This is a genomic window from Flaviramulus aquimarinus, assembly GCF_039543205.1.
GTDB lineage: Bacteria > Bacteroidota > Bacteroidia > Flavobacteriales > Flavobacteriaceae > Flaviramulus_B > Flaviramulus_B aquimarinus.
In genome coordinates this window covers 1268774-1499459 of sequence record NZ_BAABJH010000001.1, presented here as the reverse complement: position 1 = coordinate 1499459, position 230686 = coordinate 1268774, and the positions used below count along the sequence as shown (strand labels likewise).

At 32.7% G+C, this 230686-nt stretch carries 207 protein-coding genes, 1 tRNA gene and 2 pseudogenes (2 of these 210 cut by a window edge); 110 read left to right on the top strand and 100 right to left on the bottom strand.

The window, feature by feature from the left end:
- Positions 1–473, bottom strand: the start of a protein-coding gene (gene hemA, locus ABD941_RS06980) for a glutamyl-tRNA reductase (RefSeq protein WP_345273364.1). 790 nt of this gene lie to the left of the window's left edge; 473 of the gene's 1263 nt are visible here — the first part of the coding sequence; the start codon lies at positions 471–473; its stop codon lies beyond the left edge, outside the window.
- Between the two features lie 190 nt (positions 474–663).
- Here hemA and ABD941_RS06975 point away from each other — a divergent pair, with 190 nt between their 5' ends.
- From ABD941_RS06975 to ABD941_RS06945, 7 genes are all read left to right on the top strand, one after another.
- Positions 664–1563, top strand: coding sequence for an AraC family transcriptional regulator (locus tag ABD941_RS06975; RefSeq protein WP_345273363.1), 900 nt, complete (start codon positions 664–666; stop codon positions 1561–1563).
- Between the two features lie 64 nt (positions 1564–1627).
- Entirely contained in the window at positions 1628–1789 is a 162-nt protein-coding gene (locus tag ABD941_RS06970; protein ID WP_345273361.1) for a hypothetical protein, read from the top strand.
- A 51-nt stretch (positions 1790–1840) separates the two neighbouring features.
- Complete coding sequence (gene hemH / locus ABD941_RS06965; protein ID WP_345273360.1) at positions 1841–2875, top strand: ferrochelatase; 1035 nt, start codon at positions 1841–1843, stop codon at positions 2873–2875.
- Positions 2876–2878: 3 nt separating this feature from the next.
- Positions 2879–3427, top strand: a complete 549-nt coding sequence (locus ABD941_RS06960; protein ID WP_345273359.1) for a CopD family protein — start codon at positions 2879–2881, stop codon at positions 3425–3427.
- Between the two features lie 164 nt (positions 3428–3591).
- On the top strand, positions 3592–5049 hold the full coding sequence (locus ABD941_RS06955; protein ID WP_345273358.1) for a sensor histidine kinase: 1458 nt from the start codon (positions 3592–3594) through the stop codon (positions 5047–5049).
- Between the two features lie 45 nt (positions 5050–5094).
- Complete coding sequence (locus ABD941_RS06950; protein ID WP_345273357.1) at positions 5095–5877, top strand: enoyl-CoA hydratase/isomerase family protein; 783 nt, start codon at positions 5095–5097, stop codon at positions 5875–5877.
- 260 nt (positions 5878–6137) lie between these two features.
- A complete protein-coding gene (locus tag ABD941_RS06945) occupies positions 6138–7211 on the top strand; it encodes a PA0069 family radical SAM protein (RefSeq protein ID WP_345273356.1) in 1074 nt (357 codons plus the stop codon).
- Positions 7212–7264: 53 nt separating this feature from the next.
- Here ABD941_RS06945 and ABD941_RS06940 read toward each other — a convergent pair whose 3' ends face one another.
- Positions 7265–7852: a hypothetical protein gene (locus ABD941_RS06940; RefSeq protein ID WP_345273354.1), complete on the bottom strand. Its 588-nt coding sequence runs from the start codon at positions 7850–7852 to the stop codon at positions 7265–7267.
- A 285-nt stretch (positions 7853–8137) separates the two neighbouring features.
- Positions 8138–8374: a hypothetical protein gene (locus ABD941_RS06935; protein WP_345273353.1), complete on the bottom strand. Its 237-nt coding sequence runs from the start codon at positions 8372–8374 to the stop codon at positions 8138–8140.
- Positions 8375–8578: 204 nt separating this feature from the next.
- Here ABD941_RS06935 and ABD941_RS06930 point away from each other — a divergent pair, with 204 nt between their 5' ends.
- Together ABD941_RS06930 and ABD941_RS06925 are read left to right on the top strand one after the other, a co-directional pair.
- On the top strand, positions 8579–9451 hold the full coding sequence (locus tag ABD941_RS06930) for an AraC family transcriptional regulator (protein WP_345273352.1): 873 nt from the start codon (positions 8579–8581) through the stop codon (positions 9449–9451).
- Between the two features lie 10 nt (positions 9452–9461).
- Entirely contained in the window at positions 9462–9635 is a 174-nt protein-coding gene (locus ABD941_RS06925; RefSeq protein WP_345273351.1) for a hypothetical protein, read from the top strand.
- A gap of 29 nt (positions 9636–9664) precedes the next feature.
- On the opposite strand, the gene ABD941_RS06920 is transcribed toward ABD941_RS06925, so the two are convergent.
- The 6 genes from ABD941_RS06920 to ABD941_RS06895 all read right to left on the bottom strand — a co-directional run bounded on the left by ABD941_RS06920 (position 9665) and on the right by ABD941_RS06895 (position 13560).
- Complete coding sequence (locus ABD941_RS06920) at positions 9665–10321, bottom strand: HD domain-containing protein (RefSeq protein WP_425557094.1); 657 nt, start codon at positions 10319–10321, stop codon at positions 9665–9667.
- 63 nt (positions 10322–10384) lie between these two features.
- Positions 10385–10723, bottom strand: a complete 339-nt coding sequence (locus ABD941_RS06915) for an avidin-fold protein (protein ID WP_345273350.1) — start codon at positions 10721–10723, stop codon at positions 10385–10387.
- 15 nt (positions 10724–10738) lie between these two features.
- Positions 10739–11737 (bottom strand): acyl-ACP desaturase, encoded by a 999-nt coding sequence (locus ABD941_RS06910; RefSeq protein ID WP_345273349.1) that lies wholly within the window; start codon positions 11735–11737, stop codon positions 10739–10741.
- A gap of 6 nt (positions 11738–11743) precedes the next feature.
- Positions 11744–12481, bottom strand: coding sequence for a lysophospholipid acyltransferase family protein (locus ABD941_RS06905; RefSeq protein ID WP_345273347.1), 738 nt, complete (start codon positions 12479–12481; stop codon positions 11744–11746).
- Between the two features lie 129 nt (positions 12482–12610).
- Positions 12611–13006: a hypothetical protein gene (locus ABD941_RS06900; protein ID WP_345273346.1), complete on the bottom strand. Its 396-nt coding sequence runs from the start codon at positions 13004–13006 to the stop codon at positions 12611–12613.
- A gap of 143 nt (positions 13007–13149) precedes the next feature.
- Complete coding sequence (locus ABD941_RS06895) at positions 13150–13560, bottom strand: BrxA/BrxB family bacilliredoxin (RefSeq protein WP_345273345.1); 411 nt, start codon at positions 13558–13560, stop codon at positions 13150–13152.
- A gap of 136 nt (positions 13561–13696) precedes the next feature.
- On the opposite strand from ABD941_RS06895, the gene ABD941_RS06890 reads away from it, so the two are divergent.
- On the top strand, positions 13697–14473 hold the full coding sequence (locus ABD941_RS06890; RefSeq protein ID WP_345273344.1) for a TerB family tellurite resistance protein: 777 nt from the start codon (positions 13697–13699) through the stop codon (positions 14471–14473).
- 106 nt (positions 14474–14579) lie between these two features.
- Positions 14580–15032, top strand: a complete 453-nt coding sequence (locus ABD941_RS06885) for a DUF1569 domain-containing protein (protein WP_425557101.1) — start codon at positions 14580–14582, stop codon at positions 15030–15032.
- A 72-nt stretch (positions 15033–15104) separates the two neighbouring features.
- Here ABD941_RS06885 and ABD941_RS06880 read toward each other — a convergent pair whose 3' ends face one another.
- Both ABD941_RS06880 and ABD941_RS06875 read right to left on the bottom strand, forming a co-directional pair.
- Complete coding sequence (locus tag ABD941_RS06880; protein ID WP_345273342.1) at positions 15105–15341, bottom strand: hypothetical protein; 237 nt, start codon at positions 15339–15341, stop codon at positions 15105–15107.
- 190 nt (positions 15342–15531) lie between these two features.
- Positions 15532–16548 (bottom strand): S66 peptidase family protein, encoded by a 1017-nt coding sequence (locus ABD941_RS06875; RefSeq protein WP_345273341.1) that lies wholly within the window; start codon positions 16546–16548, stop codon positions 15532–15534.
- Positions 16549–16619: 71 nt separating this feature from the next.
- On the opposite strand from ABD941_RS06875, the gene metG reads away from it, so the two are divergent.
- The 12 genes from metG to ABD941_RS06815 all read left to right on the top strand — a co-directional run bounded on the left by metG (position 16620) and on the right by ABD941_RS06815 (position 26762).
- Positions 16620–18680, top strand: coding sequence for a methionine--tRNA ligase (gene metG, locus ABD941_RS06870; protein WP_345273340.1), 2061 nt, complete (start codon positions 16620–16622; stop codon positions 18678–18680).
- Between the two features lie 204 nt (positions 18681–18884).
- Positions 18885–19352, top strand: a complete 468-nt coding sequence (locus tag ABD941_RS06865) for a lipocalin family protein (protein WP_345273338.1) — start codon at positions 18885–18887, stop codon at positions 19350–19352.
- 7 nt (positions 19353–19359) lie between these two features.
- On the top strand, positions 19360–20064 hold the full coding sequence (locus tag ABD941_RS06860) for a YiaD family glycine zipper/OmpA-like lipoprotein (protein WP_345273337.1): 705 nt from the start codon (positions 19360–19362) through the stop codon (positions 20062–20064).
- 97 nt (positions 20065–20161) lie between these two features.
- Positions 20162–21004, top strand: coding sequence for an AraC family transcriptional regulator (locus ABD941_RS06855; RefSeq protein WP_345273336.1), 843 nt, complete (start codon positions 20162–20164; stop codon positions 21002–21004).
- A 91-nt stretch (positions 21005–21095) separates the two neighbouring features.
- Positions 21096–21287, top strand: coding sequence for a hypothetical protein (locus ABD941_RS06850; protein WP_345273335.1), 192 nt, complete (start codon positions 21096–21098; stop codon positions 21285–21287).
- A gap of 105 nt (positions 21288–21392) precedes the next feature.
- Positions 21393–21941 carry a carboxymuconolactone decarboxylase family protein gene (locus ABD941_RS06845; protein ID WP_345273334.1) on the top strand — a complete coding sequence of 183 codons (549 nt, stop codon included), beginning with the start codon at positions 21393–21395 and terminating at the stop codon, positions 21939–21941.
- A 31-nt stretch (positions 21942–21972) separates the two neighbouring features.
- A complete protein-coding gene (locus ABD941_RS06840) occupies positions 21973–22341 on the top strand; it encodes a SnoaL-like domain-containing protein (RefSeq protein ID WP_345273332.1) in 369 nt (122 codons plus the stop codon).
- Positions 22342–22397: 56 nt separating this feature from the next.
- Positions 22398–22784 (top strand): cupredoxin domain-containing protein, encoded by a 387-nt coding sequence (locus tag ABD941_RS06835; RefSeq protein WP_345273331.1) that lies wholly within the window; start codon positions 22398–22400, stop codon positions 22782–22784.
- A gap of 123 nt (positions 22785–22907) precedes the next feature.
- Complete coding sequence (locus ABD941_RS06830) at positions 22908–23426, top strand: ferritin (protein ID WP_345273330.1); 519 nt, start codon at positions 22908–22910, stop codon at positions 23424–23426.
- 45 nt (positions 23427–23471) lie between these two features.
- A complete protein-coding gene (locus ABD941_RS06825; RefSeq protein WP_345273328.1) occupies positions 23472–23663 on the top strand; it encodes a hypothetical protein in 192 nt (63 codons plus the stop codon).
- A gap of 115 nt (positions 23664–23778) precedes the next feature.
- Positions 23779–25896, top strand: a complete 2118-nt coding sequence (locus ABD941_RS06820; RefSeq protein ID WP_345273327.1) for a Tex family protein — start codon at positions 23779–23781, stop codon at positions 25894–25896.
- 44 nt (positions 25897–25940) lie between these two features.
- The gene (locus ABD941_RS06815; RefSeq protein WP_345273326.1) at positions 25941–26762 is read left to right on the top strand and encodes a cyclase family protein; all 822 of its coding nucleotides are present in this window, start codon (positions 25941–25943) and stop codon (positions 26760–26762) included.
- 20 nt (positions 26763–26782) lie between these two features.
- Here the strand turns inward: ABD941_RS06815 and ABD941_RS06810 are convergent, their stop codons facing one another.
- The 4 genes from ABD941_RS06810 to ABD941_RS06795 all read right to left on the bottom strand — a co-directional run bounded on the left by ABD941_RS06810 (position 26783) and on the right by ABD941_RS06795 (position 30810).
- Entirely contained in the window at positions 26783–27607 is an 825-nt protein-coding gene (locus tag ABD941_RS06810) for a 3'(2'),5'-bisphosphate nucleotidase CysQ family protein (protein WP_345273324.1), read from the bottom strand.
- 2 nt (positions 27608–27609) lie between these two features.
- Positions 27610–28557 (bottom strand): oxidoreductase family protein, encoded by a 948-nt coding sequence (locus ABD941_RS06805; protein ID WP_345273323.1) that lies wholly within the window; start codon positions 28555–28557, stop codon positions 27610–27612.
- Between the two features lie 140 nt (positions 28558–28697).
- Positions 28698–29129 carry a TerB family tellurite resistance protein gene (locus tag ABD941_RS06800; protein WP_345273322.1) on the bottom strand — a complete coding sequence of 144 codons (432 nt, stop codon included), beginning with the start codon at positions 29127–29129 and terminating at the stop codon, positions 28698–28700.
- A 133-nt stretch (positions 29130–29262) separates the two neighbouring features.
- Complete coding sequence (locus ABD941_RS06795) at positions 29263–30810, bottom strand: hypothetical protein (RefSeq protein WP_345273321.1); 1548 nt, start codon at positions 30808–30810, stop codon at positions 29263–29265.
- A 161-nt stretch (positions 30811–30971) separates the two neighbouring features.
- On the opposite strand from ABD941_RS06795, the gene mfd reads away from it, so the two are divergent.
- Both mfd and ABD941_RS06785 read left to right on the top strand, forming a co-directional pair.
- On the top strand, positions 30972–34340 hold the full coding sequence (gene mfd, locus ABD941_RS06790; RefSeq protein WP_345273320.1) for a transcription-repair coupling factor: 3369 nt from the start codon (positions 30972–30974) through the stop codon (positions 34338–34340).
- Between the two features lie 31 nt (positions 34341–34371).
- On the top strand, positions 34372–35697 hold the full coding sequence (locus ABD941_RS06785; protein ID WP_345273319.1) for a TlpA family protein disulfide reductase: 1326 nt from the start codon (positions 34372–34374) through the stop codon (positions 35695–35697).
- 97 nt (positions 35698–35794) lie between these two features.
- Here ABD941_RS06785 and ABD941_RS06780 read toward each other — a convergent pair whose 3' ends face one another.
- The 13 genes and pseudogenes from ABD941_RS06780 to ABD941_RS06720 all read right to left on the bottom strand — a co-directional run bounded on the left by ABD941_RS06780 (position 35795) and on the right by ABD941_RS06720 (position 45966).
- Complete coding sequence (locus tag ABD941_RS06780; protein ID WP_345273317.1) at positions 35795–36154, bottom strand: YraN family protein; 360 nt, start codon at positions 36152–36154, stop codon at positions 35795–35797.
- 54 nt (positions 36155–36208) lie between these two features.
- Positions 36209–36352, bottom strand: a pseudogene (locus ABD941_RS06775) (GIY-YIG nuclease family protein); the annotation flags it as partial.
- Positions 36346–36513 (bottom strand): GIY-YIG nuclease family protein, encoded by a 168-nt coding sequence (locus ABD941_RS06770; RefSeq protein ID WP_345273316.1) that lies wholly within the window; start codon positions 36511–36513, stop codon positions 36346–36348. The gene ABD941_RS06770 and the pseudogene ABD941_RS06775, both read right to left, overlap by 7 nt.
- A gap of 185 nt (positions 36514–36698) precedes the next feature.
- Complete coding sequence (locus ABD941_RS06765; protein WP_345273315.1) at positions 36699–37859, bottom strand: metal ABC transporter permease; 1161 nt, start codon at positions 37857–37859, stop codon at positions 36699–36701.
- On the bottom strand, positions 37852–38979 hold the full coding sequence (locus ABD941_RS06760; RefSeq protein ID WP_345273314.1) for a metal ABC transporter permease: 1128 nt from the start codon (positions 38977–38979) through the stop codon (positions 37852–37854). Before ABD941_RS06760 ends, ABD941_RS06765 begins: the two co-directional genes overlap by 8 nt.
- Before the next feature lie 435 nt (positions 38980–39414).
- Complete coding sequence (locus tag ABD941_RS06755; protein ID WP_345273313.1) at positions 39415–40152, bottom strand: metal ABC transporter ATP-binding protein; 738 nt, start codon at positions 40150–40152, stop codon at positions 39415–39417.
- Positions 40153–40157: 5 nt separating this feature from the next.
- Positions 40158–41063, bottom strand: a complete 906-nt coding sequence (locus tag ABD941_RS06750) for a metal ABC transporter solute-binding protein, Zn/Mn family (protein ID WP_345273311.1) — start codon at positions 41061–41063, stop codon at positions 40158–40160.
- A 112-nt stretch (positions 41064–41175) separates the two neighbouring features.
- On the bottom strand, positions 41176–41967 hold the full coding sequence (locus ABD941_RS06745; RefSeq protein WP_345273310.1) for a transporter: 792 nt from the start codon (positions 41965–41967) through the stop codon (positions 41176–41178).
- Positions 41954–42613 carry a metal-dependent transcriptional regulator gene (locus ABD941_RS06740; RefSeq protein ID WP_345273309.1) on the bottom strand — a complete coding sequence of 220 codons (660 nt, stop codon included), beginning with the start codon at positions 42611–42613 and terminating at the stop codon, positions 41954–41956. Before ABD941_RS06740 ends, ABD941_RS06745 begins: the two co-directional genes overlap by 14 nt.
- 124 nt (positions 42614–42737) lie before the next feature.
- Positions 42738–42875: a FeoB-associated Cys-rich membrane protein gene (locus tag ABD941_RS06735; RefSeq protein WP_345273308.1), complete on the bottom strand. Its 138-nt coding sequence runs from the start codon at positions 42873–42875 to the stop codon at positions 42738–42740.
- A 28-nt stretch (positions 42876–42903) separates the two neighbouring features.
- On the bottom strand, positions 42904–45003 hold the full coding sequence (gene feoB, locus ABD941_RS06730; RefSeq protein WP_345273306.1) for a ferrous iron transport protein B: 2100 nt from the start codon (positions 45001–45003) through the stop codon (positions 42904–42906).
- A complete protein-coding gene (locus ABD941_RS06725) occupies positions 44996–45232 on the bottom strand; it encodes a FeoA family protein (protein ID WP_345273305.1) in 237 nt (78 codons plus the stop codon). Before ABD941_RS06725 ends, feoB begins: the two co-directional genes overlap by 8 nt.
- Before the next feature lie 65 nt (positions 45233–45297).
- Complete coding sequence (locus ABD941_RS06720; protein WP_345273304.1) at positions 45298–45966, bottom strand: SCO family protein; 669 nt, start codon at positions 45964–45966, stop codon at positions 45298–45300.
- 156 nt (positions 45967–46122) lie between these two features.
- Between ABD941_RS06720 and rseP the strand changes: the two genes are divergently transcribed.
- The 9 genes from rseP to ABD941_RS06675 all read left to right on the top strand — a co-directional run bounded on the left by rseP (position 46123) and on the right by ABD941_RS06675 (position 53925).
- On the top strand, positions 46123–47454 hold the full coding sequence (gene rseP, locus ABD941_RS06715; protein WP_345273302.1) for an RIP metalloprotease RseP: 1332 nt from the start codon (positions 46123–46125) through the stop codon (positions 47452–47454).
- Between the two features lie 144 nt (positions 47455–47598).
- Positions 47599–47883, top strand: a complete 285-nt coding sequence (locus ABD941_RS06710) for a GIY-YIG nuclease family protein (protein ID WP_345273301.1) — start codon at positions 47599–47601, stop codon at positions 47881–47883.
- Positions 47884–47886: 3 nt separating this feature from the next.
- Positions 47887–47960, top strand: a tRNA-Asn gene (locus tag ABD941_RS06705).
- 91 nt (positions 47961–48051) lie between these two features.
- A complete protein-coding gene (locus ABD941_RS06700) occupies positions 48052–48855 on the top strand; it encodes a hypothetical protein (protein WP_345273299.1) in 804 nt (267 codons plus the stop codon).
- A gap of 256 nt (positions 48856–49111) precedes the next feature.
- Entirely contained in the window at positions 49112–49399 is a 288-nt protein-coding gene (locus tag ABD941_RS06695; RefSeq protein WP_345273298.1) for a helix-turn-helix domain-containing protein, read from the top strand.
- 46 nt (positions 49400–49445) lie between these two features.
- Positions 49446–50648: a DUF3987 domain-containing protein gene (locus ABD941_RS06690; RefSeq protein WP_345273296.1), complete on the top strand. Its 1203-nt coding sequence runs from the start codon at positions 49446–49448 to the stop codon at positions 50646–50648.
- Between the two features lie 76 nt (positions 50649–50724).
- Positions 50725–51933, top strand: coding sequence for a phage integrase SAM-like domain-containing protein (locus tag ABD941_RS06685; protein ID WP_345273295.1), 1209 nt, complete (start codon positions 50725–50727; stop codon positions 51931–51933).
- Positions 51934–52043: 110 nt separating this feature from the next.
- The gene (locus ABD941_RS06680; protein ID WP_345273293.1) at positions 52044–52919 is read left to right on the top strand and encodes an AAA family ATPase; all 876 of its coding nucleotides are present in this window, start codon (positions 52044–52046) and stop codon (positions 52917–52919) included.
- Entirely contained in the window at positions 52891–53925 is a 1035-nt protein-coding gene (locus ABD941_RS06675; protein WP_345273292.1) for a DUF3871 family protein, read from the top strand. Before ABD941_RS06680 ends, ABD941_RS06675 begins: the two co-directional genes overlap by 29 nt.
- A 42-nt stretch (positions 53926–53967) precedes the next feature.
- Here ABD941_RS06675 and ABD941_RS06670 read toward each other — a convergent pair whose 3' ends face one another.
- The 9 genes from ABD941_RS06670 to ABD941_RS06630 form a co-directional block, all read right to left on the bottom strand.
- Positions 53968–55281: a hypothetical protein gene (locus ABD941_RS06670; RefSeq protein ID WP_345273291.1), complete on the bottom strand. Its 1314-nt coding sequence runs from the start codon at positions 55279–55281 to the stop codon at positions 53968–53970.
- 4 nt (positions 55282–55285) lie between these two features.
- Positions 55286–58288 (bottom strand): type I restriction endonuclease subunit R, encoded by a 3003-nt coding sequence (locus ABD941_RS06665; RefSeq protein WP_345273289.1) that lies wholly within the window; start codon positions 58286–58288, stop codon positions 55286–55288.
- Between the two features lie 4 nt (positions 58289–58292).
- Complete coding sequence (locus ABD941_RS06660) at positions 58293–59576, bottom strand: restriction endonuclease subunit S (RefSeq protein WP_345273288.1); 1284 nt, start codon at positions 59574–59576, stop codon at positions 58293–58295.
- A complete protein-coding gene (locus ABD941_RS06655) occupies positions 59576–61357 on the bottom strand; it encodes a type I restriction-modification system subunit M (protein ID WP_345273287.1) in 1782 nt (593 codons plus the stop codon). The genes ABD941_RS06660 and ABD941_RS06655 overlap by 1 nt, the downstream gene beginning before the upstream one ends.
- A 73-nt stretch (positions 61358–61430) precedes the next feature.
- On the bottom strand, positions 61431–62459 hold the full coding sequence (locus ABD941_RS06650) for a hypothetical protein (protein WP_345273285.1): 1029 nt from the start codon (positions 62457–62459) through the stop codon (positions 61431–61433).
- Positions 62456–64081, bottom strand: a complete 1626-nt coding sequence (locus ABD941_RS06645; protein ID WP_345273284.1) for an AAA family ATPase — start codon at positions 64079–64081, stop codon at positions 62456–62458. The genes ABD941_RS06650 and ABD941_RS06645 overlap by 4 nt, the downstream gene beginning before the upstream one ends.
- Positions 64082–64259: 178 nt before the next feature.
- Complete coding sequence (locus tag ABD941_RS06640; protein ID WP_345273282.1) at positions 64260–70157, bottom strand: DEAD/DEAH box helicase; 5898 nt, start codon at positions 70155–70157, stop codon at positions 64260–64262.
- A gap of 1 nt (position 70158) precedes the next feature.
- A complete protein-coding gene (locus ABD941_RS06635; protein WP_345273281.1) occupies positions 70159–73185 on the bottom strand; it encodes a hypothetical protein in 3027 nt (1008 codons plus the stop codon).
- A gap of 70 nt (positions 73186–73255) precedes the next feature.
- Entirely contained in the window at positions 73256–74257 is a 1002-nt protein-coding gene (locus ABD941_RS06630; RefSeq protein WP_345273279.1) for a helix-turn-helix transcriptional regulator, read from the bottom strand.
- A gap of 361 nt (positions 74258–74618) precedes the next feature.
- Here ABD941_RS06630 and ABD941_RS06625 point away from each other — a divergent pair, with 361 nt between their 5' ends.
- Together ABD941_RS06625 and ABD941_RS06620 are read left to right on the top strand one after the other, a co-directional pair.
- The gene (locus ABD941_RS06625; RefSeq protein WP_345273278.1) at positions 74619–75014 is read left to right on the top strand and encodes a hypothetical protein; all 396 of its coding nucleotides are present in this window, start codon (positions 74619–74621) and stop codon (positions 75012–75014) included.
- A gap of 70 nt (positions 75015–75084) precedes the next feature.
- On the top strand, positions 75085–75522 hold the full coding sequence (locus ABD941_RS06620; protein WP_345273276.1) for a JAB domain-containing protein: 438 nt from the start codon (positions 75085–75087) through the stop codon (positions 75520–75522).
- A gap of 100 nt (positions 75523–75622) precedes the next feature.
- Here ABD941_RS06620 and ABD941_RS06615 read toward each other — a convergent pair whose 3' ends face one another.
- Entirely contained in the window at positions 75623–75853 is a 231-nt protein-coding gene (locus tag ABD941_RS06615; RefSeq protein ID WP_345273275.1) for a helix-turn-helix domain-containing protein, read from the bottom strand.
- Positions 75854–75940: 87 nt separating this feature from the next.
- On the opposite strand from ABD941_RS06615, the gene ABD941_RS06610 reads away from it, so the two are divergent.
- From ABD941_RS06610 to ABD941_RS06580, 8 genes and pseudogenes are all read left to right on the top strand, one after another.
- Entirely contained in the window at positions 75941–76288 is a 348-nt protein-coding gene (locus ABD941_RS06610) for a hypothetical protein (protein WP_345273273.1), read from the top strand.
- Between the two features lie 11 nt (positions 76289–76299).
- A complete protein-coding gene (locus tag ABD941_RS06605; RefSeq protein WP_345273272.1) occupies positions 76300–76605 on the top strand; it encodes a hypothetical protein in 306 nt (101 codons plus the stop codon).
- A 3-nt stretch (positions 76606–76608) separates the two neighbouring features.
- Positions 76609–76968 (top strand): DUF3127 domain-containing protein, encoded by a 360-nt coding sequence (locus ABD941_RS06600; protein ID WP_345273271.1) that lies wholly within the window; start codon positions 76609–76611, stop codon positions 76966–76968.
- 617 nt (positions 76969–77585) lie between these two features.
- Entirely contained in the window at positions 77586–78869 is a 1284-nt protein-coding gene (locus ABD941_RS06595; protein ID WP_345273269.1) for a hypothetical protein, read from the top strand.
- A 276-nt stretch (positions 78870–79145) separates the two neighbouring features.
- Positions 79146–80348 (top strand): tyrosine-type recombinase/integrase, encoded by a 1203-nt coding sequence (locus ABD941_RS06590; RefSeq protein ID WP_345273268.1) that lies wholly within the window; start codon positions 79146–79148, stop codon positions 80346–80348.
- Between the two features lie 232 nt (positions 80349–80580).
- Complete coding sequence (locus tag ABD941_RS06585) at positions 80581–82941, top strand: leucine-rich repeat domain-containing protein (protein ID WP_345273267.1); 2361 nt, start codon at positions 80581–80583, stop codon at positions 82939–82941.
- Between the two features lie 21 nt (positions 82942–82962).
- Positions 82963–83136: pseudogene (locus tag ABD941_RS14655) on the top strand (site-specific integrase); the annotation flags it as partial.
- Between the two features lie 135 nt (positions 83137–83271).
- Complete coding sequence (locus tag ABD941_RS06580; RefSeq protein WP_345273266.1) at positions 83272–84744, top strand: hypothetical protein; 1473 nt, start codon at positions 83272–83274, stop codon at positions 84742–84744.
- Positions 84745–84778: 34 nt separating this feature from the next.
- Here the strand turns inward: ABD941_RS06580 and ABD941_RS14650 are convergent, their stop codons facing one another.
- The 3 genes from ABD941_RS14650 to ABD941_RS14645 form a co-directional block, all read right to left on the bottom strand.
- Positions 84779–84982: a helix-turn-helix domain-containing protein gene (locus ABD941_RS14650; RefSeq protein ID WP_425557100.1), complete on the bottom strand. Its 204-nt coding sequence runs from the start codon at positions 84980–84982 to the stop codon at positions 84779–84781.
- A 154-nt stretch (positions 84983–85136) separates the two neighbouring features.
- Entirely contained in the window at positions 85137–85286 is a 150-nt protein-coding gene (locus ABD941_RS06575) for a PspC domain-containing protein (RefSeq protein ID WP_345273265.1), read from the bottom strand.
- A gap of 386 nt (positions 85287–85672) precedes the next feature.
- Positions 85673–85768 (bottom strand): helix-turn-helix domain-containing protein, encoded by a 96-nt coding sequence (locus tag ABD941_RS14645; protein WP_425557099.1) that lies wholly within the window; start codon positions 85766–85768, stop codon positions 85673–85675.
- A 230-nt stretch (positions 85769–85998) separates the two neighbouring features.
- Between ABD941_RS14645 and ABD941_RS06570 the strand changes: the two genes are divergently transcribed.
- Positions 85999–87150: a carbohydrate binding domain-containing protein gene (locus ABD941_RS06570; RefSeq protein ID WP_345273264.1), complete on the top strand. Its 1152-nt coding sequence runs from the start codon at positions 85999–86001 to the stop codon at positions 87148–87150.
- Positions 87151–87419: 269 nt separating this feature from the next.
- Here ABD941_RS06570 and ABD941_RS06565 read toward each other — a convergent pair whose 3' ends face one another.
- Positions 87420–88880: a YiiX/YebB-like N1pC/P60 family cysteine hydrolase gene (locus ABD941_RS06565; protein ID WP_345273262.1), complete on the bottom strand. Its 1461-nt coding sequence runs from the start codon at positions 88878–88880 to the stop codon at positions 87420–87422.
- 51 nt (positions 88881–88931) lie between these two features.
- On the bottom strand, positions 88932–89282 hold the full coding sequence (locus tag ABD941_RS06560) for an arsenate reductase family protein (RefSeq protein ID WP_345273261.1): 351 nt from the start codon (positions 89280–89282) through the stop codon (positions 88932–88934).
- Positions 89283–89390: 108 nt separating this feature from the next.
- Between ABD941_RS06560 and ABD941_RS06555 the strand changes: the two genes are divergently transcribed.
- Positions 89391–89855, top strand: a complete 465-nt coding sequence (locus tag ABD941_RS06555; protein WP_345273260.1) for a DinB family protein — start codon at positions 89391–89393, stop codon at positions 89853–89855.
- Here ABD941_RS06555 and ABD941_RS06550 read toward each other — a convergent pair.
- Positions 89835–90554: a DUF3298 and DUF4163 domain-containing protein gene (locus ABD941_RS06550; RefSeq protein ID WP_345273258.1), complete on the bottom strand. Its 720-nt coding sequence runs from the start codon at positions 90552–90554 to the stop codon at positions 89835–89837. The genes ABD941_RS06555 and ABD941_RS06550 overlap by 21 nt on opposite strands.
- A gap of 87 nt (positions 90555–90641) precedes the next feature.
- Here ABD941_RS06550 and ABD941_RS06545 point away from each other — a divergent pair, with 87 nt between their 5' ends.
- Positions 90642–91781: a cystathionine gamma-synthase gene (locus tag ABD941_RS06545; RefSeq protein ID WP_345273256.1), complete on the top strand. Its 1140-nt coding sequence runs from the start codon at positions 90642–90644 to the stop codon at positions 91779–91781.
- A gap of 37 nt (positions 91782–91818) precedes the next feature.
- On the opposite strand, the gene ABD941_RS06540 is transcribed toward ABD941_RS06545, so the two are convergent.
- Positions 91819–92622 (bottom strand): THC0290_0291 family protein, encoded by an 804-nt coding sequence (locus ABD941_RS06540; RefSeq protein WP_345273255.1) that lies wholly within the window; start codon positions 92620–92622, stop codon positions 91819–91821.
- Between the two features lie 201 nt (positions 92623–92823).
- Between ABD941_RS06540 and gdhA the strand changes: the two genes are divergently transcribed.
- The 4 genes from gdhA to ABD941_RS06520 all read left to right on the top strand — a co-directional run bounded on the left by gdhA (position 92824) and on the right by ABD941_RS06520 (position 99769).
- On the top strand, positions 92824–94167 hold the full coding sequence (gdhA, locus tag ABD941_RS06535) for an NADP-specific glutamate dehydrogenase (RefSeq protein ID WP_345273254.1): 1344 nt from the start codon (positions 92824–92826) through the stop codon (positions 94165–94167).
- Between the two features lie 119 nt (positions 94168–94286).
- Positions 94287–96635 (top strand): type IX secretion system anionic LPS delivery protein PorZ, encoded by a 2349-nt coding sequence (porZ, locus tag ABD941_RS06530; RefSeq protein WP_345273252.1) that lies wholly within the window; start codon positions 94287–94289, stop codon positions 96633–96635.
- Positions 96635–97354, top strand: a complete 720-nt coding sequence (gene recO, locus ABD941_RS06525) for a DNA repair protein RecO (protein ID WP_345273251.1) — start codon at positions 96635–96637, stop codon at positions 97352–97354. Before porZ ends, recO begins: the two co-directional genes overlap by 1 nt.
- Positions 97355–97357: 3 nt before the next feature.
- Positions 97358–99769 (top strand): TonB-dependent receptor plug domain-containing protein, encoded by a 2412-nt coding sequence (locus ABD941_RS06520; RefSeq protein ID WP_345273249.1) that lies wholly within the window; start codon positions 97358–97360, stop codon positions 99767–99769.
- Between the two features lie 66 nt (positions 99770–99835).
- On the opposite strand, the gene ABD941_RS06515 is transcribed toward ABD941_RS06520, so the two are convergent.
- Complete coding sequence (locus tag ABD941_RS06515; protein ID WP_345273248.1) at positions 99836–102106, bottom strand: hypothetical protein; 2271 nt, start codon at positions 102104–102106, stop codon at positions 99836–99838.
- Positions 102107–102503: 397 nt separating this feature from the next.
- Complete coding sequence (locus ABD941_RS06510) at positions 102504–104876, bottom strand: T9SS type A sorting domain-containing protein (RefSeq protein ID WP_345273247.1); 2373 nt, start codon at positions 104874–104876, stop codon at positions 102504–102506.
- 88 nt (positions 104877–104964) lie between these two features.
- Here ABD941_RS06510 and ABD941_RS06505 point away from each other — a divergent pair, with 88 nt between their 5' ends.
- On the top strand, positions 104965–105438 hold the full coding sequence (locus tag ABD941_RS06505) for a regulatory protein RecX (protein WP_345273245.1): 474 nt from the start codon (positions 104965–104967) through the stop codon (positions 105436–105438).
- A gap of 62 nt (positions 105439–105500) precedes the next feature.
- On the opposite strand, the gene ABD941_RS06500 is transcribed toward ABD941_RS06505, so the two are convergent.
- From ABD941_RS06500 to bioB, 3 genes are all read right to left on the bottom strand, one after another.
- Positions 105501–106016 carry a DUF6646 family protein gene (locus ABD941_RS06500; protein ID WP_345273244.1) on the bottom strand — a complete coding sequence of 172 codons (516 nt, stop codon included), beginning with the start codon at positions 106014–106016 and terminating at the stop codon, positions 105501–105503.
- 62 nt (positions 106017–106078) lie between these two features.
- Positions 106079–106939 (bottom strand): cupin-like domain-containing protein, encoded by an 861-nt coding sequence (locus ABD941_RS06495; protein ID WP_345273242.1) that lies wholly within the window; start codon positions 106937–106939, stop codon positions 106079–106081.
- Positions 106940–107125: 186 nt separating this feature from the next.
- Positions 107126–108220 carry a biotin synthase BioB gene (bioB, locus tag ABD941_RS06490; protein WP_345273241.1) on the bottom strand — a complete coding sequence of 365 codons (1095 nt, stop codon included), beginning with the start codon at positions 108218–108220 and terminating at the stop codon, positions 107126–107128.
- Positions 108221–108384: 164 nt separating this feature from the next.
- Here bioB and ABD941_RS06485 point away from each other — a divergent pair, with 164 nt between their 5' ends.
- A complete protein-coding gene (locus ABD941_RS06485; protein ID WP_345273240.1) occupies positions 108385–109437 on the top strand; it encodes a sugar-transfer associated ATP-grasp domain-containing protein in 1053 nt (350 codons plus the stop codon).
- Between the two features lie 7 nt (positions 109438–109444).
- Complete coding sequence (locus ABD941_RS06480; RefSeq protein ID WP_345273239.1) at positions 109445–110479, top strand: sugar-transfer associated ATP-grasp domain-containing protein; 1035 nt, start codon at positions 109445–109447, stop codon at positions 110477–110479.
- A 20-nt stretch (positions 110480–110499) separates the two neighbouring features.
- Here the strand turns inward: ABD941_RS06480 and ABD941_RS06475 are convergent, their stop codons facing one another.
- The 5 genes from ABD941_RS06475 to ABD941_RS06455 are packed head-to-tail and all read right to left on the bottom strand — an operon-like array spanning position 110500 to position 115153.
- Entirely contained in the window at positions 110500–111663 is a 1164-nt protein-coding gene (locus ABD941_RS06475; protein WP_345273237.1) for a beta-ketoacyl synthase N-terminal-like domain-containing protein, read from the bottom strand.
- A gap of 22 nt (positions 111664–111685) precedes the next feature.
- Entirely contained in the window at positions 111686–112951 is a 1266-nt protein-coding gene (gene bioA, locus ABD941_RS06470) for an adenosylmethionine--8-amino-7-oxononanoate transaminase (RefSeq protein WP_345273236.1), read from the bottom strand.
- Positions 112948–113559: a dethiobiotin synthase gene (gene bioD / locus ABD941_RS06465; protein ID WP_345273234.1), complete on the bottom strand. Its 612-nt coding sequence runs from the start codon at positions 113557–113559 to the stop codon at positions 112948–112950. Before bioD ends, bioA begins: the two co-directional genes overlap by 4 nt.
- Complete coding sequence (locus ABD941_RS06460; protein ID WP_345273233.1) at positions 113556–113969, bottom strand: putative signal transducing protein; 414 nt, start codon at positions 113967–113969, stop codon at positions 113556–113558. The genes bioD and ABD941_RS06460 overlap by 4 nt, the downstream gene beginning before the upstream one ends.
- Before the next feature lie 47 nt (positions 113970–114016).
- The gene (locus ABD941_RS06455) at positions 114017–115153 is read right to left on the bottom strand and encodes an aminotransferase class I/II-fold pyridoxal phosphate-dependent enzyme (protein WP_345273232.1); all 1137 of its coding nucleotides are present in this window, start codon (positions 115151–115153) and stop codon (positions 114017–114019) included.
- A gap of 113 nt (positions 115154–115266) precedes the next feature.
- Here ABD941_RS06455 and ABD941_RS06450 point away from each other — a divergent pair, with 113 nt between their 5' ends.
- The 8 genes from ABD941_RS06450 to ABD941_RS06415 all read left to right on the top strand — a co-directional run bounded on the left by ABD941_RS06450 (position 115267) and on the right by ABD941_RS06415 (position 122897).
- Positions 115267–115788, top strand: coding sequence for a DUF2975 domain-containing protein (locus ABD941_RS06450; protein WP_345273230.1), 522 nt, complete (start codon positions 115267–115269; stop codon positions 115786–115788).
- 2 nt (positions 115789–115790) lie between these two features.
- Positions 115791–116315, top strand: coding sequence for a DUF2975 domain-containing protein (locus tag ABD941_RS06445; protein WP_345273229.1), 525 nt, complete (start codon positions 115791–115793; stop codon positions 116313–116315).
- Between the two features lie 2 nt (positions 116316–116317).
- On the top strand, positions 116318–116548 hold the full coding sequence (locus ABD941_RS06440; protein WP_345273228.1) for a helix-turn-helix domain-containing protein: 231 nt from the start codon (positions 116318–116320) through the stop codon (positions 116546–116548).
- A 42-nt stretch (positions 116549–116590) separates the two neighbouring features.
- Positions 116591–117040, top strand: a complete 450-nt coding sequence (locus ABD941_RS06435; RefSeq protein WP_345273226.1) for a DUF3157 family protein — start codon at positions 116591–116593, stop codon at positions 117038–117040.
- A gap of 52 nt (positions 117041–117092) precedes the next feature.
- Positions 117093–118349, top strand: coding sequence for a Y-family DNA polymerase (locus ABD941_RS06430; RefSeq protein WP_345273225.1), 1257 nt, complete (start codon positions 117093–117095; stop codon positions 118347–118349).
- A gap of 164 nt (positions 118350–118513) precedes the next feature.
- A complete protein-coding gene (locus ABD941_RS06425; RefSeq protein WP_345273223.1) occupies positions 118514–118954 on the top strand; it encodes a LexA family protein in 441 nt (146 codons plus the stop codon).
- Between the two features lie 8 nt (positions 118955–118962).
- Positions 118963–119505: a GNAT family N-acetyltransferase gene (locus tag ABD941_RS06420; RefSeq protein WP_345273222.1), complete on the top strand. Its 543-nt coding sequence runs from the start codon at positions 118963–118965 to the stop codon at positions 119503–119505.
- A 116-nt stretch (positions 119506–119621) separates the two neighbouring features.
- Entirely contained in the window at positions 119622–122897 is a 3276-nt protein-coding gene (locus ABD941_RS06415) for a VCBS repeat-containing protein (RefSeq protein ID WP_345273220.1), read from the top strand.
- 60 nt (positions 122898–122957) lie between these two features.
- Here the strand turns inward: ABD941_RS06415 and ABD941_RS06410 are convergent, their stop codons facing one another.
- From ABD941_RS06410 to ABD941_RS06380, 7 genes are all read right to left on the bottom strand, one after another.
- Positions 122958–123236 (bottom strand): F0F1 ATP synthase subunit delta/epsilon, encoded by a 279-nt coding sequence (locus tag ABD941_RS06410; protein ID WP_345273218.1) that lies wholly within the window; start codon positions 123234–123236, stop codon positions 122958–122960.
- Positions 123237–123333: 97 nt separating this feature from the next.
- Complete coding sequence (atpD, locus tag ABD941_RS06405) at positions 123334–124842, bottom strand: F0F1 ATP synthase subunit beta (protein WP_345273217.1); 1509 nt, start codon at positions 124840–124842, stop codon at positions 123334–123336.
- A gap of 166 nt (positions 124843–125008) precedes the next feature.
- Positions 125009–126562: a G-D-S-L family lipolytic protein gene (locus ABD941_RS06400; protein ID WP_345273216.1), complete on the bottom strand. Its 1554-nt coding sequence runs from the start codon at positions 126560–126562 to the stop codon at positions 125009–125011.
- 11 nt (positions 126563–126573) lie between these two features.
- Positions 126574–129432, bottom strand: a complete 2859-nt coding sequence (locus tag ABD941_RS06395; protein WP_345273214.1) for a TonB-dependent receptor — start codon at positions 129430–129432, stop codon at positions 126574–126576.
- 221 nt (positions 129433–129653) lie between these two features.
- On the bottom strand, positions 129654–131507 hold the full coding sequence (glmS, locus tag ABD941_RS06390; protein WP_345273213.1) for a glutamine--fructose-6-phosphate transaminase (isomerizing): 1854 nt from the start codon (positions 131505–131507) through the stop codon (positions 129654–129656).
- Between the two features lie 163 nt (positions 131508–131670).
- Positions 131671–133332, bottom strand: coding sequence for a BamH family beta-barrel-assembly machinery protein (gene bamH, locus ABD941_RS06385; RefSeq protein ID WP_345273212.1), 1662 nt, complete (start codon positions 133330–133332; stop codon positions 131671–131673).
- Positions 133333–133355: 23 nt separating this feature from the next.
- Positions 133356–134165 carry a glycogen/starch synthase gene (locus tag ABD941_RS06380; RefSeq protein ID WP_345273210.1) on the bottom strand — a complete coding sequence of 270 codons (810 nt, stop codon included), beginning with the start codon at positions 134163–134165 and terminating at the stop codon, positions 133356–133358.
- Between the two features lie 189 nt (positions 134166–134354).
- Here ABD941_RS06380 and panC point away from each other — a divergent pair, with 189 nt between their 5' ends.
- The 8 genes from panC (at position 134355) to ABD941_RS06340 (ending at position 143815) form a co-directional block, all read left to right on the top strand.
- Positions 134355–135206, top strand: a complete 852-nt coding sequence (panC, locus tag ABD941_RS06375) for a pantoate--beta-alanine ligase (protein ID WP_345273209.1) — start codon at positions 134355–134357, stop codon at positions 135204–135206.
- 13 nt (positions 135207–135219) lie between these two features.
- Positions 135220–135570 carry an aspartate 1-decarboxylase gene (gene panD / locus ABD941_RS06370; RefSeq protein WP_345273208.1) on the top strand — a complete coding sequence of 117 codons (351 nt, stop codon included), beginning with the start codon at positions 135220–135222 and terminating at the stop codon, positions 135568–135570.
- A gap of 4 nt (positions 135571–135574) precedes the next feature.
- Positions 135575–136537, top strand: coding sequence for a lysylphosphatidylglycerol synthase transmembrane domain-containing protein (locus tag ABD941_RS06365; protein WP_345273207.1), 963 nt, complete (start codon positions 135575–135577; stop codon positions 136535–136537).
- Positions 136538–136627: 90 nt separating this feature from the next.
- Complete coding sequence (locus ABD941_RS06360; RefSeq protein WP_345273206.1) at positions 136628–137776, top strand: alpha/beta hydrolase; 1149 nt, start codon at positions 136628–136630, stop codon at positions 137774–137776.
- Between the two features lie 2 nt (positions 137777–137778).
- Positions 137779–139137: a DNA repair protein RadA gene (gene radA / locus ABD941_RS06355; RefSeq protein WP_345273204.1), complete on the top strand. Its 1359-nt coding sequence runs from the start codon at positions 137779–137781 to the stop codon at positions 139135–139137.
- Between the two features lie 161 nt (positions 139138–139298).
- Positions 139299–142703 carry an isoleucine--tRNA ligase gene (ileS, locus tag ABD941_RS06350; protein WP_345273203.1) on the top strand — a complete coding sequence of 1135 codons (3405 nt, stop codon included), beginning with the start codon at positions 139299–139301 and terminating at the stop codon, positions 142701–142703.
- A 4-nt stretch (positions 142704–142707) separates the two neighbouring features.
- Complete coding sequence (locus ABD941_RS06345; RefSeq protein WP_345273202.1) at positions 142708–143085, top strand: TraR/DksA family transcriptional regulator; 378 nt, start codon at positions 142708–142710, stop codon at positions 143083–143085.
- Between the two features lie 103 nt (positions 143086–143188).
- On the top strand, positions 143189–143815 hold the full coding sequence (locus tag ABD941_RS06340) for a lipoprotein signal peptidase (protein ID WP_345273201.1): 627 nt from the start codon (positions 143189–143191) through the stop codon (positions 143813–143815).
- Positions 143816–144045: 230 nt separating this feature from the next.
- On the opposite strand, the gene ABD941_RS06335 is transcribed toward ABD941_RS06340, so the two are convergent.
- Genes ABD941_RS06335 through rimK form a run of 3 tightly spaced genes read right to left on the bottom strand, consistent with a single transcriptional unit; the run spans position 144046 to position 146463 of the window.
- Positions 144046–144609 carry a 5-formyltetrahydrofolate cyclo-ligase gene (locus tag ABD941_RS06335; RefSeq protein WP_345273200.1) on the bottom strand — a complete coding sequence of 188 codons (564 nt, stop codon included), beginning with the start codon at positions 144607–144609 and terminating at the stop codon, positions 144046–144048.
- A 3-nt stretch (positions 144610–144612) separates the two neighbouring features.
- The gene (locus ABD941_RS06330; RefSeq protein ID WP_345273199.1) at positions 144613–145587 is read right to left on the bottom strand and encodes a succinylglutamate desuccinylase/aspartoacylase family protein; all 975 of its coding nucleotides are present in this window, start codon (positions 145585–145587) and stop codon (positions 144613–144615) included.
- Entirely contained in the window at positions 145588–146463 is an 876-nt protein-coding gene (rimK, locus tag ABD941_RS06325; protein WP_345273198.1) for a 30S ribosomal protein S6--L-glutamate ligase, read from the bottom strand. It abuts the gene before it with no gap.
- Positions 146464–146675: 212 nt separating this feature from the next.
- On the opposite strand from rimK, the gene uvrC reads away from it, so the two are divergent.
- The 12 genes from uvrC to ABD941_RS06265 all read left to right on the top strand — a co-directional run bounded on the left by uvrC (position 146676) and on the right by ABD941_RS06265 (position 165166).
- Entirely contained in the window at positions 146676–148469 is a 1794-nt protein-coding gene (uvrC, locus tag ABD941_RS06320) for an excinuclease ABC subunit UvrC (protein WP_345273669.1), read from the top strand.
- A gap of 32 nt (positions 148470–148501) precedes the next feature.
- The gene (locus ABD941_RS06315; RefSeq protein WP_345273197.1) at positions 148502–150739 is read left to right on the top strand and encodes a patatin-like phospholipase family protein; all 2238 of its coding nucleotides are present in this window, start codon (positions 148502–148504) and stop codon (positions 150737–150739) included.
- A gap of 250 nt (positions 150740–150989) precedes the next feature.
- Positions 150990–152147 (top strand): homogentisate 1,2-dioxygenase, encoded by a 1158-nt coding sequence (locus ABD941_RS06310; RefSeq protein ID WP_345273196.1) that lies wholly within the window; start codon positions 150990–150992, stop codon positions 152145–152147.
- A 177-nt stretch (positions 152148–152324) separates the two neighbouring features.
- Positions 152325–153485: a 4-hydroxyphenylpyruvate dioxygenase gene (gene hppD / locus ABD941_RS06305; protein WP_345273195.1), complete on the top strand. Its 1161-nt coding sequence runs from the start codon at positions 152325–152327 to the stop codon at positions 153483–153485.
- A 362-nt stretch (positions 153486–153847) separates the two neighbouring features.
- Positions 153848–154630, top strand: coding sequence for a DUF3108 domain-containing protein (locus ABD941_RS06300; RefSeq protein ID WP_345273193.1), 783 nt, complete (start codon positions 153848–153850; stop codon positions 154628–154630).
- Positions 154631–154636: 6 nt separating this feature from the next.
- A complete protein-coding gene (locus ABD941_RS06295; protein ID WP_345273192.1) occupies positions 154637–155554 on the top strand; it encodes a tryptophan 2,3-dioxygenase family protein in 918 nt (305 codons plus the stop codon).
- Positions 155512–156846, top strand: a complete 1335-nt coding sequence (locus ABD941_RS06290) for a M23 family metallopeptidase (protein WP_345273191.1) — start codon at positions 155512–155514, stop codon at positions 156844–156846. The genes ABD941_RS06295 and ABD941_RS06290 overlap by 43 nt, the downstream gene beginning before the upstream one ends.
- Positions 156847–156870: 24 nt before the next feature.
- A complete protein-coding gene (gene pgi, locus ABD941_RS06285; protein ID WP_345273190.1) occupies positions 156871–158490 on the top strand; it encodes a glucose-6-phosphate isomerase in 1620 nt (539 codons plus the stop codon).
- 159 nt (positions 158491–158649) lie between these two features.
- Complete coding sequence (locus ABD941_RS06280) at positions 158650–161268, top strand: TonB-dependent receptor (RefSeq protein WP_345273189.1); 2619 nt, start codon at positions 158650–158652, stop codon at positions 161266–161268.
- Between the two features lie 12 nt (positions 161269–161280).
- Positions 161281–162936, top strand: coding sequence for a hypothetical protein (locus ABD941_RS06275; RefSeq protein ID WP_345273188.1), 1656 nt, complete (start codon positions 161281–161283; stop codon positions 162934–162936).
- 68 nt (positions 162937–163004) lie between these two features.
- Positions 163005–164606: an Ig-like domain-containing protein gene (locus tag ABD941_RS06270; protein ID WP_345273187.1), complete on the top strand. Its 1602-nt coding sequence runs from the start codon at positions 163005–163007 to the stop codon at positions 164604–164606.
- A gap of 122 nt (positions 164607–164728) precedes the next feature.
- Positions 164729–165166: a hypothetical protein gene (locus ABD941_RS06265; protein WP_345273186.1), complete on the top strand. Its 438-nt coding sequence runs from the start codon at positions 164729–164731 to the stop codon at positions 165164–165166.
- A gap of 7 nt (positions 165167–165173) precedes the next feature.
- Here the strand turns inward: ABD941_RS06265 and ABD941_RS06260 are convergent, their stop codons facing one another.
- Complete coding sequence (locus ABD941_RS06260; protein WP_425557092.1) at positions 165174–166229, bottom strand: endonuclease/exonuclease/phosphatase family protein; 1056 nt, start codon at positions 166227–166229, stop codon at positions 165174–165176.
- Positions 166230–166348: 119 nt separating this feature from the next.
- On the opposite strand from ABD941_RS06260, the gene ABD941_RS06255 reads away from it, so the two are divergent.
- From ABD941_RS06255 to ABD941_RS06245, 3 genes are all read left to right on the top strand, one after another.
- On the top strand, positions 166349–169150 hold the full coding sequence (locus ABD941_RS06255; RefSeq protein WP_345273184.1) for a TonB-dependent receptor: 2802 nt from the start codon (positions 166349–166351) through the stop codon (positions 169148–169150).
- 95 nt (positions 169151–169245) lie between these two features.
- Positions 169246–170688, top strand: a complete 1443-nt coding sequence (locus ABD941_RS06250) for a DUF5689 domain-containing protein (protein WP_345273183.1) — start codon at positions 169246–169248, stop codon at positions 170686–170688.
- 76 nt (positions 170689–170764) lie between these two features.
- Positions 170765–171094 (top strand): hypothetical protein, encoded by a 330-nt coding sequence (locus ABD941_RS06245; protein ID WP_345273182.1) that lies wholly within the window; start codon positions 170765–170767, stop codon positions 171092–171094.
- On the opposite strand, the gene ABD941_RS06240 is transcribed toward ABD941_RS06245, so the two are convergent.
- Positions 171095–172063: an endonuclease/exonuclease/phosphatase family protein gene (locus ABD941_RS06240; protein WP_345273181.1), complete on the bottom strand. Its 969-nt coding sequence runs from the start codon at positions 172061–172063 to the stop codon at positions 171095–171097. It abuts the gene before it with no gap.
- 63 nt (positions 172064–172126) lie between these two features.
- Here ABD941_RS06240 and hflX point away from each other — a divergent pair, with 63 nt between their 5' ends.
- Positions 172127–173353 carry a GTPase HflX gene (gene hflX, locus ABD941_RS06235; protein ID WP_345273179.1) on the top strand — a complete coding sequence of 409 codons (1227 nt, stop codon included), beginning with the start codon at positions 172127–172129 and terminating at the stop codon, positions 173351–173353.
- A gap of 1 nt (position 173354) precedes the next feature.
- Here hflX and ABD941_RS06230 read toward each other — a convergent pair whose 3' ends face one another.
- The 22 genes from ABD941_RS06230 to ABD941_RS06125 form a co-directional block, all read right to left on the bottom strand.
- A complete protein-coding gene (locus ABD941_RS06230; protein WP_345273178.1) occupies positions 173355–173906 on the bottom strand; it encodes a class I SAM-dependent methyltransferase in 552 nt (183 codons plus the stop codon).
- 31 nt (positions 173907–173937) lie between these two features.
- Positions 173938–175188, bottom strand: a complete 1251-nt coding sequence (locus ABD941_RS06225; protein ID WP_345273177.1) for a YaiO family outer membrane beta-barrel protein — start codon at positions 175186–175188, stop codon at positions 173938–173940.
- A gap of 12 nt (positions 175189–175200) precedes the next feature.
- On the bottom strand, positions 175201–177618 hold the full coding sequence (locus tag ABD941_RS06220) for a sulfatase-like hydrolase/transferase (RefSeq protein WP_345273176.1): 2418 nt from the start codon (positions 177616–177618) through the stop codon (positions 175201–175203).
- Between the two features lie 22 nt (positions 177619–177640).
- Positions 177641–179071: a glycosyltransferase family 2 protein gene (locus ABD941_RS06215; RefSeq protein WP_345273175.1), complete on the bottom strand. Its 1431-nt coding sequence runs from the start codon at positions 179069–179071 to the stop codon at positions 177641–177643.
- 1 nt (position 179072) lies between these two features.
- Positions 179073–180176 (bottom strand): hypothetical protein, encoded by a 1104-nt coding sequence (locus tag ABD941_RS06210; RefSeq protein WP_345273174.1) that lies wholly within the window; start codon positions 180174–180176, stop codon positions 179073–179075.
- 39 nt (positions 180177–180215) lie between these two features.
- Positions 180216–180584, bottom strand: coding sequence for a response regulator transcription factor (locus ABD941_RS06205; protein ID WP_345273173.1), 369 nt, complete (start codon positions 180582–180584; stop codon positions 180216–180218).
- 292 nt (positions 180585–180876) lie between these two features.
- Positions 180877–181818, bottom strand: coding sequence for a DUF3078 domain-containing protein (locus ABD941_RS06200; protein ID WP_345273172.1), 942 nt, complete (start codon positions 181816–181818; stop codon positions 180877–180879).
- Between the two features lie 73 nt (positions 181819–181891).
- Complete coding sequence (locus ABD941_RS06195) at positions 181892–182398, bottom strand: DUF2480 family protein (RefSeq protein ID WP_345273171.1); 507 nt, start codon at positions 182396–182398, stop codon at positions 181892–181894.
- 65 nt (positions 182399–182463) lie between these two features.
- Positions 182464–182787, bottom strand: a complete 324-nt coding sequence (locus tag ABD941_RS06190) for an SUF system Fe-S cluster assembly protein (protein ID WP_345273170.1) — start codon at positions 182785–182787, stop codon at positions 182464–182466.
- Between the two features lie 58 nt (positions 182788–182845).
- Positions 182846–183268, bottom strand: a complete 423-nt coding sequence (locus ABD941_RS06185; protein ID WP_345273169.1) for a SufE family protein — start codon at positions 183266–183268, stop codon at positions 182846–182848.
- Between the two features lie 40 nt (positions 183269–183308).
- Positions 183309–183737, bottom strand: a complete 429-nt coding sequence (locus tag ABD941_RS06180) for a hypothetical protein (RefSeq protein WP_345273167.1) — start codon at positions 183735–183737, stop codon at positions 183309–183311.
- Positions 183738–183780: 43 nt separating this feature from the next.
- Entirely contained in the window at positions 183781–184995 is a 1215-nt protein-coding gene (locus ABD941_RS06175) for an aminotransferase class V-fold PLP-dependent enzyme (protein ID WP_345273166.1), read from the bottom strand.
- Between the two features lie 7 nt (positions 184996–185002).
- Positions 185003–186316 carry a Fe-S cluster assembly protein SufD gene (gene sufD, locus ABD941_RS06170; RefSeq protein ID WP_345273165.1) on the bottom strand — a complete coding sequence of 438 codons (1314 nt, stop codon included), beginning with the start codon at positions 186314–186316 and terminating at the stop codon, positions 185003–185005.
- A 136-nt stretch (positions 186317–186452) separates the two neighbouring features.
- Positions 186453–187205 carry a Fe-S cluster assembly ATPase SufC gene (gene sufC / locus ABD941_RS06165; RefSeq protein ID WP_345273164.1) on the bottom strand — a complete coding sequence of 251 codons (753 nt, stop codon included), beginning with the start codon at positions 187203–187205 and terminating at the stop codon, positions 186453–186455.
- Positions 187206–187303: 98 nt separating this feature from the next.
- A complete protein-coding gene (locus ABD941_RS06160; protein ID WP_345273163.1) occupies positions 187304–187723 on the bottom strand; it encodes a hypothetical protein in 420 nt (139 codons plus the stop codon).
- A gap of 66 nt (positions 187724–187789) precedes the next feature.
- Positions 187790–189238, bottom strand: coding sequence for a Fe-S cluster assembly protein SufB (gene sufB / locus ABD941_RS06155; protein ID WP_345273162.1), 1449 nt, complete (start codon positions 189236–189238; stop codon positions 187790–187792).
- A 14-nt stretch (positions 189239–189252) separates the two neighbouring features.
- Positions 189253–189582: a HesB/IscA family protein gene (locus tag ABD941_RS06150; protein WP_345273161.1), complete on the bottom strand. Its 330-nt coding sequence runs from the start codon at positions 189580–189582 to the stop codon at positions 189253–189255.
- A gap of 218 nt (positions 189583–189800) precedes the next feature.
- Complete coding sequence (locus tag ABD941_RS06145) at positions 189801–190004, bottom strand: hypothetical protein (RefSeq protein ID WP_345273160.1); 204 nt, start codon at positions 190002–190004, stop codon at positions 189801–189803.
- 95 nt (positions 190005–190099) lie between these two features.
- Positions 190100–191164 carry a cytochrome-c peroxidase gene (locus ABD941_RS06140; RefSeq protein ID WP_345273159.1) on the bottom strand — a complete coding sequence of 355 codons (1065 nt, stop codon included), beginning with the start codon at positions 191162–191164 and terminating at the stop codon, positions 190100–190102.
- 4 nt (positions 191165–191168) lie between these two features.
- Positions 191169–191933 (bottom strand): MbnP family protein, encoded by a 765-nt coding sequence (locus ABD941_RS06135; protein WP_345273158.1) that lies wholly within the window; start codon positions 191931–191933, stop codon positions 191169–191171.
- Positions 191930–193285 carry a hypothetical protein gene (locus ABD941_RS06130; RefSeq protein WP_345273157.1) on the bottom strand — a complete coding sequence of 452 codons (1356 nt, stop codon included), beginning with the start codon at positions 193283–193285 and terminating at the stop codon, positions 191930–191932. The genes ABD941_RS06135 and ABD941_RS06130 overlap by 4 nt, the downstream gene beginning before the upstream one ends.
- A 6-nt stretch (positions 193286–193291) precedes the next feature.
- Positions 193292–194551, bottom strand: a complete 1260-nt coding sequence (locus ABD941_RS06125; protein ID WP_345273156.1) for a choice-of-anchor B family protein — start codon at positions 194549–194551, stop codon at positions 193292–193294.
- 84 nt (positions 194552–194635) lie between these two features.
- Between ABD941_RS06125 and thiL the strand changes: the two genes are divergently transcribed.
- Positions 194636–195682, top strand: a complete 1047-nt coding sequence (thiL, locus tag ABD941_RS06120) for a thiamine-phosphate kinase (protein ID WP_345273155.1) — start codon at positions 194636–194638, stop codon at positions 195680–195682.
- Here the strand turns inward: thiL and ABD941_RS06115 are convergent.
- The 3 genes from ABD941_RS06115 to ABD941_RS06105 all read right to left on the bottom strand — a co-directional run bounded on the left by ABD941_RS06115 (position 195679) and on the right by ABD941_RS06105 (position 197117).
- Entirely contained in the window at positions 195679–195936 is a 258-nt protein-coding gene (locus ABD941_RS06115) for a hypothetical protein (protein WP_345273154.1), read from the bottom strand. The genes thiL and ABD941_RS06115 overlap by 4 nt on opposite strands.
- A 75-nt stretch (positions 195937–196011) precedes the next feature.
- Positions 196012–196278 (bottom strand): hypothetical protein, encoded by a 267-nt coding sequence (locus tag ABD941_RS06110; protein ID WP_345273153.1) that lies wholly within the window; start codon positions 196276–196278, stop codon positions 196012–196014.
- Between the two features lie 59 nt (positions 196279–196337).
- Positions 196338–197117, bottom strand: a complete 780-nt coding sequence (locus ABD941_RS06105) for an alpha/beta fold hydrolase (protein ID WP_345273152.1) — start codon at positions 197115–197117, stop codon at positions 196338–196340.
- Between the two features lie 35 nt (positions 197118–197152).
- On the opposite strand from ABD941_RS06105, the gene brnQ reads away from it, so the two are divergent.
- Positions 197153–198433 (top strand): branched-chain amino acid transport system II carrier protein, encoded by a 1281-nt coding sequence (brnQ, locus tag ABD941_RS06100; RefSeq protein WP_345273151.1) that lies wholly within the window; start codon positions 197153–197155, stop codon positions 198431–198433.
- On the opposite strand, the gene ABD941_RS06095 is transcribed toward brnQ, so the two are convergent.
- Positions 198430–199086 (bottom strand): hypothetical protein, encoded by a 657-nt coding sequence (locus tag ABD941_RS06095; protein WP_345273150.1) that lies wholly within the window; start codon positions 199084–199086, stop codon positions 198430–198432. The two genes, brnQ and ABD941_RS06095, sit on opposite strands and share 4 nt — an antisense overlap.
- 97 nt (positions 199087–199183) lie before the next feature.
- Between ABD941_RS06095 and ABD941_RS06090 the strand changes: the two genes are divergently transcribed.
- Entirely contained in the window at positions 199184–200506 is a 1323-nt protein-coding gene (locus tag ABD941_RS06090) for an aspartate kinase (protein WP_345273149.1), read from the top strand.
- Positions 200507–200563: 57 nt separating this feature from the next.
- On the opposite strand, the gene ABD941_RS06085 is transcribed toward ABD941_RS06090, so the two are convergent.
- Complete coding sequence (locus tag ABD941_RS06085) at positions 200564–201856, bottom strand: aminopeptidase P N-terminal domain-containing protein (RefSeq protein WP_345273148.1); 1293 nt, start codon at positions 201854–201856, stop codon at positions 200564–200566.
- Between the two features lie 105 nt (positions 201857–201961).
- Between ABD941_RS06085 and ABD941_RS06080 the strand changes: the two genes are divergently transcribed.
- Positions 201962–203806 carry a T9SS type A sorting domain-containing protein gene (locus ABD941_RS06080; RefSeq protein WP_345273147.1) on the top strand — a complete coding sequence of 615 codons (1845 nt, stop codon included), beginning with the start codon at positions 201962–201964 and terminating at the stop codon, positions 203804–203806.
- 85 nt (positions 203807–203891) lie between these two features.
- On the opposite strand, the gene ABD941_RS06075 is transcribed toward ABD941_RS06080, so the two are convergent.
- The gene (locus ABD941_RS06075; RefSeq protein WP_345273146.1) at positions 203892–204173 is read right to left on the bottom strand and encodes a hypothetical protein; all 282 of its coding nucleotides are present in this window, start codon (positions 204171–204173) and stop codon (positions 203892–203894) included.
- Between the two features lie 223 nt (positions 204174–204396).
- Here ABD941_RS06075 and ABD941_RS06070 point away from each other — a divergent pair, with 223 nt between their 5' ends.
- From ABD941_RS06070 to ABD941_RS06030, 9 genes are all read left to right on the top strand, one after another.
- On the top strand, positions 204397–205083 hold the full coding sequence (locus tag ABD941_RS06070; protein WP_345273145.1) for a succinate dehydrogenase cytochrome b subunit: 687 nt from the start codon (positions 204397–204399) through the stop codon (positions 205081–205083).
- 2 nt (positions 205084–205085) lie between these two features.
- A complete protein-coding gene (locus ABD941_RS06065) occupies positions 205086–207101 on the top strand; it encodes a fumarate reductase/succinate dehydrogenase flavoprotein subunit (protein ID WP_345273144.1) in 2016 nt (671 codons plus the stop codon).
- A gap of 38 nt (positions 207102–207139) precedes the next feature.
- On the top strand, positions 207140–207502 hold the full coding sequence (locus tag ABD941_RS06060; RefSeq protein WP_345273143.1) for a four helix bundle protein: 363 nt from the start codon (positions 207140–207142) through the stop codon (positions 207500–207502).
- 102 nt (positions 207503–207604) lie between these two features.
- Positions 207605–208345: a succinate dehydrogenase/fumarate reductase iron-sulfur subunit gene (locus ABD941_RS06055; RefSeq protein WP_345273142.1), complete on the top strand. Its 741-nt coding sequence runs from the start codon at positions 207605–207607 to the stop codon at positions 208343–208345.
- A 93-nt stretch (positions 208346–208438) separates the two neighbouring features.
- Positions 208439–209356 carry a M28 family peptidase gene (locus tag ABD941_RS06050; RefSeq protein ID WP_345273141.1) on the top strand — a complete coding sequence of 306 codons (918 nt, stop codon included), beginning with the start codon at positions 208439–208441 and terminating at the stop codon, positions 209354–209356.
- Positions 209357–209440: 84 nt separating this feature from the next.
- Complete coding sequence (locus ABD941_RS06045) at positions 209441–209929, top strand: hypothetical protein (RefSeq protein ID WP_345273140.1); 489 nt, start codon at positions 209441–209443, stop codon at positions 209927–209929.
- 178 nt (positions 209930–210107) lie between these two features.
- Positions 210108–210614, top strand: coding sequence for a VOC family protein (locus ABD941_RS06040; protein ID WP_345273139.1), 507 nt, complete (start codon positions 210108–210110; stop codon positions 210612–210614).
- A 179-nt stretch (positions 210615–210793) separates the two neighbouring features.
- Positions 210794–211267: a hypothetical protein gene (locus tag ABD941_RS06035; RefSeq protein ID WP_345273138.1), complete on the top strand. Its 474-nt coding sequence runs from the start codon at positions 210794–210796 to the stop codon at positions 211265–211267.
- A gap of 231 nt (positions 211268–211498) precedes the next feature.
- A complete protein-coding gene (locus ABD941_RS06030) occupies positions 211499–212737 on the top strand; it encodes a T9SS type A sorting domain-containing protein (protein ID WP_345273137.1) in 1239 nt (412 codons plus the stop codon).
- 283 nt (positions 212738–213020) lie between these two features.
- On the opposite strand, the gene ABD941_RS06025 is transcribed toward ABD941_RS06030, so the two are convergent.
- Positions 213021–216443, bottom strand: a complete 3423-nt coding sequence (locus tag ABD941_RS06025) for a hypothetical protein (protein ID WP_345273136.1) — start codon at positions 216441–216443, stop codon at positions 213021–213023.
- A gap of 174 nt (positions 216444–216617) precedes the next feature.
- On the opposite strand from ABD941_RS06025, the gene ABD941_RS06020 reads away from it, so the two are divergent.
- The 3 genes from ABD941_RS06020 to ABD941_RS06010 all read left to right on the top strand — a co-directional run bounded on the left by ABD941_RS06020 (position 216618) and on the right by ABD941_RS06010 (position 219809).
- Positions 216618–217400, top strand: a complete 783-nt coding sequence (locus ABD941_RS06020; protein WP_345273135.1) for an exodeoxyribonuclease III — start codon at positions 216618–216620, stop codon at positions 217398–217400.
- Between the two features lie 29 nt (positions 217401–217429).
- Positions 217430–218389 carry an OmpA family protein gene (locus tag ABD941_RS06015; protein ID WP_345273133.1) on the top strand — a complete coding sequence of 320 codons (960 nt, stop codon included), beginning with the start codon at positions 217430–217432 and terminating at the stop codon, positions 218387–218389.
- Between the two features lie 388 nt (positions 218390–218777).
- The gene (locus tag ABD941_RS06010; RefSeq protein WP_345273132.1) at positions 218778–219809 is read left to right on the top strand and encodes an aldo/keto reductase; all 1032 of its coding nucleotides are present in this window, start codon (positions 218778–218780) and stop codon (positions 219807–219809) included.
- A gap of 65 nt (positions 219810–219874) precedes the next feature.
- Here the strand turns inward: ABD941_RS06010 and ABD941_RS06005 are convergent, their stop codons facing one another.
- Complete coding sequence (locus ABD941_RS06005) at positions 219875–221050, bottom strand: MFS transporter (protein ID WP_345273131.1); 1176 nt, start codon at positions 221048–221050, stop codon at positions 219875–219877.
- A gap of 194 nt (positions 221051–221244) precedes the next feature.
- Here ABD941_RS06005 and ABD941_RS06000 point away from each other — a divergent pair, with 194 nt between their 5' ends.
- The 3 genes from ABD941_RS06000 to ABD941_RS05990 all read left to right on the top strand — a co-directional run bounded on the left by ABD941_RS06000 (position 221245) and on the right by ABD941_RS05990 (position 223514).
- Positions 221245–221931: a hypothetical protein gene (locus ABD941_RS06000; protein ID WP_345273130.1), complete on the top strand. Its 687-nt coding sequence runs from the start codon at positions 221245–221247 to the stop codon at positions 221929–221931.
- A 284-nt stretch (positions 221932–222215) separates the two neighbouring features.
- The gene (locus tag ABD941_RS05995; protein ID WP_345273129.1) at positions 222216–222647 is read left to right on the top strand and encodes a hypothetical protein; all 432 of its coding nucleotides are present in this window, start codon (positions 222216–222218) and stop codon (positions 222645–222647) included.
- A gap of 294 nt (positions 222648–222941) precedes the next feature.
- Positions 222942–223514 (top strand): hypothetical protein, encoded by a 573-nt coding sequence (locus ABD941_RS05990; protein WP_345273128.1) that lies wholly within the window; start codon positions 222942–222944, stop codon positions 223512–223514.
- A gap of 68 nt (positions 223515–223582) precedes the next feature.
- Here ABD941_RS05990 and ABD941_RS05985 read toward each other — a convergent pair whose 3' ends face one another.
- Complete coding sequence (locus ABD941_RS05985) at positions 223583–225127, bottom strand: Rne/Rng family ribonuclease (RefSeq protein ID WP_345273127.1); 1545 nt, start codon at positions 225125–225127, stop codon at positions 223583–223585.
- A 428-nt stretch (positions 225128–225555) separates the two neighbouring features.
- Positions 225556–225846 carry an HU family DNA-binding protein gene (locus tag ABD941_RS05980; protein ID WP_019386001.1) on the bottom strand — a complete coding sequence of 97 codons (291 nt, stop codon included), beginning with the start codon at positions 225844–225846 and terminating at the stop codon, positions 225556–225558.
- A 142-nt stretch (positions 225847–225988) separates the two neighbouring features.
- Here ABD941_RS05980 and mutY point away from each other — a divergent pair, with 142 nt between their 5' ends.
- From mutY to gldD, 4 genes are all read left to right on the top strand, one after another.
- Positions 225989–227029: an A/G-specific adenine glycosylase gene (gene mutY / locus ABD941_RS05975; protein ID WP_345273126.1), complete on the top strand. Its 1041-nt coding sequence runs from the start codon at positions 225989–225991 to the stop codon at positions 227027–227029.
- 89 nt (positions 227030–227118) lie between these two features.
- On the top strand, positions 227119–227571 hold the full coding sequence (locus tag ABD941_RS05970) for a single-stranded DNA-binding protein (protein ID WP_345273125.1): 453 nt from the start codon (positions 227119–227121) through the stop codon (positions 227569–227571).
- A 53-nt stretch (positions 227572–227624) separates the two neighbouring features.
- A complete protein-coding gene (locus ABD941_RS05965) occupies positions 227625–228929 on the top strand; it encodes a gliding motility-associated protein GldE (RefSeq protein ID WP_345273124.1) in 1305 nt (434 codons plus the stop codon).
- A gap of 1 nt (position 228930) precedes the next feature.
- Positions 228931–229512 (top strand): gliding motility lipoprotein GldD, encoded by a 582-nt coding sequence (gene gldD, locus ABD941_RS05960; protein ID WP_345273123.1) that lies wholly within the window; start codon positions 228931–228933, stop codon positions 229510–229512.
- 70 nt (positions 229513–229582) lie between these two features.
- On the opposite strand, the gene ABD941_RS05955 is transcribed toward gldD, so the two are convergent.
- Positions 229583–230119 (bottom strand): heavy-metal-associated domain-containing protein, encoded by a 537-nt coding sequence (locus ABD941_RS05955; protein WP_345273122.1) that lies wholly within the window; start codon positions 230117–230119, stop codon positions 229583–229585.
- Between the two features lie 183 nt (positions 230120–230302).
- Here ABD941_RS05955 and ABD941_RS05950 point away from each other — a divergent pair, with 183 nt between their 5' ends.
- Positions 230303–230686: the 5' portion of a DUF4199 domain-containing protein gene (locus ABD941_RS05950; RefSeq protein ID WP_345273121.1), read on the top strand. The gene runs 66 nt beyond the window's last position; 384 of the gene's 450 nt are visible here — the first part of the coding sequence; the start codon lies at positions 230303–230305; its stop codon lies off the right edge, out of view.

The window sequence follows — 230686 nt, the reverse complement described above, 5'->3', positions numbered from 1 at the left end:
GTTTTAATACGTTTACTAGCCTGAATAACGGCATTTACTAAACGCTCTGTAAAATGGTTTAGTAATCCGTGTTTTCGAGATAGTTTTGCGCTTTTCTTTAGCTGACTTATAATTTCAAAGTCACCAAGAATTTGACTATCTAAGCCAGAGCCAACACGAAACATATGTGCAATCGCATCTTTGTTTTTGTAGATGTAAGCAACGTCTTGAAATTCTTCTACAGTACCACGAGTATTATCACAAAGTAATTGAATGAGTTGAAATGGGTGTTGTGCAAAACCATATATTTCGGTTCTGTTACAGGTAGAGGTTACAACCAAACTTTCAATATCGTTTTCTTTGGCTTGATTAAGCAATGCTAGTTTAGATTCTTCGTCCAAACTAAAGCGCCCTCTTATATCTGCATCGGCTTTCTTATAACTTAAACCAATGGCATAAAAGTAGTGACTTCTAGAAATGTTGTACTTCTGCATGCTAATACCTGAATAATGTGAGGCAAAAATATAGGGATGGTTTGTTAAAAAGTAACGCTAAAAGAACTTTTAGTATCGTTTGTGGTTTTTTAACGTTATTTTTCATATTTATATGATAAATGTCATATTTTAGTAGCGTATTAGGCAGGTTTTAGGTATTTTATTTAGAACCAATCTAAATAAATTAGATATGAATCAAGAATTTAAACCCAATAAAAGTATCGCTAAAAGGTCTTTTGATGAAACAAAGGTTGACGAAGGTGTTTTGGTATTGACTTATAAAAATGAAGAAAATGAAGTGCAATCTCTTGCAAAAGAAATAGATAGCGATTATATTCAATTTCATTTTTGTGTAAAAGGATCTAGTCAATTTGTTTTTAATGAAGGACGATATCGATTAGATATTCTTGAAGAAAATTCATTACTGCTTTATAATCCACAACGTGACCTTCCTATAAATCTCGAAATCAATCCGCATTCTTGGATAGTTTCAGTATTAATATCCATTAAAAAGTTTCATGGATTATTTTCGCAAGAGGCCGATTATATTACGTTTTTGAGTGAAGATAATAAGGATAAAAAATATTATAAAGATGGTGTTATTTCACCTTCCATGGCTATAGTGCTTAATCAATTAATCAATTATAACCTGAATCAATCCATAAAACCTTTGTATTTTAAAGGTAAGGCTTATGAACTCTTGAGTTTATATTTTAACAGAAGCGAAGATGCCGATATTGAACAATGTCCGTTTTTGATTGATGAAACCAATGTGATTAAAATTAGAAAAGCTAAAGATATTATCATTTCAAGAATGGCTGAGCCGCCTAGTTTACAAGAACTCGCTGATGAAATAGGCTTGAGTCTTAAAAAGTTAAAAGAAGGCTTTAAACAGATTTACGGCGATTCGGTATTCAGTTTTTTATTTGATTATAAAATGGAAGTAGCCAGAAAATTGCTGGAAGCTGGCAATGATAATGTTAATGAAGTTGGGCATAAAGTAGGTTATAGTACATCAAGTCATTTTATAGCCGCTTTTAAAAAGAAGTATGGAACAACGCCTAAAAAGTATGTGATGTCTTTAAGTTAGGTTTAAGCTTGTAAGTCTTTAGACGCATCTTAGACTAAAGCTAAATTAAAAAGCCTTTTAAATTATGAAATATTTAACCCCAGAAATAGAAGCCTTATCTAAAAACGTTCAAAGTAAATCATTAGCACGAACTAATATCTCTTGTGGTATTTTTCAAGATTGCGATTATAATGAGGAACGTCCTAAATTATATAATCAAGGAAAAATAGATAAAACAAAGCTGTAATTTTTTGTTGCTAAACACTAGCATTACAAGTTTCTATCGTATTTTTACAACATGAAAAAAGGAATCTTACTAGTTAATCTCGGTTCTCCAGACAGCCCAGAACCAAAAGATGTAAAAAAATATTTAGGGGAGTTTTTAATGGATGAGCGCGTTATTGATATTCCGCTTGTTGCCAGAACAGCTCTAGTAAAAGGTATCATTCTAAATACACGCCCAAAACAATCGGCAGCAGCCTATAAAAAAATATGGTGGGATGAAGGGTCTCCACTAATTGTATTGTCAGAAAGACTTCAAAAGAAAATACAAGAACAGGTTGAATATCCTGTAGCTCTAGCCATGCGTTACGGAAGTATGACCATAAAAAAAGGGTTACAAGAATTGGTTGATAAAGGTGTGGATGAGGTGTTGTTATTTCCATTATATCCACAGTTTGCTATGGCAACTACCGAAACCATTACGGTGTTGGCCGAAGAACTTCGCCAACAACATTTTCCTAATTTAAAAATAGAATCTGTTCCTGCATTTTATAACAAGCCAGACTATATTGAAGTGCTTTCAAAGTCCATAAAAAAACATTTAGAAGGTAAAAATTACGAACACCTATTGTTTTCATATCATGGTGTTCCAGAACGTCATATTAGAAAAAGCGATGTCACCAAATCGCATTGTAAAATAGATAAAAGCTGCTGTGTAACGCCTAGTAAAGCCCATGAGTTTTGCTATAAACATCAGTGCTTAGAAGTCACGCGTTTAGTTGCCGAAAAATTACAATTTGAAGAAGGTGCTTACTCAACATCCTTCCAATCCCGCTTAGGCTTCGACCCTTGGTTGCAACCTTATACAGATAGAACGATTGAGCGCTTAGGAAAACAAGGGGTCAAAAATATGGCTATTGTAACCCCTGCTTTTGTTAGTGATTGTTTAGAGACTCTAGAAGAAATAGCTATGGAAGGCAGTGAAATCTTTCATGAAGTGGGCGGAAAAGATTTTACAACCATCCCGTGTTTGAATGACGATGCCGAGTTTGTGGCCTTACTTTCAAAATGGATAAATACATGGGCAAAAACACCTGCAGAAATTAGTTAAAACATGGAGTATTACGGCTATATAAAATCATTCCATCTTATTTTTGTCATCACCTGGTTTGCTGGTTTGTTTTATATACCAAGGCTGTTTGTTTATCAAATAGAAGCCTTTCATAAACTATCACCAGAGAAAGAAATTTTAGGTAAACAGCTCAAACTTATGTCAAAACGTTTGTGGTTTATAATTACATGGCCATCCGCTATTTTGGCAACACTTTTTGCTATTTGGTTACTCATTTTACAGCCTTATTGGTTACAGCAACCTTGGATGCAAGTCAAATTAGGCTTTGTCGTTTTACTTATAATCTATCACCTAAAAACACATCAGTATTATAAACAATTGCAAAACGATGTTGTAAAAAAGTCCTCCAGTTTTATGCGTATATGGAACGAGGGCGCCACATTTATACTTTTCGCAGTTATATTTTTGGTGGTTCTAAAAAGTGCTATTAATTGGGTTTGGGGTGTTATTGGCATTTTTATTTTAGGTATTTTAATCATGCTAGGTTTTAAAATCTATAAAAACATAAGGGATAAAAATCCAGAAGCCTAAATAATTTGGGCGTTACCTAAAGGTCGGGCTATCCAATACAATCTTTTTGTTCGTGCCTCTCAAAAAGGATTTCCTTTTCTATCCCTAACGCACCTATCCGCCAAGTTCTGTTTTTTTAAATCAGCCTTAGGCTGTTTGGATTGATTATTGCTATATTTAAGCCAATGAAATTAAAAAAGCTCGCTTTACGTACCCGGATATTTTTAGCCATGATATTACTTGTGTTATTGGCATCGGTACTTATTTCTGCTGTAGCTATATATCAATATAAAGAGCAAAGTTCCGATTACCATAAAGGCCGATTAGAGCGTAAAGAAGCAAACATTCAAAACCATTTAAAGCGCGTTTTAAACGGTAGACAAAATACTTGGGAAGTCAAAACCGAAAATATTCCGCTTATTTTTAAAGAAGAAATTTATAATATTGCCGATATACACAAGCTTCAAACCAATTTATATAACTTGGAAGGAGGTTTATTAATCAGCTCAAAAGCAGAATTAAAAGAAGTCACCACCGAAAAATGCCTGGATGCTGAGGTATTAAATGCGCTTTCAAATACAGCTTCACATAGGTATGTAGATAAACATAAAGAAAACGGCGAAACCTTTCAATCCTCATACACCTATATTTTAGATATAAAATCTAAACCCATAGCCATTTTAAACTTGCCTTATTTAGAAAAAGATGATTTTCTATCCAAAGAACTTCAAGAGTTTTTATTGCGGATAGCATATGCCTTTGCTCTTGTATTGCTCATGGCCATTGGCATTGCCTTTTTGTTATCCAAATACATTACCAAGTCTTTAAAAACAATTAGCGATAAAATAAATACCACAAGATTAGAAAAACGCAATCAAAAAATTGATGTGGACGATACCAGCGAGGAGATTTCCACTTTAGTAAACTCATACAATAGTATGATTGATGAACTTGAAGAAAGTGCCGTGCAATTAGCTAGAAGCGAGCGCGAACAAGCATGGCGGGAAATGGCAAAACAAGTCGCTCACGAAATTAAAAACCCGTTAACGCCTATGCGTTTAACCGTTCAGAATTTTCAACGTAAGTTTAATCCAGAAGATAAAAATATTCATTCAAAGGTTGATGAGTACAGTAAAACTTTGATTCAGCAAATAGATACCATGAGTTCCATAGCCTCGGCATTTTCAAATTTTGCAAAAATGCCAGCACAGCAAAATGAGACATTGAATGTGGTAAAAATTGTAAAACTAGCCTTAGATATTTTTAATGAAGACTACATTGTTTTTACAGCAGAAAAAGAAGAAATCATTGCTAAGTTCGATAGAACCCAACTTATACGAGTCGTAACCAATTTGGTTAAAAATGGTATTCAAGCTATTCCAGATGTAGAAACCCCAAAAATAGTCATTCATGTTGGCGATACTAACGGTCATGTTACTATTACTGTATCAGATAATGGATCTGGCGTATCAGAAGAAAACAAAGACAAGGTATTTGAACCTAAGTTTACCACCAAAACAAGTGGTATGGGGCTTGGACTTGCTATGGTTAAAAATATTGTGGAAACCTATAAAGGAAGCATTACTTTTGTTTCAGAAAAAGATAAAGGCACTACATTTAAAGTGTCATTTCCTAAAGAATAACTGTCACCTTGAGCGCAATCGAAAGGTCTATAACATAACAAATAGATGAATTACAATAACATACTTTCCAAAGAAAATAATGGTATAACTACCATAACCATAAACCGCCCAAATAAATTAAACGCTTTAAATAAAGACACTATTCAAGAGTTACACGAAGCGTTTGATGCCGCAAATAAAGATAAAAACACTAAAGTTATTATCGTAACCGGAAGCGGCGAAAAAGCATTTGTAGCCGGAGCTGATATTAGCGAATTTGCAGATTACAATGTTAAACAAGGTGGAAAACTAGCCAAAAAAGGACAAAAATTGTTATTCGATTTTGTAGAAAACCTATCCACACCAGTTATAGCAGCAGTTAATGGTTTTGCGCTTGGCGGCGGACTAGAATTGGCCATGGCATGCCATTTTAGAGTCGCAAGCGATAATGCTAAATTAGGCTTACCTGAAGTGTCGTTGGGCGTTATACCTGGTTACGGAGGTACACAGCGTTTACCACAACTAATTGGCAAAGGTCGCGCTATGGAACTGATTATGACGGCTGGGATGATTGATGCCAATCAAGCTTTAAATTATGGTTTAGTAAACCATGTAACCACTCTTGATGAGTTATTGCCGCTTTGCGAAAAAATAGCAAACAAAATAGCACGGAATTCTTCAGTGGCTATTGGCGCGGCTATAAAAGCGATAAATGCTAATTTTAAAGATGGTGTAAACGGTTTTGATGTTGAAATACAAGAATTCGGAAACTGTTTTGGAACCGATGATTTTGAAGAAGGGACTTCAGCCTTTTTAGAAAAGCGTAAAGCTAATTTTCCTGGGGAATAGAACTTTGTATTTAAACTGTTTTTAATGTTTCGTTTAACTTTTTCGGATATGCGTTGTTTAAATAACTTATATACGACGTTAAATGAAGGTAGTTGAATTTTTTTTACAAAGTCAAGTTGATTATACTTAGAGTTTAATCTTGTTTACCAAGTTTGTTAATAACCCATTTTCTTTTAACAGTTTTCAATACAAATTATAAGTAATTTTAAATCCCGATAGCTATCGGGACTTTAAAGCATTCAACCTATAATTATACTATAATGAACCCAAAATCTGCCATAAAAGGACGTGGCGCACAGCGTAATGTACACAATCGTTTTTTTGAACTCAGTCATGAAATGCGTGACGATTTTCTAGAATTCTGCCATAAAGAAGGTGAGCAAGCTGATAAAAACAAAACATTGTACTTGCCAGTTTTCCCAAAAACCATAGTAAACAAAGTGACAAGCCCAGATGTAGGGATGTTATATTCCATGAACATGTATCAAGGCTGCGAGCATGGTTGTATATACTGTTATGCCAGAAATTCTCACGAATTCTGGGGCTATAGTGCAGGCTTGGATTTTGAACGCCGCATATTAGTAAAAAAGGATGCTCCAAAACTTCTTGAGGCCCAATTAAAAAAGAAAAGTTGGAAAGCGCAACCCATTGTTATGTCTGGAAACACCGATTGTTACCAGCCAGCCGAAAAGCAATTTAAAATTACGCAACAATGTTTAGAAGTGTTTTTAAAATATAAACACCCAGTAGCTATAATAACCAAAAACGCCTTAATTCTGCGTGATTTGGAACTTGTAAAAGCATTAGCAAAAGACAATCTAATAGTTGTTAATATTTCCATTACCTCATTATCCGAAACTACTAGGCGTATTTTGGAACCCAGAACAGCAAGCATAAAAAAACGTTTAGAAACAGTAAAAACATTAAGCGAAAACGGAATTCCAGTTAATGTGATGCTAGCACCCATTATTCCATCAATAAATAGCCATGAAATTCTGCCTTTGGCAAAATCAGCTTCAGAACATGGCGCTTTATCAATTGGGCATACACTGGTTAGGCTTAATGGTGCGATTGGGGAAATATTTTCAGATTGGATTAAAAAAACCTTGCCCGATAGAGCAGACAAAGTCTTGCGTCAAATAGAAAGTTGCCATGGGGGTACTTTAAACGATTCGCGTCACGGCACAAGAATGCGTGGTGAAGGTAAAATTGCAGAGCAAATCCATAATCTTGTAAAATTGGCAAGACAAAAGTATTTTAAAGACAAAAGGATGCCTAGATTAAATGGCGGTTTGCATGAACAATTCAAAGACGGGCAATTAAAATTGTTTTAAAAAAAAGTGGGTCATAACGACCCACTTTCAATTAAAGTAAATAAAATATTAAATTAGTTTTTAATGAATTCTTCAAACGTTCGTCCGTTAGAATTAAATACTATTAAATATGATCCTTTGTTTAATTTATAAACACGTTCTATAGTGCGCTCTCCTTTAATAGTCTCATTGTATACTGGTTTTAATCCTGTATTTGTTTGAGCATAAATATTAATGGATAAAGACTCTAAATTTGGAGCTAGTTTAGAAACAAGAACCAGACCCTTTTTTTGGTTTACATAAGGTTTAAAGGTTACAACTTCTTCTTCCTTTTTAAAAATAACGTTGTTAGACTCAACAGTAAAAGGAATGGTTTTAATTTCTAAATCCTTGTCTAATTCGAAAAAATAATTACCATTTGGTAAAGCGGTTAAGTCAAAGTTTTTCTCATAATTCCCAGAAGCTTTAATGAGTTCTTTGTATAAAATAATACCGTTTTGATCTTTAATGGATATTAAGTTTCCTTCCTTAACATTATTAATTGTCAATGCTGTTTTTTCAACATCGCCATTAATAGAAATTTCATTTGCGTTACCTAACATTGCGATTAGCATAGCTACCGTTAATAGGATTTTTTTGGATGTTTTAATTGCGTTTTTCATGATTTGGTTTTTATAACGTTCAACACAGCAAATATAGAATCGAATTTTAGTATGTAAAACATTGATATTAATGCATTTATATGTTATTTTGCTTGTCAATTTTGCATCAATTTTAGGTAAGATGATATACATTATTTAGAACGAATACATTAAAAAATAGGCCACAAAAAAAGTGGGCCACCACAGCCCACTTACAACTAAACTAAACTAAATAAGACATTAAATTACTAATGAATACGGTAACTCTTTTTAAGAGTAATAATTATTTTTCTGTTTTTTTAAATGTTATTCTTTTTTTAATCTTGTTTTTTCTGTCCAATCTAAGTTGGTGTAAACCATTTGGTTCGGATATACTATAAAAACATTATATAAATTATAGTATTTCCTGTACGTTTTAATAAGGTCTGATACCGAATTGATTAATTTTGTTTTAACCACTTTTGTAGTATCGGCCGCTAATACTAAAATCCCACTGGGACCATAATATTTGTTCCATTTACTGCTTTTTTGAGTTAAATACATAATAAAAATAAATTTTAAAATTATTCAATAACAAAATTACAGGAAAACACGTCTTTGAAAAACAGCAATTTTAATCAATTTATATGCTAAATTATCTGTTAAATGAATGTTAACTACACGTTAAGTTAAAATAGCATACATTTGTGGTAATTGAATATATAATGTATGCATAATAAACAGTAAATTTGTATTAAAATAGCTTTAATGATTATTAAAAAACCTACTCTAGAAAAGCTTACCCCGAGTTTTGGTAGTTCTATACTAATCAAACAACACGGAAAAGAAGCAGATAAGAATAATGCCTTTTGGCATTTTCATCCAGAACTAGAACTTGTTTATATCAATAAAGGACAAGGTAAAACACATATTGGCAACCATTTATCATATTTTAACAATAGTCAACTCATATTAATAGGTGCAAATTTGCCTCATAATGGATTTACAGATAGGCTAACGGCCAACGGTACAGAAACGATAGTGCAATTTAAACCTGATTTTTTAGGCAATGATTTTCTTAATGTTCCTGAAATGGCCAATATTGTATCATTATTTGAAAGGGCTAAAAAAGGAATCCGTTTTAAAGTTGATACCAAAAAGAAGATAGGACGAAAAATTGAAAAGCTTTTAGAACAAGATGGTTTAAAACGTGTGTTGAAATTTTTAGAAATTTTAAACCATTTGGCTACAACTGAGGATTACACCTTGCTAAATGCTGATGGTATTGCCTTAGAGACAAGTCCGCAAGACAGTAATAAAATTGATGCGATATATAAATACGTAAATGCTAATTTTAAAGAACATATTCCTTTAGATGATATTGCTGATGAGGTAAGTATGACTGTTCCTGCATTTTGTCGTTATTTTAAAAAAACAACAGGAAAAACCTTTACGCAAATGGTAAATGAATATAGAGTGGTGCATGCTACCAAGCTTTTAAATGAAAGCCAAATGAGTATTGCGGATATTTGTTTTGAATGTGGATTTAATAACTTTTCGCATTTTAATAAGCAGTTTAATGATATTACAGGTAAAAGTGCCTCACAATACAGAAAAGAAATTAAGCTAATAATACAATAAACTATAACTTATGGATGCTAAAATTACTGAAACATTAGAGTATTACTTTAAAAAAAGAAATGAAATTAAGGATTTTGTTAACAACAGCAATGATCTTAAAACGGACCAGATTATTGAAAATGGCGAAGAACTGGCTATTTTAGAATATAAAATCACAGCATTACAAGTTGCACTGGAGAATTAATTACTTTAGAAATAAAATAATTATAAACCTTATTTTTCGCCGTTCCATTCTGTATAAAATTGGTCTAAAAACCCTTGCATGTAATGATGCCTTTCTAAAGCAATCTGTTTTCCTGTTTTAGTATTCATTCTATCCTTTAATAGTAGCAATTTTTCGTAAAAATGATTAATGGTTGGTGCTGTTGATGCTTTATATTCCGCTTTAGTCATATTAAGCTTGGGTTTAATATCAGGATTATAAAGCGGTCTATTTTTAAAACCACCATAATTAAAACAACGCGCAATGCCAATGGCGCCAATAGCATCTAATCGGTCGGCATCTTGTACGACATCTAGTTCTACCGATTTGAATTTTTGAGCCTCGTTACCGCCTTTAAAAGAAATGTTTTCAATAATATTTACAACATGTTCGATAATAGTAGAATCAACATTCAAATGGAATAAAAACTCGCGCGCTATTCTTGGCCCTACAGTTTCATTGCCATTATGAAATTTGCTATCTGCAATATCGTGTAATAATGCACCAAGCGAAACGATGAGTATATCAACCTGTTCTGTTTTAGCGATTAAAAGTGAATTTTTATAAACCCGTTCAATATGAAACCAATCGTGACCACCTTCAGCATGAGCAAGGGTTTTTTTTACGAATGTTTTGGTTTGGGTTATTATTTCATCGGAAGGTATCATAATATAAAAATAAAAATTCCTTTCGATTTAGAAAGGAATTCGAGGCGCTTTTGTTTTAAAAAATTAGATTTCTTCTAGAACAGATGTTCCTTTAGATTTATCGCCTGAAGTCCATTGCCAACTTTCATGAAGGCGTATTTTTCCATTTGGCATTATTTCTGGTTTAGAATGGCAAATACCAGTCATCAGTTCGCCTTTTTTATTAATTTGATGGTATTGCATATTAATGTTACCGTTATCTTCTACTAAGCCTATAAGATGACCGGAAATAATATGATGATCACTATAACTACAGGTTAAAATATTATTATTTTGTTTATATTCAAAAATAGTAGAAATGGATACTTCACTATTCCTTGAAGTTAATACAGGTTTGAATATTTTGTTGTTATAGTTTATCAACTAAAAGCAAACGATTTATTTTATAATTGCAGGTTCTACCCATTTAAATTGAAATGAGTTTTCTGGAATTTTCATACGTTCAGCAATACGCGTCATTCTTGAGGGAAGTTTCATTAAATAATCTCTAGCTTTTTCAGCTTCTTCATTAAGGTTCCCAATTTTATCAATTTCCCAACGTGTAATTAGTTTTTCTAAAATTTCAATATAATCCATAGAAGTATATACACCAATACGTTGTGCAGTGTTTGAGAATTCTTCGAAAGCTGAACCGATTTTACCACCAGTTTCTCTTAAAAAATGGGCTGGCATTGTTATTTTTTGTTTCATCATATAATGAAAAGCCATCATCATTTGACTAGGGTCTACCTCAAAAATACGTTCTACAAATTCTGAATATGCATGATGATGCCTCATTTCATCACCAGAAATGATTTTACACATTTTAGATAAACGCTTATTGCCTTTATCTTTGGCCAATTTAGCTACGCGATTATGAGATACATAAGTGGCTAGTTCTTGAAAACTGGTGTAAACAAAATTTTTATAAGGATCTCTATCGGTTCCAATATCAAAACCATCCGCAATTAAATGTTGTGTAGTAATTTCAATTTCACGCATATTTACACGTCCTGAAAGATATAGGTATTTATTAAGCACATCACCATGACGGTTTTCTTCGGCAGTCCATTGACGTACCCATTTTGCCCAACCATTATTGCCATTTACTTGATCAACACCTTCAACATCCATTAACCACGATTCATAAGTTGGTAAAGCCTCTTCTGTAATCATATCGCCAACTAAAACTACCCAAAAATCATATGGTAATTCTTTGGCTAATGCTCTAATTTCTTTTACATCCTCAAAAAAGTTAGCCTCATTCGTTTCAGAATCTGGTAAAAAATCTGAGGGTTGCCATATTTTCTCAACAGGAATTAAATATTTTTCAACTAAAGTGTCAATGTCTTTTTCCAAAAACTGCATGACTTCAAATCTCTTATTCTTTAACGACATTTTTTTTTAGGCTTTTATATGTTGTGTAATAGTGGTTTCAATACTATTAATTAGGTCTTGTTTATTAACAAAGGTACTAACTTTTATAGGCTTATGCACAGTAAATTTAATATGAGTTCCTAAACCCATTGGGAATTTTCCATAGCGCAACGTTTTCCATGAGTTATTTATGGTAATAGGAACCACCAATGCTGATGGTATTTTTTTGAGTAAAATTTCTAATCCTTTTGTTTGAAAAGGCTTTGGCGTGCCATCTTTACTTCTTGTACCTTCTGGAAAAATTACAGCTGCACGTTTGGTATTCTCTATATATTCACCAAATTTCATGATAGCAGGTAAGGATTGTCTCGGGTTTTTTCTGTCGATTAAAACCGAACCGCCGTGGCGTAAGTTATAAGACACACTAGGAATGCCTTTTCCTAACTCCATTTTACTAATAAATTTAGGATGATGCTTGCGCATATACCACATAATGGGTGAGATGTCATACATGCTTTGATGATTTGCTACAATAATAAGGGGTTGATCGGTACTAATGTTATGCGGATTATCAAAAGTAAATCGCGTACCTAGAATATTCAAACAACGCATTAAGAAAAACTGTAATAAATCCACACTTTTTTTAAGTGCTGGATAGCCAAAAACACGATAACAAAAGGCTTGTATGGGGTGGAATATAAGTATAGTTAAAAAAAATGTAAAGCTATAAATAGCTGTTAGTGGATATGATAAGAGTTTAATCATGCCCCAAAAATAAATAAACTATACTTAAATCAAGTACGTTTTCGGGAATTTAGAAGCAGTTATTTTTTTCTTTGACAAGGCAAAGAGCAATTATAAAAACTAAAAATATACTTGATTTAAGCACATGTATTAATACACAGCAACGCAAACGTTATTTTTGCAATTTATGCTAGTTGGTGGGTTAGTTACAGCACAATCGGATGCGATTCCCCATTTTGTATTGAATTCCTTTTCTTTTTGATTGTAAATTTCAACTAAACTTTTAAGAGCTTCGGTATCAATAGAAGTAGAATATACCAAATAATTCCATAGACCTCCACAAGATTTCCTTCCTAGCCCAATAAATTTACATTCTGAAGCTTCATTGCAAGTAGAAGTGCTTGCTAAATCTTCAATTTGAGATTTTAGAACATTTAATTTGGCTTGTTCTTCGTCAAAAGTTAGATTCAAATGGTCTTCATCGCATTGAAAAGCAACAAAGCTTAAACATATTAAAAATAAAACAGCTATATAGCTGATTTTCATCAGGCTTTAATTTATTTATTGGATGGTGTAATTAAAAAAAGTTGCGTAAAGCACATAAAAAAACCACGATTAAATCGTGGCTTAATTTTTTAAATCAATATTCCCTGCTTTCTTTTGTCAAGAGAGATCAGGTCTGAGGTTTTTTAACAATGCTGGTTATAAGCATCAACAAGGTTTTCTGCAATTAATTCAGCAGGACGACCTTCAATGTGATGACGCTCTAGCATGTGTACCAATTCGCCATCCTTAAACAAGGCCATACATGGTGAGCTTGGAGGAAATGGAACCATATAACCACGAGCCGCATCGACCGCTTCTTTATCAACACCTGCAAAAACTGTTGTTATATAATCTGGACGTTTTGCATTTTGTAAACTCGTTCTAGCACCTGGGCGGGCATTAGCTGCTGCACATCCACAAACTGAATTTACAACCACAAGGGTAGTGCCTGTTTTAGCTAAAGCCGCATCAACAGCCTCGGCAGTTTGTAACTCTTCAAAACCAACGTTTGTTAAATCTTCTCGCATGGGTTTTACTAATTCTGCTGGATACATATTTTTAAATTTTAATAATTAACAATTTTTAGTTCCGATAGATATCGGTATGCAAAGATATTAATTGTGTAACAAAATTGTAATGGAATCAACTAACAAATATTATATTTGGTCATAATTAAAATCTATAACTTACATGAGTTTTTCAAAATGGATAGGAGCCTCGTTAGGCTGGTCGTTTGGAGGTCCTATAGGGGCCATAATTGGATTAGCATTAGGAAGTGTTGTTGATGCTATGTCTAATGGGAAGGATAATCCATTTTTGGGACAAGGACAATCTAACAGAGGAAGTAGGCCTACTTATAGAACACAACCCAGGCAACGCCCTGAAACCCAATCTGGCGATTTTGAAGTGAGTTTATTGATTCTAGCTTCTGTAGTTATAAAAGCCGATGGAAAACAAGATCAAAGTGAATTGGACTTTGTGCGTCAACAGTTTTTGAACATGTATGGTAAGGAACGTGCCAATCATGCTTTTAAATTGTTTAAAAACATAAGTAAGCAAAATGTTTCAGTAAGACCAGTATGTTTGCAAATACGCCAAATGATGGATCATCCATCACGTTTGCAACTCATGCACTTTTTATTTGGTATAGCCAAAGCCGATGGTGTTGTAACCAAAGACGAAGTCAAACAAATTTATACAATAGCTGGCTATTTAGGGATTAGTTCTAGAGATTATGAGAGTATAAAAGCTATGTTTTATAATAGTAGCGACAATGCCTATAAAGTTTTAGAAATAGAGAAAAGTGCTGCGGTTGATGAGATTAAAAAAGCCTATCGAAAAATGGCTAAAAAATACCATCCGGACAAAGTCATTCATTTAGGTAAAGAACACCAAAAAGGAGCTGAAGAAAAGTTTAGACAAGTACAAGCGGCTTATGAACAGATTCAGAAGGAACGTGAGTTTTAATTCCTGAGAAGAAAAAAAATCACTTTTTTATTTAATGGCTTTATAATTCTTATCAAGAAAATAAATAAATTGCACATCATTTTTTAAACGCATCAATCTTATGATTATAAAAAATATATTTGACGTTAAAGAAACAGAAACAGTTATTGATAGGATTAATGAATTAACGCCCACAACTAGGCCAATATGGGGGAAAATGAGTGCCGACCAAATGTTAGCACACTGCAATGTAACTTACGAAATGGTTTATGATAATAAGCATCCAAAACCAAATGGGTTAATTAAGTTTATGTTAAAACTATTTGTTAAAAGCAAGGTTGTAGGAGGCAAACCCTATAAAAAGAATAGTAAAACAGCACCACAGTTTTTAATTACAAACGCTAGAAACTTTGTAGAAGAAAAAGCGAGATTAACAGATTACTTAAAAAAATCTCAAAGTTTAGGCGAAGATTATTTTGATGGTATGGAATCCCACTCTTTTGGAATATTGACTAAAAAGGAATGGAATACAATGTTTTATAAACATTTAGATCATCACTTAAGTCAGTTTGGAGTCTAAATAAATTTAAATAAAAAACCAGCTAAACTTAAATGCATAGCTGGTTTTAAAATAGAGTATAGGATATACGAATTATTTACTCTTATATACTCTAGTTTCGTTTTCTTTTCCAAAGATCATAACAACTTTTTTTTCAGAATCTAAATATAATGATTCCAATGTCCAGCCTTCACTTTGTGTAGCCTCTAATAGACATTTACGAACATCTGGATTGTTTAAATCTAAACTTGAGTTAATAGTGTCATCTGCTTTTGCATTAACAGAAAACAAAAGCGTTATAGCTACGAATAGTAATTGTAATTTTTTCATTTTGGGGTGTTTTTAAGGTTATGTAATAATTACACACAAGATTATAGCATATTTTAATTACTCTTAAAAAAAATGGTTAATAGTGCATTATTTATTGTTAAAGTGACTAGGTGAACTACGAAAAGTAAATTTATTCGACGAAATGACATCTATATTTATACGTGTAGTTAAACTATAACGTAGTACTCGTTTACTTAAAAATGACTAAAGACTCCTTGTTGCTTACAGTTAGCTCAATGGTTCTACCCAAAATTAAAGCTCGATTGTCCTTTTCGTGTCCGGCAGGCATGTTAAATGCTATGGGAAAATCATATTCTGCCAAAGCATCTAGAATCAGTTGCTCGATGGACGCTCCCCAAAGCGTGGTGTTTTTACGTATTTTGCTCATATCGCCAACAATAACACCTTTGCAAGTATCAAAATATCCAGCACGTTTTAGACTTTGTAGCATACGGTCAATATGGTATTTATACTCACCAATTTCTTCAATAAACACTATTTTTCCAGAGGTATCAATACTAGTTTTTGAGCCTAACATGGTATGTAGCACCGTTAAATTACCGCCGACCAATTGTCCTGAAGCTGTACCTGCTTTATTGTACATGGAACCTTTTAAAGTATAACTTAAAGGGTTTCCGAAAAGGGCATTTTTAAATGTAGAAATACTAGCTTTTATTTCAGTTTCATCTTTAGGTAAACTCACACAAATTATGGCGTGTAAGCTTTCAACCCCTTCATTATGAATTTGATTGTGAAGTGCAGTAATATCAGAAAACCCAATAAGCCATTTAGGATGTTGTTTAAACTTTGAATAATCTAATTTATCTAAAATTCTAACCGTACCATAACCGCCACGAGCGCACCAAATGGCACTAATTTTAGGGTTGTCCAAAGCATTTTGTAAATCCTCACAACGTTCATTGTCCGTGCCAGCAAAATGATCAGCCTGATTAAATACATGTTTCCCTACTATCGTGTGCAATCCCCAACGTTTTAGCAAAGCTTGGGCTTGTTGTACTTCGCCTATTTTACTTTTTAAGATTCCTGAAGGCGCAACAATAGCAACGGTATCGCCTGCTTTTAAGTATGGTGGTTGTTTCAAAGTGATGTTTTGTTTTTCGTTTACAATGTTTTGTGCTGAAACAGTCTTTTTTCCGAAGAAAAAAACAGCACATAGTAAGCTTATTGTTAGTAGGTTTTTTGACATAATGTAAATGTACATTTTTTTTCTAAATCGGTCTCTAATTGATTACTTTTGTGGCTTCAAAAGATATAACAATGCCGAAAAGATACACTATTACCACAGCACTTCCATATACTAACGGACCTATCCATATTGGGCATTTAGCAGGGGTTTATGTGCCAGCCGATATTTATGCACGTTATTTACGCTTAACAGGAAACGATGTAGTTTTTATTGGCGGAAGTGATGAGCATGGTGTACCTATTACTATTAAAGCAAAAAATGAAGGCGTTTCACCGCAAGATATAGTTGATAAGTACCATGCAATCATAAAAAAATCGTTTGAAGATTTTGGGATTACTTATGATAACTATTCCCGAACATCAGCACCAATCCATCATGAAACCGCATCTGAATTCTTTAAAACCTTAAATGAAAAAGGTGAGTTTATTGAAGAAACCTCAGAACAGTTATACGATGCAGAAGCCAATCAGTTTTTAGCAGATCGTTTTGTTATTGGGACTTGTCCTAAATGTGGAAACGAAGAAAGCTATGGCGACCAATGTGAAAACTGCGGAACCAGCCATAATGGTACCGATTTAATAAATCCAAAATCGGCCATAACAGGAAATATACCAACATTAAAACAAACGAAACACTGGTTTTTACCTTTAGATAAGCACGAAGCCTTTTTAAAAAAATGGATATTAGAAGACCATAAAAAAGATTGGAAACCGAATGTTTATGGACAATGTAAATCTTGGATTGATGATGGTTTGCGTCCACGAGCAGTTACTAGAGATTTAGACTGGGGGATTCCAGTGCCTGCAGAAGGTGGTGAAGGAAAAGTACTTTATGTTTGGTTTGATGCGCCAATAGGTTACATTTCATCTACCAAAGAATGGGCAGCACGCGAAGGTAAAGATTGGGGACCGTATTGGAAAGATAAAGACACCAAACTGGTGCATTTTATAGGAAAAGATAATATTGTATTCCATTGCATTATTTTCCCAGCCATGCTAAAAGCCGAAGGGTCTTATGTGTTACCGGAAAATGTGCCTGCCAATGAATTTTTAAATTTAGAAGGTAATAAATTATCAACTTCAAAAAATTGGGCCGTTTGGTTGCCAGAATATTTAGAAGAATTTCCAGGTCAACAAGATGTATTACGCTATGTGTTAACAGCAAATGCACCAGAAACAAAGGATAACGATTTTACTTGGAAAGATTTTCAAGCCAGAAATAATAACGAACTTGTTGCCGTTTTTGGAAACTTTATTAACCGTGTGGCGGTATTAACGAATAAATATTACGAGGGTATTGTGCCACAGCCATCTGATTTTTTACAAGTAGATAATGATGCTTTGGCAGCTATAAAAGCATATCCAGATGTTATAGCAAGTTCTATTGAACGGTATCGTTTTAGAGAAGCGGGACAGGAATTAATGAATTTAGCACGTTTAGGGAATAAATATTTAGCAGATGCCGAACCTTGGAAAGTTATTAAAGTTGATGAAGCACGTACAAAAACCATTATGTATGTAGCCCTTCAAATAGCATCGGCATTGGCAACGTTAAGCGAACCGTTTTTACCGTTTACTTCTGCCAAATTAAAAAAGATTATCAATATCACGTCGAGCGCAGTCGAAACGTCTTGGAATGAGGTTTCAACTAAAGAAACGTTACTTCCTGCAAACCATCAAATAGGAAAAGCAGAACTGTTATTTTCTAAAGTTGAAGATGAAACCATCCAAAAGCAACTCGATAAATTAGAAGCCAGTAAAAAAGCAAACGAAGCGACAAACAAAGTTGTTGAACCTCAAAAAGAAACCATAGCTTTTGAAGATTTCACAAAATTAGATATTCGAGTTGGGACTATTCTAGAAGCTAAAAAAATGCCAAAAACCAAAAAGTTATTGGTTTTAAAAGTCGATACAGGTATTGATGTACGGACCATTGTATCTGGTATAGCAGAAAGTTTTACTGCTGAAGACGTTATTGGTAAGCGCGTTACCGTTTTAGTAAACTTAGCACCTAGAGCTTTACGCGGTGTGGAGAGTCAAGGTATGATTTTAATGACTGAGACACCTGATGGTAAATTGGTGTTTGTAAATCCAGATGATACTAAAGTTGGGAATGGGCTGCAGATTAGTTAAATGGTGTTAGAGATTATTCAGATATTTAAATACTACAAGGTTTTACAAAGAATTTTTTAAAGAAAGGTGACCCTTTTAATTAATAAGTGTCTCATTCTTGGAAATAGTAATCACTAAAATATTTTCAGATAAACTATACGATTAAAACATCTAAAAACAACTTTTAACCCGTAAATATCTTAGTTATTAATCAAATTTACACTTATGAGAAAAGCAATTATTTTGTTACTAGCCATTAGTCTAGCTTCATGTGGAGCGTCCAAAACAGTAAGAACATCAAAAAAAGTCATTAAAGGCGACTGGACTTTAAATTCTATAACTTATGATAAATCAGGAACCTATAATGTTACCTTGTTAAACGATGTTTCAAAAGCATGTTTTGAAGGCAGTACTTGGCAATTTGTTCCGAATAATAATACCGGTATTTATACTATTAATAGTACCGATTGTAGTACTGGAGAGCGTCATTTTGTGTTTACCATTCAAGAAATCGACCTAGAAACCGGACTTTACGACTTTTTATTAAAGCCAACGAATAACAAGTATAAATCGGAAAGCAATCAAGGGTTTAGATTGCGTTTAACATCGTTGTCAGATAGTGTAATGCAATGGCAACAAACCGTATCCGTAGATGGTAAGCCTTTTACAATTTCAATGAACTTTAATAAATAATAAAATTATGAATACACGTATAAATAAAATAGGAACAATCGTTTTAGCTTTAGTTTTAACTGCTAGTTTTACGAACTGTAAATCAGTGCAAAATGCAAATAACAAACAAAAAGGAGCCGTTATAGGAGCAACTGGAGGCGCTATATTGGGTGCTATTATTGGCAATAATGTTGGTAAAGGTGGCAATGGTGAATTAGGTGCTGTTATTGGTGGTGTTATTGGTGGTGGCGCAGGGATACTTATTGGAAATAAAATGGATAAGCAGGCACAAGAAATTGAAGAAGAACTACCAGGCGCACAAGTAGAGCGTGTTGATGATGGTATTGTAGTAACCTTTGAAGATGGTAGTGGGGTGTATTTTGCGACTAATAAATACAATATTAATTCAGCTTCCGAAGCAACCTTAAACAAATTAATTGCAATTTTTAAAGAAAATCCAGACACCAATATATTGGTAATAGGTCATACAGATAGTGTTGGTGCTGCCGATTATAATATGACACTTTCTAAAAATAGAGCCGAATCTGTTACAAATCACTTAAAGCAGAATGGCATTAGTTCAGGACGTTTAAACACGAACTGGTTTGGAGAAACAAAGCCTATTAATGATAATTCTACAGCAGAAGGACGTGCAAAAAACAGACGTGTAAATATTGTTATTGTGCCAAATGATGACATGATAGAAGATGCCAAGCGAGAAGCTGGTAATTAGTAAGGATTAATTCAAATTTTAAAACCTGTTTAAGAAATTAAACAGGTTTTTGTTTTTTTAAATGTAATGTTTAAGAGAGTTAACGGACTAAACCCAAATGCAAAAAACATTTACAGAGTTTTCTACCAATGCCATTTTAAAAATAGGGAATGAAGAACTTCTAGAATCCTATAAAACAACAAAGCATCCCGATTTATACACCTTTATAAGAACCAATAATTCTAGAGCGGAAATAGTAGTAGACAGTATTCCATATACCTTAGAGCCAAATAGTATTCTAGCATTAACAACCGTTCAGTATTTTCAATTTATAAAAGGAAAAAATTTAGTTGTCTATCAATTTAACCGTGAGTTTTATTGCATAAAAGACCATGACCAAGAAGTAAGTTGTGCGGGACTGTTGTTTTTTGGAAATGTGCACATTCCAATAATTGAATTAGATGAAAAAGAACATCGAAAACTAAATATACTTCACGAGGTGTTTTTAGACGAATTAGAAACTAAAGACACCATACAAGCAGAAATGTTGCGTATGCTTATGGCACGTTTTATTATAATAAGTACACGTTTATTAAAAGCAAAAGAAGGTTTTGTAGAAACCGCCAAAAACACCAAGATATATTTACTACGAGAATTCAATATGTTGGTAGAATCGCATTTTAAAACCGAACATAGCGTGTCGTATTATGCAGATAGATTATTTAAATCACCCAAAACCTTATCAAACACCTTTGCCAAATTAAATACAAGTCCGTTACAAATTATTCACGAACGTATTATTCTTGAAGCAAAGCGCTTATTAATCTATACTGACAAAACAGCTAAAGAAATAGCACACGAAGTTGGTTTTGAAGAAGCCTCTCATTTAAGCCGGTTATTCAAAAAACAGACAAACCTATCACCTTCAGACTTCAGAAAACAACTTAAAAAAGCATCTTAGGGAAAAATTGATAAGCCAATAGGCAATTCCACCATTCTATTTCACACTTTTCTGATTCATCTTTGTACCGAACAATTAAAACAACAAAGTCATGAATTTAAAGCATATATCTATTTTCAATTTAATTGAAATATTCAGAGGAAAAAGAAAAGAGGTGCTAAACACGATTTCACCTAAAACACATTGTGAGCAAAACCATATATCCGATTTCTATTGTGATGCAGAACGTCCGCATGTAACATCCAATACAATAGGATTAAATCAACAAAGGAAAAATTGGTAAGTTAAAAGGAATAACCAACATAGTATAACCTATACAAGCATCGCATCTTTGTACCGACAAAAACAAATCAGATTAAAAATAATAAACACTTAAAAAATTAAAATTATGAGCACATTTAATGTTCCTACCAGAGACCAAGTAAGCGAAAATAACCAAGCTATTTTCGATAATTTAAACAAAGCCTTAGGATTCGTACCTAACTTATATGCAACATATGCACATAGTGATACCGCTTTAGAAAATTATTTGACATTTTCAAACGCTAAAACATCTTTATCAGCTAAAGAAAGAGAGGTTGTAAACTTAGCAGTAAGCCAAGTTAACAATTGTGTGTATTGTTTGTCAGCCCATACAGCAATAGGAAAAATGAACGGTTTTAATGATGATCAAATCTTAGAATTAAGAGCTGGTTATGCATCTTTTGATAAAAAGCAAGATGCTTTAGCAAGATTAGCAAAAAATGTTACAGAAAATAGAGGAAGAACAGATTCTGATGTTTTAGAAAACTTCTTTAATGTTGGATATACAAAAGGAAACCTAATTGATGTAATTTCTTTAGTTGGAGATAAAACCATTTCAAATTATATTAATAACACAACAGAAATTCCTGTAGATTTTCCAGAAGCTCAACCATTAGAAACAACAACCGTATAGATAAAAGATAATCATTTATAAAATCAAAAAAATGAGAACAATCACAGAAACAACAAAAATTGAAGACGCGTTAATCGATCTTAAAGAATTACTAGGGAAAGGACAATTTCTAGAAGCAATGGATAAATATTTAGCAGACGATGTCATCTTACAAGAAGCAAACGGAGAACCTAAAGTGGGTAAAGACGTTTGTATAGCGGCAGAAAAAGAATTATTAGCAACCGTAGTGGAATTTTATAGATACGAAATGAATAATGTGGCAGTAACAGGAGACTTCTCATATTATGAAGCTATAATGGAGTTTAAAACCAATGATGGACAACATCACAAATTCGAACAAGTAAATAGAACCCAGTGGAAAGATGGCAAGATAATTAACGAACGCTATTACCACGCATAATAATAGTAATAATCAAATCAATAAATCCGAGCAAAAAGCTCATAAAATTTAAAACAATGAAAAAAGTAGTATCAATTTTAGTAATCGTATTAGCATTCGCATTCAACTCAAATGCACAAGACAGCATGATGGATAAAGCAGTAAAAACGATTGCTTTAGAACAAACAAAAGGAGAATTTGTTCAAAAAGCCATTACAGTAAGTGAAGGGACTTATGTATTTGAAGTGTCAAATAACCATGCTGCAAATGAAGTAGGCTTAGTTTTAGTACCAAAAGGAAAAGATGCTAGTAAACCAGAAAACCATATTAAAACAGCTTATGTAACAACAGTTGTTAAAGAGGGTAAAACAGAAAAAACTAATGCAACAACATTAGCAAAAGGCGAATATGTGTATTTCTGCCCATTAAACCCAACACCACAATATACACTAACAGTTCAGTAGTTTAGTTTGATTGATAGTAATTAAGGCTATTCTTTTTAAGGATAGCCTTTTTTTGTTTTTAAAAAAACTAAAATGTATTGTTATGAATTTGGAGAAATCTGTAACTTTACAAAAAGGAATATTATGTTATCAAAAACAATAGAAAAAGCATTAAATAATCAGATAAGAATTGAGGCAGAATCATCTCAAATATATTTAGCAATGGCCTGTTGGGCTGAGGTAAAAGGGTTAGAAGGCGTTTCTAATTTCATGTATGCACAATCTGATGAAGAACGCGAACACATGTTAAAATTGATTAAGTTTGTAAATGAACGTGGCGGACACGCTAAAATCTCACAGCTAAAAGAGCCCAACGTCATTTTTAAATCGTTCAAGGAAATGTTCGAAAAACTATTCGACCATGAAGTTTATGTCTCTCAAAGTATAAATGAATTAGTACATATAAGCCTTCAAGAAAAAGACTATGCCACCCATAATTTTTTGCAATGGTATGTAGCCGAACAAATTGAGGAAGAAGCTGTAGCACGTACCATTCTGGACAAGATTAACCTGATTGGCGATGATAAAGGCGGTTTGTATTTATTTGATAGAGATATTGAAAACCTAACCGTTACTACGGCAGCTACAAACACACCTCAATAATTTTAACAGTTAAGCTTATTTAGATTTAATAAAAATAACTTATTTTTGCCAGAGTTTAGATTTTATAGTTCTGTAGTGGGTAAAAAGAAGAAAAAGAAAGCAATAAAAAAATTACGAAAATTAGGAATAGATGTTCCTAATAAAGTAAAAACAAGTTGCTGTAAAAAATTTAAAAAAGGCGAAAATAAGCGGTGTAAAAAATGCCCTTGTTTTGATTTGATTAAGAAAGTGGCATAACATTCGATAAAGATAAAAATCGAGACCTGTTTAGTTTAAAAACCTGACAGGTCTTTTTAGTTGAAATAACTTCAAAATTCTTTAGATTTGGTTAAAATTTAGAGTTTCAATCAGCATGATAAAATATATAATCCAACACACACAACTTCCAGAACAATCAGTAAAAAGCACCATTGATTTATTAAATGAAGATTGCACCATCCCATTTATATCACGTTACAGAAAAGAGCGCACCGGAAATCTAAATGAAGTTCAAATAGGCGATATTGTAAAATTCAAAGAACAATTTGAAGCCTTAGAAAAGCGAAAGAAAGCCATTTTAAAAGCCCTAGAAGAACAAGGTGTCTTAACTTCAGAATTAAATCAAAAAATAGAAAATACTCAAGATTTAACAACACTAGAAGATATATACTTACCATACAAAAAAAGCCGAAAAACCAAAGCTGAAAAAGCAAGACAACACGGATTAGAACCATTGGCAAAAATCATTATGTCTCAAAATGCAAATGATATAGAATCCATAGCGTTTAAATATCTGAAAGGCGAAGTGAACTCAGTTGAAGATGCTTTACAAGGCGCACGTCATATTATTGCAGAATGGGTTAATGAGCGTACAGATATTCGGAATAACCTCCGCCGTCAGCTTGAGCGTTTTGCTATGATTTCCACAAAAGTGATAAAAACAAAAGTTGGAGATGAAAACGCTCAAAAATTCAGAGATTATTTTGATTGGGAAGAGCATCTCAGCAGAATCCCATCTCATCGATTATTAGCTATTTTAAGGGCTGAAAAAGAAGGTTTTATTAGAGTTAAAATTGGAATTGATAACGAACGCGCTATTGATAATATTGAAAGACGAATTATAAAAAGCAATAACGCTTGTGCAGAACAGATTGAAATTGCCATAAAAGATGCTTACAAACGCCTTTTATTGCCTGCATTAAGTAATGAAGCTTTACAATTAGCAAAAGACAAAGCCGATGCATCTGCCATAAGCGTGTTCGCTAAAAATTTAAAGCAACTCTTATTGGGTTCGCCATTAGGCGAAAAGCGCGTTTTGGCTATTGATCCTGGTTTTAGAACAGGCTGTAAAATTGTGTGTTTAGATGCCCAAGGCCAATTAAAATATAACGAAACCATATACCCGCATCCCCCAAAAAGTGATAGTATTGGAGCGATGAAAAAAATAAGTTCGTTAGCCGACGCTTATAAAATTGAAGCCATTGCCATTGGAAATGGTACCGCATCGCGAGAAACAGAAGCGTTAATACGAAAAGTACATTTTAAAAATGATGTGCAAGTTTTTGTGGTTAGCGAGGCAGGAGCAAGTATCTATTCAGCATCTAAAATAGCACGAGAGGAATTCCCGAATTACGATGTTACGGTGCGTGGTTCCGTTTCTATTGGCAGACGTTTACAAGATCCGTTAGCAGAATTGGTTAAAATTGATGCCAAGTCTATTGGCGTTGGGCAATATCAGCATGATGTAGACCAAACTAAGCTTCAAAAACAATTAGATGTTGTGGTTGAAAACTGTGTAAATTCAGTTGGGGTAAACATCAATACAGCAAGTAAACCGTTATTAAGTTACGTCTCCGGTATTGGACCAAAACTAGCAGAAAACATTTTTAATTATCGCAATGAAAATGGCGTTTTTAATTCAAGACAAGATATTAAAAAAGTACCACGATTAGGAGGAAAAGCTTTTGAGCAAGGTGCTGCATTTTTAAGAATTAAAGAAGCTCAAAACCCGTTGGATGATTCTGCCGTTCATCCCGAAAGTTATGGGATAGTTACTAAAATGGCAAAAGATTTAAAGAAATCCATTCAAGATTTAATAGGCAATAAAGCATTGCTTCAAAAGATAGATTTAAAAGCATATTGTACAGATTCAGTAGGGTTATTAACCTTAGAAGACATCATCAAAGAATTAGAAAAACCTGGACTGGATATTCGTGAACAAGCCAAAGTATTCACGTTCAATCAAAATATAAAAACCATTAATGATTTACGTGAAGGACAATTACTCCCAGGAATTGTTAATAATATCACCAATTTTGGATGTTTTGTAGATGTTGGTATTAAAGAAAGTGGGTTAATTCATGTTTCAAACCTATCAGATAGTTTTGTAAAAGATGTGAATGAACATGTGCATTTACACCAGCAAATTATTGTAAAAGTTTTAGAAGTTGATGTACCACGAAAGCGCATTCAGTTAAAGTTGCATAAATAGCGTTTTTAGTTTAATGCTTATATTTAAGCTTAAATTCAATTAAGATGGAAAGAGTACTATATATTTTATTAGGTTTTTCATTATTAGCGGCGTGTAATACTACTAGTAAAGAAGTAAAAGCGGAGAATTTAAAAGAAACCCCACCTGTAAAACGGCAAATAGTAGATTTAACCCATGTGTTTTCTGAAGAAACCGTGTATTGGGTAACAGCTAAAGAGTTTGAAATGGATGTTGTTGCAGCTGGCGAAACAGACAAAGGGTTTTATTATGCTGCTAACAATTTTGCAACGGCCGAACACGGTGGGACACATATAGATGCACCGATACATTTTGCTAAAGGCAAACAATACGTTGATGAAATTCCTTTAGAGAATTTAATAGGACATGCGATTAAAATTGATGTTTCAAAAACAGCTTTAACCAATCCCGATTATTTAGTAAGTATAGAAGATTTTACTAATTGGGAAGCACAAGAAAATATGCAAATCCCAGCAGGAAGTATTGTGTTATTAGAAACAGGGTTTTCAAAATTTTATCCAGATAAAAAAAAGTATTTAGGCACAGACCAACGTGGCGATGAAGCGGTAAAGTTGCTTCATTTTCCTGGGTTATCACCAGAAGCAGCCCAATGGCTGGTAGATAACAGAGATATTAAATCCATAGGCATTGATACGCCAAGTATTGATTACGGACAATCGCAATATTTTAAAACCCACGTTATTTTATTATCCGAAAACATTCCTGCCTTTGAAAACTTAACGAATCTGGACAAATTACCAAGTAAAGGCTTTGAAGTTGTGGCACTACCCATGAAAATAAAAGGAGGTAGTGGTGCGCCTTTAAGGATTGTGGCTTTTGTAAATTAAATAGATGTTTTCTTTTAATTTTATAATACGAGGTTGGAATAAAAAACCCCTTGATGATTCATAAAAGTACCATCCTTTTTATTTAAATCTAAGGTTTCGCCATTAAAATTTGTAGCAGGTAAATTGAGTTCATGATATATACAAGCTGTTGCAGCATAGTCCCAAATACTGCCGCCTCCAATATCTTTTTTTGGGAGTTTTAAAAAGCATGCAGGTCCATTTTCTAAAACTAAAATAGCATTTAGTACGGCGCCTGCTCCTGAAATTTCTTTAATGCCTTTTAACCCTAAATTGGTTTTATGGGTGTTGAGTATGTGTTGTATTTTGGCCGACTTAGGTGTGTCTTTTAATGTTTTATCGGTGGCGTAAGTTAAATAGTCATTCGTGTTTTTAATTGTCCAAGGCGTTCTGTCTTTATAAGCGCCAATTCCTTTTATAGCATGGTATAAGGTTTCAGTGCTAGGATCAAAAACAACGCCAATTACAGGCGTTCCATCTTTAGCAACTAAAGCAATAGACACAGAAAACCCAGGTTGTTTGTTAATAAAGGCTAATGTGCCATCCAAAGGGTCTATACACCAAAAAAAGTCCTTTTTAAATCGGCTTTCATCATCTTCTGTTTCTTCGGACAATAAACCAATTTCAAAGGCTTTATAAGTTGGCTTTAAATGCGATAAAATAACAGCTTCACATTCGCGATCTACTTGTGTTACGACTTGAGAGGCATAGTTAGATCCGCCTTCTTTTTGTTCTACAGTAATACTATCATCCATGTGCTTCTGAATGATTTTTCCAGCAGAAAGCGCCGCTTCAATGGCAATATTTGCTAATTGTTGTAAATCCATTGCTATAGGTTTTTAATGACTTCAGCAGTGATACGTTCGCTATAGCTATTAATTTTCCAATGGCCAGGACTCCAGCCTTTTAAAAACCGATGAAAATCTGCCCAAGCCACACGGTATAAAGGTCGCCATTCTTTTTCAAGGGCTTCATTTTTTTTACCAAGAGCTTTGTGTAAATGTGCAAAGTAGGTGTCTAATAGTTTTGATTCTAAACGTTCGCAATCGCTTTCATTAAGGCAACTTCCAATAAAATAGGCGACATCTTTCATACCACAGCCACCTCCTACATATTGAAAATCTACGCCTGCCACTTGTCCGTTTTCCGAAAAACAAAAGTTTGCCAATTTTGCATCACCATGAACAAACGTTTTAAAGTTACAACTATTCAGTTTGTTGTTAATAGTGACTGCTGCATTTTTTAATGGGTTATCTTGTAAAACCTCGAGTTCTTGAGGTCTGGTTTCCAAATGCCAATAGGTGCCAACGTCCCAAAGTCCGTCGGGAATTTCACTTAAATAACTGGCGTGAAATTGTGCCAACCATTCTAAACAAGTCTCAATATCTTTCCACTCAACGTTTTGTTTTCGTAATGGAAAGCCAGCTTTATCTAAATCTTCAAGTACTATAAGGACTTCATCTTGGTGACTTTCTATAGCAAAGCACTCTGGTAAACGTGCCATACTATGTTTACTATAACGCTCATACCAAGTGGTTTCTACTTCGTAAGATTTCAATTTTCTTTGATGGCCAATATCAGTATGCCATCCTCTGGGGTGATTATTGTTTCTAGGCAATTGCACATGTTTAACAACAACGCTTTCTAAAGGAGTGTTTTCTAATTGAACGCGTATAATTTTACCGTAACCACTCCATAATTCCTGAATGATTTCTTTTTTAATTAAAGAAGACGCGCCAGTTTCCTGCAGAATAACAGATTTAAAATAATCGTTCATAGGGCATCAAAGGTAGGGAAATGTGTTTTTTTTAATGTTAAATCGATTAGGCTTTGTCTGTTGTTTTTGTTTTCATTTTTTTTCACAAAAAAAGCGTCCAATGTCTTGAACGCTTTTAAATAGTATAGATTTTAATGTTTTTATCTATTCATATTCTTTATTTCGTCCATAAAAGTATCTAAGTCTACGCCGTTGTGAACTAACGTTAAAGCCTTATCAATTATATATTTTACGTTTACAGCATGAAAACCAAGACCAACCGCAATTTTCTTTAAAAGCAGCATTTCTGGGTCACCTTTAATGGTGTCAACATGTATCATACGTACCAAATCGTATAAACGCTCTAAACGATGGTCATAAGATACAGGTGGGTTTATAGGGTGAGACTGATAATCTTTTAAAATGGACTTATAATCAGTTTCGCTAATGTTTAAGTTTCGCGCTAATCTATCCAAAAAGTGTTTTTCATCATCAGTAATTACACCATCGGCCATAGCCACACGTACAATTGCAGCAAAATGACTCTCATTACGCTTTTTAAACCCACTGTCAAATAAATCTGAAAACGACATATATTTCTCTTTTTTTAGTCATGCAAACCTACATATTTTTTTCATTTTTTAATAGTATACAGACCGATATTTTTATTTTTAAAAGGCTATTCAGAGTTTGTTAAGATTTTCTATTTCTAAATAAAAGAGAATATTAAAGCTCTTCTTTAGACCATTGTGCTTTTTTGACTAAATCTGGGTGATTAGGGATATAAGAAAGCCCTTTTTTAAATATATTATAAGAAGATTTATATTTGCTTTTGTAATAGTAATAATTTCCTGCTCTAAGATATAAATCAACAATCAAATTTTTATTAATATCATTAACTAAGTTATTATTATCCATGACATTTTCAAACTTTTTTAAATAATTTGTTGCAGGATCAATGTCTTTACTTTTATAATTCATTAAAGATATATTTCCATAGAAATGGGCTAAACTTATTGAGTAACGTTTATTTGTTTTTAAAAACGCGTATTTTTCAGTCATTGTTAAAAATGAATCAAGGGAGTTTAGGTCATACATTGAAAACATGACTTTTTTAAAACACACATACTCAATTATCTGCTTTGCTATTTTACTATTTGAATTGAACTTTAAGATGGTGTCAGCGTACTTTAAGGCTTGATCATGATCTTCATCAGAAGCTGCATGTCTAGCCAAATATTCATATAAAAATTCAATAGCTTCGTTTCTTACTTTTTCGTTAGTTATAGTTTTAAATTTATTAATGGTTTCTTCTATAAATTCAGAATCGTTGTCGTCATGTTCAGTGATTTTAAATAATGTAGACTTTAAACTAGCTATAGAGTAGTCTTCTGGATAATTAGATATAGATAATAATTCAATTAAATAATCTACATCTTTTTGATTGTTAAATGTTAAATCATTAATTTGGGTAAACATGATACTTTTAAGGATTGGCTTAATAAGTGGAGAGGAATAAAAAACTTTTGCCTTCCTTAAATTATTTAAAGCTTCTGAATAGTTAACATTATTTAATTCAAATAAGCCTTTATTATAATATTGCATGCCTATTAAGTTGCATTTATTTATAAATTCCTTGCCATAAAAATAGTCTTCATAGAATTTCATATAACCTTTTTCTGCAACCTCTTCCTTTGTAACTAATTTATAAGCTATAAGTTCGTCTATAATTTTTTGCACCTCAGTTTCTTTAGGTGTAGAATAGCCATAGGCTCCAGGAGCAGTAGTTTCTAAATAAATTTTGTGGGAATTAGGGTAGGCGATTAGGAAGACATGCGAAGGTGTTTCTTTAATGTGATAGGGAATATGTAATTCATCAAAAGCAAAAGCATATAGGGCAGATGCAGTAACACAATTATAAGTACCATCATTAAAAATATCACTAAAATAAGCATCTAAAGTATACTTTTTGAAAAACTTGTCATGGATAATATCATAGATATATTTAATTCTTTTTTTCTCTTTTTTAGCTTTTTCTTCTTTTTTAGGAAAGCTTTTTATAACCGTATATAACTCTTGTTTAAAGGTGTCTACTGTTTCTTGATTCATTATTGAATCAATAGCAAAAAGGCTTTCAATAAAATTATAATTTATAGAATCCTTTTTGAAGGATTTAAATATGTTTTCTTCAAAAGTTGTTGTATAGGTTTGTCCTTGAATAGCAAATGTTAAAATGAAAGCGAAAAAAGTAAAATAGGCTTTGAGATTGTTCATGAAAAATAGTAGTCCGATTATAATAAACTAATTTAATCAATTAAATGAATATAGTTGTAAAGGTTTTAGTATTAATACGAAGTATAAATTATAAATAGTTTCATTGAAAAAGTTATAGAAATAATCCGAAACCGTATATTTACACACGAAAAATTTTTTAGGTGAGTAAAACCCATATCTCTCAAACCTATTTACAGACTTTGCAAACGCAAAATCTGCAAGCTGCTATTGACCAAACTCAAAATAAAACACATTTAAAAGGACTAGTTGGTTCCTCATTTTCCTTTGTAATATCGAGTGTTTTTAAACAAGCAGAAAAACCTTTTTTACTCGTTTTTAACGATAAAGAAGAAGCAGCACATTATCTAAATGATTTAGAACAACTACTAAATGATAAAGATGTGTTGTTCTATCCAGGAAGTTACAGAAGACCATACGACATTGAAGAAACCGATAATGCCAATGTATTATTGCGAGCTGAGGTTTTAAATCGTATCAATTCGCAAAAAAAACCAGCCATTATAGTGACCTACCCTGATGCGCTTTTTGAGCAGGTGGTTACCAGAAAAGAGTTAGAACGTAATACCCTAAAAGTTGGTGTAAATGATAATTTGTCTATCGATTTTGTAAATGAGGTCTTGTTTGAATACCAATTCAAACGTGTCGATTTTGTTACCGAACCTGGAGAGTTTTCAGTGCGAGGTGGTATTGTAGATGTGTTTTCGTTTTCGCATGATGAACCCTATCGTATTGAATTTTTTGGCGATGAGGTAGATAGTATCAGAACGTTTGATGTGGAAACGCAACTATCCATCGAGCAGATAAAAAAAATCAATATTATTCCCAATGTTGCGAATAAGTTATTACAGGAAAGTCGACAAAGTTTTCTTAAATACATGGCTCAAAAAACAGTAGTCTGTTTAAAAAATGCCGATTTGCTGTTTTCAAGAATTGATGATTTTTATGCTAAAGCAGAAGAGGCTTTTAAAGCACTTTCAATAGATATAAAACATGCAGAACCTCAGGAATTGTTTTGTAATGCTTCGTTACTAAAAAAACAACTACTTGATTTTTCAATTATTGAGTTTGGGACACAAAGTGTCTTTTGTCATTCAGAGCAAAGCGAAGACTCTTTTTCTCGATATAACGAAATAACTTTCACCACAACCCCACAACCATCTTTCAATAAGCAGTTTAATCTGTTAATAGACGATTTAAACACCAATCATAATAAAGGCTATACCAACTATATAGCTTGTGTGAGTGAGCAACAAGCTAAACGGTTTCATGATATTTTTGAAGATGTTGATGGCGAAGTGCATTATAAAACTATTGTACTCTCATTACATCAAGGTTTTATAGACCATGACACTAAAACAGTATGTTATACGGATCATCAAATCTTTGAGCGCTACCATAAGTTCCATCTTAAAAACGGTTATGCCAAAAAGCAAGCCATTACCTTAAAAGAGCTTACTAATTTAGATATCGGTGATTATGTTACCCATATCGACCATGGTATTGGTCGTTTTGGAGGGCTTCAAAAGATTGATGTAGAAGGCAAAAAGCAAGAAGCCATTAAGTTAGTTTATGGGGAACGCGATGTCTTGTATTTAAGCATTCATTCGCTACATAAAATCACTAAGTTTAATGGTAAAGATGGAAAGCCTCCCAAGGTTTATAAATTGGGTAGTAAAGCTTGGAAAACCCTAAAACAAAAAACAAAAGCCCGTGTAAAACACGTAGCATTTAACTTAATAAAACTTTACGCCAAACGTAAAACCGAAAAAGGCTATCAATACAACCCCGATAGTTATATGCAGCATGAGTTGGAGGCTTCTTTTATTTACGAAGACACCCCAGACCAAAGTACAGCAACAGCGGATATTAAAATGGATATGGAAAGCGAACGTCCTATGGACCGTTTAATTTGTGGAGATGTTGGGTTTGGTAAAACCGAAGTGGCCATACGTGCAGCATTTAAAGCTGTAGATAATGGTAAACAAGTGGCTGTTTTAGTGCCAACCACCATTTTGGCGTATCAGCATTCAAGAACATTCAAAGAACGCTTAAAAGATTTCCCTATTACAGTAGATTACGTCAATCGATTTAGAACTGCTAAAGAAAAACGTGAAACTTTGGAAGGTTTAGAACAAGGGCAAGTTGATATTATTATTGGAACACATCAACTGGTCAATAAAAATGTAAAGTTTAAAGATTTAGGACTTTTAATTGTAGATGAAGAACAAAAGTTTGGAGTTGCTGTAAAAGAAAAACTTAAAACGTTAAAAGATAATGTGGATGTGTTAACACTAACGGCAACACCAATTCCTAGAACGCTTCAGTTTAGCCTAATGGCTGCTCGAGATTTATCGGTGATTACAACGCCACCTCCAAACCGATACCCCATAGAAAGCCATGTTATTCGATTTAACGAAGAAACGATTCGCGATGCCGTAAGTTATGAAATAGCACGTGGAGGGCAAATCTTCTTTATTCATAATCGAATTGAAAATATTAAAGAAGTGGCTGGAATGATTCAACGGTTAGTACCCGATGCTAAAATTGGTATTGGCCACGGGCAAATGGAAGGTAAAAAACTGGAACAGCTCATGCTACAATTTATGGATGGCGCTTTTGATGTTTTAGTAAGTACTACGATTGTAGAAAGTGGACTGGATGTACCAAACGCCAATACTATTTTTATTAATAATGCCAATAATTTTGGACTGAGCGATTTACACCAAATGCGTGGTCGTGTAGGACGAAGTAATAAAAAAGCATTCTGCTATTTTATAACACCAGAATATTCGGCTATGACTGATGATGCCAGAAAACGAATTACTGCTTTAGAGCAATTTACAGAATTAGGTAGTGGTTTTAATATAGCTATGAAAGATTTAGAAATCCGTGGCGCAGGCGATTTATTAGGTGGCGAGCAAAGTGGATTTATAAATGAAATAGGTTTCGATACCTACCAGAAAATACTAAATGAAGCTATTGAAGAACTCAAAGAAAATGAGTTTAAAGACTTGTATAACGAGTCAAGTGAAGACAAAGTTTATGTAAAAGATGTAACGATTGATACCGATTTTGAACTGCTTTTTCCAGATAGTTATGTGAACAATATTGCAGAACGATTAAATTTGTACACACAACTTAATAATTTAAAAAACGCAGCAGAATTAGATAAATTTGAAGCTGAATTAATTGATCGTTTTGGGGAATTGCCAAAACAAGTGACCGATTTATTAAATAGTGTCCAAATAAAGTGGTTGGCTACTAAAATAGGTTTTGAGAAAATTATTATGAAACAAGGCAAGCTCATAGGCTATTTTATTAACGACCAACAAAGTAGCTTTTATCAAAGCTCTAATTTTACAAAAGTATTGCAGTTTGTTCAAACACATGCAAGTACATGTAAAATGAAAGAAAAGCAAACTCGAAACGGATTGCGTTTAATGCTTACCTTTGATAACATAAAAACGGTAAAACAAGTATTAAACGCTTTACAGCCTATTATGGCTTAATTATTGTTTTTTTAAAAATAAACACATCACAATGTTTAAACGCTTATTATTTATAACAGTTTTATGTCCTGGATTACTTGCGGCACAGCATAGTATCAAAGGTGTCTTTTCTCCTGCTAAAAACTATAACATTGCCTTATTATATAAAGTAACGCCTACCATATCAGATTATATATCCAATGCGGAAATAAAGGCCGATGGACGCTTTGAGTTTCAATTAGATTCTACAGCAACAAAAGGCATCTATAGATTGGTTTATGCGGTACCTCAAGAAGATTATAATTTTGATATTATTTACAACGGAAAAGAGGATATTGAACTTAGCTTTAATTCTGAAACTGGAGTAGCCTTTAAAAAATCTGCTGAAAATAAATTATTGGCAGCATACACCAATAGCATGTCTATGGTAACCCAAAGTATTGGTAATTATTTTAGTCAAGAGAGTAAGGATACTACCGCATTAAAAGTAATCTATAAAACGCAACGCGACACCCAATTAAACTTTGAAGAAGCCGCGAAAGCATCTTTAGCGCTAGAATTTATTAAGGCCAATAAGCCATACATTCCAGAACAGGTTGAAGATGTTGAAACCTATATTAATAATTTAAAAACACATTATTTTGATTATGTGGATTTTAATAACCAAACACTCCAAAGCTCTAGTTTTTTAGAAGAGAAAATGCTAAATTATGTGTTTGGAATGTCTTCTGAATCTAAAAATGACGTTGCCAATTATAAGAAAAATATTGATGTAGTTTATACCGCTATGGAAAATGCGCCAAACGAAGTTAAACGCATTTTACTATTTGATTTATGGCAACAAATGGCCGATTTAGGATTTGAATCTGTTGCCAATTATATTGCAGAAAACTACTTAATGGATATAGCAGTGTCTTTAAATGATCAAGAGCTTTTACATGCATTAATACTGTATAAAAATATTTCTAGAGGCAATGAAGCTCCAGATTTTGATTTAGAAATAAAGGAAAACGATAAACTGGTTACTAAAAAATTAAGTCAGTTGCAAGGCGCTGAAAACTATGTTGTTGTGTTTTGGAGTAGTGGTTGTTCGCATTGTTTGGATGAAATCCCACAGTTAAAAGCCTTTGTTCAGTCAAAAGAAAAAGACTTAATTCAAGTTGTTGCTGTTGGGTTAGAAGACGAGTCCTATAAGTGGAAAGACTTAACTTATAGTTATCCAAACTTTATACATGTTTATGGTGAGGGAAAATGGGATAATGAAATTGGCGATGCTTATGGTGTAACAGCTACACCAACGTATTTTGTTTTAGATAAGGACAAAAAAATTATTTCAAAACCAGAAAATATTGAAGAGTTAAAGCTTTTTTTGAAGTAGAAGAAGAATAATTTGTTATTCAGAAGGAGGAACGACTGAAGAATCTTTTTTCTACTTGTATTTTCTTTTAGATTCTTCGCTTCGCTCTGAATGACAATTAAAAATGATAAAAGGCATTTTTTAAATGTTCAATATTAAAGTCGCTTCCTTCTTTTACAATCGCTATAATATCAAAGCGTACTTCAATATTTAATTCGTTTACATTTACATATTCATCAACCGCTTTTACTAAACGCTGAATTTGTTTTGGTTTTACAAAATCTTGAGGGTTTCCGAAATCAATCGTTGAACGGGTTTTTACTTCAATAATGGCAAGAACATCATTTTTTTGAGCTATGATATCTACTTCGGCTTTATCGAATCGATAATTGCGCTCTCTAATATCATAACCGTTTTTTAATAGAAAATCAACTGCTAGTTGTTCGCCTTTTTTACCAAGTTCGTTGTGTGTTGCCATAAAAGCTAAAATAAAAATTTTTGTCATTCAGAAGGAGGAACAACTGAAGAATCTCTAAATATCATCATTTAAAAACCTCCAATTAGGATTAAAACTGTTTATCAAGTTTTCTTTTTTAGCTCTACTCCATCCTTTAATCTGTTTTTCTCGTGTTATGGCATCTTTAACCTCAAAGAAATGTTCATGAAAAATCAAATAATAACATCTATATCGAGTTGTGAATGCTTTAGAGAACGCCGTTGGATTATTATGAAAATATAACGTTCCTTTAAATTGTTAGTAATACCAGTATATAGAACAGTTTTTTTCTTATTAGTCAAGATATAAACGTAATAGTTATGATTGCCAATTGTTTTCACACTCTCAATTTAGTAAACTTATATTAAAGAGATTCTTCGCTCCGCTCTGAATGACAAAAGCCCTTTTAAACCTTAATGTCATTCAGAAGGAGGAACGACTGAAGAATCTCAAAAACTCTAGATATACTATATAACATGTTCATTAGTTTATGTTTTTAGATTCTTTGCTTTGCTCTGAATGACACTTATCCTCTAAACAAAAAGAAGTCCTCCTTCATATGTTCAATCTTACTATCTTCATTGGTAATTATATAATCTATAGCCTGTGAGGTAAAATCATTACCTTTTTTTGTTAATGAAACAATATTTTTTTCAATAGAAATCATATTGTTTTTAAGTGCTAATTCTAAAACGGTTTTTGAGCGTACTTTTTGCCAATTTATATGTTCGTTAAGATGATTTACATGGCGTTCACTTTTCTCGGTATGGTTTTTTAAATGCAATAGAAAAGTTAATAAAGATACTTCGGTACGCTGTTGTTTTTCTCTGTATAAAACAGCAATAACACCTTTGTTTGGGGCAAATAAATAAATGGCTAAAAATAGTAAACCTAACATGGTTGTTATTGAGCCCGCAATAGATGCATCTAACCAATGGGCTAACCAATATCCAGAAATAGCACTAAATACCCCAAAACATATAGCGTAAATAAGCATGCGCTTTAAGTCATTAGTAAGTAAGTAAGCTGCAGCTGCAGGAGCAATCATTAGAGCAACTACCAAAATAGCCCCAACAGCATCAAAAGCCCCAACGGTAGTAATAGACGATACAGTCATTAAGCCATAATGAATTACTGCCGGTGAAAAGCCTAATGAGGCCGCTAGGCCAGCATCAAACGTACTGACTTTTAATTCCTTGAAAAAGGCAAATAATAGACCAACAGTTATGACTAAAACACAGCCAATAACCCATAAGGATTTTGGACCAACATCAATGCCAGAGATAAGAAGCCTGTCAAAAGGGGCGAAAGCTAATTCGCCTAATAAAACGGCATCGACATCTAAATGGACGTCGTTGGCATTTTTTGCAATAAGAATAACACCAATACTAAATAATATAGGAAATACTAAACCAATGGCAGTATCTTCTTTTACCAAACCTGTTTTTTGAATGTACTCAACTAAAATAACGGTTATAATACCAGTTATGGCAGCTAATACTATGAGTAAAGGTGAGTTTAAATCTTGAGTTATAAAGAACCCAATAACAATTCCAGGTAATATAGAATGGCTAATAGCATCGCTAATCATAGCCATTTTTCGGAGGACCAAAAAGGTACCAGGAATAGCACAGGCTATGGCAACGATACTTGCAATAAACTGTATTTCTATTTGGGCGTTACTCATTGTTTTCAGATTGTTGGTTATACAAATTTGAAGCTATTTTATAACCTTCGTTAGTTAAACTCCAATCGCTTCCGTTTAGAGTTACATAATGTTTGTCTACTAATTTTTTAAGTGTACTTTTTGTATAACCTTGAAAATTATTTAAGATTTTTATAGCATGTGGATGTGTAATATCGTCATGTGTTTCTGCTATATTATACATAAACGCCAGTGTTTTATGTAATTGTAAATCACGGCGGTTTTTTATAAAACGAATTTGTTTAAATAATAAGCCTCGACTTGGTGAAAATATAAATGAAAATAACACAAAAACCCCTGCAACAATAACAATAACAGGACCAGTGGATAAATTATTTTGACTGGCACTAATAGCAGTGCCAAAAACGCCAGAAAACGCACCAAAAACAGCTGCCAAAAAGACCATAACACCTAAGCTGTTTGTCCATTGTCGTGCAGCAGCAGCAGGCGCTAATAACATGGCACTCATAAGTACAACACCTACAGTTTGAAGCCCTAAAACGATAGCTAAAACTATAAATGTAGTGATTAGAATGTCTATAAATTTTGTGTTGAATCCTAAGGTCTTAGTGTAATCAGCATCAAATAATAAAATTTTGAACTCTTTCCAAAAAAGCAGTAATACAAAAAGGCAGATTCCTGTAACAATGGCCATAAGCCAAACATCACTTTCTACTAAAGTAGCAGCTTGTCCAAATAAATATTTATCTAAACCAGCTTGGTTGGCGTTAGGTTGTTTTTGGATGAAGGTTAGTAATAGCATTCCAAATCCAAAAAACAAAGACAATATTAAACCTAGAGCGGTATCAGATTTTAAGTGCGTTTTACTAATAATACCTCGAATCCAGAAGGTACCTATAAGTCCACTAACAAGTGCTCCTAATAATAAAACATTGCTGTCTTTAGCACCAGTAATTAAAAATGCAATAGCAATTCCTGGAAGAGCGGCATGCGAAATGGCATCGCCTAATAAACTTTGTTTGCGTAATACCGCAAAGCTGCCTAACATTCCTGTAACTGCTCCAAGAATGGCGGTTCCAAGTGTTATGGTTCTTAGGGTGTAGTCTGTAAAAACGAGTTTTATATACTCTGTTATATCCATAATTCCTATGAAATCAATAATCTCTTCCTTAATATATTTCTATTTAATTTATATTATGTTCATTTTGCCTTGATGCAAAACGAACCAAAAAATCAAGTTCAAGCCGAGGAATTTTTCAGTTTTTGCAAACTGAAAACCGATTTGAAAACTCCGCGTCGAACTCCGTTCTCCTGCTCTCGGAGCTTTTCTTCATCTATTCTGCGCCTTGACAATCAATTCTTCCGAATTGAATAAGGGCTTGACTTTCTGCGTTTTTTGTTTATTAATCTAATTTTATTTCATTTTTTCTGCTAACTGCTAACTGCTAACTGCTAACTGCTAACTGCTAACTGCTAACTGCTAACTGCTAACTGCTAACTGCTAACTGCTAACTGCTAACTGCTAACTGCTAACTGCTAACTGCTAACTGCTAACTGCTAACTGCTAACTGCTAACTTACTCCTGAATACTTACTTTATAATTAATGCCGTAAGTTTTTGTTAAGTTATCATCATTAAAGATATCTTTAACAGGACCTGTTGCTATTTTTTTGACATTTAAAAAGGTTACCCAATCAAAATATTCTGGTACGGTCTGTAAATCATGATGTACGACAATTACTGTTTTCCCTGCTTTTCGTAATTCTTTTAAAATATTTATAATGGCTATTTCGGTGGTGGCATCAACACCTTGAAAAGGCTCATCCATAAAATAAATAGAGGCGTTTTGTACTAAGGCACGTGCTAAAAAAATACGCTGTTGTTGACCACCGGAAAGCTGACTTATTTGTCTGTTTTTAAAAGGGAGCATGCCTACTTTTTCTAAAGCTTCAAGAGCAGCCTTTTTTTCTTTTTGACTGGGACGTTTTATCCAACCTAAACTCCCATAAGTTCCCATCATGACCACATCAAGGGCAGTGGTTGGAAAATCCCAATCTACACTTCCTTTTTGAGGAACATAAGCAACAAGTTGACGTTGTTTATCGTAAGGTTCCCCATAGATACTTACGCTACCCGCAATGGGCTTTAAAATGCCTAAAATGGATTTGATAAGTGTTGATTTACCTGCGCCATTTGGACCAACGATAGCCATAAGAACACCTTCTGGGATTTCTAAATCAATATCCCATAGAACAGGTTTGTAGTTGTAGGCTACGGTTAAATCGTCTATTTGTACAGCTATATTTTTATTCATCTTTACTATTTTAATGCATTTACGATAGTATTCACATTATATTCAAACATCCCTATATAAGTCCCTTCAATAGTTCCGGTATTTCCAAGAGCATCAGAATAAAGTGTTCCTCCAATAGTAACTTCATGTCCTTTTGATTTTACCGAAGCTTGTAGTGCTTCAATAGTACGTTTTGGCACTGAACTTTCCACAAAAATAGCTTTCACTTTATGTTCTATTATAAAAGCAGATAATTTTTGAACATCCTGAACGCCTGCTTCAGTGGCAGTTGAAAGTCCTTGCAAACCAACAACTTCAAAATCGAATGCTTTTCCAAAATAATTAAACGCATCGTGTGCTGTTACTAATATACGTTGCTCTTTTTGAAGCCCATTTATGGTGGTTCCTAATTTAACTTTTAGAGCGGTTAATTGCTCGATATATTTTGTGCCATTGGTTTCAAAAGCCGCTTTTTGTTCTGGAATGGCTTCGGAAAGTGTTTTAACTATAAATTGAGTAGCTTGTTTCCAATAATCAATATCAAACCAAATGTGTGGGTCATAGTTGGATGCAAAATATTCCGATCCTATTAGAGTGTTTTTGTCTAAGGCATCAGAAATGGCGATGGTTTTTTTGGTTTTCATTTTCTCGAAAACTTCTACCAATTTCCCTTCTAAATGTAAGCCGTTGTAAAAAATAATATCCGCATTAGCCAATTTAGCAACATCGCCTTCACTGGCTTTATATAAATGAGGGTCTACACCACTACCCATTAAACCTTTTAAGTTGATGTGTTCGTCTCCAATATTTTTAACCAAATCGGTTATCATGGTGGTTGTGGTTACGACGTTTAATTTAGTATTCCCTTTTTTTTCGCTTTTGCAACTCAAAAAGAGTATTATTGTTAAAAGTGGTATAAGTTGCTTTTTCATGTGTTTATTTTTTATTGCTTTTTATTTGTCACATGTAACCTTTGATATTTAAAATAATCATCTCTCTAGGTGTTTAAAGATTATTTTAAATATGACGGTTTCATTTCTCTTATTATTTTTTTCTTATTCTATAACTAAAACCTAATCCTAATAATAAATCTTGCCCTTCAGTAATACTGGTTCCGAAATAGGTATCTAATTGTAAATCGTTATTTACTAAATAGGTGATACCAGCATCCCAATAATGGTTGGCAGAACTGTCTTCGGGTAAATCGCCATATAATTCAGCATACATGCCAATTTTATCAGTAAAACTGTAGCCATAAGCTAGTGTGTATATGGCAGCAGCTTCTGCTGAATCATCGCCCCATTGTGCTCCAATATTATAACCCAAACTGGAATTGTCACTTAGTGTATGGGAAAGCGATAACCTAAAGTCTACAGCAGTATATTCTCGCCTGTAATCTGCTGATGCACTAAAAACAGGAAATACATGTCCAATCAATGCTATTTCTGGCATAGCTCCATTTTCTTCGGCAATATCTATTTTCATACCTAATAATAATGGAGATAATCCGCTTGTTACATTGTCTAGCTTATTTCCATTTACAGTGGTAACACCTTCAACAAAATCCCAGCCCAACCGTAATTCTAAGTTGTCTAAAATACCGTAACGAATTAGCATGGTATTAAAAGTGTAATTTTCGAATGTCATATTATTCGTATCAAAAGTTTCGTATAACCCCCCAGTTTCAAATTGAAGTATACCTTTTCCAACCGTTGAAGACGCTTCAGTAGCATCTGGTCTATCTGTAACTAAGGCGCCTAAATTGTTGTCTTGTGCTGAGATTGAAATCGAAAAGACAAAGAGTAGTACTGTTGTAAAAAATTTAATGGTGTTCATTGACATAAATAATTGAGGTAAAATCTTCATTTAAAATAATAGTGTTATTGTTTATTAAAATTTGAGTCATTTTGTTTGTCGTGAATTGCTTTGAAATCAAAATGGTATTACCATATTTTAATCCGTGTTGTGCACAGAAATCAAAGAACTCTTTATCATCACTCATTAATCGGGAAATGATATAAGTTTTGCCTTCGGAAGTTTGAGACATGGCTATAGAAGTATCGGTTGTTGTTATTTGTCCGTCTTCATTTGGAATTGGGTCACCGTGTGGATCAAATTTTGGATTCCCCAAATACGCACTGATTTTATTAGCTAGTAAATCGGAGGTTTGATGCTCTAAAAGTTCAGCTTCACGATGGATATCATGCAAAGACATATCGAACATTTTAAACAATAAGGATTCCCAAAGACGATGTTTTCGCACTACATTTAGTGCCATTTTAGTGCCTTTATCAGTAAGCTCAAGCTTTTGGTATTTTTGGTAATGTAGTAAATCCTTTGTAGCTAATTTTTTTGCCATATCAGTGGCTGCTGCATTGGATATGCCTAATTCTTTAGCAATGCTACCAGGCTTGGTGTCATTATTATCCCGTTTTCCGTTTTTGTAAATAGCCTTTACAAAGTTTTCAATAGCTACAGACATTTGTGTATGCTTTAAAATATTTTTAAGTAAGCTTAAATATTTTACAAATGTAACTAAAAAAAATTAGCTACAAATAAAACTTGTAACTAATTTGAAGTATTGTTTACCCTTGTAGTTTTTATTTTTAATGACAACCACAGCCATCGTCACCACCACAAGCTTTTTTTGGTTTTGATTTTTTCCAGAAGAATTTTTTAACCAAAAATCCAATAGCAAAGGCCATGGCAGTAAAGACTAATATGTTTTGAATAATGGTGTTCATAATTTTATTCGTCGAACATAATTTATTTTCATTTCAAAAATTGAAACGCAATTAAAGCGACAATATATGCAAATGCCGACATAATAACGAGTTGCAGGATGGGCCATTTCCAAGTGTTAGTTTCTTTTTTTACTATGGCTAGCGTACTCATGCATTGCATGGCAAACGCATAAAATAACAATAACGAAATACCCGAAGCAAATGTAAATAAAGGGCCTCCTAAAACGGGGTTGGTTTCTGCTGCCATTCTGTTTTTAATGGTTTCTTCCTCATCACTTCCAACACTATAAATGGTAGCTAAAGTACCAACAAATACTTCACGGGCCGCAAATGAACTGACTATGGCTATTCCTATTTTCCAATCATATCCCAAAGGTCTAATAGCTGGTTCTATAGCGCGACCAGTAATACCAATAAAGGAGTGTTCTAGTTTGTGTGATGCTATTTTTTGTTGTAAATCCTCTTCAGTTAAATGATCAGAAGCATATGTTGTTTTAATGATATTTTCTGCATCGTTGAATTGTTCTCCTGGGCCATAAGAGGCTAGAAACCAAAGTACAATGGAGATAGCTAAAATTATTTTACCTGCTCCAAAAACAAAGGCTTTTGTTTTTTCAATAACGGTTAATACTACGTTTTTAAGTAGTGGTAACTTATAGTTAGGCATTTCTACTACAAAAAATGTTTTGCTTTTGGTCTTCAATATTTTATTAAGGATATATGCAGAAATAACTGCAGCTCCAAACCCAATAAGGTATAATAGCATTAATGTAAGGGCTTGATATCCTAAGCCTAAAAAGCGCCCTTCGGGAATGACTAAAGCAATAATGATTAAATACACAGGTAATCTTGCGGAACATGTGGTAAATGGTGTTACTAAAATAGTAATTAAGCGTTCTTTCCAACTTTCTATATTTCGTGTAGCCATAATAGCGGGAATAGCACAGGCGGTTCCAGAAATTAGAGGAACAACACTTTTTCCGCTTAAACCAAAACGCCGCATAACCCTGTCCATTAAAAAAACCACACGACTCATATAGCCACTTTCTTCAAGGACGGCAATAAATAAAAATAAAAAAGCAATTTGTGGAATAAATATGACAATACCACCAAGTCCGGGAATGATACCTTCGGCTAGTAAACTCGTAAATGGCCCCTGCGGTAATTGGGTTTTTGTCCATTCGCTTAATGAAGCAAAGGCGCTATCAATGAAGTCCATAGGAATACTAGACCAATCGTAAATGGCTTGAAAAATGGTAAGCAATATGATAAAGAAAATGAGGTAACCCCAAATTTTATGCGTTAAAACCCGATCCAATTTGCTGCGTAAGTCTTTAGCTTGCGAAACATCAATAGTTTGCCCAACTTTAAGGACATTGTTTATAAACTGATAGCGCTTTATGGTTTCTTTTTGTTGTAAACGCTTTAAGTCGCCTTTGCTTTTGGTTTTGAAATCAGTAACAGCATCAATTTCGTTTCTATCCGTTTTTCCAAAGTTTACATCTTGAGTTATGACCAACCAGAGTTTGTATAGGAGTTGATTTGGAAATGCTTTTCGTAAATTATCAAAGTAATCCTTGTCAATCTCTGAAGCATTTATACAAGGGACTACAGACACGTCTTTATAATTTGCAATTAGTGTTTTTAAGTTTTCTATGCCTTGATTTTTACGGGTGCTAATCAACGCTATTTTAGTTTGAAGATGCGTTTCTAAATAATCAATATCTAACGAAATACCTTTGTAGTTCATCCGGTCTGCCATATTAATAACAAGTAGCGTCGGGATTTCTAAATCTTTAATTTGGGTAAATAATAATAAATTTCGTTTTAGGTTTTCAACATCACTAACAACGACGGCAATGTCTGGAAAATCTTTGTCATTTTTATTTAAAAGGAGTTCAATAACAACGTTTTCATCTAGTGATGATGCATTTAAACTATAGGTTCCAGGCAAATCAATAATGTGGGCTTTTACACCTCTTGGGAGCTTACAGATACCTTCTTTTTTTTCAACAGTAATGCCAGGGTAGTTGCCCACTTTTTGGTTTAGTCCTGTTAAGGCATTAAAAACAGACGTTTTTCCTGTATTCGGATTTCCTATTAAGGCTACATTAATTTGTTTACTCATTTTTAGCCTTTTCAATTAAAACATGAGAAGCAGTTTCCTTTCTAATAGCTAAATGAGTACCATTTATATTTAAATACATGGGGTCTTGAAAAGGAGCGAGCTGAACGAGCTCGACAGAATTGCCAGGTAAACATCCCATTTCTAACAGTTTTAATGGAATATGAATAGATGAAACATCAGTAATGATTCCCTTTTCGCCACGTTTTAGATGTGCTAATGTGTCCTGCAAGCTTATTTAGATTGATTTTAAAGAAGCAAAAATAGTATAAAAGTTTAAACTTAACATATAGATTATTATTTTTCTTCTTTTAGAATAGTAATATCATTAAGCAATCGGTTAATGTCTTCTGGGTTTGTACCATCATAAAACCCTCTAATTTGACGCTTTTTATCTATGAGCATAAAATTTTCGGTATGTACCATATCAAAAGGGCCACCGTTTCCATTATCTTTTACAGCTAAATAACTCTTTCTGGCTAATTGGTAAATCTGTTTTTTATCACCAGTCACTAAATTCCATTTAGAATCATTAACCCCTTTAATTTTGGCGTAGCGTTTAAGTTGCGCAACTGTATCAATTTCAGGCGTTACAGAATGCGAAAGTAACATTATATCATCATCATTAATAATCGCTTTCTGAATGTCTACCATATGATTGGTCATAATCGGACAAATGGTTTGGCATGTAGTAAAAAAGAAATCAGCAACATAGATTTTGTCTTTATAATCGTTTTGCGTAACTATTTTCCCGTTTTGATTGGTAAGGCTGAAATCTGCTATTTTATGGTATTTTTTTTGATATTGAATCGTACTGTCTACAAGTTCTGTACTTACCATGGTAGGTTGGTAAATTGGAAGTGGTTGGTAAACGTTTAACGTATTGTAAATTAATGAAATAATAACGATAGAAATTATTACGAAAACAATGGCAAAAACTTTGTAATCTTTAAAAAATGATAGCATTTAAACTTAGTAATAGTTTAGCAAAAATACAATGAAATTTAGATTTGTTGAATAGTATTGACGCTTAAATTCATGTTAAAACTAATGGCATTCAATAATTGTCTTTTCAAAGTTGGTTTAAAACCTTACTTTTGTGCGATTATAAAAAAAATGTAGATGTCAGTATTTTTAATAAAAGGCGCTCAGTTACTATTGAGCCTTTCCATATTAGTTGTTTTACATGAGCTTGGGCACTTTATACCTGCTAAGGTATTTAAAACTCGAGTTGAAAAATTTTACCTGTTTTTTGATGTGAAGTTTTCGCTATTCAAAAAGAAAATAGGTGAAACCGTTTATGGTGTTGGTTGGTTGCCATTAGGAGGTTATGTAAAAATCGCAGGCATGATTGATGAAAGTATGGATACTGAACAAATGGAACAAGAACCACAACCTTGGGAGTTTCGTTCCAAACCCGCTTGGCAACGTTTAATTATTATGTTAGGTGGTGTTTTTATGAACTTTATTTTAGCTATTTTCTTGTTTATGGTTATGCTTATGGTTTGGGGAACAAATTACACTGGGAAAGATGATGTTAAATACGGTTACAGTGTTACAAAAACATTAGAAAATTATGGTTTTCAGCAAGGCGATAAAATTATTTCTGTTAATGGAAAGCCTATTGAAGACCTTACTGTTGATATTAATAAAGTTTTGATGTTCAGAACAATTGATAATATAAAAGTAGAACATGAAAATGGTACTGTTGAAAATCTTAAACTTCCTGAAGATATTGGAACACAGCTTTTTGAAGCTGGTGATTTCCCTGGATTTGAAGCTCGCTCTCCATTTCAAATAGATTCTGTTATATCCGATTTTCCAGCAGCAAAAGCAGGATTAAAAGCTAAGGATAATATTGTAGCAATAAATGGGCAACCTGTTAATTATTTTTCAGATTTTGTTTATGGATTGAAAAATAACACTAAGGACCATGCGATTTTACAAATTGAGCGTAATAATGAAACGCTTGAATTGACCATTATGCCTACTAAGGATAATAAAGTTGGTATTCTTACAACCAAAACAGATTTAGATTATATTAAATATAATTCTAGAAGCTATACGTTTTCAGAAAGTGTTTCTGGTGGAATGAGTCAAGCGTATTGGGAAATTAAGGATTATTTGGCGCAGTTTAAATATATATTCACAAAAAAAGGAGCCTCACAAATAGGTGGATTTGCTGCTATTGGGCAAATGTTCCCGGCAACTTGGAATTGGCAAGCCTTTTGGTATTTAACAGCCTTTTTATCTATTATGTTAGGGGTTTTAAACTTATTGCCAATACCTGCTTTAGATGGTGGTCATGTTATGTTTTTACTATATGAAATGGTCTCTGGAAGAAAACCAGGAGATAAGTTTATGGAGTATGCGCAAATGGTCGGGTTCTTTATTTTAATAGGATTGGTTTTGTTCGCAAACGGTAATGATATTTATAAGGCTATTTTTGGATAATTTTATTAAAAAATATTTGTAGTATTTAAAAAACAACATATATTTGCACTCGCTAAGTGAAAAAGCACACTCCTTCTTAGCTCATCCCGATAGCTATCGGGAGGTTAGAGCAAAGGGAGAGGAAAAGTTCTTTAAAATATTAAAATGAATTTTGTTTACATCTTGTATTCTAATTTACTTGACAAATTTTATGTTGGTGAAGCTTTAGATATCCAAGAAAGGATTAAGCAACATAATTCAGGTTTTTATGATTCAGCTTATACAAAACAAGCATCAGATTGGGTTTTATACTATTCAATTGAATGTTGTAGTAGAGAACAAGCAAGAAAAATAGAAACTCATATTAAAAAAATGAAAAGCAAAACGTATATTCAGAATCTCAAAAAATATTCTGAAATCACGAAAAAGCTTAAAAATAAATATAATTAACACTCCTTCTTAGCTCAGTTGGTTAGAGCATCTGACTGTTAATCAGAGGGTCCTTGGTTCGAGCCCAAGAGAAGGAGCTTAATAAGAGAAAGCCATTCAAGAGATTGAATGGCTTTTTTGTTTTTAATGGGTGCAACATTACTGCAACATTTTGTAATTTTGATTGATATGGATAAAAATCTTATTACACTTTTTAATACAATTCAAACCTTTGTAAATTCAAATAATAATGATTTCTTAATGAAAGAGTTCATTAGAAATACTAGTCAAGAGGAGTCTATCATCGAAATTGACAGAAATAAAGGAATTGTAGTTTGTCAAGATGGGAGTAAGTTTTTATTTAGTACCAGCTTAAAACGTAATGTTAGTAGTTTTTATTCAAAAATTAAAATAGATATTGATTCTATATTTATTGAAATCAGTCTTACCTCCAAAACTAAAAATTATATAGAAAACACCTTAGATTATATAATAGATTCCCAAGAAGATTTACTAATAACTTTTCCAGTTTATAATAAGCTTATTGAAAACATTAAAAATTACTTGAATGAGAAGTATAATTTAAATATTGTTCTCAATAAGGAACCTGATTACACTTCTTCATATTTTAAAGTTAAAAGTGGATATTCAGAAAAGGTTTTTACTGAAATGTATACTATTGCTATAGACAATGATATCATTAACGATGAAAAAGTTTCAGAAAAAAACTTTATCGATGCATTAACAGCTACAGAAACCACATGTACAATAGAATTTAAAGTTAAAAATGTTTTAACAGTAAATTTTTTAGAATGCATCAAACCTTTTTTTGAAAATTACAATGGTAAAACAATAGGTAATTCGAAAAGATTTAAAACAAATGGAGGTACTATTCTGACACAGACTAATTATAATCGATTTAAAAAAATTTCCTTTAAAAAGGATCAAGAGATAATTAGTGGTATTCAATCTGAAATTCGGAAACTTCTATAATTTACCACTCTTACACTTTGTCTTACACTCATCTTACACTTTAGAGTATATTAAATATAGTCTTTATAGTTTTGTGCTGCTTATACGAGAGTAATGTATTCTTGTTTTTTAAGTACGAGTTTTCTTTTTAATAATATGTAGTAAACAAAAATTCAACAATTTACTACAATCCCGAGTTTTTTTTCAATTGATAAATAATGGTCTTTTAACGTTGAGTTAAATCTTATTTGTCAAGTATTTCATTAAAAATAAAAAGATGAAAACAGAAAAAATCAATGAAATTATCTTATTGCTAAAAAATATAAAAGCACAGCAAAAAGAGATAATGAGTTTTAAAGAAGCATGTGTTTACTTGGATATTAGCGATTCCTTATTGTATAAAATGACTTCCGCAAGTACAATAAGATATAGTAAACCAAATGGCAAACTATATTTTAAAAGAATAGATTTAGATGAATGGATGCTACAAAATCCTAATGCAACAGTTTTAGATAAAGAAAATCAAGTACGCAACTATTTAAAAGGAAGAGAAAATGGAGAATGAAATGATTGATGGTTTGGTGTATAATAATTTGCCGGAAATATTAGAATTGGCAACATCAAGCTTTGAAGGAAGAGAAAGAGATATTGTATTATTATCTTCAATAGGTGTATTAAGTAGCTGCTTACCTAACGTATTTGGCAATTATGATGGAAAAGAAATCTATTCAAATTTATACACATTATTTATTGCACCTCCAGCATCAGGTAAAGGAGTTATGAACTATTCTAGACTACTGGTTGAAAGAATACATGATAAATTGTTTTTAGATAGTAGGAGAAAAATGAAGAAGTATAATGATAAAAATGACACTAACTCAGGAGCTTGTCCAAAACTTGAAATAAAAATTGTTCCAGCAAACATTAGTAGTTCAGAAATGTATTCATATTTAGGTTCATCCAAAGATGGAATTGTAATTATTGAATCTGAGGCTGATACAATGAGTGCGATGATGAAAAATGACTGGAGTAATTATTCAGATGTATTACGAAGCGCATTTCATCATGAGGCAGTATCGATTTGTAGAAAAGGAGATAATCTCTATCTATATATAAAAGAGCCAAAATTATCTATTGTAATGAGCGGAACCCCTAATCAATTTATGCCTTTAATGCAATCGAAAGGCAATGGATTGTTTTCAAGGTTTATGATGTATACGTTTGATGAAACACAAGATTTTAAAGATGTATTTGCGCCAAAAACGAAAGAATATAAAACGTTCTTTGACAAAGCAGGTATAAAAGTCTTTAATCTTTACTCGATGTTATCTGAACTAGATTGTAGAATAGAGTTTAAGTTCACAGAAAATCAACGTAATCGATTCTTAAACGAATTTAAGTCAATTCAAAGTATAGTAAAAGAAGAGTATTCTCAATCGTTTCTATCAAACCTAAACAGGCATGGGCTAATGTTTTATAGAATGTGTATGATACTTACTGCATTACGAGGGATTGATGCAAAAAAAGAGTTGATATGTAGTAATAGAGATTTTATTATATCACTAAAAATCATAAAGACTGTTTTAAAACATGCACTAATAATGCATGATGATATTGAAGATGGTGTCTTATCAAAAACAGATGAAAAGTTTCTTTATGGGCTTAAAAAACATTTTACAAGGAAAGAAGCAGTTGAATTGGGTACGAAATACAATATACCTGAAAGAACAGTTGATGACAAGTTAGTTCAATGGCGAAAAAAAAGAGCTATTAATAAAACTGGTCATGGGAAATTTACAAGAGTTTTATCATAATGTAAGATTGCAATTCCTGCAACTTATGTAATAACTACCTCAAAACCTTGGGGTAGTTTAACTAAAAAATATTAGAATGAATTTATCAATAAAATTGGTAATTGCTTCAAAACAATTATCAACAGGGAAACATCGTGTGTATCTACAAATTATTAAAAACAGAAAAAGAAAACTTATTAGTCTAGGAATGAGTTGTTATAAAGAAGATTTTGAAAACGAATCATTCACTAAAAATCATCCAAACTATAAAGCTGATAACGAGGTGTTATTGAAAGAAAGAGTAAAAGCAAATAATATAATACGGAATTTTAGGAATGATGATTATAATTTTTCATTAGATGAATTTGAGAAGAAATTTAGAGGAATTGAAAAAAATAAGAACAGTAACATAATTTCCTTTTTTAATGAGATTATGGAGGAAATGACAAATGCTGGTAGAATTGGAAATGCTAAATCTTATAAAGGAGCAAAAAGTACATTAGTTAAATTTAAAGGCAAAAATATTTCCTTTAAAGATGTTGATGTTTCGTTTTTAGAAAAACTCGAAAGCCATATGAGAGGTGTAGGTAATGGTAATGGGGGTATAAAAGTTAAAATGAGGGCGATCAGAGCAATATTTAATAAGGCTATTGAAAGAAACATTATTAACCAAGACCTCTATCCATTTAAATATTATAAAATTTCTAGGTTAAAATCTACGCCTAAAAAGAGAGCATTAAAAATTGATGAATTCAAACGAATTAGGGATTTGGATTTAACAGAACATGAATCATTAGTGGAAGCACATAATTATTTCTTGTTTTCATTTTATTCAAGAGGAATCAATTTTGCAGATATGATGATGCTTAAATGGTCAGACATTATAGATGGTCGAATTCATTATACAAGAGCAAAAACAAAGAAGCAATTTAGTGTTGAAATTGTAGATAAAGCTCAGGAGATTTTAGATTATTATAAGGCTCAAAATAGAAACACGAAATATGTTTTCCCTATTCTTTTAAAGAATGATTTAACTCCGCAACAAATCGATAATAGAAAACATAAAGTAATTAGTCGATACAATGCTAAACTTAAAAAAATAGGAGAATTAGCTGGAGTAAAAAGCAAATTAACATCTTATGTAGCTAGACATAGCTTTGCTACGATTTTAAAGCAAATAGGGACGAGTACAGATATTATTTCTGAAATGATGGGGCATACTGATGTACAAATTACAATGTCCTATTTAAAAGAATTTGATAACGAAATATTAGATAAAGAGAATAGGAGACTATTGGATTTATAAGGTATTAAGTTTTCAATTCTAATCAAAGGTTAATTTCATTTAGGAGTTAACCTTTTTTCATTAAAAAATGAATCAATTCAAATGAATATTAACTTTTAAAAAAAAATAGGATGCTATTAAAACAAAGCAAAAAACAAAATGTAAAATTGAGATTAGGAATCTCGGGCCCAAGTGGATTTGGTAAAACACATAGTGCTTTATTATTAGCCTATGGAATGACCAATGACTGGAATAAAGTAGCTGTAATTGATACAGAAAACTCATCAGCAAGTCTGTATTCAGATTTAGGAAATTTTAATGTATTAGATCTGCAAGCTCCATTTTCACCAGAAAGATATATTGAAGCTATTGAGGTTTGTGAAAAAGCAGGAATAGAAGTCATAATAATTGATTCTATTACCCATGAGTGGCAAGGTGCAGGAGGGTGCTTACAAATTCAAGAAAAATTAGGAGGAAGATTCCAAGATTGGGCAAAAGTCACTCCAAGACATCAAGCCTTTATTGATAATATATTGCAATCTACTTGTCATATTATCACAACAGCAAGAAGAAAAATTGATTACTCTTTAGATGTTGGTTCCAATGGTAGAACTAAAGTTGTAAAACATGGAACTAAAGAAATTACAAGAGAAGGGTTTGAATATGAATTGACTGTAAATTTTGAGTTGATAAATGATCAGCATTTAGCCAAATCGAGTAAAGATCGAACAGGATTGTTTATGAATAAACCTGAATTTGTTATTACCTCTAAAACGGGAGAAAGATTACTGAAATGGTGTAATGCCAAACCTGTAACAGTAAAAGATGTTGTAGAGAAAATCAATTCAGTTTTATCAATATCAGAGCTTACAAAATTGTACAATGATAACCCTTCATTTCAACAGGCTTTACAACCCCAGTTTAGAAGAAAAAAAGAACAGTTAGAACAATTAGTTAAACCAGAAAATTTTAGTCAAAATGGAAATAATATCAGCGACAGAGCTTAACAACCAACGTAATGGAATACATAATTCTTCTGAAGGTAAGCTAGAGGTTGTTCATAATTTAGAAATACCTTCAGAAAATAAAGTTTATCAACAGAACCCATTTATAGAGGCTAACACAAAAGAGGTTAGCCTTTCTACTTTAAAGCATGATTGCATTATTCCTGTATTTTCAAAAGATAATGAAAAGACCTTAGCGCATCAGGAGTTTATAGAGATAGCTCAAGATTGTGTTGGTAAGGTGTTTTCACATCACGCTATCGAAGTACCCGAAGTTAGAGTTTCACATCAAATTAAAGGTAGAACTGCTGATGCAATTTACAAGCCAGTAAAAGAATTGTTAGAGCATGAAAAAACGCAGTACTTTGAAAGAATGGCATTTATCATTAGAATACCTTCGATTACAGAAAACATAAATGGGAATGATGTATCATTAACTGTTGGTGGTGTTAGAGCTTACAATCAAGAAAACCTCTATAACCGAAAAACCTATGAAAAATTTAAGTTTTTTATTGGGTTTAAAAATATGGTATGCTGTAATTTATGTATCTCTACAGATGGTTATCAAGACGAAATGCGAGTTGGAAATTACATGGAATTACAATCTAAGATTTTAGAGTTAATTCAAGGTTACAATGCACAAAAGCATTTACAGGAAATGAAACAATTGTCTCAACAAAATTTAACTGAACAACAATTTGCACAGCTTATTGGTAGAGCAAGATTATATAATTATTTACCTAAACAGGAAAAATCTCAAATCCCAGAGTTAATGCTTAATGATGGACAAATCTCTACAGTAGCTAAAGACTATTATTTAGATGATAGCTTTTGTAGAAATGACAATGGAGACATCAACCTTTGGAATGTATTTAATCTCTTCACAGGAGCTAATAAGAGCTCTTACATAGACTCTTTCCTATCAAGGAATGTCAATGCTTTTGATTTTACAAAAGGACTGGCTAATGCCATCAATGATGATTCTAAACATCGTTGGTTTTTGAGTTGAGACGAAGCCCAATCTTAATTGGTTGGGCTTTACATTCTTTAATTAATCTAATAGTTTTTCGAAGAAGTTGTTTATTTCAACTAGTAATGCAGTAAAGTTCGAGGAGTCTTCTGCTTTTGTGTCAATGAAAGAAATTACAGAATAGGGTACAGCAACACATACTTGAAAACCTAAAGATAAATTGTAGAAAGTTCTCCCTGAATTGGTGAAATCATCGTAGTCGCATTTTGCTCTCCAATCAAAACTTTTAATGAAATGTGAATCTAGGAAAGATTCAATTTCCTTCCATCTATTTTTATCAACCTTTCCAGCGTATTTCTCGAAATTTGCAGTCGTATTAATCTCTTTCACTTCTTCTTTCGATGAATGATTTATTGCCCCTAAAAAGTTCCCTTGAATATGAGAAAATTTAATTTCATTTGTAACTTCAATCTCAAAAGTACCACAACTAGTCGTAATTGATTTAGTATTTAACCAATCCCAGCTCGTATTATAGAATACCGGCCAACCTTGACCCTTTGTGTTTGCGGGCCATAAATAAATATTAAGAAACAATTCTTTATTGCGATAACCAAACCACATTAAAATCTCGTCTGCCCAAGCTTTCTGAAACTTAAACCCTGATCGATTAGATTTATTTAATAATTCTAGTTTAGATCCTGCGCTTAATATGCACGCTTCAAGTCTTCGATACCTTTTATCATTATCTATTTCTCTACTCGATAAATTTGAAAAAGGCTCAACTGGTAGCCAATGTAGCTTATGTTGACGTACAAGGTTTATAAAGTTATCCGTGAATAATGTAGGTGAAGTGGTGAACGCATTAAAGGTATTAACTCTGCTAATATCCTCTAAAACTTTTCTCCAAGTAATACTTTTAACAGTAGTAGTTTTTTGATTTATCCTTTTTTCAAAAGCTACGTGTAATTGATTGTATAGTTGTTGTTTACAATTTTCGTTTGTTCTTTTAACTTCAATCATAATTAAGATATCACCAATACTAATAACAATGTCTGTTACAGGTTGGTAATCTCCATGTTGTGTATAGCTTAAATTAAAGAAATCTGCTTCTTCTAATAATTGCTCCGTTAGCATTATAGCATAAACGCTACGCATACTTGAGGCTTGTAATTGTGTAGCTGCTTTTTCAATATCTATATGTACTTTAGAATCTCTTATTTTGTTTGCTAATAAATATTCATAATCCTGTTTAGATATGATTACCTTTATAAATTGATGTAATAATAATGTGTCATTTTGTAAACACAAAACTAGAGCTCTACTGATATTTTTCTCTAAATATTCGGCAGAATCGTTTTGATTAAAAAATTTAAAAAGATTAAGATGTCTATCCATACTATTATTTCATTCCACGTACACGTGCATCATACAACTCATTAAACCACATAGTTTTGAACATAGAGTTTACTTTATCTTCAGTCATTTTGTTGTAGAAGTCAAGTTTCTTATCAATGAAGTTTAAGAGTTCGTCATCTATCTCGTCATTGAATTTATCTTTTATATTGTCCTTAGAATTTGCTTGATTGAAAAAGGACATTAACTCTTGATTTTGATAAATGCTTGACTTCATTTTTATGAACTCCACTTTATCTTCTTCTGTAAGTTCTAAACCATAGGTATCGTTGAGGACTTTTATGATTTTAGTTAGGAAATCATATTCATCATCTGGACCACCACCAGAACCACCTGGTTGCATTCCTTCTTGTTCGCCATCACCTGCCTCTAGGGAAAGACTTTGGGTGAATTTATGTTGTATTTTATAACTATCTAGTTCTACATCATTGACAACATCTAGTGGAAGGTTAGATTTTGCATAAGGCAACACTTTTAATAATGCATTTAAAAACACATAAGTTTTTTCAAGTTGTACATCTGTAAACGTTATGATTTGACTTAAAAAACGGTATAACTTTATAAATGATTTTGCAGCTGACTTAAACTCGTTTTGGTCTTCTTCTTCCTGTTCGTCAACAAACCGTGTGGCTATACCTTGAAGAATAGGTTGTAGTTTTTCAAAATTTTCATCTTCTGTAAAAAACACATTTGCGAAAGCTTCAACTTCTGTATCGTAATATGCATTAAAACGTTCTACTTGATTTAGACTATCATATACTGAATTAGGATCTGTTAGGTTTTCTTCTATAATAAAATTTTTGCCATAGTATTTCTGAAAATCTGCTTGCACATCTTCTGGGTCGTTTACAAAATCTAGAACCATTGTTGTGTCTTTCCCTTTTGTACGACGGTTAAGTCGCGATAAAGTTTGTACCGTACTTGTGCCACCTAATTTTTTATCAACGAACATGGTGTGCATTAATGGTTCATCAAAGCCTGTTTGAAACTTGTTTGCTACTATGAGTAATCTGTATTTAGGCAATTTTAAAGCATCTGGAATGCTGATTTTGCCACCTAAATCATTCATACTAGTTTCCGTGTACTCTTCTCCAGTTTCATCATCTTTAACAGTTCCCGAAAACGCAACCAATGCTTGATAAGGTAATTTCATTTCGCGCATTATATCATCAAACTTCCTTTTAAATCGTACAGCGTGTAAGCGAGACTTTGTAACTAACATACCTCTTGCTTTTCCTTGAATTTTGTTTTGTGTTTCTGAAGCAAAATGTTCTAGAATGATGCGTGCTTTTTTCTCAATTGCATGGTCTTGTAAATCGACATAATTTCCTAAAACACGTACTGTTTTCTTCTTCTCATACTCACTATCATCAATATCACTACGTTTTATTAATTTGTAATATCGCTTAAACGACATATAGTTTTCTAATACATCAATGATAAAACCTTCGTTTATGGCTTGCTCCATAGAGTAGATGTCAAAAGGTTCTTTCCCACCATTTGGTTGCAACGTTCCAAATAGCTCTGTAGTTTTAGGTTTAGGTGTTGCTGTAAAAGCAAACTGACTAATGTTTGGTTGTTGTCCTTTCTTTTCTATTTCTTCAGCAATTACATCATCTAAATCTTTACCAGGAACATCTTTTTCTGCTGCTTCTTCTAAACTTAAAGCTTTTCGCATATGACGAGAGGTTTCTCCTGATTGTGAACTATGTGCCTCATCAATGATTACTGCATATTTTCGCTCACTTGATTGAGACACCTCATTAGAAATAATTGGGAACTTCTGAATAGTTGTGATAATGATACGTGTCCCATTTTCTATCTCACGTTTGAGGTCTTGTGCTGTTGTTTTTTCATCGAGATATGCTACCATTCCTGGTATATTATCCAGTTGCTTAATGTTATCTTGTATCTGCTTGTTCAATACACGTCTATCGGTTAACACAAAAATGGAATCGAACAATCCCTTTTGGTCAGTGTAATTTTGATAGAAGTTTGCTAGTCGATATGCTAGCCATGTAATGGTATTAGATTTACCAGAACCTGCTGAATGCTGAATGAGGTAGTTTTTACCCGTACCATCTATTTTTAATTGTCCTAAAATCCTACGAACTGCCTTTAACTGATGGAAACGTGGAAACAATAATTTTGTGGTTTTTTTTGTATCTAGTTTTTTTGTTTTCGGATTGTAGAACGTGTCTTCATCATCTTGTAGGTTAATGAAGTTTTGTACCAAGTCCATTAAAGAATCTTTGCGTAAAATATCTTCCCATAAATAAGATGTTGAAAACCCTGTATTGTCTGAACTATAATTTGTTAAACCTTTATTGAAAGGCAAAAAGTAGGTGGACTTACCAGCTAATTTGGTTGCCATAAACACTTTTTCTGTTCCCACAGCAAAATGTACCAAACAACGCTGAAACTCTAAAAGGGGTTCACCTTTAGGGTCTCTGTCTTGCATGTATTGCTTAATCGCATTATGATGATTTTGAGAGGTTAATGCATTTTTAAGTTCTGCGGTTGCGACTGGAATACCATTGATAAAAAAACCAAGGTCTATTTCATTATTATTTTTTGTTGAATAAGCAAGCTGACGTATTATTGATAATCTGTTTTCTCTATACCATTGCTCATGTTCTGGTGTTTTATTATTTGCTGGCTGAAAGTAAGCTAGGTCTAGCTTAACACCATTCATTTTAATGCCCTTGCGCAAGGTGTCTAGTGTTTTGTTAGTTTTTAAACTTTTGCTAACACGCTCTATAATTTTAGCATCTACTGAGTTGCCTAATTGCTCACGCAGATGAATGTATTTTTCGCCTTGTGATAGATTAATAAAGCTTAATATTTCACTTGGAATTACAGCATTGGCTTTATCATATTTTGAAGGTTGTACCAAGTGATATTCACCAACGCCACCTTCTTGTAGGCTAGCTGTAAGATAATGTGCTATATGGTCTTCAAAATGTATTTCTTTAGTGCCTCCTGCCATATTATTATGCCGTTTTAGGTTTCCAATCTCTTACATCTATTTTGCCTGTTACAGCTTCACTGATGATTGATTGACGGTATTCTTTTAGTTTTTTGATTGACTTTTCTAACTTCTCAATTGAGCTAAATATTTTATTTACTTTAAAATCTATGTATTCAGAAATATTCTTTTGCTCATCTACTGGTGGATAAAATAGAATTGTGTCTTTTAAAATTTTATTAGTAATACTATAAACCTTTACTCCTTTAACTAGATTTTGTATTTGGGTTCTATAAGTAGTTGAATCAAAGAAATAAGCAAAGTATCTATAATCACTATTATCAATTAATCTTGCAATAATGGTATGATAACCAGCAAATGTTGGAATGTCAGAGTTCAAGTGAGTGAAATTACCAGAACCTTCAATATCTTCAGAAGTATCTGCAAAGACAAAATCTCCCTTCGATAATAGTGAACTTTCATTAGATTCAATGTAGTCTTCAATAACACATTTCAGATTGTGAATTTCTGGGTTTACTTCAAATCCAAATTTTGAGTGTATTTCCCCATAGTTTACAACTGGTATTCCTTCATCAACTAAGTTAGCTTTAGTTATGGTGAGACCTTTGCTTGTTTCGAATTTGTATCGAAATTTAACCACTTTCCAATGTTCAGGAATATCACCCAACCACTCAATGCCATAAGCTCTTAATGGTACATTAGGGTTTAAGCCTTTTGTAACTGCTTCGTTAATAATAGCTTGGCGTTGCTCCTTAAGTTTTTCTATGAGTTCCTCCTTTTGAGCTATAATGCTGTCTATTAAATTAGTTTTATAGTCTAGGTAGTTCGCTATTTGAGTAAATACTTGAGAATCCGTCGGAATTGTAATAAATTGATTTTTTATTAGACTGCCTGTTAAAAGTGGTTGGGCATTTGTATTCGCCAGTCTATTTAATTTAAGCGACTTTAGCCAATAGGTTAAAAATTCTTCATTGATTTTACTTTTGACCAATAATGCGTTATCCGTGACCCATTTTTTGCCATTTAATAAATGAATGTTTCCACAATGTGCTCCAACTCTGCCGATAATAATGTCTTTACTTTCACTGTTGTAGTTATTTGTTTTTCCAAGTATTCCATTACCACCTAATACAGGAATATCATACTCATCTGAAAGCAGTTCAGTACTGATAGACTTACCACTTTTTATTTCCATTAAAAATTTTAGCTTTACCAAAGTCCAATCTATTGGAATTTTTCCAATCCATTCTACACCACTATCTTTATATGTTTTGTATTTCTTTATCATTATGAAATCAAATCTTGTAAAAGGTCTGTAATACTACTTTCTAAGTCTTTAATCTCACTTTTTATTTTGCTTGCTGGTCGTAAAGGTTTGTACTCGTAAAAATACTTAGTAAAGTTGAGTTCGTAGCCAATGCGTGTTTTATCATAATCTATCCAAGCATCTGACACATGTGGTTGTACCTCTCGTTCAAAATAGGTTTCTACATCTTCGCTAAGCGGTACACTTTCTGTATCACGCTTTTTATTGTCTGGTTTTGGTTTTCCGCTTCTGTCTAAGATAATTTCACCATTATCATCATATTGTGGTTGCTCTACTGTTAATTGGTAGTATCCGAAGTATTCGTTATCGAATATTTTACTGTGTTCACTTTCTTTAAAGCTAGTGTGTAGATCGAGCAAGCTAGAGATGTGTTTGCTTGTGATCTCGTTACGCTTGTTGCCCAAACTTTTTTTGTTAGGTTGGCAGTATACATGGTGTCTTTCTTCTTTTCCATTTATAATTACTTTTTCGGTAGCATTACCATCAATTAATTGGATTTTACCTTTACGCTCCTTAGACTTTTTATTGGTTAAAAACCATATATAAGTATTGATACCTGTATTATAAAAAAGGTCTTTAGGTAAAGCCACGATGCACTCTAGCCAATCGTTTTCTATAATCCATCGACGTATATCACTTTCTCCACTACCGGCACCACCTGTAAATAGAGGAGACCCATTTGTTACCACTCCTATACGAGACCCTTCACGTTCCATTTTGGAAAGCATATGTTGTAAAAACAATAATTGTCCATCGCTTATACGAGGTGTCCCTGCATAAAAACGACCAGCAGGATTTAAAGCTTCATTTTCTATAAATTTTCTATCCTTTTTCCACGTTACACCGTATGGTGGATTTGCCATCATATAATGGAAAGTCTTTCCAGGAAACTGGTCTTCACTAAAGGAATTTCCGTGTTTAATATTGTTTGCATCCTCTCCAGTGATTAATGCTTCTGATTTTGCTATAGCATAAGATTGTTCATTGAGTTCCTGTCCATAAGTAACAATATCAGGTTTATTTAAGCTTTCTGCACATACTTTTTCTAGAATATGCTTTTTACCCAAGTGTACCATACCGCCTGTTCCACATGCTGGGTCAAAAATAGTACGTATAATACCAGGCTTTGTTAGAGCCTCTTTTTCGTTTGCAAAAAGGAAGGTATTCATAATCTGAATGACATCACGCGGTGTAAAATGCTCCCCAGCAGTTTCATTAGATTGCTCGTTTGATATACGAATGAGTTCTTCAAACACATAACCCATACCATGATTATCGATGGCTTCTGTATGTAAATCGATTTTACATATAGCATCAATCATCTCATACAACAATCGGTTTTTTACTAGTCTCCCAACAATTTTATCAAATTGGAAGCTTTCTAGAATTTCACGAACCTCTGGATTGAAACCATTGAGATAGTTGTTGAAATTAATTTCTATGTATTGTGGCTCGTCCTTTAACGAATGTAAGGTGTGTTTTGAAGTATTGTAAAACTTAAAGTTACCAGCAGCTTTACGTAATACAGGAATAAGTTTTTCTTCGGATAGCTTGTCTTTAAACTTGGTATAAGCATCACGAACTTTATCATTTACAGGGTCTAGGATACAATCTAACCGACGTAAAACAACAAAAGGTAATACTACGTCTCCAATCTCATTTTTCTTGAAAGCATCACGAAGTACATCATCTGTAATCTGCCAAATAAACCCTACTTCTACCTTTGTGTTTTTATTGCTCATTGTATTTTTTAACTCTTTGTTGTTGTTTTACTATGCAAATATATTTTAAATGTGTGCATTGTTGGTGCACAGTTTAATTTAATAATCGATTTTTAATGGTTTTATCTGGGTTACAACCGAACAAGCTTCTGTCTAATTGGTTATTCTTGACAGAAACATAGGTAGATATCTGAGAACAATGCTTGACCAATTGACTCATTATGTTATTAACTGATTCATAATGTTTTGTACCTGTATTATCTAGGTTTGAAAATATTTCTAAATACTCAAAATCATTCTCTTCCTTGATTTTTTCTAATTGATTAGAGTAAAACAAATCGAAACCTTTATCTGCTTTAGATATAGTGTAGTTACTCAATATTCGTCTTTTGTGTATTTCCGATTTTGCTAAAACAAGTTCAATGTTAATTGTATAATTACGTAATAAATTGACCGCAGTAACTAGTTTACCATATTCTTTTATCCACCAATCATTTGGTTTATGCCTATTCTCTCTAATGTTTTGAGCTACGATAGTAATTTGGTATTCAATTTCTAATTCTAAAGGTAAGTAGGCCGCTAAGAACGGGATGAGATTTGTCAACCCTCTGTTAAGATTACCTGTTTCATTACTGAAATAATAGTTGTCGGCGATTACTAAACTGTTAGATAGAGGTTTTTCAAATTCTATTATTTTTTCCCACCCATCTTGTATTATTTCATTTTTACTTACTTCTCTGAAATAGGATTTAGAAAAAACTGTATCAGGAACTTTAGAAGTAGCATAAATTGCCATTCCTAATTTTTTCTGCTTTTTCTCTGCTGTTTCTTCTTTAATGTCTAGGACATAAATAGCTCTAGGGTTTTCTATAGTTTTATCTAAATCCTTCTTTATTTCTTGAATAAAAACTTCCTTTGCTTTTGGTAATTGCATAGTTGCAGAACTACTATAAGCTATACTAATTGGATCAAAATCATCTATAAGCCTTTCATCTAAATCATCTTGTGAGATGTTTATATTAATTTCAATACCACTTTTGATTATTTTATTCCAATGAGGCATCTCCTCATCAAATAAAGCGAATTCTTCAATTTTATTTGGTTCAATGTAGAGGCTTATCATTCGGCTTGATTTTTTCTTAATTCTTTAATCATTCCTAAAGTCAGTCTTCCAGATTCATTGTAAAATCCTTTACCGAAGTCTCTATCAAATTTACCTTGCGAATTTAACTTCATTTCATATGGTCCTTCTTTTTTATGGAAATAAAATACTTTAAATGGATTAGGGTTTAATTCTTCATTCATAATAAAGCCTTCTTCAATTGCAATTAACTGAGCTCTTCTTATGATGTATTCGGAGTGTGTTTCTACCAAAAACAGCACATTTTTATTAGATACTTCTAATAAAAAATCACATAATTTAGATTGTAACTCAGGATGTAAGTTCAATTCTGGTTCTTCAATGAGAACCGTTGGTACATTTCTGTTTTTCTGTTTTTTAGAAAATAATATAGTAGCTAGTTTTAAAATCAAACTCATTATCTGTAAAGAGCCCATTCCTTTATCTGACAGGTGGTTTTGAGCACCATCTTCAACTATATGAAATTCATAAGCTTCGCCAGCATAAAATTTTATTGAGAAGTCCTCACCAACTTCAAATTCTTTCATCCAATGTTTTACGAAAGATTTAGATTCAGCTTTATCATCTAATCCAGCCTGTTTAAAATGATGTATGGCTTGAGCTAAATCATTGTTTTTATCCCTTAAAGCAAATAGAGCAGATTGCTTACTTGGATTTGCAGGTAGGTAATGGAAGGTCTGGGAATTAATAAGGTTGCTTACCCTATCTGCCCATTTTTCTAGCTTCACTTTATTTTGATGAACCTCTATAGAATCAGGATTAAATGTATCGTCATTATTACTTTTAGATTCTTCAGAATCTTTTTTGTACTGAATTTCATTGAAGTACAAAATGATACTTATAAACTCTTGTATCATTGTGTCTTCAGATAATACAATATCATCTTCATTCTCATCTCCTTCTTCAACCTCATACATTTGTCCTACACGCAAGAATTGAAGTGGATATGACACATTAAAATCAAAACCTTCTTCTTTCTTTTGTTCGGGTATAGCTTTATCAATTTTTTCAATTTGATTTACTAGTGAGTTCCTCTTGTCCTTAAGGGTAAGATACTCCTTAGACACCTTAGATTGAAGTTTTGAAATTTGGTCTTCAATGTCTCGTAAGTCGCTAGTTAGGCGAGCTAGTTGATATACTAATTGCACTTTATCCGAGTCTACTCTTTTTTTCTTTCTCTTTAAATGTATTATTTCTTTTAGATAATCTATTTCTAAAATGATTCCTTCATTTTCGTCTATCACATTGAATGAATGTACATTTGCTTTAGTAGTATCATCTTTTCCAGAAATAATGACTGAGAATTCAATATTATTAATAGCTGAGGTAAACTCAATTTGATTAGACTTTGATTTGTTGTTTTTTGCACGACCAAAAGTCACAATATTGGCATCTTCTAGGACAGCACTATCAAACGAGAAGGTGTCGAAAAGTTGATTCTGTAGGTAATCCATCATTAAGAGCTGTGCTTTTACCATTGTAGATTTGCCTGAATTATTACGACCTACTAAATAAGTGATATCTCCAAATTTAAGCATAGGAAAGTCTTCAAATCTTCTAAAGTTTTTGAAGCCAATACCTTTTGTTTGTTTGCTTGTTTTCATAATACAAAGCTATTTTTATTGACGCAGTGTATCTGCATTATTATATTTGATTGCCTCTGTTTGATGCGTTCTGTTATTTTTTAAACTTACGTGGTTTGAACAGTTTAGTTCTCCTGAAAATGATATGTTTTTTTACAAATTAAATAATAAATAGTTTAAAAGTATATGCATGGTATAATTAATCTTCAATGCTAATATTGTAAATAATATCGTAACCTACATCTTTTCTGATTTCAAATACTTGGTTACTCATCTTCATATCTCTAGATGTTAATCTCTCTACAGGTTTTAAACCATGTGCAATACCTGCATCTATTCTTATGCTAAAAGACACCTGGTCAGACGTAAACTTAAAATATCTGTAGTGAGGAAGCCTATGTTCTTCCTTAAAATCTATTTTAAAACCATAATTAATTGAAAGCTCTTTAAGGTCATATACATAATCATCAAGTTCTTTATAATTATGAATAATATATTCTGGGAAATAAGGACTTCTAAAGTCTGATTTCGCTAGGTGAACATTAAGTTCTGAGACCTCAATACCCCAAAGTTCTTTAATTTGATTAATGAATTGTAGCATTAATCGTAATGAAAACTCTGATTGATTATACTTGTCAAAGTATGCAACTTTAAATGTTTGATTTGTTATTTTGGATAACAAGTCTTGAGAATTATTAAGGTTTGAAACCATGAGTTTAGCAATGTCGTTACTTTGACTTTTTCTAGGAATACTCCCCTTAATTCTAGATTCATATAAATTACCTGAACCAAAATCTGGTACTTTAAAATCAGGATAGTTTTCTATGTTGGCACCTTCTACTTTGAAGAATTTCTCTTGGGCTCCAGCTGTCCACTCCTGATTTAAGGTGTCATAGTCCCCTTTTGAAATATAACTTAGTGTTTTGCCGTTTTGTAATGTTACAGATAAGTGTGTAGGGTAGTTGAGTATGGCATAATTATTACCTTGTCGTAAATCAAAATTATGATTCAGCAAGTAAGCAGATAGTTTTTCTTGATTATTGCTAAAAAGAATATCACCTTCAATAATTAAATTGATTTCAATTCTATCTCTCTTTAAATTATTTAACCAACTTATATTTTCAATATCCCATTCATCAATCTTATTGTTGATATGAATATTAATTTCCTTTATTTCATATTGGTATTTTAGGATACTTATTTCATCATTAAGAGAACCAAAGACCAAACTAACTTTGTCAGCTTCAGACTGCAATTCTTTTGGAAGCTGATTATCCAAAGCAGAACGCAACCATTCAATGGCTATAAAGCGATCTAAATCTTCAATATGCCATTGAGTACCTCGATCTATTAGACACTTAGTGCAAGCTGTTTGGCAATCACAATTATCTAAAACATTTAATGCAAGTTTCAGTATTTTTTCTGCATATAACTTAAACTGGGAAGCATAACCAGCACCACCTTTTGCAGTATCGTAAATAAATATAGTTTGATAGCCATTATATTGCTTAATACCAAAACCTAATTCAGATTCTTCAATAGCCAGATGTTCTGCCAAAGATTTCGAAAAAATAACACCTAGAGAATAGGCTAGTTTCTTATCGTTAACATAGGATTGATTTCTGTTCTTTAATCGAATTTCTGTAAAGTCTGTTTTAAACCTACTTCCTAAAATAATATGTTCTCTTACGTTTTGAGCTGAACAGGTACTTTCTCCATTACTATCTCGTCCTCCCCTTAATCGCCAATGACCTTCTAGTCGCTCACTAGAGGTTTCAACTTTACCACAATCTAAGCACAAACTATAGCCTTCGCCTTCTCCAGTATTGTAAAATAGTATTTGTGTGTCTTTTTCACTAGAACTTGTCCTGAAATCAATGAAACGATTTTGATTAGCAGCCCAAGGTTCGATATTAAGAAGAAGTGGCTCTAAATATTGTGGTTTACTTTTTTCAGAGATAACTCTAGTTGGTGTACTATATAAGTCTATTGAAAAACCTGCTGGTTCAACAAGCTCAGTAAAACTCCCTTTATGTTCACCTAATTCTAAACCTTGAAAAGAACCTATATCATTACATTTAGGGCAATTATCATCTACATTTTCTTGAAGGTCAACTGTACGCTGATAACCGCAGTTTTTGCAGCCTTGTATCACATTCCTGTCTGCAGACTGACCCCAGTTATTCTTCATCACTATGCCTGAGGATTTATAATTTAGTCCATCAATAAGAATATTGTTGCCTGGTGCAAATTCGGTAAGTGCTCTAGCAATAGGGTAACTTGGATTTGATTTAAGTCTGTTTTTGTTACTCTTTTGTAGGTCAGACAATGTGATTTTTTCAAAATCTACAATTCCAGTTGGTAAACCAGCATTTGGCAAGAAGTTCTCCTCGGCTAAACAATTAAGAACAAATTTTTGTAAAAATTGACCTTTTCTATAACCTATTGCTTTGTAGGCAGGACTTGCATCTCCAAACTGTTTTTTTAATTCTTCAAGTTTTTTATCATAACCATCTCTTTGGGTTCTAATTCTACCAATAATTTTCTTGAAGTTATCTGAAACTATTGAAATAAGTGCTTCTGGACTAGCATCAGATAAAGGAGTGTCTTTAACAATGTATTCTAGTTGTTTCTGGAAGTCTAAAGAATCAATATTTTCTAACCAGTTTAGAAAACTATGAGCTATAGTTGGTGAATCTTCATAAAAGAATTTTTCAATACTTTCTTTAACGTTGAGTCCCCTGTTTTCATTTCCTTGGTGTCTAATAAATATTCCAAAGAGTAAGGAGTTTACATGTCTCTCTACAATGTTCTTACTGTCAAAAGCAAGAATAGGTGGGGCAATTTTGTGATCTAAAGCCCATTTTGGATTGTTCATAGTACGAAGCCCAATTGGATTAGGTGCACAAAAAGTTAACGCTAAAGACTTGTTTTCTGAACGACGACCAGCTCGACCAGTTCTTTGTAGGTAGTTTGCAGGCATAGGAGGGACATTACTCATAACCACTGCTGAAATACCTCCTATATCAACACCCATTTCCATGGTTGTAGAACAACTTAATATGTTTATTTCTCCGTTTTCAAACTGTTCTTCTAATTCTTTGAGTCGCTTTTTATCTTGCTGTGCTGAATGCTCTCCAGCTAAATATAATTTATCATAATCAAAAACGCGTTCATGTAAATTATTCCATAAACCTTTACTTCTTGCTTCTTGACTGTTTTCCTCTAACCAAGCATCTACTTTTTCGGTTTGGATTGGTTCGTTATTATTATCCTTATGGTATGGGTGTGAGTATATTGGAAATTGATGTGTTTTAGAATTGTCTATTTTATAATTATTTATATTATTATATTCTAAATTCCCTTTGATTAATGGGGAATATCCTCTAAAAACCTTATCAACTAGTCTTTTTGTAACTGGACACAAGAATTCTTTACCTGCTATTTCAAATTGAGTATTTTCAAAAAAATCGAGTTTGTATCCGTCTCCATCAGCAGTAAGGATTTTTTGCCTTAAAGTTCTCCATATTTTTTCTAACAATTCATTAAGTTGATCTTCTCTAACCTCTGTAATATCTCCTTTGTCTTGCCAACCCAAACCTGCACAAATTAATAATACTAACCTTGACTGTGTTATTGAATTTGGGTTATACAGTTTCCACTTATTAGCATTTACAAGATCTGTATTTGATGGATAAATTAGTTCAGAGCGATAAAACTTAGAGGTAAATAATCGCATGGCATCATCAAAAGAGAAGTTGAAGTTATATCGAATAATGTAATCGGCAGCGATTTTTAATAACGCCAACCATTCTTCATTATCAATTCCAAGTTTTATGGCTATTTCTGGTGCGATTATGCCATCCAAATTTGGGTATACAATATTTAATAATCCTAAGTTTTCAAGTGATCTTTCTCTTGGTATTCTGCGAGCAAATTGATCATATAACAAAGATTTAGCGTAAGTTACATTATCAATAGCGAGGTTATTACCTCTAGCTCCTTTTTTGAATAGTGTTTTAAAGTCATTTTTTTCTTTTACGTGGTCAATAATTTCATTCCATGTGGATCTGCTATTTGTTAATGTATCATTGCTTCCTGAGCTCAAACTAATATTTATTTCTTCTATCTCTTTCTCAATTTTCTTTTTCATAAACGCAGGTGCCTCATCCAATTGCTTTACATACATAGCTCTTGCTTGTAGTAGCTCATCATTGCTTGCTTCTACTTCATTTTCTTTTAACTTTTTAAGCAAATAGTGATAAACTTGATAGCGTATCCAATCACTTTCACTATCTATATTAATTAATGCGGAAATCTTAGCAGTTCCCTGTCTACTATCTGTAAATGAAATATACTTTCTGCCTTTATATAAGGTTTTAGTAGTTTGATTATTAATGACCTCAGTTTGGTCTAAAACAATATCGGATAAGATTCTGTTTGTAAATGCAGATGATATTCTAAAATGAATGGGATTGTCGTTTTGATTACCACAGTGAGGACAGTTACTTTCATCAGATAAAAGGAAATCTTCTCCACCATGATTAATAGTATTGTCCAAATTAATACTACAAGCCAATAAAGCCTTGTTCTGATCAATATGCTCCCTTCTTACTAGCCTTACCAGACGGTTATCAATTTTTGCTTTGCTTTCATCTTCCTCTCCTTTATCTTCGTTTTCAATACTAAAAGCTTCATAACCAACTGTTGCTTTTTGAGTGATTTTATCTTTATCTCTTTCTCCTTCTAACATCATATTTCCACAGCTTCGGCAAGCAATAAGTTCTAATAATGGGTGTCCACAAGAACATTGCTTACCTGCGATAGTGTACATTGTACCTAATGCTTTATTTGGCTTTTGATTTTTATGTTTATCACACTTTGTATTAGTACAAGCATAAACCCCTCCAATACCTCTCGTAAAAAAATGACCACGAACAGGAAGTAGATTTTCACCATTTACCTTTTGTTCTGCTAGTGTATCTATGATACTTAGTTGATCTAGCTTATTGGGAATATGTAAGTAATTGCCAATTTCGCTTTGGGTAATACCTTTGTTATGTAAAAATTTATCTCTAAGTAGTTTTATGTTATTTTGAGAAAGCGTTTGAGATAACTGTGGAATATCTTTGTCGTCTATTTGATTATTAACTTGCTTACCAGTAATAACTTCAATTTGATCTGTAGAAATTCCACATAAATCAGACATGAACTTCTTTAGTGTATCTGTATTTCCACTTCCTACTGTTGCTGAAGTTATGGCAAACCTTAAGTCTTTTATATCTACTTCAAAAGCCGAAACAACACGTCTTATGAGTAGAGCCATTTCAGCTGCTTTTGAACCAGTAAGTGTATGAGCTTCATCTAATAAAATCCAGCGTAATGATCCTTTCGATTTTTCTAGAATAGGAACATCAGCATTCCTCACCAGCATATATTCTAGCATCGTAGGATTTGTAAACAGGATCTGTGGTGGAGTTTCTCTTATTTGTTCTCTTGAAATAAGTTCTGGTAATGCTTTCTTTTTCTTGTCCTTACTGTTTTCTTTATTAGGAGTATCGCCTGTTAGTAATGCATACTTTACGCCGTCTAGAGCTGAACACCATGCATGCATTCTTTTTCTTTGACTTGCAATTAAGGCATTTAAAGGGTATAGAAAGATAGCGTTAACCCCTTCTTGATTATTACAATTTTGATGAATGTCATGGATTACTGGAAGCATAAAGCATTCTGTTTTACCAGAACCAGTACCTGTGGTAACTGCAATTGATTTATTCTTGTTAAGCAATGTTTTCCAGCTTTTAAGCTGATGTTTATAAGGATGACGAGTTTTAGGGAACTGAAAATCTGGATCTTTTATGGCATTTAGCGCATCAATAAATTCTTGCTTAAAAATAGTTGATGTTTGTCCAAAAGTTAACTGATCTTGTTCCCAAGGGAATGTGTTTTGGAAAATAGCATCAGCCATGATAGGCTCTTGTGACAGCAGGTATTTGAAGTAATCTTGCATTTCTTTATCACCAGTAGCCCAAAGCGATAAAATAGCATCAGTTAATCTGTTTTCTGTTTTAGTATAAAATTCTTTAAAATTCATCATCTTAGATTCTATTAAGGGCGTGTAAAATTGTTTTGTTGTAAAAATCTTGTTTTAGGTACTGGCTGTATTGAATATTTCTTCTTATGACTTCTCTTTTTTCATCGCCAGCCCATATAGGGTATTCATTATGAGTGTTGTTTATTGATTCTGCAACAGCAATAGGCGCTTGTAATAGCAGTCTCACTTGATGATGTTCTTCAATGTGTATATTATGATTCCCATTTATTTTAGGACTATTGCGAGGAAGCTCGCTTAGTACTCTGCTTCCTAGTTGTGATCTTAAATCGAGTATGTTTCTTTGTAAAATTGGTTCTGACTCAATAGTTGAACCACTAATAAACTTGAAGAGTTCTTGTAAACCGTTTTCACCCATGTATGATGAGATAAGCTCTACAATTTGACTATGATATTTGAAATCACTTGGTTCATTTATTTCGGCTAATGCATTGCTCCAGTTTGTCTTTGTTATCCAATGAAAACAGAAACCTAAATCCTTTTCCATTTCAGGGATAGCTTTTTGAATGAATTCTGATGAGTCAGATTGATTAAAACCTAAAAAGAAAAAAGCCCTCGATGCAACTTCTGAACTCCTTGAAATTGCTCGTAATTGATCAAAGGTTGAAAAAGGCAAATCATATTGAAAGCAGATATTGAAATATGTTAATGTCTGTTTCCAAAGATCATCGTTGAAATTAGTAAGCTCTAACTCTTTATGGTAATTATCTATACGTTCATTTTTATCTACCCCAAGAAAAAAACCTCCTGTATTGACAAAGCGAGGCATCAATTGTTTTCCTTCTTTTTTGTAAGATATTATAATGAATTGATTTGAGATTTCTGTTGAAGGAATAGAATATGTTACACCATTTTTCAAAAGTGGAATAATTTCGATTTCATCAGCAGAGCAATTTACTGGAATTGCAAATAGTTCAAGATTATCCAAAGATTTGAAAAGACTAACCTCTCTTTGCAATTGATTGTCAACGACTAGCGAATGACTAAATCCTGAGATCTTATATGTATTCTTATTTCTTCCTTCAGATAATTCAAGGCAAACAGTATTTTCATAGTCCATAGCATCAGCTAAGTAAAATAACCTTACTATTTCGTCTTTATATGATATTACTGGTTGAGTAGATTCTTGTATTTCCTTAGTAATACTTACATCAGGTTTTAAGCTGTTCTTAATTTTAAGCAATGTTTCATTGTTAGGTGTGCTAAGAATACGCATACCATAAAGATTTGCAAGCGATAGAGGTTGATCTTCATCAATAAGATGCCCTTCTGCATCTGTTATCGCCATTCCTTGAAAAGGGGACAGTAAGTCAAAAAATAATTTCTTTTTACTTGGGTAACTCAGAGAACCTTTCACAATAGTTGGTATTTTAGAATGCTCTATGTTTACTTTTAATGTATAATGATTGTTGTCCTCTTTGATCTGTATTAACGATGATTCGTCTAGCTTACATTCGAAATAATCAAGGTTTTTAAATTCTATGACTGCTGAATGAATTGATTGATTTGAATACCTAGCCTGTAGCTTCCCTATGTTGAAGAAAATATCATGAGCTATTAAATCATCTTTTTCAATTCTTAAATCAAAACAGCCAGTAGAAATATAGCTCAATCTAGATAGGTCTTCCCAGGTGTTTCTAGAGTTATGCTTCTTAATAAATACCTTGAATCGGTTTCTTTTAATATCATATCCTTCATCATCAAAAACGAGTATCTTGGGAATACCTTGAACAACTGGCAGGTTGGATTTTAGCATCCAGTTTGGTTTTTTGCTTTCTATTATCCAATCGAAGGAGTTAACACCACTTTGATAGACTCTTTTTTCATCTCCAGAATAAATTTCTATTTCACCCTCAAATGGCATCCAAGAAAGACTCTTTGCAAATAAATTTATTTCAGAAGAAGGGAAGTCGCTTTTCCATTGACTAGGAAAGAGTACTGCTGCTTCTTTATTTGAGGCAGTAGTGCCTTTAAGAAGTCGCCATTCATTTTCGGTAAACCTAGTCCATAAGCTTGGTTCTTCATGATTTGGAATAGTTTGTATAAAATCTTGCAGTTCCGTTTTTTTACCATTATTTATTACATAGGTCTGTGGAGTACCAGAAGAAACATCCCATTCTTTATTATCTTGATTGTACCAGTCTGTTTTAAATTGACCATTTGCCATTTTACGGAAAACACATACTAGGTTATCATCCATAAAAAATTGATAATCTCTTTCTAAAGCTTCAAAGCCTAAAAAATCACTCAGTGCCTCCTTAGTATATGCGTTTGCTAATCCTAACCTTAAGCTAATTTTATACTCTTCATTTTTAGAGCTTAACAGCCAGTAGTTTTTAGGTTTTGACTGTCTCGCTTTTTTTACTAATGAGGCTCTTTTTACTTTTAATGATTTGGATATTTCTTTTAAAGATTCTTCGGATTCTAGTAATTCTTCATATTGACCATCACAATTTAAAATTGACTTTACAATTTCAAGACAGTTTTCATAGATGATGTCATTCTGGCTAGATTTAGGCAATAGGTCAATAATATGGGTTTTGAATATAAAGTCTTCTATTTTGTCTGGTTGCTCTTCTAAAACAGCTTCTAAAAAAGCCTTGTACTTTCCTTGGTTCTCTGAAATATGCTTAAGAGGAAGCCCTCCTTGTAGCAATAATGTTTTGAAGTAAAGCGTGTTTTGTTTTTTAATCCACTTTATGCCTAGTATTTGTGCTCCTTTACGAGCCATTTTATAAAATTCGTCTTCGGTTAATATAAACCTACTATTTCCTCCTAAAGAATAAAAGACTTCTAGTTTGCTGGGGATTCCACCATTGTAATTTCTTTTCCACCATTGCGCATAAAAAAGTGAAACATCCCTAGGGTCTAGGGTGTTTAAAGTTCCATATTTTAGAATTGAACTAAGTCTTTCAAATTCATCATCAGCTAGGAAGTACTTCCAAAGGGGGCGGCCATCATGTTTATTTAGTCCGTTTTTATTTAGTAGGGTTGTAAAAAAGTTTGGTGTCATTTAAATAGCTGTTTTTTGTTTTTAGAGATGCATCAAAGATATTTTTTTTCTGCGCAAAGTAATTGCACACTTAGTCATTGTAATACTGTTGCATTACATTAACTTGTCGACGCACTTCTTCCTTTAAACGCTCTGGCTCTAAAATTTCCACATCTTGTCCATAAGACAATATTTGTTGTACTAACTCTTTATTTATTATTGTTTCAAACCAAACTTGGTCTTGTTTATCATCTTCAAAAAATTCTTCAAAATCTGGTTGAAATGGCTTGGTTTTAAAATAGTCTTCTCTTCCGTTATGAAAACGCAGAATAATCCTTTCAATCTCTGCATTAGGAGGACGCACAATACCAACCATTGACCTAAAAAAACTATCCCAGTCAGTTTTCATTTGACTATATTCTACATCTTCTTTGATTTGAAAATCTATTAACCGTTCATCCAAAGGAATACTCCATTTTTCAATTTCTTTAGATTTATTTAATCCGAAAACAAACCACCTTCTGTTATACTGTTTTAAAACTTGAGGATGGAATTCAAACTGACTTGGTAATTCATCTTTAAATCCTTTATAAGTTACTAGGAATACTTGTTTTTTCTTAATAGCTAAGTATAATGGTTTCAAATATTTTATGCCTTTGTATTCTTCATTGTGATCGTAATATAAAATTCTTGAGGTATCATCATCCTGTTCTTCTTCATCTTGAAACTTAATTAATGCTTCAGCAAGCTTGTCGTATTTTGGATGATTTTCAAAACGCTCTAAAAGCTGTTGGGCAGCATCTATTAAATACTGCTCGTATTCAAGTAATGGACGTTGAGCTATTGAGAAATTAGGATCATCATATTTTAATATCCTCACTTTATCAGGTAATGGAGCACCAAAGCCGTTTTCCTTATTTCTAAAAACCTTAAGGTCTTCTCGTAGCGTTCTAACAGAAATACTTTCGTTAGGGTAGAAAGTTGATATTTGTCTATTCAAAACTTCATGAAGTCTATCGAAACTATAAGCCCTTTTTCGGAAACAATAGTCTAGGATATTATATCTTATATGAGCATGTTTGCTATTTGACATTTAAGTGTTTTATTTAATATTGTAAAAGACCATAGCTTAAAGCTTATAGCATACCTCTATTTAGGCTAATTAGATTTTGGGGTGATAGTTTTTTATACTACTCTCAAATGTAAGAAATTGTATCAACAGAGTGCGTAGTTCTAAAAAATTTTTGAAAAATAATTTTTTGGAGGCTTTGTTTGAATGCAAACTACCCTATACAAACACCCCCACCCATTCACAGGAGGGAAACTCCCCCTACCACTTTATATAGAAAAGTTATTTTCTGCCTGCAATTAAAATTCAAGTTGATAGCTGTAATTTTTATCAGGAGTGAATTGATTTTCTATGTGGTTTAGTACAACTCAAAAATTTTAGAATAATGGTTAGAATCATTAATTACAAGGAAAGATTTAAGGATGATGGAACATCATTCTTTGTTCTGGAACTGCAAGGTGGTATTGAAATGGTAAAAAGTAAAGCTACTGGCAACTTTTATGCGACAGCGAAAAGAGCTTATATACCTTCAACATTTGATGAAGATGTCTGTAGTGCTTTAATAGGCACAGAAATGGCAGGAAGCATCATTAAAGAGGATTGTGAGCCTTTTACTTATGCTATTAAAGAAACAGGAGAAGAAGTAACCTTGAACCACAGATGGATTTATGTTACAGAAGACGCTGTAAAGCCAAAACAACAAGCTGTTAAGTATGAGAAGAATGTAATGGCAAATTCAGATGTGTTCTCTAAAAATGGCATTTTAGAACATGCAGAGTAGCAATATTAGCCTAGTCTATGTAATATAGATTGGGCTTTTTTTAAGTGTAATAAACTTCAAATTATGTATCATGGAAATAGCAGAAGTGAGAGTATCATATTCAAACAACAATAAAGAGAAATTTAAAATAAATAATAGTAAGGAGTCGTATGATGTTTTAATAGCTTGTTGGAGCAAACAAACTATAGAACTACAAGAAGAGGTAAAAGTATTATTATTAAATCGGAACAATCAGGTAATTGGAATCTATCCTTTGTCAAAGGGTGGAATGGCGGGAACGGTAATTGATGCTAAATTAGTGTTTTCTGTGGCATTGAAATGTGGTGCAAGTAGCATTATTATTGCTCATAATCATCCAAGTGGAAACCTAAATCCTAGCGAAGCAGATAAAAATATCACTAGTAAATTAAAAAAAGCTGGAGAACACCTAGATATTGTTTTACTTGACCATTTAATTATCACTAAAGATGGATTTTTTAGTTTTACTGATAATGGACTGATGAAATAATATTTTGTCTTCTATTAATTCATGAACGTGCTTAAAAGGACACTTTTTAGGGCAAATTATAACTTTTAATGTAAGCATAGATAGGTATTAATAGCGTTTTTTAAAAATCAATAAGTTCTGTTAGTTCAACTTCTAAAGCTTCGGCTATTCTATGTAATGTATATATTGTTGGGTTTGTTCTGCCTGATTCTATCCTTGATACGTTAGTTGTATCAAATTTACCAGCTACTTCTTCCATGTTAATAACAAGTTGGAGTTGTGTAATATTTTTAGACTCCCTTACTTCTTTAATTCTTTTTCCAACTAATTTTAAAAGCTTTGACTTCTTCATACTTGACATATTTGGCAATGTCAAATAGACAGTATAAATTAGCACCTTGTAATGTCATATATGGCAATATTATAAACCTAAATCATTATGAGCTATAGTAAAATAAAAGACTTTTTAAAGTCCTTATCAAGTGAAATGGATAGCCGTGTAGCCAAATATGGAGTTGTTAAAATTATTATTGTAATAGGACTATTTATTTTGTTTAATTATCTGGTTGGAGCATATTTCCATGATTATTTAATTAAGTTTTACATCTTAACCTTTCTTGTTGTGGCATTTTTTGTGATTTCATTAGAAGAGGGTAGTAAGATTAAATATCTTGGTGTTTGGATTGGCTCTGTAATAGGAGTAATTTTTACTATAACGATGATATTAATGTTTATATATGGTATTGGAGAATCTATAATCGATACTATTTATGGTTGGTTTAACTAATCTTTAGTTTGATGAAATTCAAGGAATTAATAGAAGAGCTTAAATCAGTATCAGACAGGGGGGTATTTACAAGAGGTAAAATAGATTGGTGGTTGTTAAAACATGAAGATAGATACAATTCTTTAAGTAGCGATTTTGATTTGCTAAAGATTGAATTTCCGAAAGCAGATATTGATGGTCATAAGTTACTAACAAGGGAATCAGAGTTTCTTAAACTCTACAATAAACTTTTGGAGGTTTCAGAAAAACACAGAAATGGTAATAACTATCAAGAGCTGATAGACCTTAATAATATTATAAAAGACATTCAATATTAACCAATGGAATTAATAGGAAAAATAAAAGTGTTAAATGACACTCAAAGTATAGGTAACAACGGCTTTAGAAAACGAGAAGTTGTTATTGCTACAGAAGAACAATACCCTCAGCCCATACTTGTAGAATTTATTCAAGACAAATGTGATTTGCTAAATGGTTATGTTGTAGGGCAGGATGTGAAAATAAGTATCAATTTTAGAGGTAGAGAATGGATAAATCCTGAAGGAGTATCCAAATACTTTAATGCTATTCAAGGTTGGAGAATTGAGCTTTTAAATTGCCAAGAGGCTAAGCCTACTAATTTACCTGAACAACAACCTGCAAGTTTTATTGATGACTCAGATAATGACTTACCATTTTAAATGTTTTCACATGTATTGCAGATCTTACATATTTACAAATATTTAATACTCTAATTTATTGGGTGTAACAATACTGCAACAAATTAGATAAATATATGAAAATGAATGAAGATTTATGAAATCCTAAACTTTAATAGAATGCTTATTATCAAGTGATTGAATTAAAATGAAAGTATATGATAACTTTATCTAAATGACTGTTAATCAGAGGGTCCTTGGTTCGAGCCCAAGAGAAGGAGCAACTAAAACCACTTAAGAAATTAGGTGGTTTTTTTATGCCCTAAATTTTCCTTGGAAAACATGCTAGTATAGTTCATTGCATAACGATTTGCTAAGGGAAGTCGTAAGTGAATTACTTGGGTATTCCAGTATTAAAACTATTCAAGATTGTTCTACAAGGTTGGTTTACAATAGCACATATTTCGAAATTTATAGGTTTAAGGGGCTAAATGAAGGGTATGTGGCAAAAATATACCCAATAATGGGTATTGCCTTTAGTTTAATTGTGTTTTAACTTGCAATAAATAAGTGTTATTTATAAATACTCAAATTCAGTATTTTATTAGAGAAGTGCTTTTTCTAATTTACTTAGGCTATTAACTAAGACCTAATTAACCATGAAGTTTCTAAAAAAATTGCTATTTATCATTTTTTCTTTCACAATAATTTTTTCTTGTTCAAAAGATTCTGATTCACAGGGAGATAATATTCCAATTAGAAATAGTGAGATTATAAACTATTTAAGTACGCCAGATTCTGAAGGGCAATTGTTATCCGAAGTTTACATAGAAGAAGATAAGGCAACAACATATTTTTATGGCAGTACTGATGCTAATGGAGAGGGATTGTTAACGCAAAGTTTAGCATACAAAGTTGATGATTCAGATAGAATAGAATATGTAGTATTAGATGAATTACAAAGAGTTAAATATACCTATTCAGAAGTTAATGGTGTGAAGGAAAATGAGATTCATTCATTCACTTATCCTGAAGAAGGTATAGTTAATTACATAATTCTTAAAAGAGATTGGACAACATTAGAAGATGATATACTATATTTTTCTACAGTTGAAACTAATGGAGAAGAATTTATTGCGAATAATTTATATGGTAAGGGGTTAAAAATAAAAAGTCCTCCTGAGGATACCGCAGTACTGGCAAACGTAGGAGTTGCTGTAACTATTTTAGCTGTTGTAGGGACATTACTTTATGCTAAAGCACCGGCTTTAGCTAGAATACTTGCAGCTCTTGCATATACGACCGCTGCTATAGCTGATGAGCCACCTGCAGCTAATATAGACCCAAATGCTCCATCATCACCAGAAACGACTATTATAGACAACCAATGTAGTAATTCAAACCTAAGTGTAATTATAGGTGTAGACCCTGGGAATGTTTTGGTAGCTATTGTAAATGGAGACTCAGCTACTTATGACTTTTATTGGTCTACAGGAGAAACTGCTACAACTCCAATTACTCATGTTATAACTGCTCCAGATGATGGAGATTATTATGTTATGGTTAGAGACGAAAATGGTTGTATTGCGTTTGCTTCTACGAATTCAGAAGATTTTAATTATGAAGGAACTTGGTTGATGACAGTTAATAATTTAGATGGCAGTTTACATCATTATGAAAGAGTTGTTTTTGATATAAATGGAGTATCTACTTATAATGAAACAAATATACCAGATCAAAATACTGGGTGGTATAGTACTGGTTATACTTATTATATTAATTATAATGCTTCTTCAGGTTTAATAAATATCACAGTAGGCGGAACTGGTTTAAATTTTCCTTTTGTTGTTAATTCAGTTTTAGATACTCGTTTCTTTGGGGATGGTGATTATTATTCGGCAGGTTATGACGACTACTTTAATCTAATTTTGGATAGAGAATAGGCTTAAAACATTTATAATTACTATCATAGAATAACGTAAACCGTTTTAATTCTTCGTTAAATTGGTTCGACAATACAATATTAGTGGGAGCAAAATTAAACCCGATACGAAAGTGTTGGGTTTTTTTGTGCAATAAAGTCTGTATTATCGTTGCATTTACTGCATTAGTTGCATTTTACTCAAAATGCCAACTTGCCAAGTTTTTTACTCAAAAAAGGCATACTATTAGGTACCCCAAAAACTTTTCAAGGTACCCCATTTAAAATTTATAAAATCATGAAACTAAACATATTATTTATAGTCAGTAAGACTAAACTCAATAAGAAGGGTAAGTGTCCTATACGATGTAGGTTGACTTACAACAAAATAAGACATCATTTTGCCACAGGGCAATTTGTAAACCCTAAACACTGGAACAGTAAGCAACAATGTGTTGACCCTCCAGAACCAAATGCAGACATTTTAAACTCGCAGTTAAGCCTTATTAAAACTAAAATTAATAGGGCTTTTTTAATGCTTCAAGTTAAAGAAGAGGGTTTTAATGTAGATGATATTTACAGCCTATATAAAGGTGTTAAAACACAAAAAGAATACAATGTGGTTGAGTTCTTTGAACGTTACTTAAAAAGGCTTAAAACGCTTGTGGGCATTGATATTAAGCAAGTAACATATAACAAGTTTGAATACATTAAAAATGATGTTAAACGCTTTGTTAAATGGAAGTTTAAAACCAATGATATTCGTCTAAAAAAGTTAGAGTCTAATTTTATCACAGAATTGGAATATTACTATAAAACCCAACAGAAATTAAAACAAATAACCATTAACAAAAAGATTAAACGCTTTAGAAAGGTAGTAAGGGTTGCTGTAGCTGAGAATTATTTAGCTAAAGACCCATTTATATTGTTCAAAACCAAGACTGTTAGAACTGAGATAGTATTTTTATCTCCTGAAGAATTAGGATCATTGGAACAACATAAGTTTACACAGACTAGATTACAATTTATTAAAGACTTGTTTGTGTTTTCATGTTATACAGGGTTACCGTATAGAGAGCTAATGAATTTAGCCCATGATAATGTTGTTAAAGGCTTTGATGGTAACTTATGGATTAAAATGAGGCGTGAGAAGACTTCTAAAGAACTCTCAATACCATTACTACCTAAGGCGTTAGAAATTATGGAACAGTACAAAAGTGATGATAGCTTTATTTTTCCTAGAATTAGTAATCCACGTTATAATTCTTATTTAAAAGAAGTGGCTGTTATTGTTGGTATAGATAAAAACTTAACCACACATATAGCAAGAAAAACATTTGCAAGTACTGTATTGTTATATAATGATGTACCGATGGAGATTGTTAGTGAGTTGTTAGGGCATTCCAATGTGAAAATCACTCAAGATAGCTATGGTAAGGTGGTGCAGAGGAAGATTAGTTTGGAAATGGAGCGGTTGGATGGGAAGTTCAAAAATACCTAAAAATGGGTATTGTTTTGATTAATAATTAGTTATATATTGAAATTTAAATAGTACTCAAATTGAGTATTGCCCAGGAGACTTAATTAATGGCCTTCTACTAGGCGGTTCTAATAAATTACATCTTCCTTAAAATAGCAAACCCAAATTTACATTTCTTTTCTTTTTTCTAATGTTATAGACTAAGAGCATTGTGCACTTTGTAAATTATTGCTATTAACTAAAACCAATTATCATGAGAAAAGCATTACTTGTTTTATTTTTATTATTCTTTGTTAAATTTAATTATGCCCAAGATGTTATCTTAACTTTTGATGGAGTTACTGGAGATCCAAGTGTCAACGCTCCTTTAGATAAGGTTATTATTGAAAATTTAACTAAAAAAGAATCCATAGAACTAACAGATCCTTATGTTATTAATCTTACTAGTCTTTTAGGTCTTAACGATAATATACAAGAAATACAAGAGAAGGGATTTCAAAAGGTATATCCAAACCCAACTGATTCAGCTGCGTTTGTTGAATTTTACTCAGAAGGTATGGGTGAAACAACTATTAATTTTTATAATATTTTAGGACAAAGTGTTGCTAATTTTTCAGAAAGACTAAATAAAGGGTTGCATAAATTAGAATTCACACCGCAATATGAAGGTATTTATCTAATAGAATTATATGATAATGGACATAAAGACTTTTCAAAACTAATAGCGACTAAAAATAATGTTCATCAAACCACCCTTTTGTATGTAAATAAAAACACATCAAAAAAGGACTCGCAAACTATCGCAAATAAAGTAACCAATGATTTTACTTTTGATATAGGTGATGAACTGAAATATACAGGATTTTATGGTTCGTTAACGAATGGTATATACGATTCACCTACAGAAAGTAGAACAGTTACTTTTAGTCTTAATCTGAATTTAAATGGAGGCGATACGCTAGAACAAATTTCAAAAACAAATACAGAAGCTGTTTCTAAATTAAATGAAATACTTATTGAATATGATTTCATCCATTCTTTAAATACTTTGAAAGACTGGTTGGAAAGTTCTCCAAATATATCAGAAGCTGATATTTCAGATGGAAATGTTGAAATTAAGTATAACTCCGGACTTTTAAGTTTTGTCATAATATCTTTAGTTGATGAGGAAGGAAATAGGACTAAAGGAGGAGGAGCGAATACTGCGAAAACAAGCAATAAAAGCAGCATCATAAAATTAGAAGATAAGAATTCTGATTATATAAGTGCGACTAGTAATCTTAGTATGATGGGAGATGAAAATATTATTACAGATAGAGATGTTTTTATTTATGAGCCATTTGAATCTGATTTTCAACAAGGGGAAGGAACCGCAATAAAGACTTTATTTGATAATGCTAATCTAGGTTTTAATCCACCAATACACTTAAAAAATGAACAATGTACCTTAAGTTCACTAAGTAATTTAACAGATTATGGATTTATTTACTTTAGTACACACGGAGTTAAAGGCAATGTAATTTGGACTCGTGAAAGATTACAAGAAGATAATGAAGAACATGAGAATTTAATGTTTTCTGAAAAGTTAATACTTGGAAAGCTAGTTGAATACAAAACTTCAATTAATAATACAGTTGTTGAGGTAAAAGATGATTTTTGGGGTGTTACTGCTAAGTATATTTCAGATTTAAATGGAGATTTTCCCAATAGCGTAATATTTAATAGTTCCTGTCAAAGTACTAAGACAGATTTACTTTATCAAGTTTTTAAAAGTAAAATGGCTAAGACATATTTAGGTTTTGATAGAAATGTTTGGGAAGATTTTTCAAAAGAAGTTGGGGTTAAATTTGTAACTAATTTATTAACACCAAACCTCACAACTGGAGAAGCCTTTTTTTTAATATATCCTAAACAAGACCCAAGACCCCTAGAAATTCCATTTATTCTAAATGATGCTATAATTGAAATACTGGGTGATCAGAATATAACATTTCATGAGGAATCTGATTTATCTAAAGATGCTAAGAACATTAGATTAATATTAGGTAATGCAGGTGTGGATGTCTCATCTCCCCTATGGGATTCAACTAATGATGCAGATTTAGTTACTATTTTACAGCAAAATGGATGCTATGTACAGAATGGAAGAGTTTATTATATTAACTGGAACAATAAATCTTTGGGAAGTATATCTGCAGAAATAGGTCAACTAACAGGACTGCAACATTTATTGCTTATAAATAACGGTTTAAATAATTTGCCACAGGAAATAGGCTCTTTGAGCAATCTCCTTGAACTTACTGTAAATAATAATAACTTAACATCTATCGACTCCTTTATTGGTAATTTACAAAGCCTGACTGATTTATTTTGGACAAATAATGGCTTAACTACGGTGCCCGCATTTATCGGGAATATGAATACTTTAGATAACGTTCATTTTGAGAACAATAGCTTAACCTCTGTTTCAGCTGACTTAGGAAATCTGACTAATTTAAATTTTTTGGTTTTTTATACAAATCCGACACTTTTATGTTTACCACAAAGTGTCTGGGATATAGGTAGTGCTGTTAGAACAAGTTTGTCAACTGGTGACACAGATTGTAGCAGTTAGTAATGAAATTAACCGGTGCATCATATTATTGCAAGAAAGACCTTTGCAAGTACAGTATTGTTATACAATGATGTGCCTATGGAAATTGTTAGCGAGCTTTTAGGGCATTCCAGCATGAAAATCACCCAAGATAGTTATGGTAAGGTGGTACAGAGAAAGATTAGTTTGGAAATTAATAGAATTAAGAAGAGATAAAAATACCTAATAATGGGTATTTAATTTGTAAATAATTTGTTATAATTTGCATATGTATGTATACTCAATTTGAGTATTGTTAGTAAAAGATTTTTTTCTAATTTGTAATAGCTATTAACCAACAACCCTTCCCTCATGAAAAAGTTTATTGAGTCATCTCTAATAATATGTTTACTTCTTATTTTTAACTCATGTTCTAATGATTCTAATGATTCTAATGATTCAAATGATAAGGATAGTCCAATTAGAGATAACGAAGTTATAAATTATTTAAACACACCCAATTCTGAAGGGCAATTATTATCCGAAGTTTACATAGAAGAAGATAAGACTACAACATATTTTTATGGCAGTACTGATGCTAGTGGAGAGGGATTGTTAACAAAAAGTTTGGCATACAAAGTTGATGATTCAGAAAGAGTAGAATATGTAGTATTAGATGAATTACAAAGAGTTAAATATATCTATTCAGAAGTTAATGGCGTGAAGGAAAAAGAGATTCATTCATTCACTTATCCTGAAGAAGGTATAGTTAATTACATAATTCTTAAAAGAGATTGGACAACATTAAAAGATGATATACTACATTTTTCTACAGTTGAAACTAATGGAGAAGAATTTATTGCGCATAATTTATATGGTAAGGGGTTAAAAATAAAAAGTCCTCCTGAGGGTGACGCATTACTAGCAAACGTAGGTACTGCTGTAACTGTTTTGGCTGTTGTAGGAACTTTACTTTATGCTAAAGCACCAGGTTTAGCTAGAATACTAGCTGCTTTAGCATATACGACGGCTGCTATAGCTGATGAGCCACCTGTAGTTAATAATAATACAAATGCTCCATCTCCGCCAGTAACTAATATTATAGACAACCAATGTACTAATTCAAGCCTAAGTGTAATTATAGGTGTAGACCCAGGTAATGTTTTGGTAGCTATTGTAAATGGAGACTCAGCTACTTATGATTTTTATTGGTCTACAGGAGAAACTGCTACAACTCCAATTACACATATTATAACTGCTCCTGATGATGGAGTGTATTATGTTATGGTTAGAGATGAAAAAGGGTGTATTGCCTTTGCTTCTACGAGTGATAATTCAGGGTTAAAAGTTGGTGATTTACATGAGGGAGGTGTGATTTTTTATATTGATGATACAGGAGAGCACGGTTTGGTCTGTTCATTAAAAGACCAAGCAAATGAAGTGCAATGGGGTTGTGATAAAGTGAATTTAGAAGGGGCAGATGGCACTGCTATAGGTACTGGATTACAAAACACTTTAGATATTCTCGCTGGTTGTGAAACCTCTAATATTGCTGCAAGACATGCTTATTCAGGCGATTGGTTTTTGCCAAGTTATGATGAGCTATTAGAAATGGCTAAAAATCAACAAGCTATTGTGGAAGCCGCTCTTGCAAATGGAGGGGAACCATTTTTATATTCTTTTTATTATAGCTCAACTGAGACAAGTAGTGAATCAGTATATCTAATTCATTTTGGGTATGATTATAGTTGGGGAGCCAACCCTCCGCCTTATTATGGATATAGTAGTCAGCAAGGGCCAAAATGGCGTGAAGTTTATAACGTTAGAGCCGTGAAGGCTTTTTAAAGGTTAATAATATTCTCTTATTAAAGTCAACTTGTCAATTTTTTTTATCAAAATTGAAGAGGTCTGAAATTTCTATTTTAAGAGCTTGTGATATTTCATAAATAGTACTAACAGAAGTATTAATTATACCTCTTTCAATTCTACTAATTTGAGATATTTCAATACCGATATCATTAGCTAATTCTGCTTGGGTAAAACCCCTGGATTTTCTAACCTTTTTGAGGTTTATGCCAAACAAAATTAAGAAAATCAAAATTTTATCAAAAAAATGTTTCTAGAAATCGTTGTTAAAGATGGTAATGTAAAACCTGTTCCAGCCATTGTGTTTCAGATGGAATATAAGCTTTTAGTAAAAAAAATTCAAAAACCCATTCTATATTTAGAGTGGTTTTTTATTTTGAAAATATTTTAACCAACCATAAAATCAAATAAAGCCCAATACCAAACCCAAATATGAGTACTGATACCACAAAAGCAATACGGATATGAGATGTTTTCCATCCTAATTTTCCACTTAACCATTCTGAAACTCCTAAAATCATAATTTTAATTATTTAATGTCAAATATAAACAATATGGCTGTTCTAGAACTAAGGCTGCTTAGAATAATTATCTGAAGATAATAGAAAAAGTAAAGATGAGTTCATTGTTACACAATCACTCATAAACCTTTTGTGGTTGATAAACTTTATGTTGAATTAGTTTACGATTCTTAAAAAAGCTGTTTTAAGAAAATGAGTTCTAAAATAGGGAACACTTAGATAAATACATTAGTTATATTGATTTAGAGTAAAACCGATAATTTTAAGCCAAGTTATCTACTTTATATATGGAATCAAATATCAATATCAAAAAAATCTCGTAACTGAACTTCTAGAGTAATAGCGAGTATGGATATTGTGAATATATTTGGAGTTACTATTCCTTTTTAAATTTTGTAAAGATATTGCCTGTCCTTACCTATAGATTGAGCTAACTGGGTTTGTGTTAACCCCTTTTCTTTTCTAAAAAACTTTCCTTGTATTTTTTTCTCAATACCAAGTTATTTGGCATAAAAAGATTGAACATAAGTTTGCAGTTTTTTTTTATTTTACTTTATAATATTGTACCAATAAATGGTTGTTAATTCACGGTCGCATGAAAATTCTATAGGGTATTCATGGTAAAGTGGTTAAAAAAGAATTGGCAACTGATATTCCTCATGGTACGTTGCTAGAGAAACAATTACATTGAGTACTAAATCAAAATAGTATCATGAAAACAAATTATTTTAATGCATTATTTTTTGTTGTTATGTTATTTATGGTTTCCATAGGTCATTCACAGAACGTATTAACTGACGGAGACTTTAGTGTAACCACTGATATTATCTCCAATTTTGACGGAACACCACCTGCAAATGTTTGGTCAACATGGCAAGCAACTAATGTAGACGCTAATGCAGTTGTTGTAAATAATGAGTTTAATTACCAGATACGTAGTGCTGGAAATCATACCTATGAAGTGCAGCTTGTACAGGCAGGATTCTCTTTAGTACCTGGGCATTCATATAAACTTTCATTTGATGTTAAAGCAGATGCAAATCGTGCTTTTGGTGTTTTTCTTGGGGAACATAGTGGCAACTGGACAAACCTAATAGGTTCAAATAATTATAGACAATATGCTACTACTGATTGGCGGACTATTAGTATTGAATTTGATGTTTTCACTGTATTTCCTTATCATAAATTAAGTTTTGAGTTGGGATCCATAAACACAAGGACTTTTTTTGATAATGTTATCTTATTTGATAAGGGTGTTATCAAAAAATCTAGTGGTTCTGAATTAAATACTTTGCATAAAAACATAAGTATGCAGGGGTTCAGACCCGAATCATCGCTTGGTCAAGAATTTATAAATTCATACAAAGAATCAAAATTTATTGTCTATCCAACTATTTCCAGGTCAATTGACACTACAACCTGGTCTAAATCGTTATCAAAAGGGTTTGCAGAAAATTTGAAAAGCGAAGATAATTTAAATATCAATTTAAATGAAAATTCACTTGATCCTGGTGAATTAAAGGGGGAAAGTCAGTATGATTTCTTTAATAATGATATGGAAAGACTTGGAAATGAGATTAAGCTGAAAAAGGAAAACGCAGATTATTATATAATTCCAGAAATTGTATTTGAACCGAAAAGACAGGGGACACTGTTTGTGTTCGGAATTCATATTTTCATCCTTAACAATGCAGGTGAAAATGTATTTTCTTTTTTACTTAATTCCCATCACGAACCTTTTTTAGGAGGAAAATTATATGCCTATGAACCCGATGAAAAGGAATTGGAAGCATTGAAAAAAAGGAGCTTGGAAGTTGGAATAAGGGTTTTTAAACTAATGGTTGATAATGAAATTAATAATTAAAAAGTAAATATAGATTGTCAAATTGAAAGGTTAGATAAATTTAAGTCCAGCAGAAATGTTTGACTTTTTTGTTTTTAATACTTTCCTGCTAATACCAGCTTTTACTCTATATTACATTTTACTTCAAAAGTCAAGTTGTCAAATTTTTTACAAAAAAAGGTATACTATAGGGTGTATCATTATTTCTTCAAGGTCTACCATTAATAATCTAATTAAAACATCAAAAATCATGAAATTAAACATACTATATTTACCTTATTAAAATAGATTTAATTATGTAGTGATTTTTCGGCAATCTTAATAAGTTGCCAATAGGGGGGTAAATAGCCGTTTTCAATTTTAAACGTTTTTATGTTTGCTTCAGTAGTTATTTTTAAACTTTGAAATTGGTCAACAAAATAATTATTCTTTAGCGCGGTTGTGGCATCCATACCTTCTGGAATAACACCAGCTTTACCAAAGACATTAAGAACATAAGAGTAGCCTTTAATAAGCCTTGCTATGGGTAGTGCCCATAGATTGTAATCAAGTTTCTTTCCTTGGTTTGCATTAGTAATCAGTACATCCATAACGGCATTGTCTATATGGTCTTGAAATAGAACCTCCTTATTTCTCCATTCAGCTACAACACTTAACATAGGGTCATATTCAAGGTCTGATGGCATTTGGGTTATGAAATTTTCAACACCAAACACATGTAGCCATTCGGCAATCCCTTTAGAAGATATGGTAGATTTAAACTCCCATAATTTAATTCCAAATCTTTTATATGCATAAGAACCAACTTCAGAACAAAACATGGATGAAGCATCAAAATAATCCATTTTAAAATCATAAGGAATATGTGTTGTTTGAGATAGATTATAAATATAGGTTGAGGCTTTATGAGGAAGCATGGGATTTAATTTCAACTCTGGTAAATCAGCCCTTGGTCGCATGACCATAAACCTAAGCTTTTTATCTTTTAAATAGTCGTCTATTGTTGCAATTGCGACACCTTTTTCAATATGGGCTTCTATTAAGTATGGTTTATTAGTGTCTTTATCAATATGTAACAATGCAACATGCGAGAAATTACCTGGATAATCATTTCCTCGAGATATAAAGGCTGAAACTTCAGCGCCACCACGACTAACAAGTAAATCGCCGCTATGTACATCTATGCCTAAAATACTAGCAGAAGGCGTGGCTGAAGGTTCGTTGGTAACATATGTTGTTGAAATAAAATCGTTGGTGTTAGTTTGTAATAGTACTTCTTCAACAGCAGCTCGCATACCATAAAGTATTCTGTAGGATGTATTACGTGCACTAGAGGTATTCATGTCCCAAAAACGTGAATCTGATTTTACTTTTTTTCTTACCCTATTATAAAAATGAATGTACCAGTCAGATTTGTTTTCTTGAGCAGCAATTAAAGGTGTAATATTAAAGAAACTACGTTCTATTAAATTGTATAAACTATCTTCTGGGCTACTAATTTTATTTTCAAAATCATATAAGAGTATATCGGCTTGAACAGTTAATTTATCAACAATTGAATCTAATTTTTTAGAAGGTGTGTTTTTGGCTTTTTGAAATTTTATTTCTAAGGTTTCCCATAACTTATCTTGATTCCAAATGAAAGGGGCCTTGGTGGCATTAAAGAACTCTTTGTTTTGTTGAGGTATTGGTATTAGAAGCAAAAGATAAATCCCAGCTATGATTAATAAAAACAATAAAATTTTTTTCATAATAGTCATTAGGTTTTATCATGTTTAATTGTAAGTATAATAACTTTACTTTTAATGAATAAAAGCTTTAGCCGCTTCAATGGTCTTTTTAGAATTGCCGACAAAAATCTGATCATCAACAATAATAACAGGTCTACTTAAAAAAGTATAATGATCTAAAATAAAGTGTTTATAATCGCGTTCTGTTAAATCTTGATTTTTCAAATCCATTTCCTTATAAAGTTTAGAGCGCTTACTAAAAAGGGCTTCATAACTTCCTGCAAGTGCTTTCATCTCTTCTACTTGCTTTACGGTTATGTCTTCAGATTTAATATCTTGTAACACAAATTCAGAAGGTAAATCCAATTCTTTCAAAATTCTTATACATGTATTACATGTTTTTAAATAATATACTTTTTTCATAATCAATTAAATTTTCATTTCCTTAAAGAAGGAAATCCAAATAATCTTCTCAACAAAATAAAAGCAATTATATCATAAATACTATATTTATCGAAAAATTAAATAATAATGGATTTTACATTTCAGGTTTTAAATAATATACGTAGCATTTTTAATAAAATAATAGCTGATAATACTTTAGAAAATTTAAATAAAATACCTGAAGGGTTTAATAATAACATCATCTGGAATATTGGGCATGTTGTGGTTTCAGAACAATTATTGGCTTATAAATTGTCTGGGTTGGATATGATGCTTTCTGATGAAATAATTAACAAGTATAGAAAAGATTCAAAGCCTGAAGGAAGTGTAACCCAAGAAGCTGTAAACGAAATAAAAGCGTTACTATTTTCAACTATAGAAAAAACAAGGTCCGATTATGATAAAGGACTATTTAAAACATACAATACCTATACTGTATCAACAACAGGAAACACGTTAACTCATATTGAAGAGGCTTTACAGTTTATAGTCATTCACGAAGGGTTGCATTATGGTTATGTTTTAGCCCTTTTAAAAGCTATTAAAAACTAGATAAGGATTAGCTTTATCATAAGGCACTATAAATTCGATAATACCTGTTGAATATGGTGCGATTTCATTGGTGTTGTAAAGTAAAACAATACCATCTTCCGTATAAGCTATATTGGAAGGTAAATCAAATGAATTTGTATTGAGCGTAATATCCTTATCAGCAACAGTTTTATCAAAATAAGGTTTAGCTGTTTTTTTAAAGGCTTTAACGTCGTGAAATAATTTGCTATTGGGAATGACATGTCCAGTTTCAGCATTAAAATTCAAAAAAGAGATATTTAAATTGCCATGTGCACCGCCAGTATTTACATAAGCGGTTATGGCAATGCTTATAATTTCAAATGATTCGTATATAACCTCACCGTCTATTTGCGCGTCCCATTTTTGCTTAGTTTCTGGGAAATCATTCTTAAAGGTATTGTATTGGTTATTAAAAGATGAAATGCTTTCTTCAACAGATTTGGAAGTGGCATCATCTTGATATCCAATATCTAAGGCAGAAATAATTGTTTTTTGTATTTTAGTATTTATATGATTCGCTATCATATCATTTCCATTCGCTTCAGGAATATTTATTTCAACAATACTATTCTGATCTGTTGAAACATTAATTTCTGTGAATGCTATTTTTAAATCTTCATTACAAGCTATAAAAATAAATAATGAGCAAAAAACAATAAGGTGTTTTCTATAAAACATGATAAGGTTGTTAATCAAGATTAAAGGTAATTATAACCTTTTACTAAACCGAATTAAAAACTACATTTGTAGTAAAGTCGAATAAAAATGAAATTCAATACTAAAGTTATTCACGGAGGTCAAGAATATGATAAAGCTTATGGTGCAGTAATGCCACCAATTTACCAAACCTCTACTTATGCTCAAACAACTCCCGGAGGTCACAAAGGCTATGAATATTCTAGAACACATAACCCAACCAGAAATGCTTTAGAAAATGCTTTTTCAAGTATTGAAAATGGTCATTATGGACTTGCTTTTGGCTCAGGGCTTGCTGCTATTGATGCCATAATAAAGCTTTTAAAGCCTGGGGATGAAGTTGTTTCTACCAACGATTTATATGGTGGTTCTTTTAGATTGTTTACTAAAATATTTGAAAGGTTTGGTATTAAGTTTCATTTTATAGGTATGCAAAGTGTATCTAACATTAAAGCTTATGTAAATGATAACACAAAACTTATTTGGGTAGAAACACCAACAAATCCCATGATGAATATTATTGATATCAAGGCTGCTTCTGCAATTGCAAAAAAGCATAATATTCTATTGGCAGTAGATAATACATTTGCAACACCTTATTTGCAAAAACCATTAGATTTAGGAGCAGACATCGTTATGCACTCGGCAACCAAATACCTTGGCGGACATAGCGACGTGGTTATGGGAGCTTTAGTAGTGAAAGATAAAAGTTTGGCAGACAGATTGTATTTCATTCAAAATGCAAGTGGTGCTATTTGTGGTCCACAAGACAGTTTTTTGGTATTAAGGGGGATAAAAACGTTGCATGTTAGAATGCAACGTCATTGCGAAAACGGTAAGGCTATTGCTAAGTTTTTAGCAAATCATCCTAAAATTGAAAATGTATATTGGCCTGGGTTTGAAGCGCATCCAAATCATATCATAGCCAAAAATCAAATGACAGATTTTGGTGGTATGATATCGTTTACCACTAAAGGGAATAATTATGAAGAGGCCATTAAAATTATAGAAAATCTAAAGGTATTTACTTTAGCAGAATCCTTGGGTGGCGTTGAATCGCTTTGTGGCCATCCTGCAAGTATGACACATGCCAGTATACCAAAAGAAGAGCGCGAAAAAACAGGTGTAGTAGATTCGTTAATAAGGTTAAGTGTCGGGATAGAAGATATTGATGATTTGGTAGCCGATTTAAAGCAAGCCTTGAAATAAGGTTTAGATTTTTAAATTAATATATGCATTAACTTCTTTAATCTAAATAGTAGATATAGCCCACGTTTAGCCAAACTAACCAATCATTATTTTTATTGGATTCTAATTGATGGTTAAGACCGTCAACCCAGTCGCTAAAATAGTATTGAAATCTAAAATCTAACATTAAATCAGAAAGCTTATCAAGTTTGTAACGTACACCAACACTAGAAACAACAGACCAAGTACTACCTGGCGAAATGTCAACAGATCCAGGTTCCCATCCTGAATAAAAATTACTGGGGTCAGTAATATCTCCAATAGCAGTGGGGTCGGGGTTTTCAAATGTAGTACTAACTTCTGGGGTAAAAGATGTGTAATGAACACCTAAGCTAGCAAAAGGTGCAAACCTATAGCTAAATGATTGAAATGAGCGAATACTAAGCGGAAAAAATTCAAGTTGTGTACCAATATCCAAATTTTCAGCCACACCTTTATGGCCTCTTAATTGGTTGGCTTCTATAGTATTTCTACTCGGGTCAACCCATTTTCCTAAATGTTCAAGATTGGTCTTATTATAAGATATTTCATTTCTTAATTTAAAATGATCATTAAAATAAGTGTCTGTAGTATAGCAATTACAATCTGCTCGGTAAGAAAAGTTTAAATAGTGAACAATTCCTATTCCAAAGCCAGAATTCCCAAAGTTTGTTTTTGAATCTTCTCGAACACCATAATCTGACCTAAACTGTACAGGACCAGCTATTATGCCTATTTCATGAGAGAAGCCTAGTTGAGCACTTGCAGTTTGGATAATAGCAAACAAGCAAAAAGCAGAAGCTAAATGTTTCAAGTTAAGCATAAAAAGGTTTCATTTTTCGAGGGCATTATAGTAAACAAATATATAAAAACTCAATAAACAAACAAATATTAATAGATTTCCCAAAATCTACCTAAAATATTTATTGCGAATTTCAAAAAAAAACAGATATATTTTTGAAGATAACGTATATTTGTACCAATAAATTACATATTTAATAACAACAATACAATAATTGTATATATGAAAAGTAACATTGAAGCATTTTTAGATCTTGTTAAGGAAAGAAATGGCCAAGAACCTGAGTTTTTACAGGCTGTTGAAGAAGTAGCAGAAACTGTAATTCCTTACATTGTTAAACATGATATTTATTATGGTAAGAATATTCTGTTAAGAATGGTAGAGCCAGAACGCGTTATTACCTTTAGAGTCTGTTGGGTTGATGATAATGGGGAGATTCAAGTAAACAGAGGGTATCGAATTCAAATGAATTCTGCCATAGGACCTTATAAAGGGGGTTTACGTTTTCATCCAACCGTAAATATGAGTGTTTTAAAGTTTTTAGCCTTCGAACAGGTCTTTAAAAACAGCCTTACTACATTGCCTATGGGTGGTGGTAAAGGAGGAAGTGACTTTGACCCTAAAGGAAAAAGTGACAATGAGATTATGCGCTTTTGTCATGCTTTTATGAGTGAACTGTTTAGACATATTGGTCCTAATACAGATGTTCCTGCTGGCGATATAGGTGTGGGATCAAGAGAAATAGGATTTTTATTCGGTATGTATAAAAAACTTAGAAATGAGTTTACAGGGGTTTTAACTGGTAAAGGACTATCATGGGGCGGATCACCTATAAGACCTGAAGCAACAGGTTATGGTAATGTGTATTTCGCACAAAAAATGCTCGAAACCAAAGGCGATAGTTTTGAAGGAAAAAATGTTGTGGTTTCTGGTTCTGGAAATGTAGCACAGTTTGCTGCTGAAAAAGTATTACAATTAGGCGGAAAAGTTATAACACTTTCAGATTCATCAGGGTATATTTATGATACGGATGGTATAGATGTTGAAAAATTAGCATTTGTCATGGAACTTAAAAATGTAAAACGTGCTAGAATTAGTGAATATATAGACGTTTACCCTAATGCAAAATTTGTTAAAGGAAAAACACCTTGGGAAGTTACATGCGATGTAGCTTTGCCATGTGCTACCCAAAACGAACTTAATGAAAATGATGCTAATACACTTTTAAGTAATGGTTGTATTTGTGTTAGTGAGGGCGCTAATATGCCTTCCACTAAAGAGGCCATTGCAGCTTTCCATAAAGCTAAAATTTTATTTGCTCCAGGTAAAGCTTCTAATGCGGGTGGTGTTGCAACTTCTGGTTTAGAAATGACTCAAAATTCATTAAGGTTTAAATGGTCAAGAGAAGAAGTGGATAATAAATTAAAAGATATTATGTCCGATATACATAAATCATGCTTAGAATATGGTAAAGATGATGATGGCTATATAGATTATGTAAGAGGGGCTAATATTGCAGGCTTTGTAAAAGTAGCTGATGCTATGTTAGCGCAAGGTGTTGTTTAAAAAGCCAAGCATATTGCATAAAAGCTTCCCATTTACGGGAAGCTTTTTTTATTTAAAATATATTATTTTAAAGTAAAACTCGTTAGTTATAAATATATTTGAATATTCAAAAACCCCTTATGTTAAAACGAGTAGCCATATTTATAATTTGCCTGTGCCCGCTGCTACAATTTTGTCAAGATTTTTCTGCGCTTTGGAAAGGGCATTTTTCATATAATGAGATTAAAGATATTACGGAAGGTAACAATAAGATTTATGCCGCTGCAGATAATGCCGTTTTTAGTTTAGATACTCAAACAAATGAAATTGAAGAACTTACTTCGATTAACGGCTTGTCGGGCGAAACCATTTCAACAATATATTATAGTGAATATTATGAATTGCTTATAATAGGCTACGACAATGGACTTATAGAAATAGCCTTTGATAATGATACTGAAATTCTAACAATCGTAGATATTATAGATAAGCCTACAATTCCTTCTACAGATAAAAGAATAAATCATTTTAACGCCTATCAAAATGTTGTATACATTTCAACAAATTTTGGGATTTCTATATTTGATTTAGAACGGTTGGAGTTTGGAGATACTTATTTTATAGGAAATGGAGGAAGTCAAATTCCGGTAAGCCAAACCTCCGTTTTTGGAGATGATATTTATGCGACTTGTCTTAATGGAAATGGGATAAGAAAAGCTCGAGTTTCAAATCCTAATTTAATAGACTATCAAAATTGGCAATTAATTACTTCTGGTAGTTGGGTTTCAATAGAAACACAAGATGACAAGTTGTATAGCATAAATACAAATAGATCAATTTATCAAATTATAAATGATGGGATTAGCCAGAGGTTTAATTACCCTGATTTGCCCTTAAGTTTGAAATCCATTAATGGAAATTTAGTGGTTTCAACACAAAACAACGTTTTTGTTTATGATTCTAATTTTAATATTATAAGCCAAATAGCCATCGAGGCTTCTTTTGATACTGAATATACCACAGCTACTATAGATTTAGAGAACATTTATATCGGTACTAAAGATTTTGGAGTTTTGAAAACCGCTTTTAATGATTTGGTGACTTTTGAAGAAATTCATCCAGACGGTCCATTATTAAATACACCGTTTTCAGTTCAAACTGAAAGGAATGGATTGTGGGTTACTTTTGGGGACTATACATCAAGATATGTTCCTACTCCATTTAGAAAACATGGTGTTAGTCATTTACAAGATGAAACATGGAAAAACATACCTTATGATAGCTTACTCGGTTCTAAAAATTTAAATAGTATATCTGTAAACCCTTTAAACACAGAGCAAGTGTTCATTAACTCGTTTGAAGATGGCTTGCTTGAAATCATTGATAATGAGCCAATAATAAGGTATGATCAAACAAATAGTGGTTTAGAATCATTAATCTTATCAGGAAAACCTGATTTTATAAGTATACGATTATCAGGTTCAACTTTTGATCGTGAAGGATTGTTATGGACTACAACATGCTTGGCATTAAAGCCATTAAAATCGTATCAGCCCAGTACAGGTCAGTGGAACAGCTATGACTTTACCAATTTAATTCCAGACCCTATTAATGAAAACTTAGGCTATAGTGATCTAGTCATTGATGACAATGATATTAAATGGACAGGTAGTTTTAATTTTGGTGTAATAGGATTCAATGAAAATAATGGAAACCCAATACTAAAAAGTATTAAAACCGAAGAAGAAAACTTTCCCTCGATTAATGTTACAGCATTAGCTTTAGATAAAAGAAATCAGTTATGGATTGGAACCGATCTAGGTTTAAGAGTCCTATTTAATACCTCTAACTTTTTTACAGATGAAAATGTTCGTGTTGAAGAAATTATAATAGAAGAAGATGGTATTGCTAAAGAACTTCTATTTCAACAATCCATTGCAGATATAAAGGTCGATGGCTCAAACAATAAATGGATTGGAACTACAGATTCAGGACTGTTCTATTTTTCATCAAATGGTCAAAATACAATATTCCATTTTACAAAAGATAATTCGCCATTACCATCAAATACCATAAACGATATTTCTTTAGATGAAATAAATGGAATTGTATATATAGCAACAAAAAAAGGCTTAGTGTCTTTCCAATCAGGTGGTTCAAGTCCGTTTGAAGATTTAGAAAGCGCATTTGCTTACCCCAATCCAGTTAGACCAAACTTCAATATTGTAGACGAAAAAGTTAAAATTAAAGACATTTCAGAAAATGTAAATATCAAAATTACTGATATTGAAGGCAATTTAGTTGCCGAAGCACAATCAAGAACAAATGAAAGATACAGTGGTTTTAATCTAGAAATAGATGGCGGAACAGCTTATTGGAACGGTAAAAACCTTGCAAATAATGTGGTTGCATCTGGGGTTTATCTTGTTATGCTTGCGGATTTAGATACGCTTGAAACTAAAGTTTTAAAATTAATGGTTGTTAGATAATGCTTATTACTACAAAGGCTATTGTTCTATCTAAATTAAAATATAGAGATAATGACTTAATAGTCAAATGTTACACGCAGCAATTAGGTGTTGTAAGCTTTCTGTTAAGAGGTGTTTTAAAAAACAAAAAGGGAAGTGCTAAGGTAGCCTACTTTCAATTATTATCTCAATTGCAAATCGTATTTCTTTATAAGAATAGCAGGTCTTTACAAACCATTAAAGAAACAAAACTTAATTGTATTTATACAAGCTTACACACACATGTTTTAAAGAGCTCAATAGTTATGTTTTTATCTGAGGTACTGGCAAATACCTTACAAGAAGAAGAACAAAACGAGACCCTTTTTAGTTATTTAGAAAACACCCTTTTATGGCTAGACTCCCAATTGGAATACTCTAACTTTCATTTATTGTTTTTATTAAAGTTGACTAAATACTTAGGGTTTTATCCAGATACTACAAATGTAGAATATCCTTTTTTTGATTTAAGCGAAGGTAAGTTTGAATTGAAGTCTAACAATAAATATAATATATCAGGAGAAAATTTAGTGCTTCTAAAACTGTTATTAGGCACAACATTTGATGAATTACCTAATATAAAAATTAACGCAAAGCAAAGACAGTCCTTTTTAAGTATGATTTTGCTTTATTTTGAACTACATTTGGGAAGTTTTAAAACCCCAAAATCACTACAGGTATTTAATCAAGTTTTTAGCTAAAACATGAAGTTTTTATATATTGTTTTCTTCGTATTACTTGCTTCTATATCCGCTCAGGCTCAAAATATTAAAGTTCTAAACAAAATAACTAAAGAGCCTATTTTTGGAGTGGCTATATACAATATAGATAAATCTAAAAGTGTGATTACCAATTTTAGGGGTGAAGTTGAATTAGATGTATTTTCAGATACAGAAATCATTTATTTCAAGCATTTATCGCATGTTTTAAAAAAACTGACCAAACTCCAGTTAGACGGTTCTAATAAAGTGTATTTAGTTTCAAATACCCAAGGTTTAGAAGAGATTGTCATTTCCGCTTCCAAGTTTGAGCAAAGCAAAAAAGATATTCCCCAAAAAATAATAAGTATGAATGCAAAAAGCATTCAATTTATAAACCCACAAACTAGTGCAGATTTGCTAGAAAACACAGGTCAGGTTTATGTGCAGAAAAGCCAGTTGGGTGGTGGAAGCCCTATGATTAGAGGATTTTCCACAAACAGGTTATTAATAACAGTAGACGGAGTAAGAATGAATAACGCTATTTTTAGAGGCGGAAATCTGCAAAATGTTATTGCAGTCGATCCGTTTTCTATCCAAAATACTGAAGTTACTTTGGGTTCAGGCTCTGTTATATATGGAAGTGATGCTATTGGGGGCGTTATGAGTTTTTATACCCAAAAACCAAAACTATCTAATTCTGATTCATTACTATTCAATTCTAATGCATTGTTAAGGTATGCTTCTGCAAGCGATGAAAAAACAGGACATTTTGATTTTAATTTAGGTTATAAAAAATGGGCTTTTGTCACCAATGCCAGTTATACAAGTTTTGGCGATTTAAAAATGGGTAATCATGGTCCTGCAGAATATTTAAGACCAGAATTTGCCTTAGGAACAAATAATGGCGATGTGGTTATACAAAATAGCGACCCTTTAGTTCAAAGATTTTCTGCTTATAATCAATTTAACGTCATGCAAAAAGCGCATTATAAACCCGATGAAGACTTAAGCTTTGATTTAGGATTGTATTATACAACAACATCAGATGTTCCAAGATATGACCGTCTTATTCGTTATAACAATGATGTTTTACGTTCTGCAGAATGGAATTATGGTCCGCAACAATGGTTTATGTCCAATCTTCAGGTTACCAAATTGAGTAGTCGCTCTAATTTATATGATAAAATAAAAGCCACTATGGCCTATCAAAACTTTCAGGAAAGTAGAATACATCGAGATTTTCAATCTTCAATTCGTAACATTAGAGAGGAAGCCGTTGATGCTTATTCGTTTAATTTAGATTTAGAGAAAACATTTAGCACTAAAACGCAATTTTTTTATGGTATTGAGTATGTTTATAATAAGGTTATGTCTCAAGGTGAAGAAGAAGATATTTCCAATGGCATTACAAATCCATCGGTTTCTCGATACCCTAATGGAGCTACGTGGCAATCTGCGGCGGTCTATTCCAGTATAAAATATAAACCCAATCCTAAATTTGTATTTCAATCAGGCTTGCGTTTTAATCATGTAGTTTCTAAGGCTAATTTTGAAGAAAATAATGCGTTTTTAAACTTACCTTTTAAATCATCAAAAAATGAAGCAGGAGCGCTTACAGGAACCGCAGGTATAAGGTGGTCGCCAAGTAAAACCATACAGTGGAAATTAAATGCCTCGTCTGCCTTTAGAGCGCCTAACATTGATGATATTGGTAAAGTATTTGATTCGGAACCAGGTTCTGTGGTCGTGCCAAATGAAACCTTAAGACCTGAGTATGCTTATGGAGGAGAATTGAGTTTAACGCTAAATTTTGATAATAGTTTTATACTGGATATGAGCACATATTATACCTATTTGGATAATGCTTTAGTACGAAGAGATTATAACCTAAATGGCGAAACAGAAATTATGTATGATGGCGAATTAAGCACAGTACAAGCCATACAAAATGCTTCGAAAGCTTGGATTTATGGTTTTGAAGTCGGTTTAAAAATGGTTATTACAAATCAACTTCACCTGAATTCGCAGTACAATATTATTGGAGGGACAGAAACTGCTGGTGATATTGAAGTTCCTATTCGTCATGTAGCTCCAAGTTTTGGAAATACACATTTGGTTTGGATGTCTAAAAATGTTAAGCTTGATGCATTTGCCAATTATAATGGTAGCTTATCTTTTAATCAATTAGCGCCATCAGAAATAGAAAAAGATTATATCTATGCTTTAGATGAAAATGGAAACCCTTACAGTCCATCGTGGTATACACTTAATTTTAGAGCACAATATCAAATAAATAAATCTACAACAATTACAACAAGTATAGAAAATATAACAGACCAACGCTATAAAACCTATTCCTCTGGTATTGCCGCAGCAGGAAGAAACTTTATACTGGCTTTAAAGTATAGTTTGTAATGTAATTACGAGCTTAACATTATTTCTAATTAATATTCCGAATTACGCTTTACTATGCTTATAAGTCTATTGTCTTTTAACTGACTTTTTAGTAATAATTGTTCCATTTGATAATTCAACTTTAGCTATAAAAATACTGTTGTTCAAATTAGAAAGTTTATAAGTTTCAACATTATTATTTCCTTTAAAACGATAAAGCTGTCTGCCTAAAAGGTCATAAATATCAACCGTTTTAATACTTAAATTATCAGCTGTTGTAAACTGTACATTATTATCTTCTAACTCAGATATCTTTAACGATTTTGAGTTTAAAGCAATCTCATCTGTTGATAAAGAAGCTTGGTTAAATACAATTTCAAAACGGTTACTAAACTCACCAGTTTCAGAGGTGAATGCGTAGTCTGAAGTTGATAAAGAATGCAAGGTATTAAGCAGCTTGTCTTTTAAATAGATAGTGTTATTATTTAAAAAATCACCTTCCAATTGTGGAATGGATAATGTGTAAGTTGTAGAAACGTTAATATTTGTTTTAAAACCAATCTTAATGATTTCATTTTCATTAATACTATTAATGTCTTTTCCTTGAATGACATATTTTTTATTTGAATTTTCTATAGTTGAATATAACACAGTATGAGCAGATTGGGAAACAATTTTACGGGCATCGTAATAAGAACCATCATCAGCATTAGTTGCGCCGTTTACATAGCCAATAAGTATTTGGTTAAACGCACCATTATTAGAGGTTAAATTAACCCATAGCTTATTGTCAACACTATTAGAATTATTCTTTTTTGAATTTGGGTTTTTGAAAAATTGTGAATTACTGGTCGCATCAGCTTTTCTCATAGCATTAGTAAATGTTACAGTATTATTATCATTGCCCTCAACAAAAAACCCTTGGCCAGAAGGGATATATTGGGTAGGTGTATCTGGGCCACCTCCAGCAACACCTGCACCAAGGCCAACAGAATATAATGCATAATCATTTTGATTAAAATTTTGACCTTCATTACCAGGATTTGCATTATCAGGAGGAGAAGCTTGTGACCAAAAGTAAGCCACACCTCCAATAACTGAAGCATTGGCGAGTTGAAATGCCTCAAAATCAATAGCAGAAGGATAGGGGTTTCCAATAAAATTCCAGCTGCCTAAAGTATTTATAGCATCATAAGATATGTCTGTTGTAATATTTCCCGTATTAAACGGCCCAATAAAAGTAGCAATATCTGTAGAAGGATAAATACCTAATTGTCCTGAAGTTGCGGCATAACCGACTCCAGATTGCATAATATCTGTTCCTGCTGCAACAGTCCAATCATCTCCATTATCATCAATATCATCAGCATCAGTATCTAAAAAATTAGCAGCATTAAACCAAAAGCGCCTATCTGTATCAGTATTTGGAAAAGCATCAGCTATGGTTTCCCCGCTAACTGGAGAGCTCCAATAGGTATAATAATACCAATTTTGCTTTACTGCGGTTACTTTATTGACACTTGAACTACCTCCTGAAAGTATTGTAAATGTTCCTCCAGCATTATTTTGGACAAAACTACCTTTAGATTCTACTATTAAGTTACCATTTACTGTTACATCATTTTCAACTTCAACAAAATAGCCATCATCAACTCTAAGTGTTCCGTTAACAGTTAAGCTACAAGCAGAAAAACTTCCATTAGTAGCATCTGTAGTATAGTTGTCATCAATAATAGCATTTATGCCAATGGTTGGTGTGCCATTATCCCAAGCCCCAGCCGTCCAAGTTGTTGTTGTTGGGCAAGATTTGGGCACAAATCTAATATTATCAATATAAGTAATACGGCCTGTGCTAGAATCTAAAATTTCTGGATGAATAACTATTTGGTCTGGGTTTCCTCCTGGCAATGGTACAGTAACCCATAAAGATAAGTCAAATTCCAATTCAACCCATGCATCAGCTACCGTATTGGTTATTGTAGCTTGGTGTGCTGCGGCACCAAAGTTAACAAGTTTAACAATTATTGTAGAAGGCGAGCCTACCTGATAGACCATTAGTTTAACTGAACTATTAGCAGCCGTAACAGCAAAAGATCCTAAATCAGCACCATGCTGCGACTCAAGTCCAGGGTAATTTGAAAACGCTTCTGTTTTGGTGAATTTAGCCACGGTAGCCGAGGTGTTAATCCCTCCAGGAACAGGGTTTGCAATAATTTCTAATGGTGCATTAGGGGCATTACCAAAAACGGTCCAATTCCACGTAGCACCATGTCCGCCAACTTCAAAATCAATTGGAGCATTTTGCGCAGTTCCATAATAAACAACCAATAGTATAAGTAAAAGTGTGTTTTTTTTCATCATGTTAAGTTTTAAAATTCAGATTTGGTTTTTGAATTTTTATTGATAATAAAATATACACGATAAAGAACCAGAAAAAATTCAAGCATTATCTTGTATATCCAAAACGTTGCATCAAGAATTTAGGAAAAAAAGAAATACATAATATTTGAATAATCAACATATCACGATTTTATCTGTTTAACCTAACATTCTTTATTAAGAACGTTTAACCAAAATATTTTTAAGTGTTGAATTTAAAATTAAGGTTTGGTACCTCGAGCGATTAACTTTTACGTTCAAAAAAAAGCCGTTATCAAAGTTAATAGAAATAGAGCCCTTATAGGTATTTCAGGCAGGGTTTGTATCGGGAGAATGAATCATTTAGGCGAAAAAACCTGTTTTTCTATTTGAAAGATTATCTTTTAAGAGCTTTTTTAGTAATAGTTGCTCCGTTTGATAATTCAACTTTAGCGATATAAATACTTTTTCTCAAATTAGAAAGGTTATAAGTTTCAAGATGACTATGGCCTTTGAAACGGTATAGCTGTCTGCCCAAAAGGTCATAAATACTAACTGATTTAATACTTAAGTTATTAGCTATTGTAAACTGTACATGATTGTCTTCTAACTCGTTTATCTTTAACGATTTTGAGTTTAAAGCAACATCATCTATTGATAAAGAAGCTTCGTTAAATACAATTTCAAAACGGTCGTTAAACTCATCAGGTTCAGATGTGAATGTATAATTAGAAGCGGATAAATTATGAGATGAGTTAAGTAAATGATCTATTAAATATATAGAGTTACTTGTTAAAAAGTCACCTTCAATTTGTGCCAAAGAAAGTGTGTACTCGGTAGGGACTTCAACATTTGTAATAAAGCCAAGTTTTATAATTTCGTTTTCATCAATACTATTTATGTTTTTCCCTTGGATTACATATTTAACAGTATCAGTATCTGCTAATGTATATAGTGCAGCTGCAAAATCCGTGGGAATTAATTTTGGAGCATCGTAAGACATGCCATCATTTTGATCTGTGGCACCGTCAACATAACCTATTAGTACTTGATTGAATATACCATTGTCTGAAGTTAGATCTATCCATAGTTTGTTTTCAAAATTGGTATTAGCATTTGATTTTTTTGTACGGGTAGATTTAAAAAATTGACCATTACTAGTATCATCCGCTAGTCGCATGGCATTGGTAAACGTTACTGTGCCTGTACTTAAAGCAGGAATGAAAAACCCTTGAGCCGAGGCTATATTGCCAGTAGGTATTTTTCCAGCTACTCCACCAGCTACACCTCCTGTTCCAACAGTAAAAGTGGCGTAATCGTTAAGGTTAAAATTTTGATCTTCATTACCAAGGTTGCCTTCATCTGGAGGTGAAGCTTGCGACCATAAATATGCTACACCATCAACAACACTAGAATTTGCAGTATGGAATGCCACAAAATCGATAGCACTAGCATATGGGTTACCGATAAAATTCCAGTTTACTCCAGTATTCATAGCATTTAAAGCAATACTTACAGGGACATCTCCAGTATTAAAGTCGCCTTCGAAAGACGCTGTTCCTGTTGCTCCTGGAATATGGAATTCACTTTCGGTTGCCGCATATCCAACGCCTGGAGTCATGGTATCACCACCTCCGGCAATTTGCCAATCGTCATCATTATCATCAATATCATCTCCGTTATTGTCAACAAAATTGGCAGCGTTAAACCAAAAACGTCTGTCTGTTGGCGCACTTGGGAATGCATCTCCAATAGTTTCTCCTAATACTGGTGAACTCCAATAGGTATAATAATACCAAGCTGCTTTTACGGGTGTTTGTTTGTTTACTCTAGCAACACCTCCTACATTAACAGTAAATGCTCCTAAATCACCATTTTGCACAAAATTACCTTCGGTTTGTACGATTAAGGTACCATTAACTACAACATCATTTTCAACTTCAATAAAGGAATTATTATCAACTGTTAAGGTTACTCCAGCATTAACAGTTAAGCTACAGGCTTGGAAATCTCCAGCACTGGTGTTGTAATTGGCAGCAATAATAACTTCTGTTGTTAAGTCTCTTGCACCGCTCCAAGAGCCATTCCAGGTAACTGTGGAGAGGCATGGATTACAAGTAAAGCTACAAGTGTTAGTTAACGTAAATCTTGGATTATTAGCCACATTCCAGTTGTTTGAGTCATTTACAGCTGCTAAAATATAAGGGGTGTTAGTAGTTACTGAACAATCATATTGCCCATTATCAAAGTTTCCAGCATATATAGCATCTACTCCATTGGTTAAACCAGCTGGAATAGCACTAGTGTTAGAACTAGTTGCGTTTGTCCATCCTGTAGGTGTAGATGTTGCGAAATGTATTGCAGCAATAAATGTTGGAGAAGCAATAGTCCCTTGATAAGCTAATATTTGATCACCACTTATTGATAAACTAAAACCATTATTCGTTTCGGTTGCAGTTCCACTTGTTGCTGAATAATTATTCGAATTAATATCAGTTATAACAATTTCAGTTCCACAAGTTAAATCTGATGTCGCTTCCCAAGTTAGAACACCTTCATTATTTCTAAAACTCCCTGAATTTTGCCAGCCGTTATCTGTAAAATTAATCGTAGTTGTATTTGTAACATCTGTTAATAGAACAAATGAGAATTCATCTGGATTATCAGCGTTATATCCAATAAAAGCAATGTCTCCAGCAGTTAAAGTAGTTTGTCCGTAACCAAAATTAAATACAAAAAGCAACAATACTATGTAAATAATCTTTTTCATAATCGTTAAGTTTTAAAATTTAAGATTTGGCTTTTATAAATTTTTAATTCTTATTGTTAATAATTCTATTGTTATTTTTGACAACATTATGCTATCAAAAAAAACATATACCGTACATGAGGCTACCAAAAAACTGGAGCATTATTGTGCGTATCAAGAACGGTGTCATCAAGAAGTTAGACAGAAGTTAGTAGCTATGCATATGATACCCGAAGTTATCGATATTATTATAGTCCATCTTTTGGAACATAACTTTCTTAATGAAGAACGTTTTGCCAAAACATTTGTAAGCGGTAAGTTTAGAATTAAGGCTTGGGGCCGACGTCGATTAACTTATGAATTAAAGAAAAAAGACATTGGCAAAGTTAATATAAATCAGGCACTTGCAGAAATTGAAAATATGGAATATATCGAGGTTTTTAATGATTTAGCCGAAAAAAAAGCCAATTCTATTAAAGAAACCAACATTTTTAAGAAACGTAAAAAATTAATCGACTATCTGTTATATAGAGGCTGGGAATCGCACTTAGTGTACGAAAAAGCAAGTGAGTTGATTAAATAAAAACAAAAAAGAGGTAAAAAAAATCGCTATTTTTACCTCTTTTTTTATGAATTTTAGTTGTACTATAAGTTAAAAACAGCACCTAAATTAATTGTGAATTGGTTGTGCAACGTTTTAGCAGGCGTTAAAGTACCAGTTTTATATTTTGCAAACGGCGCATTTAATTCAGTATAAACACCAAAGCCATCAGTAAAAAAGTAACGCGCACCTAAATGCCCACCAAAGTTTTTAAGCCCAAGGCTTAAACCAGGATACACATCAAAGTTGTCATCAACATTTATTACATTTCCTAAGTTTGCATTAAAACGTGCTCTAACGTCAAAACGATTATCAAAATCGGCATCTAATGCATCTATCGTATTGTTTTTTAAAGCATCATTAACCCCTAAAAGATACGTGGAGGATATACCAATAGATATATTTTCGCCAATACCAAAATCGTAACTTACATTAAGACCAGTACCGTTATCTTGAATGTTAGCACCAACCTGGAATTTGTTATCGCCTTTACCTATAAAAGCTTGAGCATTAATAAGTGAAACACTTAGTATTGTTAATAATAAAATTAAATTTTTCATGATTTGAGTTTAAATTTTAAGCTGGCAAAGATATTAGAAGTTTTTTAAAATCAAACGTTTATTTATAAATGCTTATGGGTTTTAACTATGGCTTGTTTATTTTTCCAATCAATCCATTTTTGTCCTTTAATTTTACGCATGGCATTATCATAATTGCGCATAATAAAAACATTATAAATGGCTTTCCCGAAATTCTTAGGATTTCTGGCCATAGCGCGTAAACTCATCGAAAAACCAGGCGTTATGTATCGCATGTAGTGCCAATACCCTTCTGGCATGTATAAAACTTCCCCATGGTTAAGATCTGTTTTGTAACCCTTAGCTTTTTTTAACATAGGCCATTTTTTAAAATCAGGATTATTAAAATCTATATCTTCCCTAGCTATAAGCGAATGTGGAATTTTATACAGATAATCGCTTTGTTTTTGGTCAAACAGTATACATTGTTTGTTGCCTTCAAAATGAAAGTGAAAAATATTGGCCAAATCAATATCATAATGCATAAAGGTATGCGAATTCCGTCCACCAAAAAATAGCATAGGAATGCCTTTCATTAAGCGTAATCCAAAATCAGGAAATGTAAAATCGTTTTGTAGTGCGGGGATTTCTTTTAAGGCATTCCACAAAAAAATACGATATTTAGTAGGTTTGTTTTTTAATAAATCTATGTAGTCGCCCAATTTCATTTTGGCATGTGGTTGATTAAAACCATCCTTATAATCTACAGGTCTATCGTCGTAAAGCGGAATGGTTATATCTTTACCAACCGTTTTCATGTATTCCAAATTCCATTTAGTAAATGCTGGCCAATCTTGTATATATTGCTCAATTACCACAGGCTTTTGTGGTTTAAAGTAGTGCTTTAAAAAGTCCGCCTTAGTAATGGATTTTACTCGCGGAATATCTTGTAAGTTTAGAGACAACACTTAATGGTTTTGGACAGTAAAGTTAATAAAACGGGATAAAAACAGAAATAGTATTTTAGACGTATTAGCTTCATATAGCTTTTGTGTCCACCTATAGTTTACTCGAATAGCTAACGGAAAAGAATTATCTTTTATGCTGAAATTGTATAATTCTTTCTAACGGAAAAACAACTCAATACTATATTATTTAACGGCCTTGGCTTTCTCCTTTGCAGCTTCATTACGTTCAATAGTGTGCTCTGGCCTAGTCCATTTTGGTTTTTCGCCTAGGGCTTCGTATTCAGATTCGCTAGCTTCAACAGTTTGAGGTTGTACCTTTTTCGTGAATGGTTTTTGTGGATTTAACCCTAATAACTGAAACATTTTCATGTCTTCATTTACATCAGGATTAGGGGTTGTTAGTAATTTATCGCCAGCAAAAATAGAGTTAGCACCAGCAAAAAAGCACATAGCCTGTCCTTCTCTGGTCATTTGAGTTCTACCGGCACTTAAACGTACTTGGGTTTCAGGCATTACAATTCTGGTTGTAGCAACCATTCTAATCATCTCCCAAATAGAAACGGGTTTTTGGTCTTCTAGTGGTGTGCCTTCAACAGCTACTAATGCATTAATAGGTGTCGATTCTGGCTGCGGGTTTAATGTAGAAAGTGCAACAAGCATACCAGCTCTATCCTCTACTTTTTCACCCATACCTATAATACCACCACTACAAACTGTAACATTGGTTTTACGGACATTATCAATGGTGTCTAAACGGTCTTGATAACCACGAGTAGAAATCACTTCCTTATAATAGTCTTCAGATGAATCTAAATTATGATTGTAAGCATATAAACCTGCTTCTGCCAAGCGTTGTGCTTGGTTTTCAGTAATCATTCCTAAAGTACAACAGACTTCCATATCTAGTTTGTTAATAGAACGTACCATCTCCAAAACTTGATCAAACTCCTCGCCATCTTTTACATTTCTCCAAGCAGCTCCCATACAAACACGAGAACTTCCTGTAGATTTTGCACGTAAAGCTTGGGCTTTTACTTGTTGGACACTCATTAAATCATTGCCTTCAATATCTGTATGATAGCGTGCTGCTTGCGGACAATAACCACAGTCTTCAGAACACCCACCTGTTTTTATGGATAACAAAGTGCTTACTTGTACCGTATTGGGGTCATGGTTTACGCGGTGTACTGTTGCTGCCTCGTAAAGCAACTCCATTAAAGGTTTATTGTATATGTCTAGAATTTCTTCTTTGGTCCAGTTGTGTTTAGTCGCGCTCATAAATCTGCTCGTTAGTTGAAGTCAAAAATACTAATTATAAGGATATACTTTTACTTTTTAATCGATAAAATATAAACCATAAATCATTCTAAAATTGTAATAGCTTTTAAATAGCGTACTATATTTTCGTATTTTGGAAAGAAATTTTTTAGGCATTAAAAAATATGCGAAATTTTGATAATATAGGAAGACTAAAAGTTTTCATTAAAAACCCACAAAAAAAAGGGTTTTTTAAAATGTTTAAAGAATGTTGTAAGCTTCTTATTATTAAAAAAGAAATCCCGTTTTATTATTTTAAGTATTTGTATTGTAAAGGGGTAACTAATTATTTAGACTATTTAAGCACCAAAGAAGTTGTTGCCATAGGCAATAGCAAAATATTACATAAGCCAGAATATAAAGACTTACTTGAAAATAAATTGCTCTTTACTTTGTTTAGTGAAAAATGTTCAATTAACACCCCACGTTTAATAAGTTACAATCTGGGGAATACTTTTAGCTTTGGTAATAAAAGTGAAATCATTAGTAGTAGAAAAGCGCTTATTACTTTTTTTGAAAGTGTATTTGCTTCAACAAAGATAGATGCCATTTTTTTTAGGCCGCCTTCTGAATATGGTGGAAAAGGCTGTTTTAAACTAAGTAAAAATAATTTAGTTGCTGAAATTGAGGCTATATATGAATCGTTAATTCGTGGTTGTTTTGTTCATACCGAAGTTGTTAAACAGCACGAAAGCATAAATGCAATATACGATAAATCTTTAAATACAATAAGGGTCATTTCATTAATAACTCCAGAAAACACCATTGAAATAATTTGCGCTTTTATGCGGTTTGGTGTTGGAGAAAGTGTTGTTGACAATGCTTCTTCTGGCGGATTTTATGTGGGAATAGATTTAGATAGGGGCACTTTAAACACTTCTGGGCATTATATGCTTGAGTATGGGGGCGGTAATGTTTATGAGCATCCTAATAGTGGTTATAAATTTGAAGGTTTTAAAATTCCATATTTTAAAGAAGCATGCAAAGAAGTTAAAAAAACCGTTAAAATAATACCAGACAGGTTTATAGGTTGGGATGTAGCCATAACCCCAAATGGGCCAACAATTGTTGAGGCAAATTCTGGCCCACATATTTTTTTAAGTGATTATGCTTATGGGGGACTTTTAAAGAATCAGCACATAAAGAATTTGATTAAAGAATTAAAGACCGTTAATTGATTTTAAGATGATGAATAGAATACAAGTTTTTTTAAAATACCCCCATAAGAAGAGCATTATTAAAATGATTAAGGAGGTTTTAATCCTTATGGTTAATAAAAGGGAAATACCGTATTACTATTTTAAATATTTATACAGAAAAGAGGTAACCAATTATCTAGACTATTTAAGTCTTGGAGAGCAAAGAACAATGCAATTTCATAAAGCCTTACATAACCCAGAATATGTTACTTTAATTAACAATAAGTTGTATTTTCATTTATTAAGTGAAAAGACTTCTATCAAGACACCAAAGTTGTTAAGCTATAATTTTCAATCTAATTTTTTTTATAATAATAAAATTGTTCAAATTAATAGTATAGAAGAATTCACCCGTTTTTTTGACAACATATTCCAAAATGCTAATATTGAAGGTGTGTTTTTTAGACCACCTTCAGATTATGGAGGTAAAGGCTGTTTTAAAATAACTAAAGGACATTTAAACAGTCAATTAGATGAGGCCTATGAAACTCTAAAAGCAGGAAATTTTGTTCATACAGAACTTATTAGACAACATCCTTTAATTAATCAAATACATAGTAGTTCCATAAATACATTAAGAATTATTTCATTGATAACCTCTAATGATACTATTGAGATAATCAGTGCTTTTATCAGATTTGGAATAGGAAATAGTGTTGTTGATAACGCTTCTTCTGGCGGGTTTTTTGTGGGAATTAATTTGAATACTGGAACGTTGAAACCGCATGGTCATTTTTTGCCTGAGTATGGCGGGGATAAAATAACAGAGCATCCAGATAGTAGTTTTAAATTTGAAGGGTTTACAATTCCTTTCTATGAAGACGCTTGTGAAAGTGTTATTAATGCGGTTAAAATCATTCCTGATAGGTTAATAGGTTGGGACGTTGCTATAACTTCGGATGGCCCCATAATTATTGAAACTAATGCTGAACCACATATGCAAATGAGTAATATTGCCTATGGTGGGTTATTAAAAAACAAACACGTAAAAGAATTAATGCAAGAACTGAAAACAATGTGATATTACCTACTTATAAATTTTCAAGACGCATTTTTACTTAACAATATACTCACCGCATTACCGCCAAACCCTACTGCGTTGACTAATATGTTTTCAATTTTTCTTGGTGTTTTTGGGTTCTCTAAGTAAGGAACACCAATAAATTTTTGATGTTGCAACATTAAAACAGCAAGTTCTATATTTAATGCTCCTGAGGCTCCAAAGGTGTGTCCAATTTTCCATTTATTTGAAGTTATGGATGGAACATCATTTTTAAAAATGGCTTGAATGGCTTTAAATTCAGAAATATCCCCTTTTATGGTTCCTGGTGCATGCATTACAATGATATCAATGTCATCAGGATTTATATCTCCCAATGCCATGATCATAGACTTTTGAAAACATTTGGCATCACTAGAAATAGAAATGTTGTGTTTTAAGATTTCAGTAGCATAACCAAAACCTTTTATAATAGCGAGTGCATGTTCCTGTATTCCAGATTCTAAACATGCCATGGATGCACCTTCTCCCAAAACCATAGTGTTTTTGGCTTTGTCGAGGTCTAAGGCACGACATGGAAAATCATCCTCTTTTTTCGCATAAATTTTTAAAGCCTGCATTTGTGCAATGGTAAAAGGTGTTAATGGCGCTTCGCTACCACCAACTAAAAAGGCATTGCTCATTCCAGAATTTATCCAAGCTATTCCATTTAACATAGCATGTAAAGCTGTTGAACAGGTTATGGAATGACTTATTTCTGGACCTTGAGTTTGTAAATCGTGAGCCACCCATGATGAGATATTACCTAACGTTGTGGTTGGTGAACTTAAGGTTTGGGCTTTATTGTTCTTTAAAAAATCTTCATGATAGGTTTCGAAAAGTTTAGTAGCCCCTCGTGATGAACCAATGTTTATTCCAAAATTATCTAAATTTTTCCAATTCGCTTGTTTTATGGCTTGTCTGGATGCATAAATAGCATACAGAACGGTGTTGTCAAGAGATTTGTATTTGTTATCCGATTGGCGTAATATATCTACCTCTTCCTTTGCGTTTTTAGGAATTTCAGCTACTAAAACGTCTTTTCCTAAAAACCCTTTTTTGGTAATGCAATGTGCATTGTTTTGATAGCTTTTCCATGATTCTTCAAAAGATTTTCCTAATGGAGAAATAGATGAAATAGCAGTTATTGAAATTGGTTTTTGCAAAAGCTTTATTTTGAGTGCAAAGTTATACTATTTCTAAGGCATCTTCTATAACCTGATAGACTTTTTGTAGTTGTTTTTCTGTAATAACATATGGCACTTGTATGTATATAGTATTTCCAAGAGGTCTTAAAAAAACACCGCTATCCATAAAGAATTTTAAAAGCTTATCACGCAAGTCTCCATAACGCTCCATTTTTGTGTTGAGGTCTAGGGCAAAAATAACTCCTAAATGTCTTGTGGTTTTTATATTAGGATGGTTTTCAATACGTTTTTGGAATGTGCTATGGGCTTCCATTATTGTTTTGATACCATTCTGAATGTCCTTAGACTTTAAAAGTTCAATGCCTGCAATAGCAGCAGCACATGCTACAGGATTTGCAGAATAGGTATGGCAATGAAAAAAGCCTTTAGAAATATCGTTACTTAAAAATGCGGCATAAACGTCTTGGGTACAAGATGTGATTGCCATAGGTATTAATCCTGCGGTTAAGGCTTTACTAAGGCAAATAATATCTGGTTTAGTATCTATATAATCTGAAGCAAAATAGCGACCGGTTTTTCCAAAACCAGTCATAACTTCATCAGCAATAGTGAGGATATTCTGGTTTTTGAAGTATTTTAAAATGGTGTTTAACCCAAGAGCCTCATGAGTTTTCATACCTGCGGCACCTTGTATTAGTGGTTCGTAAATAAAACCTGCAATATCATGGTTAGAAACAAACGCTTTTAGCTGCTTTAAAATGATTTCCGTATTTGTGCCATTTGGTGTTGGAATACGTTTCACATCGATTAAAAAATCTTCAAAGGGTCCATTATAAACCGATAATCCTGACACGCTCATGGCTCCAAAAGTATCACCATGAAATCCATTTTCAAAAGCAATAAATGTAGAACGCTTTTCGCCTTTGTTGTAATAATATTGAAGTGCCATTTTAATACCAGCTTCAACAGCGGTAGAACCATTATCATTAAAATAAATTTTATTTTGATTTTCAGGAAGTATTTTAATGAGTTCTTCAGATAGTTTTACAGCAGGCTCATGTGTAAAATCGCTAAACATAACGTGGTCTAATTGCTGCATTTGCTTGTAAACGCTATGTGTTATATAATCGTTACAGTGGCCATACATGCAGGTATACCAAGATGCAATGGCGTCAATATATTCGTTTCCGTTTTCATCTGTTAACACACAGCCTTTTGCTTTTACAATGGCTAAACTCTCCGGTTGTAATTGATGTTGTTTTAGCGGGTGCCAAAGGTGTTTTTTATCACGTTCTTGTAATGTCATAGGTTTTCTTTAAACAATTCAGCATATTCTTTAATAACATTCTTGTCAAAATAAGGTTCGTCATCAATTCTTCCAATAATAGGAACTTGGGTCATTTTTTTGATAATATATTCAGTTGTTTTATGTTCGTTTCCACTGAAAATAATCGATACATCAAATCCCTTTTCTTTTAGCATATTTACTGTTAGAAGAGTATGGTTTATACTTCCTAAATAATGTCTAGACACAACTATAACTCTATAATCTGATTTTATTAAATCAAAAATGGTGTCCTTGTTATTTAGTGGTACTAATAATCCGCCAGCGCCTTCAATTACTAAATGATTAGTTGTCAGGATTGGCACCTTGATTTTATTAATATTAATTTTAACACCATCAATATCAGCGGCTCCGTGAGGACTCATAGGTGTTTTTAAGGCATATGCATTTGGGTAGAATTTTGATTTAGTATTTGAAATTAATTGTTCTACTTTTTTTGTGTCGCAATTATCTAATTCTCCTGCTTGTATTGGTTTCCAATAATCAGCTTCTAAAGCTTCGGTAACTATTGCTGAAGCTATGGTTTTACCAACATCAGTTGAAATTCCTGTGATGAAATATATACTCATTTTAAATCGAATTCTGTTTTACAATCTTCACACGTGTATTTATGTCTTGTATAAAAAGGGAGTGCCGAAAATAATACACCAAAAATAAACGCAAAAAACGATTTAGCATCTTTTATTGTTGAAAATAACTCAATATGATTCCCTTGGCAATTTGGACAATTAATAGCGTGGCCTTCTTCATCAACAGAATAGTTGTTTATAGATTCTAAAATATGTTGTGCTTTTAAAGCATCTGTTGATAATACTTTAAGTTTAACACCTCCAATGGCGTTACTTACTAAGGGGTCTGTATCTATAGTTAGATTATCAAATAAAAACACCTGAATACCTTCGAACTCTAAGCGCCCTTTTATAATTTGGGCTTCTGTAGAGTATTGGAATCTAGCTATGGTTTTAAATGTATCGCTCATATAATGACAGTTATGTTTTATGAGATACTGAAACGAGTTCAGCATGACTAGGTTACAAAAGTAACTAACAGTTGTAATAGTTTTGATATATCATTCTCTGAATTATAACTATGTAAACAAAAGCGTAAACGTTCTTTGCCTTTTGGAACAGTTGGTGATAAAATAGGTTTTATATCAAACCCATGGTCTTGTAATTTCTGGGCGATTGATTTTACTTTATCGTTTCCTGAAATAATACAGCAATGAATGGCTGAATGTGATTCAATAAATATACTTTCAAGCTTATTTTTAACGATTTGAGCTTTGAAAAACTGGATGTTTTTATGGAGTTTATCTATGCTTAACGTATCAATTAATTCGTGATAAGCGGAATTTAGGGTTGCTAAACTATGTGGAGGTAAAGCAGTCGTGTAAATAAAGCTTCTAGAAAAATTAACTAAATATTGCTTTAAGCTTTCGCTGACCAAAATAGCAGAGCCATGACACCCCATAGCCTTCCCAAAAGTAATAATGCGTGCAAAAATATCATCTTCTAAATTTAAATTTTGAATAATGCCAGCACCGTATTTTCCAAAAACACCAGTAGCATGAGCTTCATCTACAACTAAAAAAGCGTTATGTTTTTTGCTTATCTGCGACATGCCCTCCAAATAGGGAGTGTCTCCATCCATTGAGAATACGGATTCTGTGACAATGTATACATTGTCATGCTGAACTCGTTTCAGCATCTTATCAAGATGAGTTAAATCGTTATGTTTAAATTTATAAGCCTTGGCATGACTCATACTAATACCATCTCGAATGGATGCATGAATGTACTCGTCATATAAAATAATGTCGCCTCGTTGAGGAATACTAGAAAAGAAACCAATATTAGCATCATAACCTGAATTAAACAATATTGCTGCTTCGCTATTATGAAAACTTAAGAGCATGGTTTCTATAATAGTGTAAAGTGGATGGTTTCCTGAAAGCAATCTAGATCCTGTAGCGCCATTTTGTTTAATGTTATGGCCGATTAAAAAGTCATAAGCGTTTTTAAAAATAGTTTCAGATTTTGAAAACCCCAAATAATCGTTTGATGAAAAATCAATCAATTCATTTTGCGTTCCTAGTTGCCGTAAAGCGTTATTAGCTTTGCGCTCTTCTAATTTATCTTGTAATTTTTTAGGGAAGGTTTTCATCTAAAACAAATATAAATAATGCTTTTATCATTCTAGAATTTAAAATCTTTTTAATTAAAATTATTGTTTTTCGATAATTTTACATATTTTTGTTATCGAAAAACAATAATAATATGAAAGTAAAGAAAGTTTTTAATATAATGAATGTCATATCGTGGATTGTATTTGTAGGGTATTGTGTCAAAGCAGGAGCTATAACTATAGTGTCGATTCTAAGTCTATTTGTAAATAAGAATGTTACTGAAAATTTATATATGGGAATTGACCTCTCGAATCTTTATAGTTTTAACAAAATACATTATACATTCTTTGTGTTACTTATCATATTGATTGTAGCTTTAAAGGCCTTTATTTTTTATTTTCTAATTAAAATATTTGAAATAATGAATTTTAATAAGCCTTTTAACTCCCTGGTGGAGGGATTAATATTTAAAATCAGCTATGTTTCATTATCTGTTGGACTGATAGGGATTGTTGCGAATTCATATAAAACATGGTTGACATATAAAATAAGCTTTACCGAATTAGATATTGATAATTCTGCTTATATATTTATGGCCGGTGTCATATTTGTTGTAGCATCTTTATTTAAGAGAGCAACTGAAATTCAATTTGAAAACGACTTAACAATTTAATTATGAAAAACAATACAAACATTTTAACCTTTATTACTTGGGGGCTTTTGTTATCTGCAATTTCAATATTGCTAAATGATATCCGCGAGTTTGATTTTAACCAGTTTAAGGAGTTTCATAACTGGGCAAAAACAGCAAATAAAAATGAGCCATGGTTTACGTCAGAAAATGCCATTCAATGGGGCTATTATGCTATCAGTGCGGGGTTATTTTTCTGGAGAGGCTATCTTCTTTATGGGTTTTCTTATTTTTTATCAATTCTAAAAGAAATTGAAAATGGAAACTATTTTAGCGATAAGAATATTAGTTATTTTAAAAAGATTGGAAATATATTTATTTGGTATACCATTAATGTTTTAGTGTTAAGGTTTCTTTTAGCAACAATTAATAAGTCTACATTTAACTTTTTTAATGAGCTTAAAGCAGAATTTACATTTTTAATCCCAGTAGGGTTAGCATTTTTTATTCTTGCTGAAATTTTTAAGCGAGCAAAAGATAATGAAGAGGAAAACAAATTAACTATATAGCTATGGCCATAATCGTAAATCTTGATGTTATGCTGGCCAAGCGACAAATGAAAAGCAAGGAGCTAGCAGAAATTATTGGCATAACCACAGCAAACCTGTCTATTTTAAAATCAGGAAAAGCAAAAGCAGTTCGGTTTTCCACTCTAGAAGCTATTTGTAAAGCTTTAGATTGCCAGCCAGCAGATATTTTAGAATATACTTCTGCTGAACAAAGCCCAAGTATTGACGATTAAAATTGTATTTTTGATAAAAATTTCAATTTTATAATTTTAGCTATGAAAACATATTTCTTTCTTTTGATATTCCTTATTTGTTCTATCGGTTTTGCACAAAACAATTATATCGTAAAAACGGAAGATGGCAGACGTGTTCTGTTAAAAGCCGATTATACTTGGGAGTATATTGATATGGTAAAACCTTCTGGAGATAGTGTCTCAATAGTGTCTTTAAAGCCAATAAAAAGTAAGACCTGCAATGTTGCGCCAGATTTTACCGAGCCTAAATTGGATAAAAAAATTCAATCACAGCTTAAAAAAACAAGAGCAACTATCAATCACGTAAAAAAGAAGGTCGCTAAAGACTATAATTGTACTGTGGAAGATGTTTTGCTATTATCATTTTTAGAAAAAAAAGAAAGAGGTTTGTATGACTTTTGTGCTAATGGGACTAAAGTGACATATAAGCGTATAGGAAGCACGATTATCAAAAACGGAAAGTTGTTTTAATACTAGACGCTTTTAACATTCTTTTTACAGTGCATTCAGTATCTTTACTATCATGTATGCCCTAGTAGATTGTAATAATTTTTATGCGTCTTGCGAACGCGCTTTTAATCCAGCTTTACGCAACAAACCCATTGCTATTTTAAGCAATAATGATGGCTGTGTTATTTCGAGAAGCGATGAAGCTAAAGCTTTAAAACTACCTATGGGTGCACCCATTTTTAAATGGGATTCGTTTTGTAAAGCCAATAATATTTTAGTGTTTTCATCTAACTACCCACTTTATGGCGATATGAGTAGTCGGATCATGAAAATTTTAGAGCAGTTTACTCCAGATATTGAAATTTACAGTATTGACGAATCATTTTTAGAATTTAAAGGTTTCGAGAATCATGATTTTAAAGATTACGGAAACCAAATTCGAACGCGCGTTTTAAAGTGGACAGGTATTCCAACTTGTGTAGGTATAGCGCCAACAAAAGCATTGAGTAAAGTCGCCAATAAAATAGCACGTAAGTTTCCAGAACAAACAAAAGGTGTTTATGTCATTGATTCTGATGAAAAACGTATTAAAGCCCTAAAATGGATAACGTTAGAAGATGTTTGGGGTATTGGTCGTGGGCTACAAAAACGCTTAAAAGCTAAAGGGTGTAAAACAGCATATGATTTTACACAACTTCCAGATGATTGGGTACGTAAAAGTTTTTCGATTACAGCTTGGAAACTTAAAAAAGATTTAGAAGGCATTTCCAAAATAAAGCTTGATGAGGTAGAAGCAAAACGGGCTATAGCTACCACAAGAAGTTTTGAGTATACCTATTCAGATATCGATAATATAAAAGAGCGTATATCAACTTTTGCTACAAGTTGCGCCGAAAAATTAAGAAAACAAGGATCTAGTTGTCACGTGATTTATGTAGTTTTAAGTAGCGATAAACATAAAAAAGATTTACAGCAGCATCGCGCAAGTCGAGTTGTAAATTTGCCTTATCCAACGGATTCCAGCTTGATTATTAGTCAGGAAGCAGTTCAATCCGTTTCGCATATATTCAAAAAAGGTATAAAATACAAACGCGCAGGAGTTATTGTTATGGGTTTGGTCCCTACAAATAATCATCAATTACAGATGTTTGAACATGAAAACCCTAAGCATAAACCTTTAATGTATACTATTGATAAGTTGAACGAAAAATATGCCAATTATAAAGTAAAATTAGGAAGTCAAGATTTAAAACGTACATGGAAAATGCGTCAAGAACGCCTGTCTCCACGATACACTACAAATATTAATGACATTATAGTCGTTAAATAAAAAAGAATTCTCCAAGGTTTAGCCTTGGAGTTTCCGTTGGAATTGTCATTCCCGTGAAGGCGGGAATCTAAATATAAAATTTTGGTTCCAAAAAATTTTGTATTAAAGCAAGAATCTCAAAAATTTAATTTAAATTTAAAAGCACCAATAAATAGAGGTAACCCATGATACTACACAAATCCAATGCCCTAACTTTTTTTACTCCAAACCCTATAAAAGGTTTAGGCGCTCCTTTTTTCGATACAGGTATTTCTGCTGGATTTCCATCACCGGCCGAAGATTTTAAAGAACAGCGATTATCATTAGATAAAGAGCTTGTTAAAAATAAAGAAGCCACTTTTTTTGCTCGTGTTAGTGGGCAATCTATGATTGGGGCTGGGCTAGATGATAATGATTTATTGGTCATTGACAGAAGTTTAGAGCCATCACATAATAAAATAGCCGTGTGCTTTTTAGATGGAGAGTTTACTGTAAAACGATTAAAGGTAAACACAGATGGCGTTTGGCTAAAACCAGAAAATCCTAATTATCCGATTATAAAAATTACTGCCGAAAATGATTTTATTATTTGGGGTATTGTTACTAATGTCATTAAGAAAGTTTAGTCATTCTTATGGGTGGTATTATTTATAAAAAGGCTATCACGAATAACGAATTGCATCAAATTTTGGAGTTGCAACACCGTAATATTCCAACATCAATTTCTAAGGAAGAAAAACAAAATGAAGGTTTCGTAACGGTTCATCATGATTTTGAAACATTAAAAACCATGAATGATGCCTGTGCCCATAGTATTGCAATACATAACAATGAGGTTATTGGGTATGCACTAAGTATGGTTAAAGATTTTAAAGATGCTATAGCTGTTTTAAAACCCATGTTTCAAGAAATAGAAATTAGCATAAAACCTATGGTTCGTTATATAGTAATGGGTCAAGTTTGTGTAGACAAACCATACAGAAAGCAAGGCATATTTAGAGGTTTATATGAATTTATGCGTTTAAACCTTAAGCCTGACTTTGATTTTGTTATAACCGAGGTAGATGCAAAAAACACAAGGTCTTTAAATGCACATTATGCAATAGGGTTTAAAGTGTTAAAAACATATATTTCCAATAATCAAAAATGGGTTTTGTTATCTTGGTCTTGGCGTTAGCTTAGTCAATAATACTTTGTAAATTGTTTTTCAGAGTCTATTTTATGTCAATAGGAGAAAATAATTCTTTCCAAAAAGGAATAGTGTTAAATTTAAATAATTCAAAAATTAATTAAATGAGTTTTAGAGTTTTCATTCTTTTTTACATCATAGTAAATTGTGTTGGTTGTACTAAAAAGAACGATAATATTTCTTTTCAAGACGGAAAGAATACCGTATTTACATTCATTCCCCAAAGTCATTCAAAAATAGATTTTGAAAATAAAGTTGAAGAAAATTTATATTTTAATTTTTTAAATTTCAGTTATATCTATAATGGTGGTGGTGTTGCTGTTGGCGATATTAATAATGATGGATTGGAAGATATCTATTTTACATCCAATCAAAATTCAAATAAACTATACCTAAATAAAGGCAATTTTGTGTTTGAAGATATTACGGAACGCGCTCGAGTTGAAGATGATCAAGGTTGGTCTACTGGTGTAACTATGGTAGATATTAATAACGATGGGTGGTTAGATATTTATGTTTGTAAATCTGGGTCATTAAAAAATCGAAAAGGCAGACAAAACAAACTTTTTATAAATCAAAAAAATAATACGTTTAAAGAAGAAGCTTTAAAATATGGATTACAAGAGTATAGTTTTTCTACACAAGCCCATTTTTTAGATTATGATAAAGATGGTGATTTAGATATGTTTCTGGTCAACCACCGAGCAGATTTTAATAACAATGTATTACTTAGTGATCCAAGTCTCCAGCCAAGATTAACAAAAGATGATGTAGATCGTTTATTCAGAAATGATAACGGAACATTTGTAGACGTAACAAAAAAAGCAGGAGTTGCAAAAAAAGCATGGGGATTAAGTGCCTCTATTGGCGATTTCAATAATGATTCGTGGCCAGATATTTATGTAGCAAACGATTTTTTAGAACCCGATTTTTTATATATCAATAATAAAAATGGGACGTTTACAGACGAAATTTTAACACGTTTTAAACATATTTCAGCCAATAGTATGGGTTCAGATTTTGCTGATATAAATAATGATTTACTACCAGATCTTTTGGTTTTAGATATGATGGCTGCCGATAGAAAACGTGGTAAAGAAAACATGGCAACCATGAGTACTGCAAAATTTAACCGTATGGTTAATAAAGGCTATCATCATCAATATATGTCTAATATGTTGCAACTTAATAACGGTAATGAAACCTTTAGTGAAATTGGCCAGTTTTCTAGTATAGCAAAAACAGATTGGAGCTGGGCACCTTTAATTGCCGATTTTGATAATGATGGTTTTAATGATATTTTTATAACCAATGGTATTGAAAATGACCTGTCTAATCAGGATTTTAGAAATAGAATGCGCAAAAATATTAGGAACCGTAAAAAGGTAAGTTTAGAAGAGGCTATAGATATGATACCTTCTACAAAATTAGCCAATTACATGTTTACAAATAATGCGGATTATACGTTTAAAGATGTGTCTGTCGATTTTGGTTTTGACACTAGAATAAATTCAAATGGTGCTGCTTATGCAGATTTTGATAATGATGGCGATTTAGATTTGGTACTTAATAACCAATCAGATAAAGCATCCGTTTACAGAAACAATACTGAAGCTAATTATATAACAATACATTTAGAAGGCCCAGAGCAGAATATAAAAGGCATTGGTGCAAAAGTAGAAGTTTACACCAATAATACACAGCAATTAAAGGCATTGTATGCAAGTAGAGGCTATCAATCATCCGTAAGTTATAATTTGAATTTTGGGTTAGGAACATCCAAAACTATTGATAGCTTGAAAGTTGTTTGGAATGATAATAAAACGCAAACATTAACTAATATTGAAGGAAATAAACGCTTAACCTTATCCTATTCAAAAGCAAAAAAGGATGATGTTATTTCTAAAAAAGAAACCCCATTGTTTAATTCGGTTTCAGCTTCTAGTATAGGGATTAATTACAAGCATAAGGCGGTTAGTTTTAATGATTACAATATGCAGTTATTACTACCCCAAAAACAGACTACAATTGACCAAGCATTAACAGTTGCAGATATAAATAATGATGGGTTAGATGATATTTTTATAGGGAATACGATGGGGTTTCCTGCGGAACTGTATATACAAAATAACTTAGGTGCTTTTTTAAAAACAAATCAAGACCTATTTGAAAAAGACAAAGCATATAACGATAATAATGCGCTGTTTTTTGATATTGATAATGATAATGATTTGGATCTGTATGTAGCTTCAGGTAATTACAGCCAGTCGGAGAAAAGTCCTTTACTCCAAGATCGATTATATATAAATGATGGCAAAGGACATTTTTCTAAAAGAAGGCTTCCAAAAATGCTAAGTATTACAAAAGCTATTGCAGCTAATGATTTTGATAATGATGGCGATTTAGATTTATTTATTGGAGGACGTGTGGTTTCAGGAAAATACCCTAATGCACCAACATCCTATCTATTGGAAAATAGAAAAGGCAACTTTATAAATGTGACTTCCAAAAGAGCTATAGATTTACAGTCTATTGGTTTAGTAAATGATGCTCTGTTTTCAGATTATGATAATGATGGTGATAATGATTTAATAGTAACAGGCGAATGGATGCCTATTTCATTTTTTAACAACAATAAAGGTGTTTTTACTAAAGTTGATTTGCCAACAGATACTAAAACAGGCTGGTTTCAAACTATAAAAGCTATAGATTACGATGCCGATGGCGATGATGATTATTTTGTTGGAAATTTTGGAAAAAACAATAAATTTCATCCAACAGATCAATCACCATTACATATTTACGCTAATAATTTTGATGACAATACGAGTTATGATATGGCGCTTAGTAAAGAATCTAATGGAGATTTGTTTCCTATTCGAGGTAAAGAGTGCTCCTCACAACAAACCCCTTTTTTAAATGAAAAAATTGAAACATTTAAAGAGTTTGCCAACTCGAATATTATTGATGTTTATGGTAAAGAAAATATTGAAACTGCGCTGCATTTAGAGACGTCTAGTTTTAGTTCGTATTATGTTCAAAATAATGGTAACGGTAATTTTGAATTTATGTTATTACCCAATAAAGCACAGTTTGGGCCTACTTTAGATTTTGAGTTTTTAGACCTTGATAAAGATGGGATATTAGAGGTTTTAGGTGTTGGAGGCATATATGATTCTGAAGTTGAAACGATTCGTTATGATGCTTCTCAGGGCTATATTTTAACTCATAATGGTTCTAATGAAATAATCGTTTATAAAGATTTAATAAGTCTAAGTAATAAAGAAATAAAGGCCATTGAAAGTATTTTTATTAAAGGGAAGTTACATCTTTTATTGATGCATCCAAATGAAGGGCTAAGTATCTTAAAGGTTAAATAAAACGCATAAAAAAACGCGAAGTGTAAAGCTTCGCGTTTTTAAAATATTTTAAAATGAAATTTAGTCAGCTAAAACAATAACTTTGTTGTCTTTCATTTCTAAAGTCCCAGAGTTAATCTTTAATAAAGTAGTGCCTTTGTCACCTTTAGTAAATTTATCTTGAACGGCTTCATCTAATTCAATGCTTCCTGAAATTTTCACAACACCTTCTTTTAATATAGAAACAATTGGTGCGTGGTTATTTAACATTTCAAAATCACCATTTACGCCAGGAACATAAATACTAGTTACTTCTCCGCTAAATAAGGTTGCTTCAGGTGATACGATTTCTAAATACATAGTTTCTAAAATTTCAATTTTCAAAAACTAAATTCCAAAATCAGAACGTATTGGAATTTAGAATTTTTGTTTTTGGAATTTATCAAGCAAAGCTTGATTACGCCTCAGCTAACATTTTATCTCCAGCTTCAATAGCTTCTTCGATGGTTCCTTTAAGGTTAAACGCAGCTTCTGGTAAGCGATCTAATTCGCCGTCCATAATCATGTTAAAACCTTTAATAGTTTCTTTAATATCAACTAATACACCAGGAATACCAGTAAACTGCTCAGCTACATGGAAAGGTTGAGATAAGAAACGTTGTACACGTCTTGCTCTACCTACAGCTAACTTATCTTCTTCAGATAATTCTTCCATACCTAAGATGGCGATAATATCTTGTAATTCTTTATAACGTTGTAACAACTCTTTTACTCTCTGTGCACAAGCGTAATGCTCTTCTCCTAAAATATCAGCAGTTAAAATTCTTGAAGTAGAATCTAATGGATCTACCGCAGGATAGATGCCTAACTCAGCAATTTTACGAGATAATACGGTTGTTGCATCTAAGTGAGCAAAGGTTGTAGCAGGTGCAGGATCCGTTAAATCATCTGCAGGTACGTAAACCGCTTGTACAGATGTAATAGAACCTCTTTTAGTTGATGTAATACGCTCTTGCATTGCACCCATTTCTGTTGCTAATGTTGGTTGGTAACCTACCGCAGAGGGCATACGACCAAGTAGTGCAGATACCTCAGAACCAGCTTGTGTAAAACGGAAAATGTTATCTACGAAGAAAAGGACATCTTTTCCTTGCCCTTCACCAGCACCATCACGGAAATACTCAGCAATAGTTAAACCAGATAAGGCAACACGAGCACGTGCTCCAGGAGGCTCATTCATTTGTCCGAAAACGAACGTTGCTTTCGATTCTTTCATTTTAGATTTATCAACTTTAGATAAATCCCATCCACCATCTTCCATAGAATGCATAAAATCATCACCGTAACGGATAATTCCAGATTCTAACATTTCACGAAGTAAATCATTCCCTTCACGAGTTCTTTCACCCACTCCAGCAAATACAGATAAACCACCGTGTCCTTTTGCAATATTGTTAATCAATTCCTGAATTAATACGGTTTTACCTACTCCAGCACCACCAAATAAACCAATTTTACCACCTTTTGCATAAGGCTCAATTAAATCGATTACTTTAATACCTGTAAATAAAACTTCAGTAGATGTTGATAAATCTTCAAATTTAGGTGCTTGACGGTGAATTGGTAACCCAGCGTCTCCAGCTTTAGGTAAATCTCCAAGACCATCAATAGCATCTCCAATTACATTAAATAAGCGTCCGTAAACATCATCTCCAATCGGCATTTGAATAGGCGCTCCTGTTGCAGAAACTTCAGTTCCTCTACTTAAACCATCTGAAGAATCCATTGCTATAGTACGAACCGTATCTTCTCCAATATGAGATTGAACTTCTAGTACTAAAAGCGAACCATCTGCTTTCTTAATTTCTAATGAATCGTAAATTTTTGGAAGTTCTGAACCTGCACTAAATGCAACATCAATAACTGGACCTACTATTTGTGCAACTTTACCTGTAACTTTAGACATTACTTATGTATTTAATATTATGCGTTTTAATTCTAAGAAAACACTTCAAGTTTTCGCGTGCAAAGATATATTTTTTAATTTAAAATGAAAGTTGTTTTTTAGGTTTTTTGGAATAAAAAAACACCTTCAATTTGAAGGTGTTTAGAAATTATATTTTAACTATATTTTATTGTAGTAAAGGCGAGTAGTTTGTTGGGTAATCATTTGGATCAGGCGTGTTTCCAGAATCTATGAAATTTGATCCGAAAGATGCATCTATAGCTTCTAAATATTTAGAAGCCATATACGAATAGCCTCTGGCAGTTAAATGAATTCCATCTAAACCAATAAACCCTCCAGTTACAAGGTCTGTATTCATATTAAAACCACCAAAAGTAACCCCATTAGTCAAAGCATTTTCAAAAATGCTTTTTAAATCTACTAAGGCAATATTTTCGTTTGAGCTAGCCTCAGCTTCAACAGTGTTATTATATCCAATAATTGCATTTGTCATAGCTTCAATCTCATCATTATCTAAAACATCAGAATCATCTATACCATTCACTGCAGATATAACTAAGCCTGCTTGTTGTGGTGTAGGCGTTCCTCCAGCTTGTAATAGCCCTAATACTTGAAGTACTTCAGGAGTTAAAGCTACAGAACCATAGCCTTGATTAGCTAAAGCATCTCGATTTATAGTGAGTAATATCCTTTCTTCTTCAGTCATTTGTCTAAATCCTAAAGGATTTGTTGGTATAGCAGGAACGTCTATTAAAAATCTATTTGGTCCTTCATTAAAAGTAATAGCATATTGTGCAGCCAATGCTTGTGCTTGTTCTAATGGTAGTCCTTGAAAAACTGCTCCCTGTGTAAATATTCCAGCAACGGCTTGAAAAAAACCAGTTAAACTAGCTGCTTGTTCAGCATCTAATACTAAAGCATTATTTGGTATTGCTGTAAAATATGGTAAATCTTCAGGGAAAGGCGTATTAGTAACAATCCCTTTAGCACCATTTGCTGTTAATTGTTGTATTGCAGTATTAAAAGCAAAATCAAAAGTTCCTTGATCTGTTAAAGGTTCTGATCCATCACCACCAGAAGTTGCATAACTTAAAGCATCATTACCTGAGAAAAATGTTAATGTAAAAAAGGTCGGATTTTGGTTAACAGCCAAATCAATAAGCGATGCATCTGGAGTGTTTCCTGTTAATCGAACTGCATAAGGATTTGCACCACCTGGGAAATTAGCAATATTTCCATACCCAGGAGCAATAAAATGAAAACTTTTAGGACTCCCCATAAGTCCTAGATTGTTAAAAGGTCCAGTTGGATTATTCAATGTTATATCTGTGGAAACTGTAACAGGTCCGATAACTGATTCTAGAGGAACAGGTCCATCACCTCCAAAAACCAATCTGGGTGGTGCTATTCTGGTTCCAGCAAAAGCCAAACCTCCAAAATTATCATTTACTAAAGGTTGAATAAAATCTCCTCCACCAATTTTTGCAAATTCCATGGATAACATTTTTGGGAATGAATTTTCTTGCCCAGCTTTAAATGTTGCTCCATCCGTCATACCTGCAGTAAATGATGCTCCTACAGCAACATAATTTGAAAAATCTGCACTTCCATCTGTTAATTCTGGTAAGACAACCGCATCTGGTAAAATGTTATTATCATCTTCGTCGCAAGCTATAAATCCTATTAAAAGGACAATAAGCCATATATGTTTAATATTCATAATTATTTTTTTTATAGGTTATTTATTGTCCATGAAGCGTAGTACTGAGCGCCTATTAAACCTGTACCAACAGCAGTAAAATACTCGTCAGCTAAAAGGTTAGCCGCACCTAACTTAAATGTAGATTTTAGACTAGGAACTTTATAATTAATTTGAGCATCTACAACATGGTAGGCAGGAACAGCACCAGTTGCAAAGGTGGCTTCCCAAACATAATCATCACTCCATCTCCAAGCAACATTAAAACCAAAATTTTCAAAAAGATTAGTGTTTCCAAAAGAGGCTTTTAATTTATGTTCTGGTGTATTAAAATTAGTTTGGGTATTAGGATTTGCTGCTTTATCAAAATCTAGTTTTGCATAGGTGTAATTCATACCCAAATCAAAATTACCAAAAACTTTAGTGGTTACAGCTAGTGCAGCACCATAAGAATTAACATCGGCGTCAGTATTTGTATAGGCACGATACGCTTGAAAATCTTCATTGGCAAGCGCTATAACTGCAAGAGGGAGACCATTTGCTGGAAATGTTTGGGTTAATCCAACATCGCCATAAAAAGGATTAACAACATCTTGTGTAGCAAGAAAATCTTTGTATTGATTAAAATAACCACTAACATCTATAATTACCTTGTTTAGTTTACCTCTATACCCTAACTCAAAAGAACTTACCTGCTCAGGTTTTACTAAATTTGGATTTGCTATTTGTAAGTCTGCTGGGTTTTGAGAAGCCGAAAAATCTACAACCGAAGTGCTCGTAAATGAATTATTATAAGCACCAGTACCGTCATAATTTAAACTCGATGCTCCTATAATTGCTGAACCAGTAGCCGAAAGGGGATTAGTAATACTAGTAGTTGAAGCTACTCTTAAATCTCTTTCGGGATTATCAGCAGCACTACCTAATAAAATTATAGGACCTACATTAAATCCAATATATAAGGCTTGAGTATCTGGATTTCTAAAGCCAGTTTGAAAAGACGCTCTGATGTTATGATTATTATTTTCGCCTAGATTATATCCAAGAGAAATTCTCGGGGAAAAGAAAGCATCGAATAACTCTGATTTATCGTAACGTATAGATGCTGTTAGTTTTAAACGATCATCTTCTAAAAATTTCTTTTGAAGTTGAGTATAGAAACCAAGTTCCGAATAAGGAATTTCTCCGAATTTATCGGTATAAATAGATCCAAATGAATTTAATATGTATTGTCTGTAAGAACCACCAACTTGAATTTCTGCAAAATCAATTAAATGGCTAAAATTATAATTTGCATCTGAATGATAAATTTTAGATTCATCTCTAAATTTACTCCCTGTTAATACATCGGGGTCGTTAATTACTGTATTAAAAGCGTTTTGAAACTCTGGTGTATCAGGCTCAAAACGTCCAGTATCGGCCGCCCCTCTTGCTGCAGCATGTGCTTGATCACCATTTAATCCAGCTAAAGTACCCTGAATAAAAGCACCAGCATATTCACCAAACCAAATATCGTCTGCTTTCCATTGTCTATTTATATTTACCCCAGTAAATACCATATCATAAGAATCACCAGCATTATCTGCAGTTACATAGCCTCTAACGAAAAAGTTGTCATTTTTTATTTCCAGTTTATGCTGCGATAAAAAGAAATTTTTAATGGAATATCTATTAGATCCTTGGTAAATGGTAGATCCAGAACCTATTTTACCAACATATTGAATTTCGAAATCATTTTCCCAAGGTCGGAAATACAAACCCCAATCTGCTTTAATACTTTTAGCATCATAATCCGTTAAGTCAGCTTCATCATAACCTGTTCTACTTACATCAACATCAGGAATTAAATTAGCAACTGCAGGATTTATCCCTGCATCTGCTAAACCTTGTAGAAAAGTAGGACTGCTTTTAACTCGACTTAAGTTAGTAGAAACTAATTCACCATAAGTATTAATACCGTTATAATTTATATCGTTTTCTCGTGTACTACTAGTATCAACAAATCCGTTATCATCTATACCAGCGGTATTATTGGCAACCCAATCTGTACCTTGTAAATAGCTGAAATTAACTTTTGCTGCAAATTTTTCATTGAATTTATAGGCGGCACGAATACCATAATCTTTATAATCATTATTACCAGCAGCTTCTTGAGAAGTTACACCCTGCTTATAGTAAGCACTAATCCCAGGATGATCAAAAGGGTTTTTACTACGCATGAATAAGATTCCATTAAATGCATTGGCTCCATATAAAGCAGAAGCAGCACCGGGTAATAATTCAACGCTTAGCACATCGGTCTCAATCATACCCAATAAATTACCTAGCGGGAAATTAAGAGCTGGAGCAGCATTATCCATACCATCTACCAATTGCATAAAACGTGTATTTTGAAAAGTTGCAAAACCTCTAGTATTAATAGATTTAAATGTTAAACTATTGGTATTTATATCTACGCCTTTAAGATTTTCTAAGCCATCATAAAAATCGGCAGATGCTGTGTTTTTTATTTCTTTAAGCCCAAAACGTTCTACCGTTACAGGCGATTCAAAAATACGCTCTGGTGTTCTGGATGCTGAAATAACAACTTCATCTAGTGATGTGCCTTCTTTTAAAATAAAATTGATTTTTTGGTTTTTTGATGTAACCTCTTCTGTAACGGTATCAAAACCAACGCTACTTGCTTGAACAGAAAATGGTGGATCTTGATTAAAAGTAAGTGAAAAATTACCATCAAAATCTGAGACAGTACCAGTTGAAGTTCCTAAAACGATAATGTTAGCTCCTGGAATGGGCTGACCATTATCATCTACAACTGAACCGGAAATTGTTGTTTGGGAATACGTTATACCACAAAATAGCAACAATAAATAGGGGAGAATTGTTTTCATTTAGTTTATTGAGTTAAATTATTAAATTAGCAATATATGTATATAATACAGAATTTCCTGATAAAAATAAAAAAAAATTATGCATGCATAGTAAAATTTAACAAAAATCACCCTAATTTATTATTAGATGTTCAAAAAAGGGGCACTAAAAACGAGAATTGGCATGATTTATAATAAATCATGCCAATTCTCGTTTTTATATAAATTACTGTGAAGAAATATTATTCTACCGTAACCGATTTTGCCAAATTACGAGGCTGGTCTACATTTTTATCAAGCATTACTGCTATATGATAGGATAATAACTGTAGCGGGATAGTGGTTAGTAACGGCGAAAGTGATTCTAAAGTTTCTGGAACTTCAATAACATGATCTGCTAGAGCTTTAACTTGCGTATCCCCTTCTGTAACAATACCTATAATTTTTCCTTTTCTAGATTTTATTTCTTGGATATTGCTGACTACTTTCTCATAATGCCCTTTTTTAGTGGCTATAACCACAATTGGCATGTTTTCATCTATTAAAGCAATTGGCCCATGTTTCATTTCGGCTGCTGGATAACCTTCAGCATGTATATATGAAATCTCTTTTAATTTAAGTGCACCTTCTAAAGCTACTGGGAAATTGTATCCTCTTCCTAAATACAAGAAATTATTAACATCTTTATATACATTGGAAATGGTTTTAATAAGTTCATCGGACTCTAATGATTTTTCAACTTTCTTAGGAATCATTTCTAATTCTAATAAATGCTGACGGAAATCAGAACTGCTAATAGTACCTTTTGCTCTAGCCAATCTTAGGGCTATTAATGTTAATACCGTAATTTGAGTTGTAAATGCCTTTGTTGATGCTACTCCTATTTCTGGTCCAGCATGTGTGTATGCACCCGCATCAGATTCTCTTGCAATAGATGAGCCTACAACGTTACAAACCCCAAATACAAAGGCGCCTTTAGATTTTGCTAATTTAATAGCGGCTAAAGTATCGGCAGTTTCACCAGATTGCGAAATGGCAATAAGCACATCGTTTTCTGTAATTATAGGATTGCGATACCTAAACTCTGAAGCGTATTCAACCTCTACAGGAATTCTTGCTAAATCTTCAAATATATATTCGGCTACTAAACCTGCATGCCATGAAGTACCACATGCAACAATAATAATACGATCGGCATTAAGAAACTTTTTCATGTTATCTTCAATACCTGCCATTTTTATAATAGCTTCTTTTCGAAGTAATCTTCCTCTATAAGTGTCTTTTATTGCTTTTGGTTGTTCGTGTATTTCTTTAAGCATGAAATGTTCGTAACCACCTTTTTCAATTTGCTCTAAATTAATTTGAAGTTCTTGTACATAGGTATCGACTAAAGAATCATCTAGTATTTTTCTGATTTTGATCCCTTTATGGAACCTAATAACGGCCATTTCTTCATCTTCTAAATACACAGCATTTTTGGTGTATTCTAGAAAAGGCGAGGCATCACTTGCAATAAAAAACTCATCTTCATTTTCGCCAATACCGATGGCTAATGGACTTCCTAAACGGGCAACAACAACTTCTTCTGGCTTGCTTTTATCAAAAACAGCAATGGCGTAGGCACCAATGACTTGATTAAGTGCAATTTGTACGGCTTTACCCAGTTTTACATTTTCTTGTTTTTTTACATCTTCAATTAAATTAATAAGAACTTCAGTATCAGTATCAGATTTAAATGTATAGCCTCTGGTAATTAATTCTTGTTTAAGTGACTCGTAATTTTCTATAATACCATTATGAATAATGACTAACTCTCCAGAGTTTGAAACATGTGGGTGTGAATTTACATCATTTGGCACACCATGGGTAGCCCAGCGTGTATGGCCAATACCTACATTTCCGGTTTTTGTGATTTCTTTATTGGAGCGATCTTCTAAATCGGCTACTTTTCCTTTGGTTTTAGAGACTTTAAGGTCTGTGCCATCAAAAAGTGCAATTCCTGCACTATCGTATCCTCTATATTCTAATCGTTTAAGACCTTCAATTATAATTGGGTAAGCATCTCTGGGGCCAATATATCCTACAATTCCACACATATTCTTTTAATTTAATTTTTGGGGTTTTAATTCATAGCAAATATGTGAAATAAAAGCTAATGAATGGCAATTATTATGTGAATTCCTTGTTTTATACGATGAAATTTAATTTTTATTAATGAAAATTAAATTTCATCGTATAAATGACACTAAATAGCTGATTTTAATTAGGTTCTGTAAAAAATACTTTTAACCTTAATTTTTTATCTTCATTACTTGAATTACTACCATGTAAAATAGTGCCTCGTGGAGTTATTATGGCTGCAGCTGGTATTCCAGTAACCTCGTCTGGGCTATTTAAAATTTCTGCATTATTGGTTAAATTGACATTTGTAGACAATACTAATCCAATTTTTGTATTGGTAGAATCCCTTAATAAAATATTATTTAAGTGTTCTGTTATGCGTATTTTATATTTTCCGGCTGTTGGAGAAATACTGTCTCTGAAACTTAAACTAACTGTCTTGGAGATAACTGCATTTTGGGTGTTATCGGTTTGGTCTATTTGATAGTCAAAAGTAGATGCATTGTTATCAATGTCGTAAGCGTAAATACGATCGTATTTATGATATGAATCCCCGTTTTCGGCTACAGGGTTTGTTAACATCCCATCATCTTCATAAATCTCTAAATGGGCTTCATTAATAAGTTTTTTTAATATAAAATTACCTGAAGTATTGTCTGTAATGTAGTCTCCGCTATCATCTGTTTGCCTGTATGCCCTTAAAAAAGCTTCTAAACCAACATCATCTTTTCCAAACAAATCAACCACAGCCATAGAGCCGTCAGCGCCTTTTAAATAAAGTGTTTCATCTCCTAAGTCCTTATTAGGAGTTGTTGGAAATGTAACCTTATTATAATCATTAATAAAGGTGTTAAGCCTATTTCCTGAAAAAGTTAAGGTGTATGTCGATTCGGTTCTATCATCTATTTCTCCGGATGTATAATGAATAATAATGTTCGCGTTTGAAGTAGCTAAATTTACTAAAAACATATTGCCATCATTAGCAACAGCTTCTTCAACTTTAAAGTAAAGACCTCTAAAGTAATTTTTAAAGTTATTTGAATTACTTAGTTCTGGATCGTCTTGTTTATCTAGAATAGCAGTTTTCCAAAAATCATTGTTTTCTATAACAACCCTTAATGCAGGTACAGATCTTGCTTCAGTTTCATCATCACCTGTGCCTGTTGTAGTTACAATAGCATCGGCACTCGGTTTAAATACGTGTTCGAGAATCTTTTCACCGATATGCTCATCAAAATTAATGGTATTAGAGCCACTAATTGCAGAGTTTTCATTACTATCAGTATTCGTATAGTAGTTTTGTGCACTATTATTTGTTGTGTTTGGATCAAAATCTCTTAAAAAAAAGTTGTTTTGATAAACTGTGAGTTTAATTTCAGCATCAGGATTTCCATATATAGAGTCTAAAGCATAAGTTGTGTTTCCATTTTCATCAACATCTATTGCTCTACTATAATATGGGATGCTCAAAACCACTTCATCAATTACTGGATTTACACCAAAATCTGGGCTAAAAGTCGTTGGTATTACTTGTGTAATAATACTAGCTGTAGTTAGTCCGTAATCAGGGTCATTATAAATACCAAGTAAGTTGCCTGCCAAATTATTAACTTGTAATGAACTTAATTTTCTGTTGTAAGCAGAAATAGAAATAGTGTCTATACCTGTTGAGAAATTTGAATTTCCTTTTCCAAGAACATCGCTGTCAATGGCATTAAAGTCTCTATCGCATGCTATAAAAGATACGATAATAAGTAGGAAAACAAAAGAAGGTTTAAGGGCTTTAATCGTCTTTTTCATATATATTGAATGAATATAATGGTTTAGCCTAAAACGGTATTATTAAAAAATGTTGTGTAAGCTTCACCAAATTCATCTTTACTTTTATATTCTAAAATAGGTTTGTCTGAAGCTTTTAAATAGGCGTCTAAGTCATCAGGAATGTTTTCAGACCCAACAATTAGCGCGTCAGAATAATCAATAGCAACTTTCATTAAGTTGTTATATGATGGTTCTTCAAGTGTTTTAATAGCATCTTCGTTAATATTGTCAAATTTAATCTTATTAACCATATCTTTATTTAACGTATTGTTAAAACTTTGATTGTAAATAGAAGTTACAATTTTGCTTTCGTTAAATAAAGGCTCATCTTTATAATATTCTTTAAGATATATAGGTAGTAATGAGGCCAACCAACCATGAACATGAATAATATCTGGCGACCAATTTAATTTCTTTACAGTTTCAATTACGCCTTTCGCAAAGAAAATAGCACGTTCGTCATTATCAGAAAATAATTTACCATCTTCATCGGTTAATGTAGCTTTTCTTTTAAAATATTCATCGTTATCAATAAAGTATACTTGAATACGCTCTTTTGGTATAGAGGCTACTTTTATAATAAGAGGCATATCTAAGTCATTTATAACTAAATTTATACCGGAAAGTCTTATAACTTCATGCAATTGATGTCTTCGTTCATTAATATTGCCGTATCGGGGCATGAAGATTCTTATTTGCCCACCTTGTTGATTCACCAATCGTGGCGCTTCAAAAGATGCTGACGAAATTTCAGTTTCAGGTAAATAAGGTACTACTTCAGATGATACATATAATATCCTCTTATCTTTCATATGTTTATTTTTGTTGACTTAACATCATTAGAAATTATTGACTTCTTTTTAAAGAGAGATTTTGAAAAACTTGTGCTGAATACGCTTCTGCTTAATAAAATTCAAAATAAAAAACACGCAAAAGTACAAAATTTTATGCAAATTGGTTGTAAAATCTTAAGTTTGCACGCGTTAATTTTTTATTAAAAAGTGGAAGTTTACTCAGAAAAACAACAAATTACAGCTGTTATAGATGCTTTAAAAGCAAAAAACCTAACATTAGGGTTAGTGCCTACTATGGGTGCTTTACATGAAGGCCATTTGCAATTGGTTAAAAAAGCATTGACTGACAACGATAAAGTAGTTGTTAGTATTTTTGTAAATCCAACACAGTTTGATAATAATGAGGACTTGGATAAATACCCAAGGACTTTAGAAAAAGATGTTGAGTTATTAAAAACGGTAAGCAAGAATAATATTTTAGTTTACGCACCGACGGTTGATGATATGTATGAAGGAAAAACGGTTTCTAAAAATTTTGACTTTGATGGCTTGGAGTTTGAAATGGAAGGTAGATTTCGTAACGGTCATTTTGATGGAGTAGGTACTATTGTAAAACGTTTTTTTGAGATTGTAAAACCACATCGGGCTTATTTTGGAGAAAAAGATTTTCAGCAGTTAGCCATAATTAAAAAACTAGTTAAAAAACATCATATTCCTGTAACTATTGTAGGTTGCAAAATACATCGTGAAGCGAATGGTTTAGCGATGAGTTCTCGTAATACAAGATTGAAACCAGCATATAAAAAAGCAGCACCTTTTATTTATAAAACTTTAAAAACTGCCAAACAACATTTTGGCACAAAAAGTGCTAATAAAGTTGTGGAATGGGTTGTGAAACAGTTTGCTAATCATGATTTGTTAGAATTAGAATATATTATTATTGCAGATACTGAAACCCTAAAGCCAGTTAAACGAAAATCAAACAAAAAATCATATAGAGCATTTATTGCCGTATATGCAGATGATATTAGACTCATTGATAATATCGCACTAAATTAATTATCTTTGCCACATGCAAATTCAAGTAGTAAAATCTAAAATTCATAGAGTTAAATGCACGGGTGCAGAACTTAACTATATAGGTAGTATAACAATTGATGAGAACTTAATGGAGGCCGCCAATATTATACAAGGTGAAAAAGTTCAAATTGTTAATAATGACAATGGCGAACGCTTAGAAACGTACTGTATTCCAGGGCCACGCAATAGTGGCGAAATTACCTTAAATGGTGCTGCAGCCAGAAAAGTTTCTGTAGGCGACACCTTAATTTTAATAACTTATGCATTTATGGCTATAGAAGAAGCCAAGGGGTTTAAACCCGCATTGGTATTTCCAGATGAAGCCACAAACTTGTTAAAATAGACTTTTGGATTTAAAACTGAAAAATATACTAAAGATTACGCTCCCATTATTACTGGGAGTTTTTTTGGTCTGGTATTCACTATCACAAATTTCAATAGAAGAACTTGTAAAGTATTTTAAAAAGGCAGATTACAAGTATATCGTATTAGGAATGTTTTTTGGTTTATTAAGTCATCTGTCAAGAGCTTACCGTTGGCAGTTTCAGTTAGAACCAATGGGCTATAAAATAAAATTGGGCAACAGTATAATGGCCGTTTTTGCTACCTATTTAATAAATTATACCATTCCAAGAGCTGGCGAAGTTGCAAGGGCTTCCATATTAACAAATTACGAAGGTGTTCCTTTTGAAAAAGGTTTTGGTACCATTGTAGCCGAACGTATTGCAGATATGATTGTTATGTTAGGTATTATAGCTGTTACACTTTTTTTACAGTTTGATTTTATATATGATTTTTTAGTAGAAAAATTTGACCCCATCAAAATAGGGATTGCTCTAGTAGGTTTAATTATTTTAATTATTTTCTTTTTAAGATTTATAAAAAAAAGCCCTTCTAAAATTGCTATAAAAATTAAAGATTTTGTAGGTGGTTTAGTAGAAGGCGCTCTAAGTATTTTTAAGATGAAAAAGAAATGGGCCTTTATTTTTCATACCCTTTTTATTTGGGCCATGTATGTGCTTATGTTTTATGTTACAACATTTTCTCTTGAAGAAATGCACGATATTCCTTTTGCAGCAGTTTTAATTGGATTTATAGCTGCTAGTTTTAGCATTGCTGCCACAAACGGAGGTATTGGCTCTTATCCAGAGGCCATAGTACTCGTGTTTACATCCTTGTTTTTTATTCCCGAAGACCCTAGTCGTGCATTTGGATGGATTGTTTGGTCTTCGCAAACTTTACTTATTGTTGTTTTTGGAGGATTATCACTTATTTATTTACCCATTTTCAATAGAAAAAAGGCTGTTTAAAAAATTTATCTGGCATTAAAACTTTGCTTTTAATCTCTGCGTTAATTCATTACCTTGCCACTATCAAAATTTCAAAATCATTTATTTAAAATGAAGCACTTACTTACCGTTTTATTAGCTTTAATTACTATACACTTTACTAAAGCCCAAGTTAAATATGAAACCATTGAGTCTTCAAAATTAGGAGAAGAACGTCAATTAAAAATTCAATTGCCTAGAGGTTATAATTCCAATGAAGATAAAAGCTATCCCCTTTTTATTGTTCTTGATGGCGATTATATGTTTGAAGCAGTAGCTGGAAATGTAGATTATTATTCCTATTGGGAAGATATGCCAGAGGCTATTGTTGTAGGCGTTAATCAATTAGATAAACGTTTTGATGATTGTATGTACTCCGAGCAAAACTCACTTCCAATAGAAACAGGTGCTGCATTTTTTGAGTTTATCGGTATAGAATTAATCCCATATATTGAAAAAACATATAGAACAGGTAATTTTAAAATTGCAGTAGGTCATGGAGAAACTGCAAACTTTATTAATTATTATTTATTAAAATCAAATCCAATGTTTCAGGGCTATATAGCGGTTAGTCCCGAATTAGCGCCTAATATGATAGACTATCTTCCAGAAGCATTAAGCAAGGTAGAATCTAAAATATATTACTATTTAGCGAATACAACTAATGATGGATCTTCAATAAAGAAAATGACTAATGTATTAAGTACTGATATTTCTGCTTTAGAAAATGAAAACCTGAAATTCGATTTTGATAGTTTTGAAGGACCTTCACATTATTCAGTCCCTACTCATGCTATTCCAAATGCTATAGAAGGTATGTTTCAGGTGTTCCAACCCATTTCAAAAAAAGAATATAAAGATACTATTCTTGAGTTAGAAATATCGCCCGTACTTTACCTTCAAGAAAAATACCAAGCCATTTCTGATTTGTTTGGTGTGGATAAACAGATATTAATTAACGATTTTAAAGCCATATCCGCAGCTATCGAAAAAAACGAATTGTATGAGTATTATGAAGAACTCGGTAAAATGGCAAGAAAAGCATATCCAGAAACACTTTTGGGAACCTATTATATAGCTCGTTTTCACGAAGAAACAGGAGATCCTAAAAAAGCTATGCGTACCTATCAATCGGCATATACCCTAGAAGAAATAGCAGGGCTTACAAAAGATTTAATGTTAGAAAAAGCAGATTTAATTAAAGAAGATTTCGGATACTAATAATGGCAAAAGTAAAAACCACTTTTTTTTGCCAGAATTGTGGCACCCAATATGCTAAATGGCAAGGCCAATGTAATGCCTGCAAAGAATGGAATACCATTGTTGAAGAAGTCATTCAAAAACCCGAAAAAAACGATTGGAAATCACCAACATCAACTATTAAAAAGGCATCAATTCCGTTACGGATTAATGAGATTGACACCTCTAAAGAGCCCCGTTTAGATACGTATGATGCCGAATTTAATCGTGTTTTAGGTGGCGGTATTGTACCAGGATCATTAACACTTTTAGGTGGTGAGCCTGGAATAGGAAAAAGTACATTGCTACTCCAGATTTCATTAAAATTGCCCTATAAAACCTTGTATGTTTCTGGAGAAGAAAGTCAGAAACAAATAAAAATGCGCGCAGAACGCATCAATCCAGAAAATAACAATTGCTATATACTAACAGAAACCAAAACTCAAAATATCTTCAAGCAAATTGAGGCTTTAGAACCTGATATTGTTATAATTGACTCTATACAAACTTTACATAGTGATTATATCGAATCCTCTTCCGGAAGTATTTCACAAATAAAAGAATGTACCACGGAGCTTATAAAATTTGCTAAAGAAACTGCAACGCCGGTTTTATTAATTGGACATATTACCAAAGATGGAAATATTGCAGGGCCCAAAATTTTAGAACATATGGTCGATACCGTTTTACAGTTTGAAGGCGACCGCAATCATGTGTTTAGAATTTTAAGAGCCCATAAAAATCGTTTTGGTTCTACCAACGAATTAGGGATATATGAAATGCAAGGTTCAGGCTTAAGAGAAGTTTCCAATCCATCAGAAATTTTAATTTCCAAAAAAGACGAAGAGTTATCAGGTAATGCTATTGCAGCAACTTTAGAAGGGATGCGTCCGTTAATGATTGAAGTGCAAGCCTTGGTAAGCACAGCAGTTTACGGCACACCACAGCGTTCTGCAACAGGGTTTAATGCCAAACGACTTAATATGTTGTTAGCTGTTTTAGAAAAACGTGCAGGTTTTAGATTAGGAGCAAAAGATGTGTTTTTAAACATTACAGGAGGTATTACGGTAGATGATCCTGCAATAGATTTAGCAGTGGTAGCATCAATATTGTCATCAAATGAAGATATAGCATTACAAAAAGATTTTTGTTTTGCTGCTGAGGTTGGACTTTCTGGTGAAATCCGTCCAGTACAGCGTATCGAGCAACGTATTTTAGAAGCTGAAAAATTAGGATTTTCAACCATTTTCGCATCTAAATACAATAAGATTTCACTTAAAAACACCGTTATTAAAGTTCAATTAATTTCTAAGATTGAAGATTTGGTTGGGTTTGTGGTTTAGCATTATTGCGAACATATTAAAGCCATCTCATAAATAGAACTAAAAATTAAAAGATTGCTTCAGTCATTCTTACCTTGTAATACCATTAAATTAATAGAGTAAGGAGACTTCTTTTTTCTCAAAATTCCTTAAATTCGCGAACTTATAAGAATCAACACTAAATGAGCGCTAAATTTCCTGAATATAAAGGACTTGACTTACCAAATGTAGCAAAAGAGGTACTACAGTATTGGGAGGATAACAACATCTTTGAAAAAAGTGTATCAACAAGAGAAGGTAATCCATCGTATGTGTTTTATGAAGGACCGCCTTCTGCAAACGGACTGCCAGGAGTACACCACGTTTTAGCACGAGCTATTAAAGATATTTTTCCACGTTATAAAACCATGAAAGGCTACCAAGTAAAGCGTAAAGCAGGTTGGGATACACATGGTTTACCCATAGAGTTAGGCGTTGAAAAAGAATTAGGAATTACAAAAGAAGATATAGGAAAAACCATTTCAGTTGAAGATTATAACGCAGCTTGCCGAAAAGCAGTGATGCGCTATACCGATGTTTGGAATGATCTGACTCAAAAAATGGGTTATTGGGTAGATATGGATGATCCGTATATTACTTATGAGCCTAAATACATGGAGTCAGTTTGGTGGTTGTTAAAGCAGATTTATAATAAAAGTTTGCTATATAAAGGCTATACTATTCAGCCTTATTCACCAAAAGCAGGAACAGGTTTAAGCTCGCATGAGTTGAATCAACCAGGGACCTATCAAGATGTTACAGATACCACTGTGGTGGCACAGTTTAAAGCAAATAAAGATTCATTGCCAGGTTTTTTACAGAACAAAGGTGATATTTATTTTTTAGCATGGACAACAACACCTTGGACATTACCTAGTAACACAGCATTAACCGTTGGGCCAAAAATTGATTATGTTTTAGTTGAAACCTATAATCAATACACATTCAAACCGATGAATGTGGTGTTGGGAAAACCTTTAGTAGCAAAACAATTTTCTGGAAAATTTGTTCAAGTTAAAGAGCAATCAGAGTTGTTAAGCTATAAATCAGGAGATAAAAAAATTCCATTTCATGTTGTTAAAGAATTTAAAGGAAAAGATTTAGTAGGTATCACTTACGAGCAACTTTTACCTTACGCCACACCCAATGATAATCCAGAAAATGCATTTAGGATTATTTCTGGAGATTTTGTAACCACTGAAGATGGAACAGGAATTGTACATACCGCACCAACTTTTGGGGCAGATGATGCCTTGGTAGCAAAACAAGCCAAACCAGAAATCCCACCAATGTTAGTAAAAGATGATAATGGAAATTTAGTCCCATTGGTAGATTTACAAGGACGCTTTCGCCCAGAAATGGGAGAATATGCAGGCAAGTATGTTAAAAATGAATATTATAATGAAGGAGAAGCTCCAGAACGTTCAGTAGATGTTGAACTTGCGATTAAATTAAAAGAAGAAAATAAAGCCTTTAAGGTTGAAAAATATAAGCACAGTTATCCAAACTGTTGGAGAACTGATAAGCCAATTTTGTATTATCCATTAGACTCTTGGTTTATTAAAGTAACTGATGTTAAGGATAGAATGCACGAGTTAAACTCAAGCATTAACTGGAAACCTAAAAGCACAGGAGAAGGACGTTTTGGAAACTGGTTAGCAAATGCTAACGATTGGAATTTATCGCGTTCACGTTATTGGGGTATTCCGTTGCCCATTTGGAGAACAGAAGATGGTAAAGAAGAAATCTGTATTGGTTCCGTTGAAGAGCTTAAAAATGAGATGTCCAAAGCTGTTTCAGCTGGAGTTTTAACACAGGATATTTTTGCGGATTTTGAAGTTGGAAATAATTCCGAAGACAACTATGCAAAAATTGATTTGCATAAAAATATAGTTGATGAGATTGTTCTGATATCGGCATCAGGTCAAAAAATGTTTCGCGAAAGCGATTTAATAGATGTTTGGTTCGATTCTGGTTCAATGCCTTATGCACAATGGCATTACCCATTTGAAAATCAAGATTTAATAGATAAAGGCACAACATATCCAGCCGATTTTATTGCCGAAGGTGTAGACCAAACAAGAGGATGGTTCTATACGCTTCATGCTATAGCAACTATGGTTTTTGATTCGGTAGCCTATAAAAATGTAGTGTCTAACGGATTGGTATTAGATAAAAATGGACAAAAAATGTCCAAACGTTTAGGAAATGCAGCTGACCCCTTTGAGACTTTAGGAAATTATGGCGCCGATGCCACACGTTGGTACATGATTAGTAACGCAAACCCTTGGGATAATTTAAAATTCGATTTAGAGGGAATAGAAGAAGTAAAGCGTAAGTTTTTCGGAACACTTTACAACACCTATTCATTCTTTCAGTTATATGCCAATCTGGATAATTTTAATTATAGTGAAGCCAATATTCCTGTAAAAGAAAGACCAGAAATAGACCGTTGGATACTTTCAGAATTGCACACATTAATTAAAAAAGCAGATAGTTTTTATGCAGATTACGAGCCTACAAAAGCTGCTAGAGCCATTTCAGATTTTACACAAGATTATGTAAGTAACTGGTTTGTACGTTTAAGTAGAAGACGTTTCTGGAAAGGTGATTACCAACAAGATAAAATTTCGGCTTATCAAACACTCTATACCTGCATGCTAACCATTGCAAAATTGGGGGCGCCAATTGCACCTTTCTTTATGGATAAGTTGTATTTAGATTTAAATGCAGTGACCAAAAAAGAAACTTTTGAAAGTGTGCATTTAGCAGATTTTCCAATTTTTGATGAAACCTATGTAGATAAACGTTTAGAGCGTAAAATGGAAAGTGCACAAACCATATCATCCTTAGTCTTATCATTAAGAGCCAAAGAAAAGATAAAAGTACGTCAGCCACTTCAAAAAATTATGATTCCAGTTGATAGTAAGCAACAAAAAGAAGAGCTTTTAGCCGTTTCAGAGTTAATAAAACATGAAGTTAATGTTAAAGATGTTGAACTTATAGATGATGCTTCCGATATTTTGGTAAAACAAATAAAGCCTAATTTTAAAGCACTTGGGCCACGTTTTGGAAAGGATATGAAGGCTATTGCCAATGCCGTAATTAACTTTACAGCAGAAGATATTAACAAAATAGAACAAAATGGCAATTTAGACGTTGAAGTGAACGGAAAAAATATTAATTTAGAACGCACAGATGTAGAAATCACTTCTCAAGATATAGAAGGGTGGCTAGTTGCAAATGAAGGTGCATTAACGGTAGCTTTAGATGTAACTATTACAGATCATTTACGAAAAGAAGGAATTGCTAGAGAGTTAATCAACAGAATTCAGAACTTACGTAAAGATTCAGGTTTTGAAGTTACAGATAAAATAGATGTAACGTTTCAGAAAGATGCAGACATCGTCAAGGCTATAGACGCTAATATGGCGTATATTAAGTCAGAAACATTAACAAACGAATTAGAAATTATAGATAAATTAGAAGACGGTATAGAAATTGCTTTCGATGATGTAAATACTAAATTATTTATCCAAAAACATTAAAATTATGGCAGAGAATAGTGTAAGATATCCAGATGCTGATTTAGCCGAGTTTAAAGAGCTAATAGCAGAAAAAATAGAAAAAGCACAACACGATTTAGAACTTATAAAAAGTGCCTATATGAATGATCATAATAATGGCACAGAAGATACATCGCCTACGTTTAAGGCTTTTGATGAAGGAAGTGCTGTTATGAGTAAAGAATCCAATTCGCAATTAGCCATTCGTCAGGAAAAATTTATCCGTGACTTAAAAAATGCATTGATTAGAATTGAAAACAAGACTTATGGTGTATGCCGTGTAACAGGAAAACTAATAAATAAAGAGCGTTTAAAGTTAGTACCACATGCAACATTAAGCATTGAAGCAAAAAACATGCAATAATTTTATTATAAATTATATATTTGAAACGTCTCAAAAATATTGAGACGTTTTTTTATTTATATATTTTGTCATTCCTGCGAAGTTGGAATCTAATCAATAACACATGTCATTAAAAAAAGCCATTGCCTTAATCATAACGATTTTACTAATCGATCAGATTAGTAAAATATATATAAAAACCCATTTTACCTTACACGAAAGTGTTGAAGTTTTCAGTTGGTTTAAAATATATTTTATCGAAAATGATGGTATGGCATGGGGAACAAAAATCAGTGATTTCGTCTCTTTTATTTCAGATAGAACCGCAAAAATAGCCTTAACACTATTTAGGGTTATAGCCATTTTTGGTATTGGATATTGGTTGTATGATGTTGCCAAAAAACAAAGTTCCAAGGTGTTAATATTGGCTGTGGCCTTAATATTTGCAGGAGCCTTAGGGAATATTATAGATTCTGTGTTTTATGGTGTCTTGTTTGATGACAGTATAAATCAAGTAGCGACATTTTTGCCAGAAGCTGGCGGATATGATACCTTGTTACACGGTCGTGTAGTAGATATGTTATACTTTCCTTTATTTGAAGTAGATTTACCAGAATGGTTTCCTTTTTATGGAGGTAAACGCTTTAATTTTTTTGAACCCGTTTTTAATATTGCCGATATGGCAATAAGTACAGGATTTATTATGCTTATTGTTTTTAATAAGAAGGCGTTTTCTAAGGAAGTGAAATAAATTGAAAGGTTGTATTGATGAAAAAAAGGAAAATAATACTAATTCACATTAGTACATTTATTATACTATCAATAGTTTGGCTTTTTTCAGCAGAATCAGTTTTAAGGAAAACAGCACCAGAATTAAATTATGTAGAGATTTGGATAAAATTAGTTATAACGGGAATTATAATATTATTGATTCTAACTGTTATTTCAATATTATTTCTTCTTCTTAAAAAGAAAAAATAATTAAAATTTGCAAACCCGTTCAGCAGTAACACAAAAATCCAACTGAACATCACTTTCAAAAACATCCGTAATGGCATCTTCAGCATCAAAAAAAGAAAGTCCAATTTTAATGGTTTCAGGTTTGCAATCGGTTAAAAACCGATCATAAAACCCTTTACCATAGCCTACACGATGGCCTAGCTTGTCAAAAGCTAACAGCGGTATAAAAACCACTTCAATTTTATCGTTAGAAATTTCAATACCATCAATAGGTTCAGGAATATTATAATTATTTTTCTTAATAACTGTGTTGTCAGTTAAAAGGAAATGAATCATTTCACCAGTTTCAAAATTGCTTTTAGAAATAAGTATGTTTTTGTCTTTACCAGATAGAATATTCAAAATGTAATCGGTATTAACCTCTTTTTGTTCTTCAATAGCTAAAAAAATATGATAAAACGAATAGTCCCAAATAGGAAGTTTTAAGAGCTGGTTAGAAATTGCTAAACTCAAATCGTCAATTTGATTTTCAGACAATGCTTTACGACGTACTTTATATATTTTCCGAAGCTCTTTTTTAGTCATAGATTACCTTTTAAGTTTTGTGGAAATATGAAATAGAGCATCACCTTGATACACAATTGGCGATTCATTTACATTGATGATATAACCCGTGTTTGAAGCTCTTACAAAAAAATTAAACTTACCATAAGGGTCGGTAATATTTCCTAAAACATCATCCTTTTCAACATGAGAGCCAATAGCAATGGAGGCTTTAAACATCCCAGAATATTTGGCACGTAGCCATCTGCTTTCATTTATGAAAACACAATCCTTTTTTGGTTTTGACGATTTAAAACTTGTTTTTAGCATCCCTAAATGTTTTAAAATACGCTTAGAACCATTGACTCCAGAATTCGTTACCATATCATCAATATGAAACGATTTTCCCCCTTCAAAAAGCAATAAAGGTTTGCCTAATTTATAACAGGTTGTTCTAAAAGATTTCGACAAATTTTTAGAGTACAGGACAAAAGGTGCACCAAAGGCCTTAGCTAAGGTATTAAGCTTTCGGTTTTCTTTTAAATAACGAAGTTGCGGTGCATTAAACCTGCCTGAACCACCAGTATGAAAATCGATAATTAAATCGACATGAGGAACAACCTCTTTAATTAACTTATGGGCCACCCTACCAGCCAAAGAGCCCGAAGGCGTGCCTGGAAATACACGATTTAAATCCCTGCCATCAGGAAACTCACGCTTTAAATTTATAAATCCAAAAACGTTAATAACGGGCATACATATAATAGTTCCACATTTAGGCTTGTTAATGCCTTTTGCAATAAGCTGTCTTACAATTTCAACGCCATTAACTTCATCGCCATGAATGCCAGCAGTAAACAAAACTGTTGGCCCTGGTTTTTTGGAACGTTCAATAATAACAGGGACATTTACAGGTGTTGAGGTGTGCAGGTTAGCAACATCAAAATTTACTTCTTTACTTTCACCAGGGTATATTTGTTCGCCTAAAATAGTTAAGGTATCAGTTTTCGTTTTGGACATTTATTTTGCGTTTTTTTCAATAAATCGGATAATGGCTTTGGCAATATTGCGCCCTGTAGCCGTTTCAATGCCTTCTAGACCTGGCGTAGAGTTTACCTCTAATAATAAAGGGCCTCTGCTGGATTGCAGCATATCAACGCCGCAAACAGGGAGTTTTAAAGCGCGAGCTGCATTCATGGCTACTTTAAGTTCATCATGATTAAGTTTTACAATATTTGCAGAGCCACCACGGTGTAAATTTGAACGAAACTCACCTTCCTTTCCTTGACGTTTCATAGCCCCAACAACTTGTCCATTTACAACCAGAGCCCTTAAATCGGCGCCTTTAGCTTCCGCAATGTATTCTTGTACTAATGCCCGTGCTTGCAAACCATTAAAAGCTTCAAGAACAGACTCGGCTGCATTTTTTGTTTCGGCCAAAACAACACCTAAACCCTGAGTACCTTCTAAAAGTTTAATAATTACAGGCGTTCCTCCAACATGCGAAATAACTTTTTCCACATCGCGTGAATAATTAGTGAATACCGTTTTTGGCATTCCAATACCTACTTTTGAAAGTCTTTGAAAGCTTCGTAGTTTATCTCTAGATCGTATAATAGCATCAGAAGTTACGGTAGTAAACACATTCATCATTTCAAACTGACGCACTACAGCACATCCAAAAAAAGTAACGGATGCCCCAATTCTTGGTATAATAGCATCTACATAATCCAAATAGCGATCGTTGTAATATATGGTAGGTTTTTGTTTCTCAATAATAATATCACATTTTAAAGGATCGATAACCTCAATTCGATGACCACGTTTTTCGCCTTCTTCAACCAGTCTTTCAGTAGAGTACAATTGCGGGTTTCTAGATAGAATAACTATATTCATGTTGCATTTTATAAAATTACTTAGTATTAAAGGCTAAAAAGCAAAATGTTAGCTTTAGTGTTTAAAGTTAAGTTAATCTGATATGTTTTACCAAAAATATAACTTCAGATTATAGTTTTTACCATTTATTAAAAAAAAACTTGAATAAAAAGCAGTCTCAAAACATGGTTTTGAGGAATTACCTTTCGGTTAAAATAATTACCTTTACAGTAATGGATACCCCTGATTTAGAGATACAATTAAAAACTTTGCCAAACCAACCTGGAGTTTATCAATATTTTGATAAAGAGGGTACAATTATTTATGTTGGGAAAGCAAAAAATTTAAAAAAAAGAGTCAGTTCCTATTTTACCAAAACCCATGAAAATGGTAAGACCAGAGTGCTTGTAAAAAAGATTGTCAATATAAAGCATATTGTGGTTGAAACGGAAACCGATGCACTTTTACTAGAAAACAACCTAATAAAAAAACATAAACCCCGTTACAATGTCCTGCTGAAAGATGACAAATCATATCCGTGGATTTGTATTAAAAAAGAGCGTTTTCCTAGAGTATTTTCAACACGACGTGTTTTTAAAGATGGTGGCGAATATTTTGGGCCTTATACCAGTGGAAAAACGGTTCATACCTTATTAGACTTAATAAAAGGATTATATAGCTTAAGAAATTGTAATTTTCATTTATCCGAAGCTAAAATTGAGGCTAAAAAATATAAAGTTTGTTTAGAATACCATTTAGGAAATTGTAAAGGTGCCTGTGAAGGTTTGGAAACTGAAGTCGAATACAACAAAAACATCAAGGCCATAAAAGAAATTTTAAAAGGAAATTTTAAAGATTCGTTATTACAGTTTAAACTACAAATGCGCAATTATGCTGAAAACATGCAGTTTGAAGAGGCCCAGAAAATAAAAGAAAAAGTTGAGGTTTTAGAGAATTACCAATCAAAATCTACTATTGTAAATCCTAAAATTAGTAATGTCGATGTGTTTTCCATTATGAGTGACGAAAGTTATGGTTATGTTAACTTTTTACAGTTATCATACGGTTCTATCATTCGATCCCATACCTTAGAGATTAAAAAGAAATTGGACGAAACGGATTTACAATTATTAGAACTTGCCATTACAGAAATAAGGCAACGTTTTAATTCTAATTCCAAAGAAATATACGTGCCTTTTAAAGTAGATTTAGGAGAAGATGTAAAAGTAACGATTCCAAAGTTAGGCGATAAAAAACACATTTTAGATTTATCACTTAGGAACGCCAAGTATTTTAGAATGGAACGTTTCAAACAGATGAAAATTGTAGATCCAGACCGGCACGCCAACCGGATTATGGCACAAATGAAAGTGGATTTAAGACTTTCTGAAGAACCACGACATATTGAATGTTTTGATAATTCAAATATTCAGGGTACACATCCCGTGGCAGCCTGCGTAGTGTTTAAAAACGGGAAGCCTAGTAAGAAGGATTATCGGCACTTTAATATAAAAACGGTTGAAGGTCCAGATGATTTTGCATCGATGGAAGAAGTCGTATATCGCAGGTACAAACGTTTGGTTGAAGAAGACAAACCCTTACCAGAACTTATTATTATTGATGGCGGAAAAGGACAGCTATCATCAGCATTAAAAAGTTTAGATGCTTTAAATTTAAGAGGAAAAATAGCCATCATTGGTATTGCAAAACGTTTAGAAGAATTATTTTATCCAAACGACCCAATTCCGTTATATTTAGATAAAAAAAGCGAAACGCTAAAAATCATACAGCAATTGCGTAATGAAGCCCATCGTTTTGGAATAGAACACCACAGAAATAAACGAAGTAAAACAGCGTTAAACACAGAACTGGAAACCATATCAGGAATTGGAGAAAAAACAGTTGTTCAATTGCTAAAGCATTTTAAATCGGCTAAACGTGTAGCCAATGCCAAGTTGGACGAATTGGAAGCTGTAGTTGGAGTTTCAAGGGCAGAGAAAGTTTATAATTATTATCATAAGAAGTAACTGATTTGTAAATTATTAAATAAAGTTAAAGATTGAATTTTAAAACCATAATATTATCCTTATTCTTACTCATTTCATTTTCTGCGAAAGCGCAAAACGAAAAACAAGAAGACACCCCGAAAGTTGGTTTGGTATTAAGTGGTGGTGGCGCTAAAGGTTTGGCGCATATTGGAGTTTTAAAAGTCATAGACAGTTTAGGTGTAAAAGTAGATTACATAGGAGGAACCAGTATGGGCGCTATAATAGGAGCTATTTATGCTTCTGGGTATTCAGGGAAGCAATTGGATTCTATATTCCAGGTGGTGGATTTTGATAATATTATTAAAGACGATTTGCCAAGATCATCTACCGCTTTTCATGAGCGGAATAATATGGAAAAGTATGCTGTTAAATTGCCATTTAATGATTTTAAAATAAAATTGCCATCTGCATTGTCCAGAGGACAAAACACCTACAGTTTACTGCTAAAACTATTATTGCACGTTAATGAAGTAGATGATTTTACTAAGTTGCCTATTCCATTCTTTTGCATTGCAACAAATATTGAAAATGGACAACAGGTTATGTTAGATAAAGGTAATTTAACACAGTCTATTATGGCCAGTGGAGCGTTGCCATCCTTGTTCCAACCTGTACGTATCAATGACGAGATTTTAATTGATGGCGGTGTAGTAAATAATTATCCAATAGACGAACTTCGAGCAAAAGGTATGGATATTATTATAGGGGTTGATGTTCAAGATGAATTGGCTAATCGTGATGAGTTAACCTCAGCACCAGAAGTTTTATTACAAATAAATAATTTCAGAACCATTAACGATATGAAGTTAAAGGTTAAAAAAACAGATGTTTATATAAAGCCAAATATTAAAGGTTTTAATGTGGTTTCATTTGGAGAAGGATCTGATATCATAGAGGTTGGTAAGTACGCTGCATTATCTAAGCTAAATATTCTTAGACAATTGACATTCGAAAAACCTGAAAAGAAAGAAAAATTAAAACCTCAAGTCATAGATAGTATAAAAATCAACAGTGTTTTTGTAGAAGGGAATAAAAACTATACCAGGTCTTACATTATAGGAAAGCTTAAATTGAAAAACGATGAAAAAATAAGTTATAAAGCTTTTAATAAGGGCATAAATAATTTATTAGCCACAAATAACTTTGATTCTTTTGAATACCAATTGAAAAACACAAAAGGCAAGGAAGGCTATGACCTTATAGCAAGTGTAAATGAAACTCAGGTAAACACATTTTTAAAATTAGGGGTTCATTATGATGATTTATATAAAAGTGCCGCACTTATAAATCTAACAAAAAAGCGATTACTTTTTAATAATGATATGGCTTCATTAGATATTATTTTGGGGGATAATGTAAGATATAATTTTGAGTATTTAATTGATAAAGGGTTTTATTGGAGTATAGGGTTGAGGTCTAGATACAATCAATTTAGCAAGAATATAAATGCGCAATTACTACTAGATGATACTCAAATAACAACAACCGGTTTGAACAAAATTGATGTAGAACTTGAAGATCAAACCAATCAATTTTATTTACAAACCTTATTTAGAAAAGATTTTGCCCTAAGCCTTGGCTTGGAACATAAGCGTTTGGAAATACATTCTGAAACAATTTCTGGTAATAATCCAAATGATGATTTTTTATTCGAAAAAACTGATTATTTAAGTTTATTTGGAAACCTAAAACTCGACACTTATGATAATAAATATTTTCCAAAAAGAGGTGTGTATTTTAATGGAGATTTACACATCTATTTATACGCATCAGGTTTTGTTGAGGATTTTAAAGATTTTTCAATTGCAAAAGCAGATCTAGGTTACGCCTTTAGTGTGTCAGATAGATTAGCATTTAATTTGCAAACACATGGCGGGTTTAAGCTAGGAGATAAATCTAATAGAACCCTAGATTTTGCATTGGGAGGTTATGGCAACAATTTGATTAATAACTTCATTCCATTTCTGGGGTATGATTTTATTTCACTCACAGGAAATAGTTATGTAAAAGCATCTATAACGGCAGATTACGAGGTTTTTAAAAAGCACCATATAACATTAGAAGGTAATTGGGCTAATATTGATAATAATATTTTTGATTCAGGCGAGTGGTTTTCGCTTCCAGATTACAGAGGCTATGCTTTAGGCTATGCAATTGATACCTTTTTAGGGCCAATACAGGCAAAATATAGTTATTCGCCTGAGCAAAAAGAAAGCACTTGGTTTTTTAATATTGGGTTTTGGTTTTAAGAATTTATTTCTAAGCCTAAGAAGATGGAAACCTCTCAAAAATGTCATATAGCACATTTTTATCAATATTTTTTACGATATTTGTGTCAGTATGAAACCTTTTTGGAAAGACTTATTATCACATCTTCACTATCTCATCAAGAGAAATCCTGAATGAGCATACTTTTTGTATCTTTATAAATAAGAGTTATTTAGCATCTTAAGTTAAGTTTAAGACTTCTTTTTTTATTTAATTTTAAAATTTTAAAGTATGCCTTTTTATCATAAATTAGGAAATATCCCGCATAAACGCCATATCCAATTTAGAAAACCTGATGGTAGTTTATATTATGAACAACTATTTGGAACAATTGGTTTTGATGGGATGTCTACAAACAGCTATCACGAACAACGCCCTACGCAAGTAAAAGAAATAAAAAAACAATATAGCGTAGCACCAAAAATTGCATTAAAAAACAATATAAAATCATATCGATTAAGAGGGTTTCAGGTAAAACCAGAAAACGACTTTTTAGACAGTCGAAAAACCGTTTTAATAAATACCGATTGTGCTATCATTTTAGCATCACCAAAACAGTCAACACAAGACTATTTTTACAAAAATACTGATGCAGATGAGTTGATTTTCATTCATAAGGGAACAGGTAAATTAAGAACCATGTTAGGAAATCTGGATTTTAAATATGGAGATTATTTGCTAGTACCAAGAGGAATCATTTACAAGATAGATTTTGATACCGAAGACAACAGACTGTTTATTGTAGAATCCCGAAGCCCCATTTATACACCAAAACGTTACCGAAACTGGTTTGGGCAATTATTAGAACATGCCCCGTTTTGTGAACGTGATATCCGAAGGCCACAAGAGTTAGAAACCTATAATGAGTCTGGAGATTTTTTAATAAAAGTCAAAAAACAAGATGATATTATAGAAATGGTTTACGCATCACATCCTTTTGATGTTGTTGGGTATGATGGTTATAACTATCCATATGCGTTTTCAATCCATGATTTTGAGCCAATAACAGGGCGTATTCACCAACCACCACCAGTGCACCAAACTTTTGAGACAAATACCTTTGTGGTGTGTAGTTTTGTACCACGTTTATACGATTACCATCCAGAATCCATTCCAGCACCTTACAATCACAGCAATATAGATAGTGACGAAGTGTTGTATTATGTAGATGGCGACTTTATGAGTAGAAACGATATTGATGCAGGTCATATTTCGCTGCACCCAGCAGGAATACCACATGGTCCACACCCAGGAGCGGTAGAAAGAAGTATAGGCGAGGTTAAAACCGACGAACTGGCTGTTATGGTGGATACCTTTAAACCATTAATGGTTACAGAAGAAGCCATGAAAATAGCCGATGAAGATTATCATAAATCTTGGTTGGAGTAAGCTTTTAATAAGGACCTATGTCCTGCTTGCAATTTATCTTAAGCGAAGTCCAAAGGGTAATATTTTTTGAAGAAAAATCAAAAAAGGAAGCCATTACAATCAGGGCTATGGAACAAAAGTTAATTTTTAAATTCACAAATAAACAATTAAACTCATCAACAGATAAACATTAATAAAATGAGTAAAAAAATAGAATCAGTAAACTACGGTTTAGAAAAAATATTTGAAGGTGCGCAAGATTTCTTGCCCCTTTTAGGAACAGACTATGTAGAATTTTATGTAGGCAATGCAAAACAAGCAGCACACTTTTATAAAACAGCATTTGGATTTCAATCGTATGCCTATAAAGGCTTAGAAACAGGGTCTAAGGATGCCGTAAGTTATGTGTTAAAACAAGATAAAATCCGTTTAGTTTTAACAACACCTTTAACAAGCAAATCTCCCATAAATAATCATATCGTAAAACATGGCGATGGTGTAAAAGTCATAGCACTATGGGTAGAAGATGCAAGAAAAGCATATCAAGAAACTACTAGCAGAGGCGCCAAATCATACAAAGAGCCATTTGTAGAAAAAGACGAATATGGAGAAGTCGTAAAGGCAGGTATTTATACCTATGGAGAAACAGTACATATGTTTGTAGAACGCAAAAACTATACAGGAGCTTTTATGCCAGGATTTGTAGCTTGGAAATCAGATTATAATCCGCCATCAGCAGGACTAAAATATATAGACCATATGGTTGGTAATGTAGGTTGGGGGCAAATGAATACTTGGGTAAAATGGTATGAAGATGTTATGGGGTTTGAAAACTTTTTATCATTTGACGATAAACAAATCCATACAGAATACTCAGCCTTAATGAGTAAAGTCATGAGTAATGGTAACGGACGTATAAAATTCCCAATAAACGAACCGGCAAAAGGGAAAAAACGTTCGCAGATAGAAGAGTATTTAGATTTTTATGAAGGTGCTGGTGTGCAACATATAGCAGTAGCAACAGACGATATCATTAAAACAGTAAGTCAGCTAAAGTCTCAAGGCGTTGAGTTTTTATCAACACCACCAGAGGCATATTATAAAGCAGTACCTGGCAGGTTAGAAGAATATAGTCATGAATTAAGAGAAGACATTGAAACCTTAAAAGGACTGGGGATTATGATTGATGCTGATGAAGAAGGTTACTTATTGCAAATATTCACAAAACCCGTTGAAGATAGGCCAACCCTATTTTTTGAAATTATTCAGCGTATGGGAGCAAGAGGTTTTGGAGCAGGAAATTTTAAAGCACTTTTTGAATCTATAGAACGCGAACAAGCTAATAGAGGAACATTGTAAACTGTAAGTTTTTTAGTATAAATAGACCTGTCAGGTTTTTAAAACCTAGCAGGTCTTTGTTTTTGGGTTAGTAAAGTAATCTGTATTGCTGAGTTATATTTATAAGATTGCAATTCCCCACAGTACCACCACATACAGCTTTGCGCTTTTGCGAGAAAAAAAATATGAGCATCCATTCCCATAAGATGAACACCATAATTATACAAGATAAACAGTCAATTTTAAAAAACTAATAGAACAATAACCAACGAAACAGTGGCTAATACAATAAAATTTTTATTTTTGGAACAGTAATTGTAATTTCCTACTTGAACAATAAAGAATACCATAAGGAAGTTACATTGACAACGGCCCAATAGAAGATGAAAAAAACACTACTTGTAATAACTGCAATAATAGCTATGCAAACAACTTTTGCTCAGCAAGAATCTGCGTTTGAAGATGGCGAATGGTTTAAATTTAAAATGAGTTATAGTAATTGGCTAAAAGCAGGAAATGCTACGCTTAGTGTAAAAGATGCCAAATTAAATGATAAAGCGGTGTACCATGTTGTAGGTAAAGGTTGGACCACAGGCATGATAAAATGGTTTTTCAAGGTAAAGGATAGATATGAAAGTTATTTTGACAAAAAAACCATTCTACCCTATAAGTTTGTGCGAAATATAGATGAAGGTGGACATACCAAAGATTTGGAAATAGATTTTGATCAAATAAATAATAAAGCACAAGTAAACAATAAAAAATATAAAACTAAAAAGGTTGTTGATACCAAACCAAATATTCAAGATATGGTGTCAACATTTTATTATTTACGAAATAATTTAAATACAGATAGTTTAAAAGTTGGTGATGAGGTTATGGTTGATATGTTTTTTGATGAAGAAAATTACGGATTTAAATTACAGTATTTAGGAGAAGAAACTATTGATACGAATTTTGGAAATGTTAAGTCTTTAAAATTTAGACCATATGTAATGGCTGGACGTGTTTTTAAAGAAGAAGAAAGTTTAACGCTTTGGGTGTCAAAAGACAAAAATAAAGTACCTTTGCGTATTAAAGCAGATTTAGCTGTAGGGTCGCTTAGAGCAGACTTAGAAGCTTTTAGAGGTCTAAAACACCCTTTTAGAATCGTTGTCAATAATTAAGAAATTTTGAATTCTAAGATTAGCAATCAACTTAAAGAGAAATACGAAGCCCTAAATCAAGATGTAGAGGTGCATTTAGAAGGCTTGTTGCATAGTAAACCCATTGACTATTGGGATTATATTCAAACCGATGCATTATTAAATCTTCAAGTACAACGTACCGTTTTTCCAGATGAAATGGTGTTCATTATGTATCATCAAATTAATGAACTATTATTCAAAATGATACTTGGTGAAATAGAACAAGTTGCAAAAAATGATACTGTAGACGCTTTGTTTTTTTCGTCGAAATTAATGCGAATTAGCCGTTATTTCGACATGCTTACATCGTCATTTACCATTATGAAGGATGGTATGGATGTAGAACAGTATAATAAATTTAGAACCACATTAACACCAGCTAGCGGTTTTCAAAGTGCACAGTACAGAAAAATTGAATTTGCATCAACAGAACTTATTAACCTCATAGATAAAAGATTTAGAGATACTATTGATAGAAATTCATCTTACGAACATGCCTTTGAGCATTTATATTGGCAAGCTGCTGGCAAAGATTATAAAACTGGTAAAAAGACCTATACATTAACAGCTTTTGAGGCTCGGTATAAAGATGAATTTATTAGATTTACTAAATTTTATCAAAACAACAATTTGTGGACTAAGTTTAAAGGTTTGCCTAAAGACTCGCAAACCAATAAAGAGTTGATAAATGCCATGCGTCATTATGATTATACCGTGAACATAAAATGGGTAATGGCTCATTATAATACGGCTAATCATTATTTAAAGATTAATGGAAAAACAGCAGAAGCAACAGGTGGAAGCGAATGGGTAAAATATATGCATCCAAAATATCAAAAAAGAATATTTTTTCCAGATTTATGGACAGAGAAAGAAATAGAAACGTGGGGAACAGATATTTAATTATAGCATTAATAGCAATCTGCTTGTTTAGCTGTAAAGAAAATGAAAAAACCGCAGTTGAAGAAATAGTTGCAGTAGTCGAAAAACCAGAAGAAATAGTCGAGTTTGGTTTTAATTTAAACAATTATATAGTAAAAAGAGATACCATAAAAAAAGGCGATAGCTTTGGTGAAATTCTAGAACGCAATCATATCGGCTATCCGCAAATTTTTAATATCGCAGAAAAAGCAAAAGACACATTTGATATAAGACGCCTTCAAGTAGGAAAACCGTATACACTTTTATGCTCCAAAGATTCTTTAGAACGCCCAAAATGCTTTATATACCAACCTAGTTTAGAAGAGTATGTTGTTATAAATTTTCAGGATTCCATTCACGCCTATAAAAGTAGAAAGCCAATAAAATATATTGAAAAAACAGCTACAGGAGTTATTACTAACAATATTTCAGAAACTTTAGATGAGCAAGGCTTAAGTCCCCGTTTAGCCTATAAAATGGCTGACGATATTTATGCATGGACGATAGATTTTAGACGCCTTCAAAAAGGAGATCGATTTAAGGTGATTTATACAGATAAGTATATCGATGATACCATTTATACAGGAGTCCATAACATAAAAGCCGCTTATTTTGAACATAATAAAGAGCCCTTTTATGCTTTTGAATTCACTACAGATTCTACAAAAGGAATTATAGATTATTTTAGCGAAGAAGCAAAAAATTTACGACGTGCCTTTTTAAAAGCACCGGTTAAATTTAGTCGCGTATCATCTCGGTATAATTTAAAACGCCGAATAGCCGTCTATGGTTTTAAAGTACGCCCACATAAAGGAACCGACTTTGCTGCGCCCATTGGAACGCCGATTATGGCAACTGCTAATGGTACGGTAACCGAGTCAAGACGAAGAGGAGGAAATGGTAATTATGTAAAAATACGCCATAATGCTACTTATGAAACCCAATACCTTCACATGAAAAAACGAAAGGCTAAAGTTGGACAGTTTGTAAAACAAGGCGATGTTATAGGCTGGGTAGGTATGACAGGAAATACAGGAGGACCACACGTATGCTATCGTTTCTGGAAAAATGGAAAGCAAGTCGATCCATTCAAACAAAAATTACCTGAAGCTAAACCAATTTCAGATTCCTTAAAAATTAAATATTTAGACTTCATTCAACCTATAAAAAAGCAATTAGACAACATCCATTTTTTAGAAGATGTTTTCGAAGAGCAAAACCAACCAGAACAAGTCATAAAACAAAGCGATAACCTCATATCGCTCAACAACTAACCATTAACGATTAATCAAACACGCATGACATTACCAAGTATAAATCCAACAACAACAAGTTCTTGGAAAAAATTACAAGATCATTTTGAAGACATAAAAGGTGTTCATATGAAAGATTTATTTGCTCAAGATCCAAACAGAGCAAATAAACACACTATCAAGTGGGATGATTTTTATGTAGATTATTCAAAAAATAGAATAGATAGTAACACTTTAAAACACTTACTTCAATTAGCAGATGATGTTAATTTAAAAGACGCTATTAAAAGTCAGTTTTCAGGTGAAATTATAAATCAAACCGAAGGAAGAGCAGTTTTACATACCGCATTAAGAGCTCCAAAAGATGCAGATTTTAAAGTAGATGGCGTAAATGTTATGCCAGAAATATATAAAGTCAAACAAAAAATAGAAGAGTTTACTAATGACATTGTAGCTGGAGCTAGAAAAGGATTTACAGGAAAGGCATTTACCGACATCGTAAATATTGGTATCGGAGGTTCGGATCTAGGTCCAGCTATGGTTGTGGATTCGCTTCAGTATTATAAAAACCATTTAACAACGCACTTTGTTAGTAATGTAGATGGCGATCATGTAAACGAAGTCATTAAAAAGTTAGACCCAGAAACAACATTATTTGTAATAGTTTCAAAAACATTTACAACGCAAGAAACACTATCAAACGCTAATACGTTAAAAGCTTGGTTTTTAAAATCGGCTAGTGAAAATGCTATAGCAAAACATTTTGTGGCGGTTTCAACGAATATAAAAAACGTAACAGCTTTCGGTATAGATGAAAATAATGTTTTTCCAATGTGGGATTGGGTAGGCGGTCGCTTTTCATTATGGAGTGCTGTTGGTTTAACCGTTAGTTTAGCCGTTGGATACAACAATTTTGATAGTTTATTAAAAGGCGCTCATAAAATGGATGACCATTTTAAGAACGAAGATTTTTCAAATAATATTCCAGTTGTTTTAGCATTAATTAGTGTTTGGTATAATAACTTTTTTAAAGCAGAAAGCGAAGCCGTTATTCCATATTCTCAATACCTAAATCAGTTTGCAACCTATTTACAACAAGGTATCATGGAAAGCAATGGGAAAAGTATTGATAGAAATGGGAAACCAATTGATTATCAAACGGGAACCATTATTTGGGGTGAGCCAGGAACAAACTCGCAACATGCCTTTTTTCAATTAATACATCAAGGAACAAAATTAATTCCAGCAGATTTTATAGGATTTACAAAATCATTGCACGGTAATCAAGATCATCAAGATAAATTAACATCTAACTTTTTAGCACAAACCGAAGCGCTCTTAAACGGAAAAACCGAAGCCGAAGTTGTTGCAGAAGACACGCCTTCAGATATTGTTCCATTTAAAATATTTAAAGGCAATAAACCTACAAACACCATTTTTATAAATAAATTATCACCAGAAAGTTTAGGAAAGTTAATAGCTATGTACGAACATAAAATATTTGTACAAGGTATTATCTGGAATATTTTCAGTTACGATCAATTTGGAGTGGAGTTAGGGAAACAATTAGCTAGTAAAATTTTACAGGAATTTAACAGTAGCACAATTAATAAGCATGACTCTTCTACAAGTAACTTATTAAATTATTATAAGAATATGTCTTAAAATACACATGATTTTTTTAGTAAAATCATCAAAAAGCCTCAAAATTAACAATTTTGAGGCTTTTTTTGTTCATAACAATTGTTAAATTTATTAACATATGCATAATATAGAATGCGTAATTATATGTATTTTTGCATCGACTAATTCAAATAATTAATTATGAAAAAAACTACGCATTTTTTAATGTTAACCATAGCATTGTTGTTTTCAGCAGTAGTTATGGCACAAAGTACAATCTCAGGTACTATTGTAGAAGCAGGAAGTAATATTCCACTTCCAGGGGCAAATGTAATTGAGAAAGGGACATCTAATGGTGTTACAACAGATTTTGATGGAAACTTCACCATCACAACAAAATCTTCATCTGGAGAGGTTGTCATGTCCTATATTGGGTATAATTCTAAAACTGTTGCTTTTACCGGAGACATGACGCTTGGTAATGTAACACTTGAATCTAGCCAAGTGGGATTAGAAGAAATTCAAATTATAGCTTCTGTAGCAGTTGATAGAAAAACACCTGTTGCCGTATCTACTGTAAAAGCAGCAGATATTGAGTTAAAATTAGGGACACAAGAATTTCCGGAAATTTTAAAATCGACTCCAGGAATCTATGCTACAAAGCAAGGTGGAGGTTACGGAGATGCTCGTGTGAATATTAGAGGGTTTAGCTCTGAAAACGTTGCAGTAATGATTAACGGTATTCCTGTAAATGATATGGAAAACGGTCGTGTTTTCTGGTCTAACTGGGCAGGACTTGGAGATGTAACGAGCCAAATGCAAGTACAAAGAGGTTTAGGAGCTTCAAAAATTGCAGTACCATCAATAGGGGGAACTATTAATGTAATTACTAAAACTACCGATACTGAGGCTGGAGGTAATTTCATCACATCTGTTGCAAATGATGGTTATTTTAAATACGGACTTACATACTCAACAGGTTTAATGGATAACGGTTTTGCAGCAACAGTTTCTGCAGCAAAAACAGAAGGCGATGGTTATGTAGATGGTACCGAGTTTACAGGTTTTAACTATTTTATAAACATTTCAAAAGAAATAAATGATTCACATAAATTATCATTCACAGCTTTTGGAGCCAAGCAACAACATGGCCAAAGACAAAATAGACAGTTAATTGAAACCTTTAGAAAGAGTGATAGAGGCAGAAAATTTAATGCAGATTGGGGATACAAAAACGGACAATTAACGTTTCAAGAAGATAATTTCTACCATAAACCACAAATATCTTTAAACCATTACTGGACTTTAAGTGAAAACACATCAATTAATACATCAGCATATGTGTCGTTCGGTACTGGTGGTGGAGGTGGAACCAGAGGAGATACTAGTAAATTTGTTTTTAATGCAGATGGATCGAGTGACTACAGAACGGGATTATTTGGTCCTTTAAACTTTGATAGAATTTCTGAAGAGAACGAAGCGCTTGGTGCAAATGGTTCAGAAACTATTTTAAGAGCATCTCGTAACGATCACAATTGGTATGGTGTTTTATCGACTTTAAAAACGAATTTAAGCGATGACTTAGTGTTATTAGGAGGCGTTGATTTAAGGTCATATACAGGTATTCACTTCCAAGAAGTAACGGACTTATTAGGAGGACAGTACTTTTTAGATGATAATAATGAAAACAACCCAAATAACCCAGCTAGAGTTGGAGATAAAATAAACTACAACAACGATGGAAAAGTTGGTTGGTTTGGTCTTTTTGGTCAATTAGAATATGATGTAAACGATAATTTTAATACCTATCTTGCTTTAGCAGCTTCTAACACATCATACCGAAGAATTGATTATTTTAATTATTTAGATTCAGATCCTTTACAAGAAACAGATAGATATAACTTTTTTGGCTACAGCGTTAAAGGAGGGGGTAATTATAGAATAGGGATTAACCATAATGTATTTGTTAACTTAGGTTACTTTGAAAGAGCAGCAGATTTTGATGCTGTATTTTTAAATTTTTCGAATGATAACATCAATGCTGATGCCGAAAACGAAAAAATTACAAGTTTTGAATTAGGTTATGGCTTTAGAGGTGAAAAATTTTCTGCTAACCTTAATTTATACAGAACGACTTGGAACGATAGAACAGAAACAGCAACGTTTCAACAGCCTGATGGTACCAGAGCTACAGCAAACATATTAGGTGTTAATGCTATACATCAAGGAGTTGAGCTAGACTTTAGATTTAAGGCTACGGATAAATTAACAATAACAGGTCAAGCATCATTAGGAGATTGGACTTGGGATAATAATGTTGAAAACGTTAGAATTTTTGATGAAGAACAAAATGAGATAGCCGATTCGCCTTTCAACTTACATATAGCAGGATTAAAAGTTGGTGATGCTGCGCAAACAACAGCAGCTTTAGGCTTAAACTATCAGTTATCACAAGACACAAGATTTATAGTAGATTACAACTATTTTGCAGATAACTATGCTGATTTTGATCCGAGCGATAGAGGTGTAACCTCTAGCAATCCAGACCCAGCTGCTGCTGCTGCCGAAATAGCTGCCGAATTAGCTACGGACCCTATACAACCATGGAAAATGCCAGATTTCGGATTATTCGATGTAGCATTAACTCACGGATTTAAATTTGGACCTTTTGATGCGACTTTAACAGGTAGAGTCAATAATGTATTCGATACAGAATATATCTCCGATGCTCAAGATGGATCAGGATCTGCTACAGATACTGCACTTGTATATTTTGGCTTTGGTAGAACCTTTAGTGTTGGTGCAAAACTTAATTTCTAAAAAACTTTGAAAATGAAAAAAATAATTTTTTACTTAACGATTTTAGGGCTAACCTTTACAGGTTGCAACCCTTTAGATGATATCTATAATGATATAGATGCCCAACCAAATCCAGTTGTTGGAGCAGTTGATTATATATTTACTTCTGAAGATTATGCTGAATATGAAACAGAATTAAATGAAGAAGAGTATTTTGAATCTCAAGATCAAGCAGATTTAATAATCCCAGGCTTTTTAGCAGAGAGATATCCAGTTTGGGGAGAAGGTTCTTTAGTTAATGTTGGTTATAACTTATTTGATGAAACGGCGTTAGAAGTTATGTCTACTACCGAAACATTATCAAGTTTAAGTGAAGTTGATAACTATTTAGGTACCGAATATGAAACAGCAGAAAACGGAACGTTTTTAGAGTTAACATATAATGCAGAGATATTATCTTACACCTTATCTGATGACGATTTTGAAACTATCGGAAATGCTTTAAGTTCGTCTTACCCCGATCCTGCCGAAAGTGCTGCAAGGTTTGGAAACTTTGATAGGCGATCAGATAGAGATGGCTATTGGTCTGATAATATGATCCTTGAAGGATTTCAAGTATTATTAGGAGATGAATATAACCTTGGTCAAGTCGTAGCGATTACTTTTGCAATTTTTGATGGAGGGACTAACTTTTCTGAATCATTTACAGTTCAATATAACGGATATGGATTCACAAAATTAGATGTAGAAGCTTCTGGTACAACAGCAACCGAATATACATTAACAGGAACTGATTATGATGATATAGTAGCAGCATTAAGTGCCACATATCCTGATCCTGCTGAAAATTTAGGACGTTTTGGTAGTTTTGATGTAAGATCTACAAGTAGTAATTACTGGAGCGATGAGATGCTTTTAGAAGCATTAAATATTATTTTACCAGTAGCTATGGAAGGCGATGTTTATGCTGTAAGCTATGCTATTTACAATGGTTCTGTTGGAACAGAAACCAAAACCTTGTTGTATTCATCAGGTGCCTATATTCCTAATGCCACCATTGTAGAAGTAACAGCTGTATTAGCTAAGAATAATAGTGATTGGGAATTCCCTTATGTCTTTACAAGAGCGGATTACGATACCTTTGGGTTTAGATTTCCTAACTTTAGTAGCAGCAATGTTTATATTTTAGATATCTTTTTAGAAAATTTATTTCCTTATGCACAGGCAGGCGATGTAGCTATGGTTCAATATGATTTTTTCTCAGGATCAACTAATACAAAATATGGACATAGTATTTTTGATGGTGATAATTGGAATTTAACTCCAGACGTTATAGCAACAGCTTTCCAATATGGATTTGAAGATGGTGCATGGGTGCCAGATAACACCATTAATTACACATTAACAGGTTCAGACATTACATTAATTTCAGAAGCGTTTATAGATATTTATCCTGGCCCTGCAGATAATGTTGGATTCTTTGGAAGTTTTGATAGACGATCAGGAAGTTCTAATTACTGGAATGATGATATGTTATTAGAGGCTTTTAATGTGTTATTAAACACAAGAGATTCTGGTGCTGCCGAAGGGCAGAAATATGCTTTAACTTTTGTAGTCTATACAGGCTCTACCGGTAACGAAAGTAAAAGCGTTATTAAAACTGGAGGAGAATGGGTTTATAATGAATAACCGTTTTTAATAAATAATAAAAAGCCTCTTACAAAAGTGAGAGGTTTTTTTATCTAAAATATATTTTTATGAAATATTTATATCTGTTTTTATTTGTTATGTTTTTTGCATGTAGTGGAGGCGATGATAGTGATCCAGTAACACCTCCAGTAGCTGTTAATGATACTGTAACTACTTTAGAAAACACGCCAATAACAATAAGTGTTCTAAGTAATGACACACTTAAAAATAACGCAACGCTTGACGATTTTGATACGACGTCAAGTAATGGAGCAGCCATTAACGAGATCTCTAATAAGCTTATTTACACACCAGTAAATAATTTTACGGGAACAGACACTTTTACATATACAATATGTGATGGATTAAGTACACCAAATTGTTCAACAGCCACTGTAACTGTAACCGTTACAGATATAGGAAGCCCAGTTGCAGTAAATGATGCTTTTGAAGTTGCAGAAAACACCACTACAATATTTACAACCCTTTTGGATAATGATACATTAGTAGATGGCGCTACATTAACGTCTATTGACGCTACATCAAGCACTGGAACAGTCGTGTTAAATAACGATAGTTCGGTATCCTATACTGCAATAAATGGTTTTTCTGGCGAAGATACATTTACATATACCTTGTGCGATAATGATGCTACGCCAACATGTGTAACAGCAACAGTTACAATTTCAGTTACAGATGAAGGGAATCCTACGGCTAATGCCGATGCCTATAATGCTCTTGAAGACACAACAACAGTTTTTGATGATCTTTTACAAAACGATGATGTTACTGATGATGCTGTTTTAACGGCAATTGATGATACAAATACTCAAGGAACAGTTGTTTTAAATAACGATAAAACAGTATCATATACACCACAAAATGGTTTTTTAGGCGAAGATACATTTACCTATACCATTTGCGATGACGATACGCCTGACAACTCTTGTTCTACGGCAACAGTTACCATTACTGTTATTACCCCTCTAAACTTTAATATACCTGCTGAACTAGTAGATTATTATAATGGGGTTGTCTTCACTGAAAATTCAGATTTAATGCTTTCCGAATTAGAAGATCATACACAAACAAACCATACAACAATATTGTCTTATGGTCAAAGACATCAGTATTTATATAATGCAGATGAAGATTTAAGCAATGCCGATAACGTCATTTTAATGTATTCAGGAGAAAGTAGGTATTGGGAAGAATATACATCAGGATCAAATGCATATTCGCCACAAACATTTAATACAGAACACGTATACCCACAGTCATTATTAGTTTCAGATGATTCTGTAACAGACTTACATCATTTAAGATCCTGTGATGCCTCTGTAAATAGCAATAGGCTTAACTATCCTTTTGTAGATGGAAGTGGAACATATCAATTAATGGGAGAAACATGGTTTCCTGGAGATGAATGGAAAGGCGATGTAGCAAGAATGGTAATGTATTTATATATACGATATGGCGAAACATTTTCTAAAGTTGGTGGCTTGGAGTTATTTTTAAAATGGAATGCTGAAGACCCAGCCTCAGCTTTTGAGTTGCAAAGAAACAATGTAATTTACGCAGCACAAGGAAATAGAAATCCATTTATAGACAACCCTTATCTAGCCACATTAATCTGGGGAGGGAATGCTGCAGAGAATAAATGGAACTAATACAGTAAAAAAAAATAATATAATTTCAAAACCGCTTCTCCTGATAGTTATTGGGACAAAGCGGTTTTTTTATAGGTTTTATTATTACATTTGTTTATTGTAAAAAATAATATAGTTAAACCATGTACGACGTTGTAAAATCACTTCATTCATATTGGGCATATCTAGTGCTTTTAGTATTAATAATAGCAACCGTAAACGCTATAATAAAAACGCTCGGAGATAAAGAATATGAAGCCAACGATTTTAGAAAATCATTATTTACGTTAATTGTCTCTCATATCCAGTTGTTAATAGGTCTAGTGTTATATTTTGTTTCACCACGATTAGAGCTCTGGAGTGAATTAGGAGGTAAAGTCATGAGCAATTCAATAGCACGATTATATCTTGTAGAACATCCATTTGTTAATATAGTAGCAGTAGCTTTAATTACAATAGGTTACTCAAAACATAAAAAGAAACTAACATCTAAAGCTAAATTAAAGACCATAGCTGTTTTCTATACTATAGCATTAGTCTTGTTTTTGTCTAGAATTCCTTGGAGTACATGGATGGGATAATTTTTAACTAATTACAAACTTCCTTAATTAAATAAACATACACAGGGAAATGATCGCTAAACCCATTTTTAAAGCCATCATATCCAAAACTTCTTAGCGGGTAACCTTTATGAGTACCATTTTTAGTAATAACATAATTTTTATTAAATACACCAGCTTTATAAAATTGAAATGAAGTATAATCTTTTTCAAGAAAAGGTTTACTAATCATAATTTGGTCAAATAAGCTCCAAGCATCCCGATAAGCCGTTGTGCCTATACCATTTTTATAAAAACGTTCAAACGGGTTATAAATACCTTTAAGTCCAATACTTTTAGATGTCTTAGCCTTTAGTATTTTTTTTACACTGGCATTGTTAGGGTTGTCATTTAAATCGCCCATAATACATATTTTGGCGTACGGGTCAATGACCTGTAAAGAATCTACAAGACGTTTACTTAATTTAGCTGCCGCAACCCTTTTTGGATGGCTTTTAGCTTCGCCGCCACGCCTAGAAGGCCAATGGTTTACAATAATGTGAATAAGCTCCTTTTCAAGCATACCACTTACCAACAATTGTTCTCTGGTATAAACCCGTTTCTGATTTTGATCATCATAAATTTTCAATTCATGAGTGCTTGTGCTAATTGGCGTAAATACTTTTTTCTGATATAAAAGTGCCACATCAATCCCTCTGGAATCTGTTGAGTTATAATGAACAATGCCATAATCTTTATGGACTAACAACGAATCGTTAACCAAATCTTCTAAAACGTTCTCGTTTTCAACTTCACAAACCCCGACAATACTAGGTGTGTTTTTAGTAACCTCATGTCCAATATCGGCAATAACACGAGCCATATTGCTAATTTTTTGTTTGTAAACAGTGCCTTTATTAGTTTTTAATGCCATAATAGGACTATACTCATCCAATCTAGTAGGATCGTTTATAGTGTCAAATAAATTTTCCAAATTATAGAAGGCCACTGTATGGATTTTAAATTTTTTTTCTTGCGCATTTGTGTTTAAAAATAAACTGATAAATAGCGTTAACAATTTGATTTTCAGATAATTTATTGACATGAGATGCATATTAATATAGGAATTATAATACAAAAATTAAGTCAAAGTTATTCAATATTAGTTTAAAAAGAATAAAAATATAGTTGTTTTTTCTTATAATTGTTGTATTAAAAGTGAATATGAGTAAGATAACCCTTATATTTTTATTCGGATTTTTTACGATGTCCTTCTATGCTCAACAAACTAGGGTTAAAGGTAGTGTTAAGGATGGCCTCTCATTTGAACCCATAGAAGGGATAACTATAACCATTGAAGGCACTGATTTGTATTTATTATCAGATACTTTAGGCGAATTTTTATTTGATAAAAGCCTGCCTTTAGGTGAACAAATGCTAAAAATTCACAAAACAGGTTATATTTCAAAACGCTTTCCAATAGTCATAGATGAAGGAAAAACGGTAAATATTACCGATATAACTTTAGATAGAGATGCATCAGATACAGGCGACCTATTCATAATAACCTTATCAGATGATGAGCTTAATGATGATACCAGTGGTGCCGATAATATTTCAGGTTTACTCGCGTCATCATTAGATATTTTTCAAAGAACAGCCGCTTTTGAATTCAGTTCGTCTTTTTTTAGAGTTCGTGGTTTAGACTCTAATAATAGTTCTATTCTCATTAACGGTATAGAAATGAACAAAGTGTATAACGGAAGACCACAATGGAGTAATTGGGGCGGTATAAATGATGTGTTGCGTAACCAAGAACTAACTACAGGTTTAACACCTTCAAACTATAATTTTGGAGGCGTGTTAGGAACAACAAATATAAATGTAAGAGCTTCTGAAGCTAGACCAGGAAGCCGTATAACCTATTCATCTTCAAACAGAAGTTATACAAATCGAATTATGGGCACATATATTTCGGGATTATTGAAAAATAATTGGGCGTATATGGTTTCAGTAGCTAGGCGTTGGGGTAACGAAGGCTATCAAGATGCAACACATTATAATTCCAATTCATTTTTCACTTCCATAGAAAAGAAAGTTAATGATAAGCATAGTTTGAACCTAACAGCTATTTATACGCCAAACCGAAGAGGAAAATCATCTCCAAATACCCAAGAAATTTATGATTTAAAAGACATAAAGTATAATGAATATTGGGGCTATCAAGATGGCGAGAAGCGTAATTCTAGAATTAAAGAAGTGAATGAACCTATTATTATGTTGAATCATTATTGGACTCTTAATACAAAAACAAAGCTAAACACAAACATTGGCTATCAATTTGGAAAACTAGGAAACAGCCGATTAGATTACAATGGAACTGACTTGATTGACGGATTTCCACAAGGAGGAGGCACCAATCCCAGTCCAACCTATTATCAAAAACTCCCTAGTTATTTTGAGCGCAATTTTCCAGACAATTTAGGAAATGCTTACAAAGCATTAAAAGTTTTTCAAGATGAAGGGCAAATTGATTGGACGGCTATGTATCATGCTAATATTAATAACGCAAAAAGTGGAGGCAATGCTATCTATGCGTTATATGAAGACCGGGTAGATGATAGTCAAATAACCATAAACATGATTTTAAGCAAAGATATAAACGATAATATGATGCTTAATACAGGCATAAATTATAAAGCTTTAAAATCTGAAAATTTTGCTCAAGTTATCGACCTTTTGGGGGCATCTACCTATTTAGATATTGATGGTTTTGCAACAACTGTTAATCAAGCCCAAAACGATTTACTCAATCCAAACCGAATAGTAGGTGAGGGCGATACATTTAAATACCATTATAGCATATTTGCAAATGAGCGAAGTGCCTATACCCAAGCGCAGTTTACATATAATAAAATGGATTTTTATATTTCGGGAAGTATAAAAAACACAACATACCAAAGAGAAGGACTTTATAAAAATGGAGGATTCCCAGATAGTTCATTAGGTAGAGGAGATGAATTAACATTTACAGGATTTGGAGGAAAAGTAGGGTTTACCTATAAGTTAACAGGTAAGCATGTGTTAGATGTTAATGCTGGTTATATTTCAAGAGCACCTTTTATAAAAAACACGTTTTCAAATTCTAGAGAAAACCATAATGTTACCCCCAATATTTCAGAAGAAAACATAGTATCAGTTGATGCAAGTTATATTTTTCGTTCCCCAATTGTAAAAGCAAAGCTAACAGGCTATTACACGAAAATCTCAGATGCTAGTGAAATATCTTTCTTTTTTGCAGACGGTATTGGTGGCGACAATACTGCCTTTGTACAAGAGATTTTACAAGGAATTAGTAAAAAACACATCGGTGTAGAGTTAGGTGTTGAAGCACAAGTAACACCAACAATTAAACTAAAAGGTGCAGCTGCCATAGGCCAATTTACTTATGATAATAACCCAAATTTATTTCTGTCAACAGAACCAGACCATGAAGCCTTAGCAGCAGGATTTGTCGATGGATTTAAAGATTTCGGACAATCAAAATTAAAAGACTATAAATTAGCATCAGGCCCTCAGAATGGCTATTCCATTGGTTTTGAATACCGCGATCCAGATTATTGGTGGTTTGGGGCCACAGCCAACTTTTTTGCAAATACATATATAGATGTGAGTCCGTTAATAAGGTCGTCTAATTTTAATGCTGATTTTGATGGTAATGTATTTAATGATTATGATGAAGATTTAGCTAGAGCATTGTTGAAACAAGAGCGTTTTGACGATTATATGTCGGTAAATCTAGTTGGAGGAAAATCATTAAAAGTTGGCAAATACTATGTTGGTTTTTTTGCAAGTATTAATAATCTGTTAGATGAAGTTTATAAAACAGGAGGTTTTGAGCAAGGCAGAAATGCTAATTATAGAGAATTAAGAGATGATCAAGCTTTAAATACACCTGTTTTTGGTTCTAAATATTGGTATGGACGTGGGATTACATACTTTTTAAATTTGAATGTTAGATTTTAATAGCATAATAATTCATTGATATATGTCAATGTTTTTCCTTGAACCGAAAGATCGGAAGTCATTCCCTTGAAAACGGGACATTAAAAACAAAAAGAATGAAAAATAATATTAACAAAACTATATTTGGTTTTATTTGGATACTATTAATAATAACATCTTGTGTTAAAGATGGGGATTATGATACTCCAGATATTTCAATAACCGAACCTACAATTCCCCAAGAACAAATAACCACATTTAGAGCCATGAAATCGCTTTATGAACAAGCCGTAAATAATGGTAACGCAATAGTAGTTATTAATGATGAACCTGATTTATACATTGAAGGCTACGTCGTGTCTTCCGATAAATCAGGAAACTTTTTTGAAGAATTGATTATTCAGAATAAAACGGATGATAGTAGTTCGGGTAGCGACCCAAGATTAGGTTTTAAAGTTGATGTTAACGTACCTAATTTATCAGACACATATCAATTCGGACAAAAAGTATATATAAAAATGGATGGCTTAACCATTGGAGAAACTAGTGGCGTTATTACCATTGGTAAAGGTAATGCTGTACAAGTTGAGCAAATTCAACCTTCAGAATATAAAGATATTGTTATTAGAAGTAATGAGATAGCTACCATGATCCCTAAAATATCAGGTTTAGCGGATTTAAATGCGTCTGATGAAAACACCTTAATTCAATTAGAAAATATGCAATTAAATAGATTCGAATTAGGGTCGACTTTTGCAAGTGAATCCTTTGATGAATTTGACGGATTACGTTTATTGGAAAGCTGCAATTCTGGGATATCCATGATTATGCAAACCAGTACATTTTCGGATTTTAAGGCGTTGGTTGTACCACAAGGCAAAGGAAGTGTTACAGGCATTTTTAGCAGGGATTTTAGAGATGATTTTAATGTCTTGGTCATAAATAGTTCGGCAGATATTAATTTTGATAGCACCGAGCGTTGTGACCCTATGGAATTATCCTGTGGTTTAGCAACAACTGTTGGTTCAGGTAATTTATTATATGAAGATTTTGAATCTCAAAAAAATAATAAACCGATAGCCATTGATGGATGGACAAATTATATTGAAGCGGGTACAGAAGCCTGGGAAGGTTATTCATCAACATCATCCAATGCATCCTTAGGGCGTTCTGCTAGATTTAAAGCCTCTAGTTCTGGTGATGCCAGCAATATTGGCTGGTTAATAACATCTGCCATCAATTTAGATGCTCAAGATGGCGAAACGTTACGATTTAAAACCTCCAATAGCTTAGCCGATAGTAGTTATATGGAAGTATTGTATTCCTTAGATTGGGATGGTACTGAAGCTGGTGTTGCATTGGCAACGTGGGGCGAGCTATCTGCGGCTTATGTGGTAAAAGACACCGATTCATTTGTGCCTTGGTTTAATTCCGGAAGTGTTGATTTATCGTGTGTAACAGGAACCATGTATATTGCTTTCAAATTTACGGGCAGTGGACAAGATACGTTTGATGGTATTTATGAGTTGGATGATATTAGTGTGGATTATGCGGAATAGTTTTACCTTTGTCATAATAAATTAATAAATGACCACATTCGACCAACTCTTCTTTCGTTTCTTTCAACATTACAAAATGAGAAAGAGTAAAAAGGCTAACAGTATAGCAACATTTTATATTACCTTTTTACAAAGCAGTTTACTATTGCTTTTGGGTGTCTTTTTTGCAGGCTTTTTTAGGCAAATGCATGTGAACACTATGTCGGCAGATAAAGCATGGACCTTATTTGTCATAACCGTTATTTTTCTTTATTTCAAAAACTGGATGCAATTTGGTGGTAGAAAGCGAAAAGTACTAAATGCAAAAATGCTTAAAAAGAAAAAACTTTCCCATAACATTTGGTTGCTTTGGATGTTGCCAATAGTGATTTTGGGTTTAACCTATGTTTTATTTCAGGCCGTTTAATCATTTCTTAAAAATGGCATACACTGGAAAGTGGTCGCTATAACCTCCTTTGTATTTTTTGCCAACATACGTTCTAAAAGGGGTGCCTTTATATTTGCCATCAAAAAGTTTTAAAAAATCTTCATCAAAAATATTGGCAGAGCTAAATTCAAATAAATGGTCTGAAGTCTTAAAAAAATTGGTAGAAATTAAAACTTGATCAAATAAATTCCATTGCCGATTGTGGTTTGTTGTTCCTCGGTTATAAGACCGTAAGGTTTCCATGGGGTTAAATAAATCAAAATCTTCCACTAAACGTTTAATACTGTTGCTATGCGGATTATCATTAAAATCACCAATGACCATAATTTTGGCATCAGCATTTTTTAATCGTAAGGCCGAAATAATCTCCCCCGTTTTGTTTGATGAAGCTATACGTTTATGCTCCGTTTCTTTTTCACCCTCACGTCTAGATGACCAATGGTTAACAATGACATTTACAGGCTCATCATCAAGTAAACCCACAACTAATAAAATATCTCGGGTATAATCAGGAGAGCCATCATCATCAGTAAGATCAACAGTAAAAGTTTCAGAATACATAACCTTAAAGGCCTTGGTGTCATATAATAATGCCACGTCAATACCCCGCTCATCTAAAGAGTCATAATGTACATAATCATAATTACAATTCTCTAGATGCTTTGAGTCGATGAGGTCTTCAATAACTTTAGCGTTTTCAACTTCAGCTAAACCAACAAGTGCAGGGTGTTTGCCTGTTTCTCTTCGGCCAATGTTAGAAATGGCAAATCCTAATTTTCTTAGCTTGTTATCATAACGCTTAGGCGTCCATTTTTTGACTGATTTTGGTAAAAAGTCTTTATCGTTAGTGTGTTGGTCATTAACTAAATCAAATAAATTTTCAAGGTTGTAAAACGCAACAGTCTGCATATTGTTACGAACGGGAATATCGTCAAAAGAATCGGTCATAAAATCAAAAATAGACTAAAAAATATAAAAATAATAATAGCCGTAAATGTTTAACTTTGCAACATGATAGAAAAGAAAGATATGGCTTTAGAAAGAGCCGTTTTAATAGGCGTTATTACTAAAGAACAAAATGAAGAAAAATCTAAAGAGTATTTAGATGAATTGGAGTTTTTAACATTTACAGCTGGCGGTTATGCGGTAAAACGTTTTACACAGAAAATGGATATGCCAAACCCTAAAACGTTTATAGGCAGTGGGAAGATGGAAGATGTACATCGATATATTGAAGCGCATAATATAAGTACAGCTATTTTTGATGATGAATTATCTGCGGCACAAGAACGTAATATTAGTAAAATTCTTAATGTTAAAGTATTGGATAGGACCAATTTAATCCTTGATATTTTTGCCCAACGCGCCCAAACGAGTTATGCTAGAACGCAAGTAGAATTGGCACAATGCGAATACTTATTGCCGCGTTTAAAAGGTATGTGGACGCACCTTGAACGCCAAAAAGGGGGTATTGGAATGCGTGGACCTGGAGAAACTGAAATTGAAACAGATAGGCGTATTGTTCGTGATAAAATTTCATTGCTAAAAGCCCGTATAAAGACTATTGATAAACAAATGGCAGTACAACGTGGCAATCGTGGAAAAATGGTTCGTGTAGCTCTTGTTGGATATACCAATGTTGGAAAATCTACACTAATGAACGTTGTTAGTAAAAGTGAGGTATTTGCCGAAAACAAACTATTTGCAACCTTAGACACGACTGTTAGAAAAGTAGTGATACAAAACTTACCATTCCTATTGTCTGATACGGTTGGATTTATTAGAAAACTGCCAACACAATTGGTTGATAGTTTTAAAAGCACATTAGATGAGGTAAGAGAAGCCGATTTGCTGCTACATGTCGTTGATATTTCGCATCCTAATTTTGAAGAGCATATTGCTTCTGTTGAGAAAATTTTAGGCGAAATTAAAAGCGGCGATAAGCCAACGATTATGGTGTTCAATAAAATTGATGCTTATGAAGCAGAACCTTTAGCTGAGGATGATTTAGAAACTGAGCGCACCGAAAGACACTATACTCTTAATGAATGGAAAAGTACTTGGATGAGTAAAGTGGGAAATAACGCTTTATTCATTTCTGCTTTAAATAAAAGTAACTTAGAAGACTTTAAAAAACGGGTTTACGATGAAGTTCGCGACATTCACATAACGCGTTTTCCGTATAATCATTTTTTATATCCAGATTATAATTACGAGGATATGGGTAAAAACCATTGATTTATTCAATAGTTTTTTTACAATGATATATATATTCAGTTAACAGGTTTTTATTAGAAGTGATTTCGCAGTCTTCAAAAATTTGCTGAAATTTTTTGAAGTTAAATTTAGTGTATAATACTTGACTGTAATAACTGTTGTTTTCTAAAAGATCATAGGCATCTTGTATGATGGCTAAACCTTTTTCTTTACTAAAAAACGAAAATGGAATAGAAGAGATTACAGTATTGATATCTTCTTTTATGTGCTTTTTTAAATTTTGTGCACCATCATTGACAATAATTAGCCTATCATCGATAATTTTTTCCCTAACATGTTTACAAAAGCTCTCTTTGACTTCAAAAGCATAGAGTTTTGAGGTAGGTGATATGGTATTTAATATTTCTTGGGTTATGTTGCCGTGCCCCATTCCAAACTCTACAATAACCTTATTATCTTCCTTAGAAATGTGTTTACAAATGTCTATTTCAACTTGTCTACTTGTTTCAGAAATAGCACCAGTAACCAAAAGGTTTTTTGCAAAAGCTAACGAAGTTTTTATTTTTTGATTCATTTATATATAATTCGATTTTGTAGGATTCATATTATTTAAATAAGAAGTCCCAAGATAATGAAAATGAATAAATCCAGAAATAAGAACCTGGATTAAAACTAATTTCTTGATGAGAAACTCCAGCTTGAGCTCCCCAAAGATTATTATTGTTTTTTGAAGAAAAGTAATATCCTAAGTTAAACTTCTGAGACTGAAGGTTAATAATAGTATTTTCATTCCCTCCAAAATTAAATCTGTTTTCCTCTGGAGAAAACCCAGCACCTACATCAATACTAAAAAAGTTGTTGGCATCACGTCCGTATTTTCTAAAACTCAAGGTTCCAGACATACTAGCTGAAGGTTCGCCCGGCGTTACATAGCTTCTAAAAGACCAATAATTATTTTTATTGTACCACCCAATTGAACCCGTATATATAATAGTTGTAGTACTAAATTTTAAGCCTCTAAAACCTAGTGAGGCTTCAAATCCTTTTGGTAAAGATTGATGTAATTCGGCACCATAACGTATATCGGGAAACAAGAATGAATTAGAAACTCCAAAATTTAAGTAGGCATATAAACCATTTGCTATTCTGGGGTACATATCAATTTCAAATTGAGCTCCTGTAGATTGAAAACGATGGTTAATATTTATTTTTCCATGAATGCTACCATACTTTGTTGCTCTAATATACTTTAGTAAATAATACTGCATGGGGTCAAAAACTTCAGAATATAAATCAACCGCAGCTTTAAATCCTATAGTATTAAGGCTCAATTTGTTTTTTAAACTTATTTTATAGGCTTTTGTTTTTTCGTGATTTGGGTTTAACGCTAACGAGTTTTCCAAAGTTTTTAAGGCTTCTTCAGGTCTATTTAAGTTATCCTGGGCACTGGCCTTTAAATATAAAATATCGGGGTTGTTCGGTAAATGCTTAAGCGCTTCATTTGTCATTTGCAAAGCACTGGTTGGCGCACTGCTCCATAATTCATTTTTTATGGCTGCTTGCCACGTGTCTAATCTTTTTGGGCTTTTTTTAAGAACATAGTCAAACTCTTTTTTTGCTTTTTGGTAATGCCCGTCCCAAGAATATGTTGTTGCCAAAAACGACCTTATATCATGATAGTTTGGGTATTTGGTAAGTATAAACAGTAAAGAGTCTTGGGCTTGTTCACGTTGCTTATTAAAAGCCATTTTTCTTGCAACTTCAAAAGCAGTATCTGGATTTCCTTTAAATATGGTTTCTTGTGCAAAGGAAATGGTACTGATTAAAAATGATAGTATAATTAATAATGTCTTCATTACAGGCTGTCTTTATTTTAAACTCCTTTTAAATTTTTTGTATTCAGAATTATCAGCGTAAAGTTTAGTTAAACTATCCATTAATTTATTAGCCCTTACACGGTCTTTCAATCTAGAGAATGCTTTAGCCATTTTGAAACTTATTTCTGGATTTATTACTTCATTATTAATAGCTTGGCTATAAATATTTGGGGATTTTTTTTCCTGACCAGACCACCAATACATATCTAAAATCGCTAAGTAACTATCATCATAATATGGCGACCTTTTAATGGCATTTAACAATGCAGACTCTGAAGCCTTGTAATCCTGTTCCCAAGCTAATGTCCTTCCTTTTAGTACTCTAGCATCGGTATAATTAGGAAATTCATTTAAAATATAATCGCACAGCAAACACGCAACATCATATTGCTTCTTATGTGCTAAATCGCGTGCCATAAATAATAATTCATCAAAGGTTTTTCCTTTAGAATACGTTTTGATTTCTGTTAATTGTTCTTTTGAAAATTTTGTTTTAGGAGTAACATAAATGTTAAGCGAATCCGGAAAAATTCTATTTTCTTGGGTCACATAGGCATTCATCTTCTTGAACTTAGCCAGTGAATCTGAGATGGCTTTTATAATCGCTTCTTCTTTTACTTTATAGGTGCCGAAATTTTCGTTTATTTTAAATAATTCTCCACCAGAATAGAAATAATCATCATATATAAAATCATTTAAACTGCCTTTATATCGCATTAAAGGGATTTTGTTTTTATTCCTGAAATGTCTTGTGGTGTCTAAACCTTTTCCCATCCAAGCTGTTTGTTGTAAAGGCTTAAATTTATGGTTGTTTATTAGAAAGTTTAATATTGAAGGGGTAACATCCCAGTGTGATGAAACCGATTTAAAGCTTTCTGGCTTTTTTAATAATGGACTGTAGATTAAAAATGGCACATGGAACCTACATAATTTGTCTTTTTGCTCAATTGGGATAAGTCTGTGGTCACCAGTAATTATAAAAATAGTGTTATCATAGTCAGGTCTTTTGGCATAAGCATTCATAAAACCTTTAATGGCATTATCTGTATAAAGAAGGCATCCAAAGATGTCTTTATGACTACTTATTTTGTTTTTAGTGCTTTCAGGTTTTTCCAGTTTTTCCAGTTTTTTATCAACTTGAGCCATATAGCTTTCCTTATCGGGATATTCAAATGGTTCATGAGATGAAAGTGTCATGACAATATCTAACCTAGGTTGTTTCTCTATTTTTAAAGAAGATAAAGCTTTGTTGAAGATTTCTTTATCTGGATAGCCCCAAGAAAACCCGCCATCATTGCTTGCTGTTTTTATATAGCCAGGGCCGTATTTGTTTTCATCAATTAAATTGTCAATACCATTATATTCTAAAAAATTGATTTTTCTATCAAAACTAGAAGGGCCTCCAGAATAATAGTTTGTTTGGTATCCGTTTGCTTTTAAAACACTTATTAATGAGGTGTGAGAAGGGGTATTGGAAATTTCTAAAAACCCTTTTTCGCCATAAGGCAATGAGCCAAATAAAGATGGTAAAATACCAAAAGAACGCCCTGTGGTACTTACAAAATTATCCCAGTTTAAGGATTGGGGTATAATGGAATCGATATAAGGTGTGAAGCCGCTATAAATATCATTATTTACAAACTCGCTACCTAAACCTTCAACAACAATAACTACAATATTAGGTTTTTCATCTTTACTATTAAAAAAAGGTGATAGTACATCTTGTGATTTTTTATAAGGTTTTAATAGTGGATAGTCTTTTCTTTCTGAAAAATTATAGGCACTTAATTTCCTTTGTTCACTTTTAAACTCAAGAATGTCCGATACAAAAAAGAGCATTTTGTTTTTGTTTTTCGTTTCTGACGTATTTGAGAATATAAGTTTTATACTTCCAAAAAGTATTATAACTATTAAAGAAAATCCTTTTAATGATTTGCCTGATAAACGTGTTTTAAATAGTTTGAATAGGATAAAAAAGATTAATGGAAATATAATAAAAGGTAAAAAGTAGGTAATAGAAATGGATTCTGATACCGCAACTGTACTAAAGGCATCATCAAAGGAATACCCCAAAATATCTGCTCCTAAATTTAGCATGGTTGTAATGCTATACTTTACAAGCGAAAACTGACCAAGTATTAGCAATACTAAAAGAATTTTTAGAACAATGGAGGCTCTTTTTTTAAGTGCAATATGTATCAATAAATAAACAGGAAAAAGTATAATACCTATTACTATACACGCCCAAAAATCATTTGTAAACTTGTAAAGTATGGTTGTTATTATATGATTTGTATATGATTTTGAAAGCATGATTTCGGTTAAGCTTATTAACCAAAATGTTGCAATTAATGCAGCAAAAGCACATAAATAAATATAAGCATCTGTATTTTTAAAATTCAGTTTCATAAATTACCTAATTATCTGTTTTTTAATTTGCTGTTAAGCCTTTTCTTGTCATTGCTCCCCATTTCTTTTTCTTGTTAAAATAGTAATCATAATTACCTTTCATAGCAGCATAAAGTATAAAGGGGTGTAGCACAAAAGGTTCTAGAGCACTTAATAAAATGAGTTTAAAGCCTGTACCTTTCTTTTTGTATTGATGAAAAGTTAATTCTTCTGAATATATGGCTACAATGGAAAAAACTACTGAAAACACATACGATAGAACAAGAAATGATAAGGCATATTCCCATTTAACTTCTTGTAGAATAATTAAAATAGTAAAGTATAGCAAACCAATAGTCTCAATTATTGGCGCCAGTCTTTCAAAGATTAACCAATATGGATAACTTAATAAACCAAACGAACCATATTTTTTATTAAAACCTATTTTTCTATGTTTTCTTAAAGTCTCAATTGTACCTCTAGTCCATCTGTTTCTTTGTGATATAAATATTTTATAAGTATCTGGGGCTTCTGTCCAACATAAAGGGTCTGGAATATAAGAGACTCTATATTTTTCGTTTTTCTCTTCCATATAACGTCTCATCCTAACAATAATTTCCATATCCTCGCCAACAGTTTTGGTGTCGTAACCACCAACTGCGATGGCAATTTCTTTATTAAATATCCCAAAAGCACCAGATATTACTAGTAAACCATTTAATCGACTCCAGGCCATTCTACCAAGTAAAAAGGCTCTTAAATATTCTAAAATTTGAGATTGTACTAAGAGCTTTTTTGGAAGGTTAATATCTATTAACTTGCCACCTTTAATAACACAAGAGTTTGCTATTCTTATAACACCACCAGCAGCTATAACCTTGGTGTCTGTTTCATCCAGAAAAGGTTTAATTAATTTTTGAAGGGCATCTTCTAGTAATAAACAATCCACATCAATACAAGCTACATATTTGCTTTTACTAATGTTAAGCCCCATGTTTAAAGCATCAGCTTTTCCTCCATTTTCTTTATCGACAACCATAAGTTTTTCAAAGGCGGGGTTTTTAGATTTAAATACACCTGCTCTTAAGGGTTGTGTTTTAATTTTTTCGTTAATAATGTAGTTTACTTTCTCTAAATCATAAGCTTCAATAAGGCGTTCTAAGCTATCATCTTTACTGCCATCATTAATAATAATTACATTATAGTTTACGTAGTGATTGGATAATAAAGACCTCACATTCTCTACGACATTTAAGCTTTCGTTGTATGCAGGTGCAATAATAGTTATTGAAGGTGAAATAGTTGATGATAAAATATCTTTATAATCAATAAAACTTCTTTTTTTAATGTACTCAATGGTTTCTTTTCCAGAAATAATTGATAAAACAATATATGATAGAATAGCACAAAAGGCATATCCAAAAAACAGGTAATGCAGTATTTGTAATATTATTTTAACTGAACTTGTATCCATATTATAATGTGTTTGCTACTTTTAGCATAGCGGGACTTTTTTCTTCATTTGATAAATTTTTGAATCCCATGTATTTATCGATATTAATTTCTTTTAGTATGTTGAGGGCAAGTAATTGAATTTCGAAATTTTTATGAAACAAATGTTTTTCTATAAAAGGCTCATCGTCTGGAAGCACTAATTTTTCCAATAAGCCAAAGAAGCTAATTTGTTCTTCAATACTTAATGTATTGAAATTTGCTTTTAGCATTTCCTTTGCTTCAATACCATATAAATGTGTTAAAACATTTATGGTATTAACTCGAATTTCTTTATTCGGGTGCGATAACAACTCCATTAAAGTGTCCTTAACTTCAAACTGATTATAAATTTGAGCCAACTTTAGCGCGAACGATACAACGGAATGATTAGTGGATTTTAACCATGGACGAATATTACATATTTCTTGGTTTTCAAATTTTTGTAGTGTTTCAAGTAATTGTATTTGAGCCCATTCTGAAAGCGGTGTTTTTAAGTCGTCTAAAAATGAAAGTCCATCAAAAAGAAATAAATTAACCATATACAGTTGTGTTTCTTTTTGAACTTCTCTTCTTGGATAGTTAATAAATTTTGCAATGTTATGGCTAGCCTCTTCAACCCTGAAACGTCTTAATTCCCCAATACCTTTAGCAATAACATGCCATTTCTTACTGTTTAATTTATTGTAAGCGTAATTTACAAGACCTGTTTTAAAATAAAATAATTTAATGGCATCAGACATTTCCCCTGAAACCTGATTCATTAAATCATATAAAACATAGACGACCATTTTACGTTTAAAATCAATTTTTATAGCGTCTTTTAACTGTTCAATAATAATATTTTGTGTCTCTGTGGTTTCACCAGAATCATCGCCAGAATACACATATTCAATTAAAAGTGCTTCGTATTCTGTTTTAAATTTTGCTTTGTCTTGGCGTTTTTTTCTTAGTTTTAATCGAATGAGTCTTAAGTATATGGTTAAAACAAAAATGGCTAATACTAATGTGCCACTAGCAAACCAAGCTAACTTAATTAGAAAGGGAAAATTATTGTAGGTGTTATGTAAATACTGGTAATCAATCATTGGGGTGAAATGAATTTACAGTTGAGGCACTTTAGTGTGCTAGGTACTTAATAATCTTTTTACTCTTATCATTAATTCGTTCGGACTAAATGGTTTTCCCATAAAATCGTTGGCGCCTAAGTTAAAAGCTTTAAGTACCATTTCTTCTTGACCTGCTGATGAAAAAACAATTATTGGGGTTTCTGAATTTAATTTGTTTCTTATATGACTTATAACTTCTAGGCCACTTATAAAAGGCATCATGATATCTGTGATGATTAAATCTGGCGAATTATTTTCAATTAATTCTACAGCTTCTTTTCCATCTTTAGCCATATATAAATTAAACCCTTCTTTTTCTAATCTAAATTTTAATAACAATGAAAGCGTTGTATTATCTTCTGCTAAAACAATTTTTTTCTTGCTCATTTTTTCTGTTATATTAAAAATATTAGTGTTTTTGAAATCTTACAAACAATGAGAGACAGAATAGTTTTTACTACTTATGTTTTTAGTAGCGAAACAAATTTGTTGAAATTACCTTTCAAAAACGGGTGTAAGATACAATAAAATCGATAAAACGCAAATAAAATCGATAAAACACGAAATTAATATATTATTTTGTAGGAATAAAATGTCTTTTGTGAGATAAATTATTAAAATATGGCACAAAAAAAGCGCTTCTTTTAAAGAAGCGCTTTTTTACTTAATTTTTTTATTCTTAAAACTTATAGCTTAAACCGAATGTGTAGTATGTCTGTAAATCGTTATCTACATTGTCAAAGGTTGGTTCAGTTTGGGCAGGAACTGCTAACGGATCATATTGTCCCAAAGCAAAATTTAAAGCTTCTTGTTTGTTACTTCTTAAACCAAAATCAAAACCAACACCAATCATTTTCCATAAGGTATAACTAAAAGAGTTGGTCCAAGTAAAGTTAGATAAGTCTCCGCTTTTATAGCTTTGGAATGTAGAGAAGTTAGTTTTAAAGTTTATTGCTCCAATTTGTCTGGTATAATCTGCTACGATTTTGGCACCTAATGATGAATCAAATACGGTATCATTATCAGAAAAAACAAAGTTGTAATTTAATGGGTGTATGACTACAATTAAATTTTCAATTGGAGTCCAAGTAGCACCAATACCAAGATCTAAATAACCAGGGTCATTAAAGTTATCTAAAAGTGTTGTTCTGTACTCCATTAAACCTGAAGCGGCTAATGTTTTAGTGATATTTCGACCGTATAATGATGAAATATTAAAGACATCGGTAGTAGGGTTAAAGTCCTCATCGTCATTGGGATCATCTTTATTATCTAATTTTACCCAATTTAGATTGGTTGTTAATGCGTTTCTCCAAAAGAATTTTTCTTGAATTAAATTAGCATAAGCATTTACAGTAAATCCAATATTACCTGAGGCGTTGTTTGGTGTTCCTTGAGAATACCAGTTATTAAAGTTAGATAAACTTCCACCAATAGTACCAAAAGCCCCAATTCTCCAACCAGGAAGGGCGTCAATTTTAGCTTGTATTGCATCAACTTCTGCTTTTGCAGCATCAGCGATAGCTTGCTTTTCGGCTTTTTGTGCTTGTAATTCTTCTTTTGTTTGAGCGTTTAACGTTAAAACACTAAGACATAATAATGTGAAAAATAATTTTTTCATAATTTTAATTTAGTTAAAAATTTGTGCAAATATACAGTTTAGACCCAACTAACAAAGTTTTGTCACAGGTAAATTACTTGTTTTTAAAAAGCGGAACAGAAGAACAAGCCTCTCCATACATGATAGATTTAGCAATAGGTTTAAGCTTGTTGGAAAGCATAATGTAAGCATTTTGGGGTACAGGTTTGTTAGAGCAACCTTTTATAATAATAGGTTTGTCTTTATAAGCAGAAACATCAAAATCATTTATAATATCTTGGTAAATAGAGGTTTCTAAGTTCTCGAGACTACCAATAACAACTTTTCTAGCATAAGGTTCAAGTTGAATACTTAAGAGCATGTATGCCCAGCCAGGAATAATAGCATCTGAACTGCATGTTAAAGCCACATAACCATCTTGATATTGCGACCAGTCAAATTCAGTAACTTGAGTTCTAAAATCTTTTTCGCGAAGCACAAAACCTTCAAACAACCAATCTTTAATATCAAAAAGGACACGTTGTCCTTTAGGGTAATAATCCTCAAGATCAATGGTCACTAACTTGCTATTCGCTACGCGATTTATGATTTCGTTTTTCAAAATGATTGTTGTTAAGTGTTTAAAGTATTATAGCAAACTACAACTGAAAATACTGCCAACTTATTTTAAAGCATCCCTAATTCTAACTTTGCTTCCTCGCTCATTAGTTCCTGTGTCCAAGGAGGGTCAAATGTAATTTCTACTTCTGCACTTTTTACAGCATTAAGTGATTTTACTTTTTCTTCAACTTCCAAAGGCAAGGTTTCAGCAACAGGACAGTTAGGTGTTGTAAGTGTCATTAATATTTTTACATCATAATCTTCATTTACAAATACGTCGTAGATTAAACCTAGTTCGTATATGTCTACTGGAATTTCTGGATCATAAATTGTTTTTAGAACATTTACTATTTTTTCTCCTAATTCGGTGGTGTCTATAATTTCACTCATCTCTTAAATGTTTTATGTGTTTAGTTGCTTAAAACAATTAAACGTAAAATGATTAAACTTAATTAAGTTGGGTTTGGTATGCTATGGCATACATTTTTAATTGTTTTATCATACTAACTAACCCATTAGCACGCGTTGGTGATAAATGTTCTTTAAGTCCGATTTTATCAATAAAATCGGTATCAGCATCAATAATATCTTTTGGGTGCTGATTTGAAAAAGCACGAATTAAAATAGCGATTATACCTTTGGTAATTATAGCATCACTATCGGCGGTAAAAGCTATTCTATCGTTATTCATTTCAGCATGTACCCATACTTTACTTTGGCAACCTTTTATAATGTTGCTATCGGTTTTGTATTGGTCTTCAATTAAGGGTAAATCTTTTCCTAAATCAATCATATATTGGTAACGTTCTTCCCAGTCTTCAAACATTGAGAATTCGTCAATTATTTCATTTTGTATATCTTCAATACTCACAATCACAAATTTTTATGCAAAAATACAACAACAAACGTTGCTATTCAATGTTTTCAGAAATTGATAGCATTTCTTTAACTAATGCAGCAATGTTTTCATGTGGTTTTCCATGGTCGAAAGGTTGCGTTTCGTAAGTTGTGCCATTGTAAATTATTTTCAACCTAGCCATAGCCGCACCATCAAATAGAAAATCTTTACTAGGTGCTTCTAGATTTGCAATATTTTGTACATCAATAGACTCAAGTTTTTTTATTAGGGTATCCCAATTATTGCTACTGCAAGTGTTGCTAATAGGGCTGTTATCTCTTTTATTAACGGTTAAAATGGCTTTTCTGTTAACTGTAATTTTTTTATAGAAACTTCTTGAAGAAGCAGAATACTCTAACACAATGGCATCTTGATTAATTTTGGATGATGAGCAACTATTGTCTAAAAATACTAATGATAGAATTATAAAAAGAAATTTCATAAGGTTTGATTTTATAAAAATATTACAAAAAGGAAGCCAAAATTTAAGAGAGCATCATTTTTGCTTTTTTTATGCCTTCAACCAAAGTGTCTATTTCGGCTTTTGTATTGTAAAACGAAAAAGAGGCTCTAACTGTTCCTGGGATACAGTAAAAATCCATAATGGGTTGTGCACAATGGTGTCCTGTTCTTACTGCAATTCCTAATTTATCTAAAATAGTGCCTACATCATAAGGATGAATGTTTTCCAAATTAAAAGAAACAACGGATGTTTTGTTTTTGGAGGTTCCGTAGATTTTTAAGCCTTCGATTTCTAAAAGTCTTTCTGTGGCATATTCTAATAATTCATGCTCGTATTCAGCAATGTTTTCAAAACCAACACTGTTCATATAATCTATGGCAGTTCCAAAAGCAATACCGCCAGCTATATTTGGTGTGCCTGCTTCAAATTTATGGGGTAAATCAGCATAAGTTGTTTTTTCGAAAGTGACTTCAGAAATCATTTCTCCTCCGCCTTGATAGGGGGGGAGTTTTTTTAACCATTCCTCTTTTCCGTATAGCATACCAACACCTGTTGGTCCACACATTTTATGTGCTGAAGCCACATAAAAATCAACATCCAATTTTTGAACATCTGGTTTGATGTGTGGTGTTGATTGAGCACCGTCAATTAAAACTGCAGCGCCAACTTCATGTGCTTTTTTAATAATATATTCAATAGGATTGATTGTTCCTAAAGCATTTGATATATGATTAACAAAAACTAATTTGGTGTTTTTTGATAGTAATTTATTGAATTCAGATATAACCAATTCGCCATCTTGGTTCATTGGAATGACTTTTAAAATAGCACCTGTGCGTTCGCATAACATTTGCCAGGGTACAATATTGCTATGATGTTCTAATGCAGAAACAATAATTTCATCACCTTTTTTTAATAGTGATGAAAAACCATTTGCAACTAGATTAATGCTATGTGTTGTTCCAGATGTAAATATGATTTCATGCGAAAACTTGGCGTTGAAATGTGCTTGGATTTTATGTCGTGCTTGCTCGTATAGATCTGTTGCTTCTTGACTTAAGGTGTGTACACCACGATGTATGTTTGCATTGTAATTTGAATAATAGTCTACAATATCATCAATAACCTGTTGTGGGGTTTGTGATGTTGCAGCATTATCAAAATACACTAAGGATTTGCCATTGACTTTACGAGAAAGAATGGGGAAATCTTTTCTAATGTCTTCTACGTTGAACATGGTTGTACTAAAGGTCGAAACCAATATTAACACCTAATTTGTTGGCGATAATTTTAGTAATTCGTTGTTTTATTTCAGGAATCTTAACAGAACTTAATACATTGTTACTAAAGGCGTACATTAAAAGGGCTTTGGCTTCCTTTTCAGGAATGCCACGTGTTTGCATATAAAACATAGCGCTTTCGTCAAGTTGCCCGATAGTGCAACCGTGTGAGCATTTAACATCGTCTGCAAAAATTTCTAATTGCGGTTTTGTATTTATTGTGGCTTTATCGCTGATTAAAATATTGTTATTGGCTTGAAAGGCATTGGTTTTTTGGGCTTCTTTTTCCACAATAATTTTTCCGTTGAAAACACCAGTTGAATTCTCGCCAAAAATACCTTTATAATCTTGGTGACTTTCACAATTTGGTTTAATATGGTGTACCAATGTGTTGTGGTCTACATGTTGTTTGTCACCAATAATAGTTACTCCTTTTAAAATAGAGTCTATACGTTCGCCTTCTTGATAGAAGTTTAAATTGTTACGTGTTAGTTTACCTCCAAACGCAAAAGTATGCACTGAAGCTACGCTTTCTCGTTTTTGTTTGATAAAGGTATTGTCTATTAATGAGGCATTATCATTATCGTTCTGCACTTTGTAATAGTCTACAATGGCACGTTTGTTTGCGAAAATTTCGGTAACACTATTGGTTAAAACCGGATTATCTGTTAAACTTTGGTGACGTTCTATAATTTGTACATGAGAATTCTCATCAACTACAATTAAATTTCGTGGCTGCAACAAATTAGCCGATTCATTTCCTGTTGAAAGGTGTATGATTTGAATGGGCTTTTCTACCAGTTTGTTTTTGGGAATATGAATGTAGGCACCCTCGTTTGAAAATGCCGTGTTTAATGATGGTAAGCTGTCTTTTGTAGCGGCTTTATTAAAGTAGTTTTCAATAACTAAACGGTATTTGGGTTTGTTTAACGCTGAAGACATTAAGCAAACATCAATACCATCATGTGTTGTTTGGGATAAATGTGATGAGTATTTACCGTCTATAAATACAATTTTATAGGTATCAATATCATGAATAAAATATTTTTTTACATCCTTATATTCCAAAGCATTTTCTTGTTTAGGGAAAACACTATAATCTTCTTTTAAAATTTTATTTAAAGAGGTATACTTCCAAGCTTCTTCTTTTTTGGTAGGGAATCCTTTTTCTTCAAATATTTTTATAGCATCGTTTCTAACATTATGCACATAGGTGTCTACATCTGCTTGGTCTTCAAACACTAGAAAGGATGATAATAATTTGTCTTTTAAATCCATCTGTTTCAGTTTTCAGTTGCAGTCTCAGTTTTCAGTAAAAAGAAAAACTAGACATTAACTGTTTACTATTTTTAACTTAGAGTATTCATTTATTAGTGAGCAAACTGTCAACTACAACTGAATACTGCTACTATTTTTAAGCGTTTACTTCTTCTTTAATCCAATCGTATCCTTTTTCTTCAAGCTCATGAGCTAGCTCTTTAGTGCCAGATTTTACAATTCTACCATTGTATAAAACATGAACAAAATCGGGAACAATATAGTCTAACAAACGTTGGTAATGAGTGATGACTACCACGGCATTATCTTTACTTTTAAGCTTGTTTACACCATTGGCTACAATACGAAGGGCGTCAATATCCAAGCCAGAATCTGTTTCATCAAGTATGGCTAGTTTTGGTTCTAGCATGGCCATTTGGAAAATCTCGTTACGTTTTTTCTCTCCTCCTGAAAACCCTTCGTTTAAGGAGCGCGATAAAAATTTTCTATCAATTTCCAATAATTCAGATTTCTCACGAATGCGTTTAAGCATGTCTTTAGCAGGCATATCCTCTAAACCTTTAGCCTTGCGCGTTTCGTTAATGGCAGTTTTAATAAAGTTAGTAACGGAAACACCAGGAATTTCAACAGGGTATTGGAATGATAAAAACACCCCTTTATGCGCTCGTTCTTCAGCAGCTAATTCCTCAATATCTTCACCATCAAAAACAATGTTTCCTTGGGTTACTTCGTATTCTTCTTTCCCTGCAATAACAGAAGCTAGTGTGCTTTTTCCAGAACCATTGGGACCCATGATAGCATGAACTTCTCCTGGTTTTACTTCTAGATTAATACCTCTTAAAATGGTCTTATCTTCAACACTTGCGTGTAAATCTTCTATTTTTAACATACAATTAATTTAAAATCTCAATATTTAAATACTAAATTCCAAGACTTATAAGACCATTGGAATTTAGTCCCGATAGCTATCGGGATGTTTTTTGTGTTTTAACTACCTAGTTTCACGACGTTCTTTTCTTCTTTAGTAGCTGGTTTTACATTTAATATTTCAATAATTTCAACCTTATTTTCCCAAAGAATTTTCTCGTCTTTTTGGTTTGTAATTTTCCCTCGTATTTCTACTCGAACCATATCGGTAGCCTCTTTTTTATATTTTTCAGCAAGTGCATTTAGTTCTAGCATTTTATCTGTAACGATAACACCGTAAATTTCTGCATGGGTTTGTAAAACGGCAGCACCATCATAATAAACAAACTCGCCTATTAATAGTGTAAGTCCATCATTCTGTTTTGCTGTTCTTTCAGAATCGTCTGAAATGGTTACGTTTTCTTTTTGTTCTGATTTGGTTTCGTTTTTACAGCTTATGAATGCTGTTAGAATTAATGTTATAAAAACTATTTTTTTCATTTAAATTAAAGTTTTAATTGATGATACACTTCGACTGGCTCCATGTGGCATTTCGTTAAAATTTGTTTAACCGACACTTCCTTCTAAACTTATTTCTAATAATTTTTGAGCTTCTACAGCAAACTCCATGGGTAGTTTATTTAATACTTCTTTACTAAAACCATTTACAATTAATGCAATGGCTTTTTCGGTATCTATGCCACGTTGGTTACAATAGAAAATTTGGTCTTCACCAATTTTACTTGTTGTTGCTTCGTGCTCTATTTTTGCTGATTTATTTTTGGCTTCTATATACGGAAACGTGTGTGCTCCACATTCATTTCCCATCAGTAAACTATCACATTGTGAAAAGTTACGTGCATTATCTGCTCTGGAACTAATTTGAACCAATCCGCGGTAACTGTTTTGGGATTTTCCTGCTGAAATACCTTTTGAAATAATAGTAGATTTTGTGTTTTTACCTAAGTGAACCATCTTTGTTCCTGTATCGGCCTGCTGATAATTGTTTGTTACTGCAATTGAATAAAATTCGCCTACTGAATTATCGCCTTTTAATACACAACTTGGATATTTCCAAGTTACTGCAGAACCGGTTTCGACTTGTGTCCAAGAGATTTTTGCATTTTTTTCGCATAAACCACGTTTGGTTACAAAGTTGAATACACCACCTTTTCCTTCGGCATTTCCTGGATACCAGTTTTGTACGGTTGAATATTTTATTTCAGCATCGTCTAAAGCAATAAGCTCTACTACGGCTGCATGTAGTTGATTTTCATCTCTACTTGGCGCGGTACAGCCTTCAAGGTAACTTACATAACTACCTTCATCGGCAATTACCAAAGTTCTTTCAAACTGCCCTGTTCCTGCTTGATTTATTCTAAAGTATGTCGATAGTTCCATTGGGCAACGCACGCCTTTTGGAATATAACAGAAAGAACCATCACTAAATACGGCACTATTTAAAGCTGCATAAAAGTTATCTTTTTGAGGTACTACAGTGCCTAAATGTTTTTTCACAAGTTCTGGATGCTCTTTTATAGCTTCAGAAATACTCATAAAAATAATGCCTTTTTCGCCTAAGGTTTTCTTAAATGTCGTTGCTACAGAAACAGAATCTACGACCACATCCATGGCTACACCTGCTAATTTTTTTTGTTCGTCCAAAGAAATGCCTAGTTTTTCAAAAGTGGCCAATAATTCTGGATCTACTTCATCAATACTATCATATTTTGGTTTGCTGTTTGGAGCGGAATAGTATGAAATGCCTTGAAAATCAGGTTTTTTATAATGTACATTTGCCCATTCAGGTTCGATCATGTCTTTCCAAACTCGAAAAGCTTCCAATCTCCAATCAGTCATCCATTTTGGTTCTTCCTTCTTTTTAGAAATTGCACGTACAATATCTTCATTTAAACCATTGGGAAATGTATCTGATTCAATATCGGTATAAAAACCGTATTCGTATTCTTTAGTCTTAAGTTCTTCGCGTAAATCATCCTCGGTATACTTTGACATAATGCTTTCTTGTTTTATAGTGAAAATGATTCGCCACAACCACATGTGCGGTTTGCGTTTGGATTATTAAAAACGAAGCCTGTTCCGTTTAATCCACCTGAATATTCTAGTGTTGTGCCTATTAAGTATAAAAAGCTTTTTTTATCTACAATGATTTTGATATCATTATCAACAAATACTTTATCTTCTTCTTGATTTTCTTTATCAAACTTTAGGTCGTAAGATAAACCAGAACAACCCCCACTTTTAACACCAACACGTACAAAATCTGTAGTTGGATTATAGCCATCATCTTGCATAAGCTCGATAACCTTTTTTTTAGCTGTTTCAGAAACTTTTATCATAGTCTTTATCTTGTTAGATTTAGTACTGTTTTAATGGTGTTTTTATTAAGACAGTTTCTAAATAGAGTGCAAATATACAATATAAGTCATGGATTACCACATAACCTAACATTATATTAGCATATAGTTTTATAGGTTTTCCTTATTGAAAAAAGAAAGGCTTAAGTATTAGCTTTATGACTTGAAATTAAGTGAAATTTACTAAGTAATTTTTTTAATTATGCAGATAGGTTTTGTAAAAATGAGTAGGATTCATTTTGCTTCTGACTGGCATAAACAATATCTCCGATTTTGTTGAATTCAAAATAATTTTTACAGCATTTGCAAATTAATTCAGGAGTGTTCTCATTGGCTTCACTCAAACGAAAATAATTATGTCCGTAAGTGGCGCAAAAAAGTGTTGAAGTTATTTTGGTTGGCATAAAAACGATTTTCTGAATGATTAAATTAAGTGAAAATTCATCAAAGTACGATGAAAACTTAATTATTTTCGATGAAATACATCATTTTTGTAGTCTTATTCGTTTTTAAAGCTGCTATTATTGATGAAATCATAGTCGGAGAGGGCTATAAGAAACGCCTTTAAGTCTGCTTTATCTTGTTCTGTTAAACCTACGCCTCCTTGGGTCACTTTTTTCATTAAAGGGTCTATTGTTGAAGAATTTTTTAAGCCTTCGCTGTAATGGTTTATAACGTCTTCAAGTGTTGCAAACCTGCCATCGTGCATATAAGGTGCTGTGAAAGCAAGATTGCGAAGTGACGGCGATTTAAATTTCCCATTATCTGCAGGGTCTCCTGTTATAGCGCCTAAACCTAAATCTGTAAATGTGGCATCTAAACCATTATTATGGAATATGTTGTCCGTCCATAAGGGATTTTTATCGCTTCCATGGCAATGAAAACAGTCGCCCCTAGCTTCATCCATAAATACATTAAAACCATTTTGCTCTTGAGGTGTTAATGTTGCTTCTCCTAAAAGGAATTTATCGAATTTTGAATTTGAAGAAATCAAGGTGCGTTCAAATTGAGCTATAGCTTTTGTAACTAAGGTAGAATCGATAGCTTGGTTTCCAAAAGCTTTTTCGAACAAATCTGGGTATTCTGAATGTTGTTGCAATTTTTGTTCAACTTGAGCCCATGTGCTTTTCATTTCAATAGGGTCTGTAACTGGACTAAATGCTTGATGCTCTAAACTAAAAGATTTGCCATCCCAAAAGAATTTTTCATCATAATTCCATGCTAAATTAAATAGGGGCATGGAATTTCGAGTTCCCAAAAAACCATCAACGCCATCGCTGAATCTATCGGGATCTGAAAATGCATGTTCTGGGGCATGGCAATCTGCGCATGCTTGTGTATTATCTATTGATAAGAGGGGGTCGAAAAATAATTTTTTCCCTAAAGCAATACCTTCAACAGTTTGCGGATTGTCTACTGGAATTACTGGTGAAAGGATATTGTTTTCAAATAGTTTCGGGATTTCTAGTGCACTTGGGGTAGGTACATACTGTTCTACACTTTCATTTGAACATGACAAACAAATACAAAGAAGAAGCATACCATATGAAATCCACTTTGCCATATTATTAATTAACCGATTCTAAACTAAATACATCTTGTCCGTTTTCAAACATCATAACTTGAGCATTAAAATTAGGCATGAGCATGTTGTTTAACACATTCAAATTCCAAGTATTTGGGGTTTTAAACCATTCGGCAATATTCATTTCAATATTAAAAACGGTATTATTAGTAATGGTAACTTCGCCTAAATTAACCTCAAAAAAGGTGTCTTGAAATTCTAGTGGTGTTTTAGAATTATCTACTGCTCTAATAGCATGATATGCATAACCGGTTTCTGTGCTCGTGTTGTCTATAAATTTGCCTTCGAGTTGCATGTAGTGGTATCCGCCTCCTAGCATTTCTGGGACATTCCATGATGCTGAATTTAAATCGGTATAATTATTATAGTTATGATCATTGTTGAACCCAAAAGTAAATGATACATTGTTATACTTGCCAATCGGAATATTGGTTAATGAGGTAAAAGACAGGTTTGTTGCGTTGGTTAGATCTACTAAACTATAGCCAGCTAAAACAAGTCTTTCTCTATTTGTTGATGTGAATGTTATGTTAGAAATTAAATAACGAAGCTTTGTAATGCTCATTTGCTCACCATTAGCATTAGTGAATTGAATGGTGTTGAAATCTGTATTTGTAACAGGTGTTTCATCCCAATTATGATTAAAATTAAAAGTAATATTAGCTTGGGAAACCTTGTCGTCATTATCATCAGAGCATGATACTATTAACAAAAGGAGAATTAAGAATATGGGGCGTATTTTTTTCATTGTTTTATTTTAAAAATCAGTAAGTCAGTAAATCCGTTATTATTAGAAACATCTAAATTAGAACTGCTTGAATCTCCAACGACTATTATATCTTTATTATTTATTTCAACAACATCATAGGCGAAATCAATATCTGAACCACCAACTGTTTTTTGCCATTTTAGATTGCCATTAGTATCTATTTTTATAACCCAAGCATCATTCTGGCCTTTATTATCTGTTAAATTACCATCAGCACTTCTTGAGTTTCCTGATATAATAAAACCACCATCTTGAGTTTTTGATATGGATTGGGCTACATCAAAACTGCTGCCACCAAAAGATTTTTCCCAAATAAACTCACCTGCTGGCGATATTTTAATGGTCCATAAATCGGCAGCACCTTTGTTGTTTGTAACGTCTAAATCATCACTTCTAGTATTGCCAACAATAATATAGTTTCCGTCGTCGGATTTAATTATGGCTCTGGCCTCATCAGTTTGAGAGCCACCAAAAGACTTTTCCCAGATTAAAGTGCCAGTTTCAGAAATCTTAACAATCCAGAAATCATAAGCGCCTTTACTGTTCTTAATATCAACATCTTCACTATCCGAAGAGCCAACTAAAAGGTAGCCATTATCATCAGTTTGTATAGCATCATAAGGCGTGTCTGTAAAAGTGCCTCCAAAATATCTGCTCCATTGCTTTTCTCCTAAGGCATTTATTTTGACTGTCCAATAATCACCGCCAGCATGTTTTCTTGAAAATTTTGATTTTACACTTTTACTATTTCCAGCGCCATTGGAAGCCGAGACATCCAAAACACCGGTTAAGAGAAAACCGCCATCTTTAGTTTGTATAATGGAATTACCAATATCTGCTCCTGAGAAACCATAATTCTTTTCCCATAAAATGTTTCCAGAAGGATCTAATTTTGAAACCCAAAAATCATGAGCGCCATTATTATTTGTAACATCATCATCATTGCTTTTACTATATCCAATAATAGCGTAACCATTATCTGAAGTTTGAATGATATCACGGCCTCTATCATCATCGCTTCCTCCATAATTTTTTTGCCATTCTAGAGTGTCATTTTGGTCAAATTTAAGAAGCCAGTAATTGAAAGATTCATTTGATTTATCTGTAATATCTCCATCCATACTTTGGGTATGACCTAAAATAGCATAGCCGCCATCAGAAGTTTTTACAATAGCCTGACCCGTTTCATTTTTTGTGCCTCCTAGTGTTTTAACAAAATCAATAGTAACAGCATTTGAGGTCCCTCCATTGTTATCGTCATTTTTAGAACAATTAAAAATAAAAAAAACAATAGTTAGTGCTAATATGTGTTTCTTTAAGCAAGTAGACATTTTAGATTAGCTACTTTTTCTAATAATAAATAAGCCTCTATTGATATCGCTAACAATTATATTTCCACTTGCAAAATATGGGTATATGTTCCAAGCCCCGTCAAATTCAGAATTATTATTAGCAGGGTATGTGTCAAAAAAGCCTATTTCTGTAAAAGATTTTCCCGAAATTTGTGATATATCTAGCATACGAACACCAGCCCTATAACTTGCAAAATAGTAAACATTGTTATTTACATAGCCATTATGATCAATTGCTGCACTAGCTCCAAAATAATCAAAATGATAAATAGGATTGTCCAAATCTTTAAAATCAAAAACAATAGTTCTGGTATTGCTTCCAATTCTAAATTCGTCTAATTCATCACCTAAAATAAAGTAATTCATGTCTTCAGTAAACCAACCTTGATGTGCATACCGTACATTATCATAGCTAATAGTCGAAATAATTGTTGGGTTAGATTTATCGGTTACATCTGCAATAACCACTTCATTTTCATTACTACCAATTAATATTTCTTTACCAGTATAATCCGAGTCAGGACCATTATATGTTACAACTTGTGCATCATGTGAGTACCCACCTTCTCTAAACCCGCCTTCAGAAACAGGATTTTTTGGGTCTTGAATGTTAATAAATATTGGGCCGCCGCCAAATGTTGAGTTTCTATTTGCGCCAACTACGTAGGCATAACCAGTATCTTCATTAATTACAATATTATGAGATTTCCCAAATTCAGTAAAGTGAGTATCTGCAGTAAATGTTTCAGGAGGATTCGCTATGTTTCTTAAACGTGTTAAATCGAAAACTTGCATTCCATGATCATCATTACAAGTAGGGTCGCCAAAAGTACAATCAGAAACAATAAAGGCATGATCTTTATATACTTTAACATCACGCCAAGGGCTAGTAGTTGTGGCAGTTGGTAAATTACCTAGGTAAATGGGGTCGTTAGGTTTCGTGATATCTATAAATGCTGTATTATTATTATTTGCCATTAAAGCATATTCTTTTCCAGTAGTTGAGTCTGTCCATCCCCAACAATCAGTTCCTTCTGCAGCACCAAAAGTACTTAAAGGAATGTTTGCCATAAGGTCGTAATCATTACAAGGGTAAATATCTGCAAACCCATTTTCGCATTTAGCTAATGGAGCGATATCTGTGTTTGTTATTGGCGGTATGTCGTCGTCGTTATTACAAGATTGTGTAAAAAAAACTAAAAAACAGCCCAAAATGAGACCGTTAATAATACTTAAATGTTTCATAGCAAAATTTATAATTATAACTAAAATAGGTTATGTTTTAGTATAAAGATAGTAAAAACAAAATTAGCTTCTTATTTTTGCAATATGATAGAAGATAAAAACCAACAGCTTACTAAGTTAAGCGATTTAGGGGAATTTGGACTTATAGATCATTTGACCAAAAATTTTAAACTAAAACAGACATCCACTATAAAAGGTATTGGAGATGATGCTGCCGTATTAGGTTTTGATAATAAGAAAATAGTTGTGACTACCGATTTGCTTGTTGAAGGGGTGCATTTTGACCTAAGTTATATGCCATTAAAGCATTTGGGATATAAGGCTGTTATTGTTAATTTATCTGATGTTTATGCCATGAATGCTAAAGCAACTCAGATAACCATTTCTATTGCGGTTTCTAATCGATTTCCATTGGAAGCTTTAGAAGATTTGTATGCAGGCATCGAAACCGCAGCTTCAATTTATAATATTGATGTTGTTGGAGGGGATACCACATCGTCTAATACTGGGTTGTTAATTTCAGTTACGGCTATTGGTGAAGTTGAAACAAATAATGAAGTCTATAGAAATGGCGCTAAACCAAATGATTTGTTGGTGGTTTCTGGAGATTTAGGTGCAGCATATATGGGGCTACAAGTATTGGAACGAGAAAAGGAAGTGTATAAGGTAAATCCAAACAGTCAACCGGATTTAGAGCAATATTCTTATATTATTGAACGCCAGTTAAAACCTGAGGCCCGTAAGGATATTATTAAATTATTGAATGATTTAGATGTGAAGCCGACGTCTATGATTGATATTAGTGATGGATTGTCTTCAGAAATCATCCATTTATGTAAGCAAAGTGATGTGGGATGCGATTTGTATGAAGAAAAAATTCCTTTAGACCCTCAAGTTATAACTACTTGCGAGGAGTTTAATATTGATAGTACAACGGTGGTGTTAAATGGCGGTGAAGATTATGAATTGTTGTTTACTGTTTCACAAAGCGATTTTCCTAAAATAAAAGCAAATCCAAATTTAAGTGTTATTGGTTATATAAAGGAAGCAAAAGAAGGTATGCATTTAGTAACCAGAGCAGACTCTAGAATTCCGATACAAGCGCAAGGTTGGAAGAATTTTAATGATTAAGCAATACGCAGCGTAGATTTTTTTTGAGTCTGGTTTGAACGATGCTTGTTTAGTCTTAAAATGCGTTTGTAATGTATGCGTTCTAAGACGTCATTAATTTCTCTAAACTTAGGTGTGAGTTCAATTAAATTACCGTTTCCGTTGGTGGTAAGTTCTCTTCTGCAATTTTTACAGGTGTATTCTTTTACATGATAGGTAACATGTCTCGTTACTTTATAGTCATGCCCAAACACCTTGCAATGAATGTTTCTCATGGTTTTACTTATTAATTTAATCTTTAGAGAGAAGGTTAAAGTATTAAAAACCAGCGAATAACTGTTAATAAGTGGTTAATAAATCGATGAAGCGAATGTTTTTTCCTTTAAACGTTGCATTCTTGAGGCGTGAATGCGTTCCAGTATAGCGTTTATTTCTCTAAATTTGGGTGTCAGTTCGATGAGATTTCCATTGCTGTTTGTTGTTAATTCCTTTTTGCAATGTCTACATGCATATTCCTTAACGTGGTAAGTTACTCTTTTAGTTACTTGATAATCATGCCCAAAAAGATTGCAATACATTTTTGGTATCAAATTAGGTTTACTAGTAGTTTTTTTCATGATTTTATGATTTGAGAATGATAAAGCTATGAAAATAAAACCAATAAACCGATAAAAAGCTAAATATTTTCGATGAAATGCATTATTTCATGTAAGAATTCATCTTTATTTTCAATATGACTCATGTGTCCGTCAGGAAATTCTACCAGTTTAACTTCTGTATTTTTTAATTGGGCAATTAGAGATTCGTAATTTAGTACAGGGTCTTTTTTACTTACTATCATCATTTTTTTATAGGGAGTAGCATGGAGTATGGTTTGTCTATCTTCTCTAATTTTCATGCCTTCTAGTGCAGCAACAATACCTTGTAAAGGTGTTTTAAGTGCATCTTCTGTAACCTGCTTTATTTGTTCAGAAAAAAGCATCCTGTTTTTTGGTCTGAACAGATTGGCAATGGCCATTCTTATAAATGTTTTATGATTTTGTTTTACAGCTAAAATAGCTCGATTTCTGTTTTGTTTTTTTTCTGGAGTGTCAGCATGAGCAGTAGAGTTCATTAAACATAAACCTTTTACTGATTCTGTATTTTTTTCCGCTAAAGCGAGTGCTACATAACCACCCATAGAATGTCCTATAAAAGCAGAACGTCTTATTTTTAGATGCTTAAGAACAGCTTCAACAGCTTCCGCCATAAGCTCCATACTATGTACATAACCTAGACATGCTGTTTTACCATGACCTAACAAATCAATACAAATAACCCTATTTTTTTTTGACAGTGTTGGGACAAATGCATCCCACATAGAGGTATTTTCTAAAAAACCATGGAGCAAGACCATAGCGCTTCCTTTTCCATGGTCCGTATAAAAAATAGTAATGCCTTTGTGCTCTAAAATCATTTTTAATCTATCTTAGGCAAAGATAAAATCATACTATGAATAAAACTAAAGAAACCTTTGTATTCGGTTTTGCTTTATTTGCTGGCTTTTTTGGTGCTGGAAATTTAATTTTACCACCTTTATTAGGGTTTAAGTCTGGTGCAGACTGGTGGTTGGTGACTTTAGGGTTTCTGACATCAGCAACAATATTTCCATTACTAGCTATTTTTGCACATGCCAGGCTGCAGGGTACCTTGTTTGATTTTGGTAAAAAAGTGTCACCAGTTTTTAGTTTAGTCTTTTGTTTTTGTCTGTATGCTATTACTATTGCTTTACCATGCCCACGTACTGCAGCAGTTACTCATGAAATGGCAATTGCTCCATTTTTTGGTACAAGTTCATTACTTACAAGCATTTTATATTTTGTAATGGTTTTTGTTTTTGTAATGAACAGAAACCGTGTGTTAAGTATACTCGGTAAATACTTAACACCAATCATTGTTTTAATAATTTTAGCTATAATTATTATAGGTGTTTTGTCACCAACAGCAGAGATGAATCCATCACACTTTGAATTACCAATAATTAGTGGATTTCTAGAAGGTTATCAGACGTATGATGCTATGGCAGGTATGGTTATGGGCGGCGTTATATTGGTATCCATTAATAACTCTAAAAATAAGCTGTCGTATAGTGATAAAAAAATAATGATTGCTAAATCTGGCTTAATTGCCATGTTTGGATTATTGATTATTTATGCCGGATTAATAGCTATTGGAGCATTTTATAATGGACAATTTGCTCCAGATATTTCCAGAACAGAATTACTTTCAGGGTTAGCTGTAAAAACCTTAGGAAACATGGGTTCAGCTTTTTTAAGTATTTTAATAGCCTTAGCATGTTTTACAACTGCAGTGGCTATTGTTGTTAGTGTTGCAGATTTTTTTAAAGCGTATTTTAAAACTATAAAAAAAGCCTATTTAATTACTGTGGTTGTTTGCTGTATAGTTGGTATAGGAGTAGGGCAAATGGATGTAAAGTATATTATAGATATTGCACTTCCGGCTTTAATGTTTATTTATCCGTTGTGTATTGTGCTTATTTTATTAAATGTAGTTCCAGAAAAATTTGCCTCAGAACTTGTCTTTAAATGGGTTGTTGTAGCAGCTTTCATTTTTAGTATACCCGATTTTTTAGGATTTATGGTGCCTGTAGAAAATGTAGCTCCAGTTAAAGCAATAATTCCTTTTGCTAATCAAAATTTAGGATGGGTTTTACCAGCTTTATTAACCTTTGTATTGGTTAATTTGTTTAAAAAAAAGAAAGCAAACGATTAAGATTTCACCTTTTTAATAGCGCCAAAAGCTTTGTCTACATATTCGTCTTCAACTAAAATAGTAAACTCATTTGTAGTTGAAATAACTTCATATAAAACAACACCTTCCCAAGCCAAGCGTTTAAAAAAATGATAGTATAAACCTGCAATTTTAGAGTTGTCTTGTGGTAAGTTTATGCTAATGGCCGATAACCCTTCTTGTATGGCAAGAAAGGTTTCGTTTTTTAATTGTTCTTTAATAAAATCATTCAAACTACTGGAAATAATAATATTACTTTCATGAATCCCTCTGGTAAAGGTGTAAAATAGTTTAGATTCTTGATTAATACGTTCCAGGATTTTGGCGTGATTATCAATAATGGTTTCCGAATTTTTAACGGTAAAATCGGTTAAGTTAGAGCGCACGGTTATATCGCCTAAATTTTGTATAACCCGTTTCATCTTCAACGAATTGGATAAAGTTACAGGCGGGTTATAACGCCTAAGTGCCATCATAATAGCTCCAGGTTTTACATCTTTTTTTAACATTTTACTTATGGGCTCTACGAGTTCAATAGCTAAAGCGCTAAAGTTTATAATGTTTCTTGATAATGCTTCTTCTAAGTAAGGTTGTGTTATTAAAATATCTTCAACACAGTTAGATACTGTTTTCATGTTAATTATTTAACAATATGTGTAAAAATAAACATTTTTTTTAATAAACATAGGTATTAGGTAAATGAGTCCTAATTTTACCTGCAAATCGACAAGCATGAAAGTTTTGAAGTTTGGAGGAACCTCTGTTGGGTCCATTGAAAATATGAGCAACGTTAAACGTATAATTAACGATGGCAAGAAAAAGGTTGTGGTGCTTTCAGCAATGTCTGGTACAACTAATAAATTGGTTGCTATTGCTCAAGATGTTTCAGATGGTAACCCTAATGATGCTATTGAAAAGATTAATAAACTTCATGAAACCTATTTTAATACGATAGATAAACTTCTTAAGGATGTTGTTTTAAATAAAGATGTTAAAAATTATATATCAGGAATTTTTAGCTTTTTAGTTGAATGTACTTATAAAGAAGCTTCAGAGTTGTTAGATAATCAAATTGTAGCTCAAGGTGAATTGCTTTCAACGTATATGTTTAATAGTTATTTAAAGCAAGAAGGTATTCGTTCTGCGTTATTGCCTGCTTTGGATTTTATGCGAATTGATGGCAATAAAGAACCTGACCTGTCATATATCAAAGAAAATTTTCAAGCTGTGGTAAAGCATGCTGAAGATGCAGACCTATACATCACACAAGGGTTTATTTGTTTAGATGACCTTGGGGTAATCTCAAATTTACAGCGTGGCGGTAGCGATTATACAGCCACGATTATTGGTGCTGCTATTAAAGCTGAAGAGGTGCAGATATGGACAGATATTGACGGGATGCATAACAATGACCCTAGACATGTTCAGAATACAAAGGCTATTGCAAATTTATCATTTGAAGAAGCTGCGGAATTGGCCTATTTTGGCGCTAAAATATTACACCCGCAAACTGTTACGCCAGTAAGAGCTGATAATATTCCAGTTAGACTTAAAAACACGATGGATCCTGATGCACATGGGACATTAATTTCTAGTCACACTTCAGACAATGGAATTAAAGCAATTGCCGCTAAAGATAATATTACAGCCATAAAAATAAAATCTGCACGAATGTTGCAGGCGCATGGTTTCTTAAAAAAAGTATTTGAAATTTTTGAAGACTATCAGACATCTATTGACATGATTACAACTTCAGAAGTAGCTGTTTCGTTAACTATTGATGATGATAGAAATTTAGATGAAATTATTAAGGAATTAAAAAAAGTGGCGACTATTGAGATTGATAAAAACCAAAGTATTGTTTGTCTGGTTGGGCATTCAGTAGTTGATCATAAAGACACCTATAAATTGTTTCAAATTTTACAAGATGTAAAAATTAGAATGATTTCTTATGGAGGAAGTAAAAATAATATATCATTATTAATTGATACAAAAGATAAAATTAATACGCTGCAAAAACTAAACGATTATTTATTTGAATTAGTCACTCTGTAAATTACAATATTAGATTTGCTAGCTATAAGGGTCGTTGAAAAACGACCCTTTCTTATTTTAAGAGTTCATAATATCTTCAATCTCGTCAGCCTCAATAGGAATGTTTCTCATTAAATTGAAAGGGGCTCCAGTTTTTTGAATCACCACATCATCTTCTAGTCTAATGCCAAAGCCTTCGTCTGGGATATAAATTCCAGGTTCAACAGTAAAAACCATATTGGCTTGCATCGATTCAGTTAAAATACCATAATCATGCGTGTCTAAACCGATATGATGGCTTGTACCGTGCATAAAATATTTTTTATATGCGGGCCAATCTGGGTTTTCATTTTGTACATCAGACTTATCAAGTAAACCTAAACCTAGTAGTTCGTGAGTCATTATTTTTCCAACTTCAACATGGTACGCTGCCCAATCTGTTCCTGGAATAAGCATATTTGTTGCTTCATTTTTTACTCGAATTACAGCATTATAAATAGCTTTTTGTCTATCAGTAAAGCGACCAGAAACGGGAATACTTCGCGTCATATCACTAGAGTAATTAGCGTATTCAGCCCCAATATCCATTAATATTAATTCGCCAGCTTTACATTGTTGGTTGTTTTCAATATAATGCAACACATTAGCATTGTTCCCTGAGGCAACAATTGGAGTGTAAGCAAACTTTTTAGAACGATTTCTTAAAAATTCATGCATAAACTCTGCTTCAATTTCAAACTCCCAAACATTAGGTTTTACAAAGTTTAAAATGCGTCGGAAACCTTTTTCAGTAATATCACAGGCTTTTTGGATTAAATCAATTTCAATAGGATCTTTTACAGAACGTAAACGCTGTAATATAGGATTACTTTTTGCAACAGCATGGGCAGGGTATTTATTCTTTAGCCATTTAGTAAAACGGTCTTCACGGGTTTCGGTTTCAACATTAGCGCGGTAATGTTCATTTGTGTTAATGTATACCGTATCGCATTGTGTCATGATTTCCGATATAATTTTTTCTAAATCCTGTAACCAGTAAACAGTTTTTATGCCACTGGTTTCAAAAGCCTTTTCTTTAGTTAGCTTTTCGCCTTCCCAAATAGCAATATGCGCATTTGTTTCTTTTAAAAACAAGATTTCTCGATGCATTTCTTTTGGACAATCCGGAAATAAAACCAAGACACTTTCTTCCTGATCTACACCACTTAAATATAGAATATCTCGATGCTGCTCAAAAGGCATAGTACTATCTGCGCTTATGGGATAAATGTCATTGGAATTAAAAACAGCCAAGCTATTTGGGCGCATACTTGCTGTAAATTTATTTCTGTTATTAATAAAAAGCGCTTTGTTTATAGGATGATATTTCATGACAATATTATATTTAAGTTTAAGCCTTCGTAAATGTAAAAAAACAAAAGTAAAATATTATTTGTTATATTTATGAGCCCTCACGAATTACAAATTTATTTTATTATGAAGAAAATTACTAAAAGTCTATTTACGATAGTGCTTGTGAGTTTCTTGGGTTATTCAAGTGTAATTGCTCAAGTTTCGCTTAAAGAAAGCTCCTTAAAAGATCAAATAAATAATTCATCTTTGGTAGTTGAGGGGAAAGTTGTTTCAAAAAAATCATTTTGGGATGTAGACCATAGATTAATATATACTGCAAATACCGTTGAAGTCTATAAAGTTTTTAAAGGAAACACCATCACAACTATTGATGTTATAACAATAGGAGGGACGGTTGGTTTAACAGCTTTAATAGCTTCAAACAGTTTAAAGCTACAAAAAGGAAGTGTTGGAATATTTACTTTATATGACAGTAACGTAAATTCGAAAAGCATATCTAAAAACAAACAGTTTAAAACCTATGGCGCTATACAGGGTTTTTATAAATACGATTTGTATACAGATGCAGCGGCCAATCCATTTAATAAAAAACAAGGTATTAAGTCTGTATTTTATAATGAGATTATGAGCCATACAAAAATGGATTTTATTGAGGTTGCGGATTTTAATATTGAAAGTATACGTTCTAAATTCAATACCAACAATAAAGGTCCAGCGATAACCATTACTAATTTTTCGCCAACAACAATAACAGCTGGAACAGGGGCGGTATTAACTATAAATGGTTCGGATTTTGGAACCCAAGGTAAAGTAAGCTTTAGGAATTCTGATGATGGAGGTGCTACTTTTTTTGATGCTTTAGATTCGCAAATTTTAACGTGGACCCCTACTCAGATAACCGTTGAGGTGCCATCTATAGGTAATATTGGTACAGCAGGCACAGGAACCATACGGGTCACTGATGCTGATGACAATAGTGATATATCAAATACGACTTTAACAGTGAGTTCTGCCCAGAGCAATATTCCTTTTAATTTAGGCTCTGGCGATGAAGCATTTCAAGTACAACACCTTGATGATAACGGTTCTGGGGGGTATACTTGGGAGATGCAAACCGACTTTTTTAATGATATAGAGCATCCAGGTGCCAAGGCTGCTTTTATGAGAGCCTTTGATAATTGGAGATGTACCACTAAAATCAATTGGGAAGTTAGTAACACGCCAACAACAACAGATGTTATTGGTGTTGATATAGATATGCCGGTAGATGGGGAATTAGATGCGGATAATGAAATTGTTATTCGGTTTGATAATGGCTCAGAGCTGGGAAATAATGTTTTAGGAACCTGTTATTCTTGGTACTCAGGAAGTAACTGTACAACAGGCGTTGAGTGGTTTGTTGCCGATTTAGATATTGTTTTTGACAGTGAGGCAAGTTGGTATTTTGGAACAGGTACTTTTGATCCAGGAGAAATTGATTTTGAAACGGTTGCTTTACATGAGTTAGGTCATGGACACCAATTAAGCCATGTTATTGATACCAATAATTTGATGCATTTTGAACTTAATCCTAATGAATCCTTTAATGTTTTAGATGCCAATAGTATTGCCGCGGCTCAAGATATTCAATCAAGAAGTATTACAAGTCAAAATTGTGGTCCTGTAAGAGATGAAATGGTTAATTACTCAGGCGATTGTGGCTTAAGTGTGGAAGACAATAATTTAGCAAGCTTAATTACATTATATCCCAACCCTGCAAGTAATCAATTTTATATTAAAAATGAATCCTTTGTTAATTTAGAAAAAGCCGTTATATATGATATTAACGGTAGGTTAATATCTGATCATGATTTTTCAAATAATTCAAGAACACAAGCTATTAATCTAGTAGGCATTTCTAAAGGTATTTATTTTGTAAACATTCATTCAGATAATACTGTTATCACTAAAAAACTGATTATAAATTAATTGGTTTAGTCGTAAAAAAGAGGTGGTCTAAAAAGTCTTTATAAAGACTTTTTAGACCACCTCTTTTTTATTAAAGTATGACTATTTACTTATTCAATGCTTTTTTAATGAATCCAATGATGGCCAAAACAATACCGCCACCTACGCCGCCTCTGGCAACACTACTCAGTATTCCAGATAAATCCATGCTACCATCAGTTCCTAGTCCTATCATACTAAGAACACTACCGCCAAGTCCGCCGCCTAATATGCCGACTATAGAATTCCATAATGTTCCTAACGATGAGTTTTTCATGAGTGAACCAGCAATGTTTCCGCCAATAGCACCACTAACTAGTTGAATAATCAAAGGTAAATACGTATCCATTTTATTTTAATTTATTGGTTAATCGTTTTAAATTAACAAAATATTTATAAAATATGTATTTTTTTGATTATTATTTTATAATATTCGCAATATTTACAAGGTAAACATCTCTTCTAAGGTCTTCTTTAAAATCATTCTAAATAGAAAAAACATGACATTTGTTATTTGCCTATAACTCATTGCTAACCTACCTTTGTAACAATCTTAAAATAATTTCAAAATAATGAGCGGATTTTTTAAATCTTCGATTGGAAGAAAGGTAGCCATGGCGCTTTCAGCATTCTTCCTTATGTTTTTCTTGCTTCAACATTTCGCAATTAATATTTTATCGGTATTTAATCCAGACCTTTTTAACGAAGTGTCTCATTTTATGGGTACAAATCCTTTGGTTCAATTTGCTTTACAGCCCATATTGATTTTTGGTGTGGTATTTCATTTTGTAATGGGCTTTGTATTGGAACTTAAAAACAAAAAAGCAAACGGCGTTAAATATGCTAAGAATAATGGTGCTGCTAATTCTACTTGGGTAAGTAGAAATATGATTTGGAGTGGCGTTGCTATTCTAGCTTTTGTAGTATTACATTTTATAGACTTCTGGTTTCCAGAGATTAACACCAAGTTTGTGCAAGGTGATTGGTCTGGGTTACATGAAGGCGTAGATGGATACAGATATTTTCATGAGTTAGAGCATAAATTTCATAGTCATATAAGAACGATTGCATATGTTATTGCCTTTATATTTTTAATGCTTCATTTATTACACGGGTTTACATCGGCATTTCAGTCTATGGGTGCCACTGCAGGTAGAAAGAAAACATTACAGAATATCGGGAAAGCTTATTCAATTATAATTCCATTAGGATTTATTGTTATTGCACTTTATCACCACCTTAAATACGTATTATCATAGATATGGCAACATTAGATTCAAAAGTACCAAAGGGTCCAATTAAAGATAAGTGGACAGATTATAAAAATAAAATTAATCTTGTAAACCCTGCAAACAAGCGTCATATAGATGTTATTGTTGTTGGAACAGGTTTAGCAGGCGGATCTGCAGCAGCAACCCTTGCTGAATTGGGCTATAATGTAAAAGCATTTGCTTATCAAGATTCTCCACGCCGTGCGCATTCAATTGCGGCGCAAGGAGGAATTAACGCTGCCAAGAATTATCAAGGTGATGGCGATTCAACATATAGATTATTTTATGATACTGTAAAAGGCGGCGATTACCGTTCGCGCGAAGCGAATGTATATCGTTTGGCTGAGGTGTCTACAAATATAATAGACCAATGTGTCGCCCAAGGTGTTCCTTTTGCAAGGGATTATGGAGGGTTATTAGATAACCGTTCTTTTGGAGGGGTATTAGTATCCAGAACATTCTATGCCAAAGGACAAACAGGACAACAATTACTATTAGGAGCATATTCTGCAATGAATAGGCAAATAGCACGTGGTAAAATAGAAATGTTTAATCGTCACGAAATGCTTGATGTTGTTATAGTTGGAGGTAAAGCAAGAGGTATAATAGCACGTAATTTAATTACAGGCGAAATAGAACGTCATTCAGCACATGCTGTTGTTGTAGCTACAGGAGGTTATGGTAATGTCTATTTCTTGTCAACAAATGCCATGGGTTCTAACGTTACAGCGGGTTGGAAAATTCATAAAAAAGGGGCCTATTTTGCAAATCCTTGTTATACACAAATCCACCCAACATGTATACCGCGTTCAGGAGATTATCAGTCTAAATTAACACTAATGTCGGAGTCATTACGAAACGATGGTCGTATTTGGGTGCCTAAAAATTTAGATGATGTAAAGGCCATTCGTGAAGGACGTAAAAAGCCAACTGATTTATCTGAAGACGAACGCGATTATTACTTAGAGCGTCGCTATCCAGCCTTTGGAAACTTAGTGCCTCGTGATGTGGCATCTAGAGCAGCAAAAGAACGATGCGATGCCGGATACGGTGTTAATGCAACAGGAGAAGCCGTGTATTTAGATTTTGCAGCTGCTATCGAACGCTATGGAAAAGAACAAGCTAAGATTCATAATATAGAAAACGCTTCCGAATCAAAAATATATGAGTTAGGTCAAGCTATCGTAGAAGCAAAATACGGCAACCTATTTCAGATGTATGAGAAGATTGTAGATCAAAACCCATACAAAACACCTATGATGATTTATCCAGCAGTTCACTATACCATGGGAGGTGTTTGGGTAGATTATAATTTAATGACTACCATTCCAGGTTGTTACTGTATTGGCGAAGCTAATTTCTCGGACCACGGAGCTAATAGGTTAGGTGCTTCAGCATTAATGCAAGGGTTGGCAGATGGTTATTTTGTATTGCCATATACCATTGGCGATTATTTAGCTGATGATATCCGTACAGGAGAAATTCCAACAGACACTTCAGAATTTGATGAAGCAGAAAAAGAAGTGACAGAACGTATTAACTTCTTCATTAATAATAAAGGAACAAAATCTGTAGATTATTTCCATAAGAAATTAGGAAAAGTAATGTGGGATAAAGCAGGAATGTCTAGAAATGCAACAGGTTTAAAAGAAGCTATGGCTGAAATTAAAGCCATCCGTGAGGAATTTTGGAAAGAAGTTTCTGTTCCAGGAGGATCCAATGAAATGAATCTAGAACTTGAAAAAGCTGGACGTGTTGCCGATTTCTTGGAGTTAGGAGAGTTATTTGCTAAAGATGCTTTAACGAGAGAAGAATCTTGTGGAGGGCACTTTAGGGAAGAATCAGCAGAATTGGATGGTCCTCAAAAAGGCGAAGCAAAACGAAATGATAAAGATTTTGCTTTTGTATCTGCATGGGAATATAAAGGCGAACCAGCTGATGCCGTTTTGCACAAAGAAGCATTGGAATTTAAGGATATTGAACTAAAACAACGTTCTTACAAATAAATTAGAAAAGAGAAAAAAGAAGAAAGAGAAAAGATTTAATGAGTTTTAGGAAAAGACACAATTATAAAAACTTAAAAATATGGCAGTTGGGTTTAGAAATTGCGAATAATATTTCAGATATTCTAGAAACATTTCCAAAACATGAAAAGTACAATTTGAGTTCTCAATTAAGTAAATGTTCTATTTCTATGCCAAGTAATATAGCTGAAGGTTCAGCAAGAACAGATAAATCTTTTTCTCATTTTATTGATATGTCTTTAGGGTCATCTTTTGAATTAGGAACACAATTATTAGTTGCTCATCATGGAAAGTATATTGATGAAACAACATTGAAGAATTTAGAAAATAAAAATGAAGAATTTCAAAGAATGACAATAGGTTCCCAAAATGGATTGAATTAACGCTCTATTTTCTTTTATCTATTCTCTTTTTTCTAATTCTAAAGTTGAATTATTATCATAATATTAAAGCTAATACATGAGCTTTTATTAAACGAAACTAAAATGAATTTAACACTTAAAATTTGGAGACAAAAAGACTCGAATGCAAAGGGTCAAATGGTCGATTATAAAGTAACAGATATTTCAGAGCATATGTCTTTTCTTGAAATGATGGATGTTTTAAATGAGCAACTTATAAGTCAAGGAGAAGAACCAGTCGCTTTTGATCATGATTGTCGTGAAGGGATTTGTGGGATGTGTTCCATGTATATTAATGGTGAAGCCCATGGACCAGATAGAGGCATAACAACATGTCAATTACACATGCGTATGTTTAAAGATGGCGATACGATAACCATTGAACCATTTAGAGCTGCTGCATTTCCAGTAATAAAAGATTTGGTTGTAGATAGAACGGCTTTTGAACGTATCCAACAAGCAGGAGGCTATATTTCTGTAAACACATCGGGTAATACCCAAGATGCTAATGCACTTCCGATTTCTAAAATTGCTGCAGATGAAGCTATGGATGCCGCAACATGTATTGGATGTGGAGCTTGTGTAGCCACTTGTAAAAATTCAAGCGCTATGTTATTTGTTGGTGCAAAAGTATCACAATATGCATTATTACCACAAGGGCAAGTTGAAGCATCAGAACGTGTACAAAATATGGTCGCACAAATGGATTTAGAAGGCTTTGGTAACTGTACCAATACTGGTGCTTGCGAAGTGGAATGTCCAAAAGGTATATCGTTAGACAATATAGCAAGAATGAATAGAGAGCTAATGAAAGCGTCTGTTTAAACGCATATAATTAATTCAAATATCAAAATAAAGTAGCCCATACAGTATTAGTATGGGCTTTTTTATTAGATTTGATTGATTAACTTCTTATTTATGTTCAGGAAAACCTTCCTAATACCCTTTTTTTGTTGTTTTTATATAATAAATGGATTTGCTCAAGTTTCTAATAACGATACACTGTTGTACGATGAAGCACCTTTGCTCAGACATATAAAAACCTTATCATCCGATGCTTTTGAAGGCAGGCGAACAGACACAAAAGGTGCTTTAAAAGCCAGAAAGTATATCATTAATCAATTTCACAGTTTAAAGGTTTTGCCTTTTGGTAATATGTATGAACAACCGTTTAGTTTTATTAATAGGAGAAAACAGTATCATGCTACAAATATTTTAGGCCTTATAAAAGGTGCAGAATTCTCAAAAAAGTATATAGTAATTAGTGCGCATTATGATCATGAAGGGATTAAACAAGGTGAAATATATAATGGCGCAGATGATAACGCTTCCGGAATAAGTGCCTTATTTGCTTTTGCAGAATATTTTAAAAAGAATCCACCAAAACATTCCGTAATCTTGGCAGCTTTTGATGGGGAAGAATTAGGGTTGCAAGGCTCTAAACACTTTGTGAATAGTGCTGTTATTTCTATTAAAAATATAGTTGCTAATTTGAATATGGATATGATTAGTAGGAGCACAAAGAATGAATTGTTTGCCGTAGGAACCCCACACAATAAACGTTTAAAATATATTATTAAGCATTTTGAATGTTCAAATAAAATTAAGCTTAAAATAGGACATGATGGTTATGATGGTTTAGATAATTGGACCTATTCATCCGACCATGCTAATTTTCATAAAAAAGGAATCCCATTTTTGTATTTTGGGGTTGAAGATCATAAAGATTATCATGAGCCCACAGATGATTATGAAAATATTGACCCGGAGTTTTATGTTGAAGCTGTAAAAACAATCATTTCAGTATTTCAAAAAATAGATAGTTCTAAAATTTAAAAAAGTACAGTTATACAAGTGTTGTTGTCTGTAATTTAATAAAAACAATATATGAAAATCACATTTAAATTTCGATTTTTAATCATGATAATAATTTTATTATCTGCATGTCATTCTAATGATGATAGCGATTGTATGAAAACAATTACTATTCCTCAATTTTATTTTATTAATAACCAATCTTACAGCTATGATATCACTCAAGAAGTTCCATGCGATTTTCCAGAACCTTCGGAACCTGAATTGATTGAACCTCCTGAATTAGAAAATTTCTCTTATGAAGTATTGAATTTTATATTTACATCCGATACTGGAAATAATACTTCTAGACTACAATTTGAAATTAAGTTAAATAATCCAAATGATTATTCAGTTTCAGGAGTACCAATTTTGACTATAAACTCAGATGAATTAGAGTTTTCAGGGAGTTTTTCTAATAATGCTTCAATATCATGTTTTGAAATTAATGCTAACTCTAGTTGTATATTAACTTATGACCAAGAAGAATCTCTAGATTTGGGGATAATCAATTCATATGAATTGATAAATGTTCAATATCTATTAACAAATTAGCTTGAGTATTCTTAACAAAAACTACAGCCAACAACATGTATAATTAATTGCTTTGGTAAGAGCTTATTTGAGAAATTTAGAAGGAATTTTCTCTCTTTATTTTTGTTTGCAAAATGAGATACTTAAACCACGCAACTAACCATAGACAAAAATGTTGTGCTCAATTAAACCAAATTTTATGAAAACAAAGATTATTATAATCCTCGCTATGCCAATTTTATTTATCGCAGGATTAATTACAGGACAATATAGTGGATTTGAAAATAAAGAAAAAGGCAAAATTATAGGCCTAAATCATGTGGGTATAAGAGTGGACGACTTTGATAAGGCCTCAAATTTTTATGAAAATACAATGGGTTTTCCTATGATTTACAAATTTGATGATGACAATAATCAACTCATATTTGCATATTTTCAGATAAATAAATCAACATTTATAGAGCTAATGCCAGCAAATCAAGAGCATCCTGAAGGAATAGACCATTTCGGTTTAGAAACGCACAATAATGAAGCAGTTGTTAGTAATTTTCGTAACCTGGGAATTGAATGCACAAAATCAAATGTGAGTCCTTTTACTCATGTTAATATTGCGCATGCCAAAGATTTAAACGGAGTATATTTTGAAATAATCGAAGCAATTGAAGGTTCTGATTTACGACGTGTCATGGATAATTGGAAAGAATAAAAAATAACAGAGCACTAAAAAGCCGTGTATAATTAATTGCTTTGGTCGTTGATTATTTGAAAAATTACTTCGGAATTTTCTGGCATTCGTTTTTGTTTACTAAATTAGTTGCATAAACACGCAACTAACCATACACAAAACCGTGGTAAATAATGCTTAAAAACAAAAACTGATAAACTATGAAATACTTAAAACCTATAACTTTGATTATTGCTCTATTCTTTTTCTTGAGTTGTAATAACGATGTTAATAATAATAATGAACTAAGTTCAATAGAAATTGGAAACTATGTTTTTAATTTTGAAACTGAATTTACTCTTGATGAATTACAAGGAATTGACTCATATGTTGGGAATATAAACGGCTCTGGAATATCACTTTCTTTTGATTATGGGTGGTATACAAGACCTGCAACGAATTTACCAACGGATGAATATCTTGTTACCGAAGAAGAAATAAACGGTCATTATAGACAAATAGTTAAACCTATAGACCCTGAGGCGAATTTCACAAGAATTCATTTATTTGAAATTAGTGACTCTATCGAAAATCCAGGTGGTTATAATTCACTTACAATGTCTACAAACAACATAAATGCTGCTGAACAGGAAATGATAATAAAAGTGTTTAATAATGTTGAGATTGTTGAATAGATTATTACGCTAAAAAGCAAATGGGATAACTATGACGAAATGCACTATTTACAATAAAATATATAAAAAATAGCAAAAGTCTATTATAATACAAGGGCTTGGACGTTTTGGAAAGTTGCCAAATTTTTAAATTTGGCTTGTGTTTATCCGAAAAGTAACAACTTATTTTCAGTGCTACTTTTCATATAGGGAGCCGTAAAAATTAATATGAAAAACCAAAAATTCAAGAATATGAAAAAAAAATACTTTTTACTTTTTATTATTTTACCAACATTTGCCTTTTCTCAGTTTGAGATAAATACTGTCGACATAACGACAAATGATTTAGTTTACGATAGTAACACAGATAGAATTTATGTTTCGATTCCTAGTTCAAATGGTTCTAATGGTAATAGCATAGGTATTATAAATCCGAATAATTATACCTTAGAAAACACCATTTTTATAGGAAGCGAGCCTACAGTGCTTGCGATTTCTGATGATGGACAATTTATCTATAGCGGATTTAGTGGTTCATCCACTGTTAGAAAATTTGAAATATCTTCTCAAACTTCTGGAATTCAATTTAGTTTAGGGTCTGACTCCTCAACAGGTTCTTTTTATGTTGAAGATATAGAGGTTATGCCTGGACAAGCTAATACTATTGCTGTTTCGAGAAAAAACATTGGATTTTCACCAAGACATGAAGGTGTAGCAATTTATGATAATGGTATTGAGAGACCAACAACTACACCAGACCATACTGGAAGCAATAGAATTGAATTTAATTCTCAAAATTCATTAATTGGATATAATAACGAAACAACAGAATTTGGTATAAGAAGAATGTCAATAAATACTTCGGGTATTAATGTTGTTGGCGTAACACAAAATGTATTGTCCGGATTTGGAGAAGATTTTAGTTATTATAATAACAAAATGTATGCAACTGATGGAACAGTTGTAGATACAACCAATTCATTATTTGTAATAGGAACTTTTTCAAATGTAAATGGACCTTCAGTATATGATACAAGTACAGATTTTGTTTGTTATGCAAGTTTTGATTTTTCTGGAAATATTGTATTTCAAAGATTTAATCCAAATACGTTTTTATTAGAAGATAGTTTACCTATTTCAGTAGCTTTTGGAGATGTAAACAACATTACTACTTGTGGAGCAGGTTGTTACGCTTTTAACAGCTCTGACAATAAAGTTACAATCATTAAATACACTTCTTTAGGACTTCCAGAATTTGATTATAAAAATCAATTAAGTATTTATCCAAATCCAACTGTAGATTACATTAGCATAAAGAATGGTCAGAATATTGAGAAAATTCTTGTCTATAACTTAAGTGGCCAATTAGTTTCCCAATTTAATAATAAATCTGAGAACCTATATTTAGGGAATTTATCTTCAGGAAGCTATTTTATTAAAATTATTGATAATAAAAATAGAACCATAAATAGAAAACTACTAAAGAAATAACTTTTTCTAACACCGTATAAAATTAATTGCTAGTGCAAGCTTGCTTATGAAAATCCTCGCGGATTTTCTACTCGGTTTCTATTTGCTAAATTAGTTGCTTAAAACACGCTACTACTCATACACAAACACGTTGTGTGTAATTATCCCCGTCCTGAATAAAGGCTACATAATTTTAAACATGATGTGCAAAAATGACAAATTAATTAATGGTTATGTGAGAAGTGTAAATGAAAAAAGTATGGTAAAATAATCAGAATATATAACAGAAAAAGTTAGCTTGGGTTTAAAAATAAGCTTTTAGCTGAATGGAGCCTGAGTGTATGGTTTTACTAGTTTCAGTTTTTCTTCCAAAATAACTTAAGTTAAGATCTAAAAATTTAGTTAGTTTTTTTTGTGCCAATAAACTCCAAGTATAGTTTTTTCCGGGTTGCAAACCTTCTAATATTTGATAGGCAACAGGGGTGTTTGGATTTCCTTCATAATTATTTGAAAAATAGTTAAACTCACCATTAATAGCGCTTTTTTGACTACTAGCAAGGGTAAAAGATAGACCGTATTTCTGTTGTTTTAAAGATTCCATATCCCCGATGGTATTGTCTTTACTTGCAAATTGGTAAAAAATGTCAAAACTAGAATTATCATTAAAGAGGTAAGATAACTTTGGATTGAATCGACTTTCATCAAAATTAAAATTTTTACTTGCAAAACTCTCACTGATACTCTCGTTGTTTTCAAAAGCAGAAAGCATATTGATTAACCAACTTTCAGCTATTTTATGGTTGAAATTGAGTTGATGACTTTTTAAACTGTTTTGAATAAACCCAACGGATAAAACATTTCGTATTGTATTGTCTAAGAAAGTATAAGATGTTGTATAGCGTTGCTTCCCACGATTAAAAAACAAAATATTTCTAAAATTAAGTTGTAGACCTAATTGATCATCTTCATTGTTATTAAAAGGGTTTAGGTTAAAACTATTGCCGTTTCGTTTTAGCTTTCGATCAATCAAATAACTGGTCTGATTATAAAAATGCGACCAGAATTTTTTTGATTTACGTTTTGAAACCGACCATTGTGCTGGGTTAATCGTTAATGTCTGACTCAGTCTATTCTGATGGGTTTTTATAAAAACCCGATTAGGCAAAAGCACCCGAATAAAAGTGCCTTGATCTTGAAACTGGGCAATTTCAAATTCCTCAAGTTCCTGAATACCATTTTCGTTATAATCAATCCAAGTATAAATACCCTGCCCAGGTTCAACTTGAACATAAGTAAAATCTTGTTGCGGTAAACTTCCTGAATTGGTTTCAAAAACGGTGTTCCATTGTACAATTTGTTTAAAAAGCTTTTGGTTAAATTGCAATCTAGAGTTTATGGATTTTTCATCTTCAATACTGGAATCTTCATTTTTTAACGTTCTATAATTAGCATATAAAGACAAATTAGTGTTTTTGTTTTGAATAAGTCTAGAGTCTAAATAGAATGTGTTTGAAGTGTTTACTTTTTGTAATTCGTTATTTCTAATACTATCGTTTATTCGGTTTTTATAGCCAAACTCACCAAATACCTTAGTGCTATCGCCTACACCAACAAACACTTCGTAAGATTTGAATTTCTGACTTAATGGTGTTAATGTTTGGGTTAAGATTTGGCGTTGTTCATTATCCTCAACAGCTAGTTTTGTACCTATCCAACTTTTTTTCATACTATAAGTAACCCGATTATAAGACCGTAAAAATTTAGAGGTGTTTATATTGGAGTTAGCATTTAAAAAACTGGAATATGATGAAATACTGAATTTGTTTAAAAGCAAATTAGTGTTTATAATGTGTCTATTACCATTAAAGCCATCAGAAAAATTTAAATGTTCAAACTGGTAATTAGCAAATCCTTTTTTAGAGTGAACCATCCTAAACCCCGAATTAAATAGTATTTGATTACCTAAATCAAGACCAATACCATTTATGTTATTTTGATCTAAATTCCAATCGCGGTTAAATTCAGGATTGTAAAGCCCTTCAATATTTCTATAATCAGAACTTATATAATCGCTATCCACAAAAACATCAAAATTCCAAAGGCTGTCATTCTTAATCAGTGCTTGTTCCATTTTAAATTTTCCAGCATATCCATCATTATCATCATCATCTAAATTCGAAAAGGCATTTAAGTCATTTTTACTAGCAGAAGCCTCAAAGCTAATATTGGTTTTATCAGAAGGCTTATAACTTCCATTTACTACAGCAATTTGTAGTTTCGTCGGTGCTATAAGTTGAACGGTAGGGGCATAGTTGCCTTGTAAAACTCCAGCATATTCGTAAATATTATTAATAGCATTAATATTACTTAGCCTATAATCTCCTTGATTATCTCCAACCAAAGTAAAGGTTACCCGATACAAGTCATCGTTTGGATCGTTCGAGAATACAAAAGCTTCAACACCGCCAATCAACTCTTTTTTATATAAAATTCTGTTGTCGTTTAAAGCTTCTCTAACTTCTGATGGTGCCACCATTTGCGTTCTATCATCACCAGCATCAGCTAAAATTTGTACTTGTTCTTCCGATAGGTTTTGTTGTAAAGGTTGGTTTTTGGCGTCATTTTCAGAATAAACCGATATGCCAATGTTTAGTTTTTCACTTTTATATGTCCCACCACCATAAGCCACAAAACGAGAATAATTACGTTCACTAAATTGATAATCTACTGTAATTCGCATTTCAGAAGTAATAGGAAACGTGGAATTAAAAATAATTTCACCAGCATTATAATCAATAATATAATCTTGGTCTTCACCGCGCTTTACGGCAATACCATTTACATAAACGGTTTCGCTACCTGAAACAATAAGTACAAACAATTCACCATTTGGGCCTTGAAGCTTATAAGGCCCTTGGTTGCCTTCTTGTGCTGTAAACTGACTTGTTGTAAACTGTCCGCGGACAATAGCCCCTGCGACAAATAAATCCGTTTGAGCATCTTTATCACCTAATTTTAGATTAAAATTTAAGCCTTGAACACGCTTAGAAAAGCTAGCAAAATAAGAATCGGTGTTTAGTAAGTCAATATCGCCCGCACGGACATTCCAGCGGTTGCTAAACAATTCAATAAATACTTGGTCAAATTCATCCAAACGTTGACTATAGCCACTTTCTTGTAATGGAATATTGGCATCCTGTATAGAGGCTCTTAACGAAACTTTATCATTGAGTTTCCCCGTAATTTGAAGGTCCAATTCACTGTTTAAAACTGAGTTTTGATTATTTCCTATGGTAACACCACGTGAGATACTTCCAGAAGTCGTTAAACCATCAAACGGGATAAAATTTCTATCGGTATTGGATTGTGATAGTTTATATAAGGTCTGATTGTTACTGGTATTTTTAACAATAATGGTGTCATCTAACTGTTTATAGGTCTTAGTTAAAAAATCAGGAAACTTAAGATAGTTTATAAAGATTGAATCTGTTTCAACGGGTTTTTTAAAAGTTAAAATAGCTTTGGCAAAATCGATGTTATAAAACGTAGAATCTATAAGGGAGGTATCCTTCTTTCTAATGGAAAAAGCATTTGAATTAATACTTACACTATCAATACGAATAGAATCCTTTACAGCAACTTTTTTGGTTTTATAGTTTGACGTTTGGTTTTGTGAATACCCACAAAAACCAATGAAAAATAAAAAAATGCCTGTGTAAAACTTCATTAGATACTTAAACTACAAAACACTTAAAATATTTTGTTGATAGCTTCGTTAAAACTCTTGTTTAATTTAATAGTGTAAAAGTAACGCATTATTTATTTTAGCTAAAATTAGATTCGTTTATAAACGAATCTATCCTTACGAAGTTTAGAATCTCACAAAAAGCATACTAGAAGCATGAAAATCATATCCTATAATGTAAATGGCATTCGAGCAGCAGTCAATAAGGGGTTTATAGATTGGTTAAAAGCCGCAAATCCAGATGTTGTTTGTTTACAAGAAATAAAAGCCTTGAAAGAACAATTGGATTTAAGTCTTTTTGAAGCAGCAGGCTATAACTATAATTACTGGTTCAGTGCTCAGAAAAAAGGTTATAGCGGTGTAGCTATTTTAAGTAAAACAGAGCCTAAACATATTGAATACGGTACAGGCATAGAATCTATGGATTTTGAAGGACGAAATATTCGTGTCGATTTTCCTGCCACTACCGCAGATGAAGAAGCAGTTTCAGTAATGAGTTTGTATTTGCCATCTGGTACAAACGACGCTAGATTAAACCATAAATTGGAATATATGGATCTGTTTCAAGACTATATCAATACGCTTAAAAAAGATACCCCTAACCTTGTTATTTGCGGCGATTATAATATTTGTCATGAAGAAATGGATATCCATAATCCTAAAATGAAAGGTGTTTCAGGGTTTTTACCAGTTGAACGGGAGTGGATTGGGAATTTTATTGATAGTGGATTTATAGATTCTTTCAGGTTTTTAAATCCTGAATTACAACAATATAGCTGGTGGAGTTACCGAGCCAATGCCCGTGCTAATAACAAAGGTTGGCGCTTAGATTACGCGATGGTTTCACAACCCTTACAAGAAAACATAAAAAGAGCCGTTATACTGTCTGAAGCAGTACATAGTGACCATTGTCCTATACTAGTAGAAATAAAAAAGTAGTATTTAATAAACAAACAAATCCAAACAAAATGATTAAAAAAAGCGTATTCACAGTATTTGCTCTAGTGGTTTTAGCCTCTTGTGTATCTCCAAAAATATACAAAGAATTAGAAGCAAAATATGCGGATTTAAAACAAGAAAACAGAAAGCTGTCAACAGATAATGAAGCACTTTTAACTGCTAAAACAGCAGCAGAAAATGAATTAAAGCAATTGCAATCGGCGTATGATGAAGCTATTGCGCAACGTGACCAATTACAAGCAGATTACAATGCCACAAAATCAAATTACGATAATTTAAAAGCCTCTTATGATGCTTTAGAGAAAAACAGTTCGGCAGCCATTGCAGCAAACTCTAAAAAGAACAGGGAGTTATTAGCTCAACTAGAAGCCAAAGAACAAGCTTTAGCATTAGAGAATGCACGTTTAGCAAAACTTAAAAAAGAGTTGGAAGACCGCTCAAACCGTGTGGCGGAATTAGAGCAAGTTATCGCTTCCAAAGATGCGGCAATGACCGCATTAAAAAATGCTATTTCAAAAGCCTTAACAGATTTTGAAGGTAAAGGCTTAACCGTTGAACAGCGTGATGGAAAAGTGTATGTGTCCATGGAAAATAAACTGTTATTCAGTTCAGGAAGTTGGGCTGTAGGCGCCCAAGGGAAAAGAGCTGTAAAGCAGTTAGGAAATGTGTTGGGCGATAATCCTGATATAGCTGTTTTAATTGAAGGACATACCGATAATGCACCTTACACTGGGAATGGGCAACTTAGCGGAAACTGGGATTTATCAACTAAAAGAGCGACATCTATTGTCAACATTTTAAGAGAAAACAATGCTATACAGCCTGAAAATTTAACAGCAGCTGGTCGTGGTGAGTTTGCACCCATCGCATCTAATGATAACGCAGAAGGAAAATCAAAGAACAGACGTATAGAAGTGATTTTAACACCTAAGTTAGATGAATTGTCTAGGTTATTAAGTGAGGAGTAAGTGGGTTTTCAATCATAGTCACAGCGGGAGTTGTAGTTGCAGGCATAGTAGTAGTTAAAAATTGTACCACAGATATTCCTAGAGTTAGCAAAGAGACACGCTGAGAAAACCTAGGGATTAATTTTTTTGTGACACCCAGAACCTATGTATGTCTTCGTGGATCTCTGTTTAATACATGCGGATTTAAAGCAGAGCTTAACAGGGTCGATTTAAAAGTCAATTCGAATATGTTGACAAAAGGAGCTAATGCTACCTTATAAATACAGTAGCTTATTTTATGAATAAACCATAAAATATTTTAAACCTTTCAAGTCCTAAAGAACCTGAAAGGTTTTATCTTTACATGACATCTAAAAGTATAATCAATCTAAAAGTCTAGTGATCTAACATGAAATACACCACACTACCAAACACCAATATAAAAGTTAGTAAAATATGTTTAGGCTCCATGACCTGGGGCAACCAAAATACAGAAGCAGAAGGGCATGAACAAATGGATTATGCTCTAGATCAAGGTGTTAATTTTATTGATACTGCTGAATTATATCCCGTACCTGCCACAGCTGAAATTAGTGGACGGACTAGTAAAATTATAGGAACTTGGTTAAAAAAATCCACAAACAGAGATAAAGTCATCATTGCTTCTAAAATTGCTGGTGGTGGCGATTATACGGCGCATATAAGAACCACAGGGTTTAGTCCTAGTGCTATTAAAGAAGCCATTGATTTAGAGCTCGGTAGGCTACAAACCGATTATATAGATTTATACCAGTTGCATTGGCCAGAACGCGATACCAATAGGTTTGGGGTTAGGGATTTTAAGCTGGATACGAAATGGGAGGATAATTTTAATGGGATTCTTCACAGTTTAGATGTTGAAATTAAAGCAGGGCGAATTCGAAATATCGGGATATCCAATGAAAACTCATGGGGAACGATGCGTTATTTAGAAGAATCTAAAAACCAGAATTTACCTAGAGTAGCAACCATACAAAATGCATACTCGATGTTAACCAGAACTTTTGAAACCGATTTAGCAGAAGTGGCCTTAAGAGAAGATGTTGGCTTGTTAGCCTATTCGCCAATGGCATTTGGTGTGCTATCTGGTAAATACATAAAAGGAAAAGCGGCTGATGATGCACGACTTAAACTATTTCCACGATTTGCAAGGTATAGTGGGACACAAGCTACAGAAGCGGCAAAACGCTACTTGAAAATAGCGGAAGATCATAAAATGACTTTAGCACAAATGAGTTTGGCATTTGTAAATCAACAGCCTTTTGTGACAAGTACCATTATTGGAGCAACTAATTTGAGACAGCTTAAAGAAAATATTGATAGTATTAATATAACTTTAAGTGATGCTGTTTTAAAGCAGATTAATGAGGTACATGATATGATGCCTAATCCAGCGCCTTAAATAGAATATTATTTAGAGCTCTAGCACAAGTTAAGCTCGTTGAGTGAAATTTCCACTACCGTTTATTAAAGACTCTTAACTTTATTATACATAGCAAATAGCCCCAAAATAGGGCCTATAGCTAGTATTGGTAAAAGATATTTGATTTCAAAAAAAAATAGTAAAGTATTCAATAATTGAATGCTTATTATTGTAATTGCAAAACCAATAGAATTTACTATGGTTAGAGCTGTTCCTTTGGATTCTGAAGCTACATTTTGAGCAACTAGAGTAGAAAAAAGAGGGGAATCTGCAATTACAACCATGCCCCAAAAAATCATAAAAGCAATAAAAAATAATTCAGATTGCACGATAAACACAAAAGGTGTAAGTAAACAACAAATACAAGATAAGGCTAATGAAGTAGTAGCTAATTTTTTAACTCCAAATATTTGAGATAAATAGCCAGAAATAACACAAGCTATTCCCCCAAGACCAATAATGATAAAACTTAAAACAGGAATATTCAAATTTATATCTATATATGAATTTGAATAAGAAAGTAAAATCATAGGAACAAAAGCCCAAAACGTATACAGTTCCCACATGTGTCCAAAATAACCAAGTGCAGCAGTTCTAAAGTTTTTTATTTTAAATACCTTATAAAACACCGTTATATCAAATTGTTTTAGTGTTTTTTTATAAGGACCATTAGGAACAAAAATAAGAATCAATAACCCCCCTAAAAGAGCTATTAAAGATGTGAAATAAATAATAGCTTTCCAAGAAATCAACCCATTAAAACTTTTTAGTAAATGCGGAAATGCGGTACCTAAAACCAATGCACCTACTAGAAAGCCAAGAGATTTTCCTAAACCTTCTTTAAAATAATCTGATGCTATTTTCATTCCAACAGGATAAATGCCTGCCAAAAAGAATCCCACCAAAAACCGTATTAAAATTAAACTGTAAAATGACTGGTTGCCCAAACTCATTGCTAAATTAAATAATGCAGCTAACAGAGCGCTAAGAAAAAACACTTTTGACGGAGAATATTTATCTGCCAAGGTTAAGATTGCAAAAACTAATGTTCCTAAAATAAACCCGAGTTGAATAGCTGATGTTAAATGACCAAGAACAGATGCTTTTAAATTAAAATTAATTATTAAATCTGTTATAATACTGTTACCTGCAAACCATAGGGAAGTACAACAAAATTGAGCCAGTACAATAATTGGTAAAATATACTTTTTAGGTTGCATTATATTAGTTTAAATACAAATTTACTTTTATTGATTTATTTGTCTTGTTTTTTCTTTTTTAATTATTTACAAATAGAATATATTAAATAGCTCCAGTCTTTATTACTTATTAGAAAAGAAAATATTTTCATAGTTATTCTAATAAATTTTAAAATGAGCTTAAATAATTTGAATTATTTTTCTTAAATTTAGTTGTGAAAAAAACTCAATATTTTCAAAAAAGCGTTAAATTTTTACTTATTTCATTTTTACTTTTACTGGTAGCAAATTTGTTGAGTATTTTTTTGATTACAAAATACGGATATTCATATGATAAGAGTATTATTCGAATTTTTAATTTTGATACAGAACAAAGCTTCCCTACATTGTTTTCTGCTCTTCTTCTTGGTGTAAGTTCTTTTTTGTTCTTCTATATCGCTTTGAATAAGAAAAATAAAAAGTATTGGCTTATTCTGTCTTTTGTTTTTCTTTTCCTTGTCATTGATGAAGCAATTGGGATACATGAATTGTTAGTTTATACATCTCGAAATTTGCTTAATGCCAAAGGATTTTTATACTTTACTTGGGTTGTTCCATATTCTATAATTTCTTTAATTGTTGTTTTGGTTCTTTTTAAATTCCTTATGAGTTTGCCTAAAAAGACTCTATATCTGTTTATTTTATCTGCAGTTATTTCTGTCGGAGGGGCTATTGGCATGGAAATGATTGCCGGAAATATTGTATATGCCCTAGGAGATAAATATTTTTATAATGTAACCTATATGGTTTGTTATACTTTAGAAGAAAGTATGGAAATGTTAGGATTGATTCTGTTGATATATTCTTTATTGGATTATATAATAACACAAAAATTGAAGCCTTTAAAAATTGAGTTCAAATGATAGCTTCATTAAATAAAATGATTACACAGTCCATAGCTTTTAGGTTATCCAGAAAAAAAATATTAGCCATATATTTTTTTCCTTATATAATTATATGCGTATTTACATTTTTGCTGGTGTATAATAAAACAAGATTGTATGGATTAATGTTGCTTAAGGAAAATTCATTAGTTGAAAACCTTACGTTCATCGCTTTCTTTTTAAGTTTTCTTTTTTCTATTAAATTAATAAGAAAAATTAAAGCGAAAACACATCGTAAAATTTATAAAATCATCATTGGGTTTATGGCTATAGTATTCTTTTTTATAGCCATGGAGGAAATAGCTTGGGGACAACAATTCTTTAATTTCGCCACACCCGAAAATTTTGAAAAAATTAATGTTCAAGGAGAGGTAACTTTACATAATATTGAAGGATTTCATGGAAAAACTGAATTTTTAAGATTAGCTTTTGGTTTAGCTGGATTGGTAGGCTTGTTTTTAAATAAAAACAGGGTGTTATCATCAATTGCATTCCCACACATGTTAAGCTCTTATTTGTTAGTAATTATAGGTGTTTCGATATTTGATGTCTATGATGACTTTTATCCAATAAACCCGAATATTAAAATGGGTGTTAGGAGATTAGCAGAACTCATCGAAATGATAATTGGCTTTTCAGCATTATTGTACATATTACTACTAATTAGAAAAATTAATTTTGAGAAAAGTATTTGATACTTTTAAAAAGAACCAATCTCCACAAAGTACAATTTCACTGTAGCTTATTATAGTATTATTTGCTTAAAGTTCGAAAATAATTAAATTGGTTTTGGTGTGTTTTGTATAGTAATTCAAAATTAAAATCTTTAAAATAAAGGTTAAATGGTGTTTTTAAATAAAATGATTACAGAGTCCACAGCTTTCAGGCTATCCAAAAAAAAAATACTAGCCATATATTTTTTCCCTTATATAATTACATGTCTATTTGCCTTTATGCTAGTATATAATAAAGCAAGATTATATGCATTAATGCTGCTTAAGGAAAATTCATTAGTTGAAAACCTTACATTCATAGCTTTCTTTTTAAGTTTTCTTTATTCTATTAAATTAGTAAGAAAAATTAAAGCTAAAACACATAGTAAAATTTATAAACTCATCATTGGGTTTATGGCCATAGTATTCTTTTTTATAGCCATGGAAGAAATAGCCTGGGGACAGCAATTCTTTAATTTTGAAACTCCTGAAAATTTTAAAAAAATTAATGCTCAAGACGAGCTAACCTTGCATAATATTAATGGCTTACAAGGTGAATCGGAAATTTTTAGATTAGCTTTTGGTTTAGCTGGATTGGTGGGTTTGTTTTTAAATAAAAACAGAGTATTATCACCAATTGCATTTCCGTTCATGTTGAGCTCATACTTATTAGTGATTATTAGTATATCTGTGTTTGATGTTTATGATGACTTTTATCCAGTAAGCTCAAATATTAGTATTGGTGTTCAGAGGTTGTCGGAACTTATTGAAATGCTAATAGGGTTTACTGCATTATTATACATATTACTATTAATTAGAAAAATTCAACCTGTTGAAAAACACTCATAAATATATATAAATTGAAACTTTATAAAAACAAAAAGCCCGCTAAATTTAAAGTTAGCGGGCTTTTTTAATTATTTAATTTGATTACCATCTTTGTCAAAAAAATGATATTCTAAGTATGTGTAAGCATCTCTTGGTAAAATTTTCACCCATTTTTTATGTTCTAAAAACCATTTAGAACGTATAGATGGAACACCTTTTGTTAAAAAGGCTGCTATAAAAGGATGTGTGTTTAAAGTCATCTTTTTGTAGTCTTTTTTAATTAGTTTTTCAAGATCGTGATTGATTTTTTGTACCAATCCGATAGGTGCCTCAACCTCTGCGCCATTAACACCGTTAGGATTTTCCTCGCGGGTTTTAATGTTCATTTCTGGTCGAACACGTTGTCTTGTTATTTGTATCAATCCAAATTTACTTGGAGGCAATATTTTGTGTTTTGCTCGATCATCCTTCATTTCATCTCGAAGGTGATTGAACAATTTTTGCCTGTTTTCAGCAGTGGTCATATCTATAAAATCTACTACAATAATACCGCCCATATCACGTAAACGTAATTGTCGCGCCATTTCGGTAGCTGCTATTAAATTAACCTCTAATGCTGTATCCTCTTGATTGTTTGCCTTGTTTGATCGGTTTCCGCTATTTACATCTATAACATGTAGTGCTTCGGTATGTTCAATTACAAGATAGGCGCCTTTAGCCATAGAAACAGTTTTTCCAAACGAGGTTTTGATTTGTCTTTCAATCCCAAATTTTTCAAAAATTGGAACTTTAGACTGATACAATTTAACTATTGATTCTTTGTTAGGTGCAATTTCTTGCACGTAATCTTTAATTTGGTAATAAAGCGTTTCATCGTCTACCGTTATTCCTGTAAAGGTATCATTGAATATATCTCGCAAAATTGACGAGGCTTTATTCATTTCTCCTAGAACTTTAGTAGGATGATGTGCTTTGTGTAGCTTTTTACACATTGCCGTCCAACGACTAAGCAAGTTTTGTAAATCTTTATCTAGTTCAGCTACTTTTTTGCCTTGTGCTACCGTACGTACAATAACTCCAAAACCTTGGGGAGTAATACTCTTTACCAAGCGTTTTAGTCGGTCTTTTTCTTCGCGATCTTCTATTTTTTGAGAAATAGAAATGCGACTGGAAAAAGGTACTAAAACAATATATCTGCCAGCAATAGAAAGCTCTGAGCTTATTCTAGGGCCTTTGGTCGATATAGGTTCTTTTACGATTTGTACTAATAGCGATTGATTTGATTTTAAGACATCGGCAATTTTGCCGCCTTTATCAATATCTTTTTCAAATGGGAAATTTTTTAAAGAAAAATCTTTTAGTTTACCTGTGCTTACACGTTTTGTGAATTTTAAAAGCGAAGGTAATTTTGGTCCTAAATCATGATAATGCAAAAAGGCATCTTTTTCATAACCTACATTAACAAATGCAGCATTTAGACCAGGAACAGCTTTTCGGATTTTGGCTATAAACACATCACCAACCGAAAAGTCATTATCATCTTCATCTTTCTGTAATTCAATAAGTTTTCCATCTTTTAATAAGGCAAAATCAACATTGTTGGAACTAGATCGAATAATCAATTCTTTATCCATGTTGTTAATTTTTATCCATACGCTTTAGTTAAGCGTTAAAAGTTAAAGTTTACATTTAATAGAATAGCAACTAAAACGAGTAACTAATAACCAAAAAATACAGATGGATTATACATTATTTTTTTCACAGGTTCCGGTAGTTATCCGGATAATCCGTGGAGCTCATAAAACACCAAAGGCGTTAAAAAATAAATGAACTCATTTCAAAGAACTTGTTTGTTTTGAAAATCAAAAAAAGTAGCTAATCTAACTACTTTTTTGATTTATTTTTTCTTTTTGTGACGGTTAGCGCGTCTACGTTTTTTACGTTTGTGCGTCGCTACCTTATGTCTTTTACGTTTTTTACCACTTGGCATAAATAGTGTCTTTTAAATTAATAATTTGTTTTATTACTGAAACTCCCGACATTTCGGGACAGCACGTGTACTTTATTTAACGTCTACATTTGTTTTAACACCTTCTACAAAAACTTTTGCAGGCTTAAATGCAGGGATATTATGAGCAGGTATTTTAATGGTTGTGTTTTTAGAAATGTTTCTTCCTGTTTTTTCAGCTCTTGTTTTAATTATAAAGCTTCCAAAACCTCTTAAGTAAACATTATCACCACTTTCTAGTGATGTTTTTACTTCTTCCATAAATGTTTCAACAGTTGCTTGAACATCACCTTTTTCTATTCCTAATTTCTCAGAAATTTTTGCTACTAAATCAGCCTTCGTCATTTTAATATATTATTTAGTTTATGTTATTATAAATTCTAAAAGGGATGCAAATATATGCATTTAATATTCAATATTTCAAACCTAATTCACTAAAATTTAATATTATAAAGGTTTATTTTTGTTTGCTCTATTAAATGAATTAATGATATTCTCAAAAACTTTAACACATTGGTATTCAAACAATAAGAGAAATTTGCCTTGGCGAGAAACCAATAACCCATATTACATATGGTTGTCGGAAATTATTTTGCAACAAACTCAAGTAAAACAAGGATTACCTTATTACCAAGCTTTTGTCTCTAAATATCCAACCGTGTATGATTTAGCAAAAGCCAATGAAAGTGATGTGCTAAAACTTTGGCAGGGGTTAGGGTATTACTCGCGTGCTAGAAACTTACATGCTACTGCTAAATATGTGACCAATGAACTTAACGGGAAATTCCCAAATACCTATAAGGACTTATTAAAGCTAAAAGGTATTGGCGATTATACAGCAAGTGCTATAGCTTCTATTTGTTTTAATGAAGCCACTGCTGTGGTAGATGGAAATGTTTATAGAGTATTGTCCCGTTATTTTGGAATCGATATACCCATTAATTCATCAAAGGGCGGAAAAGCATTTAAAGAATTAGCACAGAGCTTAATAGATAAAAACGCGCCTGCGGAATTCAATCAAGCTATTATGGAATTTGGTGCAACCCAGTGCAAACCTAAAAATCCATATTGTAATATATGTCCGTTTAAAGATAGCTGTATAGCATTAAATAAGAATAGAATTCACGAATTACCCGTTAAAATTAAATCAGCAAAAGCGAAAAAAAAGCATTTTAATTTTTTAGTATTCATTTCTGAAGATGAAAAAACCATTTTGCATAAACGAGAAGGTAAAGGTATTTGGCAAAATTTGTATCAATTTCCTTTAATAGAAACAGAAAAGAGCATGACTATCGAATTATTTAAAAGTGAACTTAAAAATAATGATTTATTAAGTGATGCGACTTTTGATTTGTCGTTATATAATAAAGACGCAATAGTTCATAAATTATCGCACCAGCATTTATACACCAAGTTTTGGATTATTAATATAAAAGCGATTCCAATGGGAAGTGTGCCTATAAGTAAAATAAGAGAATTTGCAGTTCCAGTTTTAATTGAAAATTTTATTGAAAGCTTTAATTTCTAGTAGTTTAGTGTTAACAATCATATTTTTTTATTAATTTTAAAGAAATGAAGTACAATTGGCTATTTTTGCCTTTTCTAAAAAAATAAATTATGTCAGGTACATTAAATAAAGTAATGCTAATAGGGCATTTAGGCGATGAAATAAAAATGCATTATTTTGAAGGCGGTGGTTGTGTTGGCCGCTTTCCTTTGGCTACTAATGAAACTTATGTAAGTAAGCAAACCAATGAACGGATTACAAATACTGAATGGCATAATGTAGTTGTTAGAAACAAAGCTGCTGAAATTTGTGAAAAATACTTGAGCAAAGGCGATAAAGTTTATATTGAAGGCCGATTGAAAACCAGAAAGTGGACAGATGATAAGGGCAATGATAGGTACTCAACTGAAATTCAGTGTAATGATTTTACGTTTCTATCAACAAAGAAAGAAAGTGGTAATAATAACCCATCAAATACACCGCCTGCAGCTCAAAAACCTGCAACAGATCCACAACCAAGTAACGAACCTAGTGCAGAAGTCAATGATGATCTTCCATTTTAACAATACACTCGATGACTTATCGAGGATGGCATGTTTAACTAAACCGATAGTAATTGGATCCTGACCCTGCGAGTTTTATACTTCTAATAAGTTCAATTGATATTTCAGTTGTTTTTAGTTTTGCATTATTGTTTTTGCTTTTGGTCTGTTCTGCACTTATTTCTGGTGCTGAAGTGGCTTTGTTCTCGTTAAATAGAGGCGACATAGAAGAAGGTTTAGAGCAAAATTCTAAACGTATAGAAATTTTGTCTCAACTTTTAAAACGCCCTAAAAAACTATTGGCTACCATATTAGTAGCTAATAATTTTATTAATATAGCCATTGTTATTCTGTTTGCTTTTTTAGGTGATTTTATGTTTGGTAATCTAGCTAACCCTAAAATTAAATTTTTGGTAGAGGTCGTGGTGGTTACGTTTTTGATTTTGCTTTTTGGTGAAATACTACCAAAAATTTATGCGAGCAGAAACAATTTAAAATTCGCCACCTTTATGGCCTATCCACTTAAGGTTTTAGATGTTGTTTTATCGCCTGTTAGTTTACCAATGCGAGGGGTAACATTAACTATTCATAATAAATTAGGAAAGCAAAAATCAAATTTAAGTGTAGACCAATTATCTCAAGCGTTAGAGCTTACAAGTGAAGAGGATACCACTAAAGAGGAACATAAGATTTTACAAGGCATTGTTTCTTTTGGAAATACCGATACAAAACAAGTTATGCGTCCGCGTATTGATATTTTTGCATTAAATATTGAGCAAAAATATCTTGAAATTATGCCAGAGATTATTGAACATGGCTATTCAAGAATTCCAGTGTATCGAGATAGTATGGATACCATAGAAGGAATTTTATATGTAAAGGATTTATTGCCATATATAGATAGGAAACAGTTTGATTGGACAACTTTATTACGAGAGCCTTTCTTTGTGCCAGAGAATAAAAAGTTAGATGATTTAATGGCTGAATTTCAAGAAAAGAAAGTACACCTAGCTGTTGTAGTTGATGAATACGGAGGTACTTCAGGATTGATTTCTTTGGAAGATATTATTGAAGAAATTGTTGGCGATATAAGTGATGAGTTTGATGATGAAGATTTAATGTATTCTAAATTAGATGACCATAATTATGTGTTTGAAGGCAAGACCGCTTTAAAAGATTTTTATAAAATCATTAAGGCAGAAGATGATACTCTTTTTGAAGAAAATAAAGGTGAGGCCGAAACTATTGCAGGTTTTGTTTTAGAAATATCTAAGAGTTTTCCAAAGATGAATAGTAAAATAAATTTCGAAAATTACGTTTTTACTATTGAGGCTATGGACAAAAAACGTATTAAACTCGTTAAATTCACAATACTTTAAAATGGTAAAATATAGTTCTTTTCTTTTTCTAGTATTATTATGTATTTCTTGTGGTGAAGATTATGTGCCAAAGCCTAAAGCCTATTTAAGATTAGAATACCCAAAAGCGAAGTATGTTGATACTAATTTAGAGTTGCCATTTTCATTTGAAACCAATATTTTGGCAACACCTGTTAAGTCGAAAAAAGTTATTACAAAAACAAAAAGTTATGGGGTTAATTTAGAATACCCATTACTAAAAGGCACTATCTTTTTGACTTATAAAGCAATTGAAAAGAATGAAAAAAATCTCATAGATTTTTTGCGAGATGCACAAAACCTTACTCAAAAACACACGATAAAGGCTGATGAAATTCCAGTAATTCCTTACATAAATGATGAAAGGAAAGTGTATGGCGCATTTGCTGAAGTAAAAGGCAATGTAGCATCACCGGCACAATTTTATGTAACCGATAGTGTGAATCATTTTTTAACAGGTTCTTTGTATTTTTATGCAAGACCTAATTACGATTCTATTTTACCAGCTGCTAACTATTTGCAGAAGGATATTAAACATATTATGGAAACGGTTACTTGGAAATAAAAAAGACTCCTATTCAAGAAGTCTTTTTTTGTTCAAACTGCCCAAAATTTTGGATGTTATATTTTAAAGATTAAGCCTCTTTTTTAGTACAACAAGCTTTTTTACAATCTGCAGCACAAGCCGTTTTGTTGTCTGTTTTTTTACAGCAGTCTTTTTTACAATCAGGTTCGCAAGTTTTACTGTCTTTATTCGCACAGCATGCTTTAGTGCAATCTGCAGCACATGTCTTTTGGGTTGAAAAATCATCGACAGTTTTCATGTCGCTTACTTTGTAAATATCAGCAACTTTAGTTACGGTTTCTTCAAGCAATGCTAGTGTCACTTTAGCATCGTTGTATTCAACCATGGCAAGTCTTTTGTCAAAATCTACAGTAGCAGATTTAACACCTTCCATTTTAGAAATCTTTTTTTGAATAGTTGCAGCACAACCAATAGCGCATGTCATACCATCAATTGTAAATTCTGCTTTGGCGTAAGTGGCATTGGGGTCTAATTCTTTAACTGTTTCAAATTCAACAGTTTTAACCTCAGGTTTTACTTCGTTTTTACAGCTAAATGTAAAAGCTGTAATTAGTATTAGTACAAAAATATGTGTTATGGTTTTCATTTAATAGATGTTTTATATATGTAAAATACAAAGCTACTAAATAAAGTGATTTTGTGCCTTAAAAAGGAAAATTTTATGATTCTAATAACATGAGAGAATGAAATATTTGATTCAAAAAAATCCTAATAATTATTTTTATTCAGGATTTTTCACGAAATTTAAGAGAATTAATTCCGTTTAATTATGAAAAATTTATCGCTTCCTATTCGTTTTGGTTTAGTTACTAGTGCCGTTTTAATAGCCTATTTTTTGGTTTTAGCAATGGTTGGCAAACACACAAACCCTGCATTTAGTTTTGTTAACGCCATTATAACAGGATTAGGGATTTATGAAGCTACACGTTTGAGTAAGCTTGAAAACAAAGACAAGTTCTCTTATACAGAGGGTTTCAAAACAGGTATCATTACAGGTTTTATTGCTACTGTAGTCTTTACCGTTTTCTTTTTGTTCTATGCTACTGAAATAAACGCTGCGTTTTTGCCTGAATTGCTTCAAAAAATAACAGGTGGTTTTAATGCAGATATTGGTATGGTAACCTTTGTTGTAGCTGTTATGGGCTTTGCAACA

Coding starts and splice junctions, on each gene's coding strand:
- ABD941_RS06975 (WP_345273363.1), top strand. CDS start 664: ATGAATCAAGAATTTAAACCCAATAAAAGTATCGCTAAAAGGTCTTTT.
- ABD941_RS06970 (WP_345273361.1), top strand. CDS start 1,628: ATGAAATATTTAACCCCAGAAATAGAAGCCTTATCTAAAAACGTTCAA.
- hemH (WP_345273360.1), top strand. CDS start 1,841: ATGAAAAAAGGAATCTTACTAGTTAATCTCGGTTCTCCAGACAGCCCA.
- ABD941_RS06960 (WP_345273359.1), top strand. CDS start 2,879: ATGGAGTATTACGGCTATATAAAATCATTCCATCTTATTTTTGTCATC.
- ABD941_RS06955 (WP_345273358.1), top strand. CDS start 3,592: ATGAAATTAAAAAAGCTCGCTTTACGTACCCGGATATTTTTAGCCATG.
- ABD941_RS06950 (WP_345273357.1), top strand. CDS start 5,095: ATGAATTACAATAACATACTTTCCAAAGAAAATAATGGTATAACTACC.
- ABD941_RS06945 (WP_345273356.1), top strand. CDS start 6,138: ATGAACCCAAAATCTGCCATAAAAGGACGTGGCGCACAGCGTAATGTA.
- ABD941_RS06940 (WP_345273354.1), bottom strand. CDS start 7,852: ATGAAAAACGCAATTAAAACATCCAAAAAAATCCTATTAACGGTAGCT.
- ABD941_RS06935 (WP_345273353.1), bottom strand. CDS start 8,374: ATGTATTTAACTCAAAAAAGCAGTAAATGGAACAAATATTATGGTCCC.
- ABD941_RS06930 (WP_345273352.1), top strand. CDS start 8,579: ATGATTATTAAAAAACCTACTCTAGAAAAGCTTACCCCGAGTTTTGGT.
- ABD941_RS06925 (WP_345273351.1), top strand. CDS start 9,462: ATGGATGCTAAAATTACTGAAACATTAGAGTATTACTTTAAAAAAAGA.
- ABD941_RS06920 (WP_425557094.1), bottom strand. CDS start 10,321: ATGATACCTTCCGATGAAATAATAACCCAAACCAAAACATTCGTAAAA.
- ABD941_RS06910 (WP_345273349.1), bottom strand. CDS start 11,737: ATGTCGTTAAAGAATAAGAGATTTGAAGTCATGCAGTTTTTGGAAAAA.
- ABD941_RS06905 (WP_345273347.1), bottom strand. CDS start 12,481: ATGATTAAACTCTTATCATATCCACTAACAGCTATTTATAGCTTTACA.
- ABD941_RS06900 (WP_345273346.1), bottom strand. CDS start 13,006: ATGAAAATCAGCTATATAGCTGTTTTATTTTTAATATGTTTAAGCTTT.
- ABD941_RS06895 (WP_345273345.1), bottom strand. CDS start 13,560: ATGTATCCAGCAGAATTAGTAAAACCCATGCGAGAAGATTTAACAAAC.
- ABD941_RS06890 (WP_345273344.1), top strand. CDS start 13,697: ATGAGTTTTTCAAAATGGATAGGAGCCTCGTTAGGCTGGTCGTTTGGA.
- ABD941_RS06880 (WP_345273342.1), bottom strand. CDS start 15,341: ATGAAAAAATTACAATTACTATTCGTAGCTATAACGCTTTTGTTTTCT.
- ABD941_RS06875 (WP_345273341.1), bottom strand. CDS start 16,548: ATGTCAAAAAACCTACTAACAATAAGCTTACTATGTGCTGTTTTTTTC.
- metG (WP_345273340.1), top strand. CDS start 16,620: ATGCCGAAAAGATACACTATTACCACAGCACTTCCATATACTAACGGA.
- ABD941_RS06865 (WP_345273338.1), top strand. CDS start 18,885: ATGAGAAAAGCAATTATTTTGTTACTAGCCATTAGTCTAGCTTCATGT.
- ABD941_RS06860 (WP_345273337.1), top strand. CDS start 19,360: ATGAATACACGTATAAATAAAATAGGAACAATCGTTTTAGCTTTAGTT.
- ABD941_RS06855 (WP_345273336.1), top strand. CDS start 20,162: ATGCAAAAAACATTTACAGAGTTTTCTACCAATGCCATTTTAAAAATA.
- ABD941_RS06850 (WP_345273335.1), top strand. CDS start 21,096: ATGAATTTAAAGCATATATCTATTTTCAATTTAATTGAAATATTCAGA.
- ABD941_RS06845 (WP_345273334.1), top strand. CDS start 21,393: ATGAGCACATTTAATGTTCCTACCAGAGACCAAGTAAGCGAAAATAAC.
- ABD941_RS06840 (WP_345273332.1), top strand. CDS start 21,973: ATGAGAACAATCACAGAAACAACAAAAATTGAAGACGCGTTAATCGAT.
- ABD941_RS06835 (WP_345273331.1), top strand. CDS start 22,398: ATGAAAAAAGTAGTATCAATTTTAGTAATCGTATTAGCATTCGCATTC.
- ABD941_RS06830 (WP_345273330.1), top strand. CDS start 22,908: ATGTTATCAAAAACAATAGAAAAAGCATTAAATAATCAGATAAGAATT.
- ABD941_RS06820 (WP_345273327.1), top strand. CDS start 23,779: ATGATAAAATATATAATCCAACACACACAACTTCCAGAACAATCAGTA.
- ABD941_RS06815 (WP_345273326.1), top strand. CDS start 25,941: ATGGAAAGAGTACTATATATTTTATTAGGTTTTTCATTATTAGCGGCG.
- ABD941_RS06810 (WP_345273324.1), bottom strand. CDS start 27,607: ATGGATTTACAACAATTAGCAAATATTGCCATTGAAGCGGCGCTTTCT.
- ABD941_RS06805 (WP_345273323.1), bottom strand. CDS start 28,557: ATGAACGATTATTTTAAATCTGTTATTCTGCAGGAAACTGGCGCGTCT.
- ABD941_RS06800 (WP_345273322.1), bottom strand. CDS start 29,129: ATGTCGTTTTCAGATTTATTTGACAGTGGGTTTAAAAAGCGTAATGAG.
- ABD941_RS06795 (WP_345273321.1), bottom strand. CDS start 30,810: ATGAACAATCTCAAAGCCTATTTTACTTTTTTCGCTTTCATTTTAACA.
- ABD941_RS06785 (WP_345273319.1), top strand. CDS start 34,372: ATGTTTAAACGCTTATTATTTATAACAGTTTTATGTCCTGGATTACTT.
- ABD941_RS06780 (WP_345273317.1), bottom strand. CDS start 36,154: ATGGCAACACACAACGAACTTGGTAAAAAAGGCGAACAACTAGCAGTT.
- ABD941_RS06765 (WP_345273315.1), bottom strand. CDS start 37,859: ATGAGTAACGCCCAAATAGAAATACAGTTTATTGCAAGTATCGTTGCC.
- ABD941_RS06760 (WP_345273314.1), bottom strand. CDS start 38,979: ATGGATATAACAGAGTATATAAAACTCGTTTTTACAGACTACACCCTA.
- ABD941_RS06755 (WP_345273313.1), bottom strand. CDS start 40,152: ATGAATAAAAATATAGCTGTACAAATAGACGATTTAACCGTAGCCTAC.
- ABD941_RS06750 (WP_345273311.1), bottom strand. CDS start 41,063: ATGAAAAAGCAACTTATACCACTTTTAACAATAATACTCTTTTTGAGT.
- ABD941_RS06745 (WP_345273310.1), bottom strand. CDS start 41,967: ATGAACACCATTAAATTTTTTACAACAGTACTACTCTTTGTCTTTTCG.
- ABD941_RS06740 (WP_345273309.1), bottom strand. CDS start 42,613: ATGTCTGTAGCTATTGAAAACTTTGTAAAGGCTATTTACAAAAACGGA.
- ABD941_RS06735 (WP_345273308.1), bottom strand. CDS start 42,875: ATGAACACCATTATTCAAAACATATTAGTCTTTACTGCCATGGCCTTT.
- feoB (WP_345273306.1), bottom strand. CDS start 45,003: ATGAGTAAACAAATTAATGTAGCCTTAATAGGAAATCCGAATACAGGA.
- ABD941_RS06720 (WP_345273304.1), bottom strand. CDS start 45,966: ATGCTATCATTTTTTAAAGATTACAAAGTTTTTGCCATTGTTTTCGTA.
- rseP (WP_345273302.1), top strand. CDS start 46,123: ATGTCAGTATTTTTAATAAAAGGCGCTCAGTTACTATTGAGCCTTTCC.
- ABD941_RS06710 (WP_345273301.1), top strand. CDS start 47,599: ATGAATTTTGTTTACATCTTGTATTCTAATTTACTTGACAAATTTTAT.
- ABD941_RS06700 (WP_345273299.1), top strand. CDS start 48,052: ATGGATAAAAATCTTATTACACTTTTTAATACAATTCAAACCTTTGTA.
- ABD941_RS06695 (WP_345273298.1), top strand. CDS start 49,112: ATGAAAACAGAAAAAATCAATGAAATTATCTTATTGCTAAAAAATATA.
- ABD941_RS06685 (WP_345273295.1), top strand. CDS start 50,725: ATGAATTTATCAATAAAATTGGTAATTGCTTCAAAACAATTATCAACA.
- ABD941_RS06680 (WP_345273293.1), top strand. CDS start 52,044: ATGCTATTAAAACAAAGCAAAAAACAAAATGTAAAATTGAGATTAGGA.
- ABD941_RS06675 (WP_345273292.1), top strand. CDS start 52,891: ATGGAAATAATATCAGCGACAGAGCTTAACAACCAACGTAATGGAATA.
- ABD941_RS06670 (WP_345273291.1), bottom strand. CDS start 55,281: ATGGATAGACATCTTAATCTTTTTAAATTTTTTAATCAAAACGATTCT.
- ABD941_RS06665 (WP_345273289.1), bottom strand. CDS start 58,288: ATGGCAGGAGGCACTAAAGAAATACATTTTGAAGACCATATAGCACAT.
- ABD941_RS06660 (WP_345273288.1), bottom strand. CDS start 59,576: ATGATAAAGAAATACAAAACATATAAAGATAGTGGTGTAGAATGGATT.
- ABD941_RS06655 (WP_345273287.1), bottom strand. CDS start 61,357: ATGAGCAATAAAAACACAAAGGTAGAAGTAGGGTTTATTTGGCAGATT.
- ABD941_RS06650 (WP_345273285.1), bottom strand. CDS start 62,459: ATGATAAGCCTCTACATTGAACCAAATAAAATTGAAGAATTCGCTTTA.
- ABD941_RS06645 (WP_345273284.1), bottom strand. CDS start 64,081: ATGAAAACAAGCAAACAAACAAAAGGTATTGGCTTCAAAAACTTTAGA.
- ABD941_RS06640 (WP_345273282.1), bottom strand. CDS start 70,157: ATGATGAATTTTAAAGAATTTTATACTAAAACAGAAAACAGATTAACT.
- ABD941_RS06635 (WP_345273281.1), bottom strand. CDS start 73,185: ATGACACCAAACTTTTTTACAACCCTACTAAATAAAAACGGACTAAAT.
- ABD941_RS06630 (WP_345273279.1), bottom strand. CDS start 74,257: ATGTCAAATAGCAAACATGCTCATATAAGATATAATATCCTAGACTAT.
- ABD941_RS06625 (WP_345273278.1), top strand. CDS start 74,619: ATGGTTAGAATCATTAATTACAAGGAAAGATTTAAGGATGATGGAACA.
- ABD941_RS06620 (WP_345273276.1), top strand. CDS start 75,085: ATGGAAATAGCAGAAGTGAGAGTATCATATTCAAACAACAATAAAGAG.
- ABD941_RS06615 (WP_345273275.1), bottom strand. CDS start 75,853: ATGAAGAAGTCAAAGCTTTTAAAATTAGTTGGAAAAAGAATTAAAGAA.
- ABD941_RS06610 (WP_345273273.1), top strand. CDS start 75,941: ATGAGCTATAGTAAAATAAAAGACTTTTTAAAGTCCTTATCAAGTGAA.
- ABD941_RS06605 (WP_345273272.1), top strand. CDS start 76,300: ATGAAATTCAAGGAATTAATAGAAGAGCTTAAATCAGTATCAGACAGG.
- ABD941_RS06600 (WP_345273271.1), top strand. CDS start 76,609: ATGGAATTAATAGGAAAAATAAAAGTGTTAAATGACACTCAAAGTATA.
- ABD941_RS06595 (WP_345273269.1), top strand. CDS start 77,586: ATGAAGTTTCTAAAAAAATTGCTATTTATCATTTTTTCTTTCACAATA.
- ABD941_RS06590 (WP_345273268.1), top strand. CDS start 79,146: ATGAAACTAAACATATTATTTATAGTCAGTAAGACTAAACTCAATAAG.
- ABD941_RS06585 (WP_345273267.1), top strand. CDS start 80,581: ATGAGAAAAGCATTACTTGTTTTATTTTTATTATTCTTTGTTAAATTT.
- ABD941_RS06580 (WP_345273266.1), top strand. CDS start 83,272: ATGAAAAAGTTTATTGAGTCATCTCTAATAATATGTTTACTTCTTATT.
- ABD941_RS06575 (WP_345273265.1), bottom strand. CDS start 85,286: ATGATTTTAGGAGTTTCAGAATGGTTAAGTGGAAAATTAGGATGGAAA.
- ABD941_RS06570 (WP_345273264.1), top strand. CDS start 85,999: ATGAAAACAAATTATTTTAATGCATTATTTTTTGTTGTTATGTTATTT.
- ABD941_RS06565 (WP_345273262.1), bottom strand. CDS start 88,880: ATGAAAAAAATTTTATTGTTTTTATTAATCATAGCTGGGATTTATCTT.
- ABD941_RS06560 (WP_345273261.1), bottom strand. CDS start 89,282: ATGAAAAAAGTATATTATTTAAAAACATGTAATACATGTATAAGAATT.
- ABD941_RS06555 (WP_345273260.1), top strand. CDS start 89,391: ATGGATTTTACATTTCAGGTTTTAAATAATATACGTAGCATTTTTAAT.
- ABD941_RS06550 (WP_345273258.1), bottom strand. CDS start 90,554: ATGTTTTATAGAAAACACCTTATTGTTTTTTGCTCATTATTTATTTTT.
- ABD941_RS06545 (WP_345273256.1), top strand. CDS start 90,642: ATGAAATTCAATACTAAAGTTATTCACGGAGGTCAAGAATATGATAAA.
- ABD941_RS06540 (WP_345273255.1), bottom strand. CDS start 92,622: ATGCTTAACTTGAAACATTTAGCTTCTGCTTTTTGCTTGTTTGCTATT.
- gdhA (WP_345273254.1), top strand. CDS start 92,824: ATGAAAAGTAACATTGAAGCATTTTTAGATCTTGTTAAGGAAAGAAAT.
- porZ (WP_345273252.1), top strand. CDS start 94,287: ATGTTAAAACGAGTAGCCATATTTATAATTTGCCTGTGCCCGCTGCTA.
- recO (WP_345273251.1), top strand. CDS start 96,635: ATGCTTATTACTACAAAGGCTATTGTTCTATCTAAATTAAAATATAGA.
- ABD941_RS06520 (WP_345273249.1), top strand. CDS start 97,358: ATGAAGTTTTTATATATTGTTTTCTTCGTATTACTTGCTTCTATATCC.
- ABD941_RS06515 (WP_345273248.1), bottom strand. CDS start 102,106: ATGAAAAAAAACACACTTTTACTTATACTATTGGTTGTTTATTATGGA.
- ABD941_RS06510 (WP_345273247.1), bottom strand. CDS start 104,876: ATGAAAAAGATTATTTACATAGTATTGTTGCTTTTTGTATTTAATTTT.
- ABD941_RS06505 (WP_345273245.1), top strand. CDS start 104,965: ATGCTATCAAAAAAAACATATACCGTACATGAGGCTACCAAAAAACTG.
- ABD941_RS06500 (WP_345273244.1), bottom strand. CDS start 106,016: ATGAAAAATTTAATTTTATTATTAACAATACTAAGTGTTTCACTTATT.
- bioB (WP_345273241.1), bottom strand. CDS start 108,220: ATGAGCGCGACTAAACACAACTGGACCAAAGAAGAAATTCTAGACATA.
- ABD941_RS06485 (WP_345273240.1), top strand. CDS start 108,385: ATGCGAAATTTTGATAATATAGGAAGACTAAAAGTTTTCATTAAAAAC.
- ABD941_RS06480 (WP_345273239.1), top strand. CDS start 109,445: ATGATGAATAGAATACAAGTTTTTTTAAAATACCCCCATAAGAAGAGC.
- bioA (WP_345273236.1), bottom strand. CDS start 112,951: ATGACATTACAAGAACGTGATAAAAAACACCTTTGGCACCCGCTAAAA.
- bioD (WP_345273234.1), bottom strand. CDS start 113,559: ATGAGTATATATTTCATCACAGGAATTTCAACTGATGTTGGTAAAACC.
- ABD941_RS06460 (WP_345273233.1), bottom strand. CDS start 113,969: ATGAGCGATACATTTAAAACCATAGCTAGATTCCAATACTCTACAGAA.
- ABD941_RS06455 (WP_345273232.1), bottom strand. CDS start 115,153: ATGAAAACCTTCCCTAAAAAATTACAAGATAAATTAGAAGAGCGCAAA.
- ABD941_RS06450 (WP_345273230.1), top strand. CDS start 115,267: ATGAAAGTAAAGAAAGTTTTTAATATAATGAATGTCATATCGTGGATT.
- ABD941_RS06445 (WP_345273229.1), top strand. CDS start 115,791: ATGAAAAACAATACAAACATTTTAACCTTTATTACTTGGGGGCTTTTG.
- ABD941_RS06440 (WP_345273228.1), top strand. CDS start 116,318: ATGGCCATAATCGTAAATCTTGATGTTATGCTGGCCAAGCGACAAATG.
- ABD941_RS06435 (WP_345273226.1), top strand. CDS start 116,591: ATGAAAACATATTTCTTTCTTTTGATATTCCTTATTTGTTCTATCGGT.
- ABD941_RS06430 (WP_345273225.1), top strand. CDS start 117,093: ATGTATGCCCTAGTAGATTGTAATAATTTTTATGCGTCTTGCGAACGC.
- ABD941_RS06425 (WP_345273223.1), top strand. CDS start 118,514: ATGATACTACACAAATCCAATGCCCTAACTTTTTTTACTCCAAACCCT.
- ABD941_RS06420 (WP_345273222.1), top strand. CDS start 118,963: ATGGGTGGTATTATTTATAAAAAGGCTATCACGAATAACGAATTGCAT.
- ABD941_RS06415 (WP_345273220.1), top strand. CDS start 119,622: ATGAGTTTTAGAGTTTTCATTCTTTTTTACATCATAGTAAATTGTGTT.
- ABD941_RS06410 (WP_345273218.1), bottom strand. CDS start 123,236: ATGTATTTAGAAATCGTATCACCTGAAGCAACCTTATTTAGCGGAGAA.
- atpD (WP_345273217.1), bottom strand. CDS start 124,842: ATGTCTAAAGTTACAGGTAAAGTTGCACAAATAGTAGGTCCAGTTATT.
- ABD941_RS06400 (WP_345273216.1), bottom strand. CDS start 126,562: ATGAATATTAAACATATATGGCTTATTGTCCTTTTAATAGGATTTATA.
- ABD941_RS06395 (WP_345273214.1), bottom strand. CDS start 129,432: ATGAAAACAATTCTCCCCTATTTATTGTTGCTATTTTGTGGTATAACG.
- glmS (WP_345273213.1), bottom strand. CDS start 131,507: ATGTGTGGAATTGTAGGATATATTGGCCCCAGAGATGCTTACCCAATT.
- bamH (WP_345273212.1), bottom strand. CDS start 133,332: ATGAAAAAGACGATTAAAGCCCTTAAACCTTCTTTTGTTTTCCTACTT.
- ABD941_RS06380 (WP_345273210.1), bottom strand. CDS start 134,165: ATGAAAGATAAGAGGATATTATATGTATCATCTGAAGTAGTACCTTAT.
- panD (WP_345273208.1), top strand. CDS start 135,220: ATGCAAATTCAAGTAGTAAAATCTAAAATTCATAGAGTTAAATGCACG.
- ABD941_RS06360 (WP_345273206.1), top strand. CDS start 136,628: ATGAAGCACTTACTTACCGTTTTATTAGCTTTAATTACTATACACTTT.
- radA (WP_345273204.1), top strand. CDS start 137,779: ATGGCAAAAGTAAAAACCACTTTTTTTTGCCAGAATTGTGGCACCCAA.
- ileS (WP_345273203.1), top strand. CDS start 139,299: ATGAGCGCTAAATTTCCTGAATATAAAGGACTTGACTTACCAAATGTA.
- ABD941_RS06345 (WP_345273202.1), top strand. CDS start 142,708: ATGGCAGAGAATAGTGTAAGATATCCAGATGCTGATTTAGCCGAGTTT.
- ABD941_RS06340 (WP_345273201.1), top strand. CDS start 143,189: ATGTCATTAAAAAAAGCCATTGCCTTAATCATAACGATTTTACTAATC.
- ABD941_RS06335 (WP_345273200.1), bottom strand. CDS start 144,609: ATGACTAAAAAAGAGCTTCGGAAAATATATAAAGTACGTCGTAAAGCA.
- ABD941_RS06330 (WP_345273199.1), bottom strand. CDS start 145,587: ATGTCCAAAACGAAAACTGATACCTTAACTATTTTAGGCGAACAAATA.
- rimK (WP_345273198.1), bottom strand. CDS start 146,463: ATGAATATAGTTATTCTATCTAGAAACCCGCAATTGTACTCTACTGAA.
- uvrC (WP_345273669.1), top strand. CDS start 146,676: ATGGATACCCCTGATTTAGAGATACAATTAAAAACTTTGCCAAACCAA.
- ABD941_RS06310 (WP_345273196.1), top strand. CDS start 150,990: ATGCCTTTTTATCATAAATTAGGAAATATCCCGCATAAACGCCATATC.
- hppD (WP_345273195.1), top strand. CDS start 152,325: ATGAGTAAAAAAATAGAATCAGTAAACTACGGTTTAGAAAAAATATTT.
- ABD941_RS06300 (WP_345273193.1), top strand. CDS start 153,848: ATGAAAAAAACACTACTTGTAATAACTGCAATAATAGCTATGCAAACA.
- ABD941_RS06290 (WP_345273191.1), top strand. CDS start 155,512: ATGGACAGAGAAAGAAATAGAAACGTGGGGAACAGATATTTAATTATA.
- pgi (WP_345273190.1), top strand. CDS start 156,871: ATGACATTACCAAGTATAAATCCAACAACAACAAGTTCTTGGAAAAAA.
- ABD941_RS06280 (WP_345273189.1), top strand. CDS start 158,650: ATGAAAAAAACTACGCATTTTTTAATGTTAACCATAGCATTGTTGTTT.
- ABD941_RS06275 (WP_345273188.1), top strand. CDS start 161,281: ATGAAAAAAATAATTTTTTACTTAACGATTTTAGGGCTAACCTTTACA.
- ABD941_RS06270 (WP_345273187.1), top strand. CDS start 163,005: ATGAAATATTTATATCTGTTTTTATTTGTTATGTTTTTTGCATGTAGT.
- ABD941_RS06265 (WP_345273186.1), top strand. CDS start 164,729: ATGTACGACGTTGTAAAATCACTTCATTCATATTGGGCATATCTAGTG.
- ABD941_RS06260 (WP_425557092.1), bottom strand. CDS start 166,229: ATGTCAATAAATTATCTGAAAATCAAATTGTTAACGCTATTTATCAGT.
- ABD941_RS06255 (WP_345273184.1), top strand. CDS start 166,349: ATGAGTAAGATAACCCTTATATTTTTATTCGGATTTTTTACGATGTCC.
- ABD941_RS06250 (WP_345273183.1), top strand. CDS start 169,246: ATGAAAAATAATATTAACAAAACTATATTTGGTTTTATTTGGATACTA.
- ABD941_RS06245 (WP_345273182.1), top strand. CDS start 170,765: ATGAGAAAGAGTAAAAAGGCTAACAGTATAGCAACATTTTATATTACC.
- ABD941_RS06240 (WP_345273181.1), bottom strand. CDS start 172,063: ATGACCGATTCTTTTGACGATATTCCCGTTCGTAACAATATGCAGACT.
- hflX (WP_345273179.1), top strand. CDS start 172,127: ATGATAGAAAAGAAAGATATGGCTTTAGAAAGAGCCGTTTTAATAGGC.
- ABD941_RS06230 (WP_345273178.1), bottom strand. CDS start 173,906: ATGAATCAAAAAATAAAAACTTCGTTAGCTTTTGCAAAAAACCTTTTG.
- ABD941_RS06225 (WP_345273177.1), bottom strand. CDS start 175,188: ATGAAGACATTATTAATTATACTATCATTTTTAATCAGTACCATTTCC.
- ABD941_RS06220 (WP_345273176.1), bottom strand. CDS start 177,618: ATGAAACTGAATTTTAAAAATACAGATGCTTATATTTATTTATGTGCT.
- ABD941_RS06215 (WP_345273175.1), bottom strand. CDS start 179,071: ATGGATACAAGTTCAGTTAAAATAATATTACAAATACTGCATTACCTG.
- ABD941_RS06210 (WP_345273174.1), bottom strand. CDS start 180,176: ATGATTGATTACCAGTATTTACATAACACCTACAATAATTTTCCCTTT.
- ABD941_RS06205 (WP_345273173.1), bottom strand. CDS start 180,584: ATGAGCAAGAAAAAAATTGTTTTAGCAGAAGATAATACAACGCTTTCA.
- ABD941_RS06200 (WP_345273172.1), bottom strand. CDS start 181,818: ATGAAAAAATTATTTTTCACATTATTATGTCTTAGTGTTTTAACGTTA.
- ABD941_RS06190 (WP_345273170.1), bottom strand. CDS start 182,787: ATGAGTGAAATTATAGACACCACCGAATTAGGAGAAAAAATAGTAAAT.
- ABD941_RS06180 (WP_345273167.1), bottom strand. CDS start 183,737: ATGAAATTTCTTTTTATAATTCTATCATTAGTATTTTTAGACAATAGT.
- ABD941_RS06175 (WP_345273166.1), bottom strand. CDS start 184,995: ATGTTCAACGTAGAAGACATTAGAAAAGATTTCCCCATTCTTTCTCGT.
- sufD (WP_345273165.1), bottom strand. CDS start 186,316: ATGGATTTAAAAGACAAATTATTATCATCCTTTCTAGTGTTTGAAGAC.
- sufC (WP_345273164.1), bottom strand. CDS start 187,205: ATGTTAAAAATAGAAGATTTACACGCAAGTGTTGAAGATAAGACCATT.
- ABD941_RS06160 (WP_345273163.1), bottom strand. CDS start 187,723: ATGAAAAAAATAGTTTTTATAACATTAATTCTAACAGCATTCATAAGC.
- sufB (WP_345273162.1), bottom strand. CDS start 189,238: ATGTCAAAGTATACCGAGGATGATTTACGCGAAGAACTTAAGACTAAA.
- ABD941_RS06150 (WP_345273161.1), bottom strand. CDS start 189,582: ATGATAAAAGTTTCTGAAACAGCTAAAAAAAAGGTTATCGAGCTTATG.
- ABD941_RS06145 (WP_345273160.1), bottom strand. CDS start 190,004: ATGCCAACCAAAATAACTTCAACACTTTTTTGCGCCACTTACGGACAT.
- ABD941_RS06140 (WP_345273159.1), bottom strand. CDS start 191,164: ATGGCAAAGTGGATTTCATATGGTATGCTTCTTCTTTGTATTTGTTTG.
- ABD941_RS06135 (WP_345273158.1), bottom strand. CDS start 191,933: ATGAAAAAAATACGCCCCATATTCTTAATTCTCCTTTTGTTAATAGTA.
- ABD941_RS06130 (WP_345273157.1), bottom strand. CDS start 193,285: ATGTCTACTTGCTTAAAGAAACACATATTAGCACTAACTATTGTTTTT.
- ABD941_RS06125 (WP_345273156.1), bottom strand. CDS start 194,551: ATGAAACATTTAAGTATTATTAACGGTCTCATTTTGGGCTGTTTTTTA.
- thiL (WP_345273155.1), top strand. CDS start 194,636: ATGATAGAAGATAAAAACCAACAGCTTACTAAGTTAAGCGATTTAGGG.
- ABD941_RS06115 (WP_345273154.1), bottom strand. CDS start 195,936: ATGAGAAACATTCATTGCAAGGTGTTTGGGCATGACTATAAAGTAACG.
- ABD941_RS06110 (WP_345273153.1), bottom strand. CDS start 196,278: ATGAAAAAAACTACTAGTAAACCTAATTTGATACCAAAAATGTATTGC.
- ABD941_RS06105 (WP_345273152.1), bottom strand. CDS start 197,117: ATGATTTTAGAGCACAAAGGCATTACTATTTTTTATACGGACCATGGA.
- brnQ (WP_345273151.1), top strand. CDS start 197,153: ATGAATAAAACTAAAGAAACCTTTGTATTCGGTTTTGCTTTATTTGCT.
- ABD941_RS06095 (WP_345273150.1), bottom strand. CDS start 199,086: ATGAAAACAGTATCTAACTGTGTTGAAGATATTTTAATAACACAACCT.
- ABD941_RS06090 (WP_345273149.1), top strand. CDS start 199,184: ATGAAAGTTTTGAAGTTTGGAGGAACCTCTGTTGGGTCCATTGAAAAT.
- ABD941_RS06085 (WP_345273148.1), bottom strand. CDS start 201,856: ATGAAATATCATCCTATAAACAAAGCGCTTTTTATTAATAACAGAAAT.
- ABD941_RS06080 (WP_345273147.1), top strand. CDS start 201,962: ATGAAGAAAATTACTAAAAGTCTATTTACGATAGTGCTTGTGAGTTTC.
- ABD941_RS06075 (WP_345273146.1), bottom strand. CDS start 204,173: ATGGATACGTATTTACCTTTGATTATTCAACTAGTTAGTGGTGCTATT.
- ABD941_RS06070 (WP_345273145.1), top strand. CDS start 204,397: ATGAGCGGATTTTTTAAATCTTCGATTGGAAGAAAGGTAGCCATGGCG.
- ABD941_RS06065 (WP_345273144.1), top strand. CDS start 205,086: ATGGCAACATTAGATTCAAAAGTACCAAAGGGTCCAATTAAAGATAAG.
- ABD941_RS06060 (WP_345273143.1), top strand. CDS start 207,140: ATGAGTTTTAGGAAAAGACACAATTATAAAAACTTAAAAATATGGCAG.
- ABD941_RS06055 (WP_345273142.1), top strand. CDS start 207,605: ATGAATTTAACACTTAAAATTTGGAGACAAAAAGACTCGAATGCAAAG.
- ABD941_RS06050 (WP_345273141.1), top strand. CDS start 208,439: ATGTTCAGGAAAACCTTCCTAATACCCTTTTTTTGTTGTTTTTATATA.
- ABD941_RS06045 (WP_345273140.1), top strand. CDS start 209,441: ATGATAATAATTTTATTATCTGCATGTCATTCTAATGATGATAGCGAT.
- ABD941_RS06040 (WP_345273139.1), top strand. CDS start 210,108: ATGAAAACAAAGATTATTATAATCCTCGCTATGCCAATTTTATTTATC.
- ABD941_RS06035 (WP_345273138.1), top strand. CDS start 210,794: ATGAAATACTTAAAACCTATAACTTTGATTATTGCTCTATTCTTTTTC.
- ABD941_RS06030 (WP_345273137.1), top strand. CDS start 211,499: ATGAAAAAAAAATACTTTTTACTTTTTATTATTTTACCAACATTTGCC.
- ABD941_RS06025 (WP_345273136.1), bottom strand. CDS start 216,443: ATGAAGTTTTACACAGGCATTTTTTTATTTTTCATTGGTTTTTGTGGG.
- ABD941_RS06020 (WP_345273135.1), top strand. CDS start 216,618: ATGAAAATCATATCCTATAATGTAAATGGCATTCGAGCAGCAGTCAAT.
- ABD941_RS06015 (WP_345273133.1), top strand. CDS start 217,430: ATGATTAAAAAAAGCGTATTCACAGTATTTGCTCTAGTGGTTTTAGCC.
- ABD941_RS06010 (WP_345273132.1), top strand. CDS start 218,778: ATGAAATACACCACACTACCAAACACCAATATAAAAGTTAGTAAAATA.
- ABD941_RS06005 (WP_345273131.1), bottom strand. CDS start 221,050: ATGCAACCTAAAAAGTATATTTTACCAATTATTGTACTGGCTCAATTT.
- ABD941_RS05995 (WP_345273129.1), top strand. CDS start 222,216: ATGGCTATAGTATTCTTTTTTATAGCCATGGAGGAAATAGCTTGGGGA.
- ABD941_RS05990 (WP_345273128.1), top strand. CDS start 222,942: ATGCTGCTTAAGGAAAATTCATTAGTTGAAAACCTTACATTCATAGCT.
- ABD941_RS05985 (WP_345273127.1), bottom strand. CDS start 225,127: ATGGATAAAGAATTGATTATTCGATCTAGTTCCAACAATGTTGATTTT.
- ABD941_RS05980 (WP_019386001.1), bottom strand. CDS start 225,846: ATGACGAAGGCTGATTTAGTAGCAAAAATTTCTGAGAAATTAGGAATA.
- mutY (WP_345273126.1), top strand. CDS start 225,989: ATGATATTCTCAAAAACTTTAACACATTGGTATTCAAACAATAAGAGA.
- ABD941_RS05970 (WP_345273125.1), top strand. CDS start 227,119: ATGTCAGGTACATTAAATAAAGTAATGCTAATAGGGCATTTAGGCGAT.
- gldD (WP_345273123.1), top strand. CDS start 228,931: ATGGTAAAATATAGTTCTTTTCTTTTTCTAGTATTATTATGTATTTCT.
- ABD941_RS05955 (WP_345273122.1), bottom strand. CDS start 230,119: ATGAAAACCATAACACATATTTTTGTACTAATACTAATTACAGCTTTT.